The organism is Streptococcus porcinus (assembly GCF_900475415.1).
Classification (GTDB): domain Bacteria; phylum Bacillota; class Bacilli; order Lactobacillales; family Streptococcaceae; genus Streptococcus; species Streptococcus porcinus.
The window spans coordinates 192,844-417,500 of sequence record NZ_LS483388.1 but is presented as its reverse complement, the minus strand read 5'-3'; the positions used below and the strand labels follow the sequence as shown (position 1 = coordinate 417,500).

181 protein-coding genes, 6 tRNA genes, 5 rRNA genes, 1 other RNA gene and 9 pseudogenes (2 of these 202 only partly in view) are annotated in these 224,657 nt (G+C 37.0%); 50 read left to right on the top strand and 152 right to left on the bottom strand.

What is annotated here, in order from left to right; genetic code table 11:
• The 8 genes from DQM45_RS02180 to DQM45_RS02145 form a co-directional block, all read right to left on the bottom strand.
• A 23S ribosomal RNA gene (locus DQM45_RS02180) occupies window positions 1-1,509 on the bottom strand (it extends 1,396 nt beyond the left edge of the window).
• Between the two features lie 299 nt (window positions 1,510-1,808).
• Window positions 1,809-1,881 (bottom strand) — tRNA-Ala (locus tag DQM45_RS02175).
• Between the two features lie 170 nt (window positions 1,882-2,051).
• A 16S ribosomal RNA gene (locus DQM45_RS02170) occupies window positions 2,052-3,600 on the bottom strand.
• Together the 16S and 23S rRNA genes with 1 tRNA gene alongside form the textbook arrangement of a ribosomal RNA operon.
• 281 nt (window positions 3,601-3,881) lie before the next feature.
• Entirely contained in the window at window positions 3,882-4,805 is a 924-nt protein-coding gene (locus tag DQM45_RS02165; protein WP_003084166.1) for an ATP-binding cassette domain-containing protein, read from the bottom strand.
• Window positions 4,798-5,868 carry an ABC transporter ATP-binding protein gene (locus DQM45_RS02160; protein WP_003085730.1) on the bottom strand — a complete coding sequence of 357 codons (1,071 nt, stop codon included), beginning with the start codon at window positions 5,866-5,868 and terminating at the stop codon, window positions 4,798-4,800. The genes DQM45_RS02165 and DQM45_RS02160 overlap by 8 nt, the downstream gene beginning before the upstream one ends.
• Window positions 5,869-5,876: 8 nt before the next feature.
• The gene (oppC, locus tag DQM45_RS02155; protein ID WP_003085634.1) at window positions 5,877-6,803 is read right to left on the bottom strand and encodes an oligopeptide ABC transporter permease OppC; all 927 of its coding nucleotides are present in this window, start codon (window positions 6,801-6,803) and stop codon (window positions 5,877-5,879) included.
• Window positions 6,803-8,302 carry an ABC transporter permease gene (locus DQM45_RS02150; protein ID WP_003084936.1) on the bottom strand — a complete coding sequence of 500 codons (1,500 nt, stop codon included), beginning with the start codon at window positions 8,300-8,302 and terminating at the stop codon, window positions 6,803-6,805. The genes oppC and DQM45_RS02150 overlap by 1 nt, the downstream gene beginning before the upstream one ends.
• A gap of 69 nt (window positions 8,303-8,371) precedes the next feature.
• Window positions 8,372-10,354, bottom strand: a complete 1,983-nt coding sequence (locus DQM45_RS02145; protein ID WP_003084932.1) for a peptide ABC transporter substrate-binding protein — start codon at window positions 10,352-10,354, stop codon at window positions 8,372-8,374.
• A gap of 325 nt (window positions 10,355-10,679) precedes the next feature.
• Between DQM45_RS02145 and pbp3 (DQM45_RS02140) the strand changes: the two genes are divergently transcribed.
• From pbp3 (DQM45_RS02140) to DQM45_RS02130, 3 genes are all read left to right on the top strand, one after another.
• Window positions 10,680-11,918 carry a D-alanyl-D-alanine carboxypeptidase PBP3 gene (gene pbp3 / locus DQM45_RS02140; RefSeq protein ID WP_003083740.1) on the top strand — a complete coding sequence of 413 codons (1,239 nt, stop codon included), beginning with the start codon at window positions 10,680-10,682 and terminating at the stop codon, window positions 11,916-11,918.
• On the top strand, window positions 11,899-13,179 hold the full coding sequence (gene pbp3, locus DQM45_RS02135) for a D-alanyl-D-alanine carboxypeptidase PBP3 (protein ID WP_262863908.1): 1,281 nt from the start codon (window positions 11,899-11,901) through the stop codon (window positions 13,177-13,179). Before pbp3 (DQM45_RS02140) ends, pbp3 (DQM45_RS02135) begins: the two co-directional genes overlap by 20 nt.
• A gap of 115 nt (window positions 13,180-13,294) precedes the next feature.
• A complete protein-coding gene (locus DQM45_RS02130) occupies window positions 13,295-14,455 on the top strand; it encodes a D-alanyl-D-alanine carboxypeptidase family protein (RefSeq protein WP_394342209.1) in 1,161 nt (386 codons plus the stop codon).
• A 114-nt stretch (window positions 14,456-14,569) separates the two neighbouring features.
• On the opposite strand, the gene DQM45_RS02125 is transcribed toward DQM45_RS02130, so the two are convergent.
• The 17 genes and pseudogenes from DQM45_RS02125 to DQM45_RS02040 all read right to left on the bottom strand — a co-directional run bounded on the left by DQM45_RS02125 (window position 14,570) and on the right by DQM45_RS02040 (window position 40,421).
• A complete protein-coding gene (locus tag DQM45_RS02125; protein ID WP_111724849.1) occupies window positions 14,570-18,664 on the bottom strand; it encodes an accessory Sec-dependent serine-rich glycoprotein adhesin in 4,095 nt (1,364 codons plus the stop codon).
• A 716-nt stretch (window positions 18,665-19,380) separates the two neighbouring features.
• Window positions 19,381-20,700, bottom strand: coding sequence for an accessory Sec system glycosylation chaperone GtfB (gene gtfB, locus DQM45_RS02115; RefSeq protein ID WP_003084924.1), 1,320 nt, complete (start codon window positions 20,698-20,700; stop codon window positions 19,381-19,383).
• Entirely contained in the window at window positions 20,693-22,201 is a 1,509-nt protein-coding gene (gene gtfA / locus DQM45_RS02110) for an accessory Sec system glycosyltransferase GtfA (protein ID WP_003082659.1), read from the bottom strand. The genes gtfB and gtfA overlap by 8 nt, the downstream gene beginning before the upstream one ends.
• A 26-nt stretch (window positions 22,202-22,227) precedes the next feature.
• Window positions 22,228-24,611 (bottom strand): annotated as a pseudogene (gene secA2, locus DQM45_RS02105) (accessory Sec system translocase SecA2).
• 12 nt (window positions 24,612-24,623) lie between these two features.
• A complete protein-coding gene (asp3, locus tag DQM45_RS02100) occupies window positions 24,624-25,625 on the bottom strand; it encodes an accessory Sec system protein Asp3 (RefSeq protein WP_003083925.1) in 1,002 nt (333 codons plus the stop codon).
• On the bottom strand, window positions 25,625-27,157 hold the full coding sequence (gene asp2 / locus DQM45_RS02095; protein ID WP_003085525.1) for an accessory Sec system protein Asp2: 1,533 nt from the start codon (window positions 27,155-27,157) through the stop codon (window positions 25,625-25,627). The genes asp3 and asp2 overlap by 1 nt, the downstream gene beginning before the upstream one ends.
• The gene (asp1, locus tag DQM45_RS02090) at window positions 27,150-28,709 is read right to left on the bottom strand and encodes an accessory Sec system protein Asp1 (RefSeq protein WP_003083441.1); all 1,560 of its coding nucleotides are present in this window, start codon (window positions 28,707-28,709) and stop codon (window positions 27,150-27,152) included. Before asp1 ends, asp2 begins: the two co-directional genes overlap by 8 nt.
• 14 nt (window positions 28,710-28,723) lie before the next feature.
• Window positions 28,724-29,968, bottom strand: coding sequence for an accessory Sec system protein translocase subunit SecY2 (gene secY2, locus DQM45_RS02085; protein WP_003083785.1), 1,245 nt, complete (start codon window positions 29,966-29,968; stop codon window positions 28,724-28,726).
• Window positions 29,969-30,153: 185 nt separating this feature from the next.
• A complete protein-coding gene (gene sufB, locus DQM45_RS02080) occupies window positions 30,154-31,572 on the bottom strand; it encodes a Fe-S cluster assembly protein SufB (protein ID WP_003083209.1) in 1,419 nt (472 codons plus the stop codon).
• Between the two features lie 22 nt (window positions 31,573-31,594).
• The gene (gene sufU, locus DQM45_RS02075) at window positions 31,595-32,038 is read right to left on the bottom strand and encodes a Fe-S cluster assembly sulfur transfer protein SufU (RefSeq protein WP_003084859.1); all 444 of its coding nucleotides are present in this window, start codon (window positions 32,036-32,038) and stop codon (window positions 31,595-31,597) included.
• Complete coding sequence (locus tag DQM45_RS02070; protein ID WP_003083731.1) at window positions 32,025-33,251, bottom strand: cysteine desulfurase; 1,227 nt, start codon at window positions 33,249-33,251, stop codon at window positions 32,025-32,027. Before DQM45_RS02070 ends, sufU begins: the two co-directional genes overlap by 14 nt.
• A gap of 14 nt (window positions 33,252-33,265) precedes the next feature.
• Entirely contained in the window at window positions 33,266-34,531 is a 1,266-nt protein-coding gene (sufD, locus tag DQM45_RS02065) for a Fe-S cluster assembly protein SufD (protein ID WP_003084770.1), read from the bottom strand.
• A 93-nt stretch (window positions 34,532-34,624) separates the two neighbouring features.
• Window positions 34,625-35,395, bottom strand: coding sequence for a Fe-S cluster assembly ATPase SufC (gene sufC, locus DQM45_RS02060; RefSeq protein WP_003083205.1), 771 nt, complete (start codon window positions 35,393-35,395; stop codon window positions 34,625-34,627).
• Between the two features lie 125 nt (window positions 35,396-35,520).
• Window positions 35,521-36,675 carry a glycosyltransferase family 4 protein gene (locus DQM45_RS02055; RefSeq protein WP_003084251.1) on the bottom strand — a complete coding sequence of 385 codons (1,155 nt, stop codon included), beginning with the start codon at window positions 36,673-36,675 and terminating at the stop codon, window positions 35,521-35,523.
• A gap of 6 nt (window positions 36,676-36,681) precedes the next feature.
• A complete protein-coding gene (mecA, locus tag DQM45_RS02050) occupies window positions 36,682-37,437 on the bottom strand; it encodes an adaptor protein MecA (RefSeq protein ID WP_003085872.1) in 756 nt (251 codons plus the stop codon).
• A gap of 115 nt (window positions 37,438-37,552) precedes the next feature.
• Window positions 37,553-38,392, bottom strand: coding sequence for an undecaprenyl-diphosphate phosphatase (locus DQM45_RS02045; protein ID WP_003083097.1), 840 nt, complete (start codon window positions 38,390-38,392; stop codon window positions 37,553-37,555).
• 124 nt (window positions 38,393-38,516) lie between these two features.
• Entirely contained in the window at window positions 38,517-40,421 is a 1,905-nt protein-coding gene (locus DQM45_RS02040) for a DUF2207 domain-containing protein (RefSeq protein ID WP_003084460.1), read from the bottom strand.
• A gap of 189 nt (window positions 40,422-40,610) precedes the next feature.
• On the opposite strand from DQM45_RS02040, the gene DQM45_RS02035 reads away from it, so the two are divergent.
• The 3 genes from DQM45_RS02035 to DQM45_RS02025 all read left to right on the top strand — a co-directional run bounded on the left by DQM45_RS02035 (window position 40,611) and on the right by DQM45_RS02025 (window position 43,404).
• The gene (locus DQM45_RS02035) at window positions 40,611-42,182 is read left to right on the top strand and encodes an ABC transporter substrate-binding protein/permease (RefSeq protein ID WP_003083433.1); all 1,572 of its coding nucleotides are present in this window, start codon (window positions 40,611-40,613) and stop codon (window positions 42,180-42,182) included.
• A complete protein-coding gene (locus DQM45_RS02030; protein WP_003085541.1) occupies window positions 42,175-42,915 on the top strand; it encodes an amino acid ABC transporter ATP-binding protein in 741 nt (246 codons plus the stop codon). Before DQM45_RS02035 ends, DQM45_RS02030 begins: the two co-directional genes overlap by 8 nt.
• 372 nt (window positions 42,916-43,287) lie before the next feature.
• Window positions 43,288-43,404 (top strand): putative metal homeostasis protein, encoded by a 117-nt coding sequence (locus DQM45_RS02025; protein WP_003085004.1) that lies wholly within the window; start codon window positions 43,288-43,290, stop codon window positions 43,402-43,404.
• Between the two features lie 73 nt (window positions 43,405-43,477).
• Here the strand turns inward: DQM45_RS02025 and DQM45_RS02020 are convergent, their stop codons facing one another.
• The 6 genes from DQM45_RS02020 to DQM45_RS01995 form a co-directional block, all read right to left on the bottom strand.
• Window positions 43,478-44,374, bottom strand: coding sequence for an SPFH domain-containing protein (locus tag DQM45_RS02020; protein WP_003085276.1), 897 nt, complete (start codon window positions 44,372-44,374; stop codon window positions 43,478-43,480).
• Between the two features lie 168 nt (window positions 44,375-44,542).
• Window positions 44,543-46,207, bottom strand: coding sequence for a DAK2 domain-containing protein (locus tag DQM45_RS02015; RefSeq protein WP_003083680.1), 1,665 nt, complete (start codon window positions 46,205-46,207; stop codon window positions 44,543-44,545).
• A complete protein-coding gene (locus DQM45_RS02010) occupies window positions 46,207-46,572 on the bottom strand; it encodes an Asp23/Gls24 family envelope stress response protein (protein WP_003084618.1) in 366 nt (121 codons plus the stop codon). Before DQM45_RS02010 ends, DQM45_RS02015 begins: the two co-directional genes overlap by 1 nt.
• 133 nt (window positions 46,573-46,705) lie before the next feature.
• Window positions 46,706-46,894: a 50S ribosomal protein L28 gene (gene rpmB / locus DQM45_RS02005; RefSeq protein ID WP_003084306.1), complete on the bottom strand. Its 189-nt coding sequence runs from the start codon at window positions 46,892-46,894 to the stop codon at window positions 46,706-46,708.
• A gap of 129 nt (window positions 46,895-47,023) precedes the next feature.
• The gene (locus tag DQM45_RS02000) at window positions 47,024-47,326 is read right to left on the bottom strand and encodes a hypothetical protein (RefSeq protein ID WP_003084586.1); all 303 of its coding nucleotides are present in this window, start codon (window positions 47,324-47,326) and stop codon (window positions 47,024-47,026) included.
• A 12-nt stretch (window positions 47,327-47,338) separates the two neighbouring features.
• Window positions 47,339-48,385 (bottom strand): serine hydrolase domain-containing protein, encoded by a 1,047-nt coding sequence (locus DQM45_RS01995; RefSeq protein WP_003083005.1) that lies wholly within the window; start codon window positions 48,383-48,385, stop codon window positions 47,339-47,341.
• A 67-nt stretch (window positions 48,386-48,452) separates the two neighbouring features.
• Here DQM45_RS01995 and DQM45_RS01990 point away from each other — a divergent pair, with 67 nt between their 5' ends.
• Entirely contained in the window at window positions 48,453-49,337 is an 885-nt protein-coding gene (locus DQM45_RS01990; RefSeq protein ID WP_003083302.1) for a LysR family transcriptional regulator, read from the top strand.
• On the opposite strand, the gene buk is transcribed toward DQM45_RS01990, so the two are convergent.
• The 18 genes from buk to tig all read right to left on the bottom strand — a co-directional run bounded on the left by buk (window position 49,334) and on the right by tig (window position 68,282).
• Window positions 49,334-50,404 carry a butyrate kinase gene (gene buk / locus DQM45_RS01985; RefSeq protein WP_003084839.1) on the bottom strand — a complete coding sequence of 357 codons (1,071 nt, stop codon included), beginning with the start codon at window positions 50,402-50,404 and terminating at the stop codon, window positions 49,334-49,336. The genes DQM45_RS01990 and buk overlap by 4 nt on opposite strands.
• A 9-nt stretch (window positions 50,405-50,413) precedes the next feature.
• Window positions 50,414-51,334 (bottom strand): phosphate acyltransferase, encoded by a 921-nt coding sequence (locus tag DQM45_RS01980; RefSeq protein ID WP_003084812.1) that lies wholly within the window; start codon window positions 51,332-51,334, stop codon window positions 50,414-50,416.
• A 74-nt stretch (window positions 51,335-51,408) separates the two neighbouring features.
• Complete coding sequence (locus tag DQM45_RS01975) at window positions 51,409-52,458, bottom strand: PTS transporter subunit IIC (RefSeq protein WP_003082704.1); 1,050 nt, start codon at window positions 52,456-52,458, stop codon at window positions 51,409-51,411.
• Between the two features lie 11 nt (window positions 52,459-52,469).
• On the bottom strand, window positions 52,470-53,882 hold the full coding sequence (gene lpdA, locus DQM45_RS01970) for a dihydrolipoyl dehydrogenase (protein WP_003084582.1): 1,413 nt from the start codon (window positions 53,880-53,882) through the stop codon (window positions 52,470-52,472).
• 4 nt (window positions 53,883-53,886) lie between these two features.
• A complete protein-coding gene (locus DQM45_RS01965; RefSeq protein ID WP_003085879.1) occupies window positions 53,887-55,221 on the bottom strand; it encodes a dihydrolipoamide acetyltransferase family protein in 1,335 nt (444 codons plus the stop codon).
• Between the two features lie 12 nt (window positions 55,222-55,233).
• Window positions 55,234-56,211, bottom strand: a complete 978-nt coding sequence (locus tag DQM45_RS01960) for an alpha-ketoacid dehydrogenase subunit beta (protein ID WP_003084210.1) — start codon at window positions 56,209-56,211, stop codon at window positions 55,234-55,236.
• A gap of 1 nt (window position 56,212) precedes the next feature.
• Window positions 56,213-57,310 carry a thiamine pyrophosphate-dependent dehydrogenase E1 component subunit alpha gene (locus DQM45_RS01955; protein WP_003085542.1) on the bottom strand — a complete coding sequence of 366 codons (1,098 nt, stop codon included), beginning with the start codon at window positions 57,308-57,310 and terminating at the stop codon, window positions 56,213-56,215.
• Window positions 57,311-57,714: 404 nt separating this feature from the next.
• The gene (locus DQM45_RS01950) at window positions 57,715-58,596 is read right to left on the bottom strand and encodes a class II fructose-bisphosphate aldolase (protein ID WP_003083177.1); all 882 of its coding nucleotides are present in this window, start codon (window positions 58,594-58,596) and stop codon (window positions 57,715-57,717) included.
• A gap of 174 nt (window positions 58,597-58,770) precedes the next feature.
• A tRNA-Leu gene (locus DQM45_RS01945) sits at window positions 58,771-58,856 on the bottom strand.
• Between the two features lie 53 nt (window positions 58,857-58,909).
• Entirely contained in the window at window positions 58,910-59,836 is a 927-nt protein-coding gene (locus tag DQM45_RS01940) for an alpha/beta hydrolase (protein WP_003085146.1), read from the bottom strand.
• A 61-nt stretch (window positions 59,837-59,897) separates the two neighbouring features.
• A complete protein-coding gene (lrgB, locus tag DQM45_RS01935) occupies window positions 59,898-60,605 on the bottom strand; it encodes an antiholin-like protein LrgB (RefSeq protein WP_003082617.1) in 708 nt (235 codons plus the stop codon).
• Between the two features lie 17 nt (window positions 60,606-60,622).
• Window positions 60,623-61,051, bottom strand: a complete 429-nt coding sequence (gene lrgA, locus DQM45_RS01930) for an antiholin-like murein hydrolase modulator LrgA (protein WP_003085877.1) — start codon at window positions 61,049-61,051, stop codon at window positions 60,623-60,625.
• A 138-nt stretch (window positions 61,052-61,189) separates the two neighbouring features.
• A complete protein-coding gene (locus DQM45_RS01925; RefSeq protein ID WP_003084340.1) occupies window positions 61,190-61,921 on the bottom strand; it encodes a LytR/AlgR family response regulator transcription factor in 732 nt (243 codons plus the stop codon).
• A complete protein-coding gene (locus DQM45_RS01920; protein ID WP_003082794.1) occupies window positions 61,918-63,675 on the bottom strand; it encodes a sensor histidine kinase in 1,758 nt (585 codons plus the stop codon). Before DQM45_RS01920 ends, DQM45_RS01925 begins: the two co-directional genes overlap by 4 nt.
• Before the next feature lie 62 nt (window positions 63,676-63,737).
• The gene (locus DQM45_RS01915) at window positions 63,738-65,342 is read right to left on the bottom strand and encodes a CTP synthase (RefSeq protein ID WP_003084856.1); all 1,605 of its coding nucleotides are present in this window, start codon (window positions 65,340-65,342) and stop codon (window positions 63,738-63,740) included.
• A gap of 263 nt (window positions 65,343-65,605) precedes the next feature.
• Window positions 65,606-66,172, bottom strand: a complete 567-nt coding sequence (gene rpoE, locus DQM45_RS01910) for a DNA-directed RNA polymerase subunit delta (protein ID WP_003083339.1) — start codon at window positions 66,170-66,172, stop codon at window positions 65,606-65,608.
• A 76-nt stretch (window positions 66,173-66,248) separates the two neighbouring features.
• Window positions 66,249-66,923 (bottom strand): HAD family hydrolase, encoded by a 675-nt coding sequence (locus tag DQM45_RS01905; protein WP_003083487.1) that lies wholly within the window; start codon window positions 66,921-66,923, stop codon window positions 66,249-66,251.
• 75 nt (window positions 66,924-66,998) lie between these two features.
• The gene (tig, locus tag DQM45_RS01900) at window positions 66,999-68,282 is read right to left on the bottom strand and encodes a trigger factor (protein WP_003083734.1); all 1,284 of its coding nucleotides are present in this window, start codon (window positions 68,280-68,282) and stop codon (window positions 66,999-67,001) included.
• 178 nt (window positions 68,283-68,460) lie between these two features.
• Here tig and DQM45_RS01895 point away from each other — a divergent pair, with 178 nt between their 5' ends.
• Window positions 68,461-69,303: a mechanosensitive ion channel family protein gene (locus DQM45_RS01895; RefSeq protein ID WP_003085864.1), complete on the top strand. Its 843-nt coding sequence runs from the start codon at window positions 68,461-68,463 to the stop codon at window positions 69,301-69,303.
• Between the two features lie 69 nt (window positions 69,304-69,372).
• Here the strand turns inward: DQM45_RS01895 and DQM45_RS01890 are convergent, their stop codons facing one another.
• The 4 genes from DQM45_RS01890 to truA are packed head-to-tail and all read right to left on the bottom strand — an operon-like array spanning window position 69,373 to window position 71,917.
• Window positions 69,373-69,939 (bottom strand): TIGR01440 family protein, encoded by a 567-nt coding sequence (locus DQM45_RS01890; protein WP_003082923.1) that lies wholly within the window; start codon window positions 69,937-69,939, stop codon window positions 69,373-69,375.
• Between the two features lie 14 nt (window positions 69,940-69,953).
• Window positions 69,954-70,424 (bottom strand): ECF transporter S component, encoded by a 471-nt coding sequence (locus tag DQM45_RS01885; protein ID WP_003084479.1) that lies wholly within the window; start codon window positions 70,422-70,424, stop codon window positions 69,954-69,956.
• A complete protein-coding gene (locus DQM45_RS01880) occupies window positions 70,417-71,178 on the bottom strand; it encodes a bifunctional hydroxymethylpyrimidine kinase/phosphomethylpyrimidine kinase (protein WP_003084927.1) in 762 nt (253 codons plus the stop codon). The genes DQM45_RS01885 and DQM45_RS01880 overlap by 8 nt, the downstream gene beginning before the upstream one ends.
• The gene (truA, locus tag DQM45_RS01875; protein ID WP_003082849.1) at window positions 71,168-71,917 is read right to left on the bottom strand and encodes a tRNA pseudouridine(38-40) synthase TruA; all 750 of its coding nucleotides are present in this window, start codon (window positions 71,915-71,917) and stop codon (window positions 71,168-71,170) included. The genes DQM45_RS01880 and truA overlap by 11 nt, the downstream gene beginning before the upstream one ends.
• Before the next feature lie 169 nt (window positions 71,918-72,086).
• Here truA and DQM45_RS01870 point away from each other — a divergent pair, with 169 nt between their 5' ends.
• Window positions 72,087-73,436: an aspartate kinase gene (locus DQM45_RS01870; protein WP_003085262.1), complete on the top strand. Its 1,350-nt coding sequence runs from the start codon at window positions 72,087-72,089 to the stop codon at window positions 73,434-73,436.
• Between the two features lie 60 nt (window positions 73,437-73,496).
• Here DQM45_RS01870 and DQM45_RS01865 read toward each other — a convergent pair.
• From DQM45_RS01865 to DQM45_RS01840, 6 genes are all read right to left on the bottom strand, one after another.
• Window positions 73,497-73,570: transfer RNA gene (locus DQM45_RS01865), tRNA-Arg, on the bottom strand.
• Between the two features lie 53 nt (window positions 73,571-73,623).
• A tRNA-Asn gene (locus DQM45_RS01860) sits at window positions 73,624-73,697 on the bottom strand.
• A gap of 5 nt (window positions 73,698-73,702) precedes the next feature.
• Window positions 73,703-73,818, bottom strand: a 5S ribosomal RNA gene (gene rrf, locus DQM45_RS01855).
• Window positions 73,819-73,922: 104 nt separating this feature from the next.
• Window positions 73,923-76,827 (bottom strand): 23S ribosomal RNA (locus DQM45_RS01850).
• Between the two features lie 299 nt (window positions 76,828-77,126).
• Window positions 77,127-77,199, bottom strand: a tRNA-Ala gene (locus DQM45_RS01845).
• A gap of 170 nt (window positions 77,200-77,369) precedes the next feature.
• Window positions 77,370-78,918, bottom strand: a 16S ribosomal RNA gene (locus DQM45_RS01840).
• 510 nt (window positions 78,919-79,428) lie between these two features.
• Between DQM45_RS01840 and DQM45_RS01835 the strand changes: the two genes are divergently transcribed.
• The 4 genes from DQM45_RS01835 to DQM45_RS01820 all read left to right on the top strand — a co-directional run bounded on the left by DQM45_RS01835 (window position 79,429) and on the right by DQM45_RS01820 (window position 83,401).
• Complete coding sequence (locus DQM45_RS01835) at window positions 79,429-80,274, top strand: SAM hydrolase/SAM-dependent halogenase family protein (RefSeq protein ID WP_003083262.1); 846 nt, start codon at window positions 79,429-79,431, stop codon at window positions 80,272-80,274.
• Between the two features lie 64 nt (window positions 80,275-80,338).
• Window positions 80,339-80,884, top strand: coding sequence for an ECF-type riboflavin transporter substrate-binding protein (locus DQM45_RS01830; RefSeq protein WP_003085788.1), 546 nt, complete (start codon window positions 80,339-80,341; stop codon window positions 80,882-80,884).
• 14 nt (window positions 80,885-80,898) lie between these two features.
• Window positions 80,899-82,599, top strand: coding sequence for an ABC transporter ATP-binding protein (locus tag DQM45_RS01825; protein ID WP_003083756.1), 1,701 nt, complete (start codon window positions 80,899-80,901; stop codon window positions 82,597-82,599).
• On the top strand, window positions 82,571-83,401 hold the full coding sequence (locus tag DQM45_RS01820; RefSeq protein WP_003084990.1) for an energy-coupling factor transporter transmembrane component T family protein: 831 nt from the start codon (window positions 82,571-82,573) through the stop codon (window positions 83,399-83,401). The genes DQM45_RS01825 and DQM45_RS01820 overlap by 29 nt, the downstream gene beginning before the upstream one ends.
• A gap of 214 nt (window positions 83,402-83,615) precedes the next feature.
• On the opposite strand, the gene DQM45_RS01815 is transcribed toward DQM45_RS01820, so the two are convergent.
• From DQM45_RS01815 to DQM45_RS01795, 6 genes are all read right to left on the bottom strand, one after another.
• Window positions 83,616-84,317, bottom strand: a complete 702-nt coding sequence (locus tag DQM45_RS01815) for a gamma-glutamyl-gamma-aminobutyrate hydrolase family protein (RefSeq protein WP_003083405.1) — start codon at window positions 84,315-84,317, stop codon at window positions 83,616-83,618.
• A gap of 125 nt (window positions 84,318-84,442) precedes the next feature.
• On the bottom strand, window positions 84,443-85,684 hold the full coding sequence (locus DQM45_RS01810; protein WP_003084164.1) for a peptidoglycan bridge formation glycyltransferase FemA/FemB family protein: 1,242 nt from the start codon (window positions 85,682-85,684) through the stop codon (window positions 84,443-84,445).
• 217 nt (window positions 85,685-85,901) lie between these two features.
• Entirely contained in the window at window positions 85,902-86,069 is a 168-nt protein-coding gene (locus DQM45_RS10235; RefSeq protein WP_241761059.1) for a hypothetical protein, read from the bottom strand.
• 6 nt (window positions 86,070-86,075) lie between these two features.
• A complete protein-coding gene (locus tag DQM45_RS01805; RefSeq protein ID WP_003083654.1) occupies window positions 86,076-86,621 on the bottom strand; it encodes an alpha/beta fold hydrolase in 546 nt (181 codons plus the stop codon).
• A gap of 38 nt (window positions 86,622-86,659) precedes the next feature.
• Complete coding sequence (locus tag DQM45_RS10230; protein ID WP_003085749.1) at window positions 86,660-86,896, bottom strand: GNAT family N-acetyltransferase; 237 nt, start codon at window positions 86,894-86,896, stop codon at window positions 86,660-86,662.
• Between the two features lie 243 nt (window positions 86,897-87,139).
• Entirely contained in the window at window positions 87,140-87,616 is a 477-nt protein-coding gene (locus DQM45_RS01795; protein ID WP_003083580.1) for a DUF2127 domain-containing protein, read from the bottom strand.
• A gap of 159 nt (window positions 87,617-87,775) precedes the next feature.
• On the opposite strand from DQM45_RS01795, the pseudogene DQM45_RS10225 reads away from it, so the two are divergent.
• Window positions 87,776-87,952 (top strand): annotated as a pseudogene (locus DQM45_RS10225) (Fic/DOC family protein); the annotation flags it as partial.
• Between the two features lie 218 nt (window positions 87,953-88,170).
• On the opposite strand, the gene DQM45_RS01785 reads toward DQM45_RS10225, so the two are convergent.
• The 6 genes from DQM45_RS01785 to DQM45_RS01760 all read right to left on the bottom strand — a co-directional run bounded on the left by DQM45_RS01785 (window position 88,171) and on the right by DQM45_RS01760 (window position 90,782).
• Window positions 88,171-88,692: an ATP-binding cassette domain-containing protein gene (locus DQM45_RS01785; RefSeq protein WP_003083009.1), complete on the bottom strand. Its 522-nt coding sequence runs from the start codon at window positions 88,690-88,692 to the stop codon at window positions 88,171-88,173.
• Complete coding sequence (locus tag DQM45_RS01780) at window positions 88,659-89,030, bottom strand: ATP-binding cassette domain-containing protein (protein WP_138069207.1); 372 nt, start codon at window positions 89,028-89,030, stop codon at window positions 88,659-88,661. The genes DQM45_RS01785 and DQM45_RS01780 overlap by 34 nt, the downstream gene beginning before the upstream one ends.
• The gene (locus DQM45_RS10330) at window positions 89,021-89,473 is read right to left on the bottom strand and encodes an ABC transporter transmembrane domain-containing protein (protein WP_039984784.1); all 453 of its coding nucleotides are present in this window, start codon (window positions 89,471-89,473) and stop codon (window positions 89,021-89,023) included. The genes DQM45_RS01780 and DQM45_RS10330 overlap by 10 nt, the downstream gene beginning before the upstream one ends.
• The gene (locus DQM45_RS01770) at window positions 89,458-89,670 is read right to left on the bottom strand and encodes a hypothetical protein (protein ID WP_003085279.1); all 213 of its coding nucleotides are present in this window, start codon (window positions 89,668-89,670) and stop codon (window positions 89,458-89,460) included. Before DQM45_RS01770 ends, DQM45_RS10330 begins: the two co-directional genes overlap by 16 nt.
• A gap of 253 nt (window positions 89,671-89,923) precedes the next feature.
• Entirely contained in the window at window positions 89,924-90,241 is a 318-nt protein-coding gene (locus tag DQM45_RS01765) for a hypothetical protein (RefSeq protein ID WP_003083875.1), read from the bottom strand.
• A gap of 1 nt (window position 90,242) precedes the next feature.
• On the bottom strand, window positions 90,243-90,782 hold the full coding sequence (locus DQM45_RS01760; RefSeq protein WP_003084593.1) for an SdpI family protein: 540 nt from the start codon (window positions 90,780-90,782) through the stop codon (window positions 90,243-90,245).
• 455 nt (window positions 90,783-91,237) lie between these two features.
• Between DQM45_RS01760 and DQM45_RS01750 the strand changes: the two genes are divergently transcribed.
• From DQM45_RS01750 to DQM45_RS01735, 4 genes and pseudogenes are all read left to right on the top strand, one after another.
• On the top strand, window positions 91,238-91,660 hold the full coding sequence (locus DQM45_RS01750; protein ID WP_003082742.1) for a hypothetical protein: 423 nt from the start codon (window positions 91,238-91,240) through the stop codon (window positions 91,658-91,660).
• Between the two features lie 2 nt (window positions 91,661-91,662).
• Window positions 91,663-92,691: pseudogene (locus tag DQM45_RS01745) on the top strand (replication initiation factor domain-containing protein).
• A 59-nt stretch (window positions 92,692-92,750) separates the two neighbouring features.
• Window positions 92,751-93,034 (top strand): annotated as a pseudogene (locus tag DQM45_RS01740) (helix-turn-helix transcriptional regulator).
• 33 nt (window positions 93,035-93,067) lie between these two features.
• Window positions 93,068-93,565 (top strand): annotated as a pseudogene (locus DQM45_RS01735) (tyrosine-type recombinase/integrase); the annotation flags it as partial.
• Window positions 93,566-93,672: 107 nt separating this feature from the next.
• On the opposite strand, the gene rpsI reads toward DQM45_RS01735, so the two are convergent.
• The 17 genes from rpsI to DQM45_RS01650 form a co-directional block, all read right to left on the bottom strand.
• Window positions 93,673-94,065, bottom strand: coding sequence for a 30S ribosomal protein S9 (gene rpsI / locus DQM45_RS01730; RefSeq protein WP_003085621.1), 393 nt, complete (start codon window positions 94,063-94,065; stop codon window positions 93,673-93,675).
• 20 nt (window positions 94,066-94,085) lie between these two features.
• Window positions 94,086-94,532, bottom strand: coding sequence for a 50S ribosomal protein L13 (gene rplM / locus DQM45_RS01725; protein WP_003083327.1), 447 nt, complete (start codon window positions 94,530-94,532; stop codon window positions 94,086-94,088).
• Between the two features lie 225 nt (window positions 94,533-94,757).
• A complete protein-coding gene (locus DQM45_RS01720) occupies window positions 94,758-95,618 on the bottom strand; it encodes a DegV family protein (protein WP_003084515.1) in 861 nt (286 codons plus the stop codon).
• 187 nt (window positions 95,619-95,805) lie between these two features.
• Window positions 95,806-96,339, bottom strand: a complete 534-nt coding sequence (locus DQM45_RS01715; protein ID WP_003082965.1) for an NYN domain-containing protein — start codon at window positions 96,337-96,339, stop codon at window positions 95,806-95,808.
• Window positions 96,340-96,346: 7 nt separating this feature from the next.
• Window positions 96,347-97,093 carry a 23S rRNA (guanosine(2251)-2'-O)-methyltransferase RlmB gene (rlmB, locus tag DQM45_RS01710; protein WP_003084033.1) on the bottom strand — a complete coding sequence of 249 codons (747 nt, stop codon included), beginning with the start codon at window positions 97,091-97,093 and terminating at the stop codon, window positions 96,347-96,349.
• Window positions 97,094-97,201: 108 nt separating this feature from the next.
• A complete protein-coding gene (locus DQM45_RS01705; protein ID WP_003086016.1) occupies window positions 97,202-97,627 on the bottom strand; it encodes a hypothetical protein in 426 nt (141 codons plus the stop codon).
• Window positions 97,628-97,754: 127 nt separating this feature from the next.
• A complete protein-coding gene (locus DQM45_RS01700) occupies window positions 97,755-98,165 on the bottom strand; it encodes a Mini-ribonuclease 3 (RefSeq protein WP_003083758.1) in 411 nt (136 codons plus the stop codon).
• The gene (gene cysS, locus DQM45_RS01695; protein ID WP_003084915.1) at window positions 98,158-99,501 is read right to left on the bottom strand and encodes a cysteine--tRNA ligase; all 1,344 of its coding nucleotides are present in this window, start codon (window positions 99,499-99,501) and stop codon (window positions 98,158-98,160) included. Before cysS ends, DQM45_RS01700 begins: the two co-directional genes overlap by 8 nt.
• 26 nt (window positions 99,502-99,527) lie before the next feature.
• On the bottom strand, window positions 99,528-100,112 hold the full coding sequence (gene cysE, locus DQM45_RS01690) for a serine O-acetyltransferase (protein WP_003083502.1): 585 nt from the start codon (window positions 100,110-100,112) through the stop codon (window positions 99,528-99,530).
• A gap of 11 nt (window positions 100,113-100,123) precedes the next feature.
• Window positions 100,124-100,864 carry an SseB family protein gene (locus DQM45_RS01685; protein WP_003085664.1) on the bottom strand — a complete coding sequence of 247 codons (741 nt, stop codon included), beginning with the start codon at window positions 100,862-100,864 and terminating at the stop codon, window positions 100,124-100,126.
• Between the two features lie 12 nt (window positions 100,865-100,876).
• The gene (gene pnp, locus DQM45_RS01680) at window positions 100,877-103,072 is read right to left on the bottom strand and encodes a polyribonucleotide nucleotidyltransferase (RefSeq protein WP_039984974.1); all 2,196 of its coding nucleotides are present in this window, start codon (window positions 103,070-103,072) and stop codon (window positions 100,877-100,879) included.
• A gap of 285 nt (window positions 103,073-103,357) precedes the next feature.
• Window positions 103,358-104,077 (bottom strand): transaldolase, encoded by a 720-nt coding sequence (locus tag DQM45_RS01675; RefSeq protein ID WP_003083847.1) that lies wholly within the window; start codon window positions 104,075-104,077, stop codon window positions 103,358-103,360.
• An 11-nt stretch (window positions 104,078-104,088) separates the two neighbouring features.
• Window positions 104,089-105,468, bottom strand: coding sequence for a PTS ascorbate transporter subunit IIC (locus DQM45_RS01670; protein WP_003084902.1), 1,380 nt, complete (start codon window positions 105,466-105,468; stop codon window positions 104,089-104,091).
• Window positions 105,469-105,485: 17 nt separating this feature from the next.
• Window positions 105,486-105,770 (bottom strand): PTS sugar transporter subunit IIB, encoded by a 285-nt coding sequence (locus DQM45_RS01665; protein WP_003082836.1) that lies wholly within the window; start codon window positions 105,768-105,770, stop codon window positions 105,486-105,488.
• A gap of 1 nt (window position 105,771) precedes the next feature.
• Entirely contained in the window at window positions 105,772-107,823 is a 2,052-nt protein-coding gene (locus tag DQM45_RS01660; RefSeq protein WP_003083474.1) for a BglG family transcription antiterminator, read from the bottom strand.
• A 480-nt stretch (window positions 107,824-108,303) separates the two neighbouring features.
• Complete coding sequence (gene rpsO, locus DQM45_RS01655; protein ID WP_003083869.1) at window positions 108,304-108,573, bottom strand: 30S ribosomal protein S15; 270 nt, start codon at window positions 108,571-108,573, stop codon at window positions 108,304-108,306.
• A gap of 101 nt (window positions 108,574-108,674) precedes the next feature.
• Complete coding sequence (locus DQM45_RS01650; RefSeq protein ID WP_003085699.1) at window positions 108,675-109,850, bottom strand: MFS transporter; 1,176 nt, start codon at window positions 109,848-109,850, stop codon at window positions 108,675-108,677.
• Window positions 109,851-109,943: 93 nt separating this feature from the next.
• Between DQM45_RS01650 and DQM45_RS01645 the strand changes: the two are divergent.
• Window positions 109,944-110,608: pseudogene (locus DQM45_RS01645) on the top strand (cyclic nucleotide-binding domain-containing protein).
• 257 nt (window positions 110,609-110,865) lie between these two features.
• Here the strand turns inward: DQM45_RS01645 and DQM45_RS01640 are convergent.
• The gene (locus DQM45_RS01640; protein WP_003082633.1) at window positions 110,866-111,198 is read right to left on the bottom strand and encodes a hypothetical protein; all 333 of its coding nucleotides are present in this window, start codon (window positions 111,196-111,198) and stop codon (window positions 110,866-110,868) included.
• 214 nt (window positions 111,199-111,412) lie between these two features.
• Here DQM45_RS01640 and DQM45_RS01635 point away from each other — a divergent pair, with 214 nt between their 5' ends.
• Both DQM45_RS01635 and def read left to right on the top strand, forming a co-directional pair.
• Window positions 111,413-112,042, top strand: coding sequence for a phosphatase PAP2 family protein (locus DQM45_RS01635; RefSeq protein WP_003083883.1), 630 nt, complete (start codon window positions 111,413-111,415; stop codon window positions 112,040-112,042).
• Window positions 112,043-112,133: 91 nt separating this feature from the next.
• On the top strand, window positions 112,134-112,748 hold the full coding sequence (def, locus tag DQM45_RS01630; protein WP_003083077.1) for a peptide deformylase: 615 nt from the start codon (window positions 112,134-112,136) through the stop codon (window positions 112,746-112,748).
• Window positions 112,749-112,803: 55 nt separating this feature from the next.
• Here the strand turns inward: def and DQM45_RS01625 are convergent, their stop codons facing one another.
• The 3 genes from DQM45_RS01625 to DQM45_RS01615 all read right to left on the bottom strand — a co-directional run bounded on the left by DQM45_RS01625 (window position 112,804) and on the right by DQM45_RS01615 (window position 118,487).
• Window positions 112,804-113,355 (bottom strand): NADPH-dependent FMN reductase, encoded by a 552-nt coding sequence (locus tag DQM45_RS01625; protein WP_172601662.1) that lies wholly within the window; start codon window positions 113,353-113,355, stop codon window positions 112,804-112,806.
• 209 nt (window positions 113,356-113,564) lie between these two features.
• Entirely contained in the window at window positions 113,565-113,990 is a 426-nt protein-coding gene (locus tag DQM45_RS01620) for a MarR family winged helix-turn-helix transcriptional regulator (RefSeq protein WP_003085527.1), read from the bottom strand.
• Window positions 113,991-114,086: 96 nt separating this feature from the next.
• Window positions 114,087-118,487, bottom strand: coding sequence for a PolC-type DNA polymerase III (locus DQM45_RS01615; protein WP_003082997.1), 4,401 nt, complete (start codon window positions 118,485-118,487; stop codon window positions 114,087-114,089).
• Window positions 118,488-118,762: 275 nt separating this feature from the next.
• Between DQM45_RS01615 and DQM45_RS01610 the strand changes: the two genes are divergently transcribed.
• Genes DQM45_RS01610 through DQM45_RS01595 form a run of 4 tightly spaced genes read left to right on the top strand, consistent with a single transcriptional unit; the run spans window position 118,763 to window position 122,120 of the window.
• Window positions 118,763-119,911: a betaine/proline/choline family ABC transporter ATP-binding protein gene (locus DQM45_RS01610; protein WP_003085992.1), complete on the top strand. Its 1,149-nt coding sequence runs from the start codon at window positions 118,763-118,765 to the stop codon at window positions 119,909-119,911.
• On the top strand, window positions 119,904-120,542 hold the full coding sequence (locus DQM45_RS01605; RefSeq protein ID WP_003083906.1) for an ABC transporter permease: 639 nt from the start codon (window positions 119,904-119,906) through the stop codon (window positions 120,540-120,542). The genes DQM45_RS01610 and DQM45_RS01605 overlap by 8 nt, the downstream gene beginning before the upstream one ends.
• Entirely contained in the window at window positions 120,539-121,465 is a 927-nt protein-coding gene (locus tag DQM45_RS01600; protein ID WP_003082746.1) for an osmoprotectant ABC transporter substrate-binding protein, read from the top strand. Before DQM45_RS01605 ends, DQM45_RS01600 begins: the two co-directional genes overlap by 4 nt.
• Complete coding sequence (locus tag DQM45_RS01595; protein ID WP_003084422.1) at window positions 121,458-122,120, top strand: ABC transporter permease; 663 nt, start codon at window positions 121,458-121,460, stop codon at window positions 122,118-122,120. Before DQM45_RS01600 ends, DQM45_RS01595 begins: the two co-directional genes overlap by 8 nt.
• A gap of 67 nt (window positions 122,121-122,187) precedes the next feature.
• Here DQM45_RS01595 and DQM45_RS01590 read toward each other — a convergent pair whose 3' ends face one another.
• The 9 genes from DQM45_RS01590 to DQM45_RS01550 all read right to left on the bottom strand — a co-directional run bounded on the left by DQM45_RS01590 (window position 122,188) and on the right by DQM45_RS01550 (window position 131,631).
• On the bottom strand, window positions 122,188-124,041 hold the full coding sequence (locus DQM45_RS01590; protein WP_003084685.1) for a proline--tRNA ligase: 1,854 nt from the start codon (window positions 124,039-124,041) through the stop codon (window positions 122,188-122,190).
• A gap of 23 nt (window positions 124,042-124,064) precedes the next feature.
• The gene (locus tag DQM45_RS01585) at window positions 124,065-125,324 is read right to left on the bottom strand and encodes a M50 family metallopeptidase (protein WP_003083153.1); all 1,260 of its coding nucleotides are present in this window, start codon (window positions 125,322-125,324) and stop codon (window positions 124,065-124,067) included.
• A gap of 32 nt (window positions 125,325-125,356) precedes the next feature.
• Entirely contained in the window at window positions 125,357-126,151 is a 795-nt protein-coding gene (locus DQM45_RS01580; RefSeq protein ID WP_003085156.1) for a phosphatidate cytidylyltransferase, read from the bottom strand.
• A 14-nt stretch (window positions 126,152-126,165) separates the two neighbouring features.
• The gene (locus DQM45_RS01575) at window positions 126,166-126,915 is read right to left on the bottom strand and encodes an isoprenyl transferase (protein ID WP_003083467.1); all 750 of its coding nucleotides are present in this window, start codon (window positions 126,913-126,915) and stop codon (window positions 126,166-126,168) included.
• A gap of 183 nt (window positions 126,916-127,098) precedes the next feature.
• A complete protein-coding gene (gene yajC, locus DQM45_RS01570; protein WP_003083710.1) occupies window positions 127,099-127,482 on the bottom strand; it encodes a preprotein translocase subunit YajC in 384 nt (127 codons plus the stop codon).
• Window positions 127,483-127,556: 74 nt separating this feature from the next.
• The gene (gene traF / locus DQM45_RS01565) at window positions 127,557-127,913 is read right to left on the bottom strand and encodes a conjugal transfer protein TraF (protein WP_003085531.1); all 357 of its coding nucleotides are present in this window, start codon (window positions 127,911-127,913) and stop codon (window positions 127,557-127,559) included.
• 65 nt (window positions 127,914-127,978) lie between these two features.
• A complete protein-coding gene (gene galE, locus DQM45_RS01560; protein WP_003083888.1) occupies window positions 127,979-128,977 on the bottom strand; it encodes a UDP-glucose 4-epimerase GalE in 999 nt (332 codons plus the stop codon).
• A complete protein-coding gene (gene galT / locus DQM45_RS01555) occupies window positions 128,977-130,455 on the bottom strand; it encodes a UDP-glucose--hexose-1-phosphate uridylyltransferase (protein ID WP_003084304.1) in 1,479 nt (492 codons plus the stop codon). Before galT ends, galE begins: the two co-directional genes overlap by 1 nt.
• Window positions 130,456-130,467: 12 nt before the next feature.
• Window positions 130,468-131,631 carry a galactokinase gene (locus DQM45_RS01550; RefSeq protein ID WP_003085336.1) on the bottom strand — a complete coding sequence of 388 codons (1,164 nt, stop codon included), beginning with the start codon at window positions 131,629-131,631 and terminating at the stop codon, window positions 130,468-130,470.
• A 151-nt stretch (window positions 131,632-131,782) separates the two neighbouring features.
• Here DQM45_RS01550 and DQM45_RS01545 point away from each other — a divergent pair, with 151 nt between their 5' ends.
• Window positions 131,783-132,781: a LacI family DNA-binding transcriptional regulator gene (locus DQM45_RS01545; protein ID WP_003083677.1), complete on the top strand. Its 999-nt coding sequence runs from the start codon at window positions 131,783-131,785 to the stop codon at window positions 132,779-132,781.
• A 13-nt stretch (window positions 132,782-132,794) separates the two neighbouring features.
• Window positions 132,795-133,361, top strand: coding sequence for a sugar O-acetyltransferase (locus DQM45_RS01540; protein ID WP_003084979.1), 567 nt, complete (start codon window positions 132,795-132,797; stop codon window positions 133,359-133,361).
• A gap of 59 nt (window positions 133,362-133,420) precedes the next feature.
• On the opposite strand, the gene DQM45_RS01535 is transcribed toward DQM45_RS01540, so the two are convergent.
• The 6 genes from DQM45_RS01535 to DQM45_RS01510 all read right to left on the bottom strand — a co-directional run bounded on the left by DQM45_RS01535 (window position 133,421) and on the right by DQM45_RS01510 (window position 144,067).
• The gene (locus DQM45_RS01535; RefSeq protein WP_003082576.1) at window positions 133,421-137,305 is read right to left on the bottom strand and encodes a pullulanase; all 3,885 of its coding nucleotides are present in this window, start codon (window positions 137,303-137,305) and stop codon (window positions 133,421-133,423) included.
• 245 nt (window positions 137,306-137,550) lie between these two features.
• Window positions 137,551-139,158, bottom strand: a complete 1,608-nt coding sequence (locus tag DQM45_RS01530; protein ID WP_003085951.1) for a glycoside hydrolase family 13 protein — start codon at window positions 139,156-139,158, stop codon at window positions 137,551-137,553.
• 90 nt (window positions 139,159-139,248) lie between these two features.
• A complete protein-coding gene (locus DQM45_RS01525) occupies window positions 139,249-140,382 on the bottom strand; it encodes an ABC transporter ATP-binding protein (RefSeq protein WP_003084002.1) in 1,134 nt (377 codons plus the stop codon).
• A 139-nt stretch (window positions 140,383-140,521) separates the two neighbouring features.
• On the bottom strand, window positions 140,522-141,370 hold the full coding sequence (locus DQM45_RS01520; protein WP_003084189.1) for a helix-turn-helix domain-containing protein: 849 nt from the start codon (window positions 141,368-141,370) through the stop codon (window positions 140,522-140,524).
• 21 nt (window positions 141,371-141,391) lie between these two features.
• On the bottom strand, window positions 141,392-141,835 hold the full coding sequence (gene dtd, locus DQM45_RS01515) for a D-aminoacyl-tRNA deacylase (protein WP_003085666.1): 444 nt from the start codon (window positions 141,833-141,835) through the stop codon (window positions 141,392-141,394).
• 12 nt (window positions 141,836-141,847) lie between these two features.
• Entirely contained in the window at window positions 141,848-144,067 is a 2,220-nt protein-coding gene (locus DQM45_RS01510) for a RelA/SpoT family protein (protein WP_003083564.1), read from the bottom strand.
• Window positions 144,068-144,323: 256 nt separating this feature from the next.
• On the opposite strand from DQM45_RS01510, the gene DQM45_RS01505 reads away from it, so the two are divergent.
• The 4 genes from DQM45_RS01505 (at window position 144,324) to DQM45_RS01490 (ending at window position 149,173) form a co-directional block, all read left to right on the top strand.
• Window positions 144,324-146,780 carry a bifunctional 2',3'-cyclic-nucleotide 2'-phosphodiesterase/3'-nucleotidase gene (locus DQM45_RS01505; RefSeq protein WP_003083571.1) on the top strand — a complete coding sequence of 819 codons (2,457 nt, stop codon included), beginning with the start codon at window positions 144,324-144,326 and terminating at the stop codon, window positions 146,778-146,780.
• A 164-nt stretch (window positions 146,781-146,944) separates the two neighbouring features.
• Window positions 146,945-147,406 (top strand): class Ib ribonucleoside-diphosphate reductase assembly flavoprotein NrdI, encoded by a 462-nt coding sequence (nrdI, locus tag DQM45_RS01500; protein ID WP_003082972.1) that lies wholly within the window; start codon window positions 146,945-146,947, stop codon window positions 147,404-147,406.
• An 88-nt stretch (window positions 147,407-147,494) separates the two neighbouring features.
• Window positions 147,495-148,532 carry a M42 family metallopeptidase gene (locus DQM45_RS01495; RefSeq protein ID WP_003084004.1) on the top strand — a complete coding sequence of 346 codons (1,038 nt, stop codon included), beginning with the start codon at window positions 147,495-147,497 and terminating at the stop codon, window positions 148,530-148,532.
• Between the two features lie 128 nt (window positions 148,533-148,660).
• Complete coding sequence (locus tag DQM45_RS01490) at window positions 148,661-149,173, top strand: kinase (RefSeq protein ID WP_003084342.1); 513 nt, start codon at window positions 148,661-148,663, stop codon at window positions 149,171-149,173.
• Window positions 149,174-149,189: 16 nt separating this feature from the next.
• Here the strand turns inward: DQM45_RS01490 and DQM45_RS01485 are convergent, their stop codons facing one another.
• The 5 genes from DQM45_RS01485 to DQM45_RS01465 form a co-directional block, all read right to left on the bottom strand.
• Window positions 149,190-150,017, bottom strand: coding sequence for an endonuclease/exonuclease/phosphatase family protein (locus DQM45_RS01485; protein ID WP_003082960.1), 828 nt, complete (start codon window positions 150,015-150,017; stop codon window positions 149,190-149,192).
• Window positions 150,018-150,062: 45 nt separating this feature from the next.
• On the bottom strand, window positions 150,063-152,249 hold the full coding sequence (locus tag DQM45_RS01480; RefSeq protein ID WP_003085582.1) for a PTS transporter subunit IIBC: 2,187 nt from the start codon (window positions 152,247-152,249) through the stop codon (window positions 150,063-150,065).
• Between the two features lie 264 nt (window positions 152,250-152,513).
• On the bottom strand, window positions 152,514-153,260 hold the full coding sequence (locus DQM45_RS01475) for a 16S rRNA (uracil(1498)-N(3))-methyltransferase (RefSeq protein WP_003083280.1): 747 nt from the start codon (window positions 153,258-153,260) through the stop codon (window positions 152,514-152,516).
• A complete protein-coding gene (gene prmA / locus DQM45_RS01470) occupies window positions 153,260-154,213 on the bottom strand; it encodes a 50S ribosomal protein L11 methyltransferase (protein WP_003083949.1) in 954 nt (317 codons plus the stop codon). Before prmA ends, DQM45_RS01475 begins: the two co-directional genes overlap by 1 nt.
• 12 nt (window positions 154,214-154,225) lie before the next feature.
• Window positions 154,226-154,696 (bottom strand): DUF3013 family protein, encoded by a 471-nt coding sequence (locus DQM45_RS01465; RefSeq protein ID WP_003086100.1) that lies wholly within the window; start codon window positions 154,694-154,696, stop codon window positions 154,226-154,228.
• Between the two features lie 174 nt (window positions 154,697-154,870).
• On the opposite strand from DQM45_RS01465, the gene DQM45_RS01460 reads away from it, so the two are divergent.
• From DQM45_RS01460 to DQM45_RS01435, 6 genes are all read left to right on the top strand, one after another.
• Window positions 154,871-156,850: an amidase family protein gene (locus tag DQM45_RS01460; protein WP_003085161.1), complete on the top strand. Its 1,980-nt coding sequence runs from the start codon at window positions 154,871-154,873 to the stop codon at window positions 156,848-156,850.
• Window positions 156,851-157,043: 193 nt separating this feature from the next.
• Window positions 157,044-158,795: an aminodeoxychorismate synthase component I gene (pabB, locus tag DQM45_RS01455; protein ID WP_003083274.1), complete on the top strand. Its 1,752-nt coding sequence runs from the start codon at window positions 157,044-157,046 to the stop codon at window positions 158,793-158,795.
• 43 nt (window positions 158,796-158,838) lie between these two features.
• Entirely contained in the window at window positions 158,839-159,405 is a 567-nt protein-coding gene (locus DQM45_RS01450) for an aminodeoxychorismate/anthranilate synthase component II (RefSeq protein ID WP_003084300.1), read from the top strand.
• A 30-nt stretch (window positions 159,406-159,435) separates the two neighbouring features.
• Window positions 159,436-160,698, top strand: a complete 1,263-nt coding sequence (locus DQM45_RS01445) for a replication-associated recombination protein A (protein WP_003082747.1) — start codon at window positions 159,436-159,438, stop codon at window positions 160,696-160,698.
• Between the two features lie 103 nt (window positions 160,699-160,801).
• Window positions 160,802-160,996: non-coding RNA, 6S RNA (ssrS, locus tag DQM45_RS01440), on the top strand.
• 5 nt (window positions 160,997-161,001) lie between these two features.
• Window positions 161,002-161,074, top strand: a tRNA-Lys gene (locus DQM45_RS01435).
• Between the two features lie 407 nt (window positions 161,075-161,481).
• On the opposite strand, the gene DQM45_RS01425 is transcribed toward DQM45_RS01435, so the two are convergent.
• The 3 genes and pseudogenes from DQM45_RS01425 to DQM45_RS01405 form a co-directional block, all read right to left on the bottom strand.
• A complete protein-coding gene (locus tag DQM45_RS01425) occupies window positions 161,482-161,865 on the bottom strand; it encodes a hypothetical protein (RefSeq protein ID WP_003085885.1) in 384 nt (127 codons plus the stop codon).
• Between the two features lie 286 nt (window positions 161,866-162,151).
• A pseudogene (locus DQM45_RS01415) lies at window positions 162,152-162,523 on the bottom strand (IS30 family transposase); the annotation flags it as partial.
• A 478-nt stretch (window positions 162,524-163,001) separates the two neighbouring features.
• Window positions 163,002-163,745: pseudogene (locus DQM45_RS01405) on the bottom strand (site-specific integrase); the annotation flags it as partial.
• Between the two features lie 316 nt (window positions 163,746-164,061).
• On the opposite strand from DQM45_RS01405, the gene DQM45_RS10220 reads away from it, so the two are divergent.
• On the top strand, window positions 164,062-164,382 hold the full coding sequence (locus DQM45_RS10220) for a hypothetical protein (RefSeq protein ID WP_003084918.1): 321 nt from the start codon (window positions 164,062-164,064) through the stop codon (window positions 164,380-164,382).
• A gap of 923 nt (window positions 164,383-165,305) precedes the next feature.
• Here the strand turns inward: DQM45_RS10220 and DQM45_RS01395 are convergent.
• From DQM45_RS01395 to DQM45_RS01350, 10 genes and pseudogenes are all read right to left on the bottom strand, one after another.
• Window positions 165,306-165,818 (bottom strand): GNAT family N-acetyltransferase, encoded by a 513-nt coding sequence (locus DQM45_RS01395; protein ID WP_003082781.1) that lies wholly within the window; start codon window positions 165,816-165,818, stop codon window positions 165,306-165,308.
• 305 nt (window positions 165,819-166,123) lie between these two features.
• On the bottom strand, window positions 166,124-166,747 hold the full coding sequence (locus DQM45_RS01390) for a CPBP family intramembrane glutamic endopeptidase (RefSeq protein ID WP_232036524.1): 624 nt from the start codon (window positions 166,745-166,747) through the stop codon (window positions 166,124-166,126).
• A gap of 507 nt (window positions 166,748-167,254) precedes the next feature.
• Window positions 167,255-168,025, bottom strand: a complete 771-nt coding sequence (locus DQM45_RS01385) for an HAD hydrolase family protein (protein ID WP_003083565.1) — start codon at window positions 168,023-168,025, stop codon at window positions 167,255-167,257.
• Window positions 168,026-168,067: 42 nt separating this feature from the next.
• Window positions 168,068-168,739, bottom strand: a pseudogene (locus DQM45_RS01380) (TraX family protein); the annotation flags it as partial.
• A 198-nt stretch (window positions 168,740-168,937) separates the two neighbouring features.
• Window positions 168,938-169,333 carry a response regulator gene (locus DQM45_RS01375; RefSeq protein ID WP_003084778.1) on the bottom strand — a complete coding sequence of 132 codons (396 nt, stop codon included), beginning with the start codon at window positions 169,331-169,333 and terminating at the stop codon, window positions 168,938-168,940.
• 233 nt (window positions 169,334-169,566) lie between these two features.
• On the bottom strand, window positions 169,567-170,211 hold the full coding sequence (locus DQM45_RS01370) for an ABC transporter ATP-binding protein (RefSeq protein ID WP_003086010.1): 645 nt from the start codon (window positions 170,209-170,211) through the stop codon (window positions 169,567-169,569).
• A gap of 1 nt (window position 170,212) precedes the next feature.
• Window positions 170,213-170,998 carry an ATP-binding cassette domain-containing protein gene (locus tag DQM45_RS01365; RefSeq protein ID WP_003085130.1) on the bottom strand — a complete coding sequence of 262 codons (786 nt, stop codon included), beginning with the start codon at window positions 170,996-170,998 and terminating at the stop codon, window positions 170,213-170,215.
• Window positions 170,999-171,009: 11 nt separating this feature from the next.
• Complete coding sequence (locus DQM45_RS01360) at window positions 171,010-171,831, bottom strand: ABC transporter permease (protein ID WP_003085591.1); 822 nt, start codon at window positions 171,829-171,831, stop codon at window positions 171,010-171,012.
• Entirely contained in the window at window positions 171,822-172,805 is a 984-nt protein-coding gene (locus tag DQM45_RS01355) for an ABC transporter permease (protein WP_003084039.1), read from the bottom strand. Before DQM45_RS01355 ends, DQM45_RS01360 begins: the two co-directional genes overlap by 10 nt.
• Window positions 172,806-172,917: 112 nt before the next feature.
• Window positions 172,918-174,546, bottom strand: coding sequence for an ABC transporter substrate-binding protein (locus DQM45_RS01350; protein ID WP_003086104.1), 1,629 nt, complete (start codon window positions 174,544-174,546; stop codon window positions 172,918-172,920).
• A gap of 379 nt (window positions 174,547-174,925) precedes the next feature.
• Between DQM45_RS01350 and DQM45_RS01345 the strand changes: the two genes are divergently transcribed.
• Window positions 174,926-175,492 carry an LOG family protein gene (locus tag DQM45_RS01345; protein WP_003084288.1) on the top strand — a complete coding sequence of 189 codons (567 nt, stop codon included), beginning with the start codon at window positions 174,926-174,928 and terminating at the stop codon, window positions 175,490-175,492.
• A 146-nt stretch (window positions 175,493-175,638) separates the two neighbouring features.
• Here the strand turns inward: DQM45_RS01345 and DQM45_RS01340 are convergent, their stop codons facing one another.
• From DQM45_RS01340 to hupY, 10 genes are all read right to left on the bottom strand, one after another.
• On the bottom strand, window positions 175,639-176,757 hold the full coding sequence (locus tag DQM45_RS01340; RefSeq protein ID WP_003083162.1) for an ABC transporter permease: 1,119 nt from the start codon (window positions 176,755-176,757) through the stop codon (window positions 175,639-175,641).
• Window positions 176,754-177,881, bottom strand: a complete 1,128-nt coding sequence (locus DQM45_RS01335; protein WP_003083470.1) for a SagG family ABC transporter permease subunit — start codon at window positions 177,879-177,881, stop codon at window positions 176,754-176,756. The genes DQM45_RS01340 and DQM45_RS01335 overlap by 4 nt, the downstream gene beginning before the upstream one ends.
• Before the next feature lie 8 nt (window positions 177,882-177,889).
• Window positions 177,890-178,822 (bottom strand): ABC transporter ATP-binding protein, encoded by a 933-nt coding sequence (locus tag DQM45_RS01330; RefSeq protein ID WP_003082642.1) that lies wholly within the window; start codon window positions 178,820-178,822, stop codon window positions 177,890-177,892.
• 19 nt (window positions 178,823-178,841) lie between these two features.
• Window positions 178,842-179,531 carry a SagF family protein gene (locus tag DQM45_RS01325; protein ID WP_003085157.1) on the bottom strand — a complete coding sequence of 230 codons (690 nt, stop codon included), beginning with the start codon at window positions 179,529-179,531 and terminating at the stop codon, window positions 178,842-178,844.
• Window positions 179,528-180,199, bottom strand: a complete 672-nt coding sequence (locus DQM45_RS01320) for a CPBP family intramembrane glutamic endopeptidase (protein ID WP_003082974.1) — start codon at window positions 180,197-180,199, stop codon at window positions 179,528-179,530. The genes DQM45_RS01325 and DQM45_RS01320 overlap by 4 nt, the downstream gene beginning before the upstream one ends.
• Window positions 180,174-181,532, bottom strand: coding sequence for a YcaO-like family protein (locus tag DQM45_RS01315; RefSeq protein WP_003085810.1), 1,359 nt, complete (start codon window positions 181,530-181,532; stop codon window positions 180,174-180,176). The genes DQM45_RS01320 and DQM45_RS01315 overlap by 26 nt, the downstream gene beginning before the upstream one ends.
• 13 nt (window positions 181,533-181,545) lie before the next feature.
• Window positions 181,546-182,610 carry a streptolysin associated protein SagC gene (locus DQM45_RS01310; RefSeq protein ID WP_003083894.1) on the bottom strand — a complete coding sequence of 355 codons (1,065 nt, stop codon included), beginning with the start codon at window positions 182,608-182,610 and terminating at the stop codon, window positions 181,546-181,548.
• Complete coding sequence (locus DQM45_RS01305; RefSeq protein WP_003085593.1) at window positions 182,607-183,557, bottom strand: SagB/ThcOx family dehydrogenase; 951 nt, start codon at window positions 183,555-183,557, stop codon at window positions 182,607-182,609. The genes DQM45_RS01310 and DQM45_RS01305 overlap by 4 nt, the downstream gene beginning before the upstream one ends.
• 222 nt (window positions 183,558-183,779) lie before the next feature.
• Window positions 183,780-183,944 carry a streptolysin S family TOMM toxin gene (locus DQM45_RS01300; protein WP_081461244.1) on the bottom strand — a complete coding sequence of 55 codons (165 nt, stop codon included), beginning with the start codon at window positions 183,942-183,944 and terminating at the stop codon, window positions 183,780-183,782.
• Window positions 183,945-184,424: 480 nt separating this feature from the next.
• Window positions 184,425-187,532 (bottom strand): leucine-rich repeat adhesin HupY/LrrG, encoded by a 3,108-nt coding sequence (hupY, locus tag DQM45_RS01295; RefSeq protein ID WP_003085418.1) that lies wholly within the window; start codon window positions 187,530-187,532, stop codon window positions 184,425-184,427.
• Window positions 187,533-188,315: 783 nt separating this feature from the next.
• On the opposite strand from hupY, the gene DQM45_RS01290 reads away from it, so the two are divergent.
• On the top strand, window positions 188,316-189,074 hold the full coding sequence (locus DQM45_RS01290; protein ID WP_003085041.1) for a DNA/RNA non-specific endonuclease: 759 nt from the start codon (window positions 188,316-188,318) through the stop codon (window positions 189,072-189,074).
• 958 nt (window positions 189,075-190,032) lie between these two features.
• On the opposite strand, the gene DQM45_RS01280 is transcribed toward DQM45_RS01290, so the two are convergent.
• The 3 genes from DQM45_RS01280 to DQM45_RS01270 form a co-directional block, all read right to left on the bottom strand.
• Window positions 190,033-192,615 (bottom strand): pneumococcal-type histidine triad protein, encoded by a 2,583-nt coding sequence (locus DQM45_RS01280; protein ID WP_003085629.1) that lies wholly within the window; start codon window positions 192,613-192,615, stop codon window positions 190,033-190,035.
• 13 nt (window positions 192,616-192,628) lie between these two features.
• Window positions 192,629-193,549, bottom strand: a complete 921-nt coding sequence (locus DQM45_RS01275) for a metal ABC transporter substrate-binding protein (RefSeq protein WP_003083381.1) — start codon at window positions 193,547-193,549, stop codon at window positions 192,629-192,631.
• A gap of 372 nt (window positions 193,550-193,921) precedes the next feature.
• Window positions 193,922-194,770 (bottom strand): Rgg family transcriptional regulator, encoded by an 849-nt coding sequence (locus DQM45_RS01270; RefSeq protein WP_003085770.1) that lies wholly within the window; start codon window positions 194,768-194,770, stop codon window positions 193,922-193,924.
• 787 nt (window positions 194,771-195,557) lie between these two features.
• On the opposite strand from DQM45_RS01270, the gene DQM45_RS01265 reads away from it, so the two are divergent.
• Window positions 195,558-196,757, top strand: coding sequence for a C10 family peptidase (locus DQM45_RS01265; protein ID WP_003083607.1), 1,200 nt, complete (start codon window positions 195,558-195,560; stop codon window positions 196,755-196,757).
• A gap of 1 nt (window position 196,758) precedes the next feature.
• The gene (locus DQM45_RS01260) at window positions 196,759-197,064 is read left to right on the top strand and encodes a Spi family protease inhibitor (RefSeq protein WP_003086051.1); all 306 of its coding nucleotides are present in this window, start codon (window positions 196,759-196,761) and stop codon (window positions 197,062-197,064) included.
• A gap of 318 nt (window positions 197,065-197,382) precedes the next feature.
• Here the strand turns inward: DQM45_RS01260 and DQM45_RS01255 are convergent, their stop codons facing one another.
• The 4 genes from DQM45_RS01255 to DQM45_RS01240 form a co-directional block, all read right to left on the bottom strand.
• Entirely contained in the window at window positions 197,383-198,642 is a 1,260-nt protein-coding gene (locus DQM45_RS01255) for a peptidoglycan bridge formation glycyltransferase FemA/FemB family protein (protein WP_003084279.1), read from the bottom strand.
• 244 nt (window positions 198,643-198,886) lie between these two features.
• A complete protein-coding gene (locus DQM45_RS01250) occupies window positions 198,887-199,915 on the bottom strand; it encodes a sensor histidine kinase (protein ID WP_003084816.1) in 1,029 nt (342 codons plus the stop codon).
• 1 nt (window position 199,916) lies between these two features.
• Window positions 199,917-200,603, bottom strand: a complete 687-nt coding sequence (locus tag DQM45_RS01245; RefSeq protein ID WP_003084269.1) for a response regulator transcription factor — start codon at window positions 200,601-200,603, stop codon at window positions 199,917-199,919.
• 252 nt (window positions 200,604-200,855) lie between these two features.
• Complete coding sequence (locus tag DQM45_RS01240) at window positions 200,856-201,311, bottom strand: hypothetical protein (protein ID WP_003085544.1); 456 nt, start codon at window positions 201,309-201,311, stop codon at window positions 200,856-200,858.
• A 303-nt stretch (window positions 201,312-201,614) separates the two neighbouring features.
• Between DQM45_RS01240 and DQM45_RS01235 the strand changes: the two genes are divergently transcribed.
• Both DQM45_RS01235 and DQM45_RS01230 read left to right on the top strand, forming a co-directional pair.
• Window positions 201,615-202,937, top strand: coding sequence for an FAD-containing oxidoreductase (locus DQM45_RS01235; RefSeq protein ID WP_003083495.1), 1,323 nt, complete (start codon window positions 201,615-201,617; stop codon window positions 202,935-202,937).
• A 238-nt stretch (window positions 202,938-203,175) separates the two neighbouring features.
• On the top strand, window positions 203,176-204,753 hold the full coding sequence (locus DQM45_RS01230) for an Nramp family divalent metal transporter (RefSeq protein WP_003082678.1): 1,578 nt from the start codon (window positions 203,176-203,178) through the stop codon (window positions 204,751-204,753).
• 175 nt (window positions 204,754-204,928) lie between these two features.
• On the opposite strand, the gene DQM45_RS01225 is transcribed toward DQM45_RS01230, so the two are convergent.
• From DQM45_RS01225 to DQM45_RS01190, 8 genes are all read right to left on the bottom strand, one after another.
• Window positions 204,929-205,060: a FeoB-associated Cys-rich membrane protein gene (locus tag DQM45_RS01225; RefSeq protein ID WP_003085140.1), complete on the bottom strand. Its 132-nt coding sequence runs from the start codon at window positions 205,058-205,060 to the stop codon at window positions 204,929-204,931.
• Between the two features lie 3 nt (window positions 205,061-205,063).
• The gene (gene feoB / locus DQM45_RS01220; RefSeq protein ID WP_003083865.1) at window positions 205,064-207,229 is read right to left on the bottom strand and encodes a ferrous iron transport protein B; all 2,166 of its coding nucleotides are present in this window, start codon (window positions 207,227-207,229) and stop codon (window positions 205,064-205,066) included.
• Window positions 207,226-207,702 (bottom strand): FeoA family protein, encoded by a 477-nt coding sequence (locus DQM45_RS01215; protein WP_003084571.1) that lies wholly within the window; start codon window positions 207,700-207,702, stop codon window positions 207,226-207,228. The genes feoB and DQM45_RS01215 overlap by 4 nt, the downstream gene beginning before the upstream one ends.
• 261 nt (window positions 207,703-207,963) lie before the next feature.
• Window positions 207,964-208,833: a class C sortase gene (locus DQM45_RS01210; protein ID WP_003083416.1), complete on the bottom strand. Its 870-nt coding sequence runs from the start codon at window positions 208,831-208,833 to the stop codon at window positions 207,964-207,966.
• Window positions 208,834-208,873: 40 nt separating this feature from the next.
• Window positions 208,874-210,382 (bottom strand): SpaH/EbpB family LPXTG-anchored major pilin, encoded by a 1,509-nt coding sequence (locus DQM45_RS01205; RefSeq protein WP_003085937.1) that lies wholly within the window; start codon window positions 210,380-210,382, stop codon window positions 208,874-208,876.
• Between the two features lie 39 nt (window positions 210,383-210,421).
• Window positions 210,422-214,735 carry an InlB B-repeat-containing protein gene (locus DQM45_RS01200; RefSeq protein ID WP_003085164.1) on the bottom strand — a complete coding sequence of 1,438 codons (4,314 nt, stop codon included), beginning with the start codon at window positions 214,733-214,735 and terminating at the stop codon, window positions 210,422-210,424.
• A 21-nt stretch (window positions 214,736-214,756) separates the two neighbouring features.
• A complete protein-coding gene (gene lepB, locus DQM45_RS01195) occupies window positions 214,757-215,329 on the bottom strand; it encodes a signal peptidase I (RefSeq protein WP_003083526.1) in 573 nt (190 codons plus the stop codon).
• On the bottom strand, window positions 215,310-215,582 hold the full coding sequence (locus DQM45_RS01190; protein WP_039984764.1) for a hypothetical protein: 273 nt from the start codon (window positions 215,580-215,582) through the stop codon (window positions 215,310-215,312). The genes lepB and DQM45_RS01190 overlap by 20 nt, the downstream gene beginning before the upstream one ends.
• A gap of 309 nt (window positions 215,583-215,891) precedes the next feature.
• On the opposite strand from DQM45_RS01190, the gene DQM45_RS01185 reads away from it, so the two are divergent.
• Window positions 215,892-217,373, top strand: coding sequence for an FAD/NAD(P)-binding protein (locus tag DQM45_RS01185; RefSeq protein ID WP_003084123.1), 1,482 nt, complete (start codon window positions 215,892-215,894; stop codon window positions 217,371-217,373).
• A 93-nt stretch (window positions 217,374-217,466) separates the two neighbouring features.
• Here the strand turns inward: DQM45_RS01185 and DQM45_RS01180 are convergent, their stop codons facing one another.
• Window positions 217,467-218,423 carry a glutathione S-transferase family protein gene (locus DQM45_RS01180; protein WP_003085710.1) on the bottom strand — a complete coding sequence of 319 codons (957 nt, stop codon included), beginning with the start codon at window positions 218,421-218,423 and terminating at the stop codon, window positions 217,467-217,469.
• A gap of 189 nt (window positions 218,424-218,612) precedes the next feature.
• Between DQM45_RS01180 and DQM45_RS01175 the strand changes: the two genes are divergently transcribed.
• Complete coding sequence (locus tag DQM45_RS01175) at window positions 218,613-219,326, top strand: CPBP family intramembrane glutamic endopeptidase (protein ID WP_003083673.1); 714 nt, start codon at window positions 218,613-218,615, stop codon at window positions 219,324-219,326.
• Window positions 219,327-219,479: 153 nt separating this feature from the next.
• Here the strand turns inward: DQM45_RS01175 and DQM45_RS01170 are convergent, their stop codons facing one another.
• Entirely contained in the window at window positions 219,480-220,316 is an 837-nt protein-coding gene (locus tag DQM45_RS01170; protein ID WP_003083681.1) for a PrsW family glutamic-type intramembrane protease, read from the bottom strand.
• Window positions 220,317-220,743: 427 nt separating this feature from the next.
• Between DQM45_RS01170 and DQM45_RS01165 the strand changes: the two genes are divergently transcribed.
• From DQM45_RS01165 to DQM45_RS01150, 4 genes are all read left to right on the top strand, one after another.
• Window positions 220,744-222,324: a transglutaminase domain-containing protein gene (locus DQM45_RS01165; protein WP_003085269.1), complete on the top strand. Its 1,581-nt coding sequence runs from the start codon at window positions 220,744-220,746 to the stop codon at window positions 222,322-222,324.
• Window positions 222,325-222,967: 643 nt separating this feature from the next.
• Window positions 222,968-223,663: a CPBP family glutamic-type intramembrane protease gene (locus tag DQM45_RS01160; RefSeq protein WP_039984761.1), complete on the top strand. Its 696-nt coding sequence runs from the start codon at window positions 222,968-222,970 to the stop codon at window positions 223,661-223,663.
• A gap of 233 nt (window positions 223,664-223,896) precedes the next feature.
• Entirely contained in the window at window positions 223,897-224,586 is a 690-nt protein-coding gene (locus tag DQM45_RS01155) for a response regulator transcription factor (protein ID WP_003082816.1), read from the top strand.
• Window positions 224,583-224,657, top strand: the 5' end (the start) of a protein-coding gene (locus tag DQM45_RS01150) for a sensor histidine kinase (protein WP_003084185.1). It continues 1,308 nt past the right edge of the window; 75 of the gene's 1,383 nt are visible here — the first part of the coding sequence; it begins with the start codon at window positions 224,583-224,585; its stop codon lies off the right edge, out of view. Before DQM45_RS01155 ends, DQM45_RS01150 begins: the two co-directional genes overlap by 4 nt.

Genomic DNA, 224,657 nt, shown 5'->3' with positions numbered 1-224,657 from the left:
CCTCACTGCTTAGACGTGCTCTTCCATTCGCACGCTTTAGTTAGCCTTCTGCGTCCCTCCATCACTATACATACTAGTACAGGAATATCAACCTGTTGCCCATCGAATACACCTTTCGGTCTCTCCTTAGGTCCCGACTAACCCAGGGCGGACGAGCCTTCCCCTGGAAACCTTAGTCTTACGGTGGACAGGATTCTCACCTGTCTTGCGCTACTCATACCGGCATTCTCACTTCTATGCGTTCCAGCACTCCTCACGGTATACCTTCTTCACACATAGAACGCTCTCCTACCATTACTATTACTAGTAATCCACAGCTTCGGTAAATTGTTTTAGCCCCGGTACATTTTCGGCGCAGGGTCACTCGACTAGTGAGCTATTACGCACTCTTTGAATGAATAGCTGCTTCTAAGCTAACATCCTAGTTGTCTGTGCAACCCCACATCCTTTTCCACTTAACAATTATTTTGGGACCTTAGCTGGTGGTCTGGGCTGTTTCCCTTTCGACTACGGATCTTAGCACTCGCAGTCTGACTGCCGATTATATCTACTTGGCATTCGGAGTTTATCTGAGATTGGTAATCCGGGATGGACCCCTCACCCAAACAGTGCTCTACCTCCAAGAGACTTAACATCGACGCTAGCCCTAAAGCTATTTCGGAGAGAACCAGCTATCTCCAAGTTCGTTTGGAATTTCTCCGCTACCCACAAGTCATCCAAGCACTTTTCAACGTGCCCTGGTTCGGTCCTCCAGTGCGTTTTACCGCACCTTCAACCTGCTCATGGGTAGGTCACATGGTTTCGGGTCTACATCATGATACTATTTCGCCCTCTTAAGACTCGGTTTCCCTACGGCTCCGTCTCTTCAACTTAACCTCGCATCATAACGTAACTCGCCGGTTCATTCTACAAAAGGCACGCTCTCACCCATTAACGGGCTCGAACTTGTTGTAGGCACACGGTTTCAGGTTCTATTTCACTCCCCTCCCGGGGTGCTTTTCACCTTTCCCTCACGGTACTGGTTCACTATCGGTCACTAGAGAGTATTTAGGGTTGGGAGATGGTCCTCCCAGATTCCGACGAGATTTCGCGTGTCTCGCCGTACTCAGGATACTGCTAGGGCTCAATTCAATTTTAAATACGAGGCTATTACTCTCTTTGGCTTACCTTCCCAGGTAATTCTTCTATTAAATTAAAGTCCCACGTCGCAGTCCTACAACCCCGAGGAGTAAACTCCTCGGTTTGCCCTCCTGCCGTTTCGCTCGCCGCTACTAAGGCAATCGCGTTTGCTTTCTCTTCCTGCAGCTACTTAGATGTTTCAGTTCACTGCGTCTTCCTTCTCATGACCTTTATAGTCATGGATACTAACCATTAGTTAGTGGGTTCCCCCATTCGGACATCTCTGGATCAGCGCTTACTTACAGCTCCCCAAAGCATTTCGTCGTTAGTCACGTCCTTCTTCGGCTTCTAGTGCCAAGGCATCCACCGTGCGCCCTTATTAACTTAACCTTATTCCAGTCTTTCGACCTTCTTATTTTTTTTAATATGTTCGCGTTTATCTTTTTTTCGGTTTATTTCTTGTTACTTTTCTACAATCATTTTAATGATCGTGGAATTTGATATAGTTATTCAATTTTCAATGGACTATGTTTAGGATACAAAGCAACGCTCGCTTTAGCGAAACTTCTGTAGAAAATTAGGATTCTGACACAGTGTGCTTGCACACAAGGAAGATTATCTATTTTCCTAGGAAGTTAGTTGCGTGTTCAACTTCACTTATTATTAAGTTTAGGTGGACTTATATCCTATGGAGCCTAGCGGGATCGAACCGCTGACCTCCTGCGTGCAAAGCAGGCGCTCTCCCAGCTGAGCTAAGGCCCCGACTAATAAACTGGTTGTTACATTATTAGTGGTGGTACTATTCTATTACGTGAAGCTTAATTGTATTCAAACTAAAATCTTTTTCATACAGATTTCTTAACGTTCTCATAACTTAAATAAGACCTCTCAAAACTAAATAAGACAAGACCAAACGTCTTCCATTTCCTTAGAAAGGAGGTGATCCAGCCGCACCTTCCGATACGGCTACCTTGTTACGACTTCACCCCAATCATCTATCCCACCTTAGGCGGCTGGCTCCTAAATGGTTACCTCACCGACTTCGGGTGTTACAAACTCTCGTGGTGTGACGGGCGGTGTGTACAAGGCCCGGGAACGTATTCACCGCGGCGTGCTGATCCGCGATTACTAGCGATTCCGACTTCATGTAGGCGAGTTGCAGCCTACAATCCGAACTGAGATTGGCTTTAAGAGATTAGCTTGCCGTCACCGGCTTGCGACTCGTTGTACCAACCATTGTAGCACGTGTGTAGCCCAGGTCATAAGGGGCATGATGATTTGACGTCATCCCCACCTTCCTCCGGTTTATTACCGGCAGTCTCGCTAGAGTGCCCAACTTAATGATGGCAACTAACAATAGGGGTTGCGCTCGTTGCGGGACTTAACCCAACATCTCACGACACGAGCTGACGACAACCATGCACCACCTGTCACTTCTGCTCCGAAGAGAAAGCCTATCTCTAGGCCGGTCAGAAGGATGTCAAGACCTGGTAAGGTTCTTCGCGTTGCTTCGAATTAAACCACATGCTCCACCGCTTGTGCGGGCCCCCGTCAATTCCTTTGAGTTTCAACCTTGCGGTCGTACTCCCCAGGCGGAGTGCTTAATGCGTTAGCTCCGGCACTAAGCCCCGGAAAGGGCCTAACACCTAGCACTCATCGTTTACGGCGTGGACTACCAGGGTATCTAATCCTGTTTGCTCCCCACGCTTTCGAGCCTCAGCGTCAGTTACAGACCAGAGAGCCGCTTTCGCCACCGGTGTTCCTCCATATATCTACGCATTTCACCGCTACACATGGAATTCCACTCTCCCCTTCTGCACTCAAGTTTGACAGTTTCCAAAGCGAACTATGGTTAAGCCACAGCCTTTAACTTCAGACTTATCAAACCGCCTGCGCTCGCTTTACGCCCAATAAATCCGGACAACGCTCGGGACCTACGTATTACCGCGGCTGCTGGCACGTAGTTAGCCGTCCCTTTCTGGTTAGTTACCGTCACGTAATGGATTTTCCACTCCCATTACCGTTCTTCTCTAACAACAGAGCTTTACGATCCGAAAACCTTCTTCACTCACGCGGCGTTGCTCGGTCAGGGTTCCCCCCATTGCCGAAGATTCCCTACTGCTGCCTCCCGTAGGAGTCTGGGCCGTGTCTCAGTCCCAGTGTGGCCGATCACCCTCTCAGGTCGGCTATGTATCGTCGCCTTGGTGAGCCTTTACCTCACCAACTAGCTAATACAACGCAGGTCCATCTCATAGTGGAGCAGTTGCCCCTTTTAAGTAGATGACATGGGTCTTCTACTTTCATGCGGTATTAGCTATCGTTTCCAATAGTTATCCCCCGCTATAAGGTAGGTTACCTACGCGTTACTCACCCGTTCGCAACTCATTAGACTGGTGCAAGCACCTGTCCTCTGCGTTCTACTTGCATGTATTAGGCACGCCGCCAGCGTTCGTCCTGAGCCAGGATCAAACTCTCATTTTAGTTTGAACTTTCTCGTTCTTTCTGTCGCTGACAGATTTATTGCTTTTGCTTGACGGGTAATATGTCTTGCATATCACCCTCACGTTTGGTTTTTCTTGTCTTATTCAGTTCTCAAAGGTCTTGCATCTCTTACGAGACAACTATTTTATTCTATCAGCTATCTTCTGCTTTGTCAATAACTTTTTTCAGTTTATTTTCAATTGTTCTTTTACATCATTTTTTAACATTCTTATCTTCATTTCCCTTAGCCGGAGATAAAAAAATAAGAAGGTAGGACCTTCTTATAGTTCTTTTTGATATTTAGCAACTTCAGCTTTGTTAGCCCATACAAAATGTCCTGGTTTTATTTCTACCATCTCAGGTTTATCAACTGAATAGTCGTGCTGGTCTACTGAGTAGACAATTAATTTTTTCTTCCTTTCCAGTATTGGGTCTGGAATTGGCACTGCTGATAGAAGTGACTTGGTATAAGGATGAACTGGATTTATGAAGAGTTCTTCTGTCTCAGCAACTTCAACGATAATCCCCTTATGAATGACTGCTATTCGGTCTGATATAAAACGTACAACTGATAAATCATGCGCAATAAAGAGATAAGTTAATCCTTTTTCTTTTTGCATTCTTTTTAAAAGGTTTAGGACTTGGGCACGAACAGAGACATCAAGGGCTGATATAGGTTCATCTGCAATAACAAACTCTGGATCCATCACCAAAGCACGTGCAATCCCAATCCTCTGGCGTTGTCCACCAGAAAATTCATGGGGATAACGTGTGAGGTGTTCTGATAACAGACCTACCTCTGACATCATATTTTTGATCTTTTCTTGTCGTTCTTCTTCAGTTTTAAAGAGGTTAAAATTATAAAGACCTTCTGAAATGATATAATCAACTGTTGCCCGCTCATTTAAACTGGCAGCTGGATCTTGGAAAATCATCTGAATTTTACGGATTAATTCATTCGCTTCAGACTTTGACTTTTTACCATTTATCACTTTTCCGTCGTAAAGAATTTCCCCTTTACTTGTATCATTCAAACCAATGATAGCACGTCCAATTGTGGTCTTGCCAGATCCCGACTCTCCAACGAGAGAGAAGGTCTCTCCTTTGTTAATGAAGAAGTTAGCATTTTGAACGGCTACAAATTTTTTCTTTCCTTCACCGAAGGAAATTTCTAAGTCTTTGACTTCAACTAATTTCTCAGACATTTCCTTCCTCCCGATAGATTTGTTTCTTTGAAATTTTTTCATGAATATCTTGAATTACCTCTGGTTTTTGAACTTTTGGTGCATCAGGATGGAGTAACCACGTTTTGGCCCAATGAGTTCCACTAACTTCGAACCTAGGGCAAGCCTCTTCAAAATCAATTTTCATAGCATAACGCGAACGAGGTGCAAACGCATCCCCAACAATTGGCTTGTACAGTGACGGAGGTGTGCCTGGAATAGAGAATAAAGCTCCCTTATCGTCGGCTAATTGCGGTAAACTTGAGAGAAGGCTCCAAGTATATGGATGTCGCGGATCGTAGAAGATATCTTCTACAGTTCCATACTCAATGATTTCTCCTGCATACATGACCGCAACGTTCGTCGCAATACTTGCTACTACACCAAGATCGTGAGTGATAAAAATAATGGTGAATTGATATTCTTTCTGAAGTGATTTTAGCAATTCAATAATTTGAGCTTGAATAGTAACATCTAAAGCTGTAGTTGGTTCATCACAAATTAGAATATCTGGACGACAGGCTAAAGCAATCGCTATAACAATCCGTTGTCTCATCCCTCCAGAATACTGAAATGGGTATTCTCCAAAACGTTTAGCAGGATCTGGAATTCCGACCTTAGTCATGTAATCAATCGCCATTTTTTTAGCTTCAGAACGAGATTTTTTCTGGTGCTTGATAATCACTTCAGTGATTTGACTTCCAATTGTTTGAATCGGATCAAGGCTGGTCATAGGATCTTGGAAAATTGTTGCTATTTTTGCTCCTCGAATACCCTCCCAGTCTTTATGATTCCTGAGCTTCGTTAACTCTTGACCTCGATAATCAATTGTTCCAGAGGCTACTCTACCGTTTGATTCCAACATGCCAGTAAATGTTTTAGTTAAAACTGACTTTCCACTTCCAGATTCTCCAACGACTGCTAAAACATCTCCTTCATAAAGATCAATTGAGATATCACGAATAGCAGTTAAAATACGATCACGAACATCAAACTCAACAACGACATTTTTTGCACTTAATATTATTTCTTTCTTTTCTTCCATAACAACTCCTATCTATGCGTTCTTGGATCACTAGCGTCAGCTAAGTTTTGTCCTACAATATAAAGAGGTAGCGACACTAAAATAAGAGTGGTTAAAGGAATCCAGAATAAATAAGCATTTGTTGTCAAGTTTGAGGAGTAGTTAGAAATTAAACGCCCAAGGCTTGGTTCTGAAAGTGGTAATCCTAAACCAAAGAAGGATAGGAATGCTTCAGAAGAAATATAGGCTGGAAGTAATAAAGATACCATTGATACAATAACAGAAACCAATTGTGGCAATAAGTTCTTAGTTGCAATTTTATGTATTGGTGTGCCTAACGTTTGACTGGCTAAATTATATTCTAAATCACGATAACGAAGCACTTGAACCCTCACAGAATAGGCAATACCAATCCAGCCTGTTACACAAAAGGCAAATATCAAATTCCAAAATCCTGCTCCAATAGAGTAGGTTAAAACGATAATAATTAACATTTGTGGCAAGTTCGAAATAACATTATAGACTTCAATCATAACTTTATCAACAGCTTTAGAAACACCCCATAAAGCACCGACTACCACACCTAAAAGCATATTAATCATTGTTGCAATAACAGAAATTAAAATAGAATTCCTTGCACCATACCAAACGCCATCAAATAATGACTGTCCATTTTTATCAGTACCAAACCAATACTCAGCGCCTGGTGAAATATAACGTTTTGAAAAATCATTAATATTACTTACATCGCCAAAATCATAATTTGCAAACATAGGATAGATAAAGCTCATTAAAATAATTGCAATTAATATAATCAACATCAATACAGTTGATTTACGTGAAAAGAACTGACGAAAAACAGATTTCCAGTATGAGTAAGCTGGGGCATCAATGACTTCTGATGCATAACTGTCGAGTTCAACAAACTCAAATTTACTTTTGTCAATGGTTGCCATTACTTCCCTCCTTTACTAGATAATTTGATACGTGGGTCAAGAATTGTCATTAAGATGTCACCAGCTAATAGGGCTAAAATAGAAAGAACTGCGAATATAAAGACAAGCCCAACAACCATTGTATTATTAGCTGCCTTAATAGCATCAATCAGCATCTTACCCATTCCCGGAAAGGCAAAGACAGTCTCAGTCAAAGTAGCACCCGCAATAGTAGCTACTACTGCTTGTGGGATTCCATTAACAATAGGAACCATTGCTTGTTTAAATAAGTGATTTTTAGATATTTCAGCTTCAGTCAGTCCTTTAGCGCGAGCAAAGCGAACAAAATCACTACCTTGCAAGTCGACTAAGTATCGACGGAACCAGACTACATTTCCAGGCGTTCCAAGAATTCCCAAAATAAGAGCCGGTAAGACATAGGACTTAGGATCACTCGCCCCTAGCAATGGAAAAGTATCTGGAAGGCCTACCATTGAGCCCAAAAAACGAACAATGTAAATCAATGCGATACTCGGAAGTGCCAACATAAAAGTTGTAGCCCCCGTAGAGAAACGATCAAATATCCCATCTTTATAATAAGCCATCAACATCCCAATTGGAAGGCCAAAGATATAGGATAGTAAAACACCAATCATTCCGATAATGAAAGAATTAGCTATCATTGACGGCTCTGCATGATTGTTCTCAGTTGCAGTGTATGGGTCATCTTTTCCAAAGTTCATTCGATCTCTAGCATCTGCCTTACTAGGTGATTTATAGGTACGAGAATAAATATTTATCGGTGAAAACTTCTTAGTCCCATTTGGGAACGTTACTTCTTTAGATAGTGTACGCCCTTGTTCTTGTGTGATAACTTGAATAACAGGGATATTAGCATAAGTCGGGTAAGAAGTCCCTAAATTAAAACCAATAAAGTTCTGGTGAACAAAAGGAAACTGCCCATTGAAGTATAACATGTACTTGTGTTTTGTTCCTGAACCAACCAAAGCTGGACCTACTGCAGGATCTATTTCTGGACGAATATAACGAGCTAAATTTGGATTCTTTTTGTCTTGAATTACCCATGGATGGTCAATCACTATTAACCGGCTGAAAAAATTCCAAACCCGTTCATAAATTGGTATGTTACGGACTGCATAGAATTTTTTACTTTCTTCAAATCGTTTCAATTTCCAACCATTTCCGATGGATTTGATATATTTTTGATATATTTTTTGATTAGCCTTTGATGGCTCGACGCTAACAGATTTATCTATTTTCTCAGCGTTAGCTTCTAATTCTTTACTATTATAATAGGAAATATAGCCCATACGCTCGAAAATCGTATTTCGATAATTTTCTTTTTTATCTGGTGTTGTCACCATCTTGTTATAATTAGGATCTTGTTTAAAAATCAAATTTGTTGGAACAAGTGTAAAAACAATAACGTAAGTCAGTGTAGTTACCAACAAGATTGATATTAAAGACCTCAAGATGCGCTCAATAATATACTTTTTCATTCTATTCCTCATAATAAGTTCAAAAGAACTTCCTCACTCGAAGAGAAAGTTCTTAGGTTGAACAAACTTTTATTTTTCCATATGCTTTTCTAGAGATTCAGCATATTTTTTATTAGATTTTTCTTTATCTTTTTTCCATTTTTTCAAAGCTTGGCTATAGTCTTTTGATGTTACAGGTTTATCTTGAAGTTTTATGTATTTATAAAATGTACTTACATCAGATTTATTACCAGACCATCCAAAGGCTCCTGTAAATGGTACCACTTTAGTAACAGAGGGAGTTCCACCTAGTGAGTAGGTTGGAATATAAACTGCTGAATCTGTTAAAGCAGCTTGCGCTTTGGCATATTTTTTAAATCGCTCATCCTGATTATCTATAATTTTACCAGCTTCATTGTCTAAGTTTGAAAACTCTTCCAAACCAGCTTCATTAGCAATAGCCACGTCTTTTACTGGATTAATACCAATGAATTTTGTTTGAGCAGCCGCCATTGTTGGATTGAAGATATCTAAGTAAGAAGAAGGATCAGCATAGTCTGGGCTCCAACCTGAGGCAGTTGAGAGATCCCAGTCTTGTTGATTGGTTGTTTCAGCCAAATATGTGATGTTGTTATATGTGTCTGAATTAAGTTCAATAATATCAACAACCACATTTTCTTTTCCTAGTGATTTTTCAATAGATTGTTTCATAGATTGAGCTTGTTGCATTAAGCCGGATGCAGTCTGGTCTTGAGGCATGTCAAGGTGAATCGGGAATTGTACCCCTTGAGCTTCTAAAGCTTTTTTGGCCTTATCCATTTGCATTTTAGCTTTCTCTGGATTATAGAGACCATCTTGGGCATCAGCAAGATTGACATCTTTCCATTGATCTCCGTAAGTAGCTAGCTCTTTTTCTACCGTTTTTCCAAAATCTTGACCGTCAATTTGAACAAATGCAGGCGGAACTAAAGTATTACGAAGCGATTTACCAGCTGCCTCTTCACCTGCAGTCTGAGCTGTATATGATTTTCTATTGAAACCAAATGTCAAGGCTTGACGGAAATCTTTATTTAAAACAGCCTTACGGGTATCCTCTTTTTGTTTATCACTTGTTTTCTTAGTATGCTCATAAGCTGTACGATTCAGATTGAATGTAGCATAATAAGTGTTTGATTTTTGCGGTGCATAAATGATATTGTCACCATAATTTTTCTTAACTTTTGAGTAAGAAGGTGTTGTAGGGAAAAGACGCGCTGCAGAATAAGCACCTTTGTCAAAATTCCTAAATAGTGACTCTTGATCTTGACCATCATAGTAAGTTAACTGTACACCATCAACATGGACATCTTCTTTATCCCAATAATTTTCATTTTTGACAAATTCAATAGATGACTTGCTCGTTAAAGATGAAATCAGGAATGGTCCATTGTATAAGATGGAAGATGAATCTGATGCTTTACCAAAATCCTTACCTTTAGATTTTAAAAAGTCAGCATTTACAGGTGAAAGGATTCCATATGTTAATTTTGAATTCCAAAAACTTTCTGGTTTATTAAGGGTGTATTGAAGGGTATTTTTATCAACAGCTTTTACGCCTACAGTTGAGAAGTCCTTGGTTTTTCCTTCGACATAATCACTCAGACCTTTTATAGAATCTTGTACAAGATAAAGAGCATCTGATCCCTTATCAGCAGCATGCTTCAAACCAGTTACAAAATCATCTGCTGTCACATTTGCGTACTCTTCACCATCAGCAGTGTACCATTTTGAATCCTTACGAATTTTATAGGTATATGTTAAGCCGTCTTTAGATACTGTCCAGCTTTTAGCAACTGAGGGAACTAGATTTCCCATGTTATCATATTCCATTAAGCCGTCAATACTATTTTGGATTATATCACTTGTTGTTGAACGTCCTGAAATCAAATAATCCAAAGTATCTGGATCTGTTGTATAAACATAACTGTAAGTTTTTGACTTACTGTCTTTGCTTGATCCATTGCTACAAGCCGCTAGGACAGAGACTGATAAAATCGCCACCCCAACAGCAGCTAACCACTTGCCATTTTTCATAAGATTCACTCCTAATTTTTTCTCCAATCTTGGTCAAAAGATTGTGCTAATTAAAAACATTATATCATAATTTTTTCGCTATCAAAATATTTCCTGCAAAATTATCTGACTATTTCAAATCGTTTTTATCATCTTACGAGGGTAAGTCAGAAGAAAACCTTCCATTCGGGGGTTTTAAGAATTATGTCAACCTTCTAAAATTTTAATGAAACCCCTGTCATTTCTCATACTAATGCTTCAGTAATTCCTTGAAATAACTTAAAAGAACTGAATTTTATGGTATAATCAAAAAGGAAATCCTCCCCTATAAGGAAAATTGTTTATTATGAAAAAACTAGTACTTTTGATCCTACCTCTTCTTTTTTATTTTTTACCCAAAGTCACTCTGGCTGAAGCTTACAAGCTACCAGCCAGAAGCGGTATTGCCTTTGAAGTATCTACTGGTAAAATTCTCTATGAGAAGGACGCCAAGAAAAAACTTCCTATCGCTTCTTTGAGTAAAGTCCTGACTACTTATCTTGTCTATAAAGAGGTTCAATCTGGAAATCTGAGCTGGGACACGCCTGTTAAAATTTCCAACTATCCTTATGAACTAACTGCTAATTATTCTATCAGTAATGTCCCATTAGATGCTCGCCAGTACACAGTCGAAGAGTTACTAACAGCTATGCTGGTAACAAATGCAAATAGCCCTGCTATTGCTTTAGCTGAAAAAATATCGGGGACAGAACCTTTATTTGTCGATAAAATGCAGAAGCAATTACGAGATTGGAAAATCCATAAGGCTAATCTAGTTAATGCTAGTGGTTTATCTAATGAGCAACTAGGAAATCATATCTATCCTAACTCTCAAAAAGATGCTGAAAATAAAATGAGTGCTCTTGATTTAGCAATCGTTACTAGACACCTTCTTCAAGACTTTCCTCAGGTCTTAGAACTCACCAAAAAACCTGCTGCAACTTTCAGAGGCGATCGTATATTCTCCTATAATTTTTTACTAGAAGGTATGCCCAATCATCGGATTGGTGCTAACGGATTATTCGTCGCTTTTTCAGAAAATAATGGAGCATCTCTAATTACAAGTTCTATAGAAAACAAGATGTCAGTTGTTTCTATCATTTTAAATACTGAGGAAGTCAAGGACAACAAATTGGCACATTTCACTACTGCTAATACTCTTTTGGATAATATTGCACAAAAATATGAGCCAGTGACTCTTCTCAGAAAAGGTCAAATTCTGAAAAATAAAACTTTACCTGTAATAGATAGCCCCATAAAACAAGTTTCTCTAACTTCGGATAAAACCTTAACTGTCATTCAAAAACGAGGAACAACTACGAATACCGACCTAGTTATTAGCCCGCTTCAAAAAGAATGTCGTGCACCAATTAAACAAAAGCAAAAACTTGCTACTGCAAGTTTTAAGGATTCTGATAGGATTGGGATAGGTTATCTAGGTGATACTCCTCAAGTCTTTTTAAGAGCTCAACAGCGAGTTCCTAGAAGTTTCTTCTTAAAAGTTTGGTGGAATCATCTGGTTACTTATGTCAATGAAAACTTATAATGGTCTCTTTTTGACCTTTGCTCAGGAGATTGTTAGAATAATAATTATGAAAAAACCAATCTATTTAATACTAATCTGCATCTTCATTTTATCTCCTTTAAGTCACCCTGTTTTCGCAGATCAGGCATTAAACCTCAGAGCAAAAGAAGCTATTGCTGTCGAGTATAGTACCGGTAAGATTCTTTATCAAAAAAATAGTGATCGTAAAGTTCCGATTGCTTCACTCACAAAGATTATGACCATCTATTTGACCCTGAAAGAAATTAATTCTGGCAGGTTAAAATGGAATGACTCAGTTGAAATGTCTAAATATGCAACTGCCTTAGCTAACAACCCTGATATCAGTAATCCTCCTCTCTATAAAAATTCTTACTCTGTTAAGGAACTTGTTGACTCCAGCATGGTTGTCAGCTCAAACAGCTCTGCTATTGCTTTAGCTGAAAAAATCGCCGGTTCTGAAGCGAAGTTTGTTGATAAAATGAAAAATCAATTGGAAACATGGGGTATCACCGATTATCAATTAGTTAATGCTTCAGGTTTAAATAATAGTATGCTAAATGGCCATATCTATCCTGGTTCAAGTAAAAAATCTGAGAATAAATTAAGCGCTAAGAGTATCGCTATTGTATCGCGACATTTAATCAAGGACTACCCAGAAATTCTAACCATTTCTTCTCAGAATCAGCTATACTGGGGTAATGATATCCTGACCAACTCCAATCATCTCTTACCTGGTAACATCATGGGTAGGAAGGGTGTAGATGGCTTAAAAACAGGTACTACTACCAAAGCGGGGCAAACTTATATCGGAACTGCTGTTCAAGATAAGATGCGCGTCATAGTTGTTATTCTAAATGCAACCGACGCTTCAAAAGATAGTAACGCACGCTTTGTTGAAGCTAATAAATTATTTGATTATAGTTTCCAACATTATCAAAAAGCAACAATTCCTAAAGGAAAACCATTCTCAACAAAATTAGCTATTTCTAATGCCAAGCAAAAAACGATTGCTTTCAAAAGTAAATATGATTTTACAGTCATTCAACCAGTTAATGATCAGACTATCCATTATAAAATTGTTCCAAATAAGCAACACACTGTAGCCCCTATTACAAAAGATGAACAACTTGGTAAGATTATCTTCCGTGATAAATCAAGCTATTTAGGGGAAAAACCTAGCACACCAATATTCGCCACAAAATCTGTAAAAGCTCTGAGCATTTGGGAAAAATTCAATTCCTTTTTTACTCATTCAAATTAAAAATTAAATAATATTATTAAAAAGCACTTTGTTTTGTATTAGCTTAATGGTATAATAAGCTTATCATTTTTACAAGGAGCTTTTTGTGTTAAAAAAATATGTATTTTCTGTATTTCTGATTTTTACTTTTTTTGTATCACATCTCGTACAAGCTGATGAGCACAATGATATTTTGAACATTACGCGAGAAGCCGGGTATCAAGTTAATCCCATTAATAAACCTAAATCTTCTATCGTTGTTGATGCATCAAACGGAGATATTCTTTGGCAAGATAACGCTTTAACTGTGCGTGATCCCGCAAGTATGTCAAAAGTGTTTACACTTTACCTACTTTTTGAAGATTTGGCTAAAGGTAAATTAACACTTGATACTAAGATTACAGCTTCTGACACCGATCAAGCTATCAGTGAAATCTATGAGATTAGTAATAATAAAATTGTTGCTGGGGTTGAATACCCTATTAGAGATTTAATCACAATGATTGCAGTACCTTCTTCTAATGCAGCTACTGTTATGGTTGCTAACTACCTTTCCCAAAATGATGCTTCTGCATATCTAGATCGTATAAATAGCACCGCTAAAAGACTAGGTATGTTAGATACTCATTTTAGTAATGCTGGCGGTGCTGTTGCTGAGGCTTTCAACGGTTATTATAATCCTAAAAATTATGATAAAAGTGCCCCAAATCTAACCAGCGCCCATGATTTAGCTATTTTAGTCTACCATTTCCTTAAAAAATACCCAGATATCTTAAACTATACCAACACGTCTACCGTCAAAACAATGATTGGAACCCCCTACGAGGAAACATTCCATAGTTACAATTATTCATTGCCGGGTGACAAATATGGGATAAAAGGTGTCGATGGTTTAAAAACAGGATCAAGTCCAAGCGCAGCTTTTAATGCAATGGTCACTGCTAAAAGAGGGAAAGCTAGAGTAATTACAATCGTCATGGGGGTGGGTGATTGGTCTGATCAGGATGGAGAATTTTACAGACATCCTTTTGCTAATGCTCTAACTGAACATGGTTTCAAAATACTAAAAAATGGCAAAACTCAGAAACTAGATAACCTTTTTCCGAAAAATCACAAGCATACTAAGGGAAGTTCATACCCTTATAAAAAACATACAAAACATAAAAAAAATAAAAAAGTTGCTACTCTTATTGATCAATTTGAATCATTTGTTGATCACCATCACAGCATTTTATTCATTTGCTTAGGACTCTTTATCTTTATTGTTATATTGCTTGCTGTCATTGCGATTGTATGATGTGGAATACTAGTATCAAAAAGTCAATGCTGACTTAGAAATGCGCAAAAAGACCAAAAGACTGAATTCAGTCCTTTGGTCTTTTTTGTTGATCCATCTTAGCCTTACTAAGGGTTATTCTTGTTCTTTAGAGTTTCTTTTGACAAGTCCCATTGCCACAAGTATCGCTAAAGCTGCTGATCCATACAAACCTGTGCTTGCTTCTGTACCTGTATACGGAAGTACTTCGTTAGTTGTACTTGATTTTGGAGCGGCTGACGCTGATTGACTTGTAGTTGTTGATTGTGATTCCAAATGACTTGTAGTTTCAGAATTAGGTGATTGAGGTAATTCTGGTGTTTTCTCTTTGACAAATCCACTATCAATTGTTGGGTTGTCATTTCCTGCAACAGTTACCTGAACAACTTGACCATCTGAATCTTTCGTATCATCACCTGTATTAGCTGTCGTTGGTGTATAGCCTTTTGGTGTTTCAAAGGTCACTGTGTAATCCCCATCTGTTAGTTCTGTGAACTCATAGTGGCCATTACTATCTGTGGTAGTCGTTTGGGTTGACCCATTTGGATTGGTCAATGTGACGGTAACTCCTGAAATTCCTGGCTCACCTGGATCTTGAGTGCCATTATGGTTAGTATCTTCCCAAACTGTATCCCCAATCGTATGTGTCTCTTTAACAAATCCACTATCAATTGTTGGGTTATCATTTCCTGCAACAGTTACCTGAACAACTTGACCATCTGAATCTTTCGTATCATCACCTGTATTAGCTGTCGTTGGTGTATAGCCTTTTGGTGTTTCAAAGGTCACTGTGTAATCCCCATCTGTTAGTTCTGTGAACTCATAGTGGCCATTACTATCTGTGGTAGTCGTTTGGGTTGACCCATTTGGATTGGTCAATGTGACGGTAACTCCTGAAATTCCTGGCTCACCTGGATCTTGAGTACCATTATGGTTAGTATCTTCCCAAACTGTATCCCCAATCGTATGTGTCTCTTTAACAAATCCACTATCAATTGTTGGGTTATCATTTCCTGCAACAGTTACCTGAACAACTTGACCATCTGAATCTTTCGTATCATCACCTGTATTAGCTGTCGTTGGTGTATAGCCTTTTGGTGTTTCAAAGGTCACTGTGTAATCCCCATCTGTTAGTTCTGTGAACTCATAGTGGCCATTACTATCTGTGGTAGTCGTTTGGGTTGACCCATTTGGATTGGTCAATGTGACGGTAACTCCTGAAATTCCTGGCTCACCTGGATCTTGAGTACCATTATGGTTAGTATCTTCCCAAACTGTATCCCCAATCGTATGTGTCTCTTTGACAAATCCACTATCAATTGTTGGGTTATCACTTCCTGCAACAGTTACCTGAACAACTTGACCATCTGAATCTTTCGTATCATCACCTGTATTAGCTGTCGTTGGTGTATAGCCTTTTGGTGTTTCAAAGGTTACTGTGTAATCCCCATCTGTTAGCTCTGTGAACTCATAGTGCCCATTACTATCTGTGGTAGTCGTTTGAGTTGTCCCATTTGGATTGGTCAATGTGACGGTAACTCCTGAAATTCCTAGCTCACCTGGATCTTGAGTACCATTATGGTTAGTATCTTCCCAAACTGTATCCCCAATCATATGCACTTTATCCACTTCTGATCCAGTATTAGAAGATGATTGGCTTACAGAAGTACTTAAACTTTCCGACGTTGAGTTACTTACTGAACCCGATAAACTTGTTGATGTTGAAATTGACGTTGAGTTGCGCACTGAATCGGATAAACTTGTTGACGTTGAAACCGACGTCGAGTTGCTTACTGAATCTGATAAATTTGTTGATGCAGATACCGATGTCGAGTTGCGTACTGAATTCGATAAACTTGTTGATGCAGATACTGACGTTGAGTTGCGTACTGAATCCGATAAACTTGTTGACGTTGAAACCGACGTCGAGTTACGCACTGAATCCGATAGACTTGTTGATGTTGAAACCGATGTCGACTTACGCACTGAATCGGATAAACTTGTTGACGTTGAAACCGACGTCGAGTTGCTTACTGAATCTGATAAATTTGTTGATGCAGATACTGACGTTGAGTTGCGTACTGAATCCGATAAACTTGTTGACGTTGAAACCGACGTCGAGTTACGCACTGAATCCGATAGACTTGTTGATGTTGAAACCGATGTTGAGTTACGCACTGAATCCGATAAACTTGTTGACGTTGAAACCGATGTTGAGTTACGCACTGAATCCGATAAACTTGTTGACGTTGATACTGATGTCGAGTTGCTTACTGAGTTAACAAGAGAAGTAGAATCCACAACGAAACCAGTATCTAATGTCATATTATCAGCTCCCTTAATAGTAACTGTGACCGAAGCACCATCAGAATCTAAATCATCAGCTGTCGCGTTAGAGACTGTCGGCTGGTAACCATTTGGTGTTTCAAAATTTATAGTATAAGTTTCACCATCTGTTAATCCACTAAACTCATAATACCCTGAAACATCTGTACGAACGGCTTTTGTCGACCCATCTGTATAAGTTAGAGTTACAAGAACGTTAGCCAATCCTGTAGACCCACCTTCATTTTGAATACCATCTTTGTTAGTATCAACCCAAACATAATTTCCTATTTTGTAAGAAAGATTACCAGTTCCACTTGATGTGTCTGAATTAAATTGTAAACCATTAGAATATTCTGCACGATCTCCATTTGTATACAAAATACCTGTTTGACTGACTGGTGCAACGCTACTAGCATCATAGGAGCTTACAACTCTAACAACATAAGTGTTAGAGTCAGTGATTAAATTCCTATCTAAATAAAAGCTAGCTTTCCCTAATACTGAATAATCAATACTAGGTGATAGTTTAGTTAGAGTACTATAATCTTGAATTTCCATACTATCTGGAAGATTGTAACCTGTTGGGACACGATAAACTTCAATTAGAGAGTTTGAATCAATAGTATTTGCAGTATTTAAACCTTGCTTAACTGTGAAGTAGGGGCGATTCATAATGTGCGTCCCAGTTTCATTAATATAAAAAGTCTGTTCAACCTTAGCAGTGGTTTCATTAATGGAAGTGAAACTAGATCTAATTTCAGCAGTATTAAAAACTTCAGGTGTTGAATAAATAACTTTATAAATCGCAGAATCAGATACATTACCTACGGAATAGTTAACGTTAATTGTTGAGTTGTCAGGAACAGTATCACGATTGACATATTTCTCTAAATGAAGCACTGCAGTAACATTCTCGTATTTATCAACATAATTAGTTAATGTATAGGTGATAAGTTTAGAAGTGGGATCATAAGTTCCTGTTGCGATAACCTCTCCAGACGGATCCGTAATATCAATTGGAGTATAAACTTCTCCAACATAAGCCAAGTCATTTGTTTTCATGGTGTCAGAAAATTGGATAGTAAACTGATCGCCCGCAGTAGCAGTATCAAGAATATCAAATGAAGTATCTATTGCAATTGCTTCGCCATCAGTAGGCATAACAATACCATCATTTGTGGAACTAGGAATAAAGTTACCATAAATGTCATAAGCTCCCATATCTGAGATTGCTACTTTAATATTAGTTAAAGCTTCATTAGTTGCTAAGCCACTTGTTATTGCAGCATTAATGTGTGGAGTAGTTGCTAGCATTGCTGTTCTTGGTGCTTTTTCAATTAATGTACTTGAGCTAATTTGTGTACTTGACTGACTAGTTGTTTGTGATAATGATAGTGATTCTTGTTCTGAAGTACTTTGTGCTTGGCTATTTGAAAGCGACTGACTCATCGATACTGATGAACTTAAACTTTGTGAGGCAGAGCTTTGGTCTAATGTAGTGGTATTTGAAGCTGTTGTTGAGGCTACAACGACAGTTGAATCAGTTGCCGCTGAAACAAGTCCTGTTTCAGAAGACACAGGTAAGAGACTTGTCGTTTCTGCAGCGAATGCTGTATTGACTATGCTTGTACCACCGAGTACTGCTCCTACTCCCAAAGCACCTTTTAATAACTGATTTTTAGACACCACAAAATCCACGTCTCCTTCAGAAACGCGTTCTTCTGCTTGGCCTCCTTTAAATAATTGGATCAATCCAAAAGAAGCCAAAGTAGTTTTTACCCAGCTTTTACCCGACTTGTGCAATTTTACACGAGATTTTGACTCAGTCTCAATAAAACTACTCTTATTCAATTTTTGTAACATGTGTTTCTCTCTCTCTATTTTATATTTCCTACTAGCAATTCCCCACTAAGTAGCAAATATAGATCGCTTTTAAGTCTCCACACTTAAAAACTTATAATTTTAAATTCCCCATTTTTAAAAACGGACACTCTATTCTACATTTTATTAATAGAAATTGCAATAGGAAAATTCAGAAAATTTTATTACTCTTTAAAACTTTTAAAAATAACTCCAAAACACCTTATTTAACAACAAAAATAATACTATTTCACATAATTATTTTTTGAAAAATTCAAAAAATAAGCTCTTTAAATTACATATAAATTAAATAATGCAAACATTTGGTCTTGATAGCGATTTTATTATTATGACATGTCTAAAGGCAAACCCGCTATTTCAGATTTGTATTTCTTGATTTATCTAAAATTAACTATCCCATTTCAAATATGTTAAGTAAACCTGCTAACTTATTAGCGCACGCCATATACTTCAACGAATTTCATTTGACCCCATTTAAAAAAGATTGCATTATCTTCACAATCTTTTCCATTCTTAAAATAATCTGTAGATAGTATTGAGTAAACCCATGATAACACTGATGACAATAATAGATCCTAGTAATACATAGGTAAAATTTTTAACTCCGGACGTCTTTTTTGGGGGTAACTTTTGCCTAGATTTCTCTAGTCTTTCTTCAATAGCATCATCTAGAAATGACAACTTCCTTTTATTAGGCATTATCCAAACACCTCCCTATAGGCCTCTTTCGTAGTATGATTAGCAAAGGCTAACTGGTGATTCATAACATCTTTAAAAATATCAGGATAAGCTAACGAAGTTAAAGCCTTTATCATATCGTCAACCTGATTGGGAATAAAAATATTCTCTGGTAGAATATAATGACGCGTATGCTGGGTATTATTAAAAGCATAGATTGGCATCCTATGTTCAAAAGCCATCCGATTGGCATTGAGTATCTCATTACCATGATTGATATCTAAATAAACAGAGCATAAACGCCACAAGGCAGTGATTGTTTTGGGTGAAATATTAGGGTATAAGAAAACATTGTCCTTTTGTCCCAAAACCTGTAATTTAGGGGACATTTCCGTCAGAGCTCCAATATGGAATTGAAAATCAGGTAAGTGAGTTACTAAAGGTTCTATTTGTTCAAGTTGATCACTATTGGTAAAAACTAGAGCATTGGCTGACCAATTTTTTTCCTGCGCCAAAGGATATAAATAGCCCAAAGAATTAACTTTATTATTCTCCCCATTATGTAGTTGAATAAAAGTTTGATAAGTCAAGGGATCAGGAATGATAACTTGGCAACTTCTAGCAACACTTTCACTTAAAATAGCCTGCATATTACCTGGAATAGAACCTCCAAACTCTTCTTGCCAAACCAGAATATCATGACCAGGTTCTGGCAAATGGATACTGATCTGAAATGGCAAGGCCAAAGAATTATAAATGATTTTATCAAGCTTAAAAGGTGATTTCTGAAGATAATAAATCATAAATTCCAATTTACTCTTGAATATTTTAATTTTGTTTCGATCGTTTAAAATAATATCGTTGGTCACAAAATTTTCAACAATTTTTTCCTTACCTTCTTGATCATAATAAGTTCTCAAAACTTCAGACTGTTCCTTATTATAAACACTCTGCGCATAGAGGCGTCCATGTTTGTTGTAATGTTCAACCAAGCGCACCCTTCCTTTACGATCTAACCATTCAACAGCTCGGACTAAACGTTTATGGGTTGGCTCAGCATAAAAAATATTTGCTTTCTTAATATCATGGTCGAGAATTTCACCATTGTTGTTATTGGACTGAATTTCCCAAAATTTAGGAGTTTTGATTTGATTGAAATACCGAGCTTTTCCTTCAGTCACTTGCTCTTCACCCATGAAAAAGGCGTAGGGACTAGTTACAGAAGCGGGTAAAAATCCTGTCTCATTTAGAATAACAGTTGGATGCATGTAACCTGACATCACTAAAGAATAGTGCAAATCTTGAGTAGCTTGGTCATAATTTTCAAATATATTAAGCATTATCAAACTCCTTTAAAAATTCTTTCCAATCATTAGCAACAGTTTGACTTAAGAATTTTTCAGCAATAGTATAGGAGTGGTTTTGCCATTCTCCAATTTGGTACTCTTGATACATACTGATAATAGCATCTCTAAATTGACTAACAATTAAATCAAGCTGATCTGATTCTTCCTTTGGAATAAGGAAGCCATTTTTTCCATGTTCAACAAAAGTCACATTCCCGTATGGTACTTCAAAGCCAATAATCGGCAAACCCGAACCGACAGCTTCCATTAAAGTTAAACCAAAACCCTCGCTGGTCGACCCTGCTAAGTAGGCATCATATTCTTGGTAAATAGTCTCTAAGTCCGCATGTCCCATTAGACGAATGTAATCTTGAGCTTTGTGTTCCCTGATTAATTCTTGTAACTTGTTTTCTTCTCCACCTTTACCATAAATGTCAAAGGTTAATTCTGGCAAGACCTTTTTGGCCTCAACAACAGCTAGAATCAACCAATCAATATGTTTTTCACTAGCCAGTCTTGAAGCTGTTATCAGCGAGAAAGGTTTGCGCTTTTGTTCCGGTCGCCTTAGTCGGTCTAAAGAACCAACAGGGATTGTCACTATTCGTGGGGATAATCCTTGGTACTTTCTAAAATGTTGCTTTAGAGTTTCTGACTGAGCTTCTGTTGAACAAATGAAAAAGTCAACTTGGTCTGCATGTGAAAACTCATACTCATAATAATTATTCCAGAGAATGTAATCATTATCTGTTGCATTTTTACTATAATGCTCCGCATGAACGACACTTCCCGTTTTAGCTTTGCCTTTTCCTTCCATAACAGCCTGACCAATCTCACTAGAACGGTCTAAAATTACAATATCTTCTTCTGTCAATTGTAAACATTTGATGAAATAGGCCAATAGTTCTCGAGTTGATAGAAAAATATGATCCTTGAAGCGATATATATGACTATCTTCATCTAAGATTTCATCAAAAGCTGTGCTGCCGTCTTCGTTAAAGAAGCGACGTTGGTAGAGGTGTGCCTTGTTGTTTTTTGGCGTAAAATATTCACTACAGTAGCGGGTATAATTATAATAATCCTTACGAATGAGACATCCCTTAGCCACAAATTCTGCGCGATCCACAAAATCATTTGTTTCAGTACTTAAATAACAAGTCACAAACTGCTCGTTATTATCATAAAAATAACGACGAATTTTGCCACTCGCTTCTTCTTTCTCAATGTGAAAAGGGATTGTTTTAAGAACATCTTTAAGTGTATATGATGTAGGTGCCAATTTAATATCTGTAAAGTAATGGTACATCCATATAACTTCTTCGTCTTCAAAACCGATGTTTTTTGTTAAATGCTGGACATTTTCATTTAATATTAAATCCGTAAAAATAAAAATCCCTTTTTCGCCAATCATGCGTAAGAGTTTGGCGCGATAACTTTGAGCATATTCGACTCCACTACTAGCCCAGCCAATCCCCATATTAATATTATAAAGTGTCATTTTTCTCTCCTATGTGACCAATATTGCTATGTAAAATATGCTACCAATTCCCCCTTTGGATTATAAGCTAGCATGCTTAAAGCAAGATTTTTGATGATACTTTGTTTAACTCGGAACTCCAGTTCTTTAAAACTTAATAAAGCTTCCCGATGAAATTCATAGATTGTATTTCTTTGTGCTGAATGTCGGCTTGCAACTAGTACCCTGAATTGTTGGAGATAATCAACTTGTTCAATCCATGCCTGATCAATAGCTTTTAAAATAGCCATTCTCTGGAAATTAATATAGTCTTTTTCATTGTGAAATTGAGCTTTTTTATTTTCCATTTCTTTCAAGAAGATTTCTTCTAAAACTTTCTTTATTGCTTTATGATTTCCACAATCAATCCCTTGCCCTGAGAATTGATAAGATAGATTATCAAAAACATAACGACTTAAACTTTCTTCCGTAATTTGACCTTGGCTACCCAAATAAGTATCTAACACTTCTTCTAGTATCGCCAAGACATCCACTGACTCCAGTTTTTCTTGAGCAATTAATTGGTTACGTAAGTTATAAATCATTTCACGTTGAACTTGTATGCTTTATCCATCTCAACAGCACTTTGTCTAGCTTGTCTACCATGACTGTCACTAGCTTCCTGAGCCTGATTTAAGATGCGTTGATAACGGTTTGACCTTAACAGTTTTGGATGATTAGGATTTATTTTAGGTAACTGCTTACGCAAATAATCTAAAAGCCCTGCTGGTCCCCATTTAATAAGTAATGGGTCTTCAAGTGATGCGAAAAATTGGCTCATGCCAGGATCTCCCTGCCGACCTGAACGTCCTCGCATCTGTAAATCAATCCGCTTTGAGGGCATTCTTTCAGTACCAATCACTGCTAATCCTCCCAATTCAGCAACACCCTTACCCAATTTAATATCAGTTCCGCGACCAGCAATAGCCGTAACAACTGTTACATTTCCTAATTGTCCTGCTTCGGCAATCATCTCTGCTTCTTTGGCTGTATTATAAGCATTTAAAACACTATGAGCAATGCCCTCTTTTAAGAGTAAATGGGAATAAATCTCTGACATTTCTACACTTGCTGTTACTAATAAGACTGGCTGGCCTGTAGCATGAATTTTCTTCAAAAAAGTCATAGAGGCAAGAATTTTTTCTGGCAGACTCATGTATATCCTATCGGGATAATCGATACGCTGAATCGGGCGGTTTGTTGGAATAGTAATTACAGGCATATTATAGGTTGTGATAAATTCATCATCAGCAACTCGCCCCGTACCAGTCATTCCACTCAATCGCTCAAAGAGTTTAAAAAGATTCTGATAAGTAATACTCGCCATTGCTCGCGTTTCAGGTGTTTTTTCAACAGATTCTTTAGTTTCAAGAGCTTGATGTTGTCCCGCTTGTAATTTGGTGCCTTCCAAAACACGACCACTTATAGCATCTAAAAGGACTATTTCATCATTATCAACAATATACTCTTCTTCACGCTTATAGAGATGATGAGCTTTAAGAGCTAAAATAATATGTCTAACGATTTCGGTATGCTTAGCATCAAATAGATTAGTGAGTCCAAAAAAAGTCTCTGCTTCAGTGATTCCTTTATTGGTTAGCCAAACATTTGTACGCTCATCGTTAAATTTATAATCCTTTTCTTCTTCCAACGTCGTCACAAAGGTATTAGCAACATTGTAATAGTTCGATTGAACACGTGGAGAACCCGAAATAATTAAGGGGGTCTGTGCACTATCTAGCAGGACTGAGTCTACTTCGTCAACAATAGCATAATAAAAATCTCGTAAAAATTGATTGTCTATCGAGTCTGCTAAATTCTGAATTAAATAGTCAAATCCCAAAGTAGAGTGGGTGGTGTAGACGATATCAGCTCCGTAAATAGCTCTTTTTTCTGCAACTGATAATTGTTCAGAAGGACTTTCTGGAACACCTAAAGCGACCGTCAAGCCCATCCAACGGTAAACTGCTCCCATCTCTGTTCCATCGCGCCTTGAAAGATAAGCATTAGTTGTCACAAGCATGACACCTTTACCAGTCAAAGCATTTAAGTAAAGAGGCATAGTTGCCGTTAACGTCTTCCCTTCACCCGTTCGCATCTCTGCAATGTTCCCACCATGGAGAGCAATGGCCCCCATTACCTGAACATCATAAGGAAACATCCCAAGGACACGTCGATCTGCTTCTCTGATTGCAGCAAAAGCCTCAGGCAATAAATCCTCTAAAGTCTCTCCAGCCATCAGACGATTTTTAAATTCTTGCGTTTTAGCTTGTAATTCACTATCCCTTAGCTTAGCCATACTATCTTGGTAGCTATTGACCTTGTTTAAGTTTCTTTTAATAGCCCTTAAACGTAAGCTATTAATACTAAGTTTCTCGCTTAAACTCCCCAAAATAAGCTCCTTTTAATTTTCTTCTGACAATTTTGCTAAATAATGATGAGGTCGTAAAAGACCTTCAACCAAAGCAAAGCTATCATCTTCTTGTTTTGACTTTATAAAATGCTTAACCTTATAATTATTTTCACCTTCAAGCAGTTCTTTCACACGTTCTAAATCATCAGACAGGTTTTCAATGTCCACCTTCAATGCCTTATCAAAGTCAGGATAAGTGCTACAAGTGGCCTTTCCTTTTTCAAAAGCATGTTCCAAGAGAATTGCAGCACAATCAGACTTAGGTCCTGTTCCAATAAAATGAATGCCCTTATCTAAAAACTCTGGAGCCTCTTTATAAATAGTACGCGCGACAAAATCCACAAACTTATCCGTTAAATAAGCCAAATGCTTGAGCTGGGATACTCCGACAACTAAGATATTTCCCAACCGATGAAGATGTTTCAAGGATTGTGGCATTAATTGCCCATCTTGATTTTCTAATAAGAAAACAGTTAATTCGGAAGCCACTGCTAGGCTGTCTTTATGCAAAGCATTGACAACTATATAAGAATCAGACAAAGATTCGTGTGAGTCCTTATTATAAAGTAAAATACTGTCAAAAACGAAGTCTTGACAACCTGCATTGATCAAATCAATTTGATAGGAAAAAGTCTCTTCTGGTAAAGAGAAGTCAGCACTGTCTTCCTTGATAATTTTATAAGAAATGACTTCTTTACGGCGATTAAAGAAAGTTAATCTAAGATAGGGAACATGTCCTTTGTTAGTTTCAATATTTAACTTCAGACAATAGTCAAGGCCGCGTTTTAAGATTGGTAATTTAGGGATATCACGGTTAGCTTGAAAATTAGTTTGTGAATACCAAGAATGAATCACTGTACCAACTGGCAAGTAATCTTGATGATAGGAAATTCGACCATCTCTTAAATAAGATAGATCTACGCCATACATATAAGTATCTTGATGCAAAAGTCCCCAGTTAATTAAAAATCCCTCAAATTCCTGAGTCTGCATTAAGGTTTCCTCCCAAAATCTAAAGTCATAATTCTAGCATATTGATTCAAACACCATTGGTTAATGGATGCGCTATTGTCATTGTGCCTACCTTCAATCCCTTTAGAAATAACCTTAACTTTTTTTCCCTGAACTCTATCTAGAAAATCTAGATAGGCTGTCGGATCATAGTCATCATCTTTCATATAAGCCATGGCAAAAAATGTTCTGCTTAAATCAGCTTGATCAATAGCTTGCCAAAATTTAAGATCAAGTTGTTCTAAAGAATCCTGATTTAGGGATCCTGTCAGGAAATGAACGATATCAAAAGCCGTTCCAAAATCATCAGGACGAATCCGATAACCGTTTTTAGCAACATTTCCTAAAGAAAATAAAGGCTTCCCAAGAATAACAGCATGTGGTTGTAACTGACTAGCATAATAAGTAGCACCTAAAGTTCCCATAGATAAGCCAGACATAATCATTTCTTGAGAGTTAAAACCTAGATAGTCTAATTTCTCTGTGATAAAATCTGTTACCTGTTTTTCCAGTTGCTTGCTAGCGAGGTAGAAAGAGCCACCTTCTAGTCTTGGATCTCCTATCAAGATAAAAGGTGCTTTTAATTGAGACATCATCCAGTACCCTTCAAACCCTTCTGCAGGTCGGTAACCAGAGAAATAAACGTTAAGTGGAGGCTTCAAATCACCTGGACTAAAATAAGCAATTAGCTCTTGCCGATGATTGTCAACCAGTCTCTGTCCTCCCACTATAAGTTGCCCAAAGTGCTCACGACTTCTCCTTTGATGTAAGGCTCCAACCTTTAATTTACCTCTCCCTTTAACATATAAGACAAAGGACAAGTAGTGATTTTTATCTCTTGCACCAATAGTAAGCTGATCTTTTAAATCTGACTCTAAAAAACTATTAACCTCAACAATATCAGAAGTACTTTCTGCGAAGCTATAAACTTTTAAATTAAGGCTAAGGTCGCCGTTTTTAAGATATTCCAACCAAAAATTTAAGGATTGTCCCGAAAGATGTAAACTATTATAACGCCAAGTTAGCAACGGCTGAAATTCTTGACCAAAGTCGCCTTCAAAAACAGTAAAACTATTACCTTCATAAGAAACTTGTCCGGAGAAGTTTTCCGAGACATCAATATAGCGCATGTCAGTTTTGGAGCCCTCTTGACTAGGAAAAAAGTTTTGGGCTAGTTGCTTCACCAACTCTTCTGGTGCAGTCATATCCATTGCCTCAGCTAGTTTTGATGTAAATAAACGCGCCTGTAGCTTAGTATCAGTAATTCGATTATTGTAAAAGACAGAATAAGGCATAGCAAAATCAAGCAAGTCTTCATAACTATCCTCATAATCTAGCTCATCAGTGAATAAAATAACTGAGAAAGGAGCAACAGGCTTTCCTTTAGAATCAATGAGCGATATCTGATAGTCTGTTGGCAAACAATATGACCAATCAATAGTCTCAGGCATAATAAGTAAGTCACTCCAATTTTGACTGCCTATTTGAAGGACTCTGATTTTTTCCTTAGTCATTTTTGCCCTCCAATTGAGCTTTCCATTTAGTTATTAAAGCTTGCCCTGTATTTTCAGCAATTTTCTCAATGGAATAAACCAAAGATTGATTCCAATGTGACAAGCCCTTTAAGTAATAATCCAAACCTTTACTAATATCATCAATTTGACTAGCTATATAACCATTTTTCTTATGGCTTACATAGGCCGTTTGCACTTTATTAATTTGAGGAATCCCCGAACTAATAGCAGCTATTTGATGATACAAATCCGGCTCTATTCCAAAGTCAATTACAATACGACTTCTTTTAAAAGCAGAAATAATATCATTTTCTTCTGTAATAATTAAGATATCGGCCCTTAAAGCTTTTTCTTCTGTATTTTTGTCAGGCAAGCTATTCTCTTTGTTAGACAATTGGTTTGGGATATAGGTATCTAGATAAGTCTCGAGTAAATCCTGCAAGTTTGTAATCCGTTCACCATAGCGTTGATAAGTAGCAACTCTTAAAGTAAGTAGTTCATTTTCAGCCATCTTTTTAAAAATTAAGGTTAAGATAGCTTTCATATCTTCTTTGTCCACTGTATCTACAAAAAAATAGATTTCCAATACTTTTTGACGGATACTTAAACCCAAGTCAAATCGACTATCAAAAGGAGAAAGTTGGACAATAGGTGGGAAGTTTTTTTCTTTTGCCAAAGATTGCAAAGCAACTACATTTTTATCAGTATCAGATACTAAAAATTGGGCATCTGAAAAAATTTCCCTCTCAGCAAGGCTTAAAGAATCTAACCTTTGTCGGCTTTGGTAAAAGGAAAAGATGGTTCGTCTAGTGATACCTTTAAAGAAAGTATTATGTTGCTGATGGCTAGCAATAACAAAGATATCGGCAAGATTTGTCATAGCTATTTCTTGATCAACCATTTCTTTAATCAGGGTTTCCCAATTGTTATAGGTTTTTTGCTTCAGAAATGGGACTTGTTTAGAATTGATGACAATTCTATCAGCGATAGCGTGATTTAAATATTCTCTAAGACACCATGAGCCTGCTTGATTCACATAATCTTGATAGCTTGCTTGGCCATTTTTAAAATAAAGAATACTGGAAAGGAAACCTCGGTCATCAAAAACAAGTTGCTCTTTTACCCTTTTACCATCTTTTTCAAAACGAATGATTTGGAAAAGGTTTCCATTAGTTGTAAACTGCAAGCGCGCGTAGAGGTAATCATTGACAAGAACACTAACTGTGAATGGGGAATATAAAAAGGTCGCTCCTTTTGGCCAATTTAGGTTGCGCCAATCTAGTGGAGAGAACTTGCTCTCTTGGCAATTTTGCAGCTGATCAAATAAAGACCAAACTTCAACTTCAAGTAATCCTTTTTGGTGTAAAAAAGCTCTTAAGTGAGGGGAATAGTTCAGAATCATGATTCGAACGTTTTCTTGGTTGTCATGAAAGACCTTAATTTGATTGACACTATCATCAAATTGTAAATATTGATTGATATGTGTCCATTCCTTGGTATCATCATACCAAGGTCGATCTTTTTGATACCAAGCTGGAATAAAGTGGTACATAATTTCTCTCTCAATTATAAAATATTGCGGTATTGTTTATTCAGTTGAAGCATCTCAACTTGATCGAAAATCGTAAAAAGTAGAGTGGCTAAAATCAAAACAGTTCCTGGAAAGGTTGATATAGTTGTATCAACCTTATAATAATGCCCTAAAACTAGCGGAAAACCAATTATAAAGCAGGTGTAGGCTCCCCCTAAGAAGCCAACTTGTTTTACAATCTTGTTTAAAAATGTAAAAGTTGGAGAACCAGGTTGAACCCCGTGGATATAGTCACCCATCTCCTGCAAACCCTCAGTTACCTTATCTGGCTTAACATTTACCAGAGCAAAACCAATGGTTAATAAAAAAAGTATTATTAAATAAACAGTTAAACCAAATGATTTTGATAAAACTAAATTAGAAATCAAATAAGCTATCGTTTGATTATGAGGGTATACCATTTGTAGTCCAGATAAAAAGTATTGTGGTAAAACTAGTAAAGTCATACCATACATTATTGCCATCCCACCAGCTACATTCATCTTGATTGGAATATAAGACTTGTGGGCAAAATCATTATGAATCATCACACGCTCTAGAGGAATCCGATACTCAGCTCGCTCTAAAAAGATTGTTACGACTAATGCAGTAATCGCAAAAATGAGGATCAGTCCATACACCCATAGATGGGAGCTAAAATGAGAATCTTTAGCTAATGCCTGAGATAAACGAGCTGGTAAACTTGATATTAATCCTACTAAAATAATGATACTTGAGCTTCCCAATCCAAATATCATGTTTAAATTAGCTAGCCACATCATAACAAAACAACCAGCAATTGATAGAAATGCTACGATAATCAAAAAACCAAGACGATCAAAAGGAAGCAACCAAGTTTGAAAGGTCATGAAACTCAAGAGACCTAGCGATTGAATGACACTGATAATAATCATAATGATTTTACGCCATCTATCTGCAACAGCCATTGGCATTTTCTGTAAGTTTAACTTTTTACTCGTGCTGAAAAAACCCCAAAGAATCATTGTTGACATCCAAGGACCTAAACCTAAAGTGAATAATGAAACCTGAGAGAAATCACCCCCAGATACCAGACTAGCAATAGTCATTAAATCACGGTTTAAGCCACCAAAAGCTGATGCATCGACATCAACCAAGGGAAGTGGAATATGTCTCCCTATTAAATAAACTAATATGATAAGTAAGCTTGTGATCACCTTTTTCTTCAAAGGTGATTTAACCATTTGCCGATTGGCCTGCATATTAGAACCCCAATTCTAATTTTTTGATTTTTTATATTTACGCCTCTATTGTAGCATAAAGCACCAACATTGTTTTGGCTTTTTAACTAGAAATCACTTTTTGAATCTGATTTTTTTGCTAAAAATTTTCTCATCAAAAAAAGCCGTCACAATTGACGACATAACTACCTAGCCTTAGTTTTTACCTATCCTACGGATCCTTCCATTTCATAGGCAATAAGTCGATTCAACTCAACAGCATATTCCATTGGTAATTCTTTCGTAAAGGGCTCGACGAATCCCATAACAATCATTTCCGTTGCCTCACTTTCGGTCAAGCCACGACTCATCAAATAATAGAGCTGCTCTTCTGAAATTTTAGAAACCTTTGCTTCATGTTCTAAGGCGACTTGAGAATTGTGAATTTCATTAAAAGGAATGGTGTCTGATTTTGAAATATCATCCATTAAAATTGTATCACATTCAATGTGAGAAACGGATTTTTTGGAATTAGGATTAAAGGTTACCTGACCTCGATAGTCAACTTTTCCTCCGCCTTTAGCAATAGATTTTGACACAATTGATGATGAGGTATGAGGAGCATTATGAATCATCTTAGCCCCCGTATCTTGATGCTGACCAGCGTTAGCAAAGGCGATAGATAACATTGTTCCACGCGCACCGGGACCATCCAAGTAAACAGATGGATATTTCATAGTGGTTTTAGCACCAAGGTTCCCATCAATCCACTCAACCGTCGCATCTTGTAAGGCACGAGCACGTTTTGTTACCAAATTATAAACGTTATCTGACCAATTTTGAATTGTTGTATAACGCATATAAGCACCCTCTAAAGCAAAAATCTCAACAATAGCAGCATGCAGACTATTACTAGAATAAGTAGGAGCCGTACATCCCTCAACATAGTGAACACTTGCTCCTTCATCCACAATAATCAAAGTTCTTTCAAATTGGCCGGTATTTTCATTGTTGATGCGGAAATAAGTTTGCAACGGAATGTCGACCTTAACCCCTTTAGGCACATAGATAAAAGTTCCACCTGACCATACAGCTGAATTTAAGGCTGCTAATTTATTGTTTGTGGGAGGCACTAATTTTGCAAAATAACGTTTGAACAAATCCGGATATTCTTTCAAGGCCGAATCAGTATCTGTAAAGATAATTCCTAATTTCTCAAATTCATCCTTCATATTGTGGTAAACCACTTCTGATTCATATTGAGCAGAAGCACCTGCTAAATAGGCGCGTTCAGCCTGAGGAATCCCAATCCTTTCAAAAGTCTCTTTGATTTTTTCTGGAACATCATCCCAGGAACGAGCTGGCTTATCTGATGCTTTTTGATAATAAATAATATCATCAAAATTAATATCTGATAAATCAGCACCCCATGTCTGCATAGGCATCTTATTAAAAGTCTCAAGTGACTTTAGACGAAAATCAAGCATCCATTTCGGTTCCCCTTTAGCAGCAGACAATTCTCGAACAATGGCTTCACTTAAACCTTTACCGGTTGAATATAATGGTTGAACGTCATCATGGAAACCAAACTGATAATCTCCCAAATCAATTGGGTTTGGTTCGACCATATCATTTGTTTCAGACATATCTTTTCCTTTTCTTTCTATTTCACTCACTATCTACTTGACTCCGTCGAATAGCTTTTTCTAAAGCATGCCAAGCTAGAGTGGAACATTTAATACGTTGTGGAAACTTGGCAACACCCGCTAGAAGCTCAGCCTCACCCAGTTCTTTCTGCTTTGGATTCTCTTGACCTTGTACCATCTCAGAAAAGATCTGAATCAACTCTAAAGCTTCAGCCTTAGTCTTACCCTTAACAGCATCCGTCATCATACTTGAAGAAGCGATTGAAATAGTGCAACTATCTCCCACAAAAGCAATATCAGCAATCCGATCATCCTCAAATTTAACACTTAAAGAAATGACATCGCCACAAGTTGGATTATTGAGCACTACCGCTTCTACTCCATCTATGCTACCTCTATGATGAGGATTTTTTGAATGATCGGCAACGACAGCCATATAAAGACTGCTGAGTTTAGAGAGTGCCATTAAAAAACTCCTTTGTTTTTAGAATTGCCTCTACCAGACGGTCACAATCCTCCTTTGAATTGTAAATATAAAAACTAGCTCTCACAGCAGATGAAATCCCTAAATACCTCAACAAAGGTTGAGCACAATGGTGACCTGCCCTAACAGCTATGCCCTCATAATCCAAGGCTGTTGCAACGTCGTGTGGATGTAGACCATCTAAGTTAAATGTAAAAACCGCAGTATGTCCTTCTGGCTGGTGCGGACCATATAAGGTCAGACCATCAATCGCAAGCAATTTCGGTAAGATGTAATCAACAAGAGCTTGCCCATGTTGATGAACTTGATCCATCCCCAAATCCTCAAGATAACGAATAGCTTGTCCAAGTCCAATAGCTCCAGCAATATTTGGAGTTCCTGCTTCAAACTTCCAAGGAAGTTCTTTCCAAGAAGCCTCTTGCTCATAGACAAAATCAATCATTTCACCACCAAATTCAATTGGTTCCATTTGCTTGAGCACAGCTTCTTTACCATACAAAACACCAATACCTGTTGGACCCATCATTTTATGGCCAGAAAAAACATAAAAGTCACAATCCAGTTCTTGAACATCTACCGACATATGTGGAACAGCTTGGGCTCCATCAACAACCATATAAGCTCCTTGTTCATGAGCTAAGGCAGTAATCTCTTTAATAGGAGTAATCGAGCCTAGCACATTTGAAACGTGCGCCAAACTGACAAACTTTGTTTTAGACGACAATTTAGCTTGCAAGTCATCCCTATCAATTTGCCCATCTTTAAGATAGACATAAACCAATTCAGCTCCCGTCATACGGCAAACTTCTTGCCAAGGAATCAGATTAGCATGGTGTTCCATAATTGAAATAAGGACTTGATCTCCTTCTTGGAGAATAGTCTTGGCAAATTGGGCTACCCAATTCAAACCAGTGGTCGTTCCTCTTGTAAAAAGCACTTCTTTAGTACTTTTTGCATTAATAAACTGTCTGACTAATTCACGACTCGCTTCATATTCTCGTGTCGCCCTTTCTGCCAATGTGTGGACACCACGATGAACATTGGCATTATCTTCATAGTAATACTGCATTAGACGATCTAAGACAATCTGTGGTTTTTGCGTAGTTGCTGCATTATCCAGATAGATTAAGTGTTCATCGTTAACCATTTGGTTTAAAATGGGAAATACTTTTTTGATTTCAATACTATCTAACATACTAAACTCCTGCCTTAGGCGCGTGATGCCAATTTTTGGTCAAGTACAGCAATGATGTTATCTCTCACTTCTTTGATAGGAATCTCCGTAATAACAGCTCCCAAGAACCCACGAATAACCAGCCGTTCAGCCGTATCTTTATCTAAACCACGGCTCATTAAATAGTACATATCTTCCGGATCAACTTGTCCAATAGAGGCTGCATGCCCTGCTGTAACTTCATTTTCATCAATTAATAAAATAGGATTAGCATCACTTCTTGCTTTATCAGAAAGCATCAAAACACGGCTTTCTTGCTGGGCATCTGCACCCTTAGCTCCCTTGATAATATGCCCAATACCATTAAAGGTTAGCGTTCCTCTTTCCAAAATAACACCGTGTTGTAAAATATGGCCGACAGAATTTTTACCATAATTGGTTACGCGTGTATCAATTCCTTGAATTTGGCGACCACTTGAAGCAGCAACAACTTTCAGGTCAGCCTGACTACCATCTCCAAGTAAATCACTGTCAAAATCAGCGACAACATTTCCTTCGTTCATGATACTTAGTGACCAGTCAATAGTCGCATTATCAGCCAGACGACCTCGTCTACTAATATAAGTTGTTACAGATTTGCCTAACCGATCGATTGCCGAAAATTTGATTCTACTACCTGCTTGTGCAATAACCTCAACACTAATATTAGCAGTTGCTTTAGCTGAATCTTGGCCATAACTTTCAAACCTTTCCAAGTAAGAAAACTGGCTTTCTCTACCTGCAATAATCAAAACATGTTTATTAAATGGCACTTCACTGTCACTATCTTGTAAGAAAATTGCTTCAATCGGTTGCTCAATTTCAACAAAATCTGGGACATACAAAACCGCTGCACTATTAAAGTAAGCCGTATGGTAAGCACTTAGCTTATCTTGATTATCCTCAATAGCAGTCCCAAAATAAGCATGAATAATATCAGGAATTTCTTCTAAAGCAGAATAAAAATCGGTAAAAACGACACCTTGCTCATGAAGTTCCATTGGTAACTGTTCCATCACTGTCTGTGTTCCATTTTGTACTAAGGTAGGATTATCACCAATAGCTATAAAATCCGGAACCTTTGCTTCAAACGGACTATCTTCTATGCGACCATCTCCCAAATTCCATCGATGAAACTTGACCCGTTCGATTATTGGTAATTCTAAATAATCAATAAGGTGAAATGCTTCTCGACGTCGTTCTTGTAACCATGCTGGCTCTGCTTTTCCTTGAGAAAAAGCCATAATAGTTTCTAAAGTCATAATGATGTTTCCTCTTTCTCTAATATTGATAAGACAAGGCTGCAAAACAAAAAATGTCTACACAGCAAAAGCCATGACTTTTAAGATTCATCATTAAACTTCTTCTTTGTAGTCAATGCCTAGTTCTTCTGCAATGCCAGCATAGCCTTCTTTTTCAAGTCTAGCTGCCAAAGCAGCATCTCCAGAAAGAACAATTCGCCCATCCATCATGACATGAACTAAATCCGGTGTAATATAATTTAAAAGACGTTGATAGTGAGTAATAATCATTGCACCAAAGTCTTTTTGCCGCATTTCATTAACTCCTTTTGATACAACTTTTAAAGCGTCAATATCTAAACCAGAATCAATTTCATCCAAAAGGGCAAATTTAGGTTCCAGCATTAACAGTTGAAGGATTTCGTTTCGTTTTTTTTCACCACCTGAAAAACCCTCATTTAGGTACCGTTCAGCCATTTCCTCTTTCATACCTAATAATTCCATTTTTTGATCCAACTTGGTAATAAAGTCACGAACTGAAATTTTTTGTTCATCATCTTTTCCAGCATTCATAGCAGCCCGCATAAATTCGGCATTTGTAATCCCTGGGATTTCAGATGGGTATTGCATTGCTAAAAATAAACCCATCCGTGCCCTTTCATCAACTTCTAACTCTAGAATATTAATCCCATCAAAAAGAACTTCGCCTTCAGTTACTTCATAGTTGGGATTTCCCATGATAGCAGCGGACAAAGTTGATTTCCCTGTCCCATTTGGTCCCATAATAGCAGCAATTTCACCAGTTTTGAGGGTCAAATTTACACCTTTTAGAATCTCTTTATCTTCGATTGAGACGTGTAGATTTTTAATTTCTAACACAGACATCGCATACCTCTTTTTCTATTTCTTATCCGTCAAACAACAACTAACAGATTCAAGAATACTTTTTAATAATCAATTAAATTATAACAAAAAAAGGCGGTTAAGGCCTTCTTTGTGTTTGAAAGAATCTAGTGCTTCTTCCACTTTTTCATTTGACGATGACGAAAGTCGCTATTTCCAATAAACTTTAAAAGTTTAAAGAGTGGTGTTCTTTTTTCTCCCCATATTTCCAAACTTTCAATCAATACTTCTAAACCAAAAAGAAGACCAAACATCAACAAGAGTCCCCCGATTCTACTTGAGACATTCAACAACAAGGAAATCAAAGAAAAGAGCATAGCAATACCATAAACCACTAATACAGCCCCTCGATGGGTAAAACCCATTGATAGAAGGCGATGATGCAAGTGCATTTTATCTGGTTCATAAAACTTCTTCCCTGATAAGCTTCTACGGATAATAGCTACCGCAGTATCCATGATAGGAACACCAAGTATAATAACCGGTGTCACAACCACAACTGCTGTTGCATTTTTAAGTCCTTGTAAGGACAAGACACCAATCATAAAGCCAATAAAAAGAGCCCCTGTGTCCCCCATATAGATAATAGCTGGATGATAATTATAAGGAAAAAATCCTGCAATTGAGGCAATCAAAATAAGAATTGTTACTGTCAAGAAAAAGTCAATTTGTGGTAGAAAGAAATAAGAAACAATAGCCATCGTTACTAGACTAATAATAGAAACACCACTAACTAAACCGTCTAAACCATCAATGAGGTTAATAGCATTAGTAATAGAAACAATCCATAAGACCGTTAAAACAAAGGTTACAATAGGCCCAAAATGCAAAAGGGGGCCACCAAAAGGTACTTTGAAACTATCAAACCTAAATTCTGTAAAAGCCCATATAATATAAGCTCCTAAAAAGATACCAAGCATTTTTAGCTTGGGACTAATTTCAAAAAGATCATCAATATAACCCGTAATTGTTACTATTAAAGCTCCCATGACAACCGGAAAGATATAGGAAAAATAACTTTGCTTGTCAATTAAGATACTTTCAGATACCTTAGGCATCAGAATTAATGTTGTTACAAAAAAGGATATAAAGATTGCTAGTCCGCCACTACTGGGCATGGTAACTTTATTCACTCGTCTTGCATTTGGTTCATCAACAGTCCCTGTTTTAAATGCCAAAAAACGCACAATGGGAGTTAAAAACAAAGAAATTAACAGGGCCGCAATCAGGATTAATACATAATCAAATGTAAATGGAAACATAGTTTATCACACCAATTCAATCTTTTTCAACTGCTCTATTGCTTGATCTTCAATGAGTAAGGTTGCATGTTCTTGCAAATAAGCACGTGTTTTTGAACCAGGTAGTGCATGTTCAATTAACCTAGCATACATAATATTAGCAAAGTAGGCTGGCTGATTTTGAATATCAAGTAAGATTGTCAGGTGATAGCGACTAGTTTCCTTGTAAAGCTCTGAAGCTTCAATTGGAAAGTTGACTATCTTAGAAAAGCTAATGACTTCCTCTATCGTTAGGAAATCAAAAACATAATGAACATAGTCCATTGGTTCAACAATCTGAGCAGGTTCATCAGCTGCTGTAGTTTGAGATTGGCTTGCCTCAACTGCTTCTTCTAACATTTCTTCAATTTTTTCCAATTTTTCATGGGCATTGACATCGCCTTTTTCTATCATGTTTTTTTCAATTGTTTTAAAAAAATCTTCGGGTGTCATCTGAGAAACATCTCCTAAATCAGTTAAATCTTCAAAATCAATTTCTTTAGATAATTCTGACTTAGTAACAAAAACATCTAAACGATCTTTACGTGGGGTAACTCTGAAACTCAACATCCCACTATCTTTAAAGTTTTCAGGTAAATCCAACTCATCCATAACGGTATAGAAGAATTCTTCTGTTTTTTCCTGAGGAATCAAGAAATCTTTCAATTCCATTCCTCTTTCTTCTAAATCATCCATGCTAATCGTTATTTTTAGTGTTGTTTCACTAATTTGTTTCATTTCCATAGTATATACCTCGCACGCGTAGTCATTCTATTATACTCGAAAATAGACTTTTTCGCAATTTTGCGACCGAATTAAGGTTATCGCTAAAAAATCCATCCCTATTGGGACAGACTTTTTAAATAAATAAATTAACAAAGAAATAGATTATTAATAAGCTTCCCAAAATAATCCGATACTTTCCAAAGACTGTAAAATCATGTTTTTTGACATAGTCTGTCAAGAATTTAATAACATACAAACTTACTACAAAGGCTGTTAAACTCGCTGCCAGTAAGATCAATAACTGGCCAAAACCAAGTACATTTCCTTTTAGAAAGAACTTTACAACTTTTAACAAGCTAGCGCCAAACATAACAGGAATTCCTAAGAAAAAGGTAAATTCTGTAGCAACTGTACGACTTGTACCCATTAAAATCCCACCTAAAATAGTCGCTCCTGAACGACTTGTACCAGGAATAATACTTAATACTTGGAAAAGTCCAATAAATAAAGCTGTTTTATACGACATTCTCGCTAAACTGGTTACTTGTGGTTCAACTGTTTTGTTACGTTTTTCAATCCATATAAAAGCAAAACCGTACACAATAAGCATAAGGGCAACAGTAATAAAGTTGTAAAAATGTTTATTAAACCAATTGTCAAGAGGCATTCCAATAATGACTACTGGTAAAATAGCAATCACTACTTTCAACCAAAGTTGCCATGTTAAGCGGATTTCTGCAGCGCTTTTCCCAGGTTGAAATGGATTCAAGCGTTTGAAATAAATGACAACTACAGCAATAATCGCTCCTAACTGGATAACCACATTAAACATTTCCAAAAAGGCTGCATTTTCGCGTAATTTAACAAATTCTTCTACCAAAATCAAATGACCGGTACTAGAAATGGGTAACCATTCCGTAATCCCCTCAATAATACCAAAAAAGATGGCTTTTAAAATCTCAAAAAATAACATATTAACTCCTCGTTTTAGATAAAACCATTGTATCAGAATTTGGCAAAAATGATAAGCTAAGAATCAGATAAATGTGTTTTTTAAACAGAATATTTATACAATTTGTGGAAATAGCAAAGAAGCTTTAGAAAGCTCCGCCTCCACCTCCTCCGCCTCCTCCAGAGAAACCTCCCCCTGAGAATCCACCACCGCTTCCAGACGAGACACTGAAGTGACTAGCTTGTGTTGCAGCCTGAGCAGAATGCGTAAAATGAGTTGTCATCCCATACATAATGGGTGAAATGGTCGAATAGGTATGTACTAAATCTTGATCTGTCAACTCAATGCCATGTAAGGCCATATATCTTTCCACTTGATCAGCAAAACCAAACAGACTAGCATATACTAAAACCCGATTCCAAACGATCAAACTTTCAATCTCAGCTCGCTCAAAGTGCTTGATATCTTTTAGCATTAGAATAAAACTATCCCAAGGTTGACGAGCTTGTTGCCCTTCTTGGGTCAAAACACCTTGGAGACGATCAACCGAAACTTTTTTAGACATATAAATCATTAGCAAAATGGCTATAAGCACTAAAACGATATCAATCGTTAGATGAGTGCCAGAGGCAACAATCATGGCGTAGACAGCATGTGCAATAAGTATCAGAATAGGAATAACTAACAAGAGATTAGCAAAACCAAATAAAACCTTTTCTTTAATACTCATGGAACGATAGTAGGAATCTGATTCACTACCGATACTTTGAGTGACCCTCATAGATAAATCCTTAAGAGCATGATTTAATTTATTCAAATGTTCTTTACCACGCGCATTTACTTGACGCTGTAACTCTTTACCAGAATATTGTGTTTCCAATTTTTTAGAAATATCGGAGTCAAAAAAATAATCAGCAAACAGTTGATCCGTTTTTAACTTCTCGGCATCGCCAAAGGCCATATGTACAAAGGATTCTTCAAAATCAGTCAATACACTCCTATTCTTAAGAATTAAAAAGTAACTGTTAGCTTCCTTTTCAATCTCAATAGCTTTGCGGTCAATGAGATCTAAAAGAGTTGCTTGAACAAGATTTTCAAAGGAAATGTTATCATCTCTCAAATGAGTGTTAGCAGGATTTAACTTCTGTAAATTTAAATGAAATATTTTTTCTGCTACAACTAGCGGAGGTAGGTCATCTGGTAATGTATATAATTGTCCTTTGCCTCTATTTTTAAATTGAAAAACAGTGTTTTTAAACGTTAACCAACAAATAATAGCAGCTATAAAAAAGATTGCAATAATAACATACACATAGTAATCCACAAAATGACGAATCCATCTTGTTCGCTCGGCTATTTGTCGTTCAGTTGCCTTAAAAATAGGCAAATAGTTACGTGAAATTGCTTGACCGGAGATAATCTTGCTATCCCAATAAGCGTGAAATTCACTAACACCATCAACATCATTCGCCCATGTTTCCAGTTGACCTAAACTACTTGTATTAGCACTTGGCTTGAAATACCCTCTATGTAGATATAGCTCCTGCTTCTTACTAGGTGCTTGCGTATCAACCGTAAAATGAACTTTTTCAAGAGTATTATCCCAGTCTGATATAGGTTTCCAATTTAGTACAGCAATATCCTTATATTTATAGAGAATATTCGAAAGTTTCCATTTTACAATAATCTTAACATTATCATTCGGCTTACCAGCATTATAAATTTTCAAACGGTAACCATCACCAAGATCCTCGATTGAGCTGGAAACATTTACCTTTCCTCCATTTCGATAAGCTTCAATTTGGGGATCTGGATGAATATCAAAATCACTTGGCATTTTCCCTGCTTTTCCCAGACTAACATACTGCCCTTCGTAGCTAGTACTAAATAAATAGGTTACTTCTTGGGTAAATTGCGCACTATTATCCTCATTAATGTGGAGATGGCCTTCATAAAGAGGAATTCGATATTCTACACCACTAGCAAAAACGGAAGTTCCAAAGAAGCTTACAAAGACTATAAAGCTAATAAAAAATCGTTTCAAAACCATAAATTTCCTCCACTTTCCAGTTTATATTTTATCACAAAAGATAAGCTAATAAAATAACGAAGCAGAGCTAAATTATTTATTTTTAAACAAATAATTGTATATTTTTTCATTTTTCAAATAAAAATGATTGAAATCAAACCTTATTTGCTGTAAAATAGTTGGATATATTATAATAGATGGAGTTTTTCTATGAAAAAGCTATTACTGGCCTGCTTTTTTGCCCTCTTTTTCCTATTTGGGGGAAATAATCTAGCACAAGCAGATAATTATTTACGCGTTGGTATGGAAGCTGCTTACGCTCCCTTCAACTGGACACAGGATACAGATGCGAATGGTGCCGTTCCTATTGAAGGCACTAATCAATACGCTAACGGATATGATGTCCAAATTGCTAAAAAAGTCGCTAAATCACTTGATAAGAAATTATTAGTTGTTAAAACATCATGGACTGGCCTAATCCCAGCACTAACTTCTAAAAAAATAGATATGATTGCTGCTGGAATGAGTCCCACAGAAGAACGTAAAAAAGAAATTACTTTTTCTGATAGCTACTATACCAGTGAACCAGTTATTGTTGTAAAAGCTGATAGCAAATTTGCCAAAGCAAAATCTCTAGCTGATTTTGTGGGCGCTAAAATCACTGCACAACAAGGCGTTTGGCATGTCAACCTAATTCCTCAAATAAAAGGAGTTAAAGCGCAAACACCTATGGGCGACTTTTCACAAATGCGTCAAGCTTTATCCTCAGGCGTCATTGATGGTTATATTTCAGAACGACCTGAAGCTATGACCGCCCAAAATGCTAATAGCTCTTTCAAAATGGTAACTCTCAAAAATGGCTTTACTGTCAATTCATCCGATGCTGCTATCGCAGTAGGTATGCGTAAGGATGATAGTCGTATTAATCAGATTAACCAAGTCCTAACTGGATTATCTCCTAAAGACCGGCTAAGTTTAATGGACAAAATGGTAACATTGCAACCTAAAGAAGAAAAATCATCCAATACTACTAAACCTTCTTTCTTTCACCAAATGTGGACTATTTTAAGAACCAATTGGAAACAATTTTTACGTGGTACAGGGCTTACATTACTCATCTCAACGATCGGTACTGTTGTTGGTTTGATTATTGGTTTATTGATTGGCATATATAGAACCGCAACCAAATCAAAAAATAAAGTGGTTGCTTTATTCCAAAAACTTTTTGGATGGTTCTTAAACATCTATATTGAGGTTTTCCGAGGAACACCGATGATTGTTCAATCCATGGTTATTTACTATGGTACTGCTCAGGCATTTGGGATTTCAATAGATCGGACTCTAGCTGCCATTTTCATTGTATCTATTAATACTGGTGCATATATGACAGAAATTGTTCGTGGTGGGATATTTGCTGTTGATCAAGGACAATTTGAAGCTGCAACCGCCCTTGGATTTTCACACGGACAAACCATGCGAAAGATTGTTTTACCTCAGGTTATTCGAAACATTCTACCTGCAACAGGTAATGAGTTTGTTATCAACATTAAAGATACATCTGTACTGAACGTTATTTCTGTTGTTGAGCTTTATTTCTCGGGTAACACAGTTGCTACTCAAAATTATCAATATTTTCAAACCTTCTCAGTTATCGCACTGATTTACTTTATCTTAACTTTCACTGTAACAAGAATCCTTCGCTATGTAGAACGCCGATTGGATGATGATACGTACACAACTGTAGCAAGAGAAATGCCACTGGAGGAGTCTACTAATGTCTAATCCTATTATTGAAATCAAACATTTAAAAAAATCTTACGGTAACCACCAAGTTTTAAAAGATATTTCCCTCTCTGTAAATAAAGGCGAAGTTATCTCAATTATTGGCTCATCAGGCTCAGGCAAATCAACCTTATTACGGTCTATAAACCTCCTTGAAGAACCTACTGACGGACAAGTCTTATTCCATGGAAAAAATGTCCTCGCTGATGATTATAATTTGACTCATTATCGTGAAAAATTGGGTATGGTTTTCCAATCCTTTAACCTTTTTGAAAATCTTAATGTCCTTGAAAATGCTATTGTTGCTCAAACTACTGTCTTGAAAAGAAGTCGTTCAGAGGCAGAAAAGATAGCTAAAGAAAACCTTAATTCAGTCGGAATGACCGAGCAATACTGGAAGGCAAAACCAAAACAACTGTCTGGTGGCCAAAAACAACGTGTCGCTATCGCTCGCGCTCTTTCAGTAAATCCTGAAGCTATGCTATTTGACGAGCCTACTTCTGCCTTAGATCCTGAGATGGTAGGTGAAGTTCTAAAAACTATGCAAGACCTTGCAAAATCAGGACTTACAATGATCATCGTAACCCATGAAATGGATTTTGCTCAAGAAGTTTCAAATCGCGTTATTTTTATGGATAAAGGCGTCATCGCCGAAGAAGGAACCCCTCAAGATATTTTTGAAAATCCTAAACAAGATCGTACAAAAGAATTCTTACAACGTTTCCTAAAATAAAAAAAAGATCTCAAAAGTTAGATACCAAGCTAACAATTGAGGTCTTTTTTATAAAATAAATCTATAATAGAAAAGTAAAATAAGTGACAGTCATCTTATAGCTCTTAAAGAAATTTTAAAAAAATAACAACTAAACTAAAACTCCACTTTTTTAAAAGGTACCCCTATAGGGGACAACAACTTTAATTGTCGATATCAACGCTTAAGGTTTAGAGAAAATCTACGGTAAATACTGAACAACTTGTCTACAGTAGCATTTTCAATTCATACTCATTCAAAGTTACTACTATTTTTAAAATATACTTTACTGGTTAAGTTTTTTGTGATATACTATTCTTGTTAACGTTAATAATCTTGCAATAGGAGGTAACTATGGCCGAAAAAACTGACTTGGCGTCAGCTTACCGCAGACTAAAAAGTCCTAATATTAAAACAAAAAAACGTGCTTTGAAAATTATTCATGAGTACAAGAGATCTGGCAAAAAATAACAGGGATCTCTAAAATAAAGTCAGACAAAAAAGCAACTAAGACACATCCCTCCGTCTTAGTTGTTTTTTAATATTACTTAACTTTCAGAGCTGATAAGACTTGTGTGCGAATATCGTCAACTCCATTTGGGGTATTAGGCAAAAATAAAGTTTGATTGCCTCTAGAAGCAAATGTATTTAGGGTATCAAGGTATTGATTTGTCAATAAAATTGACATAATTTGTTCCTCATTTAAACTAATATTTGCTTCTTTTAATTCTTGAATAGATTCTGCTAAACCATCTACAATTGCTTTTCGTTGTTGTGCAATACCTACACCGTGCAAGCGATCTTTCTCAGCTTCTGCAGATGCTGCTGTAACAATCTTAATCTTATCAGCTTCTGCTAATTCTTGTGCAGCAACACGTTTACGTTGAGCAGCATTAATTTCATTCATTGATTGTTTCACTTCAGCATCAGGTTCAACTTTAGTTATCAAAGTTTTAACAATAATATAACCATAAGTTGACATTTCTTCTGCTACTTGATGTTGAACCTCAAGTGCAATTTCATCCTTTTTCTCAAAGAGTTCATCGAGAGTTAATTTAGGAACAGATGAACGCAAAGCATCTTCAATATATGATTTAATTTGTGCTTCAGGTCTCATCAATTTATAGTAAGCATCAGTAACATTATTTTCATTAACACGGTATTGAGTAGCAATGTTCAATGTAACGAAAACATTATCTTTTGTTTTGGTTTCAACTACAATCTCTGTTTGTAATAATCTTAACTGGACACGTGCAGCAATCTTATCAATACCAAAGGGCATTCTAAGGTGAATACCACTTTGTGAAGTTGTTTGGTATTTCCCAAAACGCTCAATAATAGCTACTGTCTGTTGTTTGACAACGTACAAAGCACTCGCAAGAATAGCTATAATGACAATAATACAGATAATTAAAAACACGACTGGACCTAACACTAACATAAATACTCCTTCTTAAGTAGAGCTAGCTATGGACACTTTTTAATGTGTCTGCTGCATCTTGACTTATTGTTAATATATAATTATAATGGTTTTCTTATTTTTGTCAAATAAAAAAGTAATAAGAACTTATAATATAAAAAAAGTAAGGTCATAGACCTTACTAGATAATTATTCAACACTCATTATATAAGGATAAACTGGCTGGTCTCCTTGGTGGATTTCAACTTCAATATCTTCATATTTCTCTTCTAAATAATCTGCCAAATCTTCAGCAAGTGCTGTATTACCTTCTTCACCAATAAAGATAGTCACAATCTCACTATCTTCTTCGACCATCTGGTCAAAGGTTAACTTCATAGCTGACTCAAGGTTAGCATCAGATACTAAAATCTTACCATTAACCATACCTAGATAATCGTTTTCATGAATCTCTAAGCCATCAATCGTTGTATCTCTGACTGCTAAAGTTAAGCTTCCGCTTGTAACATCACTCAAGCTAGCTGACATTGCTGAAAAATTCTCGTCTAATGATTTAGAGGCGTCAAAGGCTAATAAGCTCGTTAATCCTTGTGGAACTGTCTTGCTTTCAATGACTACTGCGGGAATGTCAACAACATCTGCTGCAGATTGAGCAGCCATAAAGATATTCTTGTTATTTGGTAAAAGAATAACTTGTTTTGCATTAACAGCTTCAATAGCTTTCACAATATCTTCAGTAGACGGATTCATAGTTTGTCCACCAGAAATAATGTAATCAACTCCTTGTGCAGTAAAGATGTCTGCTAAACCTTGTCCCGCTACAACAGCAATCAAACCAAACTCTTTCATCTCAGCCTTCGGACGTACTGTATTTGTTTTCTCAACTTGAGCATCATGTTGATTACGCATATTGTCGACTTTAATTTTGATTAAAGAGCCATATTTTAACCCTTCTTGCATCACAAGTCCAGGATCTTCGGTATGGACGTGAACCTTAACAATCTCATCATCATTAACGACCATCAAAGAATCACCAAGATTGCTTAAATAGCCTTGAAACTCTTCATAATTGAATTCTTTAACATAAGTTGGCCCTTGACGTAAAGCAACCATGATTTCAGTACAATAACCATATGTAATATCTTCTGTGGCAACATGTCCAACAACTGCCTTATGGTGCTCGGCATTAATCATCTCAGACATATTTGCTGGTGTCGCTTTGAAGTCTTCAGAAGCAATATAATCACCATTTAAGGCAGACAAGAAACCTTCATATATGAAAACCAAACCTTGACCACCCGAGTCAACAACACCAACTTCTTTTAAAACTGGTAGTAGGTCAGGTGTTTTTGCTAATGCTTTTTTAGCTCCTTTAAGAGCAGCGCTCATAACTTCAATAGCATCATTAGTAGACTCAGCTTTTTTCAAAGCAGCGCTTGCAGCACCCCGTGAAACGGTTAAAATTGTCCCTTCAACTGGCTTCATCACAGCCTTATACGCTACTTCAACACCTGCTTGAAAAGCTTGTGCTAAATCTTGCCCATCCAACTCAACTTTGCCTTTAATACTCTGACCAAAACCACGGAAAATTTGCGATGTGATGACCCCAGAATTACCACGAGCTCCCATCAATAGACCTTTGGAAAGGATTTGACCAACTTCACCTACAGTTTCTGCGGGCTTGCTAGCAACTTCCTTTGCTCCATTATCCATGGTCATTCCCATATTTGTCCCAGTATCTCCATCTGGAACAGGAAAGACATTTAAAGAATTAACATATTCTGCTTGTTTGCCTAGACGCGTTGCCGCGGCTTGAACCATTTCTTGGAACAAGCTTGCTGTAATATTTGACACTAGTTTTCTCCTACAACCTTAATATTCTGCACATACACGTTAACCATATCGGCTGTTAAACCAAGTTGGCTTTCAAGATTAAATTTAACGCGTTCTTGGATATTCTTAGAAACTTCACTAATCTTTACACCATAACTCATCACAGTGTAGACATCAACAGAAATACCCAAATCTGTAGATTTCACAACTACGCCTTTAGCATAGTTTTCCTTGCGAAGTAGCGATTGAAAATTGTCTTTTATAGCACTTTTACTTGCCATACCTACAACGCCAAAAATTTCCGTTGCAGAACCACCAACAACAGTTGCAATAACGTCGTCAGATAGTTCAATTAGACCATCATTTGTATTAATTTTTACAGTCATATTTACTACCTCAAAAAGTTTTTATCAGTTTATTTTATCACATATTAGCCTTAATGTAAAAAAATTTAGGTATAACAACAACATTCAACGATGAAATGGAAGAAAATGAAAAAAGCCCTAAGGCTTATTTCAACTATACACGTTCAACTTGACCTGACTTAAGCGCACGAGCTGAAGCCCAAACTTTTTTAGGTTTACCATTAACCATAATAGTAACCTTTTGAAGATTTGGTTTAACTGTACGTTTTGTTTGATTCATAGCGTGTGAACGGTTATTACCAGATACAGTCTTACGACCTGTGAAATAACATACTTTTGCCATTTTATCAGTCTCCTCCTAGGTAGAATATGTTTACGATGTGCTAGCACCACATACCAAACTATTCTATCATACGAGTAACCAATTAGCAAGACTTTTTTCTCTCGTCTCTAACAACTTTTCAGCCTTTTCTTAGTCAGAAAGGGCTTTAACTAAGGAATTAAAGAGATCTCTGGTAGAGCCATCATATAATACTTCCGTTATTCTATCTTCTATCCCATCTCTAAATTCATAAGTATAAGCTACACCACTAGGATTAACGACACCAATACGCTTGTTTTCTGTTTGTGGATGTGTTACAGAAAATGATAGTTTCCGTTCAACATCAATGGGAACCGTATATTTAAACATGATATCACGTTGACTAACTTTACCAACTAAATAACCTAATTGAAAGAAGTTCTCGACTAATTCTGCTAATTCTTCCTCACTCAAACCACGCCTCCATCAACTTAACTTCCTATATGTTTTTTCTAGTTCAAACAACATTAAATAGATTAATTGGATACATAACTCTGATTTCCCGACATTATCCGTTGTACCAGTTAGATAAATATCTAGTTGAGGACAATAAAATGCGAAAGCTCCTGAGATACCTGAATGCCCTATGAAACTCAAGCGATTTTCTTTATTAAATTGTCCCATTGATATTTTCATGTGACCACCACCATATTCAACAGGTGCATAATCTCCCTGAAGAGGGAAATAGTCTTGAATGTCTTGCCAATGCTTTTTACTAAATAATTTTCCTTCTATAAATGCTCTGATAAAAACCATCAAGTCTGCTGTAGTCGAAATACCCCCTCCAGCCCCTTGTCCACTAGCTACAATTTTCGGTCTTTCTATATATTCTTTTCCTGTAAAAAGAGGAGGAATCTTTCCGTATTCACTACTGACAATGTAACTATGTTTTAATCCTAAGGGCTCCATAATATAACGATCCACACAGTCATCTAAAGAAAGCTTATAAATAGATTCAATAATGACACCTAAAAGCATAAAATTAATATCTGTATAGTAGGCTTGTTGGCTACCGGGTACAAAATGAGCCTCCAATTCTCCCACCCACGTAATCATGTCTTCTAAATCGTAAGAAAAATCCTCATTAGCAATACGTTTCCTAAGTGAAATTGGTTCTTCATAAAATATATTAGCTAGGCCACTTCGTTGGAAGAGGAGATCTTTAATAGTAATAAATTCAGTCTGATCATTGCCTAGGATGTGGTGAAGATTAATAAGCTTTTCTTTTGGTATGAAATCGGTTACAATATTGTCATAATCTAATTTTTTAGAATCAATCAGTTGTAAAACTAGCGTCGTTATCCAAAGTTTGGTAACACTAGCCAATAGAAATAGACTGTCTTTAGTTATTTCGCCATGTTGGAATTGAGCAATGTCTTCACCATTCCCTTTTTGAAGTGAAATAATAGCTCTTGGTAATTTATGCCTTACAACAAAATTTTGAAAAAGATGTTTTAAATTTTTGGTATTCACTGATAACTCCTCTCAACACAAACAATAAACTAATCACTATATAAAATATATCAATAAAGGATAACTTATGGACATCAGACAACTTTCCTATTTTTTGACAATTGCCAAAACGCAAAATTACTCTCATGCATCAAAAATTTTATTTGTATCACAGCCTGCCTTAAAACAATCTGTCTCTAAAATAGAGGAAGAATTTAATACACCATTATTCGTTTATAAGAATCACAGATTGAATTTAACAGATACAGGCCGGATTTTAGTTGAGCGTGGCGAGCCAATTGTAAAAGCTTTTAACGAACTTATCTTTGATTTACAAAATGCTAATGAGCCTAAACGTCAAGAAATTAGAGTAGGTGTCACTTTTTTAACCATGTTACAATATATGGATCAAATTTCTCGTTTCATCAGGAAAAATCCTAATATTGATTTAAGAATTATCCAAGAGGGGTCCATGAAATTACAAGAACTTCTCGTTCAAGAAAAAATTGACATTGGCATCCTATCTTTCCCACAAATTGAACATGATATTATTATTGATCCTGTTGCTGTTAATCACTCTTCCTATTCAGCATCATTAGTTGTGCCAAAAGAGCATCCTTTAGCTAACAAAGAAAAAATTACATTTAAAGATTTAAAAGGTTATAATATTGCTAGTCTAAGTGATCATTTTGCATTAGGTGAATTTACCAAAAAACGTTGTCGAGAATTTGGCTTTAGTAATCAGGTAATTCTCACACACGATGATTTTGAAATTCTTTTACATAGCTTGGATAAACTAGATGCAATTACTATATTACCTAGAGAGCTAGAGGATCTCAGCCCTGTGGAAAATCTTATTTGGATTCCAATTCATGATGTCAATAGTTTATATAAACAAGGATTAGCATATCGTAAAAATATGTCAACTAATACAGATGTTATTAGTAAATTTATTGATGCTATTAAGCATTAACTTTCAGCGGTAAATTCTAAGACATGATAGTCTTCTTCCTTATTTACGACGCGAAGACCCCCAAAGGCTAAAGCTTCAAGCTCGAATTCACCAGGATATGCCTTAAAAGGGCCAATAAATGCTGTTTTCTCGGCAACTTTTTGACATAAAGCTTCTGAATAAGCCATACCTCCCGTTATACAGACCATATCAATAGAGCCACTAACACTTACCGCTAAGGCAGCTAAGGTTTTAGCAATCCCTAATGCTAAAGCATCAAAGACTAGTGAAGCCTCTTTATCGCCTTCCTCAATTCTCTTCTCAACTTCTCTTAAATCAGCTGTATTACATAATGATTGTAATCCAGCTTTTTTTCTGACTAAATAGGTAAATTGATCAAGGCCGATCTTTTTAATCACTTCAACCATCTCTTTAATTGGTATACCACCTGAACGTTCTGCTGAAAACATGATTTCATCGTCCGAAATAAAGTCAACAATCTGTCCATGTTCATGTCCACTTGCACTGGCACCTCCTCCAACATGAGCAATAACAAGATTAAGCTCATCATAAGATTTTCCTAAATCCTCTGCTACTTTTCGAGCCACAGCTCTCATGTTTAAATGATGGCCAGTTGATGTCCTCTCAACCCCTTTCAGTCCTGTTATACGAGAAACGTCTCGCATCGAATCAACGGTTACTGGGTCATAGATATAGGCAGGTTTATTCTCTCCATATTTTTCCATCAAGGCTTTCGCTAATTTTGCTCCCATATTTGATGGGTGCTCTAAAACAGGATGGTATTCTAAATGGTTAATAAGTTCATCATTTACAAGAATTGCCCCCGGTTTGACAGGACCAATTAAACCGCCTCGGCCGACAGCCACATCAATCTTAATGACATCATGTTTGTCCAATAACGCTTCAATATCTTTCAAGCGTAGCTCAAACTGATCAAATACTTTCTTGAAAACTTCTAATTCCTGACTAGTATATGTAATTTCTTCTTTCCAAATTAGCTCTTTATCTTCATACATAGCCACTTTGGTTGATGTTGCCCCTGGGTTAATAGCAATTATTTTTATCATAAACTTCCCCTACTCTCTATCCTTTGTCATCATGATTTGTGATAATAAAAGTGATGCATATTTCTCCTCAAAGCTAGAACTACGAGAAGTTATAATTACTGGAACCTTAGCTCCTATAATTAAACCTGCCATCTCGGATCCACCGAAAAGAGTTAGAGATTTAGACATAATATTCCCTGTCACAATGTCTGGAGCAAACAAGATATCAGCATCCCCTTGAATCTTACCTGTATAGTTTTTTTCCTTTACGCTTTCTGGTGAGAGTGATAAATCAATCGAGAGCGGCCCTTCAACTGTAATATCTGTCTTACTACTGTAGTCCTTAGCCAATTCAGACTCCAATACTGAGGAAGGCAATTTGGGAATCAGATTCTCAGCTGCTGATAAGAGGGCAACTTTTAGATGATGAGAAAGCTTAAGTGAAGCCATAACCTCAACAGCATTTTCAATAACTGTTTTGGCAGTGTCTTTTTCAGGTTGTAAAACAAGTCCCCCATCTGTTATCGCAATCAATCTATTTAAAGTAGGCATTGATAAAACAGCAACGTGTGACAGAGTATCTGCTTTACGAATACCTGTTTCCTTGTTAACAACTTCTTTTAAAACTTTACCTGTTGAAATATGTCCCTTTAAGATAGCATCGCCTTTACCCTTTCGAACAAGCTCAACACCCTTAAAAGCTGCTTCTTGATCATCACCGACCGCAACAATCTCGTAAGCATCTTTTGGAATAGTAAACCCTTTTAATTTTTCTTCTAAGGTAACTTGATCATCAATTAAGTAAGCAAAAACTCTTTTTTCTCTGACTGCACGTTCAATACAAGCTAAAACTTCATCATCTGCTGCCTTTATTGCTACAAGATTAATAGGTTTATCAACATTTTTTATTTCAGGCCGAGCTTCAAATAATTTATCAATTAATAACGACATTTTTTCTCCTATCTAAAAAATGGGATGCTTACATTTAGTTGACAAGGAGTGAACTCTAACATCCCAATTTACTACTAAATATCAAGTTTATAGTCTTCTGGTTTTACTAGATGTAGAACATTCATAAAGAGGTGTTTAAATAAAAAACCAAATGCTACTGGACCACCTATAAAGACTAATAAAGCACTCAAAATATTCATTGCTGACCAACCGCCCTTTACAAGATTTAAATGGTTAATTGGACCTACTAAACCACTAAAACCAAATCCAGCACTCATCGGTGTACCTTGGATATTAAAGAGGTAAGCCAATATTCCACAAGCAGCTGCTGAGCATATAATAGGTAATAAGGTTTTAGGATTCTTAACCCAAACAGGCATTGAAATCTTTGGAGAGCCAATGAAATGGGCAATTGCTGTGCCATGGGTATTAACACTCCATCCAAGGATAGCAAAGCCAAATCCTGTTGCACAGATACCTACATTTGCAGCACCTGAACCTATTCCAGTTAGTGATATAGCAAGGGCAATCCCTACTGTTGTAATAGGAGAAACAATTAAGAAACCAAAAACAATCGCTAATAAAATACACATAATCAGTGGTTGTAAGGTGAGCAATTGGGCAACTCCTATACCAATCAGCTTCGTAATCATTGAGACATAAGGAAGGAGAAAGCGTCCAATCAAACCAACCACTAGCATCATAAGTGGCGGAATAACTAAAATAGTATAGGCTTTCAAACTATTTCCCACTAACAAGATCAAACCTGCCCCAATAGCAGCAGTAATCATCATATTAATGATGTCACCAGTACCCTGCATCATAATCATGCCGTTTTTGGCCGAAATAGCACCTGAGGCAAAAAGTGTTGCTAAACCAAGAGATGCTGATTGTATAGGATTGAATTTAAAATTCATACCAACCATAACACCACAAACCAAGCCCATTACTGAGTTGGACATGCCTAGTCCCCATACTAATGGTTTTAAAAAGGGTAATGAAGGTACTAGTGATTTCACTAATTCGGAAAGTAAGGCTCCCGGAATGAGCACAACTACCGCTCCAAGCGCAATTCCATTTAAAACATTCATTGTGAATGCTTTTGCTGTTAATTTATTTTCCATTTTCTATTCCTCTATTGATGAATTCCGTGTCCTAGTAGGATTTCACTTGTATCCATAATTGTTTCAGCTAAACTTGGATGATTATGAATAGTTAGTGTAATATCTTCAGCTGTTAATAAATTTTCAATAGCTAAAGTTATTTCTGCAATTAGCTCACTCACGCCAGGACCTACTAATTGGGCCCCAATAATTCTATTATCTTTTTTATCTGAAATTAAACGAACAAAACCTTCAGGATTTGCCATTGAAAGAGCACGACCGTTGCTTGTAAATCTAAATGTTGCAACTTTTGCATCGATACCAGCTTCTTTTGCGGCAGCTTTAGTCATACCAACAGTAGCAATTTCTGGTTGCGTGTAAGCAACCGTCGGAATAACAAGATAATCAGCCGCCACACCTTCAACTTGGGCAATAGCTTCGGCGGCTACCTTAGCTTCAAAAGAAGCCTTGTGTGCTAAAGCTGGACCAGCTGTAATATCACCAATAGCATAAATATGTTTCACTTGAGTTTGCATTTGTTCATTAACGGGAATGAGACCTTTATCATCTAAGCTAAGTCCAGCAAGTTCAATAGAAATGTTATCGGTGTTTGGACGACGGCCAACAAGGACCGCAATTTTATCAGCTTGGATTTTCTCTTCTTTTTCCCCATTTTCATAGAATAGATCAAGCCCTTGATCTGTTTTTTCGTAACGAGAAGCTTTAGCACCCGTAATGATGGTCATCCCAAGCTGTGCTGCTTGATCAAGAACTGGTTTCACTAAATCAGCCTCAAACCCACCTAATACACGGTCCATGCCTTCTAAAATAGTCACGTGGCTGCCAAGATTAGCATAAGCCATAGCTAATTCCATACCGATATAACCACCACCAATGATGGCTAATTCTTTAGGTATCTCTTGCAAATTTAGGAGACCAGTTGAATCAAGAATATCTTCTCCAAATGGGAAAGCTTTCAATTCAATTGGACGACTTCCTAAAGCGAGAATCACGTTTTTAAAACGATAACCTTCTCCAAGACCATCTTCTGGTGTTACAAAAACAGTATCTTTGGAAACAAAGTGCGCTTCACCCTTAACAATAGTGACTTTATTCTTTTTCAATAAAGTTTCAACACCCATTGTTAGTTTAGAAACAACTTGGCTGTCTTTCCAAGCTTGTGCTTTGGCAAAATCTAAGCTAGTTTCTCCAAAACTGATGCCATAAGGAGATGCCATTTTACTATGGGCATAATCATGACCAACCTGTATTAAGGCTTTAGAAGGAATACAACCAACGTTTAAACACGCGCCACCAATATTTCCTTTTTCGATGATAACAACTTTTTGTCCCAGTTGGGCTGCACGAATAGCTGCTACATAGCCCCCAGGTCCTGAACCGATTACAATAGTTTCTACTTCATTTGTATATCCACCTACTACCATGCTATTACCCCTCTGCTAACAATAAATCTGGATCGCTTAGGTAAGACTTAAGCAAGTTAATAGCTTGTTGTGCATAAACGCCGTCGATTGCGCGATGGTCGAATGCGAAAGAAATTTTCATGACATTCTTCAATACTGGATTACCTTCTGCATCAGGCATAAAGATTTTATCAATACGACCAACGTTCAAGATAGCAATCTCTGGTAAATTAATAATTGGTGTTGACCAAACGCCTGCTGTTGCCGCAGCACCAACGTTTGTTACTGATATTGAGCCTTTACCCATATCAGCTGTTCCAAGTTTACCATCACGCGCTTTTTGTGAAATCTCAGAAATTTCTTCTGCAATATCAAATAGACTCTTACGTTCAGCGTTACGAATCATTGGTACCATTAAGCCACGAGGTGTGTCTGTTGCAACACCAATATTGTAATATTGATGGTGGCTAATTTCGTTTTTATCCATATTGATGGATACGTTTAAGTCTGGGAAGCGCTTTAACATTGCTACTAATGCTTTCACCAAGTATGGTGTGAAGGTTAATTTAATACCTTTTTCTGCTGCAATGACTTTCATCTTATTTCGGTGAGCGACAAGGGCATCAACTTCTGCTTGATCAAAAACTGTAACTTGCACAACTTCGCTTGAGCTTTTCGCTAAAGCATCAGCAATAGTGCGACGGATTGCTGGCATTTTTTCTACCACTTCTGCAAACTCTTCACTTGTTACTTTTGGTGCGGCTACTGCTTTTTCTTCAGCAACTTCTTCATGTACTTTTGATGCTTGTTCTTGGACTTGTGCTACCTGTGTTGCACCGCCATTTGCCAAGAAAGCATCAACATCTTCCATAGTGATTTTGCCATTGTTTCCACTGCCCTTTACTAAGCGTAAATCGACCTCTTTTGAACGTGCATATTTACGAACGCGTGGTACAGCAAGAAGACGCACATCAACTGAAGAATCTCCTTCAACGATAGCTGTTTGTTTTGGACTTTCTGTTTTTCCTTCAACGGGAGCTTCTGTTTTAGAACTTGATACTGCAGCTGGAGCTTGGCTTGATGCTGAACTATTTCCACTAGCTAAGTATTCTTTTAATTCTTCTTCAGTCTCAGCGATGTCAGCAATTGGTTCACCAACAATTCCAGTATCTCCTGCTTCAACGTAGATTTTTGCGAGGAAACCAGATATTGGACTAGGTAATTCAACAACAGCTTTATCACTCTCAATTTCTAATAATGTCTTATCTTCAGTAACCTTATCACCTACATTTGCAGTCCATGCCATGATGACACTTTCATGAGTGCCTTCACCAGCATCAGGTAATATATATTGATACATCCTGTCTCCTCCCTAGAACTCTACTGTTTCTTTAGCTTTTACAACGATATCTTCAACACTTGGCATCCAATCTTCCTCGGCAAGACCAAATGGAAAAATGGTATCCGGAGCAGTAATACGCCCAATTGGAGCATCCAAATCCATAAAATTACGTTCACTGATTTCAGACATGATTTGCCCAGCAGTACCTGCTTGACGTTGTGCTTCTTGAAGAACAATTGCCCGATGTGTTTTAGCTACTGAGGCTTGAAGAGTTTCGTAGTCAACCGGTGAGACCGTACGTAAGTCAACAACTTCAGCACTGATCCCTTCTTTTTCTAGTTGTTCGGCTGCTTGAAGCGCTAATTGAACCATCAGACCATAGCCAATCAATGTAACATCTGATCCTTCACGAACAACATTTGCTTTATCAAGAGGAACAGTGTAGTAACCTTCTGGAACTTCATCTTTAACGGTACGATAAAGACGTAAGTGTTCGAGAAAAAAGACTGGATCTTCAGATTCAATTGCAGAAATCATCAAACCTTTTGCATCATAGGCTGATGAAGGGATAACTACACGTAATCCCGGAATTTGAGATAGAAAACCTTCTAAACTATCAGAATGCAGTTCGGGCGTATGAACACCACCACCATAAGGAGCTCGGATAGTGATTTGAGCACTCCGAGTGCCACCTGAACGGTAGCGTTGACGAGGAATTTGCGCAATTAAAGCATCCATAGCTTCTACAATGAAACCTGAAAACTGCATTTCCGGAATGGGTAAGAAACCTTCTTGTGCAAGTCCTACCGACATTTGAAGAATTCCAGATTCAGCTAGAGGTGTATCAAAAACACGATTTTCACCAAATTCCTCTTGCATCCCCGCAGTTATACGGAAAACTCCACCATTTTTGCCGACATCTTCACCAAAAATTAAGGCATTGTCATGTTTTTTCATCACTTCACGCAATCCCTCTGTAACGGCTTGTGCTAATGTTAAAACTGGCATCTTAGTTTTCCTCCTTTGCTTGATAATAAGCAATTTGTTCTCTAATATTTTGTGGCTTATCTTTATACATAAACTCTAAAAATTCTGTAATATGTTGTGACTCTGTTTTTGCCATCTCTGCTAAAGCATCTTTCGCTTGTACCTTTACATCTTCATAAATAGCGTCAGCTTTTTCCTGACTCCATAATCCTTTTTCAGTCAGGTAATTTCCAAGTCGAATAAGCGGATCTTTTTGTCGCCATTCTTCAACTTCTTCATCAGCACGATAACGTTTAGGATCATCAGACATGGTATGGGGACCAAAACGGTAGGTCATATTTTCAATAAGCACAGGACCATTTTCAATAGCATATTCCCGCGCTTTCTTTACGGTATAATATACTGCAACAGGATCCATGCCATCAATTCTTACAGCTGGAATTCCAGCTGCGACCGCTTTTTGAGCAAGAGTAGCAGCCTTGGTCTGATGTGAGGTGGGAACTGAGATACCATAACCATTATTTTGAACCACTGCAACAAGATTAGCCTTGAAGACACCTGCAAAGTTAAGAGCTTCATAGAAATCACCTTGTGATGTAGCAGAATCTCCACATAATGATAAAGCAATTTGTTTCTCACCTTTCATCCGTTTTGCAATACCATTACCTAATGCCTGAATAGTGGTTCCACCAACGATAACATTTGGAGAATACATATTTAAATCTTTAGGATATTGGTTAGCAACATAGTGCCCTTTGTACCACAAGAAAGCTTGTGAGAGCTTCAAACCAAATTTAACGCCTGCAAAAACATCACGATAAGTTGGTGCAAAAACATCCTTCTTATCTAAGGCTAAAACAGCACCATATTGACTAGCTTCTTGGCCACCACCCGGTGCGTAATTACTTAGCGCTCCTTGCCTGTTTAAGAGAATAACACGCTCATCAATGGCACGTCCCCAAGTAATCGCCTCCATCAATGCAAGCAATTCTTCATTACTAATTTGATCCATCGCTTCTTGATCATCCACTTTTCCTTCTTCATCTAGAATGTGATAAATTGGAAATTTTTCGTCATAAGATGAAACAAGTTCCGTAAAATTAAGTTTACTAATTTTCATGTTTGCTTCCTTCCTTTCAAAATAATGATAGCGCTTTCTTATTTAAGAGTAAACTTCCTATTTCTTATAGTGCTATAAGTAATAGTTCAAACTTAAGTCATGTGACTCTTAAAGTATCCTAGTAGAGGGGTCTCCTCCTTTGACTAACTTATCGTATCTATGGTAAAAACTTGAAGTGAGATACTTTTTTTATAAAAAAAGATCTCCAGCGGGAGATCTTTAGCATCATCAGTTACTTTCAATCATAGTTTTCTCGCAGTGGATAAAACTATAGTTTTAAGGCAGGATTATAAAAGAAAGCCCCAAATTAGGACTTTCAACAATTTATTACTCAAAATTATTCTTTGCTTGTTCACAATCAGAGATTGTTTCACAGGGACTTGTAAGTTTTTTTTAAGTTAAAATTATGCTTTGTTTGCTGAACCGAAAACGTCGATACGTTCTTCAACTGCTGCTTGTACAGCTTTCATACCTGGAGCCAAGAATTTACGTGGGTCAAATAATTTTTTACCATCGTATTCTGCTTCGTTTGCATCGTAGTTACGAGCAAATTCGCGAGTTGCATTAGAGAATGCAATTTGACTTTCAGTATTAACATTAACTTTAGCAACACCAAGTTTGATAGCAGCTTTAATTTGATCGTCAGGGATACCTGAACCACCGTGTAATACAATTGGGAAGCCTGGTACAGCTGCCGCTAATTTTTCTAAGTGGTCAAGAGCAAGACCTTCCCAGTTAGCTGGGTATGGACCATGAATGTTACCGATACCTGCAGCAAGGAAATCAATTCCAGTTTCAACCATTGCTTTAGCATCTTCGATTGGTGCAAGTTCACCTTTACCGATGATACCATCTTCTTCACCACCGATTGTTCCAACTTCAGCTTCTACAGAAACACCTTTAGCATGTGCTAACTCAACAACTTCTTTAGTTTTAGCAAGATTTTCTTCAACTGGAAGATGTGAACCATCAAACATGATTGAAGAGTAACCAACTTCGATACATTCCAACGCATCCTCATAATGACCATGGTCAAGGTGAATAGCTACAGGAACTGTAATACCCATTGATTCTACAAGGTTAGAAATAAGTGATTGACATACTTTATAACCACCCATGTATTTAGCAGCACCCATTGAAGTTTGGATAAGAACTGGAGCTTTTTTAGCTTCTGCTGCACGCAAAATTGCTTGTGTCCATTCTAAGTTGTTAGTGTTGAATCCACCAACAGCATATCCGTTTTCACGAGCTGCTTGTACAAATTTTTCTGCTGAAACGATTGCCATTTGTTAGGCCTCCTCTAATTTTTCGGGTTATCCCGTTTACATTGTCCATTCTAGCATAATTAGCACCAAATTTCTAGTACTTGCTAAAGGGTAAAACGTTTTCTCCTTTCAATTTTTCACAATTTTAACTTTTTTAAATACAAAAAAAGTGAGTCAAAGACTCACTCAATATTATGCGGAGAGAGGGACTTGAACCCTCACGACCTAAAGCGGTCACAGGATCCTTAGTCCTGCGCGTCTGCCAATTCCGCCATCCCCGCTACTCATCAGCAACATCATTTATTATATCAGCTGTGAGTATTTCTGTCAATCCTTACTTTTGATATTTTTTCAAAAAGTTTGTAATTTCCTTTTCATATTGTTTTTTGTCAGTTTCATAGGCTCGTGCATGCTTAGCACCCTTGACAATATATATTTCTTTTGGTCCTGATGTCGCCTTATAATTGTTATAAACCATATTTGTAGGCACAAAATCATCTTTATCACCATGAATAAATAGAACTGGCAAGTGGTTTTTTTTCAGTTGCTCTTGGGCACTTGCTTCTCCATAAGTAAAACCGGCTCTGATCTTTGAAATAGCAGAAACTTCATATAAGAGAGGAAAAGCTGGGAGATTGTACATTTTTTTAGCTTGAAACTTCAATTCATCCCAAACACTATTGTAACCACAATCTTCAATAATATTGACAACTTGTTCTGGTAGTTTCTCACCACTAGCCATCATCACCGTAGCAGCTCCCATGGATAAACCGAAGTAAGTAATTTGACTTTTCGGATCTGCCTTAACCAACTGCTTGGTCCAAGCGATTAAATTCTGGCGGTCATTCCAACCATATCCTATGATATTACCTTCACTTTCACCATGTGCTTCGTTATCTGGAATTAGGACATTATAGCCCAAATCATGAAATAGCATAGCATAAGGTTTCATCCCTGCTTTACTATTTAAAAAGCCATGGACAACTATAGCCGTTTTTTGAGACGGTTTTTCGGCAGGTAGATACCAAGCAACTTGTTTTTTTCCTCTATTAGTCAAAGAATATTTTTCAACTTTTAGAGCATTAAATGCTTGCTCACTGGTATACAAAGGATTGTCTTTATCACGTTTAGCCTTGCTAATAAAGGATTTTTCTTCCCGGATTTGAGCAACGTGGAAAAAATAGTAACTAGCTCCTACACTAATCGTTGTTAGTAGTAAGAGGATAACCATTAAATACTTTGATAATCGAATTATTTTCATACCAAATAGTTTACCTTATTTTAGTCAAAAAAGAAAGGGGCTAACCTTTCTTTTTTTATAATTAGAGAAGTATACTACTTAGGGTAGGAACAACTACAGTCACAATCACCCCAACAACGACTAAGGCAATCGATCCCATTGATTCTTCCACCTGTCCAAAATCTTTTGCTGCTGAAACACCAAGTGCATGCCCTGCTGTTCCTAAAGCTAATCCACGCGCGATTGGATCATTAATTTTAAACAGCTTAATTAATGGCTTAGCCAGTGCATAAATAATAACACCATTTAAAATACAAGCTAATGACGTTAACTCAGCTGAGCCACCTATAGCTATCGAAGTCGGCATTGCAATAGCTGTCGTTGCTGCTTGAGGTAACATTGAAGCTGTGACAACTCTACCCAATTGTAGAAGAGTCGAAATAACATAAATTCCATATACAGCAACGATACTTCCCAAAGTGATACCGCCTAAAATTTGAACCCAATATTTTTTTAAAACATCTCTTTTACGATAGAGGGGAATAGCAAAGCAAATTGTAGCAGGTTCAAGGAAGAAAGCAATAATTTGACCACCTTTATTGTATTGATCAAAGCTAATACCAGTGGCTTTCAGGGTTGCAATCCCCAAAATCATGGCCACAAAGAGTGGAGCAAATAAGAAGAAGCCCTTGGTCTTCTTAAATAATATCTGACCGATGAAAAATGTTCCTACTGATAATAGAACACCAAAGATTGGCGACACCTTTAGTAATTGAATAAATGTTTCCATCTTCTTGACTCCTTTTCTTATTTTGCAAAAGCCTTACTATTTCTTTCCTGTGTTTGACTAAAAGCAGAGCTCTTTTTGAATATTGAAGCTGTATTAAGTTGAAAGATTAATTGAGTCATCCAACCTGTTGCCACTAGTAGAATTAGGGTTGAAGCAAAGATTAAAATCATATCTAAAATGAAATGGGCTTGTAATAAACCAAGTGATTTAATGACTGAGATGCCTGCTGGAACAAAGAAGAGACCTATATTGTTAACCAAAGCATCTCCCACTGTCTCCACTTGTTCTAACTTAATAACATTAAAGTTTAGAGCCAAAAACATAAGGACCAAACCTATAACAGAAGCAGGCATCGTAATTGGAAGTAGACTTTCAATAAATTTAGATATTAAAACGATTGTTCCAATTAATACACTTTGATAAATAACTGAATATGTTTTTTTCATAACGCAACTCCTTTTCACCCTCGGACTAACTTGTTTTATTGTCTTTATTATAGACAAAAAAGAGCCCTGTGAGCTCTTTTAAGAATAGAAGGCTTCCACCCTAGTATGAAATGCATTTTCTTTAGCTTAAGTTACAGACTAGAGACCTAGCTGTTGTTTAAAAGATTTAATATAGGAACGTGAAACTGGAACCTTTCCTTGATTAGACATGGTAACCTGATAAGTTTGATTAAACCAAGGCTGAATCTCTTTTATCTCTTCTTGATTAATAATATAAGCACGATGCACCTTTAAAAAACGGTCGGATGTCAAATTTTTTTCGATGGCTGATAAACTGGTATGACTCGTATAAGAACCTTTTTTCGTATAAACTGTCGTTTCTTTTCCTTGAACTTCACAATAAATAATATCTGAAAATGGGAGCAAATAAATGCGTTCGTCCGTTTCAATTGTTAAACGTTCAACTGTTTTATCAGCTTTAATCTGAGATAAATAATTAGCATTTTGAACTTCTAAAGCTAGCTTAGCTTTTTCAATAGCTTTCTTGATTCGTGTTTCTTCAAAAGGCTTTAGAATATAATCCAATGCATTAACTTCAAAAGCTTCCACAGCATGATTATCATAAGCAGTTGCGAAAATAATAAGGGGTGCATGAGGAACCTTGGTTAAGCGTTTGGCCAAATCTAAGCCACTTTCATCCGTCAAATGAATATCTAAAAAAAGCAGATCTGGTTGGTCTGTCAGTATAATCTGAAAAGCATCTTCAATAGATTCCCCTTCAAAAATATTCTCTACCTCTTTAGTCTGTTGCAGTAGATAAGACAGTTCCATACGTGCTAATGGTTCATCATCAATAACGGCAACTTTCATACTTTATCTCCTTCAATCCATTGTAATGGTAAATATATGTCAAAACAAGAGCCTTGTTCATTTGAACTAATAACTAATTGTGAAGCATCACCATATAGATTAATTAGTCGGCGATTGAGATTTTCAAGCGCTGATCCTGTACCGTGCGATGATGGAACGACTTCTTTTCCGAGCTTAGAAAGAAGATCAGAGGCAATACCCTTCCCATTATCTTTAACTTGTAAGTGTAATATTTGGTCATCAGTAGAAAGCGTTACGCGGACATGATTATCTTTTTTTCGCCCTGCAAAGGCATGCTTTAAGGCATTTTCAACGAGAATTTGAATAACAAATGGTGGTATGGCTGCTTGTTGCAAGCTTTCAGGAATTCGCATTTGAATTTCAAAACGATCTGGAAAGCGAGCCTGTTCAATAGCTAGATAGGCATTCAAGTGTTTTAATTCTTCCGCAACAGAAATAATATTATGACGTGTGCTAGTGATATTAGCTCGGAAATAATTCCCTAACTGAAGAAGCAAGTGACGTGCTTTCTCACCATCAATGCGCATTAAAGCAGAGATGGTATTGATAGCATTAAAAAGAAAATGAGGGTTAACTTGAGCCTGCAAGGACTTAATTTCGGCATCTTTAAGTAAAGCTTGCTCTATAGCCATCTGGCCGAGCTCTAGTTGCGACGAAAAGATATTTCCTAAGCCACCAGCTAATTCTTCTTCAACATAAGTCAGACGATCTGCATCAGTAAAGTAGAGTTTAAAGGTTCCTGCCACTTTTCCTCTTACATATAAGGGAACAACGATTGCAGCGGCTAAAGGGCAATCTGGCACATGACAACCTATTTCTGACTTATGCTTAGCCACATGAATCTGCCCTGTTTCAATAACCTCTTTTGATAAATCAGTGATAATTTTCTTAGCTGGGATGTGGTGGTCACTAGCAGCACCCACATGAGCTAAAATAGAGGTTTTATTGGTGACACTTACAGCAGAAACCCGCATAAATTTTTTTATCTCCAGAGCAGCTTTTTGGGCTGATTCTGGCGTTAGCCCTTGACGAAAATAAGGCAAAGTTGTATTCGTCAAAGCTAAAACATCGTGTGTCTGGATAGCTTTCATGCTCTCTTCTTGCCTCAACGTTCCAAGAATGATTGACAAGAAAAGTCCTGTTCCTAAAGCATTAACAAAAACCATAGGAATAGCTATAATTTTAATTAATTCTACCGCTTGTGTCTTGTCGGGTGAGAAAAGATAGATACAAAGCATCTGGATAATTTCCATTAATGCTCCACATAAACTCCCTTGCCAAACAGCTGGATAGCTTTTTCTGCGTAAGCTCATACGTCCTAGTAAACCAGAAAAAATCCCAATTAAAACTGAGGAAATAAAGTATGTATGAGGCGCATTTCCTCCTTGGAACCATCGCACACTTCCTGAAATCACGCCGACAAAAAAGCCGACAAAGGGGCCGCCTATTAATCCCGACATCCCAATGGTTAAGGTTCTTGTATTAGCAATGGAGGTGTGAGATGACAGATTGACTAAGCCTCCATTTCCGATATCATAAGGGGCATTGACAAGAACCCCAGTGAAATTACTAATTATGGCAAAAACACTAAAGGTCAAAATCAGAAGCCAACGTACCCGTAAAGAATCGCGGTGATACATCATCCGCTTATAAAAAGGGCTAATCATTAATAGATTAGCCAATAGAATGATCAACCCAACTCTTTCAAGCAGGGGTAAAAATAGTGTAATCATAGCATAACCTCTTTGGGTTATTATAACACTGTTTTGAAATCACTTTCAAGTTTATAATAATATTACTTGCTGTTTTCAACGGCTGCGGTAATAAATGCTGTGTAGAGCTCCTCAGCATGGTTCGGACGACTATGAAGTTCTGGATGATACTGGGCTGCTACAAAGAATTTTTTCTCTGGTAGCTCAACAATTTCCATCAAGCGGTTATCCGGTGAAACGCCTGAGAAAACAAAACCTGCAGCTTCAAACTCTGAACGGAATTTAGTGTTAAACTCGTAACGATGACGATGACGTCTTTGAACAACTTCTTGATTATTATAAGCAGTTGCTGCTTTTGAACCAGATTTTAACTTGCATGGGTATAAACCTAAACGCAAGGTACCACCCATATCTTCGATATCAATTTGATCACGCATAATGTCAATGATTGGGTAAGGAGTTTCTGGATCAAGCTCTGCAGAGTTAGCATTTTCTAAATTTAAAACATTTCGAGCATATTCAACACAAGTTAGTTGCATGCCTAAACAAATACCCAACATTGGAATATCCTGTTCACGAGCATAACGAATAGCTTGAATTTTACCTTCCGTGCCACGTTGACCAAAGCCTCCAGGAACAATTATACCATCAGCATCTCCCAGTAAAGTTGCTACATTTTTAGACGTCAAATCATTGGCATTTACCCATTTTAAATCGATTGCTGTGTTATTTTCATAACCTGAATGTTTCAAAGCTTCAACAACGGATAAGTAGGCATCTGGTAATTCAACATATTTTCCAACAAGTGCAATTTTAGTTGTTTTTTCAAGATTCATAACCTTATTAACCATAGCGGTCCACTCAGTCATATCTGCTTTTGGAACATCCAATTTCAAATGATCACAAACAATTTGATCCATACCTTGAGCTTGTAAATTCAATGGAATTTGATAGAGATGTTCAACGTCACGTGATTCAATAACAGCTTCTGGTTCAACATCACAAAACTGTGCTAACTTGTTTTTAATACCATCTTCAACTTCTTCTTCTGTACGAATAACAAGCATATTAGGCTGGATACCTAAGCCGCGCAACTCTTTCACTGAATGTTGTGTCGGTTTCGTTTTCATTTCGCCAGCAGCTTTAAGATAAGGTAACAAGGTCGTATGGATATACATAACGTTATCAGAACCCACATCAGCTTTCATTTGACGGAGAGCTTCTAAGAATGGCAAACTTTCAATATCCCCAACTGTTCCACCAACTTCTGTGATAATAACATCCGAATCGGTTGTTGTAGCTGCTCTTTTAATCTTTTCTTTTAAGGCATCTGTGATATGTGGAATAACTTGAACCGTTGCGCCTAAATACTCGCCTTTACGCTCTTTACGCAATACTTCACTGTATATTTTGCCCGTTGTAACGTTCGAATATTTATTTAAATTAATATCGATAAAACGTTCATAGTGCCCTAAATCAAGGTCAGTCTCAGCACCATCATCCGTTACATATACTTCTCCATGCTGATATGGACTCATTGTCCCTGGATCAATATTGATGTAGGGATCGAATTTCTGAATAGTTACTTTTAACCCGCGGTTCTTTAATAAACGTCCTAAACTTGCTGCAACAATCCCTTTACCAATTGATGAAACTACACCACCAGTTACAAAAATATACTTTGTCATTAATACTCCTTATAAATTTTTTTGAATCATGTTCATTTCCAATACCCTTGACAAGGGGAATAACACTCTTAATTGAGAATGGTCAACAGTACAAAATTTTCCATGATGAAAAAACAAAAATAGCCCCCTAGTAATAGGGAGCCTTAATCGACCTCTTAAAGAGGTGCCCGAATAATAATATAAACTATATCATCACATTTGTCAAATAAAATATCGATTTAATGAGAGTAATAAGGTTAGTTGCCTTATAAAAGAATCAAATTCTATTCTTCTTCTTCCTCTTCTTCATCATCTTCTTCATTGATTTCAACTTCTTCGATATCATCTTCTGGGATGATTTCATTTAATTCTGAATCATAAGATTCTACTTCTGATTTTTCATCATCTGGATCTTCTTCATCGTATTCAACATCTTCAGTTTCTTCTGTAAAGTCTTCGTCTTCTGGATCATCATCGCTATAGTCAATGGCATCTTCATCACCATCCATAAAGGCATTAACACGTTTTTTCTTACGTTTTGGTGAACCATCTTCTTCATCTTCTAGTGTGATAATTTCTTCATCAATCTCATCAATAGCATACCATGAGCGTAGACCCCATTTGTTATCACCAAGTGGAATAAATGATCCATCAGTGTTTAAATCTGTATAGAAAAATGGTAAAGCATGACGAATATCAGCATCAGATTTTCCTAAGAAAGTTTGAATATCATTGACTAAGTCGCTAAAATACACTTCATTGTCACGGCCACGCTCTTCTAAAATAGCACGGGCTACTTCAATCATTGATAATTCACTTTTTTCTTGTCCCGCAAATACGTCTAATTTCAAGGCAATTCTCCTTATTTTATCATTCCTTACTATTCTACGCTAATTTTATTAATTCGTCAAAGCTTTTATCAGTTATTTACTGACTAGATTTAGTTATATTGACTATTCTTTCGAAAATAGCATTCATATCTTTAAGCACATAGTCTGCTGCAGTTTGATCAACCTGTAGACGTTTCTCTTCGAAAGCTATAACCTGTATACCGGCGGCTTTTGCAGCTGCTATCCCAGATGGGGAATCTTCAATGACAATAGTATTTTCTGCTTCTAACTGTAATTCTTTCAGAACATGACGATAAATGGCAGGATTGGGCTTACTTTCCTGAAAATCTTCTCCGGAGACTATGAGATCAAAGTCTTTCAGAATACCACAAGCTTCAAGTACCTGTATAATGTGCTTCTTAGAACTTGAAGAAGCTACTGCTAACTTCATTTGATTTTCTTTTGCAAATAAGTTAATTTTAAGAATATCCTGTCGGAATAAACGTTTAATAGTGTCTGCTCTATATTTCTTTTCTGAAATCTTCTCTAAAGCAAGTGCTATGTCTTGATCTGGAACTTGAGTTTGACTCAAACGACGAATACGTTTTAAGAGATCTTGACCAGAGCGACCCACTAGTCCGGAAAATGCCTCATGTTCTAGGCAATGAGGATCAACTGCAATTGATCTAATATAATCACTTTGTAACTGAAAATCCAAATATTCAGTATCAACAATTACCCCATCCATATCAAAAATGATAGCTTCTAACATATCTCTCCTTTTGATAATAAAAAGCCTGAAATAGATATTTCAGACTCTTTTGTCAATTACCCGCTTAGGTTTCTTTTATTTTACTTTAGCAGATTCAGTAATAACTTCAACTGCTTTTTTCATTGCGATATCATGTTTCAGCATATCAGCAGAAAGAAGAGAACGAACTTGTTCAACTGGCATATTGTATTCTGTTGCAAGATCATTGATTTCTTTTTCAATTTCTTCGTCTGTAGCTTCAAAACCTTCTGCTTTAGCAATAGCTTCAATAACAAGATTTGTTTTAACACGTTTATCTGCTTCTGCTTCATATTGCTTGTGTAAATCTTCTTCAGATGTACCTGTTAATTGGAAGTACATTTCTGGAGAGATTCCTTGACGTTGCATATTGCCCATGAATTCGTTCATTGAACGATGAACTTCGTCGTGAACCATTTCTTCTGGTAATTCAACAATTTCAGCGTTATCAACAGCTAATTCAATTGCTGCGCCTTCAACAGCGTCATCATATGCGATTTCTTTAGCCGCTTCAAGTTCTTTACGGTATTTAGCTTTTAATTCATCAAGTGTTTCAACTTCTTCATCAATATCTTTAGCTAATTCATCATCAAGTTCAGGTACTTCTTTAGCTTTAACTTCATGAATAGTTGTCACGAATTTTGCATCTTTACCTGCAAGATCTTCTGCTTGGTAATTTTCAGGGAAAGTAACATTTACATCTTTTGTTTCGCCAGCTTTAGCACCAACCAATTGTTCTTCAAAACCAGGAATAAATTGACCTGAGCCAAGTTCAAGTGAGAAGTTATCACCTTTTCCACCATCAAACTCAACACCATCAACAGAACCAACAAAATCAATAACAACAGTGTCACCTTCTACAGCAGCATCTTCTTTAACAACAAGTTCTGCTAGGTTTTTGCGTTCACGTTCGATTTTTTCGTCTACTTCTTCATCTGTAACTTCTTTTGAAAGGTCAACTTCAACAGTTAAATCTTTATAGTCACCAAGTTTTACTTCAGGTTTTGTCACAACTTCAGCAGAGATTTCCCAATCTTTGCCTTTTTCCATTGAAACAATATCAATCTTAGGTTGTGCAACAACTTCTAAAGCAAGTTCTGAAACAGCTTCTTCGTAGGCACTTGGTAAGATAATATTTAGAGCATCTTCGTAAAGAACTTCCTCACCAAATTTTTTATTAAAAATTGGACGAGGTATATGACCTTTACGGAAACCTGGTACATTTAAGTCTTTTTTTATTTTATTAAAAGCTTGATCAAGAGCTGGTTTGATTTTTTCTTGATTAATTGTAAAAGTAATAACGCCACGGTTAGTAGCTTTGTTTTCAAATGATGTAGACATTAAGTCATTTCTCCTTAAAATAATTTAGATACTCTTCATTTTATCATAAATCAGCGCTGTTTTAAAGTTTTTTTATATATGAAAGTAGAGCTAATCCCTCTTCCTTCTACTTTTTAAAGCTAGACATTCCCATTTAATCTTATTTTTGATAAACTAACAACATGAGAAAGGACTACCTATGACTTTTTTAATCAATTATATCAATCATCTTAACCTTGAAGATCTCCTCTTTTCTTTAATTTCAAAATTTATATCATTAGGACTACTACTGATATTTTTTGCCATTGCTAAGCAATTAGCCAACTCTTCTTTAGAAAAAGCTATTTTCAAATCTTTAAGTCTATCCCGCCAAAGTCAAGCTCGCAAAAGAACCTTAACCAAACTAATTCATAACTTAATCAATTACCTTCTCTATTTTCTGCTACTATATTGGTGTCTAAGCCTCTTAAATATTCCTGTCTCCAGTTTACTTGCAGGAGCTGGAATTGCTGGGGTAGCAATTGGTTTAGGTGCACAAGGCTTTCTCTCAGATGTTGTCAATGGTTTTTTTATCCTATTTGAAAATCAATTTGAAGTAGGAGATACCGTTTCAATTGCTGGTATTGACGGCAATATTTCAAGTGTCGGTATTCGGACAACACAAGTACGGGGGTTTGATGGTACACTCCACTTTATCCCTAACCGTAATATAACAGTCGTTAGTAACAAATCTCGTGGCAATATGCGAGCATTAATTGAAATTCCATTATATTCAACAACAGACTTAAATGAAGTAACAAAAATTATTGAAGCCGTGAATCAAACTGAACTCGTGAACTATCCTCAAATTGTTGAGAAACCAACCATTTTAGGTCCTCAGATTACGGCTAATGGGCAATTTTCGTTTAAGGTGGCAATATTCACAGAAAATGGGCAACAATACCTTATTTATCATACCTTTTATCAAAAGTATCAAGAAGCTCTTCTGAAAGAGGGAATTGTTTTACCGACTTCTAACACCCTCCAAATACCTGCTAAATAAAAAACCTAATGAACAGCTAGGATAGATTGATTATTATATCAACTTTAACCATCTCTGTTCATTAGGTTTTTAATTTTTTCGAATGGCATCTGTTTTATAGATTGCTCGTGCCCCTCCAATTAATTTAGGTCGGCTAGCTAGGGCTGTTACATGAGCTCCTCCTAACTCTCTTCTGATTGGGACAATTGGAACTTGGACTTTTTTCACATGCATTCCAATCGAGGTATCGCCTATATCAAGTCCAGCATGAGCTACGATTTCCTCAACTTCAACAGGACTGGACATATATTTAAAAGCAGCTAACTGACCACTACCACCAGCATGAAGAGTAGGCAAAACATTTACAATTTCATAATCTTTAGCTTCTGCAAGGCTTTCCTCCACAACCAAAGCACGATTTAAATGTTCGCATCCTTGAACAGCTAGATAAATCCCTCGATTAGATAGTTCGTCCAATAGCGTTTTGACGATAACCTCACCAATTTCAAGGCTTGACTCCTTACCAATCAAGCCACCTTTAACTTCACTTGACGATAAACCTAAAACAAAAACCTGTCCCGCCTTAATATTACTTTTATCTAAAACGTCGTTCAAAATTTCTAGGGTTTCCTTAGCCAATTCCTTATAATCAATCATCAGTAAATCACCTCCTAAGCTACTTTCTTAACTCTAGAAAAACTCAGATAAACCAAATAACCAACCAACATTCCCAAAAAATTCTGGCCGACATTGCCAATTATTCCTGCGACAGCAGCTCCCAATCCATACATAGGAATAGTCGCCATGAAATAAATACTGACCATCGCTAGCGATGACAAGACAAGACCTAAAATGCGACTTCTACCTGTCAGACCTGCGAAATAACCTTGAGAGCCATGGGCTATTAGGCTAAAAAACATCCAGTTTGGATAACCTGAAACCAAATCAATTAAGAAACCCGAGAGAGCACCAACAATCATTCCTTCACGTTTTCCTAGGTAAAAAGCCGTAAAATAAATGCCCGCATCAAGCAAGGTCAAAAAGCCCGTTGGAGTACCAATGCTGACGAATTTCCCAAGCATCGTTGTGAGGGCCGTTAGGATGGATAATAGAACCATCATTTTAAGTTTCCTATTAGTCATAATTTTGTTTCACTCCATAGTCATCTGCGTGTTGGATAGCCTGATAAACAAAGTTTTTAGCCTTTTGAACTGCTTCAAGAGGGCTTTCTCCTTTTACCAAATAGCTAGCAATACTAGAGGCAAAAGTACATCCAGCACCAACATTATTCCGAGTCAAAATAGGAAATTCTAGAATTTGAAAATCCTTCCCATCATAAAAGAGATCTAAAGCCCGTTCTTGACTAAAACGGTTTCCACCTTTAATCACTAGGTTTTTAGCTCCTAATTGATGAAGAACCTTAGCTACATCTTTCATATCGTCTAGAGTACTTATAGATTTTTGTGCCAATAGCTCAGCTTCTACCAAGTTTGGAGTAATAATCGTGGCATAGGGGAAAAATTTTAGCATTTCTTCTCTCAAGGCAGAGACCTCTACATCGTGATTTTCCTTACAAACTAAGACAGGATCAAGAATGATTGGGATGTCAGAATGGGCTTTGACAAAGCTAAAAGCCAGCTCAGCAATTGTAGTATTTGGTAGAAGTCCTAGTTTAATAGCTGAAAAAGGAACAGCATCGAGACTCTTTAACTGGTTTTCAAATATATCTCGCTCTGTTCCATAAACTTCAAAACCAGATTCCGTCATGGCAGTGAGGCAGGTAACTGCTAAAAAGCCATGAAGCTGATGATAGTTAAACGTCGCTAAGTCAGCATAAAGACCACCCCCGCTAAAAATATCATTTCCGGAAATAGCTAAAATATAGTTAGTCTTCATAGATAATCTCCTTTAAATAGAGGCCGTTCCCAGCTATTGTGGGGCCGGCTAACTGCCTATTTTTTTGCTCAAGAATAATTCTGACCTGCTCAACTGGCATTCTCTGGTTCCCAATCTTCAATAGGGTGCCAACCATATTACGGACTTGCTTATAAAGGAAGCCATTTCCAGTAAAGGTAAAAATGAGGCATTGCCTATGAGAATCGAAACTACAATCTGCTTGATAAAGTGTGCGGACCTTATTTTCAACACTTGTTCCAGCTGCAGTAAAGCCAGTAAAGTCATGAGTTCCAACTAAATCTTTAATAGCTAGCTCAATCAATGAAAAATCCAATGGATAAGGGTAGTGCGTGGCATATTTACGCATCATAGGATTTTTAGGTCGTCCGACATCAACGATAAATTCATAGGTTTTGAGGTGTTTCGAGTATCTGGCATGAAAATTATTAGAAACCTCTTCCACACTTATGACGTCTATATCTTCAGGAGTCTGTGTGTCTAAAGCAAATCTTAGTTTCTCAAGATCACGCCTTTCGGCTAAATCAAAATGGATAACTTGTCCATAGGCATGTACTCCAGCATCAGTTCGGCCTGCACCCTGTATGGCAATAAATTTTCCTTTATTTAGACGCATTAAAGTTTTTTCAATTTCTTCTTGAATGGTTCTAGCTTTTGTTTGGCGTTGAAACCCAGAGAACTGGCTTCCATCATAAGAAATAACAGCTTTATATCTAATCATGATACTATTCTAGCATTTTTTTCACCAATCAGATAATTTTATCCACCATCTGTACCCATACAATCTTTGTCTTTTATTATCAGAACTTCAAACAAAAAACCTTACTGACAAACATCACTAATTCTGATATAATTAGTGCTAATATTCAAGTACCAAAGGGGAAATGTTAATGAAGGTCACAAAATTTGGCGGAAGTTCTCTAGCCAACGCAGAACAATTAAGAAAAGTACTAAACATTGTAAAAACTGATCCTGATCGAAAATTTATTGTAGTTTCTGCACCCGGTAAAGAGAGTCCAAACGATCAAAAAATAACTGATGCCTTAATTGCTTATCATGATGCTTACGTTACTGGGGGTTCACTACAGAATATCCAAGAGAATATCATCAATCGATTTAAAAAGATTATTGAAGCACTGGAACTTAGTCAAAAGCTATTAGATGCTATCACAAGTGACATTAAAGGATTAGCACAATTACCCATCGAGAACAATCCCTTCTTATATGATACATTTTTAGCTAGCGGGGAAAACAATAACGCTAAACTAATCGCCGAATATTTCCGTAATAATGACTTAAAAGCAAGGTATCTTAACCCTGGAGCTGCTGGCTTAATAGTTTCTAATGAACCACAAAACGCCCGTATACTCCCAGCAAGCTATGATAAAATGGAAAAGCTCAGAGAGTACGATGGTATCTTAGTCATTCCTGGTTTCTTCGGGATTACCAAAGAAGGACAAATTTGTACCTTTTCACGAGGCGGTTCAGATATCACCGGTTCGTTAATAGCTGCAGCAATTAGCGCAGATCTCTATGAGAACTTCACAGATGTCGACGGTATGTTTGCCGCACATCCAGGCGTTGTTAAAAAACCTCACTCCATCAAAGAATTAACTTATAAGGAAATGCGAGAACTCGCCTATGCAGGCTTTACCGTCCTCCACGATGAAGCTCTAATACCGGCTTACAGAGGACAAGTTCCTCTTGTTATTAAAAACACCAACAATCCTGACCATCCCGGAACAAAAATTGTCCTTGATCGCAGCACCGACAAAAATCCAGTAGTCGGAATTTCAGGTGATGATCAATTCATTAGTATTAACATGTCCAAATATCTCATGAATAGAGAAGTCGGATTTGGTCGTAAAGTTTTACAGATTCTAGAAGATTTACATATTCGGTGGGAACACATGCCTACTGGTATCGATGACCTCTCTATCGTCATTCGAGAAAGGGAAATAACCCCAATCAAAGAAAAAGAAATTTTAACCTATTTAACTCATAATTTAGAAGTTGATGAGGTATCTGTGACAAAAAACCTTTCCATCATCATGATTGTAGGTGAAAACATGAAGAGTCATGTCGGTGTAACTGCCACTGCAACTAAAGCACTGTCAGAAAACAAAATCAATATCACCATGATTTCTCAGGGCTCAAGTGAAGTTTCTGTCATGTTTGTCGTTGACTCTAAGGATGAGAAAAAAGCCATTAAGGCTCTCTATCAAGCTTTTTTTAACTAATACGATTATAAAGAAAAAGAACATGGGTACAGTGCCTACCATGTTCTTTTTCTATCACAATGCACCCTAGAGGAGTCGAACCTCTAACCGCCTGATTCGTAGTCAGGTACTCTATCCAGTTGAGCTAAGGGTGCTTCCTTTGTTAACCATAAATCAAAAAAGATAGGAAAATTCCTACCTCTAAAGACTCCGCCAGTAGGACTCGAACCTACGACATCATGATTAACAGTCATGCGCTACTACCAACTGAGCTATGGCGGATTAAAGCTAAGCGACTTCCGTATCTAACAGGGGGCAACCCCCAACTACTTCAGGCGTTCTAGGGCTTAACTGCTGTGTTCGGCATGGGTACAGGTGTATCTCCTAGGCTATCGTCACTTAACTTATGATTGAACTCTAATCTTAGTCCACTCAAAATTGAATAACTATATCTTATCAAGAACTCTACCTCTTTGTCAATAAACGTCTGTCTATTATTTCTTATCTTTGGATAAGTCCTCGAGCTATTAGTATTAGTCCGCTACATGTATCACTACACTTCCACTTCTAACCTATCTACCTGATCATCTCTCAGGGCTCTTACTGATATAAAATCATGGGAAATCTCATCTTGAGGGGGGCTTCGCACTTAGATGCTTTCAGCGCTTATCCCTTCCCTACATAGCTACCCAGCGATGCCTTTGGCAAGACAACTGGTACACCAGCGGTAAGTCCACTCTGGTCCTCTCGTACTAGGAGCAGATCCTCTCAAATTTCCTACGCCCGCGACGGATAGGGACCGAACTGTCTCACGACGTTCTGAACCCAGCTCGCGTGCCGCTTTAATGGGCGAACAGCCCAACCCTTGGGACCGACTACAGCCCCAGGATGCGACGAGCCGACATCGAGGTGCCAAACCTCCCCGTCGATGTGAACTCTTGGGGGAGATAAGCCTGTTATCCCCAGGGTAGCTTTTATCCGTTGAGCGATGGCCCTTCCATGCGGAACCACCGGATCACTAAGCCCGACTTTCGTCCCTGCTCGAGTTGTTGCTCTCGCAGTCAAGCTCCCTTATACCTTTACACTCTGCGATTGATTTCCAACCAATCTGAGGGAACCTTTGGGCGCCTCCGTTACCTTTTAGGAGGCGACCGCCCCAGTCAAACTGCCCGTCAGACACTGTCTCCGATAGGGATTGCCTATCTGGGTTAGAGTAGCCATAACACAAGGGTAGTATCCCAACATCGCCTCTAACGAAACTGGCGTCCCGTTCTCAATGGCTCCTACCTATCCTGTACATGTGGTACAGATACTCAATATCAAACTGCAGTAAAGCTCCATGGGGTCTTTCCGTCCTGTCGCGGGTAACCTGCATCTTCACAGGTACTAAAATTTCACCGAGTCTCTCGTTGAGACAGTGCCCAAATCATTACGCCTTTCGTGCGGGTCGGAACTTACCCGACAAGGAATTTCGCTACCTTAGGACCGTTATAGTTACGGCCGCCGTTTACTGGGGCTTCAATTCAGATCTTCGCTTGCGCTAAACCCTCCTCTTAACCTTCCAGCACCGGGCAGGCGTCACCCCCTATACATCATCTTACGATTTAGCAGAGAGCTGTGTTTTTGATAAACAGTTGCTTGGGCCTATTCACTGCGGCTGTCATCGCTGACAGCACCCCTTCTCCCGAAGTTACGGGGTCATTTTGCCGAGTTCCTTAACGAGAGTTCTCTCGATCACCTGAGGCTACTCGCCTCGACTACCTGTGTCGGTTTGCGGTACGGGTAGTATGTATTTAAACGCTAGAAGCTTTTCTTGGCAGTGTGACATCACTAACTTCGCTACTAAACTTCGCTCCCCATCACAGCTCAATGTATTAGGTATAAGCATTTGACTCATACCACACCTCACTGCTTAGACGTGCTCTTCCATTCGCACGCTTTAGTTAGCCTTCTGCGTCCCTCCATCACTATACATACTAGTACAGGAATATCAACCTGTTGCCCATCGAATACACCTTTCGGTCTCTCCTTAGGTCCCGACTAACCCAGGGCGGACGAGCCTTCCCCTGGAAACCTTAGTCTTACGGTGGACAGGATTCTCACCTGTCTTGCGCTACTCATACCGGCATTCTCACTTCTATGCGTTCCAGCACTCCTCACGGTATACCTTCTTCACACATAGAACGCTCTCCTACCATTACTATTACTAGTAATCCACAGCTTCGGTAAATTGTTTTAGCCCCGGTACATTTTCGGCGCAGGGTCACTCGACTAGTGAGCTATTACGCACTCTTTGAATGAATAGCTGCTTCTAAGCTAACATCCTAGTTGTCTGTGCAACCCCACATCCTTTTCCACTTAACAATTATTTTGGGACCTTAGCTGGTGGTCTGGGCTGTTTCCCTTTCGACTACGGATCTTAGCACTCGCAGTCTGACTGCCGATTATATCTACTTGGCATTCGGAGTTTATCTGAGATTGGTAATCCGGGATGGACCCCTCACCCAAACAGTGCTCTACCTCCAAGAGACTTAACATCGACGCTAGCCCTAAAGCTATTTCGGAGAGAACCAGCTATCTCCAAGTTCGTTTGGAATTTCTCCGCTACCCACAAGTCATCCAAGCACTTTTCAACGTGCCCTGGTTCGGTCCTCCAGTGCGTTTTACCGCACCTTCAACCTGCTCATGGGTAGGTCACATGGTTTCGGGTCTACATCATGATACTATTTCGCCCTCTTAAGACTCGGTTTCCCTACGGCTCCGTCTCTTCAACTTAACCTCGCATCATAACGTAACTCGCCGGTTCATTCTACAAAAGGCACGCTCTCACCCATTAACGGGCTCGAACTTGTTGTAGGCACACGGTTTCAGGTTCTATTTCACTCCCCTCCCGGGGTGCTTTTCACCTTTCCCTCACGGTACTGGTTCACTATCGGTCACTAGAGAGTATTTAGGGTTGGGAGATGGTCCTCCCAGATTCCGACGAGATTTCGCGTGTCTCGCCGTACTCAGGATACTGCTAGGGCTCAATTCAATTTTAAATACGAGGCTATTACTCTCTTTGGCTTACCTTCCCAGGTAATTCTTCTATTAAATTAAAGTCCCACGTCGCAGTCCTACAACCCCGAGGAGTAAACTCCTCGGTTTGCCCTCCTGCCGTTTCGCTCGCCGCTACTAAGGCAATCGCGTTTGCTTTCTCTTCCTGCAGCTACTTAGATGTTTCAGTTCACTGCGTCTTCCTTCTCATGACCTTTATAGTCATGGATACTAACCATTAGTTAGTGGGTTCCCCCATTCGGACATCTCTGGATCAGCGCTTACTTACAGCTCCCCAAAGCATTTCGTCGTTAGTCACGTCCTTCTTCGGCTTCTAGTGCCAAGGCATCCACCGTGCGCCCTTATTAACTTAACCTTATTCCAGTCTTTCGACCTTCTTATTTTTTTTAATATGTTCGCGTTTATCTTTTTTTCGGTTTATTTCTTGTTACTTTTCTACAATCATTTTAATGATCGTGGAATTTGATATAGTTATTCAATTTTCAATGGACTATGTTTAGGATACAAAGCAACGCTCGCTTTAGCGAAACTTCTGTAGAAAATTAGGATTCTGACACAGTGTGCTTGCACACAAGGAAGATTATCTATTTTCCTAGGAAGTTAGTTGCGTGTTCAACTTCACTTATTATTAAGTTTAGGTGGACTTATATCCTATGGAGCCTAGCGGGATCGAACCGCTGACCTCCTGCGTGCAAAGCAGGCGCTCTCCCAGCTGAGCTAAGGCCCCGACTAATAAACTGGTTGTTACATTATTAGTGGTGGTACTATTCTATTACGTGAAGCTTAATTGTATTCAAACTAAAATCTTTTTCATACAGATTTCTTAACGTTCTCATAACTTAAATAAGACCTCTCAAAACTAAATAAGACAAGACCAAACGTCTTCCATTTCCTTAGAAAGGAGGTGATCCAGCCGCACCTTCCGATACGGCTACCTTGTTACGACTTCACCCCAATCATCTATCCCACCTTAGGCGGCTGGCTCCTAAATGGTTACCTCACCGACTTCGGGTGTTACAAACTCTCGTGGTGTGACGGGCGGTGTGTACAAGGCCCGGGAACGTATTCACCGCGGCGTGCTGATCCGCGATTACTAGCGATTCCGACTTCATGTAGGCGAGTTGCAGCCTACAATCCGAACTGAGATTGGCTTTAAGAGATTAGCTTGCCGTCACCGGCTTGCGACTCGTTGTACCAACCATTGTAGCACGTGTGTAGCCCAGGTCATAAGGGGCATGATGATTTGACGTCATCCCCACCTTCCTCCGGTTTATTACCGGCAGTCTCGCTAGAGTGCCCAACTTAATGATGGCAACTAACAATAGGGGTTGCGCTCGTTGCGGGACTTAACCCAACATCTCACGACACGAGCTGACGACAACCATGCACCACCTGTCACTTCTGCTCCGAAGAGAAAGCCTATCTCTAGGCCGGTCAGAAGGATGTCAAGACCTGGTAAGGTTCTTCGCGTTGCTTCGAATTAAACCACATGCTCCACCGCTTGTGCGGGCCCCCGTCAATTCCTTTGAGTTTCAACCTTGCGGTCGTACTCCCCAGGCGGAGTGCTTAATGCGTTAGCTCCGGCACTAAGCCCCGGAAAGGGCCTAACACCTAGCACTCATCGTTTACGGCGTGGACTACCAGGGTATCTAATCCTGTTTGCTCCCCACGCTTTCGAGCCTCAGCGTCAGTTACAGACCAGAGAGCCGCTTTCGCCACCGGTGTTCCTCCATATATCTACGCATTTCACCGCTACACATGGAATTCCACTCTCCCCTTCTGCACTCAAGTTTGACAGTTTCCAAAGCGAACTATGGTTAAGCCACAGCCTTTAACTTCAGACTTATCAAACCGCCTGCGCTCGCTTTACGCCCAATAAATCCGGACAACGCTCGGGACCTACGTATTACCGCGGCTGCTGGCACGTAGTTAGCCGTCCCTTTCTGGTTAGTTACCGTCACGTAATGGATTTTCCACTCCCATTACCGTTCTTCTCTAACAACAGAGCTTTACGATCCGAAAACCTTCTTCACTCACGCGGCGTTGCTCGGTCAGGGTTCCCCCCATTGCCGAAGATTCCCTACTGCTGCCTCCCGTAGGAGTCTGGGCCGTGTCTCAGTCCCAGTGTGGCCGATCACCCTCTCAGGTCGGCTATGTATCGTCGCCTTGGTGAGCCTTTACCTCACCAACTAGCTAATACAACGCAGGTCCATCTCATAGTGGAGCAGTTGCCCCTTTTAAGTAGATGACATGGGTCTTCTACTTTCATGCGGTATTAGCTATCGTTTCCAATAGTTATCCCCCGCTATAAGGTAGGTTACCTACGCGTTACTCACCCGTTCGCAACTCATTAGACTGGTGCAAGCACCTGTCCTCTGCGTTCTACTTGCATGTATTAGGCACGCCGCCAGCGTTCGTCCTGAGCCAGGATCAAACTCTCATTTTAGTTTGAACTTTCTCGTTCTTTCTGTCGCTGACAGATTTATTGCTTTTGCTTGACGGGTAATATGTCTTGCATATCACCCTCACGTTTGGTTTTTCTTGTCTTATTCAGTTCTCAAAGGTCTTGCATCTCTTACGAGACAACTATTTTATTCTATCAGCTATCTCCTGCTTTGTCAATAACTTTTTTCAGTTTATTTGACTCTGATGATAACTGTGCTGCTCTTTTAGCAACTTTATTAGTATACCTACCTTTTGTCTCTTTGTCAAGATAATTATTTCTAATTTGAAAAGTTTTTTCTATTTTTTTCTATATTATAAAGATTTTACAATATCCATATATTTACAATATCCATATATATTGTTGCTACTTGTCTATTGGTTTCATTCCGTAGCTTTTGCGGTTTGGTTCCTATAGTTCTTGACTATAGGAACCTTAGCATAATTTCTTATTCTTTTAAGTGAGTCTTTATGATAAAATAAAGGTATTATGATAACGGAGGAGTGATTAACCATGTCTAATAATCTACTGGTTTTACAATCTGACTTTGGCTTAGTCGATGGAGCAGTTTCTGCCATGGTTGGTGTAGCCTTGCAAGAAGACCAAGCTGTTCAAGTTCATCATCTAACCCATGATATTTCACCTTATAATATTTTTGAAGCCTCTTATCGTCTCTTCCAAACTATTAATTACTGGCCCGAAGGTACTACTTTTGTTTCCGTAGTTGACCCCGGAGTCGGTTCAAAACGTAAAAGCGTTGTTGCCTTAACTAAAAATAATCAATACATTGTTACACCTGATAATGGCACTCTTTCTTACATAAAAAAACATATTGGTATTGATGCAATTAGAGAAATTTCGGAAGTGAAAAACAGACGTAAAAATACTGAATTTTCCTATACTTTCCACGGTAGAGATGTTTATGCTTATACGGGAGCAAAACTTGCCTCTGGACATATTTCTTTTGAAGAAGTCGGACCGGAGTTATCGGTTGATGCTATTGTTGAGGTTCCTGTTGTCAATACTGTAATCAATGAGGGGATCGTGAGTGGTGTCATCGACATCTTAGATGTTCGATTTGGCTCTTTATGGACATCAATAACCAGAGCAGAATTTCAACACCTTAGTCCTGAATTTGGTGATCGTTTCGAAGTTACTATATTTAATAATGATATGCTAGTTTATCAAAATCAAGTAACCTATGGAAAGTCATTTGCTGATGTTCGCATTGGTCAACCAATTCTTTACATTAATTCACTTTACCGTGTCGGTTTAGCTATCAATCAAGGCTCTTTTGCAAAAGCTTATAACATTGGTGTCGGACAAAACTGGCATCTTGATATCAAGAAAATGAGCTAATATTAAGAAAATTTCATTAACTAAACCAATTGTTACTATTCTATAGAAGAAAAAGGATTATATTATGAATAACTTATCCATTAAAACCGTTGTTGCTATTGGCATCGGTGCTGCTTTGTTTATTATCATTGGTATTTTTGTACCTATTACCGTTTTTACCAATACAACAATCTCTTTACAGTATGCAGTACAAGCTTTATTTGCTGTTGTTTTCGGCCCAATAGCTGGTTTTTTCATTGGTTTCTTTGGTCATATGCTTAAAGATATGATTTCTTATGGATCAGTTTGGTGGTCCTGGGTTATCCCTAGCGCACTTGTTGGGTTAGGTATTGGTTTCTTACAAAAAAAATTAAAATTGACACAAGGCATTTTTACCAAAAAGGACATTTTTCTATTTAATATTACTCAAATTGTTGTAAATATTATTTCTTGGGCTCTTGTTGCACCGCTAGGTGATGTACTTATTTATCATGAGCCAGCTAATAAAGTTTTTACCCAGGGGCTTTTTGCAGGCCTTGCAAATATTGTTACAATCGGTATTGGTGGAACCTTACTCTTAGTTGCTTACACCAATACTCGTACCAAATCAGGTAGCTTGACAAAGGATTAAAATTCAAAAAACTAATGACTAATGCTATCCAATTCAAAAATTTCAGTTTTAAATATGACGCTCAATCCCTACCGACACTTTCAAATCTTAATCTAACTATAGAGAAGGGGCAAAAAGTGCTCATTATCGGGCCCTCTGGCAGCGGTAAGTCAACAATTGGGAACTGTTTAAATGGGATTATCCCCAACCATTTTAAAGGTGAACACAGTGGCTCTTTGCTTATCAACGATAAAGAAGCTTTTGATTTATCTATTTATGAAAAATCAAAATTAGTATCAACTGTTCTCCAAGATCCCGACGGACAATTTATTGGACTTTCGGTAGCTGAAGATATCGCCTTTGCTTTAGAGAATGATTGTGTACCGCAGTCAGAGATGAATAACCACATCAATTATTGGAGCAAAATACTTGATATAAGTGATCATCTAGCTAAAAGGCCTCAAGACCTTTCTGGAGGACAAAAGCAGAGGGTGAGTTTGGCAGGGGTTCTAGTCGACGAGAGCCCCATCCTCTTATTTGATGAGCCATTAGCTAATTTAGATCCAAGGTCCGGACTGGATACCATCGATTTGATTGATCGTATTCATAAGAGTACCCAAGCAACCACCATCATCATTGAACATCGTTTGGAAGATGTTCTTTATCGCCATGTTGATAAAATCATCTTAATTAATGACGGTATTATTCTCTTTGATGGAACCTCTAATCAACTGCTCGCTAGCAATATCCTTGAGCAAAATGGCATCAGAGAACCACTATACCTAACTTGTTTACGTGATCTCGGCTTTGATATTAGAACCTTAGGCCAGCTTGATCAACTTGATAATCTAAACTTACCACCTGTTACAACACTAACTAGTCCAAAACGAGAAGAAGCCCACATCCCCAAAGAGCCTCTCCTAAGCCTCCAAAACGTAACCTTCAGCTATGATAAAGATCACCCTATCCTTGACAATGTAAATTTAAATCTAAATAGGGGAGAAAGAGTAGCTATTGTTGGACAAAACGGTGCCGGAAAATCAACTTTAGCAAAAATCATGTGTCAATTCCTTGAAGGTAACTTCACTATGACCTACGGCGGAAAAGATATCTCTAGGGATTCCATTAAGGAACGTGCGGATAGAATAGGCTATGTCCTACAAAACCCCAATCAGATGATTAGCAAATCTGCCATATTTGACGAAGTAGCTGAAGGGTTACGCTTACGTGGCTTTACAGAAGAAGAAATAACACACAAAGTCAATGAAACATTGAAAACCTGTGGCTTATATCCCTATCGCAATTGGCCTATCTCTGCCCTTTCTTTTGGACAGAAAAAAAGGGTAACGATTGCTTCTATTCTTGTTCTAGGAGCAGAAATTATTATTTTAGACGAACCAACAGCCGGACAAGATAAGAAAAACTACACTGAAATAATGAATTTTCTGAACCAACTTCACCAAAATGGCCATACCATTGTTATGATTACGCATGATATGCAATTAATGATGGAATATGCCGATAGGGCTATTGTCCTCAGCCATGGCCGCATCATCGCAGATGATAAGCCTGAGAACATCCTTTCAGATGAAGATATTCTTAATAAAGCCTATTTAAAAAAGACTAGTTTATTCCATTTAGCAGAAAAAACAGCTTGCAATCCAATTGATATGACAAGATACTATATTGCAAAAGAAAGGGGACGACATGCCTCAGAGATTGATCGGTTACCATAAAACCGGAACATTTATTCATCAGTTATCCGGCGCCAGCAAGCTGATCTTTTTTATATTAGTCTCTGTTGCCTGCATGACAACTTACGATACCCGTCTCATTCTTTTTATTGGACTACTATCCCTTTACTTATTAAGAACGGCTAAGATTCCTTGGAAAAACATATCATTCGTCATTTCATTCGTGACTTTCTTTGCTATCATGAATATCCTTATGGTTTACCTTTTTGCACCGACCTACGGACAAGAAATTTATCAGTCACAAACAGTCTTGCTAAAAGGCTGGGGAAACTATAATCTGACTAGCCAAGAACTATTTTATTTATTCAATCTCGGTTTAAAATACTTCTCAACCGTCCCACTAGCTATCTTATTTCTAACTACTACTCACCCCAGCCAATTCGCCTCTAGTTTAAATCAAATTGGCTTACCATACAAAGTTGCCTACGCCCTTAGCTTGACTTTACGCTATATCCCAGATGTGCAAGAAGAATTTCACACTATTCGAACATCACAGGAGGCCCGTGGTCTTGAATTATCCCAGAAAGCTAAATTAATTGACCGGATTAAAGGTAACCTGCAAATCATTATTCCACTTATTTTCAGTTCTTTAGAACGAATTGACACCGTCTCTACAGCTATGGAACTGCGTCGTTTCGGCAAAGAGAAGAGACGAACTTGGTACAGTGCCAAGCCTTTTACTAAAGCAGATTATTTAGCTGTTGGACTTGCGCTATTTATCGTCTTAATTACCATCCTTTTATTTTTTAGTAATCATGGACGATTTTATAATCCCTTTTCGTAAACGCCTAAACCGTGGATAGTTTCTATATTGGCGGATTAACTACACCTTAGAATAAAAAAGCATCTAGCTATCAACTAGCTAGATGCTTTTTTATTACACCAAGGCTCTTTTTGAAACTTTCTCCATTTCACTTAGTAGGTACAGAGGATGTAGATGATAATTATCGAATTAAATTTCTATTTATCGTTAAAAAGTTATAAACCTTCTATTCAACTTACAATTGATTAACGAAAAAATCAAAAATTGCCTGATTCTCCGGTTTTGTTGATAAGAGTAATTCTGGATGCCATTGTAAACCTAATAGGCGATGTTTACGACTATATACAGCCTCAATAGTCTGATCTTTATTATCCCAAGCGATTGCTTTCAATTCAGGAGCTAATTTTTTTATAGACTGTATATGTAGTGAATTAACCTGACTACTATTTCCATAAATAGGAAACAAAATACTATCTTTAGAGACATGGATAGATTGGTGAGCCTGATTTGGTGCTTGCTCTTGCCAATGGTTAGATATAGACTGATTTAAAGTTCCACCTAAGACAACATTGACTAGTTGGGCACCACGACAAATCGCTAGTATGGGCTTATTTTGTTTGAGTGCTTCCATAATTAATTGACTCTCAAAAACATCTCTATCTTCATTGTAATCATCGCTTTTAATGCTCCGCTTTTCACCATAAAAGTGAGGGGAGACATGTTGACCTCCAGTTAGAATCAATTTATCAACCATTGTCACATAATCTTTGACCGTCTGTTCTGAACCGATTGGTAAAATGATAGGCAAACCACCCGTTTTCAGGACGATATCTAAAAAAACAGTTGAACTATAAGTTCGAGTGATTCCATTTTCCCAAGTATCCTTGCTTTTTTCTTTACTGACATTCCCAGTTATTCCGACAATCGGTTTTTTCACTATCACTGCCCCCTATTTGAAATAATAGGCTTATTTTAGCACAATCACCATAGGCTTGGTATTATAAAGTTGTAATCACACTAATAAAAAAAATTAATCTGATTTAATAATTTATAGGATTAGACTTATTTACAGAGGAAACGATGTCTAAAGAAACGAAAATGTTTGTGGCATTTGTAAAATAAATTGAAAGGATGATAGAGGGGACTAACGGGAATATTAAACTCTCCAATATATTCCTCAATACTTGGATCGAAATTTGCTTTGAACTTCGTTAAGCCATCGCTTAGATCTCCTTCAACCCCTCCCATATTAGCCCATTTAATACCATGATGATAGGCGTCTTCAAAAACTTTAGGATAAAGTAAATATTGAGGATAATATTTTTTAAAATCATTATTCATACCTGCATATAACATCTCCATTGACTGGCCATAAGCAATTGAGAGAATACCCGCAATCACCACTTCTTGAGAATACATTTTAGAAAACTTTTCACATTCGGAAATATTTTTTAGTAAAGCCTCTTTCTGATCATTCAATTTGCGAAGCTTCTTTTTTTGATGACTTTCTACAAAACGTAAGTTATGTTCCACTTCTAATAATTCTGTTTGCAGATAATTTAGCTGGGTAGGAATATTAACCTTAGCCAAGTGCAAGTAAGCGTCATCACCATAGATCGTCATTAGTTGTTTAAAATAATCTAAATCTCGTAAACTAATATGTTTTCTATCTTCTGTTAAGGAGACTACGTGTGCAAAAGCTGTTAAATCACTGGGAGAAGCTCGATATACTTCAACTCCTTTTTTCCTAGCATCTGCCATTAAACGTTTGGTGTGCTTAGGAAATGTTTCTACTAAATCTTTGTCAAGGTAACAATTTGCTTGAAAACGCGGCTGAATTGTTTCAGACATTTGCACTGTTAAGCCGGACCATTTGGCCCCAGCATCAATCATAGCATCTATAGCATCTTGGCTAGATTTACGAATATCCCGGATAGAGTCACTCAATTTATATTGTTTAAAAATAAGCGCTGGATCACACTTAATCACGAGGGCGTTTTTTTGTTTCGCATAATCCTTAAGCATGTTAACAACAAAAACGACTAGGTCCCGGTTATTATAGTCCATGACTGGTCCACGAGGGATATAAATCATGGACAATCCTAATGGTAAGGACTTAATCAATAGTGACATGGAAGCTATTAACTGACTATCATGATAAACTCCGATTCGTTCATGCTGCCAATGATGTTTAACCTTAGCCCAATAACTACTTTGTAATAAGTTGATTTGTTTACTTGCTTTGACGAAAGTGTCATGTTCTTCAGCACTAATACCTATTTTTATCACATAACGATTTGCCATAAATTCTCCATTGTTAAATTACTTTTTTATTACTAATATTTCTTTTTTGTTACAAAATATATTTTTATGTTACCATATAGACATCTAAATGTAAACTGTTTCTTAATAAAATATATTATCTTTTTAATTTAGCAATATTAATCGTTTTTAACTTAAAAGCCTAGACTATTCATTAATCCAAAGATAAATAAAAAGAACTTTAAAAAGTTCTTTTTATTTATCTTGAAATTCCTGGCTCCGGCACTGCTGCTCTCACCAACTCTGTCAATATCGTATCAAGAATAACAGGTTTTCTATTAATATTATGACCTAACTTTGGTATGGTAATCATTCTACTATTATCATAGCTCTCAGCAATGGTCATCGAATGACTTGAGCGAATCATATCATTTTAACCAACAAGAACAAAGACAGGGATTGTATTAGACTTAAGACTCGACTGAATGGCCTGATTTGCCATCATGAGTCGAGCAACAAAGTAAGCATTCTTTTTTTTAGGGTCAAAGATGCTCTCTAGAGCTAGTTTTATCACTTTGAAACTAATACTAAAAATATAATGACAATGTAATCCTATAAATCTAATATTCCCCGCATTTAGAAGCAATCCCTCTACTCGCTCAGGAAAGAGATTTTCATATGCAATGGCTAAATTAGCTCCATCACTGTGACCTACTAAAATATAGCTCTCCAGTTTCAGAAAATTCAATAAGTCATGAATTTCCTCTGCTATTTGAGCAAAACTCATTTTCTGGGTGAGCACTCCCGACTTGCCATGCCCAAGAGTATCAATCATAATCAACTGATAGCAACTTGCTAAATGCAATTGTGGCTCAAAATAAGCAAGAGATTGACCATTGCCATGAAAGAAAATAATGGGATAGCCATGCCCATGAATTTCGTAATAAAGCTCATTCCCCGTTTGTGTTTTATAGTACATTATTAATTTCACTTTCTAAACAATTAATTCTACACCATTTAAATATTATCATTTAAACCCATAAAGCCCACACAGTCGTATTCATCAAGCATTTTTAATTGATTTGCTTTGTAAAATGCAATCGTGTTGGAAGTTGCATCTGTTATTAATACAATTTGTCGTATACCTTCTAGTTGTTGATATATATCCTCCATGAGATGAGAGCCTAACCCTTTGTTCTGAAATTCAGGCCTTACTAAAATATCTTGGATATACGCAATAGTCAAGCCATCCATCACTAATCACTCGACATAAACCGATCAATTTTTCGTCATGCCAAGCTGTGACATATGTATAAGTGTTTTTCAAAAGTAGTTGCATATTCTTACTTCTTGCAACATAAATATCCCAGCCAACACTTAAATAAAGTTCTCGTAGTGCTTCATGCGATGGCAATAACTTATTAATAACATACTCCATTTTTATTCCTCTCTTTTTCTTAACTAACAAAACATATTAAGAGATGTCTCGCAAAACATTTAATCACCTTTTAAATTTTTATATTCTAAGTAAGTTAATAAAATCAAAATAAGGTCAAAAAGAGTTAATGCAATCATACTATAGTGATGAGTTACCATAAATTCTCTTAATTGATAAATAATAAAACCAACAAAAACTAAAATAGATAAAGGATAGGCCCAAAGCTTTCTCCGAAGTAAGAGAAACAAGGTCAAAAGCTTCAATACACCATGTAATAAGAGATAAATAGCTGCTAACCTTTGACCAGAAACTGTTATTAATTGTCCCAGTTGTACAAGATGACTTGCAATAAAAGCATTTGGATTCTTAGCTATTTCTCCTGAAGTTAAAAAAGCAATAAACATGTGTATTGTTTCATTTTTAAAAAAATAAAGAAGTATCCCCGCAATTGACTCACCAGCAGCAAAAGCTAGCTTGAAAAACAACATGATTTTGAAGCTCTTATCAACTAATTCTACATTATTTCTAGTTCTCATTCTAATCTATCTTTTCCTTTCTTTTACAAGTCTCGTGCCTGCACCACCTAACAACAGGTGGCCATCTTTATGATATAATAACACAATTTTCTTAATAAAAACTAATTCCTAGACATCATTTTAATGACTTGATTACTCCCTAATTTAATAGAAATCTAAGGTAATGGACGAACTCAACGAGAAGTCATTCGTTCCTTAGCATTATCAAAAGGGTATTCTGCACAAATACGCGTGGAGCAAGATGATGAGGTTTACAATCTTTATATGGACGGAACAGTCTATGGAGACTTAGAAAAATTAGAAGAACTACTTGGGAAAATACTGGAAAAATTGTAATTTAGTTTACTACCTTACCCACTGTTATCTTTAATTAATTCTACTTGAACGTCCCTAATATTATTCCTACTAATGATACCTTTTATAAAAAAACTCTTTGTCACTTACTATCAGTCTGTAGTTGACAAGGAGCTTTTTATTTTGATATTGACTAATTTTACTTTTGTAAAGTAAGATATTCTTAATTTAAAATATATACATGTAGAAGCAATCTTAAACTATATTAGTTCTTTTACTAAATGCAAATCCTTTATTTTATAAACCATTGAAACATAATCGGAACGATAATGATGCTCAACAATTATTACTATTGTGTGAGGGAATTTATTCAGAATTCCATTCAAAATAACATCAGAATCACCTTGACTAATATGCGAGAACATCTCATCTAATAATAGCACCTTAGGAGTTTTCATTAATGCTCTAGCAATTTTCAATTTTTGAATTTCACCCGAACTGAAATTTTTTTGAATCGTCTCCATATCTAGAGAATTAATATCATCCGCCTTCAAAAGACGCTCGGTCAAGCAAACTAAATCCAAAATTTCATTAATGGAAATGTCCCCAAAAATGTTATCTGAGAGACTGCCTTCTACAAATTCTAAATCATTTGACACGTACACTATGTCTTCATTGATATCCTCTATTTCTTTATTTGAAATTAATTTATCATCTAAAAAGATATCTCCATTAAAATCAACAATCCTCATAAGCGTTTGTAAAAAAGAGTTTTTCCACATCCATTATCGCCTACTATTTGAACAACATCTCCTGAATGGCAAGCAAAATTAATATCTTTAATCAGTAATTTTTCTCCACCGTATATTTCTCCACTCCATACTTTTAGAGAAAAGTTATCGGTGAAACCATTTTCTATTTTCCCTTTTTTCTCTACATAAAATTGCTTTAAATAGTCTAACAAGTTAATAATTCTATTTTCATATATTTTAGTTGTTTTTATTGTAGATATAGTACCTATTAAAAGCGTAATAGGACTACATAGCATATTCGTATAAGCATTGAAAGCTACTAAATCACCTACCGTTAAATTAGATGATTTAATTAAATCTACCCCCACAAATAATGGAACAAATGTTGCAATTGAAATAATAATAGCCGAAACAATGGAAATATAGTTAGTATAATTTCTAGTTTTTTTACAAAATTAGCATTGTCTTCAATAGACTTATAATATTTAGAATACGAATTTGAAAATAAACTATATATCCGAATAGGTAGGATATTATAAAGAATATTATCAGAAGTCTGTATTATTTTCTCTTTTGATAATTGTATCCTATTAGTCAGTGATTTAATTTTTTCACCAATAAAAATAATCCATATAATATAAAGACACAAGAAAAACACGCATATAGTGCTTAGTAAGGGATTAATATAAAATACCAATATCAAGCAACCTACTACCCTAATGCTATTTGAAAATACGGTATAAAATATGTTAGCTGATTTAAGTATACCAGTTAGCTGTTTGATTTTGTTACTTTCTAACTTAAGGTACATTCCCCACCTGTCCAAGCTATCACCTTAATAGTAGGGAAAGCAATAACTATAGAATCAATAATTTCCTTAATCTCAGTAAAAGTTATTCTTTCTTTTCTATTTGGTGAACACTCAAAACAGCACTCTTGACATGCAGCAGTACATTTCATTGTTGTTAATATTCCAATGCTTTTAGGGTCAATAACACTAACTACCATAATCTTCCTCCCTTAAAAATGTTATTGCCCTAATAATTTTTATATCAGGGCAATACTACTTATATTTCAATTCCTGCTTGACTTAATTCATTACCAATATAGTCTCTTACATTATTTGTAAAATTATCACTACCTAACACAGTAGCCAAGGTAATTGTTCCACTTAAAAATACATTTTCTTCCTCTACATTCCTAAATGGGAAAGTCGTATCTACTGCAACAACAGTAATAGTAACTGCTGCCGCAGCTACAACTACAAAAAGCGCATATGTAGAAGCACACCAGTCTCTTGTACATACTCGCTGAATTGCAATATCAGAAAATTCATCCTGATAATAATGTATTTAATAAATGTCCTTTTGTCCTGTGAATCAGCAATTTGTTTAAGTTCTTCATTATTTAATAAATCTAAGAAAAACTTATTATAGTCATAATCAGTTGAGCCATTTAAATCAACAATACCAGATTGTTGCTGAATATCTTCTTTACTGGCTAATAGAGGTAATTGAAAGTCTGTTGTGTTAGACTTATTAAAAATTCTTGCATTTGGATTTCTTCTTATTGTTCTCATATTAATTTCCTCCTTTTTTAGGATAAATCCATATAGAATAAATGATTGGCAAAATAAGCCATATAGTAAATGAAATCGCTACTACAGTATTCATATTCAAAAAGTTAGAAAGTAACAAAATCAAACAGCTAACTGGTATACTTAAATCAGCTAACATATTATGAGTTGCTTTCCAGTTTCCTTCATCATTTCTTGTTGAAAAAATTCTTATCCCAATAAACGGATTATAAGGAATAAGAGAGCATAAATTCCCAATAAAGATAATGATACTGCATAAAAGGAATAACGATAACTTTGTATCTATAACCATGTTGGAATTGACAATACTCAAAATCATAATTACTACAAACACTAGTGTCAATAGCCAACGTAAACTATTCTTAATACTATTATTAAAAAATACTAAAACCTGAATAGTTATTAATAAAGTATAAATCAACCCTACGATACTAGAATACTGACTGCTAGTTAAGTAATAAGTAACAAGAAAAACTAAAAAACTTATTATCATCAATAACTTATTAAATCCTTTATTTTTCATATCCGTCACCTCACTTTCTTTGAAAACGCTTCCTCAGCTTTAATTATACTCTTTTTTTAGAATTTCCAAAAAAATACATGAGATAATATGAACTTCCTACAAAAAAGATTTTAGTACAGAACGACTAAAATCTTTTTCTATCTTTATTCATAGTTTATCATTCAGCCTTCCTAGTTCCTCTTTATTTTCTAATAATAACTGTAAAGGTGATTTATCATAGGCATACTGGTCTCCTGGGTCAAAACTTGTAGAGTATGGTCCATCTGGATACTGAGGGTTGACATATAGGGGATACGAACGTACACAAAAGTAGGGCTAAACCCTTGATACGTCTGGGGTTAAAGCCAATCAGTTGAAGTTTTCGCTGAAATCCCTTGGGGGAGTAGGGTTCAAAGCTAATTCTGCGTACGTTTAGAAAAGATGACTATTTTGAAACCACAAAGGAGAACACTATTATGTCAAACTTAACAGTTACCGATAGAACAATCAAACTTGGCGAATTGAACCTTGATAAAGCACAATTTGACCTGCCAAAACACCTTGTGATTATCTCGGCTCGTATCCGCAATAAATACCGTGAAGTTAATGGCGAACAAGTGCGTACAGACGAACCAGATAAATTGATTTGTTCAGTGCAAGACGCTAACACAATCAAAGCTCTTAAAGAATTGAATATCTCTGTTGAGGAACTCAAGGCTATCACCCTTGAAATTCATGACAATCTCGACAAAATCACAAAATTAGCAGAAGATGATGGCTTGCTGGATAAGACAGTCGAACTGGTCAATCCCCAAATTCGCCTCATGTGGAATATGGCACGAAATACTTGGGGTGGTGTGAAACTAGTTGCTAATGACCTTAAAGCAATTGGTGATTAAACATGGACAACAGCCTGAGGATTGACTACTTCACTGTCACTGTTAAAGATGTTCCACCAGAAGAGGTGCTAGAAGAGATACTGCTCATTCCCCAAGATAAGTTTACGCTGAATGTTTGGGGAATAAACAAGTATCAACGCCACTATGCCTGTTCAGATATCAAAGTTTACTTTAACCAAGTCTTAGATAAGATGGGGGTCTATCTGGAACTCAAAGGACAAGGCTGTCGGCAATATGAAGAATTTATGGCTGGTAATGCTAATAACTGGGTAGCTCTGGTCACACGCCTATACCGCTATCAAGTCAACTTTACCCGAATAGATATTGCTAATGACATCTACGATAAGGCTTTATCTGTTCAAACCCTCTACGCCTACTGTAAACGAGGCTTGTGTATCACAAGAGCACAATATATGGACTATCACGAACGGTCAATCCTTGAAACAGGCGAACGGGTTGGTGAGACCGTCACCATAGGGGCACGAGGGAGCCAACAATGGTGCGTCTATAACAAACTCATGGAACAAAAAGGTAAAGGTAAAGTCCTTGATGAGACAAACGCTTGGGTCAGAGCAGAGCTCCGTTGTTGACAAGGAAAAGCCAATATCATTGCTCACCAAATACACCTTAAAAGACCTCTGACAGCCATTTACTTTGAGGCAATCAACGGACACTACCGTTTTGTCAGACCAAATGGCAGGGACACAAATAAGCGCAGATGCCAACCCGTCAAATGGTGGCTGGTTTACCTCCAGACGGAAACCAAAACTCGTTTGAGTATTGAACGCACCAAGCCAACACTTAGACAATCGGAACAATGGACGGAAAAACAAGTCTCAAAGACCTTAGCCAAACTCTATGTGGCTAAGTACGAGGCAACCACACTTGAGGGAGCTGACCAATTTCTCCAAGATCTCTTAAAATTGGGACTATCGAAATTTACTAACAGCGATGGAAAGGAGATTGACCAATATGTCCGTGAACACCAGAGTTCCGACACTTGGGGCATACAAAAAGACGACTTGCCGTAAACAAATCGCCTTAGAAATAATAACTACTAATATTATATCATGAAAGGACAGAAAAGGCTATGCAAGTGATTTTACCAGATGAACAAATTCATCAGCTACAACTGTTAATTAGCCAGCTTATAGAAAATGAAATAAAAAATAAATTGGATAGTAACAATGTTGAAAGTCATTCTTGAACAAGCAACAAGCTTGTAAGTATCTAGGAATTGCCAATAATACGCTTGATTCTTGGATAAAAAAGGGATTACCAGTTATTCGAGTTGGAAAAACTGTCCGCTTTGATAGAGCCGAACTCAATCACTGGTTACAAAATCAGCAGCATTATAACCGTGGTTTGATATAATGAAGCCACGGTATTTTTCTAGCTCAATTCAAGAAATGGAAGCATATTAACTTCAAAAACAACGAAATCCTAATCGAAAATGCCTTAGACCGCTTTGGAAATGTAAAAGCAACAAAGGGAGGCAAACGCACATTATTCAATGCTCCTACTGAACTGATGGAGTTGTTGAAAAAATGGAAAGCCTTGCAACGAGAAGAACTAAAACAATTTGGCATCAAGCAAACAAACAATCAGTTTGTATTTACCTACAATGATAGACAAAACAATATAAACGTTGTCTTGCATATTGATTACCTCAATTATCGCATGAATTCAATCAAGAGACGACATCCTAAGCTAAAACATGCCACTCCACACAAGTTAAGACATACTGGAGCAACTCTTGCTAAACAAGCTGGAACATCCTTAGAGGACATTTCTCAAGCTTTAACACATAGTGACACCCTGATTACTAAAACATATATTAATACCTCGAACATTGTTCCAATGACTGTTGGTGAAATTGCCTTTAGAAATTTGAAAAATGACTAGTGTGAATTAGGGGTGAAAGATGGTGTGAAAAATCATAAAAAAATACAAAAAAACACCCCATGGTGTGAACCATGAAGTGTTTCCAAATATTGATATACCAGTGTATATTAACGTTTTGAGAATTGTGATGCTTTACGGGCTTTTTTAAGACCTGGTTTTTTACGTTCTACCATACGTGCGTCACGTGTAAGAAGTCCAGCGCGTTTTAATGAATCGCGGAAGTCTGGGTCTACTTGTAGCAATGCACGAGCGATACCATGACGGATAGCTCCTGATTGCCCACCATAACCACCACCATTTACGTTTACAAATACATCATATGAACCTTCAGTAGATGTTACTGCGAAAGGTTGGTTGATAACTAAACGTAAGTCAGCATGTGGGATGTATTCTTCAACATCTTTGTTGTTAACTGTGATTTTACCAGTTCCTGGAAGTAAACGAACGCGTGCAACAGCGTTTTTACGACGACCAGTTCCTGCATATTGTGCTTGTGCCATTATATAATGCTCCTTTCCTCTTAGATAAGTCCTGAGATGTCAAGTACTTCTGGTTGTTGTGCTGCGTGAGTGTGTTCACCGCCAACGAAGACTTTCAATTTCATACCTTGTGCACGTCCAAGAGTGTTATGTGGAAGCATGCCTTTTACAGATTTTTCAATCAAACGCACAGCATTTTTAGAACGAAGTTCACCTGCTGAGATTGATTTTAATCCACCTGGGTACATTGAGTGAGTGTAGTAAATTTTATCAGTTGCTTTTTTACCAGTTAATTTAACTTTTTCAGCATTGATAACAATTACAAAATCACCTGTATCAGTATGTGGGGTAAATGTTGGTTTGTTTTTTCCGCGAAGTATGCTAGCAACTACTGCAGAAAGACGTCCAAGAGGTACATCTGTTGCGTCAACAACGTACCATTTGCGTTCAACTTGGCCAGTTTTAGCCATGAAAGTTGTTTTGTTCATGATTTCTCCTATACGAATTCGTAATATTTGTTTACAAGTGTTGGTGGGTGTTCCGTCCCACGCAAAGGTATTTGGAAGGTTCCGGGGCCTTTCAAATGGGGTAAACAATACCGCTTACTATAATATCAAAAATACTTGCCACTAGCAAGTACTTTATCATTTTTATTTTTTTGATTTTATCTGACAAAAAGACTGTTATGCACTTCATTTTGACTTATTAATAACTTATCGAACTTCTTTACCAATTGCAAATGCTGCTAGCGTATTAGGGCCCACGTGAGCTGCAATAACAGGGCCTATTGGCATAATTAAGACATCGCTAATTTGAGGGTTCTCTAGCAAAGCATCCCGTAATTTCTGAGCAGATTCCAAATCATCAGAATAACCAATGATAACAGTTGAATGAGCAATATCTCCAACTACTTGATTCATGATTTCATTAATAGCCTTTTTACGCCCTCGGACTTTTGCAATGGGCACCAAGCTTCCTGCTCGATTAATCCAAAGAATTGGTTTAATACTTGCTAAGCTTCCTATAATAGCAGAGCTTTTTGACAAGCGGCCACCACGCATGAGGTGGTAAAGGTCATCCACTAAAAAGTAGGTCCGAAGGCGAGGTAGAATATCCTCAATCATAACCTTGGTTTCTTGTAGACTCCGCCCCTTATCTCTGGCTTCCGCTGCAAGAATTGACAGATACCCTTCCCCGCCAGCTGCCGCTAGTGTATCCACAATCTCGATTACCGCATCAGGATATTCTTCCAAGACCATCTCACGAGCTATAAGAGCACTTTGATAAGTTCCTGAAAGTACCGATGAAAAGGCAATATAGAGAAGGTCATCTTGGTTTTTAGCATGACGACGAAAAATTTCTTCAAAAGTACCGACGTTGATCTGACTCGTTGTTGGTTTGCTACCGGCTTTCATCATAGCTAACAGATCTTGGCTCGTCAAAGCCTCCGATCCTACAGTTGAATAAATCTTCCCTTCACATTCAATGCTTAGTCCCACAACCTCAACTTGATGCTCTTCAGCCCATTGAGGATCCAAATCAGCTGTTGAATCTGTTAATAAAAAAAATGACATGGCAGCTCCTTATTGATAATGTTTTTTATTCGATTGTCAAAGTATTATTTTGTTATTCTAGCAGAAACTAAGCTAAGACGCAAGCTTTTTAAGGTTTTATCCGTACTAGCACCTATTTTTTATCAACTATCAATCTCAAAAAGACTCTTCTTTGCAAAAGAGAGCCTTTCTGATATCCAGAGATATGCTATTTTTCGAAGCTTCCCGAATCTAAATCATCCATTAGGTCTTTGAGCTCTTGCATCTTCCCCTGTTCAAAAGGACGAAGCTTTGGCTTTTTCATTTCGATCGTTTTAGACATTTGATCCAAATCTGATTTGACGGTATTAACCCGTCTTTCCAGCTCTCGTGCTGGAACTCGTAGAGCTCCCTTTGAAAATATTGTCCACTGTTCATTAAGATCACTGGTGGCTACTTCAACGAGGTTAAGAACAGTATTGAGCTCTGCTGCTGTCCGCTCAATATAAGAATCGGCTGTTTCTTCTTCTTCAGTAAAAATGACAGAAATCATATACTGATCATAGCGTTGACGTACCCCTGGTACAAATTGTGCATCAAAAACGCAGATAATATCAATTTTTTCAAAATGCGCGTAGTTGTTGAGCTTATTTAAAAGAACTGTTCTGGCCTGATCTAACTGATTAGTTTTAAAGAGTTGACGCGTTTCTTCCCAAAAAGCAATCATGTTATAGCCGTCAACTAAGAGTATTTTTTTCTTCATAACTATCCTAGAGTTTATGGCGGAAAACTTCATACATCAGCACAGCCGCTGCGACACCTGCATTCAAGCTCTGCACATGACCATCCATGGGAATCGTAATCATTTCATCTACTTGTTTTTTGATATTAGTTGAAATGCCTTTTCCCTCACTACCTATGATAAGAACTAGCTTTCCTGATGTATTCCATTTCTGAACTGGCGTCCCATCCATATCGGTCCCAAAAATCCAAAAACCGGCTTCCTTCAGTTTGTCCAAGGTTTGGCTAAGATTAGTGACCCTAGCGATAGGAACATGTTCTACCGCACCTGTTGATGTTTTTGCAACGACTGGTGTTACTCCGACAGCACGGTGCTTGGGAATAACTACACCACACACTTTTGTAGCATCTGCTGTTCTCAAAATAGAACCAAAGTTATGTGGGTCTGTTAAGCCATCTAGAACTAATATTAATGGATTTTCTTCCTTCTCTGCTTTTGCAATAAGAGTTTCCAATTCACTGTAGGCAAAGGCAGAGACACGAAGTACAAACCCTTGGTGTACAGCTCCTTCTGTCATATCAGATAAGGTTTTTTTAGGAGCCCAAGAGATGGAAACTTTTTTGTCTCTTGCTAGATTCTTGATAGTATCTACATTTTTCCCTCGTAAATCTTCTTGAATGTAAAGTTTATTTCCAGTATTAGCATTTAGGCTCTCGGTTACTGCATGTACCCCGTAGACCATGTCATTAGTTTCAATCATATCATTTTCTTTCATAAGTCCTATTATATCACGAAAGCAGACAAAGAGAGACCTACCTGAATCTTTTTTCGCTCAATTTAAAACTCCTACCAGTTACTGGCAGGAGTATTGTCTGAAAAGAGCTTATTTTAGCTGATAGTGTATTAGGTCCGTCTGTGCACTTTGTCCATTGTAACTCGTTTTAATACTGTAATCACCAGCTTTATAGCCCGTCATATCAAACCAAGCTGTCATACTTTGCCAACCAGCCTGCATCTGGTAAGGAATAGTCGCTAAAACATTGTCTTGGCTATCCAATAACTGAACAATAGCTTCTCCTCCTTTTGCCAATTCTGGGCTAATTACTAATTTACAATCGATAATAGGTTGTCCTTCACGCAGTTGAGCATTAACCATTAGTCCACTAGTTTGTTCTGAAGCGGTTTCTGTTTTTACCGGTGCAATAAGTTCTTCCGCAGACACTTGTGGCACTGTTATAAATGTAGCGAGTCCCAAAATAAATGCGGCAAAACAGCAAATAACTTTTAAATCTCTCATTTTTTTCATCATTTGTCCTCCTGATTCTCCTACTACTGTCATTGTATATAAAAAAGGAACAATTTACAAGGAAAAACTCGATGATAATTTTTCGATGTGGTCACTTCCCTCTACACAGAGCACAAAAAAAAGAGAGGCATTAACTCTCTTTTTCCGTCGTCTTTTCGACCTCGTCAATGCACCAAGTAATCAGGGCTTCCAAACGTTCCTTTTGATCAGTCATATCCAAATATCCCATAAGAGCTTCAAACCCTGTTGACATGCGGTAAGTGACCACATCAGCATTTTTAGCCTTGGTATGACTATTAGTATTGCGACCACGTCGGTAAATGTCCTCTTCTTTTTCTGTTAATAGCTGAGCTTCTAACATTTTCTGAGCAAGACTCGCCTGTGCCTTTGCAGATACATAACGCGTTGCTAAGTGATGTAACTGATTAGGTTTGGTTTGACCTGTAAAAATCAAGTGCTTACGGATATAATAAGAATAAACTGCATCCCCTTCAAAGGCTAATGCAATACCGTTAATGAGATTGACATCAATATCAGTCACGTGTCCACCTCACACCATCTTTTGTATCCAAGAGTTTTATCCCTTGTGCAGCAAGTTGATCACGAATGCTATCAGCTTTAGCAAAATCACGTGCCGCACGCGCTGTTTGCCGTTGTGCAATCAAAGCTTCAACTTCGCTGTCTATAACTTCTTCTTGAAAAACAATACCAAAAACCTCTAACATTTCTCCAAAAGCAGTTTTAATGGTTTGATCATAATGGCCAGAATTAATCCATTTAGCAAAATCAAAGATTACCGTTATACCATTAGCAGCATTGAAATCATCGTCCATAGCCTCTTTGAAAGACTTTTTGAAATCAAACAAGCGATTAGTGTCAGACACTGTTTTAAGAGGAAGTAGATAAGTATTCTTTAAGTACTTAAGGTTGACTTCAGCATCACGAATGGCTTTCTCAGTAAAGTTAATGGGTTTTCGATATTGTTGTGTTGCTAAGAAAAAGCGGAGCACCTGACCATCTACTGATTCTAGCATATCATGCACGGTTACAAAATTGCCAAGCGACTTGGACATCTTTTCATTATCCACATTGACAAAACCATTGTGCATCCAATAATTGGCAAATCTTTGGCCTGTTTTAGCTTCTGACTGGGCAATTTCATTAGTATGGTGAGGAAACTCTAAATCTGCACCGCCACCGTGAATATCAATAGTATCACCAAGAATCTCAGTCGCCATAACAGAGCACTCAATATGCCAGCCTGGACGTCCTTTACTCCAAGGGCTGTCCCAGAAAATTTCCCCCGGCTTAGCCGATTTCCAAAGAGCAAAATCAAGCGGATCTTCCTTTAAAGTCGCTTCAGCATCAATCCGGCCACTAGCTCCTACTTCAAGGTCTGCTAGCGTTTTATTGGCAAGCCGAGCATAATTCTCCGATTTGGTAACACGGAAGTAAACATCTCCAGCTGATTCATAGGCAAAACCTTTTTGAATAAGCTCTTGCACAAAAGCAATAATTTCCCCCATATAATCCATAACCCTTGGATTTTGACTTGCAGGTTTGATACCTAATTGTTTCGTGTCAGCCATAAAAGCTTCAATAAATTTATCAGCTAAAGCTTTAGGGGATATTCCCGATTCAGCAGCGGCTTTAATAATTTTATCATCTACATCTGTAAAGTTGGAAATATAATTAACATTATAGCCACTATATTCAAAATAGCGACGAATAGTATCAAAGGCCACAGCAGATCGTGCATTCCCAATATGAATGTAATTATAAACAGTTGGTCCACAGACATACATACTGATTTGATTTTCCTTTAAGGGAACAAAATCACGTAAACTGCGGGTCATTGTATCATATATTTTGATCATGCATTCTTTCCTTTGCTTATTTCTTTTTATAATTTTGAAGAGTAATAAGATTCCTCACGTCGATGCTCAATTGACTGAATTTTAAGCACATCTTTTTGGCCATGAACACGAACCACCTTAGCCGGTACTCCAACCACTGTCACATCTTCTGGAACATCAGATAGAACTACAGCTGCAGCTCCTACTTTAGCACCCGCTCCGATTTCAATAGGGCCTATAACCTGAGCATGAGCAGAAATCAAGGCACCTTTACGGACAGTTGGATGGCGTTTACCCCAATCTTTGCCTGTACCACCTAGAGTAACGCCATGATAAAGCATAACACCTTCTTCAATCTCTGCTGTTTCACCTATGACTAAGCCAGCACCATGGTCAATAAAAACACCCGCCGCTATAGTAGCTCCTGGATGAATTTCAATATGAGTTAGAAAACGCCAAAACTGACTGTGCATTCGAGCCAATAATTTAAAGCCATGCCTCCATAAGAAATGTGAAACGCGGTGTGCCGCTAAAGCTTTTAATCCCGGATAAGTTAGGATAACTTCTAGTGAGCTACGTGCAGCTGGGTCTAACTCTTTCACAATATCAATACTTTTTTTCCACCAGCCCATTCTGCCTCCTCTTAAATATCAATATCAGTCCAGTCCATTAATATTTGCTGGTCATCAAAAGGATTAATGGCCACTCCGACACTTTCTTCAATTTCATTTTCGCCATTCCTTGGCTGATAAATATCTGCAATCTTCCATGTCAAAATAACGCCTTGAGCTTTTCTGAAAGCTCCGCCAAATTCCTCTTGATTATACCACTTCGCAAAACTTTCTAAATTTGTAAAAGCTGGAATATAAGATTTTCCTTCTGGTGTTGACATCGTTGGAAAAAAGCGATCATAAGTATTTTCACTCTTAACAGTCACAAAAGCTGGAACTAAATAGATTTTTTCCATAACATCAGCTTCTTGATTACTATCACTCATCACGGTATTCAAAATAGCCGTGTAATTATTAATGAATTGAATCATGTCACTGCTTTTAAAGATAGTGGAATTACCGAAATCACCTTTTTTCTTCAAATTGAAGACTAATCCCGCTACACCTGATTTTATAACTTCTTCTAAAACAGCGATAGCAGAGCGTTCAAGCCAATAGTGGCTCTGTGCACTTTTTTGCTCTTCTTTAAAAAGAGCCATATCTTCCTTATCAGTGAATACTGGCGTCACTTGGATACCCTCAATTTCAATAGCATAGGGTTCTTTAGCTGCCCAAACTGGAATAGTATGAAAAGCATTAACTAAACCCACACCATCTAAAAAGTTATCCGGGGCATTGATAAAAGCTCGCAAGCGTGCATCTATTTCATTCATATCCCATTAATCCTATTTTTCTATATTTGTTTCAGCTTGTTTTGATGAAACCGCAGGTTTCTTAGCTACCTTATCCTTAGCGATATCTGTTTCTTTTTTATCGGCTTTTGGGGGACGTGGAATCAAAGCTTTCATTGATGCATCAACGCGTCCTTTTTCATCTACCTTGATAACTTTAACATCAACTTCTTCGCCTATTTCAAGTACGTCCGAAACATTGGCTGTTCGTGTCCATGCAATTTCTGAAATATGAACTAAGGCATCTGTCTTGTCAAAGAGGTTAACAAAAGCACCAAATTTTTCAATACGAACTACTTTAGCATGGTAAACTTCACCAACTTTAGCTTCACGCACTAAACCAGCAATAATTTCTTTGGTTCTATTGATTGCTGCTTGGTCACTAGAGAAAATTTGAACCATTCCTTCATCGTCAATATCAATTTTAACACCAGTTTCTGCGATGATTTTATCAATGGTTTCCCCACCCTTACCGATAACCACTTTGATTTTGTCCACATCAATTTTAATGGTATCAATTTTTGGAGCTGTTGGTGCCAATTCGAGACGCGGTGTTGCAATAGTAGCTTCAATCACGTCTAAAATTTCAAAACGAGCTTTTTTAGCTTGAGCTAGCGCTTCTTCAAGAATTTGCGGGGTAATACCTTCAATCTTAATGTCCATTTGAAGTGCTGTAATACCTTCTCGTGTACCAGCAACTTTAAAGTCCATATCGCCAAAATGATCTTCAAGACCTTGAATATCTGTAAGCACCGTGTAGTTTGTTCCATCCGAGATAAGACCCATAGCGATACCAGCAACTGGAGCTTTAATAGGAACTCCCCCTGCCATTAAAGCCAAAGTGCCCGCACAAATGGATGCTTGAGAAGAAGAACCATTTGATTCTAAAACTTCAGCAACCAAACGAATAGCATATGGGAATTCTTCCAAACTTGGTAAAACTTGAGCTAAGGCACGTTCTCCTAAAGCACCATGACCTATTTCACGACGTCCAGCTGCTCCATAACGTCCTGTTTCCCCAACTGAATATTGTGGGAAATTATAATGATGCATAAAACGTTTTTTGTATTCTTCATCTAAACCATCAATAATTTGGGTTTCGCCCATAGGTGCCAAAGTTAAGACTGAAAGTGCTTGTGTTTGACCACGCGTGAAGAGTCCTGAACCATGAACTTTTGGTAAGAAGTCAATTTGAGCATCTAGTGGTCTAATCTCATCAATCTTACGACCATCGGGACGAATCTTATCTTCTGTAATTAAACGACGAACTTCGGCATGCTCCATTTGTTCTAAAATTTCTACTACATCACGCATAATTGTTGCTAGATTTTCATCTTCAGCAAAGCGTTCCATATATTCAGCTTTAACAGTTTCTTTAACTTCTTCCGTTGCAGCTTCACGGGCTTTTTTCTCTTCAACTTGCACAGCTGTTTGCAATTGAGCATTATATTTCGTCACAATTTCAGCCTGTAGGTCAGTATCAACTTGAAGCAATTCAACTTCTGTTTTCTCTTTACCAACCGCAGCAACAATTTCTTCTTGGAAAGTAATCAATTCCTGAATAGCTTGGTGGCCTTTTAAGAGAGCCTCCAACATAATGTCCTCTGACAATTCTTTTGCGCCAGATTCAACCATATTAATGGCTTCCTTGGAACCAGCTACTGTTAATTCTAATAGCGAAGCCTCCATTTGTGCTTTGTCAGGGTTGATGATAAATTGACCATCAATGTATCCCACTTGTACTCCTGCGATTGGCCCATTAAAGGGAATATCAGAGATTGATAAAGCAAGTGATGAGCCAAACATAGCTGCCATTGGAGCACTAGCATTCTCATCATATGAAAGAACTGTGTTAATTACTTGAATCTCGTTACGAAATCCTTCTGCGAACATAGGACGAATCGGACGGTCTATGAGACGAGCAGTTAATGTCGCGTCAGTAGACGGGCGCCCTTCACGCTTCATAAAGCCACCTGGAAATTTTCCTGCCGCATACATCTTTTCTTCGTAATTAACTTGAAGTGGGAAGAAATCACCTGTCGCCATTTTCTTAGACATAACTGCTGCCGTTAGGACTGTTGATTCACCATAGCGTACGACCGTTGCACCATTTGCTTGTTTCGCCACTTGGCCAACTTCAACCACGAGTGGTTTGCCTGCAAAAGTCCTTGTAAATGTTTGTTTAACCATAAAATGTCTACCAGAATTCTTACTAAATGCCATTCATTGATTGTTCTGACAAGCAAGAATTCTTCCTTTCAAAATATCTTTTGGATACGTTCCTGATTTTGCTACAAAGAGCAACCTGACAAATCTAACTTGTCAATCTCCTCTTTGTATCAAACGGTCGTATCTACACAATTTTACCACAAATTCTTGAAAATAGCACTGTTTCTCCGCCTTTACCACTTATAAAAAACCAAAAAAGAAGCTCAATTTCTGAGCTTCTTGGGACAGCTAAGCAATGATTCAAGGCTAGTCCTCTAAAATTTTAAATCCTAAACTTGTACTATCTTTCAGGAACATTTGTACCGTTTCAAGTGAATATTGATTTAAATCTTTGCCTGCAAGTGGTAATTTAGCAATCAAATCACTGGTACAAGTAATAATATCAACTCCAAGTGCATCTGCTTGATAAATATTAAAAGTTTCACGAGGACTGGCCCAAAGCAGCTCTACACCTTCTTTCTCACGACAAATTGTCAAAGCTTCTTTCATAATTGGTACGGGATCAAGACCTGTATCAGCAATGCGGCCAGCAAAGACAGAAACAATTGCGGGAACCCCCGGTGTCAAATGATCAATAACTAAACGTGTTTGCTCAATAGTAAAAATAGCCGTCACATTTAACTTAATCCCTTTCTCAGAAAGTTCCTTTATTAACTCAGCTGTTGACTCCCCTTTTGAAGTTGTTACCGGAATTTTAACGTAAACATTGTCACCAAGTTCAGCAATCCTTTCTGCTTCCTTACGCATTGTCACAATATCATCCCCAAAAACTTCAAATGATACGGGGTATTCTGTGATTTTGCCTAAAACCTCTTTAGCAAATCCAATATAAGAAGTAATACCAGCTTTTTTCATTAAACTTGGGTTGGTTGTAAAACCTGTGACTAGGCCAGAGTTTAAATCTGTTATCATGTTTTCTAGCACAGCACCGTCTGAGAAGACCTTAACCTTTAATTGTTTTTCCATGAAAACCTCCCTTAGTTTTCTTCAGTAATATTATTAATAGCTTGATTTGATTTCGACATAAAACTTGGAATAATCAACACTAAGGCCATTACTGCAAGCACTATATAAATTCCAACTTGACCTATTGAAGTACCGAGTCGTCCAAGAAGAATACCGAGAACACCAAAATCAAAATCACCAAATGTTGTATTTGAGAATCCTAATTTTCCTAATACTGGTAACAGCATAGCAGGTAAGAAAGCTAGGAATAAACCATTGACAAAAGCTCCAACAATAGCTCCTCGACGCCCACCAGTTGAGTTTCCATAGATACCCGCAGTTGCACCGCAGAAGAAGTGTGGAACCATCCCTGGAATGATGAGCACACCGCCGGCTGCACCTAAAATAAGCATACCAATAAGCCCGCCGATAAAACTAGAGGCAAAACCTAAGATAACAGCTGTTGGTGCATAAGGGAAGAAAACGGCGCAGTCTACAGCTGGAATAGCATTTGGAATCAATTTATCAGCGATACCTTGGAAGGCTGGAATTAAGTCTGCTAAAATCATTCGAACACCAGCATATACAATGGCAACACCTACTGCGAAGGTCAATCCACTCTTAATAGCAAAAATGAAGGGATTTTGGCCAGTAGCTAATTTATTAGCGACAGCCGGATCTCTCAGAACAGACGCCACTGTTGCAATTAGATAGAAAATAACCATTATTAAACCAGTAGAGATAGTTGTATTTCGTAAGAAGCTCCATTTTTCAGAAATTTCAAGATCTTCGGTATCTTGGCTACCCTTTCCAACTTTGCTGCCTACCCAAGCAGATAAGTAATAGCCTAAACTACCAAAATGTCCCATAGCTATTTCATCACCATCAGTAACTTTGAGGGTGTATTTTTGGCCAATAGCTGGTGAAATGGCAGACCAAGCTCCAAGTAAAAAACCACCTAAAAGAATGAGTACAGCTCCCTTGAAACCTACTGCTCCCAGTACTGCCGATAATAGACAAGCCATAAAGAAACTATGATGTCCTGTCAGGAAAATATATTTGAAACGTGTGAAGCGCGCAAAGGCCAAGTTCAATAAGAGTCCGACTACCAAGATAGACATGGTTTCTACTCCGAGAATTTTTTGAGCCACTGATGTGACCGCCTCATTATTTGGAACAACACCTGTAATGTTAAAACCATGTTCAATCAATTGGGACAGGGGATCCAAATTTGACACAATAACTCCAGCACCTGCTGCTAACATCAAATAACCAAGAATAGGCCCCATAGTCCCAGTCAAAACCTTATGCCATGGAGTTTTCAAGGCTAGTAAACCAACACAGGCAATGAGCCCCATTAAAAAAGCAGGTTCTTTTAAAATGTCTCTAAAAAATGATAATATCGCTTCCATTAAATTCTCTCTCTTTCTTAATCTTGGCCAGACATTTCTTTTAGAACTGGTACCAAATCTTCTTCAATTTTTTTCCGATTTGTATAACTTTTAACGATACAGAGTTTTGTTCCTTCAGGGAAAATATCTTTAAACTCTTTTACCGTTACAAAGAGATCTGCACCTTTACCAACAGCAGCATTAGAGTCGCATGATTCAGCATCAACAGCAATTCCTAAATCTTTGGCAATAGCTTCCACTTTCATACGAAGCAATAGACTTGAGCCGATTCCATTTCCACATACTGTTACAATTTTCAACATCTTATAAATCTCCTTCTTCAATAATATTTGCCATAATGTTTATGATTTCATTTTTATCTTTGGCTGCAATAATAGCCTCAATGTTCTGATCATCGTCGAGAATCAAGGACAATTCTTGCAAGGCTTTTAGGTGGGAGCTAGAATCAATCGCAGCTAAGGCAAAAATGAGTTGTACATCCTTTTCTTTATCTCCTTCTTCCTCAATGTCAAAACTAACTGGCTTTTCTAATTTCAGAAGAGAAATCCCTAATGCATTAGCGCCTTTATCAGGAGAAGCATGCGGGACAGCGACTTTAGGAGCTAACACAATATAGGATCCTAATTCATTAACCGAAGCAATCATCCCATCAATATATCTTTCTTCAATAATGTTTTCTTTTAACAATGGCTGAGCTGCTAAGCGAATGGCTTCTTGCCAGTTAGCTACTTCTTGACATTGTTGAATAAATTCTTTTTTTAATAAGTCCAATAATCCTTTTCCTCCTAATTCTTTTTTGAGATGGTTACCAATAATATATTGTGATAGATCACGCGTCAAACCTTCTTTATCTGTAATTGTGGTATGTTTACTAATAATATCTAACAGTTCATTAACTGTAACTGGATTTGAAATGGGAAGATTAAAGTCCTCACAAACGGTCTTTTTCAATAACATCTTTTCAACAGCACCCATTAATGGTTGTGTGATATAAACAGGTTTTTCGCTTTGAAAATCTACCGTTGAAAAAACCAGATCATAAGTAGAAGCATCAAGAAAAGCTAAATCTCCCAATTGATGAATTTCAATAAATTGAATCTGTGGAAATAAGCCTTTTAATTCAGATTGTAAGATCAAAGACGAACTCACACCATTGGGACAAACCGACAAAGCTACCAATTGGGTTTTTTCTGACTTATCCGGCCGTTCTAACTTACTTCCAAAATGAATAGTAAAATAAGCAACCTCATCATCACTAATTGCTTTTTTCAGTCTTCGTGCCAGAGGGAGAAGACTTCGTTTAACCAAATAAAATAGTGATGCATAATCTTCTTTAATCTGGTCTTTCAGTGGATTTACCATTTCCACATCATAGCGTATGCGATAATAGGCAGGCAGAAGATGACTATATAAATTTTTACGTAAATCTAGGCTATCCTTTAATGTTAAACCTGTATTAACCAAGACTGAATTGATAATTTCTTCCATAATGAGATACACTTCTTCTTGATAAAAGTGGTTCAGATCCCCTTGAATACATCCAATGAGTCGCGTTATGATAAAATCATTTTCCCTTTCTAAGTGGGGATAATAGCAGTAGAATTCCTCTAATAAACTAGTGAAGGGATAAAAATCTTCCAATTCATTATAAATTTTCTGGGACCTTCTAGAAGGCGAGAAGGGTTTGGCATTTAAAAATGTTAACAAATAGGTTAGTTCACGGCTTTTTTCCGAAATAAATGATAAGCGATATTGACTTGCTAAAGCATGAAGGATATCTGCGATGTTCTGACTCGCATCATCAAATGTCAACTCTTTCAAAACATAGGTTAAAAGCCATTTCCCAGACGCAAAAGCTAATGTCTGATTAAGCGCTCTTTCTAACAAACGCCTTAGCGCCAAGGTCTCCCCAGCTAAAAAATAACCGTTTTGCCGCGTATAGAGCAGCTCAACACTAAAGGGAAGGAGTTTTGTACGAACTTCCTTTAAATCACTTAAAACTGAATTCCTACTGATATGAAGAAAACTCTCTAAATGACTGATTGAAACATAATCAGAAGACAACAGGATATAAAGTATAATAAGATCTGGTCGCTCATCTTGAAAATAATAATCCTCTAAGCGGGGCAGGGAAGCTTGCAAAAGTTCATCTTCACTTGTTGTCAAAGGACTCAACTTACCCTCTTTAAAAGTGATCGGGGGAAAATTATTAAGGACGAGACTATCATTAATTTTGTCTATATCAGTAAGAATATTTCTTTTCTGCATTCCTAAAAGAGATTCAAAATCCTCTAGACTACGATTGGGATATTTCAAAAAGATTTGAAATTTTCTGACGAGCTCATGAGATAACATGTCATCTCCTCCTAATTCGAATTATATTTTAAAACGCTTCCATGTTCAAGTATAATTGAGTCCAATTATCTCTCGCCACTTTTGACTGCAATTGGACTCATCTCTATATAACTTAGCAAAGGGTATAATAGGCCTAAAAAATGACCAATTCTCTCCACCGAGATTAAAATAAAAGCAAATGCCATCTTCTATTATCTTAGCAAAGGGGTATTAAAATTATAATAATAAAAAATGAGTCTCTCTAAAAAACCTTTGACTGACCAACTTCCCTCTTAAAGTGTCAAGGAGAATAAGAAACGAGGGTACTTTACTATTAAATATACCAGCTTAATTTTGAATCTTATCAAAGCTACACTAGAAACAAAATAAATTAAAAAGTTAGCAAGAATATAAAAAAACATCCCATTTCTGAGATGTTTTTTCACAAGTAAAATCATCTTTAGACCAACTAAGGCCATCTGGAGAGATTTTAAACTTGAATTAACGACGTAAACCAAGAGATTGGATAAGCTCGCGGTAACGGTTAACGTCTGTACGACGTAAATAAGCTAATAAGTTACGACGGTGCCCAATTTTTTTCATCAAACCACGGTATGTAGCATGGTCTTTTTTGTGTTCTTTGATGTGTCCGTTAAGGTGGTTGATTTCCCAAGTAAGAACTGCTACTTGAACTTCAACTGAACCAGTATCGCCTTCATGACGTGCATATTGAGCGATGATTTCATTTTTTTTCTCTTTTGAGATTGCCATAATATTTTCTCCTTTTTTTGCTTAATCCGAGTCTTAGGATTGGCACTCCTAAAACCAAGAAAAAGTTGGTTTCGTCTTTCGACTTCTCTATTCTAACAGATTCAGTTTTTTAGGTCAAGGTTGCTTACTTTTCTTTTACCTTTTAAAAGTAACAAAAAACCTAATGTCAAACTCAGCAAAGCATACACTAAATAAGGAAAAACAAGTGAGCTGGATAAGTAAGAAAACATTTGTAATACTATGGCTGCACCACCACCACCTATATTACAGCCCAATAATACTAAGGTAGTCGCATTTGTGAGCTGATGTGAGGGCATCTTCTCTGAAATATGATGAAAAACATAGGTCACACCGACACTATAAACAAAACCTGTCAACAAAGCTCCAAGGGCAACTAAAAATATACTATTAGCTACCCACAGAATCAACGTTCCAACACCTAATGTGATGGCTACAATTGCCATCAAAGACTCCTTGAATCGAGCAAGTAGACCACTGAAACTAAGACCTGAAAAGATACCCATGAGCATCATCAAACTAAGTATTAAACTAGCTAAGCCAGCTGAGCCCAGGTTATTTTGGGCAATAACAAGTGGTATCCGTAGGGTTATAGAAGTATTAACAACAATAACAAAGCCAGCATAGATAGCCAGCCCTATAATCATCAATAATTGTTTAGAACTTAAACTTTGATTATCTGTATGTTTTTCTACCTTGCTAACCTCTGGAATTTTAGGGACAAAAAAGAGGTATAAACCTAAGCTAATAAGGGCAAAAAAGTAAATAGCAAAAGCCTTATACCAGCCAAAACTGATTAAAAAACCAGAAAAAAAGGTGAATAGAGCTGCCCCTAAAACTTCTACCGAGCTTCTAAAACCCAATAGTTTAATTTTCTCTTTACCTGTATAACGTTCACTAATAATATTAATAGCCTTAGCATTGATTAAGCCTATCCCAAGACCAAGCAACAGACGTGAGATAAAAACAATAGCATACGATTGTGTCAGCATAGGACTGCCTCCACCTAAAGCAATCAGCAAAAGTCCTAAAATAACTGTCTGTCTTTCATTTAACACTTTCCTCAAAAGTGGATTAGCTAACAAGACAGCCAAAATCGAAAAAGAAGAAAGCGAAAATAGGATACTTACATTTGATTCTGTATAGCCTTGCCTTTCATAGAATGAGAGCATTTGGGGCAAGGCTGGCGCAACAGAAAATGGCGAGATCATCATTAAAGAGAGACTTAATAAACTCATTTTTTCTAAAAAAGATTTCAAATAGGAAAACCGTCCTTTTTCTTGTTAATTTATCTTATCTTCAGTATAATCAATAGCAAGAAATAAAAATAGGACCTAGGTCATAAATCCAAAATGAAGACGATTACAAACGAAAAATTATTAAAAGAACTACTTAAAAAATATCACTTAGAAGAGTTTTTTCCCAAGGTTTTTTGGCCTGAACTACAGTTAGTCCTTTTTCATAAAAATGAAATGATTTGTCAACAAGATCAGACTTTGACTTTCATTGGCTATGCTTTGGCTGGCAACATTAAGATTGTCAGACGTCTATCTAATGGTAAAGAGCATATCCTAGAAACCCATGCTAGACCTTGTTTAATAGGTGATATAGAATTATTGACCAACCAAAATGCTGTTACTTCTGTCATCGCTCTTGAAGAAACCTACCTGATTCAACTAAAGCATATTAACAAAAAAAGTTATTAGCCAATCCTGAATTCTTATATCAAATCAGTCAGGAACTAGCTAAAAACTTTTACAAGCAAAATATTAAAAGTACTCAAAACCTAAGCTATACCGTAAAGGAAAGGCTTGCCAAACATATTTTAGAAAACGAGGAAAATGGTTACTTCCAGCTTGACTTGACCCTATTAGCTGATTCTTTTGGCACTAGCTATCGTCACTTACATCGTGTCATTGCTCAACTTTTAGAGGCCAAAATTATAGAAAAAGTTTCCTTTAAATACTATCATATCCTTTTCAAAGAAACCTTAGAGGATCTAGCAGATTTGGATTAAACATTTGGAATAGATCTTAGACCTTTTCACTAATCAACTGGAAATATATTATTGATAACGCAAAAAAAGAGCCTATAATGAGGCTCTTTTACTTTGTCTTATTATCCTCTCTCTCAGTCAAGGATGATATTGTTTGGAGATAGTTTATTATAGCTAATCTGCTTTCTAGAAACAATACCTTTTTGTAAAAAACAAAGATTAGTCTGATTGTTTCATTAACTTGTTTGTTAAAAAGCAGACAAGTATCTCAGTGGGTCCTAAGCTACTCCTAATACACCTGAAAGTTGCTCAGATTGGATAATGACTTGATCTTTTCTTAAATTAAATTCGGCCATAATCAGTTCCTTCAAAGCGTGATCATTAATTCTAGATTGCACAGAATAGGTCATCTGATTCTTTGAAACACTAACAATACTAATTTTTTTCATAACTTTAGAACTTTCTTCCAAATCAATTCCCTTACTTGTACCAACAAATCTAATAAGATAGTTATAGCCAAGTGTCTTTGTAACCCACAGCTTGGCATCAATAGCAGAGTAAAGAACATAGGCCAAACAAGACCAGAATAATATTATTAAAATAGTTTTCATCCGATTCACACTTTCTATAGAAAGATACTCAATCTTGATAGGGTCTCAAAATAACAAGCACATTATAACCTTCTTTGAAAGCCTTGTCAACAACTGAAGAATTGCACTTATCCCTAATAATCTCTCTTTACATACTTATTAGCACTCGTATTAATATGTTTTTGAATTATTTAAGTTTTCTAGCGTATGCTTAACCTTATTAAAGGAGACTTGTATGTTCAAGAAACGCTCATTTTTTGCTACTATCCTATTTTTGATAATTTTTTTACTACTAACTATTGGAGTTATGACCAATGCTTCAATTATTCATTATTTAGATAATGCCCTCTTTAATCTTGTAGCATTAACATATCGGCCCTGGCTAACAACAGTCATGATCTACATTACTAGCATCGGTAGTCCACTAATTGTTACCATTCTTGCTATGGTTCTTTTTATTTTAAATCGGCATAAAGGTAAAAAAACACTTATTCTCTTCTGTTTTTACTTTGTCACAACTGGCTTAGCACTCTTATTAAAATTTATTATCCACCGACAACGGCCAAGCTTTCAACTCTTTTCTGATACAGGCCTGAGCTTTCCTAGTGGCCATAGTATTTGCATGATTCTTCTACTTTTAGTTCTATTTAGTTTTCTAACTCAACGCAAAGATATCTTCTCAACTTTGGTCAAATATATAGCCACTATCTGGACTCTCTTGCTGTTATTTTCTCGCATCTATCTCAGAGATCACTATCCAACCGACATCTTCGCCTCACTAAGCTTAGCCATGACCTCCTATTTTTCACTTAAAACTTTTACTTTAAGAAATAATCCCAACGAAATAGATAGCAATCAAAAATAAACTTTCCTTTCGCAGAAGAAGTCATCAGCTCAGCTTTATAAATAACTCATTTTGTGATATAGTTATTCCATGAATAAATAAAGGAGTAATAATGTCTGCACAAGATAAAATAATAAAAGCTAGCCACATGATTACCATGAACGATATCATCCGTGAAGGAAACCCAACCCTAAGACAAAAGGCTCAAGAGGTTTCTCTTCCCTTAAGTGATAAAGATATCATTCTAGGCGAAAAAATGATGCAATTTTTAAAACATTCTCAAGATCCTGTGATGGCTGAAAAATTAGATTTACGTGGTGGCGTTGGCTTAGCCGCACCACAGTTAGATATTTCAAAACGTATCATCGCTGTTCTAGTTCCTAACATGGAAGATAGCGAAGGGAACCCTCCAAAAGAAGCCTACAGTCTTCAAGAAGTTATGTATAATCCTAAGGTTGTGGCACATTCAGTTCAAGACGCTGCTCTAGCAGAAGGTGAGGGTTGCCTATCCGTTGATCGTCCAATTGAGGGCTATGTTGTTCGTCATTCCCGTGTTACTGTTGATTACTATAACAAAGATGGTGAAAAACAACGTATCAAATTGAAAGGTTATAATGCTATCGTTGTTCAACATGAAATTGATCATATCAATGGTATCATGTTCTATGACCGTATCAATCAGGCTGATCCTTTCGCTATCAATGAAGGCATGTTAATTATTAAATAAAAAAGAAATCACAGCTTTATACTGTGATTTCTTTTTTATTTAATAATTTTACAGGTTAATCGTTAGAGACTGCTGCTAATAAAGCTTCTGCTTGACTTGCGAGGCTAGCTTTTGTTTCCTCTGAAATCTCAAGGACACCAGTTCCCCAAGCTTCTGGATTTACAGTTGTTTTAGTGAATTCACCTGCTACTGTTGTACGAATAAAAGGAATCAAATCATTGTAGATAGCAAATAATTGATCATGTCCACCGTTAGCTACTGATGAGACGGTAATAACTTTACCACCAATTGCTGATGGGCCAGTTGGATCTGACAAGTCAAGTGCACGTGATGCCCAATCTAGTAAATTTTTCACTGAGCCTGGAATTGAGAAATTATAAACTGGAGAGAAAATCCAAATAGCATCTGCTGCTTGAATAGCTTCACGAACTTTAACCACTGCTTCTGGCGCATTAGCTTCAAGATCTTGACTAAAAACGGGAACTTGAGCCCAATCCAAATAAGAAACATTAGCTTTTCCAGCTAAAGTTTTTTCTGCTTCAAGAGCTAACTGATGATTAAATGAACCTTTGCGTAGTGAGCCGTCGATAAATAGAATATTTTTCATTTCCTTTTCTCCTTTGAATATACTTTTAAGTTTAGCAATAACAGACATATCGTCTCCTTGTTTTCACTAAATAGTGATTTATTAATACTATATAGTAATTATATTATTACTAATTAGTAAAGTCAAGAAACTTAACTCAAAAATTTAAAAAAAAGAAATCACTGCTTTTCAATGATTTCTCTAGAACGACTTGCATTCAATAATAGTTACTATGCATTTTTAAATTTTTTCAGAAGCTTAATTAATTCTTTTTGCTCTGCCTCTGTCAAAACAGAAAAAATATCTTCAACTTTACCAATATGCTCTGGTAGTGCTTTTTCAATTACTGCTTTGCCATCATCCGTTAAACTAACAATGAAAGACCGTTTATCATGAGGACACATGATTCGTTGAACCCAGCCTTTTTTTTCCATATTATTAATAACAACAGTCATATTACCGGAAGTTGCTAACATACTGTTGATTAGTTCCCCAATTTTCAAGTCACCTTTAGCATACAAAACATCAAGAACAGCAAATTGAGTTGGGGTCAATTCATGATCTTTATAGCTTTCAGATACCTTAGCATCAATCGTTCGAAAAGCCTTACGCATAACTACCATTGATTTAACTGCTGAATTTTTAAATGTTCCCATTTTGCCTCCTTTCCTTATTAGTTTTATTTTATAACTAGTTAGTAATAAAAGCAATCAAGTCGTTTTAGATTGTCCAACTAGCTAGTAGCTCTGGCTTTAGAAAAAATCATCAAAGAGACTTAATTGATTATCTTCAGGAAGATTTCCTAATATCCCCATGTCATCCATTTTTTCAACCAAAGTTTGTGACGCTCCGCCGCGTTTTCTAAGTTCCATTTTTGAAAGAAATTCGCCTTCTTTTCTGGCACGTACTATTTGTCTAGCAACATTCTCACCTAAGCCTTCTAAGGCTACAAAAGGAGGTATTAAAGTATCACCTTCAATTTGAAACTCTATGGCATCACTCTTGTAGAGGTCTAATTTCCCAAATTTAAAACCACGTTCCAACATCTCATTAACAATCTCAAGTGTTGTATATAAATCATTTTCAACATTGGATGCTTCGTTATTTTTCTTTTTAAGGGCTATATCTTCCATTCTTGCTTTAACAGCCTCTAGACCACCACTCATCGTTTTTAATTCAAAAGCTTTTGCTCGAATGGAGAAATATGCACAATAGTACATGATTGGGTGATGCACCTTAAAATAAGCAACCCTTAGAGCCATCAAAACATAGGCAGCAGCATGCGCTTTAGGGAACATGTATTTAATCTTTCCACAGGATTCAATATACCAATCCGGAACATGATTCTTGCGCATAGCTTCAATATATGAATTACGCTCATCTTCTGAGATTTTTAACCAAAGCCCTTTTCGAACCCTTTCCATAATGGTAAAGGCCATTTTAGGTTCTAAACCAGCATGCATAAGGTAAACCATGATATCATCTCGACATCCAATAACTGTTTTTAGGGTTGCGATACCTTCTTTAATGAGATCCTGTGCGTTACCTAGCCAAACGTCTGTTCCATGTGATAGACCAGATAGTTGTAAAAGTTCCGCAAAAGTAGTTGGGTGAGTTTCATTAACCATCCCCCGAACAAAATTGGTTCCAAATTCGGGTATACCAAGCATCCCCGTAGGAGTACCGATTTGTTCAGGTGTAACTCCTAAAATTTCTGTACCAGAGAAGAGGGCCATAACACCAGGATCGTCTGCCGGAATCGATTTAGGATCAATCCCTGACAAATCTTGTAACTTCCGAATCATTGTTGGATCATCATGCCCTAAAATATCAAGTTTTAAAACATTTTCATCAATATCGTGGAAGTTAAAGTGGGTCGTCTGCCATGAAGCAGTGATATCTTCTGCTGGAAATTGAACCGGAGTAAAATCATAGACATCCATGTAGTTAGGAATAACAACAATACCGCCTGGATGTTGCCCAGTTGTTCGTTTCACACCAGCTGCACCGGCTGCAAGACGATCAACTTCAGCATCCCTGTACATTTTCCCAAAATCTCGTTCATAGCCTTTAACAAAACCATAAGCTGTTTTCTCTGCAACGGTACCAACAGTTCCCGCCCTAAAAGCATACTCAGCTCCAAAAATATCACGAACATCTAGATGGGCGTTGGGTTGATCATCTCCAGAAAAATTCAAGTCAATATCTGGTACTTTGTCTCCATCGAAGCCAAGGAAAGTTTCAAAGGGAATATCTTGTCCGTCTTTTTGATAATTTGCCCCACATTTTGGACAATTCTTATCAGGTAAATCATAACCAGACCCAACAGAGCCATCTGTAATGAACTCTGAGTGTTGGCAACTAGGACAAACATAATGAGGAGGCATTGGATTAACTTCTGTTATCCCAATCATAGTAGCAACAAAACTTGATCCGACAGAACCACGTGAACCTACCAAATATCCTCGTTCATTAGATCGATTTACCAACATTTGTGAGGCCAAGTAAATCACTGCAAAACCATTACCTAATATGGAAGTCAACTCTTTTTCAATCCGTAAATCAATAATATCCGGCAAAGGATTCCCATAAATTTCGAAAGCTTTTTGATAAGTCAACTCAGCAACTGTTTCTTCGGCTTTATCAATAAAAGGTGTGTAAAGGTCTCCTTTAACAACTTCAACTTCTTCAATGCGATCAGCAAAGTCTTGGGTATTTTGAACAACAACCTGATAAGCTAGTTCTTTACCTAAAAAAGCAAAGTCATCAAGCATTTCATTGGTTGTCCTGAAATGAGCCTCAGGCAGTGGTGCAGGTTGTGCTCCCTCTCCACGACCAATTGGTCTATTAATCATAGCACCTTGACCAAGTGAGCGAACAATGATTTCCCGATAAATAGCTTCTTCCGGCTCAATGTAATGAACATTACCTGTTGCAAGGACTGGTTTATTTAGCCTTTTTCCGACTTCAATTAAATCTAATATCGCCTTCTGAACACCCTCTTGATCCTTAATTAATTCACGCGCAATTAAAGGTTGGTAAAGAGCTGGGGGCATAATTTCGATGAAGTCATAATAGTTTGCTAACTCGGTAGCGGCTTCCACACCTTTAGTAAGTACTGCATCAAAAACTTCCCCTTCAGAACAAGCTGTCCCCAGGAGAAGACCTTCTCGATGCTGATCTAAAACAGTCCGAGGAATTCTAGGAACTCCTTCGAAGTACTTAACATTTGATAGACTAACTAATTTGAAAATATTTTTCAAACCTATTTGGTTTTGGACATAGATGGTCGCATGTTTGACTCGAGCTTTTTTATAAGAATCTTCCGCTACAAGCTTAGTATTAAGATCCAATAAGTTGGTAAGCCCATGTTTTTCGCGAGCTTCTTTTAAGAAAATAAACAACAGACGTCCAGTGGCTTCCGCATCGTAATTAGCCATATGGTGATGATCCAATGAAACTTGGAATCTCTTAGTCAGAGGCCCCAAACCATGTCGTTTATATTCAGGATATAAATTACGAGCAAATTCTAAAGTGTCAATCACAGGTTGCTTTATTAAGGGAAGATGATGACGTTCATAATTAGCATTCATAAAACCGACATCAAAACTAGCATTATGAGCAACCAGAATGGCATCCTGACAAAAAGCTTGAAAAGCTTCAAGAACTTGTAGGAGGGTTTTTGCTCCAATCAGATGATTATCTGTAATTCCTGTTAACTCAGTTGTGAAGCTAGATAAGGGATGGCCAGGATTAATGAACTCATCAAATTGCTCAATAATATTGCCTTTATACATCTTTGAAGCCGCAATCTGAATCAAGTCATTATTTATTGCTGATAAACCTGTCGTCTCGACGTCAAAAACAACATAGGTTGCTTCATGCAAATCCATATCAACAGGATCATAAGAAATGGGAACTTTATCTTCAACAATATTAGCTTCTAGTCCGAAGATTGCCTTGATGCCCGCTTTTCGAGCACGATGATAACCATGAGGAAAAGACTGGACATTGGCGTGATCTGTGATTGCAATAGCTTTGTGCCCCCATTTGGCAGCCGTATCAATGAGGCTTTCAACAGTAGGTAGGGCATCCATTGTAGACATGTTAGTGTGAGCATGTAATTCCACACGTTTTTGATCATCGGGCATTAAGTCCTTACGACTATGATGTACAATTTCTTTAATTTGTTGTACGTTCATGGTCAAACTTTTGGTAAATTGATTATTTTCAATATTCCCCTGAACCCGTAACCAAGATCCCTTAGCAATCATATCAAATTTACGAAGCTCGTCATCATCTTTAGCCCATTTTTGCATAGCAAAACTAGAAGTATAATCTGTCATTTTAAAATTGATGATGTGACGTCCAGTACGGGTTGTTTTGCGTTCCACATCAAAAACCATACCCTCAAAGACAATACGATTTTCTTCTGTTTCGACTTCAATCATTGGTGTGATCTCAGCTTTTTCAAAACCTGCTTGTCTTTGAGCAACTCTTTCTTTGTAGTCAAAACTTGGCTTACTACTGTTAACTTCATCAGCAGGTGGCTGCAGGGCTTCTAATGATTTTTGCGCCTCTAGATTTTCCTGAACTGCTTTTTCCAGTAATGCTTGGCGATTGGAGACAAAAGAATGAGTCATCTCTTGGGTCATCTCTTGGTTAGTGACCATTTCAATAGCCAATTGACCAAAGCCAAAGGCAGCTAATTGCTTAGCCAGATTTGGGATATGATTTTGTCTAAAATGATCATTATTAACAAAGCGAGGAGCATGGATAACTAACTTATCCTCCTGATAGGAGACCTGTAGTTTTGCAAAGCTAGACTTGAAGGAAGCTCCATTACAAGGTGCATGTTCAAACGCCTCCTGATAGTAGGCTTGCAAGACTTGTTCTGAATAATCAATCTGCTTTACCTGAATATCAAACCTAACTTTAATATCAGCTTCTTTGAAGGTATTGGTTAGGCGATAGTCCAACTCTCGATAAACGTCAATGGGCAAAATATTTTCAAATGCAAAGTGAAACTCCCAAAGTCTAGAAACTGAATGAACATTAACTTCAATAATGTCAGCAGTCGAAAAAGCACTTGAAGTACGCATTTCAAGTGGCATTTCTATTTGTTCCATTAATTTAACGAATAAATCTGACATAGTTTTCTCCTGAATTTCTTAGGCTCTATTCTAACACAAATCAGAGAAAATTTCGACTCCCAATTGGCTGTCAAAAAGTTTGAATTTGTTTCCTTGCAGAATTAGTTTGTTGCTCTATTTTATCTATCTACATCAAAATAAAATGGAGATTCCTTTAATAATTAACGAGGAGTAACCTCCCTCATTGCTTAAACTCTGATTTTATCTAAAAATAATAGTATAATATAATTGTTCATGCTATTTCATAAATTTATAATATAAAAATGGAGATAAGAATGGAAACACCGATCATTGAATACCAAAATGTTAATAAGATATATGGCGATAAAGTGGCTGTTGATAAGATTAATTTGAAAATCATGCCGGGAGATTTTATCTGCTTTATCGGAACTAGTGGTTCTGGTAAAACAACTCTAATGCGGATGATCAATCGAATGCTAAAACCTAGCAACGGTAAAATTCTTTTTAAAGGGAAAGATATCTCAGAATTCAATCCAGTCCAGTTACGACGAAAGATTGGTTATGTTATCCAGAGTATCGGACTTATGCCACATATGACTATTTACGAAAATATCACTCTTGTGCCAAAACTTCTTAAATGGTCAGAGGAAGACAAAATGGCTAAAGCCAAAGAATTACTTAAAATTGTTGAACTTCCAGAAGATTTTTTAGATCGCTATCCTTCTGAATTATCTGGTGGTCAACAACAACGGATTGGGGTAATCCGTGCCTTGGCTGCTGATCAGGATATTATTTTAATGGATGAACCTTTTGGAGCCCTCGACCCAATTACACGTGAAGGCATTCAAGACCTTGTCAAATCTCTGCAAGAAAAAATGGGAAAAACCATTATCCTTGTCACTCATGATATGGATGAAGCTCTCAAATTAGCAACAAAAATCATTGTTATGGATAATGGGAAAATGGTTCAAGAAGCTTCGCCGACCGCTTTACTTCAAAAACCAGCTACCGAATTTGTTGAAAAAATGATTGGTGAAGAACGGCTGATGCGAGCTCAGTCCAATATTACACCAGTTAAATCCATCATGTTGCCTAATCCTGTTTCTATCACAGCAGAAAAAAATTTATCTGAAGCAATTTCTTTAATGCGTCAGAAAAGGGTTGACTCACTCTTAGTGACAGAAAATGATAGCCTGATTGGGGTTATTGATTTAGAATCTCTCAGCAATCGTTACCAAAAAAACCTCCTAGTCTCTGATTTAATGACACCAATTACTTTTAGCGTCCAAGAAGATGCACTCCTTCGCGACACCGCACAACGTATTTTTAAACGTGGACTTAAGTACGCACCAGTTGTTGATAAAGATAATAAACTAAAAGGAGTTATTACTCGCTCCTCCTTAGTTGACATCCTCTATAACTTTATTTGGGGCTCAGAGGAAAAGGAGGAAGTAAATGGCTGATTTTTTGACACAGTATGGTGGACGCTTACTATTTAAAACTTGGGAACAAACCTATATTTCTGCCCTTGCTTTACTCTTTGGCATCCTTTTAGCAGTTCCTCTGGGCACTGCACTTACGCGCTTTCCAAGGTTGGCTAAGATCATTATTGCCCTAACCAGCATGCTCCAAACAATCCCAAGTTTAGCCCTCTTAGCTATGATGATTCCACTTTTTGGAGTAGGCAAAACTCCTGCCATCGTCGCACTCTTCATTTACTCACTCTTACCGATTCTCAGAAATACCTACGTTGGTTTAAACAGTGTCGACCCCAACTTAAAAGATAGTGCTGAAGGAATGGGGATGTTCCCTGTTCAGTCCATTTTCTTGGTTGAGTTGCCTTTAGCTATGCCTGTTATAATGGCGGGCGTAAGGTTATCTGCTATCTATGTAATTGCTTGGGCGACCTTAGCTTCTTATATTGGGGCAGGTGGCCTTGGAGATCTCATTTTCAGTGGCTTAAATCTCTTCCAGCCAGAATTAATAATCGGTGGGACTATTCCAGTTATCCTTTTATCATTATTAGCAGATTTTCTCCTAGGTATCCTTGAAAAGAAATTAATCCCCAAACAAAGAAGAGAGGTAAAAGCATGAAAAAGAAACTTTACATCAGCCTTTCTATTCTTCTCACACTTATTGCTTGTTTTTTTGCTTATCATCACTTCTTTAAAAAACAAGGTGAAACTATTAAAATTGCTGCACAGAGCACAACTGAATCTAGTATCATGGCCAATATCATTGCTGAATTAGTCAATCATGAACTAGGCTATCAAACCGTAATTGTTCCCAATTTAGGCTCTTCAAACGTCACCCACCAAGCACAATTACGTGGCGATGCTGATATATCTGCAACTCGCTATACCGGAACAGATATTACAGGCTCTTTAAGGATGGCTACAGTCAAAGAGCCTCAAAAGGCGGCTAAAATCGTCAAAAAAGAATTTAAAAAACGCTTTAATCAAACTTGGTTTCCATCCTATGGCTTTTCAGATACCTATGCCTTTATGGTCACCAATGATTACGCTAAACAGAATCATCTCGAAACCATTTCTGACATGAAAGCCATTAAATCAAGTGCCAAAGTGGGCATCGATAGTACTTGGATGAACCGTAAAGGTGATGGTTATCCCGACTTTTCAAAAACTTATGGTTTTACTTTCGATAACCTGTATCCCATGCAAATCGGACTAGTATACGATGCTGTTTCAAGCGATAAAATGCAGGCCGTTTTAGGTTATTCAACTGATGGTCGGATTCAAAGTTATGATTTAAAAATTCTCAAAGATGATAAACAATTTTTCCCTCCTTATGAATGTTCAATGGTGGTCAGCAATTCCCTTTTAAAAAAATATCCTAAATTAAAAAAGGTGCTCCATCGACTTGACGGACAAATTAGCTTAGAAACTATGCAAACCCTGAACTATAAAGTTGATGATCGACTTCTAGAACCCGCAGTTGTTGCAAAAGATTTTCTAAAAAGCCATCATTATTTCAAAGGAGGTGATAAGAATGAGTGACATGAATACTTGGAATCAACTTGTCTATTATTATAACCATAATGGCTCCTACATTCTGACACAATTTCTCAGACATTTTTTGATTTCTGCCTATGGTGTTTTCTTAGCAGCTTTACTAGGCATCCCTCTTGGAATTATCATCGCTCGTAAAACACACTTACGGCAGTTTGTCATGGGCATTGCTAATGTCTTACAAACTATTCCCTCGCTGGCTATGATTTCAATATTAATGCTTGGTTTAGGTTTAGGCACCAAAACCGTTATTGCTACCGTTTTTCTTTACTCACTTTTGCCCATTATCAGCAACACATATACTGGTATCAAGAATGTTAGTAATGACCTGGTAGATGTTGCAAAAGGAATGGGTATGACTAAAAGTCAGCGTCTTTTCATGGTAGAGCTACCACTATCACTTTCTGTCATTATGGCAGGAATCCGAAACGCCTTGGTCGTCGCTATTGGTATTACGGCTATTGGAGCTTTTGTTGGCGGAGGCGGATTAGGTGATATTATCGTCCGCGGTACAAATGCGACAAATGGTGGGGCAATAATTCTTGCGGGTTCTCTACCGACAGCCCTCATGGCAATCTTTTCTGATATTATCCTCGGCGCACTGCAAAGGATGTTAGAACCCAAAGGAAATTCACATTCCTAAGTATTGAGTGGTCTCCAATTAATCCACTAAAAAAGGATAATCACTATAAGATTATCCTTTTTTAGTTTTATTTTTTGGTTAAGATATCAAGTGTTTCAATAATATTATCAGCATGTACTTCAATGCTATCTCCACTTGCTTTGATTTTAATTTCGACAATCCCTTCAGAAGCCTTTTTACCAACCGTGATACGAATTGGTAAGCCTATAAGGTCACTGTCAGAGAATTTTGACCCGACCCGCTCATTACGATCATCTGTCAAAACCTCATAACCTTTAGTCATTAAGTCATGTTCAACCTTACTTGTTAGGTCTTGAGCATCTTGATCTTTGGTATTAACAGTAATAAGGTGAACATCAAAAGGTGCTAATTCTTCTGGGAAATTAATTCCCCATGCAAAACGATAGTCCCCTTTTGGTGTTTTGTTCACAAATAATCTTGCATGTTGTTCAATAACTGCCGATAAGATCCGACTAACTCCAATACCGTAACAGCCCATAACAATTGGAACCGCTCGGCCATTCTCATCGAGAATTGTAGCCCCTAAACTCTTAGAATAACGAGTCCCAAGTTTAAAGATGTGACCAATCTCAATACCACGGGCAAAGCGGAGTACCCCATGACCGTCTGGTGATATTTCTCCTTCTTTAACTTCTCGAATATCAACATACTCAGCATGGAAGTCACGCTCAGGGTTGACACCTATTAAATGATAGCCATCTTTATTAGCTCCTGTTACTGCATTAGCTAAATCTTGAACCTTACGATCAGCAACTATACGAATGTCACTTGCTAAGTTGATAGGACCCAACGATCCAAAAGAAGCACCAAAAACTGATTGCGCTTCTTCTTCAGTAGCCACTTCTAAAAAGTCAACGCCTAGGTAATTTTTCAATTTAACATCATTAACTTGGTCATTACCAACTAATAAAGTAACCAACGGTTTACCGTCTGCCATGAAGAGTAAAGTTTTGATTGTTGATTCCGGTTCGCGATTTAAAAAGGCTGCAACTTGATCAATTGTTTTACAATCTGGAGTTGCTATTTCTTCTAGAGCATCTTGGGCTTCAACTTTTGTGCTAGGATTATAAGCATTGCTAGCCATTTCTAAATTAGCCGCATAGCTTGACTCGCTAGAGTAAGCTATTGTGTCTTCTCCAGAGACCATCCAAGCGCTTAGTTCTGTCTTTATTTTTTCTAACACATCTTCAGGAATAGACTCTAAGTTAGGAATGGATTTATCAAGAACCAACCAACGATTTAAATCAGTTCTATCAGGTGTAATTGCCATAAATTCTTGTGAATCTTTGCCACCCATAGCACCACCATCACCAATAATACCTTTAAATTCAAGGCCAGCTCTTGTGAAAATCGCTTCATAGGCTTTGCGGTAATCTTCATAAGTAATGTCCAAATCTTCATCATTTTGGTGGAAACTATAACCATCTTTCATGATGAATTCACGGGTTCTTAACAAGCCATTGCGGGGACGTTTTTCATCGCGGTATTTGGCTTGAATTTGATAGAGATTAAGAGGGAGTTGCTTGTAAGATTTAACTGCATCACGAATCAAGGTTGTGAATGTTTCTTCATGAGTTGGACCTAGAATAAAGTCGGATGATTCTCGATTTTTTAATTTATAGAGGTCTTCACCATAGGTTTCATATCGACCTGATTCACGCCATAGATCTGCTGTCAATAAGGCTGGTGCTAACATTTCTACAGCACCAATCTTATCAAACTCTTGACGCATAATCCCTTTTAATTTCTCAATTGTACGATTAGCAAGTGGTAAGTAAGCATATATTCCAGCAGATACTTGACGGACATATCCAGCACGTAACATCAAGGCATGACTAATGACCTGAGCATCGCTTGGCATTTCGCGCAAGGTTGGAATTAACATTTTAGATTGTTTCATTATTCTTTTTTTCTCCTCTTAACTTAGAAAAAAGCGCGCATAATATCATTCCAGGTTACAGCTATCATCAATACCAACATAACAGCTACTCCTGCAATTGTAATATAGGTCTCTGTTTCTTGTTTCAGTGGTTTACGACGAATAGCTTCAATGATATTCATGAGAATTTTACCACCATCTAATGCTGGAATCGGAATAAGATTAAAAATTCCCAAGTTTATAGATAGCATACCCATCAAGGACAGTACTGATTCCAACCCATTCTGAGCTGCTTCGTTAGACATTTGATACATAGCAACTGGGCCACCGAGTTTATCTAAGCTAAAACTCAGAATAAGATTTTTTAAAGCAATGATAATAATCGTTGCCCCTCTTAGAGCCATCTGAAAACCACCCACTATTTTATCTTTTAAACTCGTTTTCAAACCTACTCGAGTTCCAATAACATAGGTGTTTTTTATCTTTTTAGGTTTAACATTAATGACTTTCTCAGCACCTTTTGATTTAACTGTCACCGGTATCGACTGACCTTTTTTTATGTCCTCTGTCGTTTTATGAATAGCAGTTGTCAAATCTTGCCAATTCGATACTTGATAAGAGCCAACTTTCAGGATTTGATCGTTGTTTTTGATACCTGCTTGCGCTGCTGGGCCATCCTTAGCCACCCTAATATGGTTACTGCTGTAATCATAAGATCCCCCCTGAACAAATGCTAGAAGGATAAAAACCAAAATTCCTAAGATAAAGTTATTCATAGGACCGGCAAAATTAGTGATCAATCGACCCCAAACACTTGCGTTTTGATACTGAACATCAAGCGGAGCAATTCTAATTTCTGTGCCATCTTCTTCAACAATTGTTGCATCATGGTGAACAGAATAGGTTTTCGTTTCATCAATTACTAAACCTGTAATTGTTAATTCTTTTTCCAAATCATAGCCAGTCACATTCATAGGTAAACTGGTAGGATCCAGTTTAGTCTGCGATAAATTAATACGGATAACCTGACCTGATGAATCTAATGTCAAACTTGCGGGTGTTCCCGTTTTGATTTCAGTCTTATCATCACCCCATCCAGCCATGCGAACATAGCCTCCTAGAGGTAATAATCTAACGGTATATAGGGTACCTTCTTTATCTGTATGATAAAAAAGTTTTGGTCCCATCCCTATAGCAAATTCTCTTACGAGAATGCCAGATTTCTTTGCAAAATAGAAATGCCCAAATTCATGGACAACTACAATTATGCCAAAAATGATAATGAAGGTTAATAAGCCTAGCATAGTTTTCCTTTCACTTTAAAAGTTTTGCTTTTTTAAAAGAGGCCAAAAAGGTGCATGATTGGGAAGACAAAGATTATTGAATCAAAACGATCCAAAATACCACCATGACCTGGGATTAATTTTCCAGAATCTTTGACACCAAAATGTCTTTTAATTGAGCTTTCAACAAGGTCGCCAAATTGTGCAAAAATAGAAAAGAAAATGACAAAAACTAACATCGTTAAGAAATGAAAAGGTGCATAGACAGTACGATCAACGAGCATAAAGACAAAAGAAACAGCAAGAGCCGAAGCAATCCCACCTAGGCTCCCTTCAATTGTTTTATTTGGTGATACTTTAGCTAGCAATTTGCGACGACCAAATTTACGACCGATAAAATAAGCACCCATGTCTGTTGCCCAGACGATAAACAAGGCAAGTAGCACCTTATCAATACCCGATATTCTTGCATTCACTAAATTTTGAAAGCCTATTCCAATATACAAACTAGCTGCAATGGGAAAAGCTGCATCTTCAAATGAATAATGATTGCTATTGATAACCGTTCCCGCTAAAAAGAAGAAAACAATTAGCCCAAAGCAAGCAAAACTAGCATCAATTGGTAAAAAGGTTAAATAATGATCCATTGGAACAGTCAAAACAAATGCCGCCAACATTGCCAAGATTCCTTCAAACGAGAAGATCTCCAATTGTTTCATGCGAAGCATTTCTGATACTGCAATCATCGCTAAAGTAGCAACAAACAGCTGAAAAGGTAGCCTTCCAACAATTAAAAACGGTAAAAAAACGGCTGCAGCAATCCCGCCCCAGATAATACGTTGTTTCATAAATTCCTTCTCCTCTAAACCCCACCAAAACGACGGTGACGACGATTGTACTCTTCTAAAGCTTTGATAAACTCAGCGCTCTTAAAATCAGGCCATAAAACAGGCGTAAAATAAAACTCACTATAAGCTGATTGCCAAGGTAAAAAATTACTTAATCGCAACTCACCACTTGTTCTAATAATCAAATCAGGGTTTCTGTATAGGTAAGGAAGATGATCTGTCATAAGGTAGTTGGCTATCAATTCTTCAGTGATATCACCTGGGTTTAAGTTTGCATCAAGGACATCTTGAGCAATCATTCGAACAGCACTTGTAATTTCTGCACGACCGCCATAATTCAAGGCAAAATTAAGAACCAAGCCCGAGTTCTTTCGAGTTGTCTCGATAGCTCTCTTAAGAGCATTTAAAGTCTCTGCTGGCAAACGATGTGTTTCTCCAATCATTTGGATACGCACATTGTTTTTATTGAGTTCTGGTACATATTTGTCAAAGAATTCAACGGGTAAATTCATAATAAATTTGACTTCATCTTGCGGGCGTGTCCAATTCTCAGTCGAAAAGGCATAAACAGTTAGGACTTTCACTCCATATTTTGATGCTGTCAGAGTTACTTCTTGTAGAGCATCCATACCAGCCTTATGACCAAACACACGTGGCTTTAAGCGTTTTTTTGCCCAACGACCATTGCCATCCATGATAATCCCAATATGCTTAGGAATTTTTTCGAGTTTAACTTCTTTTGATTTTAATTTTAAGCGTAACATGTCATTTCCTTATTTAAGCGTACTTACTTTATTCTACCATAAATAAACGTAATTGACTTAGCATTTAACGACTAATTCCACAAAAAAAGAGCTCTAACAGCTAAAAATTAGCTAAGTTTAGATGCTCTTTTACAATACTAAAACAAGAATTAGCGACGACACCATAAAACCTGTGATTTTATCTTACTCTTTAATAGCCGGCTCATCTTGCTTTTGAATAACTGTCTCTTCAGTAACCGGTAAGTCAGTTTCTGGCACTTCTGGTGTGACAACTTCTTCAGCAGTGATAGCTGGCTCCACTTCTGCATCCGCTTTTGTAACAACACGCTTAACTGCTGTCAACTCAAATGGTAGATAAACCCCATCTACGTCTAAAGTGATTTTATTGGCTACTTGGTCGACCTCGTCAACTACTGCATACATGCCTCCAATTGTAACCACTTCATCTCCTTTTTGTAAGGCATTCATTTGATTTTGGCGTTCTTGAGCTTGTTTCTTTTGTTGGCGTTGCATGAAAAAAATCAAACCAATAAAGACTACAAACATGATTATTGTTGAAAATCCCATATTTACTCCTTCTTTATATATAAAGTCATGATTAACTATATCAAAAATAGACCTATATAGCAAGGAATGAACTATTATTTACTACTACCTTTTTCAATAAAAGACTGAATAGCATCTAGTGATAAGCTAGAATCACACACTACTTCAATTCTTTCAGCGCTAGCTACTAGGAGCGCAGGGACAGTAGTAATGTGATTTCTGGCACGAAAATCTTGAATAGCAGAAAAGTCAACTAAGTTATCACTAGGCAAGTAAGATACCTCGTATCCACCATCTTGACTAACCTGTGCTAATTTAGGCACAAAAAGGCGACAATAGGGACAAGTCTCTCGTCCAATGTAAAGAATTATTTTTTCTTTTTGATTAATTCTATCAGTGATTTGATCAATAGTGACCTCAGTAAAGTGACTGACAGCTTCTTGATAATCCATTCACTCTCCTCATATATACTTTTTATTTCTAATTATTAAAGAGACTGTCTCAACAGTCAGTCTCTTTACTTATCTTCATAACCATTTGGATGACTAGAATGCCATGCCCATGCGGTTTCAATAATTTTTTCGATATCATCATAGGCTGGTTTCCAACCGAGAATTTCACGTGCTTTTGCTGAATCTGCAACTAAAACATCTGGATCACCTTGTCGACGTGCTCCGATTTCAGCAGGAATATCTTTGCCTGTTACTTTTCGAGCTACTTCTAAAATCTGTAAGTTGGAAAAACCAGTTGATGATCCTAAATTAAATGCCGTAGAAGGGCTACCAGCCCGTAAATAATCAACTGCTAAACAGTGAGCCTGAGCTAAATCCAACGGGTGGACATAATCTCGAATATTGGTGCCATCTTCTGTTGCATAGTCATCACCAAAAATCATTATTTTCTCACGTTGTCCATTAGCAACCTGTAAAACAAGTGGGATTAGATGTGTTTCTGGATAGTGATCCTCACCAATAGAACCATCTGGTTTATCTCCAGCAACATTAAAATAACGCAAAGCTACAAAATGAATCCCATAAGCTTGATCACACCAGTCCATTATTTTTTCCATCATTAATTTACTTTCGCCGTATGGATTAATGGGGTTTTGAAGGCTAGTTTCTTTAATTGGTATTTCTTCTGGAATTCCGTAAGTTGCAGCCGTGGACGAGAAAACAATTTTCTTAACACCACATTCAGCCATTACTTCTAAAAGTTTGACCATACCAACTGTATTGTTGTCAAAATATTTCAAAGGGTCAGTCATAGACTCTCCAACTAAAGAATATGCTGCAAAATGGATAACTGCATCAATGTCTGGATTTTCTCGAAAAACCTGACGCATAAAGGTTTGATCAGCTAAATCCCCTTGATAAAAGGAGGCTTTGGGATGAATAGCTTGACGGTGACCAGTTGCCAAATTATCAACAACGACAACTTTTTCTTCACTACGTTCAACCAACCAGTCAACCATGTGAGAACCAATATAGCCAGCCCCTCCGAGCACAAGAATTGCCATTATAAATCTCCTTCTATTCCAATACTTTCAACAAAACGTTTGAAAGCTAATTTCCCCTCACGATTTTGTTTGTAAACTCCCGCATCTTCAAGAACACGAACAAATACTTTTCCAACTTCTTCTTGAACAATTCGATGGACAGTATCTCTTTTAATATCCTGATGCCTTTTAATTTGATCTGCCCAAACCTTATGATAGTCTGCTATGCTATTATACTCATCCAAGAGGTATTTTTCAACTTCTAAAAGCTCATTTTTCAATCTCGGTGGAAGAATAGCTAAGCCCATAACCTCTATTAGACCAATATTTTCCTTTTTGATATGATGTAATTCTTTATGAGGATGATAAACCCCATCTGGGAACTCAGTCGTTGTATGGTTATCTCTTAAGACAATATCTAATTCAAATTTCCCATGACGCTTCCTTGCTATAGGTGTTACCGTATGGTGTGGCATCTCTCCGGTATAAGCAACAATATCAACAGATTCATCACTATAATTTCTCCAACTTTTCCGAATTAATTCTGCTAGTTGACTCATTTTTTCTCGGTTTCCCCCCCTCAACCGAATGACAGACATTGGCCACTTAAGAAGCTCTGCCTCGATGTCCAAAAAATCTCTAAAACGAAAATGCATCTCCGCTTGCGCTAGAGCCATAGGGAAATCATGACGTCCTCCTTGATAATGATTATGGCTTAAAATAGACCCGCCTACAATTGGTAAATCTGAATTAGAACCTGCAAAATAGCCTGGAAAAATATCAACAATTTCTAGCAACTGCTCAAATGTCTTTTGTGAAATAACCATTGGAACATGCTTTTGATCTAAAAAAATACAATGTTCATTAAAATAAGCATATGGCGAATACTGGAAGCCCCAAGGATCCTTTCCAAGTTTCACTCTAATAATACGGTGGTTTGCTCGTGCAGGATAGTCAAGTCGGCCTTGATACCCTTCATTTTCCATGCATAATTGGCATAAAGGGTAACTTGATGATTTCACCAATTTTGCAGCAGCTATTGCCTTGGGATCTTTTTCTGGTTTTGACAAGTTAATAGTAATTTCCAAATCTCCATAGGGTGATGGTGTTTTAAACGCAATATTTTTAGCGATAGCTGACACTTTAATATAATCGTTCAATTGGCTTAGTTGATAAAAATCAGAAATAGCTTTTTCTGGAGAACTATGATAGGTAGTCCAAAACCTTTGATTGAGATGACTCGGTCTCGGAGTTATGAAATTCATCAATTCAGCCCCAAGGCAATCTCTCTCTTCAACAAATTCTCCAATTTTCCCATTTTTCTGAGCTAAATCCAAAAGCTCTTCTTTCAAAAAGACAATATTCTTCTCTTTGGTTTCTATCTCAGTGTTTTCTTCACCAACAAGTGCAAGAATTCTGTTTCTCAGATAATAGCTATCTTCCTCCGTAAAATCTGATTGTGCAATGATTGTTTTAACAAATTCGTCAATAAGTTTCATAATAGTCTCGCCTTATAATGTATGAGCACCTTGAGCTACTTCAGCAATATAAAACTCCGGTTTGTAGCCAATAACATCCTGATATCTGTCTTCAACTACCTTTTTAAAGGATTCGACGTGATCTTTATCAACAATTGCAATAGCACAACCTCCAAAACCTGCCCCTGTCATTCTTGCCCCTAAAACACCCTCTTGCTCCCAAGCTGTATGCACTAAAGTATCGAGCTCAATACCAGTTACATCATAATCATGCTCTAAGGAAACATGAGATGCGTTCATCAAACGACCAAAAACTTCAAGTTCCCCAGCTTGCAAAGCTTCTAAGGCCCTAAGTGTTCTTTGATTTTCTGAGACAGCATGTCTTGCGCGCTTTATTCTCACACCATCTTTAATTAAATAAGCATATTGATCAAAGAGAGCATCGTCTAAGTCTCCAAGTGAAGTGATTGATAAAACCTGTTGTAATTCCTCCAAGGCTTTCTCGCATTCTGAACGTCTTTGGTTATATTTGGAATCAGCTAACTCACGTCGCTTATTTGTATTCATAATAACAATTTGATAATCGCCTAATTCAAGAGGGACCAACTCATAATCCAAAGTATTGGTGTCCAAATAGATTGCTTTTTGATCAGCCCCCATACCAATAGCAAATTGATCCATTATACCAGAATTGACACCAATAAAATCATTTTCAGTTTTTTTACCAATTTTTACTAAATCGATTCTCTCTAAATCTAAATCGTAGAGTTTTTCACATACAATACCAACAAGCAACTCTAAAGAAGCCGATGATGATAAACCAGATCCATTAGGTATCGTTCCCTTAACATAGAGATCAAAGCCCGTGTCTATACGATGACCAGCTGCTTTTAGGTATTTTATAACACCCTTGGCATAATTTGTCCAATTATCTTCTTTATCAAAGACTAAATCATTTAAATCAACTGCAATCACACCTAATTCAGAAAAATTTTCAGAGTAAAATAAGCAAGTCTGATCTGTCCGCTTTTTTGCTGCCCCATAGGTACCTAGAGTAATCGCTGCTGGAAAAACATGACCTCCATTATAATCCGTATGCTCACCAATCAAATTAATCCTGCCCGGTGAAAAAAATACCGCCTCTGCTTCTAATCCAAAAATGTGTTGAAACTGCTCTTTTAAGTCCACTTCAGTCATTCTTATTCTCCTTATATCTACTTTTATTCTTATTTTAGAAGAACTCTATAGCAGCGTCAATTAGTTTACTAAAATTTTACTAAAATATAGAAAAATTATTATACTTTCGCTATACTAATTAATATAGATATCAATGATTTAAGGAGAAAAAATGGCAACTTTAAAAGATATAGCTACTCTTGCTCACGTTTCACAAGCCACCGTATCCCGAGTTTTAAATGAAGATCCCAGCTTGTCTGTGAGCGAAGATACAAGACATCGTATCCTCACAATTACAGATCAGCTTGGTTATTCAAAGCACAAATCTAAAACAAATCTCCCTAAACTAAAACAAAAAATAGCAGTTTACCAGTGGTACAGCCAACAAGAAGAACTTAATGATTTGTACTACTACTCAATTAGAATTGGTATCGAAAATAGAGCACGTTTGCTAGGTTATGACCTTGTCCGCTTTTTTAATGCAGATAAGATTATTTTGGATGAAACTGCTGTCGGCATCATCGCTATTGGTAAATTTAGCAACCAACAAATTACGGACCTCGAAAAGCATCAGCTTCCTATAGTTTTTGTTGATTCCGACACTTTAACAACCGGACATCATTGTATAACGACTGATTTTGAACACTCTGTCATGATGGCAGTGGATTATTTTATTGATAAAGGTTTTCAACATATTGGAATGATAGCTGGAGAAGAAAGTACAAGCGATCATAGCCAACTACTAATTGATCAACGTTTTAGAACTTTTAAAAATTACACTAGTGAACTCGGAATTTATCATCCAGAATACATGTTTGTCGGACAGTTTTCCACACAATCAGGCTATTTGTTGATGAAAGAAGCCATCAGTTCTTTAAAAGAAAACTTACCAAAGGCTTTCTTTATCGCTAATGACACTCTTGCAGTTGGAGCCCTTAAAGCTTTACAGGAAGCTAATATCTCAGTTCCAAATCGTGTTAGTTTAATCTCATTCAATGATACCCCTATTACAAGACAAGTTTTCCCAGCCCTTTCTAGCATCACCGTCTATACAGAAGAGATGGGAACTATTGCTGTAGATATCCTCAATAAACAATTAGTCCAACCGTCACGTGGCCTAACTTTGACCAAAATTGCTACTCAGTTAACTATCCGAGAATCCACTTTATAAAAAGGAGTTAGATATGACAACGATGACATCAATACACTCTGGACAACTCTATTTTCCTAACGACCCTCAACTCATCAAAAAGCAATTAGCATGTCAAGAACTCCTCTATTGCTTTAATCAAACAAAACCCTCAGAAATTGAGAAACGAAATCAATTGATGAAAGAAATGTTTAAGTCGGTTGGTTCAAACGTCTTTATCGAGCCACCACTTAGAGCTAATTGGGGAGGACACTTTACTACCATTGGAAAAAATGTCTACATCAATTTTAATTTGACTCTAGTAGATGATACCTTTATCACAATTGGTGACAACACAATGATAGCACCAAATGTCACCATAATTTCGGGAACTCACCCTCTCCAGCCATCATTACGGGAACAAGGACTTCAATACAATTTACCCGTTCAGATTGGGAAAAATTGTTGGATTGGTGCAAATACAACCGTTTTACCTGGTATCAGTATCGGCGATAATTCCGTTATTGGTGCTAATAGTTTAGTCACAAAAGATATCCCCGCTAACAGCCTAGCTTTAGGTAGCCCAGCTAGAGTTATTAAAAGCTTAAAAGAAGATAAGTAAAAGTCTAGGAAAATTTTCCTAGACTTTTAAGGTCATTTTCACTCATGCTAATGAACTATTTAGGGACGACGTTTGTACTTTTTAATGAAGTAGGCACAAGCTATGACGAAAACACTAGCAACCAATACAAAAATAGTCTTTTGTCCTTGGTTATTTTTAATTTTAACAGCAGCTTTGTCTACGATTTTATCGGTAGTGTCTGAAGTCTCAGTTCTTACCCGATCTTTCTTATTTGTGCTAGGATTCACTGTCTCTTCTGACCCTTTTTCAAGGTTATCTGTATTACTATCTCTTACTAACTGAGATGAAGAGGCAGCCGTAACCAAGGAAGCTGACAGATCCTCTGATGTAGCGATTGTCGAATCCCCCATCCTAACAGTTGGCTGCGGCGTCATTAGAGCGTGTCGATTGTCAACTTCTTCACTAGTTTTAGAACTAGAATCACCTTCTACTGCTTTTGCTAATTTCAAGATAGTTGCTGTCAAAGCATCTAGGGAAAGACCATTTTGGTCGAAGTGCAACCCTTTTGGATGACTTATATCGGCCAAGCCCGCACGATCAGCATCCACAAGTACGCTGGCGCTCTGCCATTCTAAAGGAAGAGTAAAATGACGTGCCTTACTGTCAGCATTCACTAAGACTGCGTAGCGATCTCCATTAGTTGCCGTGACCATATAACCAATGATAAGGTCTGATTCAGAAACTCCATCTTGACCTGGAATAGTAATTAAAGATACCTTTTGGTCAATCAAATCTTTATCACCTAGTCTGAAAGCATCTGTTGATTTCCTAATAGCAATCAACCCTTGCATATAATCATGACTCTTAGTATTTTCTGGATATAGGCTACTATTTGTAGCTTTAGTCCAATCAAAATGGTTAATAGCATCCGTGGAGTCGTATGAATCATGGATAAAATAAGGATAGTCAAATGGACTTCCGTCCTCATTAACCAATAAATGGGATTTATTAGGCACTAAGTCACTCGAAACCGGATATTTGTAAGCCTCATCTCGGAACTGCTTTGTGCGTCCATATTCTTGTCCAGCATGGATAAAGGCAGTTCCTTGAGACGTCATAACAATAAGATTTCCTAAACGTAGTCGACGATGAATCTCACTATTATTTTTAGCAATACTTGGATCTTTTTTGATAGACTGAGCAATAATATCAAAAAGAGTAAGATTGTCGTGTGCTTCAATATATTGAATCACATCACCTGGATCATCAGCTTTGAAATTAGTTGGTTGTCCCTTAATATTGCTAAAGATACCATGAATGCTTCGACTACCATTTGTCAAGAAAGCAGGTTGTCCTTCATTTGGGTAGCCTGATTTCAAAAGATTACGGATATCATCTGAGAAGGAAGCAACTGAATCTGTTTGATTCATCCAAGTTTGATCTGCAGGCTGAACAGGTTTATTCTCATCGCCTGCATAGGTAATCCAACCTTCTCCTAACATCAAAATTTGTGGATTAAGAGCTTTCGCAGCATCATAAGCAGCTTGAATTGTTTCTGCGTCATGTTCTCCCATCATGTCAAATCTAAAGCCATCGACTTTATACTCTGATACCATGTACTTAATAGAATCAAGCAGTAATCGACGTGTCATATAATGAGTTGTTCCGACCCTGCCGCCACCAAAAGCAGTTCGTGGCGTTCCATCAGCATCCATAAAGTGGTAGTAATGAGGTTCCAAATCCTCCAAAATAGCGGTTTTAGCTGTATGATTATATACCACATCCAACAGCACCCCCATTCCCAATTTATGAATTTCATTAACAAGATTTTTAAATTCTTCAATACGCTTAGTAGGATCTTTCGGATCTGAAGAATAATTACCAGTCAGTGCAAAATAGCTCTGAGGGTCATAGCCCCAATTATAATTGGTAGCACTTGAGGCATAGTTGTCCATTCTTTCCTTATTCATTTCATTAATGAAATAATAAGACATGACTGGTAGTAGCTGAATATGGGTTACTCCTAGCTCTTTTAAGTATTGCAAGCGTTCTGCAAAAGCTGCAAAAGTGCCAAATTGGTGTTGTAAGTCAGCTGAGATAGCTTTATCAGATGTAAAATCACGCACATGTGCCTCATAGATAATGGCATCTTCCCGCTTATTGAAGCCAGGAATTTTAGCATATGTCAATTCTTTCGGACCATATTGACCTGGATCAACGAGGGCCGCTTTAGCAACTGCATAGGCTGGACCTTTGGTAGCTAAATCAGAATTCCATTCTGCTAGAGATTTCGCATAGGGGTCTAAAACTAGAACTGATTTATCACCACGTTTAATTTCATAATGGTAATAATAACCTCTATAGTCGTTAATTCCGAGACCCATAGTCTTATCTAACTTAACTGTCCACTGACCTTTGTCGCCCCTTACCATACCAACCTTACCTATAACAAGGTTTTGATCCTCTTTATCATAAAGGACAACTGAAACCTGGTCAGCACTTGGGGACCAAATAGCCATATCAACAGACAGACCATTTTTCGTTACTTGGGAGCCAAGAAAACCATCATAGGCGTAGAGAGCATCTTTATATTGCCAGTTACCTCTCGCTAAAAAATGATCAGAGGCATAGGTCACAGTATAAGGTCCCTTATCTGCAGAAAAGTCACCCTTAATGAGAACTGATTTTTGAGTTGTGTTTAAAACAAGACCTGCGATAGCCATGCCCTCGTTAGCTGCGTTGGTCACCGTAAGATTTTTAAGTATCGTAGATTGATCTGTACCTTCTAAACTAGTCATACTCACTTCAATTGTTGTAGGACTCGTTTGTTGGGCACCTAGAATGCGGACGTTATTGACATAGTAAGGGTTTGTATAAATGGTTGGATCCTCATCTTTCACGAAAATTTGGGTATTATTTTTAAAATCGGTAAATTTATAGTCAGACGGATTAATTTTGACAGACTCTCCTGATTTACTTTCATCAAGGAGTAAGAAACCTATATCACTTGGTAATTCTGACAACTTAATATCAATATAAGCGCCATATTTACCAAAATGTGTAAAATTAATACCATCTGGCCAAGTACCTTGTTGACTTAACTGAGCAGGGTCGACACTTCCCCATAACCAGAGTGATTTATCCTTATAATTACCATCTGTCCGCAAGTAATTAATGCGGAGAGTCCCTGCAGCTTGAGGTTCATAATAGCTAGCTTTATACTTATCATCAAACCAAACTTCATTCATGTTTTGACTCAAGATGTCAAAGCCCTGATCACCAGTAATATTCTGTCCACTGGTATCATTAATGAGCCACTTTATTAAATCACGAGGGCCTTCGGCCATCTTTATATCAATATAGTAGCCATAGTCATCTTGCTTTGCTGTTGAGAAACTGGTGGCTCCCGTTGGCCAAGCACCATTTTGTTCAGAAGGTTTAGCAACATCTTCCCAAGTCCAAAGTCCCAAACTAGCCAGATCCTTAGACGGAAGAGTTTTGAAATGCATTCTAATATCAGTAGCAGCAATAGGTATCTCTGCTACTGGCGATGCGACAGTTGTACTTGGAGTTGTTATTTCCAAATCAGATACAGTTTTGGAAAGATCTATGCTGGCGTCCGAGATACTTGCAGAAGCCCCACTAATTAAGTCCTTTTGGTCAGACGAAGGATGATTTGGCTGTTCGATACTCGTTGGTAGAGACTTGTCATGATTACTTTTTGTCTCAGTTATTAAAGCCTGATTTGTTTCTGCAAAGCTAGGCACTAAGCTGGTGCTTTGACTAGAATCAGAAGTAGCTGTTTCAAGCAATTCACTTGTTGTAGTATCAACAGCCTGAGCTTGAACAACATTTACACCTGTAAAAAATAGGCCAGTAGCAATTGTTGTCGAGGCAATACCTACTTTTAAACGACGAATACCAAATTTTTGCCGTTTTTCAAGATTGATAGCCTTATTGTGTTTAATCATAGACTGCAACATCTAATTCTCCTTTTTATCCTTTTCATAACTAGTATACCGAGGAAATTTTATTTATGCAATCGTTTTCTTGTATTTATTATTTATATTTTTTAAAAGCTATGTTAGCAGTTAAAAACTAACGCAATCGTTTGTTTTTTTTAAGTCTCTAATTCTGAATAAGGCAAACACATATGATAAGGTACTTACTGGCTAGTTTTTAAATTTATAAGCTAAAAAGCCCTCTTGACAGAGGACTTTTTAACTACTTATTTTTTAATACAAAAAGCATCCCAAGCTTCTAAGTAACCTTGGTTAATAACTTTTTGTGGGTCTGTATTAGCAATGATGGTTTGATAAGTTTCACATGACAAGCTGAAAGTTTGGTTTTGATCTGACAGATTAACCACAATCAGATAAGTATCTGCGCCTAGACATCTTTCATAAGCAAAGACTTTCTCTGACGATTCTAACAATCGGAAATCTGCTTCTACTAACCAAGCTTCACTTTTGCGCAAAGCAACAAGAGCTTTATAAGTATAAAAGAGCGAGTTTTTATCGTCCAAAGCAGCTTGAACATTAATCGTTTCATAATTAGGATTAAGTGCCAACCAAGTCTTATCGGCTTTAGAAAAACCTGCATTTTTTGAGGTATCCCACTGCATTGGTGTTCTCGCATTATCACGTCCGACCTGTCGAATACTTGCTAGGACTTCTTCTGTTGCAACACCATTAGCTACGGCCTCTTTAGCATAGTTGATTGATTCGATATCATCTACCTGCTCTAAACTTTCAAAGGGATAATTAGTCATCCCGATTTCTTCGCCTTGGTAAATATAAGGCGTTCCGCGCATCAAATGAAGTAAAATAGCTAACGCTTTCCCAGATTTCTGACGGTATTCTTGGTCATTTCCCCAAATTGAAAGAACCCGAGGTAGGTCATGGTTATTCCAGAACAAGGAATTCCAACCTTCACCCAGCTTTAGTTCTGTTTGCCACTTCGCAAAAATAGCTTTTAGTGCTGGCACATCCAATTCCTCTGCAAAATCCCATTTTGGACGATTGGGTTTATGTTGCAAGCCAACATGTTCAAATTGGAAAACCATGGACAGTTCTTTATTTTCTGGACGGGAATACTGTTTGGCAATTTCCGGAGTTGCTCCCCAAGTCTCACCAACAGTTAATAAATCATGTTCCCCAAATGTCGCTTGATTCATTTCTTTTAAATAATCATGGAGCTTAGGACCATTACCAGTAATTTCCGCATCTGGAATTTTACCAATCAAATCAATAACATCCATTCGGAAACCACCAATTCCTTTAGCAATCCAAAAATTCATCATATCATAAATTTTTTGACGGAGATCTGCATTTTCCCAATTCAGATCTGGTTGTTTCTTACTAAAAAGATGAAGGTAATATTGACCAGATTTTTCATCCAATTGCCAAGCAGAGCCGGAGAAAGTTGACATAAGCCCGTTAGGCTGGTCACGCCAGATATAAAAATCTCTTTCTGGACTTTCTGGGTTTTCTCTTGCTTCAACAAACCAGGCGTGTTCATCGGATGTATGATTGACAACTAGATCCATGATGATTCTAATGCCACGTTTCTTTGCTTCTTCTAAGAGGAGATCCATCTGGGCCATATCACCAAAAATGTCAGCTATAGCTTCATAATCTGAAATATCATAGCCATTATCATCCATTGGGGATTGATAGACTGGGGAAAGCCATATAGCTGTAATACCAAGGTTTTCCAGATAATCTAATTTTTGAATAATACCTTCAAGATCCCCTATCCCATCGCCGTTAGCATCCATAAAGGATTTGGGATAAATTTGATAGATTGTAGCCTTATGCCACCAGTGTTTTTCCATTTTTCTCTCTTTTCTATATTTTAAATTAGTGACATAAAGTCCTCAAAATAGAGATTTCGAGGACTTTATCATATTCTAGGAGGTACCAAATTAACGAATGGCTTTTTCAGTATCAATGTCAAAGAAGTGTCCCTTAGAAACATTAAAGGTTAAGCTTACTTTTTCACCTGGGTTATGGAAATCACGCGCATCAACGCGAGATGCAAATTCTGTATTACCAAGTTTAACGTAAAGCATTGTTTCAGAACCCAATAACTCAGAAACTAAAACCTCTGCTTCAACATTAGCATTTGGGAATGTTTCTTCGACAAGTAAGTTAGCTGAGATATCTTCTGGGCGGATACCAAATGTAACTTGTTTACCTTCATAGCCTGCTTCTTTGAGCATTTTTGCTTGTCCTTCAGCAATAGCGATATTAAGACCATCTGGACTGATGATACGCTCACCATCAAAGGTTACATCAAAGAAATTCATGGCTGGGCTACCGATAAAGCCCGCAACAAATTTATTTGCTGGTAAATTATAGAGTTCTTGTGGTGAACCTACCTGTTCAATTTTACCAATTGTCCCGTTACCTTCAGGGTTTTTAGTTGCACTCATAATGACAATCCGATCAGCCAAGGTCATAGCTTCTGTCTGGTCATGAGTAACATAAATTGTTGTAGAGCCAATGCGGCGATGAATTTTAGCAATTTCAGCACGCATGGATACACGTAATTTAGCATCTAAGTTTGATAATGGCTCATCCATAAGGAAAACCTTGGCATCACGGACAATAGCACGCCCCATAGCGACACGTTGACGTTGTCCACCAGACAAATCAGCAGGTTTACGATCCAAGAATTCTGTTAATCCTAGGATTTGTGCAGCTTCTTTAACACGTTGGTCAATGTCAGCTTTCTTATATTTACGCAACTTAAGGCCAAAAGCCATATTATCATAAACAGTCATGTGTGGGTAAAGGGCATAGTTTTGGAAAACCATAGCAATATCACGATCTTTTGGTGACTTGTCATTAACCACTTCCCCATCAATTTTCAATTCCCCTTCAGAAATATCTTCAAGTCCTGCAATCATGCGAAGAGTTGTTGATTTTCCACAACCTGATGGGCCTACAAAAACGATAAATTCTTTATCCTTGATATCCAAGTCAAAATCTTCAACTGCGTAATGTGTTGTATTAGGATACTTCTTGTAAATGTGATTTAAGTTTAATTCTACCATATCTTACTCCTTGTTTAGACTTAGCTTTCTTTTTAAAAATAGGGGAAGCACGGCCTTTTTGATGTTTCTATTCTAACAAAGAAAAGGCTTTCACAAAAGAGACAAAGCACCCAAATTTCTTTGGGCACTTTGCACAATACTATTGTTTCTGGATGAAAAGATAAGCAAAGGTCAAATCATCAAGATTTTTGAGATTGAGCCCTGTTTGCCGTTTGGTTTTTTCCAGTTTATATTGGAGTGAATTCCGATGAATATAAAGTTTTTGAGCTGTCTGCACAAGATTTCCTTGGCATTGCCAAAGGCTAAGTACTAAATCTGAGACCTCTTTATTTTGGACTAAATGATGGTAAAAATGCTTCTCTAGCATTGGAAGTTCTAATTGTGTCATCATTCCCCACAGAAGTAATTCAGAAAATGAAAAGAGTTGCTTCTCGCCTTTTTGTGTTTGGTAAGATGTTAATAAAAGATTTTCTTCGTCAAAGTAACCACTCAACCCTTGACCCTTATTATCTAACCAGTTATTCCCTATAAATACTGATAAGGCAATGCCAAAGTCACTTTCAATAGTCGGTAATATATCAGCAAACAGGCTTAATAAGTCACTCTCTTGAGACTGATCAATCAATAAAGCTGTTCTTGATTTATTAATATGTACTATAGCTACTAAAGAAGGAATGAGTGACTTAAAGAGATCCAATAGATCCTCCGCCAAGGTTACTTTATGTTCTAAAAAGATAAACTGAAAATGGCTCAAGGGTTCTGGTAACGGTCCTTTTTTGAGAAGTAAATAATCTTGCCATGGCGACGTGGAAGGCTTAGCCATGTAATCAAGGAGGTCAAACTTTTCCAACAAAAACAATTCTCTAGCTGTTAAGGCTTCTTTTGCTAGATGGATATAGTGGTCTTCTTCAGCAATTGTTACCCAGTCTTCACCCATAAAGGGCAAATGATTCACTTGACTCTTTGGGAAATACTCTTTTAGTTCCATTGTTTCCTTCTCGTTTTCCTTTTATCTCTGTTTGGTATCCAAGATAATGGTCACAGGTCCATCGTTGTTCAAGGACACTTGCATATCTGCACCGAAAACTCCCTTTTCCACTGAACAATACTCCGCTAGCATCTGATTGAAGCGTTTATATAAATTTTTAGCCAAGTCAGGATTAGCAGCACCGATAAATGCAGGTCGATTTCCCTTTTTGGTATTGGCAAACAAGGTAAATTGTGAAATAGATAGAATAGATCCTTCGACATCAAGAAGTGATAAGTTCATTTTTTCTTCTTTATCTGAAAAAATACGCATTTGTGTAATTTTACGCACAGCATAGTCTAAATCATCTTGGTTATCATCTGGGCCAAAACCTACTAACAACAGTAATCCTTTCTTAATAGCGCCAGCTACTTCCCCATCAATAGAGACTGAAGCTTGGGTCACTCGTTGAATAATAACACGCATCGCAATACCCCTTTAACCATTTGTTCGTTTAACATTATATATATCAGGAACAGTCTTAATTTTTTCCACTACTGTCGTTAATTGGGTGAGGTTCGGAATACCAAAACTAACATGGATATTGGCAAATTTCATATCTTTAGTTGGTTGTGCATTGACAGCCGAAATACTTTTGGTTGAATTTGACAATATTTGTAAGACATCATTTAATAAACCACTACGATTTAAGCCATAGATATCAATTTCAGCTTGATAATCTTTACTGAAATTCTCCATATCCCACTCAACTTCAATCAAACGTTGCTCATAACCTTCTTGACTCTTAATATTATTACAATCAGCTCTGTGAATAGCAATACCTCGGCCTTTGGTAATGTATCCTTCAATAGGATCCCCCGGAACTGGATTACAACATTTAGCAATTCTCATCAAAAGGCCGCTTGCTCCTTGAATGATAACACCATTCTCACTACGAACTTTAAGAACCTCTTTATTTTCGTGTTTGACCTCTCCGCCCTTGACTAACTCTTCTGCTTCAGCTTTTGCTTTAGCTCTCTCTTCTTCACGTCGTTCTTTTTCTGTTAACTTGTTAAAAATAGAGACTGGGCTCAAATCACCAAAACCGACTGCCGCATAGAGAGATTCTACGCTTTTAACACTGAGGCGAGGAAGAATTTCCTCCATGCGTCGCTTTTCCAAATACTTGTTTGCAACATAACCTTGTTCTTGGAAATAGTTGACCAAAAGTTCACGTCCTTTATTAACCGATAATTCCTTATCTTGGTTTTTAAAGAATTGGCGAATTTTATTCCGCGCTTTATTGGTTTTAACAATCTTAATCCAGTCTCGGCTTGGCCCAAATGAATTTGGATTGGTGACAATTTCAACCACATCGCCAGTTTTTAACTTGGCCGTAAGGGGAACCATTTTGCCATTAACCCTAGCACCCGTTGCTTTTTCACCAACTTGGGTATGGATAGCATAAGCAAAATCGATCGGCCCAGACTCCTTTGGTAGTTCTTGAACAGCACCGTTTGGGGTGAAGACATAAATGCGTTCAGAAAATATATCTTCTTTGACCGAATCAACAAAATCTTTAGCATCGCCGTTGGACGCATCTTGTAATTCCACCAACTCGTTAATCCAGTTCATACCAACTTTCTGATCAGACTGACTAACTTTGCCTTTGACACCTTTTTTATAGGCCCAATGTGCAGCTACACCATACTCAGCAACTTGGTGCATATCTTTGGTTCTAATCTGAATTTCAATTGGTCCTTTTGGCCCATAAACGGTTGTGTGAATGGATTGGTAACCGTTAGCCTTAGGTGCAGCAATATAATCCTTAAAGCGACCAGGCATTGGACGCCATAATTCGTGAATGTAGCCAACCATGGCATAAACATCACTTTGAGTTTCCATGACACAACGAATAGCAATCAAATCAAAAATCTGATCAAAACGTTTCTTTTTATCACGCATTTTACGGTAGATAGAATATATATGCTTAGGTCGGCCATAGACGTCGCCATATAAGCCTTGCTCTCTGGTATAGGTGATAATTTTATCAACAATCTCATCCACTAGTGCTTCACGCTCTCTGCGTTTTTCACGCATCATATGGGAAATTTTATAAAATTCCGACTCATTGAGATAACGAAAAGCCAAGTCTTCTAGTTCCCATTTAATACGGCTAATCCCTAAACGATGAGCAAGCGGTGCATAAATTTCCATCGTTTCACGGGAGATACGTTCTTGCTTATCTTTGCGCAGATGCTTTAAAGTTCGCATATTGTGAAGTCGGTCAGCAAGTTTAACTAAGATAACACGAATGTCTTTCGACATGGCCATCAACATTTTCCGGTGATTTTCGGCTAATTGTTCTTCATGGGATTTGTATTCTACTTTTCCCAATTTCGTTACTCCATCAACAATATCTCGGACATCTGACCCAAAGTCCATTTCAATATTATCTAAAGTAATATCAGTATCTTCAACGACATCATGTAGAAAACCACAAGCAACCGTCACGGCATCTAATTGTAGATCCGCCAAAATTCCTGCCACTTGAATAGGATGAATAATGTAAGGTTCACCAGATTTTCGAGCTTGATAGTAATGAGCAGCTGTTGCATAATCTAATGCTTTTTTTACAAAGGCGACGTCATTTTTATTCATATAAGCCGCCGCTAGAGCAACGACCTCTTCTCCAGATAAATTTATTTCTTTTGCCATTCTTTTCCTCAGTCAATTTCTTTTACCTATTTTAACACTTTCACTGAAAAAGCAAAAGGATCTATCCTTTCAGCTACCTATTCCAAAATAAAGAGTTCATCTTTATTTTGAAACAGAAGAAAAGTTATTTCATTTATTGTATTATAACCGCTAAAAATCAGGAAAATGTTCGTGAATTATGTTGATGAAAACCCTTTTTCAGGTTATAATAGAAGTCTAAGTTCATTTTTTATAAAATTATTAGGAGATTTTAGGAATGAGAAAATACTATATTTCAAAAAGTGCGATTTGGCTTGCTATGTTACTTTCTGCAGGAGCAACTCAGATAGTAAAAGCGGAAAGTAGCCCTGATATAACTACCCCAATGAGTAGCAATACTAGGGTTCCAAGTAGTGAGGCTTTAGCCACAACAACCACTAACAGCACCCCAACAGCTCCAACAATAACTGATTCAACAACTATTACTAACAATACTAGTAACCAAGAAATACCAAGTGTAACTACTAATCTCGACCCCAAGATCAATGCCCAGCTAGCTCCCGTAGCTAAACAACAAGCTTCAGCTCCTGTTGAAGGGCAAAATATTGACGTGCGTATTGTTTCGACAACAGACCTCCATTCTAATCTTGTTAATTATGACTACTATCAAGATAAGGATTCACAAACCATCGGCTTAGCAAAAACTGCCATTCTTATCGACCAAGCACGCACTGAAAATCCTAACACTATCCTCGTAGACAACGGCGACATTCTACAAGGCACTCCACTTGGCACTTACACTGCCCTAATTAAGCCAGTGTCAGCAGAAGAAGTCCATCCTATGTATGCTGCACTAAATGCTCTTGGTTATGATGCCTCCACTCTTGGCAACCACGAATTTAACTATGGACTTCCTTTTCTAAAACAGGTCATCGCCTCAGCAGGACTTCCAATTGTCAACGCTAACGTTTTAGATGCAAATAATGACCAGTTCGTTTTTAAGCCTTACGATATTATTACCAAAACCTTTATAGATGCTAATGGCCAGGCAGTCAACCTCAAAGTTGGAATTACAGGAATTGTTCCTCCCCAAATTATGGCCTGGGATAAGGCAAACCTCGAAGGTAAAGTTAGGGTCAAAGATGCTGTTCAAGCGGTGACAGAAATTATCCCTACCATTAAAAAGGCTGGTGCTGATATCATCTTAGTTCTTGCACACACTGGTATCGGTGATAACATTTACGAAGCTGGCGAGGAAAATGTCGGTTATCAAATTGCCAGTTTAACAGGCGTTGATGCTGTTGTGACAGGGCATTCACACGCTGAATTTCCTTCTGGAACAGGCACTGGAACTTACGAAACCTACGCAGGTGTTGATGGTGTTTCAGGTCTCATTAACGGCACTCCCGTTACCATGGCTGGAAAATATGGCGACCATATCGGGGTAATTGATTTAGACCTTACTTATACTGGTGGTAAATGGCTTGTTAACAAGGATAAAAACCATGCCGAAATACGGAAAATCAACACTAAATCAACAGACGCTGATCCTAAAATTCTTGCAATAGCCGCTAAAGCTCATCAAGGAACAATTGATTATGTTCGTCAAACCGTTGGAGAAACAACAGCACCAATCAATAGCTATTTTGCCTTAGTGAAAGATGACCCTTCTGTTCAGATTGTGAACAAAGCTCAGCTATGGTATGCTAAACAACAATTAGCAGGTACTCCTGAAGCAAACCTTCCACTCCTTTCTGCAGCTGCACCATTTAAAGCTGGTACACGAAATGACCCAACGGCTTATACTGATATTTCTGCCGGTCCAATTGCAATCAAAAATGTTGCAGACCTCTATCTTTATGATAACGTTACCGCCATCGTTAAAGTAACAGGTGCAGATCTCAAAGAATGGTTAGAAATGGCTGCTGGGCAATTCAACACAATTGACCCAACTAATACTGCCCCTCAAAACCTTATTAACACTGATTACCGTACCTATAATTTTGATGTCATCGATGGTGTGACTTATGAATTTGATATTACCCAAGCTAATAAGTACGATGCAAAAGGCAACTTAGTGAATCCTAATTCTAGTCGAGTTCGCAACTTGAAATACCAAGGACAAGATATTGATCCCAATCAAGAATTCATGGTTGTGACCAACAACTATCGTTCGAGCGGAACTTTTCCCGGCGTGAAAAACGCAAGCCTCAATCGTCTCTTAAACTTGGAAAATCGCCAAGCCATTATTAACTATATTGTTTCTGAAAAAACCATTAATCCAACTGCTGACAACAACTGGTACTTCGCTAATACTATCGAAGGCCTGAATTTACATTTTCTGACCGCTGATGGAGCGAAAAAACTACTTAATGACGTCAAAGATATTAGATATCATGCACCTTCATCTATTGAAGGTTTTGGCGATTTTATCTTTACCTATGTCAAGTCTGAGGCTCCGACAAGCCCCGTAGGAACAGCTGATACTACTAATCCAGCCAATCCTCATCAGACAGATTATAAACTTACCGATTCACAACGCCAGTACATCTATCAACTAGCAGCTAACCTCTATCAGCAAACAAACAGAGCCCAAACTAGCAAAAGTGAAACTATTGCTAATAAAGAACTACCGCACACAGGTGTCAAAGAATCAAAAAATAGTTTCTTGCTAGGACTAAGTTTTCTGGGAATTGCTGGACTCTTTAGGAAAAAGAATCAAAAAAAAGAATAAAGAAGAGATAGCCATATTCACGTCATACTAACTTAAACCTATAAGAAATCTCAAAGAAGCTAGCTGAATCTTATGTTCCAGCTAGCTTCTTTTAAGCTTGTGCAATACTATATCTTGTGCTAAACTGTTAGATATATTACAAGATATAGTACAAGGAGACATAGATGTCTGATTTAACCATTGTCTTTATTAGTTTAAGTGGAAACACACTTAGCTTTGTCAAACGCTTGAGCCTATATTTAGAAGAAAAATATAACATCCACACCAAGCCAATTAACATTAAAGAGTTAAAACATAACACTTTTCCTGTTGATGATGATTTTGTCGCTATTTTACCCACCTATTTAGAAGGAGGAAACGGCCTAGACTCCGGAGATGTAGAAATTCTCACCAATCCTTTAGGTGATTTTATAGAAGCTCACGATAACTTCAAACGTTGCTTTGGAATTATTGGTTCTGGCAACCGTAATTTTAATAACCAATATTGTTTGACAGCGAAACAGTATGAAAAACGTTTTGGCTTTCCTATGCTCGGTGATTTTGAATTACGGGGAACTAGTGCTGATATTGAACGCTTAGCTGAAATAATTATCGAAAAGAAAAAACTTTTTCAAGAACACCCATAGAATACCCAGTCTTTTCTGGGTTTTTCTTATATAAATACCTTTAGCATGCTATAATAGAAATATTGAAAAAAGGATAAAGGAAGTTGACATGAAAACAACTGTTGATTATATTACAAAGCTCACTCAAATCCCCTCACCAACAGGCTTTACCAAGAAAATTATGGAATATGTTGCTGATGAACTACGTAACTTTGGTTATCAACCCATAAAAACTAATAAGGGCGGTCTTATGGTCTCTGTTAAAGGTCAAGATGACAACAAACACCGTCTTGTAACTGCCCATTTAGATACTTTAGGAGCAATGGTCCGTGCCATTAAACCTGATGGCCGACTAAAAATGGACTTAGTTGGAGGTTTTGTTTATAACGCTATTGAAGGTGAAAACTGTACTGTTCACCTTGCTAAAAATGGTAAGGAAATTTCAGGAACTATTCTCATTCACCAAACATCCGTCCATGTTTATAAAGACGCTGGCACTGCTGAGCGCAGCCAAGCTAATATGGAAGTTAGACTTGATGAAAAAGTCCGCACAGCTGATGAAACCCGTGCCCTTGGGATCGAAGTTGGTGATTTTATTTCCTTTGATCCTAGAGTCGTGCTCACAGATTCTGGTTTTATTAAATCTCGACATTTAGACGACAAGGTTTCTGCAGCTATTCTGATGGAATTGTTAAAAGAATATCATATCCATAATATTACTTTGCCTTACACGACTCATTTTTACTTCTCAGCCTTCGAAGAAGTTGGTCACGGTGCCAACTCCAGCTTACCAGAAGAAACCGTTGAATACCTAGCAGTTGATATGGGAGCAATGGGAGATGACCAAGCAACAGATGAATACTCCGTTTCTATCTGTGTTAAAGATGCCTCTGGCCCCTACCATTACGATCTTCGTCAACATATGGTCGCCCTTTGCCTCCAAAATGACATTCCGTATCAATTAGATATTTATCCTTACTATGGCTCAGATGCTTCAGCTGCTCTGAGATCTGGTGCTGAAGTTAAACATGCTCTCCTTGGAGCAGGAATAGAGTCGAGTCATTCATACGAAAGAACGCATAGGGACTCTGTTGAAGCTACAGAAAAACTAGTAGATGCTTACCTTAGAAGTCAAATGATTGAGTAAGCGTTCTCCTAGATTTCTTGTTACTACTAGACTAAAAGCATTCGGATACCTTCTTTCGGACTAGCAGTCCTCCATAAAATCTAACTTAATTACCAAAAACTTTGAACAACTAGGGGACCTCGTTTCATATGCCTAATTTGATTATTATCAGAGGAAATGCCGCAAGTGGCAAAAGCAGCTTAGCTAGAGCACTTCAAAGACAGTTAGGAGAAAATACCTTACGGCTTTCACAAGATGAGTTGCGACGGGAGATGCTCTTAGCACATGATGGCTTCAATACGCCAACTATCCCACTGTTAAAAACCTTATTACATTACGGCTTTAATAACTGTGACTACATTATTTTAGAAGGTATTCTAAAAGCGGACTGGTATCAACCCATTTGGCACTACATCACTGAGAAGTCACATATCAAAACCTTAGCGTATTACTATGACCTTACATTTGAAGAAACCGTCAAGCGACACTCCCAAAGAGCTAAAGCAAAGGATTTTGGAAAAGAATCTCTAGAGAAATGGTGGAATGACAAAGATTACATTAAAGTTATTCCCGAACATCTTTTCAGTGCAGAAATTTCGATAGCACAAGCTCTCAGTCACATTTTAAAAGATATAGAAAAAAGTCAGGACACTTTATCCTGACTTTTTTCTATCCAGATTAATCCGAATTGATCCAGCTCGCTTCCACCGATAGACCATAATGATCACTGACAACTGGGGCATCTCCTCCTTCAAAAGTTATTTCTGAGCGACTAATATTAAACTCTTGGCTCATAAATGCATGATCCACCTTAAAGGAGTATCTATTACCTTCCCAACCATCTATATCAGATACAATACTATGATCTCCAAAAACGATTTCTGCTTCCTTGTGACTATCCCGTAGCCCCAAGGAACTTCTCAGTATCATATTATACCCTTTACTGTCTGTCGGATTATTAAAGTCTCCCATAACAACTAAGGGTAAATTCAAATTCTGCAAGCTCTGCTCCAGCATAGACCATTCTTCTTCAAATCCCTTTCCAAACCAAGACAAGTGAACAGAAGCGAGGGCCACTTCTCTTCCATCAACCTCTGTCTTAGCCAATAGCACGCGTCTCGTGTGATAGTCATACTCATCATCAATCGCTGTCACTAGGATACCCCTAACCCGCATTGGTTTTTTTGAAAGAATAACCACGCCTTCCTTATAAATATCGTAACCGATATGATTATAAGCCCATGACCAATAGTAAGGTTGCCCCCGCTTTGCTAAATAATTAGTGAGTAAGAGGGCAAAATTATCCTTATGTAAGGATGGTGTTCCTGGAATTTTTTGGTAAAAAGAGTCTTCAGTAGCTAAATCACTCTCAATTAATTGATTGACTTCCTGTAAGCAAATGACATCATACTTCTCAGCAAGTATATGTTCTGCCAAATCAAACAGTTTTTTTAAGGCATTCGCTTCCATCCAAGAATGTGTATTTAAAGTTAACCATTTCGCCATATATTTCCTTTCTCCAAAGAACAAAGAACAAATTTTTCCTATTACTTATAGTTTAACGCTAGCAACTTGTGTTTTAGCGGCCTCTTCTCCTGTTTTAAGAAGGCTCACCTCAATGACTTCTGCTTGATTGGTGAAGACAAGGACAATCGTTTTTTCTTTTTCTGCAGCTACTATCGCTTCTAAATCTGCCTTGATGAGAAGGTCACCAGCTTTCACTTTTTGGCCTTGACTAACTTGAACATCAAAAGGTTTCCCATTCAAATCAACTGTGTCTAAACCGACATGAATTAAAACCTCTAGACCAGAGTCTGTTATTAAACCAAGGGCGTGTTTACTTGGGAAAATACTAGTAATTGTCCCCGAAACCGGAGCATAAATTTCTCCTGAAGTTGGCTCTACCGCAAAGCCATCACCCATCATCTTACTAGCAAAAACCTGATCCTTTACTTCCGTAATAGGCAGAACTGTTCCTTGTGCAACTGAATAAATAGCTTCTGAAATTTTTGTAGATTTTGTGGGAATGACAGGCTCAGTTGAAGAATCAGGAAAGACAGCTTGGGGAATTTCAACACCTGAATCTAAAAAATCTTGAATATCTGATTTTAAAATATCTGCTTTCGGTCCATAAACTGCTTGGACACCTGTGCCCTTCATAATCAGTCCCATTGCACCAGCTTTTTTCCAAGCTTCTTGAGTCCCAACTCGGTCAGAATCTTTGACAGTTACCCGTAAGCGCGTCATACAGGCATCAACATCAGAAATATTATCAGCACCACCTAATAACTGAATAATTTGCAGCACTTGTGGACTAGCATTTGTTTCTTGAACTGAAGTAGGCTTATGATTATTATTTTCTAACATATCAGCATCATAGTTGCCAAGTCGACCTGCTGTTGCTAGATGCATCTTTTTAATCATAAAATCAGCAATAAAGTACATGATAAGACCAAATAATACAGAAACCCAAACGAAGTTGATCAAGTCCATAGCAAGTCCAGCTTTAATAGCCATTGGCGTCCGAGTTAATAATTCAATGTTTCCAAAAGAGTGTACCCGAAGGTTAACAAGGTCAGCCATTGCAAATGAAGCTCCCTGAACCACAGCGTAAACAATATAAAGTGGCATAGCCGCAAACATGAACATATACTCAAGTGGCTCTGTCACACCCGTTAAAAAAACGGCTGCTGCGGCTGAGATAAACATCATTTTATATTTAGACTTTTTATCTTTATCAACATTTCGATACATCGCTAAAGCAACACCCATAAGAGTCCCCGTTGCACCAATCATTTGACCAACCTTAAAACGGGCAGGTGTCACACTAGTTAGCAAATCATGATAAGCGGAAGCATTTGAGCCCTTCAAGTTAACCAGGTCTGTTACCCAAGCTAACCAAAGTGGATCTTGACCAAATACTTTTGAACCTTGGCTAGCACCTGTCATCACCTCATAAGTTCCACCAAGCGCAGTATAATTCATTGGGATAGTCAACATGTGGTGTAAACCAAAAGGAAGGAGCAGGCGCTCTAAAGTACCATATAAAAAGGGTGCCAAAAACGGTGCTGTGTCTTGTGACGAAGCAATCCACTTACCAAAACCATTAATTCCAGTTTGAATTAAAGGCCAAACAACTACTAAAACAAGTGCTACTAAGACTGAACGTAAGATAACCACAAAGGGAACAAAACGTTTCCCATTAAAAAAGGTCAGTACCTCTGGCAATCGACGATAGTTATAGTATTTATTATAAGCTGTAGCCCCAACAAAACCGGCAATAATACCTACGAAAACACCAGTATTCAAGGCAGGCGATTCCAAAACACTTGTAAAATAGTCTTTAACAATCATTTGTGTGCCAAAAAGGCTTGAGACTTTAGCAGTTGGCTCAGCTAACATGGCTGCATTAACCCCGTAAAAAGCTCCCGTGATACGATTGATTAATATAAATGCAAGTCCTGAAGCAAAAGCCCCACCAGCACGCTCTTTAGCCCAGCTTCCACCGATAGCTAAAGCAAAGAGTAAGTGAAGATTTACAATCACAGCCCAACCAATTTGAGCAATAATATTTCCTAACGAACTTAAGAAAGCTGAGTCATGATTAATCATCGGAATAGAATTCCCAATACTAATCATCAAACCAGCAGCTGGCATTACAGCAATAACAACCATTAAGCATTTTCCAAACTTTTGCCAAAACTCAAAGCTGAAAATGCGTTTGACAGATGATTTCATTATTTTCTCCTTTTTCTTTGACCTGCAAATCATAATCCTAAAGATGCGTTAGACTTATAATCAGATCTTGTTGCAAACGCTTTACGCAATCGCTTGCGCTACCTCTTTATTATATGCCCCATTTATCTTTTTGTAAAGGCCATCTTGAGAAAAAATAAAAAATCTTCCCAAACATGGGAAGATTAACTAGACTAATAGATAATGATTGCTTGTACGGGAATTAATGATTGGTATGCATTTATCAGTGCATTTAAAAGCAGCTTGCTATTTCACGGCTAACTCTAAAGCGTAGCTTACCGCGCTCAAAACATACAAAGGTGCTGTTTCAGTCCGCATAATCCGGGGACCTAGGCCTATCATCTGTGCACCAATTGCTTCAAAGTCTTGAACCTCCTGTGGTGATAAACCACCTTCTGGCCCGAAGATAAAGAGCAAGCTATCACCCGGTTGACAAGCTTTTAAGCCAGTCGCAAAAGCAGCTTGTTCACCTATTTTTGCTGATTCTTCATAAGCGACAAAAACATAATCAAATCCGGACAATTGCCTCAAAAAAGCTGACTTTTGTTCAAATAATTCCACTTCTGGGATAATGTTTCGTTTACTCTGTTCAGCTGCACCCTGTGCTATCTTTAACAATTTTTCTTGCTTCTTAGCCAATTTTTTGCCATCCCATTTAGCCACTGACCAATCCGCCGGAAAACCCCAAATAGCAGAAGCACCTAATTCTGTCACTTTTTGCGTCACCCATTCTAACTTATCCCCCTTTGGAAAGCCAGAGGCAATAGTTACAGCTACGGGTAGTTCGACAGATTGATCCAAAGCTTGCAAAATAGTAAATGTATGTGCTGCGCTATCAGAAACAGCAGCTAAGCGCTTGATTCCATCCTCAAAGACCAGACAAACCTGATCTCCATCAGTCAAGCGCATAACCTGAAACATGTGTTTAATAGTTTCCTTATCCTCAATAATAACTGGGTTTTGACAAGGCCCCTTAATAAAATATTGTTGCATCAGCCACCAATCACTCCTGATTTATTATCTGTTTTCCTGAAGACGCAAGCATTCCATTCTCCTTGGATCATATGAGTTTCCAAGAAGAAACCAGCATCTTCAGCTGACTTGCGAACCATATCCCATTTTTCTGAAATAATACCTGACATAATCAAGTACCCCTCATCATCAAGCAAACGATAGGCATCTTCTGTCAAGTGAATTAAAATATCTGCTAAGATATTAGCAACAATCACCTGTGGTTTCTGCTCAACACCTTTTAGAAGATCCCCTGTAGCCACTTGGATATTGGACGTCTCCTGATTTAAAGCAATGTTTTCTTCGGCCACACGCACCGCTATATCATCCAAATCAAAAGCAAAAATTTTCTTAGCTCCTAATAAAGAACTTGCAATAGATAGGACGCCAGACCCAGTTCCCACATCGATGACCGTCTCACCGCCACGGAGAACTTGTTCCAGAGCAAAAAGACTCATCTTGGTGGTCGGATGAGTGCCTGTTCCAAAAGCCATCCCAGGATCTAGACGAATGACTTTTTCCTCAGGCTCTGCCTTATAATCAGTCCAGGAAGGAACGATGGTCAGATCATGCGTAATGCGAGCCGGCTCATAGTATTTTTTCCAATTATCAGCCCAGTCTTCCTCTGCTAATTCCTGAGCAGAAAGCAAAATGTCTCCAGTTTCCAAACTAGAGGTCCGTAACTCTTCTAAATCACTCTCAAGCTGGTTTCGCAAGGCTACTAAATCCATACTATCTGGGAAATAACCCGTAACGGATACACGGTCAGACTGCTCTACCTCTGGAAAAATTTCACCATAACGACCTGTCTGACCTAAATAGTCCGCACTATCACTAATGGCTACCCCTTGGCTACCAGCCTCTATCAAAATATTAGATACAGCCTCCTCAGCATCGCGATGAATCGTGACTGTTAATTCTTGCCATGTGTTCATAAAAATCTCCCTTTAATATCTTGGATAAGCAAAGAATTCAGTTTCTTCAAGTCCTTCTTGACCTTGGACAAAAGCTTGTGCATCCCAACTTAAGCCGAAATCAACCTTAGTATCATCGTCCAAGAAATCCATGAGATCGCTTTGCCCTTCAGTCGCAACATCGTTGAGAAATTCTACAAAGTACTGTAAAAATTCACGAGATAGGCCCTTCCTAGGCTCATAAGGAATGGCCACCAAGTAGTCTCCCTTATCAAACTTACTTTTCTCAGGATTATAAAAAAGCACATAATCCTCAAAAACAATATCCTCTTGCGAGACTTCTCCCGTATCATCAATAGTTTCCACTGCAGCTTTGTTTTGCGCTTCCAAAACAAAAGTTACCTCCACTGCATGGTTTTTCTTATCCCAATCCATGGCATAATCATAGTTAAAATGCTTATCCATTTCTTCTTCAATAATTGATAAAAAACCAAATTTAGCCATATAATTGTCCTTTTTCCTAACAGTTAATTACTCCCATTGTAGCATAAATTTAGTTAACTTTCACTGACTAATGCCAGAGAGAGAAACCTTCTAGGATTTTCGCAAGCGCTTTAAAGTTTATTTTCCTCTCATTATGTTAAACTAATAAGTGATTATAATGTTAGGAGAAAAAGAATGAAACATTCTAAGCACTATCCCTCTCGAACAAGGCAAACCCTCTTAGCCTTGTTATTCGTAACTGCCAGCCTTCAATCAGGTGCAATGATTGGCCATGCTGATGATAGCAAAATTGATAATCAGCCCCCAGTGAGCCAAGTCGAAGTTAGTAAACAAACACCGTCAGAATCAATCATTTCAAAGACCGAACACAGTCCTACAGCTCCTCTAGTCTCATCTGAAGAGACTGCTACTCAGTCACCTCCTTTAGCAACAGAAATTACAAGTCCAGCCCCACAACCCTCTATTACTCTAGACGACTATAAAACAGCCAGCGCCAGTCAATTAGCCGAATGGGCACGGCAAAAACGTGTCACAGGGCAACAATTGTTAGACTTTGCCTTAGAAACTATCAAAACCACCAACCCCGAGCTTAACAATGTGATTTCCTTACGTGAACCTTTAGCTCGTCAAGAAAGTGACCAAATGGTAGATCAAGGGCAACCCTTTTACAAAGTCCCGATTCTCGTGAAAGGCTTGGGGCATACTATTGCTGGTGGTAGTAACACTAACGGCTTAGCTTTTCTAAAGGACAAAACTAGTTCATCCACCAGTGCTTTTGTCAAACAACTTCAAAAAGCGGGCTTTATTGTCATAGGGCAATCATCTTTTCCAGAAATGGGATGGATAAATGTTACCAACTCTAACCTCTATGGAGATACACACAATCCTTGGCAACTGGACAAAAACCCCGGAGGCTCTTCTGGCGGCTCCGCGGCCGCTGTAGCATCAGGTCAAGTAAGTTTAGCCAGTGCTTCTGATGGTGGTGGCTCTACTCGTATCCCTGCTTCTTGGAGTGGCTTAATCGGCTTGCACCCAACACGTGGCATTCTAGAGGGAAATCCCTCTTCTGAACGTAGTAATGTTAGCCATTTCGCTCTGACCAAAAGTATGGAAGACACCAAAAAACTCTTCCAATTTCTCTTAAAAGATAAAGCCAAAGCACAACAAAATTCTCAACACTTAGATCCAAGTATCCCTATCGCCTACACTACAAAGACCCCAGCTGGGACTCCTATTAGCCAAGAGGCCATTGCTGCTGTCAAAGATGCTGTAGCCTTCTTAAAAGAACAAGGCTATCAAACAGTTGAGGTGCCTTATCCTGTCGATGGCAAAACCATGATGCAATATTATTACACCATTGCCGCTTCTGCTGCACCATCGATCAATTTCATGGCACAACAAACCTTGAAACGCCCACTTCAAAAAGATGATGTAGAACTCCTTTCCTGGGCACTTTATCAAACTGGGAAAGATTTGAGTAAAGAAGATATTGATAAAGCCTGGACAGGTATTGCTGGGCTAACTAAACAATTAGACCAGTTCTACCAAAAATACCCTATTTTCCTAACTCCTACCACTGCTTATCCAACACCTCCTGCTGACTACCACCATATTCCTCAAGAATTAGTAGCACAGCTCAGTGATATGTCTCAGTTAAGTAAACAAGAAAAACTAGATTTAATCTACCGCCAATGGCTCCCTGCTTGGACTCTAACACCTTTCACACAGCTTGCTAACTTGACCGGAACTCCTTCCTTGTCTTTACCAACTTATGTAACTAAAAATGGACTACCTCTTGGCCTTTTGGTGAATAGTGGCGCCCACAACGATGGACTTCTTTTACAAATAGGTGAACTATTTGAGAAAGCGAACCATTTCCACCTCTTAACTGCTGCTCAAAAAGGAGGCCCAACAAATCTAGCCGAAGAGGTACGAACTGGAACTAAAAAAACTCAGACGCAGCAAGAAGCTATCCCAGTGACCTATCAAACCATGACATTTACAAATCATGCTTCACTCCAAACCAACCCTAGAAACCTTCCTCACACCAACGAACATAATCCAGAAGGCCTCACAGTAGCTGCTTATGTTAGCCTCTTTCTTGGGACACTTTTCTTAGCAGGTAACAGCTCAAAGCAAAAAGAGACACACTAATATTCATTCCATTTGATTCCCTATGAACTATAATCTCCGCTCTCAGGGAATGATTCCATATACTTAATCTGTTATTTAGAGTAATTAGGGCTGGATCTCCTCTAGGAAATCTTCAGTCCTTTTGCTTATTTAAAGGTCTCTTCCTATTTGATCATATTAAGCTGAGTAAACGCTTTTGTGATATAATTTGAGTATGCATAGAAAAACAATTATTGATTTCAAAGAGCTTGGTCAACGCTATCTTTTTGAAAACCCACTACTAGAGTTGGTCGCCGAAGAATTAGACCAGGTAGGCCTAGTTATTGAACAAGTTCAGTATTACCAACAACTGGGTTATTATGTGGTGGGCTATCTCAGTTATGAAGCTGCTAGCTTCTTTGACAAAGCCTTACAAACCCACGATGTTAAGTTAGGCAAGGAGTATTTTGCCTATTTTACAGTGCACAAAAAATGCCAAAAGGAAGAGTTCCTACTTGATTACGATAACCTTGACCTTCCTAATCGCTGGACCAGCGCTACTCAGAAAAAAGCTTATCAAAAAGCTATTGAAATTATTCATTCCAACATGCGACAGGGCAATACTTATCAAGTAAACTATACTATTCAATTGACTCAAGAACTTGATTTAACCAAGAGCTTATCAATTTATAACAAACTCGTTGTCGAACAAGCTGCTGGCTACAATGCTTACATTGCCCATGATGATTTTGCAGTCATCTCAGCTAGCCCTGAATTATTTTTTAAACAAGATGGCAATACATTAACCACCAAACCTATGAAAGGTACCACCAAACGTGGTGTTAATAGCTGGTACGACAAAAAAGAACATGACTGGCTTCAGGCTGATGCTAAAAATCGTTCTGAAAATATGATGATTGTCGATTTACTCCGTAATGACATGGGGAAAATCTGCCAAACAGGCAGTGTCCATGTTGCTAAGCTTTGTGAGCTGGAACAATATTCCACAGTCTGGCAAATGACCTCAACCGTCCTAGGTAAACTCAGACCAACTTGTGATCTTTTGACTATTCTTACAGCACTCTTCCCTTGTGGTTCTATTACAGGCGCTCCTAAAGTCTCCACCATGGCCATTATTAAAGACTTAGAACCAAAACCAAGAGGGGTTTACTGTGGAACCATCGGTATTTGCCTACCCGATGGGTGCCGTATTTTTAATGTCCCCATTAGAACTCTCCAACTTACTGGCAATCATGCCACTTATGGTGTTGGTGGCGGTATCACTTGGCAAAGCAAGTGGGAAGAAGAATATGACGAAGTTCATCAAAAAACAGCTGTTCTCTACCGGAAAAAACAACACTTCACCCTAAAGACAACAGCAAAGGTTGAGCAAAAAGAAATTGTCTTCCTTGAGCACCATCTCAATCGTCTCAAAGAAGCAGCTACTTATTTTGCCTATCCTTATGATGAACCGACTTTGCGAAAAGCACTAAAAATCTACTTAGAAAAAAAAGATGATGCCAGCTACCGTTTAACAATTAGCCTATCTAAAAATGGCAGAGTAGAGCTATCTGACCAACACCTAAAACCTTTACCTTCAAGTTTTCTAAAGGCAAAGCTCACCTTACAAGATAAAGACGTGAGTAATTCGGTCTTTACTTACTTTAAAACGAGTTATCGTCCCCATATTAATCAAAAACCTTACGAACAGGTTTTCTACAATAAAGAGGGGCAATTGTTGGAAACCTCTATTGGAAATCTCTTTGTTCAGTTGGGTCAAAACCTCTACACACCACCAGTAGCAGCTGGTATTTTACCAGGTCTTTTCCGCCAAGAGTTACTAGTTACTGGCCAGGTTCAAGAAAAATGGCTGACGCTAGCTGACTTACAAAATGCAACTGCTGTTTTCGGAGGCAATACTGTTCGCGGCCTTTATCGTCTAGACCTCAATTTTTTATCTAATACCATATCAACTAACTACCAGTAAAAACTCACCCCACCCCAACAACCACTTAGTTATTAAGGAAGCTATGATACTCTTAATTGATAATTACGATTCATTTACCTACAATCTTGCCCAATATTTAAGTGAATTCGATGAGACTATTGTTTTGTACAATCAAGACCCACATTTATATGAAATGGCAAAAAAATCAGATGCTTTAGTCTTCTCCCCTGGTCCTGGCTGGCCCAATAAAGCTAACCAAATGCCAAAACTTATCAAAGAGTTTTACCAAATAAAACCCATTTTAGGTATTTGTCTAGGACACCAAGCTATCGCCGAAACCCTAGGAGGAACGTTACGCTTAGCCAAACAAGTCATGCACGGGAGACAAAGCAAAATTCACGTTCAAGGCTCTAACAGTCTTTTTCACTCTCTTCCACAGGAACTAACTGTTATGCGTTACCATTCTATCGTCGTGGAGACATTACCCCAAGACTTTATCATTACTGCTAGAGATTGCGAAGATCATGAAATTATGGCTTTTGAACATTGTAGTCTACCTCTTTTTGGACTACAGTTCCACCCTGAAAGTATCGGAACTCCTGATGGCATGACCATGATTGCTAACTTCATTGCAAGCATTCGTCATTAATCAATCATCACAAGGAAAGGAGAACAATCTATGCGTGATAATTTGGCGCTACGCATGCGTCCCAAAACTATTTCAGAGGTCATCGGACAAGAACACCTTGTCGGTGAGGGTAAAATCATCCGTCGTATGGTTGAAGCCAATATGCTATCATCTATGATTCTCTACGGTCCTCCCGGAATTGGTAAAACCTCCATTGCTAGTGCGATTGCAGGTACAACCAAGTATGCTTTTCGGACCTTCAATGCCACAACTGACACCAAAAAAAGACTCCAAGAAATCGCCGACGAAGCTAAGTTTTCAGGAGGCTTAGTTCTCCTCCTTGATGAAATTCATCGCCTTGATAAGACCAAGCAGGACTTTCTGCTTCCCCTGCTCGAAAATGGCAATATCATCATGATTGGTGCAACCACCGAAAATCCGTTCTTTTCTGTTACACCCGCTATTCGCAGTCGCGTTCAAATCTTTGAGTTAGAACCTTTAAGTAACGAAGCTATTAAACAAGCTATCGCGATAGCTATCTCTGACAAAGAGCGAGGCTTCTCCTTTGATATTGTGCTAGATGAAGATGCTCTTGACTTTATAGCAACGGCAACCAATGGTGATTTAAGGTCTGCCTATAATTCACTAGAGTTAGCCATCATGTCAACCAAGGAAGATGCCAATGGTAAACGTCATATCTCTCTGGAAACAGTAGAAAATAGTTTACAACGAAGTTATATCACTATGGATAAAAATGGAGATGGACACTATGATGTGTTGTCAGCCTTACAAAAATCCATTCGGGGATCAGATGTCAATGCTAGTTTACACTACGCCGCTAGATTAATTGAAGCTGGTGACTTACCGAGCCTAGCCCGACGTTTAACTGTCATCGCTTATGAAGATATCGGCCTTGCCAATCCAGACGCACAGATTCATACCGTTACAGCACTAGAAGCTGCCCAAAAAATTGGTTTCCCGGAAGCTAGGATTTTAATCGCCAACGTCATTATCGATCTTGCCTTATCACCCAAATCAAACTCAGCTTACCTTGCTATGGATGCTGCTATAAATGACCTGAAAAAGTCAGGCAATCTCCCTATTCCTAGGCATCTTCGCGACGGTCACTATTCCGGAAGCAAAGAACTTGGCAATGCCCAAGAATATCTCTATCCCCATGCCTACCCTGAAAAATGGGTCAAACAACAATACTTACCAGACAAACTAATCCATAAGAACTATTTTGTGGCCAACGAAACTGGAAAGTATGAGCGTGCCTTGGCAGCCAACAAAGAGCGGATTGACAAGCTCTAATAACTGTGAAAAAATCTGTAAGCAAGCAACCGTTTACAAAAAAAATGCTTTTTAACTTGAATTTTTTTAAAAAAGTGGTATTATAATGACATAGAAAAAGATTGAATTGCTGTGGCATACGAGTTCACATCTATGTGTTGACCGACTATTTCTTTGTATTATCGGGAAACCAAGTTTTTCTCTAGTATGCAAGCCGTTTCACGCGGAAGCAACTGTAAAGGGAAAATAGGTTACCCACCTGCTTAATTGCGCGGGTTCAATACAAAACGTGAACCACCGGTGCCAATACAGCATTCTTTTTCAGCCTCCTTAGCTCAGTTGGTAGAGCAGTAGACTCTTAATCTATGGGTCACAGGTTCGAGCCCTGTAGGGGGCATAGTGCAAAAGCGAAAAAAAGCCTTATTTATAGGGCTTTTTAGCTTGTAAAAAATTAGTTTGCCCACCGGTTTGCCCACCAGAGAGTTTTTCTCTTTCAAACCACTCATTTTTTGTCTCGTCCAATAAATGTATATATATACTTCTTAATATAGAAGCATATATATCAGTAACACAAATAATATCATTTAAGCTTGCATTTTGAAAATGCAAGCCCATTAAATCAGAAAGTAATATTTTAATTTAAAAAGCAAATCTCTTTTAATCTAATTATTTTTTTGCAAGTAATTTATATATTTTTATAAGACAAATTACTGCTGTAATAGCAAGTCCTAAGTACAACAAATTCAATAGTATTCCTAAATATAGCATAAACTCTGCCATAATAACCTCCTGACTAATCTCTTATTAAAAATTAGTATCCAACCAAAAAGTATCATTACCAACTCTGAAATACAGATGTTTTGTAGAAGTTCCTGAAGGAAGTCCTAGTCCTGGAGAGACAGTCCATTGACCTTTTATACCACCATACGCTGAAGCTCCATCTGCCTCACTAGCTCTAAATACACCATTAGTTAAAAAAGCCCAACTTCCTGCTCCATTAACTGCGGCACCATATACTCTATCACGCCTGTCATACCCACCTTGAACCTTCTGAAAATCTACGTAATAAGTTGCTTCTAAACCTACTAATCCTGGATTCCCTGAAACAAGCATTCCTTTACAGACACTGTAACCAGATCCTGAAGACCAAGTTCCACCTTCAACAGAAGCTGCAAAGGCAGTTCTCAAAGCTAAGAGTCCACCAACTAATAATGAAATTGCAAAGAATAGTTTAATTTTTCCAACAATATTGTATTCCTTTGAAAGTAAGAATCACCTTAATGTAACACCTTTATTAAAACATTGGAATCAATCCTTTTTTATTAATTTTTTATTTTCGAAAACGTTTTAATATGAAAGTACCTTATTTTGTTTTTTCTGTCAATACCTTATGTTAATAATTCCTATATAAAAAATATCCCCATTTGTCAAATCAAGTACAACAAACTTGGTCGTCTCACAAAGTTACTTTATCTCAAGCTGTTTGATAGTTAGGTATTCTTCTAATCCTATCGTTAATAGCTTGGGTAAAGATGGCTAAATCTCCTTGACTGAGGTCATTAAGTGACACTTCTTTAGGTACAAACTCTCGCAGTAAACCATTGAAGTTCGCATTATTCCCACGCTCATGAGAAGAGTAGGAATCTGCAAAATAGATATCTACACCTTTTAGCTCTCCCAATAAGGTGAACTCACTACCACTATCAGCCATTATAGCTTTGATGGGATAACGTTTCATGTAATCTAAAATAGCTTGATTAACTTATTCAGCTTTCTTCTCCAGAAGTTTAACAGTTAGTGCAAAGCGAGTTTGTCACTCAACTAAAATCATAATATAGACCTCACCTCCAGCTACCTTAGTATCCAATTTAAAATTATTATTTAACTTTAGATCAAATAATATACTTTGAGTAATAACAATTTGTTTTAGAAAGATTTTAAAAGCTGTTGACATGTCTAAACCTAAATCATTAATATAGCAACTACTTCTTTTTTAATTTATCATTAACTCTAACAACATTAATATAGTACCAACTCTTAACCTTTTATTATTGATTTATATTACTTTTATTAATAAAAATCACCAATAAAAATTATTTACAAAAAAAGTGATAATATCCTCTATACAATAACTAAATTTTTCACTCTTAATTACTCTATAAAAAACAAACAATCTTAATATTATTTTTATCACAAAAATTTGTAAGGAATCGTTGAAGGGGGCATTAATAATAGTGTCAAAAACCTTGATTTAAAAGGTTTTTTCTTTGTTTTGGCAAATTTGTTCTAAATTTGTTCTAGAAGATATTCTTTAAAAATTAGCTTTATGATACTAAACTTCTGACCGTTTCATATTCCTTATTTATTACTTCTGTCAAGACGTGACCATAAGTTTCAAGTAACTGTGTAATATCCTTATGACCCATTAATCTTGCAACTACCCAAATATCAACACCCTTAGCCAATAAATAACTTCCATAGGTATGTCTCGCACCTGTTGCAGTCATTTTTGAATCAATATTTAATACATGTAATACATTTCTCAAACTTTTATTAATGGCACTATTTGACGATACACCGTACCTATAGTCATAAAATATTTGATTATTAATATTTACAATTTTTAAATTTTTCAACATTACTTGCTGATCATCCTTCAAACGTCTTAAGGTTAATGCTAAAGATTGACTAATAGGAATAGTACGAATAGAAGTTTTTGTTCTTGGAGGACTGAACACTCATTTATCCCTACTAAATCTTCTATGCGTCTTAATCTCAAAACTATCAAAATTAACATCTTCCCAAATCAATGCTAAAGCTTCATCTACTCGTAAGCCTAGTTTAAATAATACTAGCAATAAATAGTAAATTATACTATTTAAATAATCTAAATTGTTTTCCAGATAAGATATTACTTTCTTGTAATCAGGAATACTATGTAAATATTTATCCTCTAAATCCTTAGCAAATTTCCTACCAATTATGACAGCTCCATCCGTAAAACCAGATAATAAAACACCATCTCCTTTAGCAAATTGAATATCTTTTCTTGTATCTGAATTTAATCTTCACAGAAAGCTCATACTTCCCTCCCAAGTCTTTTTACTGACAAACAGTACAAACTACTTACTTAAAAGACTTTTTCAGTTACCTGAAACCTTGTTCATATACTTCCCTCTGAACTTGTTGCTACGCACGATTAAATTATTCCAACAAAAAAATGAAAAGCCCCACAAGCGACCTTCAAAAGAAATTACTATATCTATAATATTTTAAAATATTTTTAACAAAAGCAATTTATTTCTTCCAATTAATGATATTTTATTACAAAATACATTTGGAAGCGGATACAAAATAAGTGTTTCATTAAAAAGGAGGCCTACCATGAACTTTAGAACTAAGGTGCTATTTCATCTCGGTATAGTATCGAGCTCTGTTTTACTACTATCTTCTACTATTTTACCATCTGTCAATGTTTTCGCAGATACAATCACAGCAAAGAATGAACAAATAAAAGAACTAACTGAAATAGCACCAAATGACAATATAAACCTTTCCGAAGAAAAAAAACAATTGTCAATCCAAGAGGTAAAAAATAAATATCCAAACGTTTCCGAGGAATTTATCAGTGGCGTTATAGAAAATTACTTATCCCACAATTATACTTTTCCTAGAGAACAAGCAAGAGTTTTTCGTTCGGCGTAGCAAGGTTTTATTGTTGATCAAACCGCTGCAGCTTTAGATGTATTAATAGGTATAGCATTAACTGGGGGTGTTGGAAGTATTGTAGCTGCAGTGCTTAAAGTTGGAAAACGTGAAGCTGTAGGTCGTGTAAAATCAATATTAATTAAATATGGAATTGGGCACTTAGTATCGGATAGTATTATAGACTATGCAATTAATCTAACTTCTCCTGGCTATCATATCGCCAAATATATTGACGGCATAGATAAAGTTCCTAACAATAATAGGATAAATGTGTAGTCTATTATGAAAAAACGTTATATCTTATATGCATTAGTATATATATTATTATCCTTAATTATTAGTTACTCTATTTCATATTTTACCGGATTACAATTTAAATGGTGGAACAAACTCGCAATATCTTCAGTGTCATTAATTTTTATATATTTTGCTATCAAAAAAGAAAAATAATTTCTAGCTAATGAAAAGTTAAAAACCACTCTTTAGACCAACAAAAGACAAACACCTAAAAGGAGTTTGTCTTTTTAATCCAATTCTTCTATTTCTCCTTTATATAGTAATTTACTTTGGGGTATTTCAAATTGCTATAATTCTAGTCCTTTACGAAAGATATTTGTTATCATCAGAAGTATATATCAAGTCTCCTTTTTCAATATCATCTAAAGCTAATTGCTTTTTGGTATCCTTAGATATTCCATGTGGTACCCTATTAATACATAAATTAGGATTATCATATTTTTTGCATTAAATACATTTACCACAGCTATATCTTGAAACTACAATATCAACAAGACTAGATTGACTTGGTGGATTCTTAATATTTTTTAGATAAATTCCTGACCAGTGCTAAAAGACATTTCTGAATTGCTATTAAATTTAGATATTAAATGTAAGTCGGTTTTACAAATTTCACCCCGAAATTATTTGTTATACTTTTTGATGTCAAATTGAAAATCTGAAATTTTTTGACTTTCTATTACTTCAAAATTTTCTTTTTGAAAATCTTTACGAATGGTGACTGAGTTAAGACACTCAAAGCCTAACTCCCTATATAATTTCATTGCTTTCAAATTCCTTGAAGCCACTTCTAGATACAAAGATTCCGAGTATTGTTTTACTTTATTTTCTAATATAGTGATGACTTGTGTACCTAGGCCTCTATTTTGAAATTTTTCATCTATAAACAGATCTTCTAGCCAATCAATTTTAGCACCTCTATTTCCTAATCTCGCAAAACCAATGTACTGATTTTGAAATTGAACTAAGTAAAAAAAGTTTCCTTTACTTTGCCATTCTTTGAAGTCATCCATAGATTCTTCATCCGTTTGAACACTATCACTGTGCTCTTTCCAAAATTTTTTAATAAGTTCACAAGCCTGATTAATACAATATTGACTAGATTGAAGGTTCACTTCTTTTAGTTTAATTGACATTTGTACACCTCTTTTTATTCTAAGCTAATTTCAGTATTGTTCTTCTCTTTTTCATCAAAAGCAAGTTTAAAATAGTATTGATAGTAATTTATTATTGCTGATAGCACTATTCCATATTTCCCAATAATGTCTGTCGTCTTTCGAAATTTCTACAAGATATTCCTTAAGGTCTCGATATTTCTTTTTTGACTGCTTTTAAGCTTTATTCATTTGGTAACTTATAAAAGAAGGACATATATCACTAGACATTTTATTCCAAAACTATTTTATAAAAAGCTTTAATTTTAATTAAAAATATAATTAGTTTATCCGAGCGTTGCGAATAAAACCACTATTGAATTATTTATCATGTGAATAATCCACGGCGCAGTCAGATTTTGAAACCAAATACGAGAAAGCATTAGTGAAATCCCTAAAAATAAAACATAAATGACTACTGCCGAAATAACATGCATCCCTGCAAATAGTATAACTACGGCAGTAGCAGCAAGCCATGTGGGAAAGTATAATTTGAACCAATCAAATAAAAATCGTCTAAAAATGATTTCTTCAACAAAGGGGATCAAAATTCCTACAGTTAGCTCCATCGCCACAACTGCTCCCCACCCTAGATGCATTGTTCCACTATTTACCCCACCTTCGACAGTGTTATGAGAAACGCCTAAAAAAAATGACAATAAGACTGAACCACTAATTGAAAAAATAAAAGTTATCGGAACCCACCAAATCAAGTTCCATAAAGAATGCTCTCCTTTGTGAAAGCCTAAATCTGCTAAAGTCCACTTGTTTTTATAGCAATACCCATACCATAGAGTAAAAAAACTAGTCAAACCTCCGCCAATCATTACAGATAGAGTAATCGCCTCTGAAGTTCTAAAAATTAGACCTATGACTACTCCCCAAAAAAACGCTCCTAGAAATAATGCCAAAAAACCTATTAAAGCCCAACTAAAATCCGATTTATTAACTATGACTCTCAATTTATTTTCTCCCTATCTCCATAAGTTATTGTCATAAATTTTTGTATTTTTTCTTTAATCTGCCTACGAGACATCATCTATTACAAAATAAATCATTGCCTTCGACTCCAGAACTTATCATACCATTACCATCTTTACATCTGAACTATAAAAATACAAGAACTCAAATAAATACTAATAACTCGGTAAAGATTAAGTCTTTTTTCATAAATCTTAATACTCCTAGAATTAGTATCGTTTCACTAATACAATTAGTATAACATAAACATTTCTAAAAAATTCAAACTAACTCATATTTAAACGCTGATGATATACATGTAAACTTATTAACTTTACAGTTAGTTAAATCTACGGTCATAGAAGTAAGATTCTTTTTCTAGGCATAGGATAGGAATTGATTTGACACTAGCAATATCAAAAAGTTGATACTTTTGATATCAGTAATAGTATCTACAGTTATTTAAATATGTCAAGTTTAGAGAGAGAGTCTATCATCTGATTCTTTGTTATATCTTGAACATTTCCTGAGTGGTTAAAAGAGTATTCAATAGCATATCCTTTCTCAGAGTTATTCAATAAAGCAATATCATTTTTATCATTTCCGAAAGCATAATATGGCTTCCTGTCAATTAACAAAGTTAACGCTGAGTACTTATCTACACCTTTACTTGTTATTACGAGTTCATGAACATGTTCATGATATAAAACATTAATACAATCCATTTCTTCAAAATTCGCTACCATGCCTCTTGAAATATTAAACAAGATAACTTTACTAACATTTGATGGTGCCAAATTTACATTCTCTGCTAACCTACCACTATCCAGTTTTTCTAAAATCGCATTATTAATATCTCTTATTCTAGCAGAATAATCCCAACTATAATCCACAATGTAATCAAGGTCTAACTTATGAATTAAATGTAGAATAGTTATCATGGCTTTTCCTGGTATTCTAGCAACTAGACTTATATTATTATCCTTACGTATCATACTTCCATTTCCACCAATTAATTGATTTTTTTGAAAATCAATTAATAGAGGAAGCATATCTCGGATAGGTCTTGCTGAAGCAAAGATGATCTCATAGCTATCTTGAATACTTAATAAAAATTCTAATATCATTGGTTCAATATTTGTTCCATTATATACAATTGTTCCGTCTAAATCGAAAACCAATATTTTTTTATGATTTGCTTCATTTCCGTCATTATCATATATCTGCATAGAGTTCCTCCTATAAAGCATATAACATGAGTATACTATTTTTTAAAAAAGGTTAAAAATAATGGACAGTGAATAGATTATTACTAGATGAAAAGGATAAAATACATAAAATAGATTCTTTTCCCATTTTTCCCCACTTCCTCCCCTTTTCCCGTTATAAGCTAGGATAAATGGAATTGATGTCATCATCAAAAATTCACTAGAATAAGTTAATTGTTGATATAATGACATGACTTGATTTCCTCCATTGATATAGCTAAAGAGGGTTTTGCCAAGCAAGATCATTGACCATATAAATAGCGATATACTAACTTTTTTTGCATCATTATTAAAGAAAAAACAAGCTAGTGCCATCGGCAATAAGTAAAGACCACCTTCTGCAAATAAAATTAAAGGTAGTATTGCTATTATTGGCGCTATCCATTTTTTCCCTCTTAAACCCTCTATATTTCTTACTTTATCCAGCATTACAAATAAAGCTAAAATTAAAAAAAGTGTCCAAAAAATATTATTTCCAGTGATAAGGCCAAAGGCATCAAATTCCTTTGTGTAAGCATGAATATAGCCTTTAGTTAAGATACTTCTAACAATATTGATTATATGCATTCCCATAGAAGCTATAAACAACCTACTTAAATATTTTCTTCTACTTTTAGTATGCTTAAATCCTTCCATTAGGAAATATAAGAATACTGGAGCTACAAATCTTCCTAACCAATGAAACCACTACGGAAATCCCAATTGATACCCTAAAAATGTATTAATATGATCAATTAGCATAAAAATAAGTGCCACTATTTTTATTTGAAAAGCTGTCATTTTTTTCATAAATTCTTCCATTTCAACCTTTGATTCTATCACCCAAATAGCTTAATAACTTGGTATTACCCACTTATATGTCAGGGTTGCCTTTTACATAATATATTCTATAGTTGAATATTCTCCATAAGCTCGTCTTAGTTGTGAATTTATCTTGGCCACTAATAAATCAAAAGAGAAGGGCTTCGTTAAATAATCATCACCACCGCTCACTATGGCTCTAATCTGGTCATAATCCTCTATTCTTGCTGACATAAAAATAATCGGTGATAAAGTACTCTTTCTAATTTCATTACACCAGTAAAATCCATCATAATAAGGTATATTGATATCTAATAAGATGAGCGACGGACAATTTTCCTCGATAAATTTTTCGATCTGTTTAAAGTCTTCACAATTTACAACCTCAAAGTCATATTTTAGTAAATGTTCTTTTATTAAATTTGCTAAATCTAAATCATCTTCAATAATACAAATCTTAAACGTCATCTTTTCCCCCGTTTGTTACATATATAAATGTGATAAGTGGCGAGTTTTATGCCTACCCAATATTGGCTACTTAGTTTAGTATAACATATTCAGATAATAAGACTTGCTAAGCTTATTTTGAAGCGCAGTTTGATGTTAAAGGTTAAATAATGAAGAAATATTTTTAACTTCTTTTAGTAAAATTCTAAATAGACGAAACAAAAGCTAGATAACATTTATCTAGCTTTTGTGATTTAACTTTGCACTACCTCATAATTAGCAATATTGTACAGAAAACGATTTTCTTCAATCAAGTAACACTGATCACAAAGTTTTTCTAACATGGCAAAATCATGGCTAATAACGATGAGACCTATGTTTCGCTCTTTAACAATACCTAGCAAATTCTTCCATACACTAGCTTGTGTAATACTATCTAGCATGGTAGTCATTTCATCAGCAATAAGGTATTTTGTACTGGGATGTAAGGAACGAACAATAGAAAAGCGCTGGAGCTCCCCCCCAGAAAGTTCACTAGGTCGACGATTAAACCATTGCTCTTGAATTCCAAAAGCCTCTAGTAAGGATCGTTGAGGCTTATATGCTTCCTCTAAACTCTTTTTCATTGGCCATAATGGATTTAGCGTTTTTTCTGGATGTTGTTGAATAAGTTGAACAGGCCTAAATCCTTTTTGCGGTAAAGGCTGACCATCAACTAAAACATAGCCTGCTTTAGATTGCAAAAAACCTGCTATTACCCTTGATAAACTTGTTTTACCACAACCACTTTGTCCAAAAATTCCTAATATTTGACCAGGCTCTACTACCAAATCAATGTCCTTAAAAAGCCACGGCTCATTGTCATGATAAAAGCCAAGCTTTTTAACTTCTAAACTCATGCTATACTCCTTTCAAAAAATCTTGCTGGGGAAGTGAAAGCCACAGGCTTCTGGCAAATTCCGTTTGGAGCTGGTTACCATTGCCACTAAAAAAGTTAGCTGGAGCTGTTTCAATAGCCTTACCCTCTTTAAAAACAGTAATACGATCAGCAATTTGTGTAGCCGCTACAATATCATGAGTAATAAATATTACACTAATACCTTGATCTGCAAAAGCGCGTAATTGCTTTAAAACCATTTGTAGAGCATCTGGATGAAGTCCGGGGGTTGGTTCATCAGCTATAATCAAAGAAACTGAGTCACTCACACATGTTGTAAACAAGACACGTCGCAACATACCACCAGAAAGTTGGAAAGGATATAGGTCCCCATCGCTTGCTTTCAAGCCAAATTGTTGAAATAATTTGATTTGCTTTTCCTTAGGGCTTTCTGAAATACCCAGTCGCACCTGGTGCTTGACTTTCATTGATGGGTCTAAATAATTCACCGACTGCGGAATCAAGGTAATATCATTTCCACGTAACTGCCTGATACGTTGAGCAGTCAATGGTTGGTCACGGTAGAGAATATCGCCTGTAACTTCTGCATTTTTAGGAAGGATATCCATGATAGCGTGTGCCAATAAACTTTTTCCTGAGCCACTAGCTCCAATAATAGCTAAGAGTTCTCCCTTTTTGATATCCAAATTTAAGGATTCTATAGGTGTTGAGCGAGATGGTTTTAAATAGGGTCCATACTGAGTAAAAGTGATGGAGAGGTTCTTAATACGTAGTAATATCTCTGTCATATCCTTTTCTCCTAAAAGTAATCAGTTTGAGGGTAAAAGAGTTTCTTCAACGACTCTCCAATAGTATCAAAGGCATTGACAAGGAGAATCAAATAAAGCCCAGGAAAAATAACTAGCCACCAATTTCCCAACGAAATGTGTTTAGCTGCCTCTGAAAGAATAATACCCACCGAAGGTTGTTCCGCAGACAGACCAAACCCTAAGAAGGTCATTGATGCTTCATGAAGGATTACATGGGGAAATAAAAGGATAAAACCAATAAATATTTGAGAAGCTATTAAGGGTAAGATATGATTCCAGACAATATAATAAGGTGTTTTGCCCATTCCTTTAGAGAGTTGTACAAATTCCTTGTTCTTAAAGTGATAGACTTCATTCCGAATAAGCCTTGCTAGTGAAGGCCAGTGGGTAATAGCCGTTGCAATAATAACACCTTGTGCGCCTTTCCCAACAACAAAAGAAATGAGAATCATAAAAATTAAATGAGGCATCCCGATAAATAAATCAATTAGCCAGGCAATACCTTTATCAACTAAATTGCTTCCTAAACCAGCAAGCATACCAAAAAATGTTGCTAAAAAAACACCCATTAGTGCACCTAACAAACCAACTTGCAAAGAAAAATAGAGTCCTTTTATTGTTCTAACAAACATATCTCTTCCTAAACCATCTGTCCCAAAAAGGTAATCTAAAGAAGGAGCTAGATTTCGTAAAGTTGCATTAGTTTGTAAGGGGGTCCGAGAAAAATAAAAATTTAAGACTAAGATACTAAGAATAAGGGAAATGGACAGACCTAGCTGCCCTAAAACAAGAGTTCGACGTTCTATTGACATGCTTTTCTCCTCAATTGTGGATTGATTAGACTAGTTAAGATATCAGCAATAAGATTACCAGTAAAAACAAAGATTGTTCCTATCATCACGATAGCAAGAAGAAGCGGCGTATCACTCTTAAGTCCTGCTTCGGTAAGAGTTGATCCCAAACCAGGATATGAAAAAACTTGCTCAGCAAGTACAGAGCCACCAAATAATTCTCCAAAATATGAAAAATGAAGGGTAATCGCTGGTACAATAGCATTCCTTAAACAATGGTATTTAAAAATTTGCCAATCAGTTTCTCCACGCGCCTTTGCAAATAAAACATACTCACTAGAAAGCACAGCTAGCATCTTCCCCCTAGTATGAAGGGTAACATTGGCGATTCCTAAAATACTCAGAGTGAAAACAGGTAAAATGAGATGCCTAATGCGATCAATTACTGTAATATCTTGGCTTAAAGTCCCTATTGGCGATGAAATACCTATTGGAAACCAGCCTAATTGCACAGAGAAGACTAATAAGAAAAGGAGTCCAATCCAAAAAGTTGGTACAGAAATCTGAAGGTAGGAAAACCATCTAATGATACGGTCAAGTAACCTACCGTGGCAAAAAGCTGATAAAGCACCTAAGGTAAAACCAATAAGTCCTGATAGAAGCCAAGATAGTCCCATAAGTACAAAAGAAGCTCCTGCGCGTGATTTGATAATATCAATGACTGGTTGGCGATAAACAAGCGAATGACCTAAATGACCTTGCAAAAAGTTTTTTAGCCAGATCAAATACTGAACCGGAGCTGGCTTGTCTAAGCCATAATGATGAGCAATCGCTTTGTATTGAAGAGGGGTCAATGACGTGTCATAATTGACACTTGCCATGACAGGATCAACTGGAGATTGTTTTAACAAAATAAAAGTAAAAACAGATACCCCCAAAATTAGTGTGAAGCATCTGATAATTTTCCAGATGACAACAGTAGTAATGTGTTTCACAGAGAAATCTCCTTAATCGATAAGAAAAGGAGCCGAGGAAACGATCAGCACAGTCCTGTGTGTCTTGTTTTCTCTGACTCCAAACTTAAAGTCGCTGTATTAACTAGAATAGTTACTTAGTTGATTCATCCCAGGTCCACTCGGCAATATTGGTCAACAATGACCAGTCATGCCCATGGCTATGAATCCCTTGTTCCCCCACATTGATGCGCTTATCACCAATATAGGTATGATTGAGACTTACCAACCAAACATTTGGCAAATCTCCAAGTGTTGAAGCGCCAGTTTTCCCATCCCATTGTGCTAATTTCCAGTAGTGATTAGCTTTGTCGAGATCAGAAGAGGCCATAGCTTTGTCAAGGTACTGTGTTACGGTCGGATTATTGTAGAAAGTAATATTAGTCCAACCTTTTCCTGCTAAGCTCGGATGGTGTGATTCATAGAACTGTTGAGCATGGTGGCGTCCACCAGCATAAAGTAATGCTGAATCATGTGATTTAGTTGCCATTTCGTCCCAGTTGCTGGCCTTCAGTTTGATAGTAATTCCTAAGGCTTTTGCTTGATCTGCTATTTCAACAGCTAGATTAGCTCGCAATTGATCATTAGTAGGATAATAAAGATCAAACTCTGCATTAAGATTATCCTTTTTGCGACTGCCATCTGCTTGTTCTTCCCAACCAGCTTTGCTTAAAATCTGTTTGGCTTTTGCTATCTTATTATCCTTAATTGCCGTTTTTGTTTCCCAAAATGGTGTCTGGTCAATAATCGAATAAGCAGGCTTTCCATAACCGTTCAAAACAGTCTCAAGAACTTTTTTCCGGTTTAAGCCAATGGTTAAGGCTTGTCGGATAGCCGGATCACTTGTCACATCATTCCCCACAGGATATCCATCTGGTGAGTCTTTGACCACACCTTTTTTCACATAAGGTAAGGATAAACCTCGGACATCATTTGAGGGAATATCCAGAAGACGCGTTCCTTTGACCTTTTTATCAGCAAGTTCTGGCGTCGCATAAATCATATCAACATCACCAGATTCTAAGGCTGCTAAGGCTGTATTTTCATCTAGTAAGACCCATGTCCACTTCTTGAAATAAGGCTTTTTCCCATGCCAATATGGGTTACGAACAAAGATGGCTTGCTCACCAGGCTTATATTCTTTTACCATGTACGGACCAGATCCTATAGGATTAGACTTATAATTTTCCTTATAATCATTTTTAGGGACAATCGGAATTTCAGTTAACTGGGCTGTAAAAGTTGAATGCGCCTTGGTAAGGTGAAAGCTGACTTTGTCTTTACCGTCAACCTCAATATCCTTCAAGAAAGATAAATCCCAAGCTTTACCGTCCTCTTTCAGCATGTCATAAGTAAATTTGACATCCTCAGCAGTGACAGGCTTACCATTAGAGAATTTAAAATCATCATTTAAGTCAAAAGACCAAGTCAGACCGTCTTTAGAAATGGTATATTTTTTAGCAAGTTCACCCTTAATGTCTAAGTTTGGCATCCGCTTTAGTAATGTACTATGAGTAATATTAGCTTCATTATGAATACCATAACGATCCTTAGGATCAAATTCATGAGGAAGCTTTGCTCCCATAGACACAACTAATTCATCTTTTGGACGCTGCTTCCGATTACGTTCCTTTGTCTGCGATTTTTGATTTTGACATGCTACTAAAAAGAGACTAGCTAAAAACAGAGTAATAATAGATAAGTATTTCAGATATTTTGACACTGTCAAATCTCCTTATTTCTAATTGATAATTGATATATCATAAATTTAACGACTCGATTTCATTATAACAATAAACAAATTGGATATCAATTACTTAACTGGTTAATTAGAATTTTCGATATCTTTTAGAATAATATCAGTAGCGCACTTCTAGATTGGCTCTATCACTACTTTTATCTCCAAACTAAAAATGGTATCACTTAATATTGCTATTTTCTCTAATCATTTGTTACAATTTTTAAGGAAATAAAGTTGATGACTTAGGTAGGTAACCTCCTCATCAGCAATAAAACGCTATTTTTCATTGTAAGAACTATAACATTTCTTTAAAAGATAGTTTCATTATGCATAACAATAGACTAAAAAGGAGATTAATAAAGTGAAAATAACAATTTTTTGTGGTGCAAGTACAGGCTCTAATCCCATTTATAGCAAAAAGACAAGAGAACTAGCTTTATGGATGGCTCAAAATAATCACGGTTTGGTCTACGGCGGTGGAAAAATTGGTCTAATGGGGATAATGGCCAATACCATCATTGAAAATAAAGGACATGCAATTGGTGTTATGCCGACTTTTCTAAAGGATAAAGAAATCGCTCATGCTAACTTATCAGAATTCATTGTTGTTGATGATATGCCAAAGCGTAAAGCTAAAATGATGGCTCTTGGCGAAGTATTTATTGCTTTACCAGGTGGACCTGGAACTTTAGAAGAAATCTCCGAAGTTATTTCTTGGTCGCGAATAGGACAAAATGATAAGCCATGTATTCTCTTCAATATCAATGGTTATTTTAACCAATTAAAAAAGATGTTTGACCACATGGTTGCTGAGGGTTTTTTAAGTCAAAGCGACCGCGATAACATCCTTTTCTCTCAGGATATTTCAGAAATTGAAAAGTTCATCTTAAACTATCAACCGCCCACACCTGTTTACGGAAAACTATAAAATTAAGGTATGATTTTATGGCTAAAGTTTAAAACAACCGTAAAAAACTAGCATAGTAATAAAAAAACTATGAATAGAAAAAAAAGTCCCAGAGTAATATAAGACTTTGGAACTTTTTAATATTTCTCTTTACTAGCTCCCCTTAACTATATGCGAGAAGGTTTTAGTAATAAACTTGAAAGAGTAATGAAAGCTGCTGCTGTTACGAATAAGGCTAATAGATATGGCCAGGCTTGTGATAAATCTCCACCACTTTGAAACGTGGCTACAGCTGACAAAACCCAGTTTTGTGGCAATAATTTCCCGATGGCCTGCATGTAAGAAGGTGTAATTGATAAAGGCCACAGACATCCAGCTAACATTGAAGTTGGCATAACAATGAGATTAGCTAACTGACTACTTTGCTGAGAATTCTGTGTCACAGCTCCAATTAATAAACCAAATCCTATCGCCAGTAAACTAAAGAGGAAGAAAATAAGCAAAAGTATTGGCGTTGGGAGGTAAAAACTAATATTAAACACCCTTAGTAGACTAAGCATAATCACAATTTGGATAGCAAAGGCAACAAGCCCTACACAAACATAGCTAAACATGTATTGGAAACGAGACAGTTTTGATAGGATTAGGCGATTATAAATCTGACTCGACTTATCAGTCAAAATGCCTCCATAAATGACACTTGTACTCCCCAGCATCAAGATAAGTAAAAAACCTGTTGTGGTTGATGATACCGACTTGCTACGTGAGCGGTCTGCTAAAGTCACTTGTTTGACATGGTAATCTAACTCTTTATTTTTCTGCAAAATCTTATCAAAGGTTTTTTGATGACCAGTAGCTACATCTCCCATGATATTATAATTTTCCAAAAGATAGTTGACTTGTGCTTTAAACCATTCTGTAATCTCGCTATTAGCAATCGAACGGAGTTTCAGTTGTTGAGCTTCTCCTTTTAATACTTTCTCTGAAAAACCTTTATCAATGGTGAGCACAGCCTCTAGAGTTTTGGATTGAAAGTAGTCATCGATATGATTTTCTTCTATTTTGGTAAAGATATCATACTTTTTATTTTGTTTCAATTGCGTAATAAATTGTTTAGAAATCTGACTCTGGTCCTTATCTAAAATACCAATTTTAGCTTGGCTATTCCCAGAAAAACTTAAAGATAGGGCTAAGAGGGTCGTTAAGATAGGCAACAAAAGGAAGGTCACATAGCTAGTCTTTTTTCGTCGTATTTTGACAAATAAAGTTTTTATAAAATAAATCATGTGGTCACCTGCTTTCTCATTCCTATCAAAGCTAGAATTATAAAGGCTGTCCCAATCCCAATATTAACCATCAACGTCACAGGAATTGGATTATGTTGACCACCAAAAATAAGGTAAAACAAACTATCATTAACCCATTTGATTGGTGAAATATTGGATAGCTGGTTAATAAAAGGGCTATTTAGAGTTGACAAAGGAACATAGCTCCCTCCTAAAAAGGCAAAAATAGGAATAACAACATTAGAAGCAACTGTCAAGAAAGCTTCATTTTTAATGCTGATGGCCATTCCAATCCCGATTGCCACAGAGAGGTAAATCATAGAAGCCGTAACTCCAATAATTTGCCAATCATTGTTTCCCCAACTAACCCGTAAAACAAACCTTGTGAAAACATAAAGGATCCCCAATTGAACGGTTGTTGCCAACATGGCTCCAATTAGTTTACCAAAAACCAAGAGACCTGAAGAAACTCCTGTTAAGTGGAGGCGGTTGGTTATCCCTTGTTGGCGATCCGACAAGACAAGGTTCATTGCGGACATGATGCTATAAAAGGTAATCATGGTAAACATGGAGATGGCGTAATAGTCAGCTGATGTCATGCCTTTACTAGTCTGAACAGAACTAACTTGAACAAAATCCACTTTCCGTTTCTTAATTTTAGCCAGTCCTTGAGGATAGAGTTCACTTATAGAATCAAAAGTTTTGGCGTTATCAACATAGTTTGTTACCAACATATTGATCAAATCAGCATTCTGCTGATTAATATTATTGGTTGTCACCTTGATGGTTTGGCTATCCTTCACTTCTAAAGTAGCTGTCAAGGCACCCTCGCTAACCTTCTTCTTATCTGCTGCGAGATCTTTGCTCGGTTTAGCCTCCAGCCTCAATTCTTGATTTAAAGTCTTTAAAAAGGCAAGGAAATTTTTCTGATAGTCTGTTTTCTTCCCCTCTAATTGATAACGAACGGTTAACTTAGGAACTGTTGTTGTCGTATTAAAGCTTGATTTAAAGGCAAAACTTAAAATCATAATCATCAGAATTGGGAAGATTACCATCATTAAAAAGGCTGTTCGATTTCGGAAAATCTGTAAACTTTCTTTTTTGATTAAATGAAATAAAACCATACTGACCTCTAATCTCTTAGCTTCTTACCTGTTAAATGTAAGAAGATTTCTTCTAAATTCAAGTGGTTATGTTTAATCTCACTAAAACCGATATTAGACTCCCTTAATTGCTGAACAACAGTTGCGATATCTCCGTTTTCAATCATTAAGATTGATTGGTCGTCATTAGTTAGCAAGGACCACCCAGGTTTTTTTTCCCAATCAAACAAATCCAATTGTTTAGAATCTGTCAAAGTTACTATAATTTGATTTGTAAGATCAGCAGCATAGCGTTTTTCTAGCTCAACTTTATTACCTGCTTCAATAATTTGACCATGGTCCATGATAAAAATATAGTCACAAAGAGCTTCTACTTCTTCCATATAATGAGTCGTATAGATAACAGTCGCACCTTCTTCATTTAACAAACGTATCGATTCTAAAATATGATTACGCGATTGAGGATCAATACCTACGGTAGGTTCATCAAAAATAATTAATTTAGGTGAATGCACCAAGGCACAAGCGATATTCAAACGTCTTTTCATTCCTCCTGAAAATTGACTAGGGAATTGCTTAGCTTGTGCTTGTAACCCTACAAAGTCCAAGCTCTTTAGAACTCGTTCCTTTAACTGCTCTCCTTTCAAGCCGTACAGAGAACCGAAAAGTTCCACATTTTCATAGGCAGTCAGGTCAGGATAAACAGCAATATCTTGAGGAACGTAACCAATCTGTGAACTAATTTTTCGAATTGCTTTTTGAGATTGTTGTAAAATAGTAATCTCACCAGCGTTTAAAGGAATTAATCCCAAAATTAAGTTAATTAAAGTCGACTTACCAGCACCATTTGGACCCAACAAGCCGTAAATACGTCCTTCTTCAATAGTCAGTGAAACATTATCAACAGCTTTTTTACCACCTTTATAGACTTTGACAACATCTGTTAACTCAATAAAACTCATATCTTACTCCTTTTCACCATTACTCTTGCTCTTTAAAACTAATCATTAGATAAGTCAAAGTCATTAACAAAAGACCTACCAACCAACCGTATAATAAGGTTGCAGTCACCGCCCATACTCCAATCACTGTAAAGAGACAGAAGGCCACTAGTTGATTTAAGCCATCTGAATAACGACAAGCTTTGACTGCTCCATAACCTAAAATAAGCACCGCTAAACTTAGCATCTCATTTTTTCCTAACAAGAGAAGTAATCCTAAGAAAAAGAGACTATCGGTCAAAGTAACAAGACCTATCAAGAACATACTTGCCATTGGTCTATCTTTTCTAAAAGGTAACCAAGTCATTTTTTTAAAGAGTAAACGACTATCTCTTTGAAAGCCCAAATCAACAACAAGAACTAAGATTATGAGTGTCATTTCTATCACTACCATAAGGTATAACAGTAAATAACAAGCAATTTGCCATTGCCAATCAGTTTGTCCTAAAAAGGTTAGTATCTTTTCTGGACTAGGAACTGTAGGACAACACAGCGTCAGAACTAGGATAAGCACCAACTGAATCAAGCTTAAAAAGATATCTAGCAAATCCTGATAAGGTATATTACCTAACCACTGAAGATGCCATCTACGTAAAGAGCGTCTTCGATAACTGGTTAGCCAAAGAGTGACGAGGCTTAAAAATAACAGCAAAGCTAGGTTTATAATCATTTTACCACCTTCTTAACTTTTGTTTGAAGACGGCTAAGGCATTCAACTAAGAGATTACCTCCAACATGTGCCATTACGACAAGCCATAACTGTCCAGTGATATAGTAAATACTACCATAAATGAGACCTGTTAATAATTTCGCATAAAAGATGGACTTGCCCATTAATAAATGATTTAAAGCGTAGCAAAAACTTGATATCAACAAAACTACCAGTATAGGCATGTGCCATTGGAACAACAGGATCTGAAACCATAAAAATCGATAGGTCATTTCTTCACAAAAAGCTATAAGTAATGGATAAAAAATTTCTGACCATTTTTGGGTTGTTCCCACAAATGATAGATTCAGAGGAATCCACTGCCGTTTTTGCCAACAATGTAACCCATGCAAGAAAGCCACTTCAATCAGCAATACTAACGTACTTAAAATCAGCCCTGTAAGAAGAGTCTTCCCCTTAATATCCTCCAAAGGTAACTTTAGTTGAGGTGAAAGAAGGAAGATACCTCCTAAAGCGAAAATATAGTAAACAAGCGTTGCTCTTAGAAATGGGACTAAATTAAAATGATATTTCCCCATTCCTTTTCCAAAAATAGCTTGCATCGGAATTAAAGGACAACAGGTTACCAGCAAAAAGCAAAAACTAAGGCATTGGATGGATAAAGGCATTAGTAACACCTCCAAACTGTTTCATTCGTGGATGATTAGCAAAAGGAAATGATGGAATACACATTTCAAGTAGTTCGGGCGTTAAAACACGTGTTACATACCAACCTTTTTCTGAAGTTTCAGGCGGAGTAATATCCAAAAAGACTGCATTAGGACTAACTTTCTTGGTATAAGCTAATAAGATTTTCAAATCCTCTTTCTTATTTTGTCCGGAATGATTTTCTAGCTCGCTTAAACGAACTTCTCCTGAAATCAAAGGTTCAAAAGCTTGCCATTTATGATCTCTGTCCTTTGGATGCGCATAATAGAAAACATTGCTGTCCAAGTCTAAAAATAGCGGTTCGTCACTCTCAATAGTTTGAAGAGGATCTTCTCTATACAAAAGACTGTAGTAGTAACTGTAACTAATAGCTGAAGCTTCCATAATACCCCTTAGCAAGGTATGTTTAGGGTCTAGGCCACCCTGCACACCAAATAAAAGATAGGGACCTTCATCGTATTTATTTTTTAGGATAATTCCAAAGGTATAAAGAGGGTTATCTTCTCCTACGGTCATATCAATAGGAATAATCTCATACAAACTTTCTTTTCCGAGTCTAGCTTCTTCTAAAATAGCCTCAATCTCTGGGTCATCAATAATTACCTTAGGACAAGGCTTTTTCGTATGCCAGCTAAGCATCATAGAATCAATTTGAATGTACTCAATCAAGCTATTACACATAGCTGCTTCCAAAGTCGTATGAGAAGCTGTTCCTGTTGAAAATCCTGGAATAATATGTCTCTCCCCGGCAGCATCATTAGGTTTATAGCCAACACAAAGCATTTGGGCAGGAACATACATTTCCTTATCTTCAAAAAACATCGGACATTTTACCCAGCCCAAAACATCATCTTCAGTTACCATCTTATCACACATAGTTATGTGTAACTCATTAAAACGATCAATCTGTTCTTGGGTAAAAACTTGCAAATACTCTAGAGGCATAACCCGATCTGTCCGACTCAATTCTTTATAAGAAGCGTAGACAATGCGATCTGATAGTAAATCACCAGAAATCACACTAGCATAACGTTCAATACTTTCCCCTAAGTACTTAATAAGCGCTTCTTCATAATGACTACCATAACCAATGATATGGTAACTGACTTGGCTCAATTCTCCAATAAACTGTTTATGATAATTCGGCATTTGGCCTGTGACACTTTTTAAGTAAACATCATGGGGATGATTACAAACCGGAGCCTGAGATTGATTTAAAATCCCTGTACGGTTTCCACTTAAAAACTTGAGTTTGTCGAAAATGTGGTTAAAAGAAGGATAATATTGTAACATAACCCTTACCTCCTTACTGCTCTTCATTAAGGAGTGCTTTAATCATCTCACGGGTTGAAATTTGTTGATCCTCATATTTTAACTTAGCTAGAGCCCCTTGAGATTGGGAATTAGACATCTTCAAGATATCTTGAACTTGAATTTCAAGAGTTGGTATATAAATACTTAACAATCGACCTTCAAATTTTGAGCTTCCTGTATGAGCAATAATGAAAGCTTCGCTGACGACTAAATTCATTAAAACATTCAATAGAGGTAAATAAGCTTGACTAACGGTTTGCGTCGCTGGTAATACTTGGTTAGCAAAATGTTGGTAGAGTGCGTGGTCTTGCAAACGTGCTAAAACCCTTCGTTCTAAACTGTCAAAATCAGCACTATGAGGAGGGTTCAAGGTACAAACATGTAAAAATGGTCCATCCACAAAGCCTAATACGAGTTGTTTTCCAAGGGACACACTAATTTCATTAAGATGACGCAACATCATAATATTTAATCTCTCTTGGCAAACAACAATACTTTGATATCCCTCTAATGCTTCTGACAAACACTTCATATGACGATGATGTGCCAAAGCATCCAAACGAGAGCAGACATCAGTTTCTTGGATAAGCATTTTTAAATCATCACTGGCTGTTTGCAAGTTCAACTGCAGCTGACTAGCTAATAATAGTGCTGATTCGTTAACATAGGTCGAATCACTGATAAATAAAACTGGACTTGTATCTATAGTGTGTCCTGTCTGAGCCATAAAGTGATAATTCCCCATAAAGACTTTCATAACATTTTCTTCAAGGGCGTAGTCATCTTCATGCATGATAACATCATTATAGTACAAAGCTGTCATAACTTCCGTTAATTTAGCAAACTGCTCGGGGTCTAATTGACTTTCATAGTGATCAGTATCAACTGCTACTCCTTTAATAAACTGCGATACTATTTCCCGATAAGCACCTTGTAATTCTTGAGGTTCTTGCGCAATGTCTAGAACCGCTTCGTTAAAATCCCAGATACCTTTTCTAAAGCAAAAGGTGTCCTGAAACTGGACAATACGAACATTACTGTTGAGTTGATATTTCATTGAGACTCCTTATTTCCTACAAGTGTCATGTGAATCACATGTTGACCTATTCCATCTAAACCTAACTTTTCTTGGAGGTATTCCTTATTATAGCCTCCAATATCAATACTGCCATAAACCAAGGCTGTTGCTGTTAATTGAATATTTTGAGCAATCTCCCCTGATTCAATAAAGGCGTAAGCTGTAGCCTGATTGCCGTATTTACGCGTATTTTTGATATAGTGATACACATAGATAATAATAAGATTACAATTTTCAGCTTTCACAGCGCCATACTCAGCAAAGGCTCTGATATCTTCCTCAGGGCCAAGCTGGTGACACCTTAAAGCATGTTGATAAGGTAAGTATTCATAAAAACCGTCCTTAAGGTCAGTGACATTCCTAGCAAAGAAAAGCAAACTAATAGGGTATAATCCACCACCAGAAGCACAATTTCTAAAGGTCACCTCCTCTGTATTTCCTTCTTTAACAGATGATTCTGAACTTACCCCACAAGCATAGTAAAGTAAATTAGCTAGATCCTGGAAGGGCATCTCTTTATCTGAGAACTGACGATAACTTCTTCTTTTTGTAATACAAGTTGATAAAGCTGCTGCCAGTTTAGTAGGTTTTGGCAAAGGGATAATATTATCCTGACTTTCAAAAAACTCACTACTTGAAAAGGTTGCAACAGCAGAATCTGTAAAGAACTCAACAACACTAGCTTCAAATCCCAGGTAATTATTATTAGTCTTGTAATTCATCAAAAAGCGTTGACTAAGATTATCGGTCTCATTAGGCATCAAATGTTGAGCAACCAACTGCTTCGACGTTTTTAGTACCGTCTGATGATGATAGCCTGAAAAAGATAAGTGGTTGGTGTTAAATTCAAATAATTGCCTTGCCTTTTCTGGAGTTAATGAGGAACGATTGTTCAAAAAATTTTTTTCTTTCGCAAAAAATGGCATATCTATCTTTCCTATCTCATTCTATAAAACATTGGTAATCAGCAGGTACTGTTCAGTACCTGCTAACTACCTAGAGACACCATAACCAAAATGATTATCTTGCCTCATATGTCCTCACATCTCTATGGCAAATCACAATCAACAGAGTTATTACTAATAGTAACGTAGTCGCTAGCAAACTAATTACTCTGATATCATTACCCCATAGAGATGCAAAATCAATTATTTACCTGGTGTAAGGCTTCCGCTACCACCTTGAGCGCTACCAGTTCCAATATTAGTAGCCCAGCAACAAGTACAGCAACAGCAGCAACAGCAGCCCCCAGGAGCAACTTGAGTTGTTTCAGCTACACTAGTAGCTAAAATATTTGAAGTAAATTTTAACATAACGCTTACCCCCTTATCTAACAAATAAACAACTGATAAGAATCCAATGAACTTGTCTTTAAAGCCCCTTAAAAAGAGTTATTACAAGACAAGGCTAGCTCTTGTACTATTGTAACGTGACAAGCATCCAACTCTTATCACTTAATTATAGTAAAAAAAGATTAAAATGTAAACCCTTTCCTTTGATATGAGCAAAAATATAGAAGTAAATTAATGCTTATCTCACTTAATTTCAATAACGAATTATCCTTAATAGATAAAACACAAGCCAGTATTGACTTAGCATGAGGTCGCTAAGGTAAAAATAGTAATCTTATTAATACTTATTAGTTCTGATTTTTTAATAATAAATGAGAGAAATGTGAGCGACCTTTTAAAGAAGTTATTCATTCTCCTTCGCATAGAAAATTTTAAAAAGCCTTCGAGTATCTAAGGCTTTTTAAGGTATCTATTTACTGTTTATTCAATTATTGCCCACGGTCATTCACCTTGGACTTCTTTTTGGGTGCTATCGCTAGTGTTAAAGATTTTTGAAACACTTCCTTTTCTCCCTAGGGTTATTAGAAAAAGCAGAGCTAGACTGAGATAACCTAAAACGCCATAAATCAGATTCTTTTCAGAAGCTGTTTTAGGCAGTAGTCCTGAAAGATGCGACTTAATGAGTTGTTGGCTGGATTGTAATTCAGTCCTGTCAGAATGAACTTGAGAATCGCCAGCTTTTGATCTTTCCGAATAAGTTGGCCTTGATTGCTGATGGTGCTTATCCGTTTTAGGTATTAATTGTTCTGCATCTGAAGCTGCATTACGGATAGCTTGAAAAATTCCAACTCTATGATGACTTGCCAGTGGAACTTGGCGAATAGACTTAAGCTGATCAAGATTGCTCTCCAAAATATCTTTAATATTAAGTCCTTCGTAATCTGTCAAAGTTTCTATCGCTAGTGCGTGATACCCTTCGTTATCTTCGTCTACATTCGCAATCGGATTACCATAATCATCTTTTTGACCTTCACCGATTGTATCACTCATGTCAAGCACATAAATTATCTTTCCCGATTGATCAAAATAGACATTTAAACCAATATAATATTCAGGTAAAGGTAAGGGGGTTTTTAACAAGTAAACACCTTGAACCATTTTCGCATGCGCTAAAGGCCCCTTCCCTTCAACTAAACCTGTCAACAAATCCAACTCTTTTTCTAAACGTCTAAGTTTAGACTTCTTAACAGCACTGTTATTATACGCTAATCTAGCTTTGTCAGCAGTTCTCTCAAGAAGGCGAGTATTCTCCGCTCCTTTTTTAGATACTAGGACTTTTTCTGCATTGGCTAAGAGTCTGTCTAGTAAAAGACGATCAAGGAAGAGCTGAGCTTCCTGAATAAACTTCAGCTTCTCTCCTTGACTAAGATTCTTTTTGGCCTGTAATATTCTGCCTGCAGCAGCTATTTCTTTAAACTGATTTTGGGTTGTTTGACGAAGCTCTTGATAAGGTAGCTGATCAATTCTTTTTAATATTTTTTCAATATCTGTTGTGGTTTTTGATAATTTTGTCGGGTCAACAATAAAATGATCACCATCTGCTAAGGGGTGTGAATTATCAACCGTTTTAACCACCACTTTTTTACCAAAGTAATCGTCACCATCATTTTCATCTAACGCATTAAAGGCAACATAGGATAGTGTCGATGAAGCATTCAATTCTTTCAGATGATTCTTTTTAAATGCTTCCTCGCGGATTGATTGAAGAGCTGGGGGCAAAATAACTTCCCTTAGTGCATTGTCTGAAAAAGCTTGAATAGGAATTTCTCTTAGTTGCTTTTGCGCAGAAAGATCCAAACTCTCAAGAGCATTTGAGAGAAAGGCCATCTCGCCAAGAGACTCAACCTTATCTCCCATAAACATCAGGTTCTGTGCACCATTTTGCCGAAAGGCTGAACGCCCTATTTTCTGTACCGATTCAGGAATAACAATAGCATAAATATGATTAATATGGAAAGCTGCATCACCAATTGTTGTAAGTTTTTCGTTTAGCTCCAAAATCTCCAGACGATTATTCATAAATGCACCATCTTTGATTTCTTCTAAATTTTCACTAGCTTCAAATGTTTTGAGACTATTAGATTGAAAAGCAAAAGCTCCAATTTTTCTGATAGTAGGTGGCAATTTCACTTCTTCTAAATCATACTTCCGTAAGGCCTTATTGTAAAAATCAACATTACGAAAGGCATTATCCCCAATCTCAGTAATGATTATTCCCTTATGCTGCTTGGGAATTTCTAAAGACTTATTGTGTCTCACTTTTTGCAAGCCCTTAGCGGAGAATCCAGTAACTACATTTTTTTGGTAGGTAAAATCTTCTTCCAACCATTTACTATAATCAAGATCCTGATTCTCATGCCGTAAAGACTTATCTGGATTGATATAAACATTTTCTGTCGCAAGTTGATGAGGATTTTGACCTGACTTTGTCCATAAAACAACATAATTGTTATAACTGTCATCCCCTGGATTGCCTGTAAAAGCTTCTGATTCTATTTTTTCCAAACCGTCAGGTAAGGTCACATTTGTCAAAGCATTATCTTGGAAACAAGCTTCTCCTATGCTTTTTAGTTTGTCTCCACCAAACTCAATTGTTTGAATGTGGTTCGATTTGAAGGCCCGTTCTGCTAAGCGAGTTAACCTCATAGGCAAATAAAGTTTACCTGTAATCTGATTATCAAAGAATGCTAACTCTCCAATGGTTTTTAGGTTATCTGGTAAGGTTACGTGTTTTAAAGACATATGGGCAAAAGCATAGTCAGAAATGCTTTCAAGGCTATTTGGTAAGTTAATTTCAGAAATATTTTTATTATCTACAAAAGCATCTGAGCCTATATGCTTATAGCCGTTTGGAATCGTGACCTTAGTTATCAGATAAGCATTAAAGATTTCACCTTCATTAATGATTTCTCTCTTAGAAACATCCAAATGACTAGTCTCTCCATTTTCTCCTAACCTACTTGTATACTCTGCAATTGCTGTTTTTTTATCTGGGGTAAATGCAAAACTAGCTACTTGGGTTAAAGGCGTGCCATCTGCTGCTTGACTAGGCAAAATGAGATGACTGGTATGAGATAATTTCTCAATTCCTGATTTTGAAAAACCAACAAGAGTATCCCCCCTAGTGATAAAATCTGTTACTTCCCAAGTAGATGGTAAAGTATCCTTCTTATCTGGAACATCTGCTTCTTTGTCTTGTTCAGCTTTGACTTCAGATTGGCTTTTTGCTGCAGATTGATCTTTCTCCTCTTTTACTCTTTCAGAAGGTTCTTCAGTTGATTTGGTAGTAACCTCTGCTATTGCCTGAGGATGCGAACTACTCTCATCAGAAAATAAATCGGTAACAGTTGAATCAAGAGAAGATAATTCTTTATTGCCATCTAGATTGTCTCTACGGTCAGTTTCTTCAAACCAATCATCATGCGATGTTGGTGGAGTCTGCGCGTGCTTTGGCACTTCTTCTTTTTCCAAGCCATAAACCTCTTGGCAGTGAACAACTACAGATACTGTAGTAAGAGTCAAGGCAATCGTTTTAATATGTTTTTTCATTGTGGTAAAACCTTTCTAAAAGCCAATTTTTTCCACTCATAATTGACTGGTAATAGCATCCTTAAACTATTCCAGACTGATACTTTTTTGTGCTTGATGCCACAGTTCTCTGTCTCTTTATCATCAACCCTACAATTTAGTTCCTTTTTTAAATCTATAAGAAAATGACATGATTTCGAGCACCAAAAAAGCCTCCCAATAGGGGCACTGATTTATCAAAATTCGACCACAATTGGGATGTTTCTGGTAATGTCTTCTGTTTTCTGGAAGGAAGTCATCTCCTACTTCACCCCCACATGTTTTATAAAGTTAAACGAAACTTTCTTGAATCGAGTGGAACTTACTAAGGCTCCGCTTAGTAAGTATAGTAACACAAAGTTTAGAAGCTTTCAAGATAAATTTAGATATGCCGAATAATTTTATTTTATTGTTTGTAATATAAAAATTAAGTTAACTTAATTTTTAGTTGATATTGAAAGATTTACTACAGCAGATGGACAAATGTAGGAAAAATTACAATAATCTGACCATGACGATTTCTCCCCCCAATTTTTTCGTTGATGACAGAAAGATTTTTTTAAAAAGTGATTATTATAAAAATATGTTATATGGAAGCGTTTTTTTGATCATAAAATTAAAATAAAAGAACATTTAGAGCAATATTTGTATTAAATTAATTTTATTAATGTCATGTTTTTTTAATTAAAAGTGGTATACTTAACTAGTAAAGTGCAATAATTGATCCACTCTAAAAGCTAAAATCGGAAAGGTTTAGGTGTTATCATGAAATTATCTAAACAAAAGACAAGTTTGCTTACTGTTGTTTTATTATTACTTTCCCTTTCTATAACGACGACAAGCGTTGACGCCGATAGAATACTGACCTATCCAAACGTAGCACACGCAAACTCGCATTCTCCGAGCTCTATATCGAATAAAATACTTCCATTTACGGGGCAGTATCAACTACAACTTAATGAATTAGATAATCTACACCGCGCTACTTCTTCGCACATACAACTTCAAGACAGACATGAAACAAAAGATAAACGTACTAAAATAAATTATGACCCTGTAGGGTGGCATAACTATCAATTTCCATATGGAGATGGAACAAAAAAAGCATGGGTAATGAACCGTGGTCATTTAGTTGGCTATCAATTCTGCGGCTTAAATGATGAGCCTAGAAACCTAGTGACTATGACTGCTTGGCTAAATACCGGAGCTTATACTGGAACAAACGACAGTAATCCTGACGGTATGCTATACTATGAAAATCGTTTAGACTCTTGGCTTGCATTACATCCTGATTTTTGGTTAGACTATAAAGTAACCCCAATCTATCAAGGTAATGAACTCCTTCCTCGTCAAATCGAATTGCAATATGTTGGTATTGATGCATCTGGTAAGTTACTACCTATAAGATTAAACAGCGATAAAGAACGTATCGATGAAAATGGTGTTATAACAGTAGTCTTAGAAAATTCTGCTCCTAACGTTAATCTCGATTACTTGACTGGTACTGCAACTCCTAAAAACTAACACAATAAAAAGTCGCTTAGAAATACACCTAAGCGGCTTTTTTTTACATTTAGCTCGTAACTCTCGTTACACTAGATAAATTTTTTCGGCCTATTCGTCTAAAGTGCTTATTTTCTCTAGCTCTATGCCATTAAATTCAAACTTAACTATCACGGAAATAGATGCTTGACTGCAGCAAATTCTGTAAAACCAAACTCTGGTTTATAATAATTAATAATTGTTGGGAGTGCAGTCCCATCTGCGCCAATGACAAAGGACTACCATAGAATTAATCAATCGAAATTACAGAGAATTTGTCCACTAAAGTTTTACCCCTCTATCACTCAATTTTCTTAGTCGATCATTATGGTTACCATAATTCGGTTCAGCATGGCGAATAAAATATAATGTTGTGGTCATAGAACTCCTTTTATCAAAAAATATTAAAAGGCTTTTCTTTAACTAGTTTTTGAGAACTTCTCATAAGAATCATCGCTGACTGATAGTTACCATGGTTAAGTCTTATGTTGCTTTTCTAGTTGAGTTGGTTTTGCTAGCTGTTTTATCTGCCTCAACTCTATCATCCAATTGAGCTATGCTCCGTATTAAATGAATTGTCTCCTGTTCACTTCTCATCTACCTTATCATCCTGATTTCATTTTATCACACTAACTAGAATTAATGAGCCTTCTAAATAGATTATAAAATACTGTTGAACTAGATAACTCTTAAATTAATTCATATACCTGAGCTATTGATATTTTTTGAAATATTTTATAACAAAAGCAGGAATTAATCCTTAATTCCTGCTTTTATGATGCTATAACCTTATGTCTAAAGTTATACAATATACTGTTAGAAACTATTGATTCCCCTAGACAAAGCATCCCTTTTTTGATCTACTTGGGCTAATGACTTAAAAAAGTGTTTTTTAACATGGCCTTTTTTATCAAGTCACCTTCTTTCAAAAATAGCCAGATTAACCGATTTTTTGTAGGGTTTTAATATCATATAGAACGAGATGACCAGTTTTATCAGTAAATTGAACACCAGTTGGTAGGAGAGTCATCTGTTTAGGATCAATTCCTTCTTTTTGGGCCAATTGTGCGATATGAGCCTGTAGGGTGCCACTATCCAACCCATAATTGGTTGAACTATTACTTTCTGAAGGTTGGACCTTCTCTGGTTTGCTCACTTCCGGAAGATTCTTTTCTTCCTCTTTTAGCAATGGAACGGTCGTCCTTACTTCATTACTTTTATCTTCGTTAGGGGCCGGATTCACGCTTGGAGCAACTGCTTTTTCAGATGATTTTTCGGGTGATTTTTCAGTCGGTGATTTCTTATCTGTTTTTTTCTCACGTGCAGCATCTGAAGCTCTTCTCTGAGCAACGAATTCTTGAGCTTTTTGCCACTCAGACTCAGATAGGTCATTTTTCCTGATAGCCCTTAAAGAGCCACCTTCTGCTCTAGGAATACTGAAGGAGCCATCTCTCCAAACAAATGTCTTTGGATCAAGGATATCGTGAGGATTGAAAATGTAACCATCCGTAGTAGCGTAGCGGCCTTCTTTAAGTGCTTGTTGAACTTCTTCTACTGAATGGATAACCATCCAGTTTGGCAGACCTTGACGTTTTTCCACTGGTGTGACATTAACAATATACTTAGGTTGTTCTGTATGTGTTTTCTTCTCCCCTTTACCATGTGGCTGAGTCCATGGTTCTGGTCGAACTTCTGGATGACTCATTAAATACTTGATTGTAGCAATCTGTTCTTTTGATAAATTACTATACCTAACCACGTGGATATGGTCAATATGAGGAATAATAAATTCAGTTCCTGTATCATAAGAGGCATTACCAACATGCATTGGTAAACTATCAAGATTTACCAGTAGTGCTGGCTCAATACCATCATTTTTAATATCATATTTATAGTTATTTTTATCTTTGAGCATCAGTTCTTGTTCTGCAAAAGCAATCTGTGTTAAATCAAGATGTTCACGATCATAAAAATAGTCTCTACCATCTTTAGTCATCATATAACCAACTTTACCATTATTAACTACTTTAAGACTGACTTTTTTAGCATCAAACGGGAACTTCTCTTTTCCTTCTGATTGCCCCAAAGCTTTTGCTAATTCCTTATCTTGACCTTTGGCTTTCAACCATTCTGCAACTTGATCCAGTTCATTTTGTTCTAATTCACCAAATCCCACATAGTGAAAGTGAGAACCGTGTTTAGCAGTTACTCCGGATTTATCAACAGAATAAATAGAGTTCTTACTAAAGACATAGTTATCGCTAGTGTCATAAGGCTTACCATCAAGCCCTTTACCGTAAGCTATAATAGAATGTCCTAAAAATGTATGAATAACTTTTTTAGTTTTATCTTTATCTGGTTGATGTGGTTTTGGAGTGTCGTGCGTTTGTCCTGCTAAATAGCGGTCAGCTAACAAGATTTCCAAAGCTGACAATTGATTACGAGGAATAATATGATAGTGATCCCCGTGAGGAATAACATAACCAAAATCATTAGCTCTTACTACTTGTGTTGGTTCAAATATCAGTCCATCTGATTCAACATGACGATCTTTTAAATCCATACTATGCAATAAATCTAAAAGCTCTTTAAATGATTTACCCTCAAAATCTTTATTATTGTGCTTATCAGAAGACGAGTTTCCATTTGGTCTATGTGAAGAGGAGCCATGATTGCCGTTATGAGGACCATGATTTGGAGAGTTATGCCAAGTTGAGCCTCTATGAGGAGCTGGATTTGGGAACGGGAATGGCTGGTAATCAGTCTGATGCGAGCCTCTACCGTTTTTCTGATTCCAGTAGGCCTGAGCGGCTGCTAATTCACTTGGAGATAAATCTTTTTTAGGAATATAATGGAAATGGTTGCCATGCGGAACTAAATAGGCATCACCAAAATCATCAATCACATCAGTTGGACTAAAGATATAACCATCATCAGTTGTGTAACGCCCTTGGCTTTTAGCTTTATTAACCGCTACAACTTCTGCTTTACTAAGATGAGATACCTTAGCTAGACCCTTTTCTTTTGCTTCCTTTGTTCCTTTGGCAGCCTGCTCAGCTATTTCCTGTTTACTACGAATATTTTTACGCTTACTTCCTGGCTTGAGATAAACGTAGTATTTCCCATCTACCTTAATAATATAGCCGTCCAAAACTTCATTAACAACGTCAGATTGTTTAAACTGATAATTAGGGTCAGTCATTACTAATTCTTCACTAAGAATTGCGTCATAAGGCACTTTACCATTGTAAAAGTGGAAATGATCTCCGTGTGATGTAACATAGCCTTGGTCGGTAATTTTAACTACTATTTGTTCTGCAGTGATACCTTCTTCAGCGCTAATCTGATCCATGGTTTTATCTTTTTTAGACGCTTGCGTGCTTTTTTTGATATCATTGACATATGCAATTTTGTTATCCTTATGGTTTGTATCAGCTTGAAGCTTACCTAATTGATAAAGCCCTATATGGCTAGCTAGTAAAATAGCAACTGCTGAACTAGTGTAGATATATTTCTTTTTCAAATCCTATCTCCTTTTATTTTAAATTTTGATAAAGAACTTCCATATTTTTCCTAAGATTTTCTAGATACGATTTATCACCACGTGGTGCAGACTCCAACGGACTCAAAGTTTTAACTTTAGCTTTAGTTGCTTTAGCAATAGTATGAGCAATCTTCGGACTAACATTGTCCTCAGCAAAAATAGTCTTCACTTTATACTCTTTAATAAATGCTTGAATCTCAGTTAGTTGACGTGGTGATGGCTCTTGATCTGGGGAAATCCCTGAAATGCCTAATTGTTTTAATCCAAAACGTTTTGCTAAATAAGAGAAGGCTGTATGCTGAGTTACAAAATTCTTAGCCTTTACTGATTTGAATTTCTTATGATACTCCTCAGCTAATTGATCTGCTTTCTGCTTAAATGACTTAGCATTTTTAGTATAGTATTCTGAATTATCCGGATCTATTTGACTCAATTTTTTTCCAATATTCAGTGCTTCTTCTCCAGCTAAAACAGGGTCTGTCCAAGTATGAGGATCATATAAGGTTGCTGGGTCAATTCCCTCTTTGACTTCAACATCCTCTAATCCATTAACTCTATCTAAAGTTAATGATTTTGAAGCTTCAAACGCAGTAGCTTTCGTTTTCTTCAGATTAAAATCCAGATCATCTGCCCAAGATTCCAAAGTATGTGAATGATAAATAAATAAATCTGCATCGTATATAGCTGCTACATCATTAGCTGAGGGTTCAAAGGAATGAATCCCAGCACCAGACTGAATCATCCTCACGTCATTTAAGTCACCTGAGACCTCTTTTGTCATAGCATATATCGGGTAGAAACTTGTCACAATAGATAGTCCATGCTGACTAGAACTAGGCTTTACTGCCTTCTGACAAGCAGAAGTTGCAAACAAAGTAACTAACAGAAAAAAAGTCAAAAATATTTTTTTCATAAGACTCCTTCATAAAATTTTTAACTAGTTATTAACCGGTTGTTAACCAGTTAATATTAACGCTAATTAATCTAATTGTCAACATTTTATAATGATTTAATTAAAAAACTTCTTCATAATATTCATAATTTCCTTGATTTTAATAGTCACCTTCACTAAATCAGTTTAGTTTACCAAGTCATGCAAAAAAGCCTTTTATAAAGGCTTTTTTGTATCTTGATGTCTCTTCTAAAACTATAAAATACTTTAGCAACTCCAAGTTGAGCTACTCTGAAATATACTAACAATTTAATAGTGGCTGATAACTTGTTAAAAAGGTGGCTTGTATTTTCTATAAAAGAATGCTTTATCTTTTAGTGTTTAAATCGATATTTAAGCATATTTAACTTTATTTTTTATATCTTTTAAATATGCCTTAAACATTTTATGGATTGTTTTACAATTCAATAGTTCAAAAACTTGTAATATTTTTTCGCATTTTCGCTCGGCTCCTTCTTTGCCATGTATGATATCAATGATACCTTCAAAAAAGGCGATACAACACCTCTCATATATGCAATCTTCATTTAGGCTATAATTTTTAATCTGCGCTAGAATTTCGGCAGCTTTTTGGTACTCTTGCCTTTGAATGAATAGGATAAGCATATTAACGAACATTCTAATAGATTCATTTCCATAGCACCTAAGTGTATTGTACTTATCAAGGTTTAGGATAACTTTTGAAAAAATAATTTCGATGAAGTTAGAATCAAAAATAAACATACAGTTATTAAACAGTACCGTTTCATAGTGACTCCAGGTTTCAATATTAACAAGATAGTTTGATAGGTAAAGTCGCTCTTTAAGGCAATCTTCATTAGTTAACATAGCTAATAAAACCTTTACTAAAGCAAAGAGGTTCTTTTCTTTTGTCGACTTACTATCTTTATATGAAGTTAGAATCTGATGTAGTCCTGTTGTATCTTGGTTTTCAAAGTAATGTTTAGCCGTATCCATGTCGATAAATTCTTGATATCTTTTAAAGTTATTACTAATAAAGAGAAATTCATCAACATTTACGTTTAGATTATCTAAGATATAAATTAGCTTTGTAGAAGAAATGTCAAGATTATTCTTTATAAAGCGGTGATAAGTCTGTCTAGTTAAGTAATCACCGCAAACTTGTTTAATGGGAATATTTTTTGAATGCCTAATAAATTCGACAGTTTCGCCAAGTTCCATTTTAAGCCTCCTTAATTTATGTCAAAAATACGTTACTATTGTACATAATGCGCAACAAATTGTCTATTCAATCCCATTCTGTTTTAATATATAGCCAAAAGGAATTTAAAAGGAGGTACGTGTTATGTGGTTGTTATTGTTATTTCTATAGGTACAGTGGAAAATGATGGTGGTTAAGAGTAAAGAATCAACTAAAAGCATTGACTGATATGTTAATTGGCTTACTTATTATTATCAGTATTTTCAACCTCCTTGTCAACTATAAGAGGTCATTATTGCCCGAAATCAGTATTAAAACGTTGTGATTTCTAGTTGATGGAATGAGAAAACTACTAAAAAGTTAAGTTTTTTAACTATTGATAATAATAAAAAGAAGTTCATCTTCAGAAGGTTAAGATGTAGTTACGAAACCGGTTACCTAATCTCTAGGCCATAGTTTCAAAAACTTTCCCTTTCAAGGAGTTATAAATCTATTCCATACCAAATTATCTTAGCAATAAAACGAGCCTTGAAAAGGGTGATTCTTAAAAAAACTATTTACTCACTTTCTTATTATTCAGCCCTGTGTAACTTGCCAATCACCAGTAGAGTGACACTGAGGTATTCAAGGCCCCCTAAATAGTAAGGAGAAACCATCATTGTTAATAGTGCTTTCATTTATAAGCCAAAAGATATTTTCAGCTAGAAACGAAAATATTAGACGGCTTCATTTTAAGTTTGGAGGTGTGTCCAATGTACTGTTAGAAATTAACTTATTAGACTCATTTATTTTACGGAGGTATTAATCATGAATAAAAAGAAATTAGGTATTAAGCTATTAAGTATTTTAACATTAAGTGGATTTATCCTTTCTAATCCAGTTTTTGCTTCTGAAAACTTTGGTCGTAACGAACAAGAAGCCAAAAATTCAGCTATCACATTTATTGAAAAAAATGACTCTATCAAAGCTAAAGCTGGGGGAGATACCCAAAATATTAAATTGGACAAAGTAACATTAGGGGATAAACTTTCCGACTCTAACATGTATGTCTACAATATTTCTACCGGTGGTTTCGTTATTGTTTCTGCAGATAAACGTTCTCCAGAGATTTTAGGCTATTCTACAAAAGGTTCATTCGATGCCAGTGGTAAGGAAAATATTGCTTCCTTTATTGAAAGCTATGCCGAACAAATTACAGAAAATAAAAAAATAGATACCCCATACACAGATACTACTAATATTAAACAACCAGTAGTTAACTCTCTACTAGATGCTAAAGGTATTCACTATAACCAAGGTAACCCTTACAATCTGTTAACACCTGTTATAGAAAAAGCACTACCCGGAGAAGAAAAATATATAGGACAACATTCAGCTACAGGTTGCGTGGCTACTGCAACAGCTCAAATTATGAAATATCATAATTACCCTAACAAAGGATTGAAAGACCACACTTATACACTACACCCAACTAATAAATACTTCAATCATCCTAAGACTTTATATGCAGCTATTTCTACCAGAGAATACAACTGGAACAACATTTTACCTTCTTACAATGGAAGGGAATCCGATGTTCAAAAAACAGCTATTTCAGAATTAATGGCTGATGTTGGTATTTCAGTAGATATGGACTACGGCCCATCTAGTGGTTCTTCAGGTAGTCCTCTCGTTCAAAAAGCCTTAAAAGAAAACTTCGGCTACGCTCAATCTGTTCACCAAATTTCACGCAATAGTTACAGTAAAGAAGATTGGGAAGCACAAATTGATAATGAATTGACTCAAAACCAACCAGTATACTACCAAGGTGTTGGTACACTAGGTGGCCATGCATTCGTTATCGATGGTTCTGACGGAAATGACTTCTACCATGTTAACTGGGGCTGGGGCGGAGTCGCTGATGGTTTCTTCAGATTAGATGCTCTAAACCCTTCTTCTCTTGGTACTGGTGGAGGCGCTGGTGGCTTTAACGACTATCAAAGCGCTGTTGTCGGAATCAAACCTTAATATGGGCATTGATTTTGTTAGAACAGAAGCGCAAGCGCGTCACGAAGCTGAGATATTCTGTCAAGAACATACACAACATAAAGGTAACGTGCGCATACGGCAGTTAATTTATCCTTTGGATAGTGATCATACAAGTAGTGAAGTATACATCTATTCTCTCTTTCCAACAGGCTTTATTCTCGTATCCGGAGATACAAGAGCACATACAATTTTAGGGTATTCTTTTGATAACGAACTTGACATCAACCAGAAAAATGTATGGAGCATGATAGAAGCTTATCAAGAACAAATTAAATCTCTGGATTAAGACGTTTATTGTCTAGTACTAACTATCGTTTAACCATCATTTGAAGCCAAATCCTAAAAATCGCTATTTTCGATGTATTACACTGACCCAACTGATTACTATCACTGCGGAGACAACTGCTAAAATCAAAATAGTCACAAGTTGAGTAAGTCGTTATAACTTTCTCAATATTGCCTCCAGGCTATTGCCAAACAAAGAACCGAGTTCTCTATAGAGAGCTCGGTTCTTTTAGCGTTCTTTATAATAGAAACTACATTTTTTTGCCGTTAATAGTACTTTTTACCTATTTTCGATAAAGCTAGGCTGCTATTCAGATTTTTAATGTTTACCTTGATCTTTTTTTAGTGATAATTTTTTTGATGCTTTAACCGTTATAGTTTTGGCTATTTTTTTGTAAATCCTGTAGGCATCTTTACCTAATCGATAGAGTTGCTGATTAGGTGATAAATTAAACTCTCCAATATATTCCTCAATAGTTGGTTTAAATGATAACTTGAAAACAGATAAACCACCTTCAAGGTTTCCTTCCACACCACCCATATTTGCCCAACTTAGACCTTCTTGGTGACATCTCTTGAAAATTTCCGTATCTAGAAGGTATTGAGGATAATAGTGTTTAAATCGTTCATCCATACTCGCATAGAGTAACTCTATCCCCGTAGCAAAGCGTATTCCTAACACACCTGCAACAACTAATTGACTAGGATTATTTTTGGCCAGAGCTGTCAATTCATCAACTTGTTTAAGAACCGAAGCTTTTTGTTGCTTAAGTTCTTTCAAGCGATTTTTTTGATGTCCTGGTGTTTCTGCTAAATCATTCTCTAATTGCAACAAGCGTTCCTTTTGTTTTGCCAATTGCTTATCAATGTTAATTGTAGCAAAGTAAAACTCTGCTTTGTCCTTGTAGGTATCCTTTATCTTTTTAAAATAATCATAATTTCGTAAATGGATATTTTTTCTTTGTTCTGTTCGAACAACAAGTTCCGAAAAAAGTCTAACTTCGTCTTCAGAGCCCTTAATAATTTCTACACCTTTTTTAGTGGCCGTCTTAGTCAGGCGGTTAACATGCTTTTGATAATCGTTGAAAGAATCCTGTTTTAGATATTTATTAGCCTGAAAACGAGGTTGGATAGTGTCACTCAAATTGAAAGTCAAACCAGTCCACGAATAACCCATTTTTTCCATCTCTTCAATCATCTGTTGACAATAGTCTGTTTGCTTAAGATTTTCTCTGTCAAATAGAAAATTAGGATCACATTTTAATAAGAGGAACTTTTCTTTGTGACTATATTCTTTTAATGCTTTAAAAACAGACTTTACAAGCTCCGGATTCTTATAATCAACTATAGGACCTCTTGGTATGTATGCAACTTTAATATTTTTAATCACCTTTTTTATCAAAATAGAAGCACATGCTACTAATTCTTGATCCTGATAAAACGCAAGCTGACAAGACTGCCAATTATTCTTCACCTGTGCCCATGAGCTCGATTGTAAAAGATTTCCATAAGGATGTTGTTCCACAAATAAATCAAAGTCCGTCTTATCTTTTCCTACATTTACTACTGATATTGACAATTCAAAAGTTCTCCTTAAACTTGTAATGTTTTCTCTGTTTATTATTATAACTTAACTTTTATTCTTAACCTATACTTTTTTTAAAAATGATAAATAATTCCAGTTTTTGTTTAGGGTTCCCCCTTTGCAGCTTCCAAAGAGGTACTTCTCAACTCATTTTGTAAGCAAGGGCCAGATCTCATTCCTAGGACAGACTATATTAACTTCTTTTTCTTTAAAACCAGGTCGAAAAACATCACTTTAACTAGGCGGGTAAGAACAATGAGAAAGCACTGCCCTTCCCGAGCTGACTTTCAACAGAAATATCTCCATCTAGTTGATGGGCCAATTGCTTAGCAATATAGAGACCTAGTCCATGTCCTCCGGTTTTCATATTGCGAGATGTCTCCACACGATATAGGCGTTTAAAAATTAAGGACATATCTTCTTCTTTTATACCTTGTCCTTGATCAATCACGTCAATTCGGATTTTTTGACTTTGTCGATATGCCCGAATGGTCAAAGCTGTATTAACTTTTGAATATTTAATAGCATTGCTAACTAAGTTTAAGATAATACGAGACAGTGCGTCATATTGGCTTTTTATTTTAACAACATCAGGTGCCACTTGAATGTTGACTGTTCGATTTTCCCGCTCTAAAGTTAATTGAAACTCTGACAAAATTTCAATGAGTAATTTTTCAAGGTAAATAACTTGGGAAGCTTGTTTGACTTCGTGTTTTTGGTCATTTAAACTGACCACCTGCAATTCTTCAACTAATTGATTTAAACGATTGGTTTGGCGTGAAATAGTATTCAAATAAGCTCTTTCCTCTTCTTTGGAAATAACTCCGTCTAGAATACCTTCTACAGTTGCTTGAATTGAAGTTAGCGGTGTTTTAATATCATGGGATAATTGAGCAATCATCATGGATTTCTCTCGCTCACTCTCATTCAGTGATTCAAAGCTAGCTTCTAATTCTGATGACATCTGGTTAAAAGTTCCTTCAAGATCTTTAAATTCCAAAGGAGATTTAATGAGATGGTCACGGTTAAAATTTTTTTGAGAGATAGCTTGCATTTTTTCTTTTAGTTTTTTTAAGGATGAAAAAACATTGGTCAAGAGCAGCATATTCACTATCCCCCCCGCCAAAGAGGCTATTAGTGCTATCAATAAGATATATGAAATATCCTTGGTTGTGATAAACATTTGCTTTAAACCAACGATTAATCCAGCGATAGTAATCAACATAGATACTAAATAGCCGATAACAATATATGTTCTTAGTTTCATTTTATTCCTCTAACTTGTATCCTAATCCCCAAACCGTCTTAATAGTTGGTGTCTGATCAGTACTGTATTTTGCCAAATCGTTGCGTAAAGAATGAATGTGTACATTCAAAGTGTTGGTATCATCTAAGTACTCTTCTTCCCACACGCGCTCATAAAGTTCTGTTTTTGAAAAAACATGATTTAAGTGATTAGCTAAAATCCATAGTAAATCAAAAGCCTTGTTGGTCAGGTTAAGGCTCTGATTTGCTACCTTAACTACTCGAGTATTATGATCTATGCTTAAATCTCCAATTACCAAGTACTCAGACTCATTAGCCTTCCCATAGATTCGATTAAGAATATTTTTAACCCGCAGGACTAGTTCTCGTGGACTAAAAGGTTTGGAAATGAAGTCATCTGCCCCTAAACTTAATGAATAAATTTTATCTGGCTCCGAAATTTTAGCTGTAATAAATAGGAAGGGTTGATTAGGTTTTTCTAACAGAACTTCTCCAATAAAATCATAACCATCCATATTGGGCATCATAATATCGCTAATAATTAAATCATACTGATTCTGACGAAATTTCTCCAATGCTTGAGAGCCATCACTTGCAACAGTGACAAGATGGCCAGCTTGTTGTAAGTAACGTTTATTAATATCAGTGATTGATACTTCATCGTCCACTAATAAAATTTTGTAGGTCATACATTCTCCTTGATTAAAAAAGTTAGTGTTATACTTTTTCCAGTATAACACTAACTTTTGTTTGAACCAAATATCTCTTTTAAATAAGTTTTTTAGTCATTAATGATGATACTTTTCAGTGTTAGCATCACTCTTTAACCACAAGCATTGGCACTCAATCGTTTTCCAAATATAAATTCTTGAATCTTACTTATAAAGGTTTTAGAACTTATGACCTACTAGGTCTTCCCCATAGATGCTTCAGCTTATTCTTTATTCTAAACCATCCTCATCTTTTGGATACGTAACGCTGGAATTATGGTTAAGATTACCGTAAAGCGAACCTCTAATATATTTTGGCAACTTAAGTGTTTTTGCTCGTTCATAAATTTCTGTATCGGTTAATTGTCGTGTTTCTTTTGGCGCTTTTGGTGCTTCTGGTTCGTCTATAACATCCTCATCCTTTGGATAAGTAACACTGGAATTATGGTTAAGATTACCGTAAAGCGAACCTCTAATATATTTTGGCAACTTAAGTGTTTTTGCTCGTTCATAAATTTCTGTATCGGTTAATTTTTCAGACGTTTTATTGCCAGTATAGCTAGCAGCTGAAACAGATGGAGTTGATCCGAGGGCTACAAACACTCCTCCCGCAAACAGAGCTGAAACAAGTCCTGCTTTTAAATAGTTAGTAGCATTAGCTGAGATAGTTTGCTTATTGTTTTTCATTTCCATTACCTCTTTCTTTTGGGCTATTTATTTTATGAACTAAGTATAACAGCCAGAGTTAAACTAAATTTAAGCCAAATATAAAATAATTCTTAAGTCATTCTTAGGAAAATATAAAATCAACTATTTCTAGAAGGTAATATAGAGATCCCTCTTCAAAAGAGTTATAGCTCTCCCTAATTGATACCTAACTTATTAAAGTCGGGAGGGTCATCATTCTTTGGGCCTACCATTTCAGAATTAAGACACTTAAGTACCATCGTGCTATAATTTAACTAAAATTAATACTTAGGAGGACAAGTGATGAGATCATACGATTTAATCATTATTGGCTTTGGTAAAGCTGGTAAGACCCTTGCTTCAAAGTTTGGAGCTGATGGTAAAAAAGTGGCCATCATTGAAAAAGATGAAACAATGTACGGAGGTACATGCATTAATATAGGATGTATACCTACTAAAGTGCTGATTCATTCTATTGAAACTGGTCATGGTTTTGATGAAGCCATGACTGAAAAACATACTGTTGTTAGTCGTTTAAGGGCTAAAAATTTTAAAATGCTTAATGACGCCAAAACAGTTGATGTTTTTAATGCTGATGCCACATTTATTTCTAACAAAGTCATTAAAATCACTTCAGCCAATGGCGAGGCTGAGGAACTCACTGCCGAAATTATCATCATTAATACCGGAGCAGTGCCAAATAGTCTACCAATTAAAGGATTAGCGGAATCAAACTCTGTCTATGACTCAACAAGTATCCAAAATCTTGAAACTCAACCTAAACGATTAGGAATTATTGGAGCCGGAAATATTGGGCTTGAGTTTGCAAGCCTATTCAGCCAAATGGGAACACATGTTCAAATTTTTGATCCACAAGTACGTATCTTAGGTAGAGAAGAAGAGTTTGTTTCAAATAAAGTAGCTGAGTATATGGCGGACAACGGGGTTCAATTTGAATTACAATCAAAAATTTCTGAAGTCAAAAATGATGGTGACAATGTCATTATAACAACTGAAAATGGGGATTATACGTTCGATGCTGTTCTCCATGCGACAGGTAGAAAACCTAACACTGAAGGTCTTGGACTTGAAAATACCGATATTAAATTAACAGAGCGTGGAGCAATTCAGGTAGATGAATTCTTACAAACCTCTGTCCCGAATGTTTTCGCAGTTGGTGATGTCAATGGTGGCTTACAATTTACATATGTTTCCTTAGATGATTCACGAATTGTGTGGAATTATTTAAATGGGAGTACTGATTATTCAACTAAGGAGCGTCAAAACATCCCTTACACCATCTTTTTAAATCCTCCATTATCCCGAGTTGGAATCGATGAAACCCAGGCAAAAGAGCAAGGACTGAATTATAAATCAAATAGTTTAATGGTCGCAAATATGCCGAGAGGTCATGTTAATAGTGACTTAAGAGGCTTCTTTAAAGTAGTCGTGGATGCAGACTCAAACCTTATATTAGGTGCAACCTTATTAAGCGCAGAGTCTCCAGAATTAATAAATCTCATTAAAATGGCCATAGATAACAAGATTCCATATACCTACTTACAAAAACAAATCTTCACACATCCGACAATGGCCGAAAATCTAAATGATGTCTTTAATTTTTAAAGAAACTTATGACTATCCAAAAATAACCCTACAATGAATGAACCGCATTCCAAAAGTTAGACACAAAATCTAACAATTGGGGTACAGTCCAAATTTAGGGTTATTTTTTGTTTCTTTAAAGTCCTCAAGATAGATAAGAATAAAAATTAAATATTGAATATTTTTTATTTTTGAGATAAAATTAGGTTTACTTAATCTATTAGTTAGGTTTGCTATTTTTAGGAAGGTTTACTCTGCTATGAATTCACAAGATCATGACAAAAGTCCAAAGAATCGTTTTATTAATTACGCAAATGGCCCTTCACTACAAGAAATAAACGGGACCATTGATGTTCCTAAAGGAATGAGCTTTTTCAAAACCTTGCTCGCTTATTCAGGCCCAGGTGCCCTTGTTGCCGTCGGTTATATGGATCCCGGCAATTGGTCAACATCCATAACTGGTGGACAAAATTTCCAATACTTACTTATCTCAATTATCTTAATGTCTAGTTTGATTGCAATGCTATTACAATATATGGCTGCTAAACTAGGTATTGTTTCTCAAATGGATCTTGCTCAAGCCATTAGAGCTCGTACGAGTAAACAATTAGGTATTGTGTTATGGATTTTAACAGAATTAGCTATTATGGCAACAGATATTGCTGAAGTCATAGGTGGGGCTGTTGCACTTTATCTCTTATTTCATATTCCTTTAGAAATCGCTGTCTTTATAACAGTATTTGACGTTTTACTCTTATTACTATTAACAAAGGTAGGCTTTCGGAAAATTGAAGCTTTGGTTGTCGCTTTAATCCTAGTGATATTTTTTGTATTCGCTTATCAGGTAGCCCTTTCCCATCCTATATGGAGTGATGTTATTAAGGGAATCGTACCTAGTGCTGAGGCATTTTCAACAACCCATACAGTAAACGGACAGACACCTCTCGCCGGAACTTTAGGCATCATTGGGGCCACTGTTATGCCACACAATTTATATTTACACTCTTCTGTTGTTCAAAGTCGGAAACTAGATCATCATAACAAAAAGGACATTGCTAGGGCCATTCGTTTTTCTACTTTCGATTCCAATATTCAATTAACTGTTGCTTTTTTTGTTAATTCCTTACTTCTTATCATGGGAGTGGCAGTTTTTAAAACAGGAAGTGTTGCTGATCCCTCCTTTTTTGGATTATTTAGAGCACTTTCTAACCCCAGTATTATGAGTAATTCTATTTTAGCTCATGTAGCCAGTTCAGGTATGTTGTCCTTATTATTTGCAGTTGCTCTATTAGCTTCCGGACAAAACTCTACTATAACTGGTACCTTAACTGGCCAGATTATCATGGAAGGCTTTATTCACATGAAAGTGCCTACTTGGGTCCGACGATTAGTTACTCGCCTTATATCTGTTATCCCTGTTCTGATTTGTGTTTTCCTAACCAGTGGTAAAAGTGCCATAGCAGAGCATATTGCTATTAACAACTTAATGAACAATTCACAAGTTTTTCTAGCCTTTGCACTCCCTTTTTCAATGCTGCCACTTCTGATTTTCACCAATAGCAAAATTGAAATGAAAGATGATTTTAAAAATACTTTCCTTGTTAAAGTACTAGGATGGATTTCTGTCATTGCTTTAATTTATCTCAATATGAAAGGGTTACCAGATCAAATCGAGGGATTTTGGGGTGATCACCCAAGTCATCACCAAATTATGGTAGCTGACTCTATTGCTTACGTGGTTATGCTTTCTATGATTCTTCTTCTCATTTGGACTATTTATGAACTTTATAAAGGTAATGATAAATATCACTTTTCACAGAGAAAAGCTTCCCTTTAGAGTAAACTAATAATTATTCTAAAAGCTATTCCATCTATAAAATCGCTTCAAATAGATGCTTTCTTTACTTCTTATCAACCATTACACTAAAAAGGTGAGCAATCGACTGCTCACCTTTTTCCTATGTTTTAGCACTATAAACTTCCTGAAAAGAATTTTTCTAAAATACTTTTAATTATTTTTCCATCTCATCTTTAACGGGACAAGAACAGTCACAATCTCCACAAGAGCCTTCCCCCTTAAAGTAATGATAAATACCCCAAATAACTCCACCTACAATTAAAACCGCAATAATAAACGTTGACATTACCTATTCCTTTCCATAGTTATGAAGAGAGTTCAAATCATCTAAACTAATGATTTGTGTTTTAGCTCGCTTTGGTTTCCTTATAACAAAATAAGACATCACCAAAGTTGTAACAAGAGCTAAAACAGTCCAAAGAGTCACGGATTTACTATAGAAAATCACTAAGCCAAGTTGGTAAAAAACAAGACTAACAAGATAGGCAAGTCCTGTTTGGTAGCCAATAGCCACCAAAGTCCACTTCCTATTTCCCATTTCACGTTTGATAGCACCAATAGAAGCAAAGCAAGGAGCGCAGAGCAGATTAAAGATTAAAAAAGAATAAGCAGCTAAAGCTGTGTAATTTCCTTGAAGACTAGTCCATAAGGAATGCGTCTTCTCCGTAGTGTCAGGATTGTTATAAAGAATCCCTAAGGTCGCGACAACCGTTTCTTTAGCAACAAGTCCCGTAATAGTAGCAACCGTCGCTTTCCAATTTCCAAAACCTAGTGGTGTAAAAATCCAAGCAAAGAACCGTCCTAAACTAGCTAAAATACTTTCTTGAGTACTCACTGCTTGTAGATTGAAATTGTAAGAACTCATAAACCAGATTAAGACCGTCAAACTAAAAATAATTGTTCCTGCACGTTGAACAAAACTCATCGCCTTACTAAATGCATATCGCAAAACCGTCTTAGCACTTGGCAAATGATAACTTGGTAGTTCCATGATAAAAGGACTGGTATAACCACTTAAAAAGCTCGTTTTCTTAAGAGCAATTCCGGATAAAATAATAGCAACCATCCCAAGCAAATAGGCACTTGGGGCAATCCAAGGGTTGTGAGGAAAAAAGGCTCCGGCAATGACAGCAATAATAGCCAACTTAGCTGAGCAGGGCATAAAAGTTGTCGTCATAATCGTAATTCGACGATCTCGTTCATTTTCTATCGTTCGACTAGCCATGATTCCTGGCACACCACAACTTGTTGAAATTAACATAGGGATAAAGGATTTACCAGAAAGACCAAAGCGTCGGAAAAGGCGATCCATAACAAAAGCTATTCGGCTCATGTAACCAATATCTTCCAAAATTCCTAAACAAACAAAAAGAACAAAGATTTGAGGTAAGAAGCCAAGAACTGCGCCCAGACCAGCAACAATACCGTCAATAATAAGGGATTGCAACCAAGTTTGTACGTTCAATCCTTTTAAAATAGCTAAAATAGCTTCAGGGACATACTTCCCAAACAGCGTATCATTAACCCAATTAGTTCCTATCGTTCCCACAGTTTGTATGGATAAATAATAAACTAAAAACATGACTACAGCAAAAATTGGCAAAGCTAGGATACGACTGGTTACTAGCTGGTCAATTTTATCAGACATCGACATTTTAAAATCATTCGTCGTCTGATTTTGAACCATATTGCTAACATTCTCGATAAACTTGTAGCGTTGGTTGATGACAATTGATTCCGAATCCTCAGTAAAGATTTCTTCGGTTATTTGAATAATATCTCTTATCTCTTGTTTTTGAGAAATAGATAAGTTCAGCGCTTCTTCCACCAATTGATCCCGCTCAAACAGCTTTATAGCATAAAAACGGCTAGATCGGCTAGGGACTGCCTCACCAAGCAGGGCAATAATTTGGGAAATTGCAGCTTCAAACCTCGAATCATAATTAGGAAACTGGATTCTGTCAATCTTATCCTTTGTCGTCTGACTAGCCTTTTTTATAGCCTGATCAATACCTTTATTTTTTAAAGCGCTAGTCACAACAACTGGCACTCCCATCTGGTAAGCTAACTTATCACTGTTAATCATTTTTCCTTGACTTTTTAAGACATCACTCATATTCAGGGCAATTGTAACCGGAAGTCCTGTCTCAATTAACTGTGTCGTCAAATATAGATTGCGTTCTAAATTTGTAGCATCAATGACATTTAAAATAGCATCCGCATGATAACTAAGTAAATAATCACGTGCAACTTTTTCCTCAGGGCTATAAGGTGACATCGAATAGATTCCTGGTAAATCTTCAACTTTAATATTTTTATGATTTTTGGCAATGCCACTTTTACGCTCAACTGTTACACCAGGCCAATTCCCAACATGTTGCTTTGTCCTCGTTAAAAGATTAAATAAACTTGTCTTTCCACTATTGGGATTCCCTATCAGTGCAATTTCTGTCATTTTGTTTCCTCGCTGTCTATCTTAATGACACTAATCATTTGCGCTTCAGATTTCCTCAAGGTCAGTTCATAGCCACGGAGAGTAATCTCTATCGGATCTCCCAAAGGAGCTACTTTTCGCAAAAAAATTTTAGTGTGACGTGTCAAGCCCATATCCATGAGGCAACGCTTGATTTCAGCATGTGCACATATATTATCAATATAGGCGAATTCCCCGACAGCTAAGTTAGATAAGGGTAGAGTTGTAACCGATTGTTGGCTTTCAATGACATCAATCTTACTTAAAATAGAGGCATCAAAAGCTAATCGACTTGATTTTAGCATAATAATGGCACTATTCTTAGTCTTTGAGACTAATGAAAGACGACTGCCTATTTTTAAACCTAGATTCGAAAGATGTCTGACGCTGTCTTCAGGTAAATTGATACTAACAATGACATAAGGAATGCTTACCTCTGCATATTGTAAAATCAATTTTGACCTCCTCTAACCATTTTAAAAATGGATTTTTTCAAATTTAGTATACCACAAATTTCTGAACTTTCTGAGATAGTCTGAAAAATATGGATTTTTTTAAATCAAGGAGACCTCATCTCATAAGAAAAAAGCGACTCTAAGGCCGCTCCATTTGATTTAAACTATTTTTCCGAAAACAGAGTCACAAAACAGTAAGCACTCTTTAGGAATTTTTCTGATATTTTTTTCTAAAATAACAAGTTTCAATCTATTTTTAACTTAATGTTTCGACTCTTTCTTCAAAGCATTTTTCAAAATAGCTTTGCGTTTTTGACTTCGTCGTGTGATTTCTAAAAAGAGAAGGAGAAGTAAAATAATTAATAAGAATCCAAAGAATGGGGCAATATAAATAGGATCAATTTGAATAGCTTCAGCAACTATTAAAGCATTTCCGTTAGCATTGCTTACTCTGTGGCCTCGAACCAATAAGCGGTGTGTGTTCACCCCATAAGGAGTACACGTAACGAGAGTTTGGTAGTCCTTTCCTTTAACAATCTGCAAATCTCTCAAATCATCTGGCTCAACTGTCCTGATTTGGTCAACTTCGTAGCTAAAAGTCTCGTTAAGTATACTAACTGTCCAACGATCACCAACCCTTAATTTGTCCAAGTCAGAAAATAACTTTGAAGAGGGGAGACCACGATGGCCAGATAAGATGGAGTGGGTCGACCTGCCACCTATTGGCAAGCTACTGCCTTCCAAGTGTCCAATTGAAGTCTGTAACACTTTGTCAGACGTCCCATGATAAAGGGGCAACTTGACGTTAATCTTTGGAATGCTAATGTAACCCATATTTGTCGTCTTATCAATGGCGAGTTGTGAATTATAATCTTGGCGCTCTTCTTCAGTTAATCGCCACTTCATGCCACTTTTTTCAAACTGGGTATTATATTGTCTGGCTCTTTGTAAAATTCTTTCATAAGCTTGAGTATCCATCTTTGTCACACGCTCCTGGTAATCCATAATCGCATTTGACTGATGAAATGAATTCCAATAATTTGCAACCGAAGGGTAGGCTATCAAACCTACCCCAATCGCAATTATTGTGACAAGCAAAATGGTTACAATATCTTGTTTCTTTTTATTCATAAACCTCTTATCTGTCCCAGTTTGCTAGTGATTTCTGCTACTAAGACTGTAAACGACGACGAGCAACAAGAACAACCCCTGCACCAAGTGCTAAAAGAGCACCTATTGTATATAGGATAATTGTACCGATACTACCAGTTGATGGAAGTTCTGCTCCTTTATTATTTTCAATCGTTGGTGTTACTAACAAAGTATCTTGACCATTGTCTAGACCTTCCTTAAGCACAACCGTTGTTTCTTGTGTCATTAAATTATAACCAGCGGGAGCTTTTGTTTCAACTAACTTATAAGTTCCTTCGGCAAGTCCTTTAATGGTCACAAGTCCACCATTTGTAGTTGTGTACTCTGTGGCTTCTTTTTGATCTGACGTCCATTTAACTGCTTGTGGATCACTAAAGTTAAGGTATTGATTTTGGTCATTTTTCAAGACAAATGTCGCACCATCTAAGGTTTTTGCCTTATCTGAACCGTCAACTTTTTTTATCGTGATTTGACCATTGTGAACAGTAGCTTTTTTCCCCGTATCAGTATTTAGGGTATTTGGGTTGATTGTAACCGTATTGGTATTATCAGCAATGTCCCCAGAACCTGGTTTAGCTTCACTTTTTAGTACACCAGTATAAGTGACCGTTATCTTATTAATTCCTTTGTAGTAAAAGTCATCAACTGCTCCATTGGCACTATCTGTACTTTGAGTCTGACTAGCACTCCAAGGAATAACAACATTGAAATCATTATTTGATTCAGTAAGGAGGTATGTTCCTTTGGCTTTATTACTATTTTGAGTCAAAACGGTCTCTTGACCAGAGGCATCTGTAACCGTTACCTTAATAGAACTAGGATTTAATGCTACAACATTACTATTGGGCATATCATCATGGAGTACATATTGATAAACTTTTGCAGAATTATCATAGTTGACAGCATTATTATAGTTAACTGTATAGGTAATCGTATCCCCAATTGCGTAAGATTTTTTGTCGACAGTTTTGCCACCACCGTCACCCCAATTAGCACCCGTATTTTTCTCATGGATAGTTGCATTTGGACTAACAGAAGTTACCATAATTACGGCACCATTATTAACACTACTCGAAACATAGTAGTAACCATAATCCGGAACATTTATCACTTCTGTCCCATCAGTTCCTGTTTCAGTAACTGACACAGGTGATGTTAAGGTTGAAGACATTTGTTTTGCCCAAGCGGCAATATCAGCTGCAGAGGCAGTATCTTTCTTTGTTACATAAGTCCTGCCTCCATTACTTGAAGTCGTAAATAAATTGGTGAAATTTGTAGAATTCTGATAATCACTTTCTTTTCCAGCTGGAATCAGATAAGCGACACCATCTTTATTAGCATCTGGCGCACTGGTATCAGCTACCTCTGCATCAAAAACTTTATAGGCTTGATAAGTTGCACCATTTTGGGTATCTGTTACAGTAATCGTACCCGGTCCTGCTGCAAAAGCAGTGGGAATATTAGCCCCTGTAGCTACTCCTAACACAAGACTAAGTGTCAGAAATAGCCTTATTAATTTGTTCTTCATTTAAAACCCTCTCTCCTAAATCCATTACTGGAAATCTTTTTAATGACTATTTTTTCGGCGGTATAAGACTATTCCAGCTGGTACCGCCAAGCTCAACCCAATAAGTATAAAGACATGGGCCCCCATACCACCTGTAGTTGGTAGTTCCGTTCCTTTACTATTAGTAACCTTAAAGCTATAGATGATTGAACCATCAGATAGTGTTTCTTTTGTTGGTGTGGCATTATTCCCATTTTGTTCAAGAGTAACACCGGTTGAAATAACTAAGGTTGCCAAATCATTTTTTGGCAGATTATACCCTGGAGGAGCAGCTGTTTCTGTAAAGTAGTACTTCCCTAAAGGTAAATCAAGATAATTTTCGTTAGCTACAATTAAGAAACCTTCTTGGTTTGTAGTTACATTGGTATAGATCGGGGTAGAATTTTTATTTCCTGCCGCATCTGTGCCATACACATTAAAGCTAGCACCTGCCAAATGTTCGTCCATATTTTCAACATTTACTTTATCAAGTCGTACTTTTTGTTTAACTCGAGTATTAGTATAGGCAATGTCTACATCCCCTTGGACAGTTAAATTAACATCCCCATCAACGTTGTAAGTTTTATCAGCTTCCCCGCTAACCAAATTTCTTTCAGTTACTTGTTCACTAGCCTTGAAATCGTTATTAGATTGTTCTTTGACAGTGATAACTGTTCCATAAGGCACATTAACAAACTCTTTTGTAGCCCCATCTTTTAAGGCTAAGTTATCTTGTTGAAGCGTGTCACTAAGCTCGAAAATAAAGTCCCTTGTTTTATCTTCTTCGATACCCACAACCTTCTTGCTGATTTTTACCGTATAAGTTTTAGGTTGCCAAACAGCATATAGGGTATTTGTGCTATCTGGGTTATTATCAATCCCAATCTCTTGTCCTGCTTGGAATTCAACATGTCCAGCGTTCGCCAAATCCTTATCATGGTTCCAACCGATAAGATTATAACCTACTCTTATAAAGAATTGATTTTCTGGTATCGTGGTCGTACTATTCACATCCAAAGGTGCCGACTTGACTTGCGTAACGGTCGAACCATCTGCTGATACCTTGCTACCACCGTTTCCATCATAGGTGATTGACGTGTCGGCTAAGGCGATATTCCCTACTGGTATGACAACTGGATAGATAGTAATATTTTTATTAGTGTCAGCCAAATGAGCATCTATTAAGATAGAGTCATAAGGGTTATAAACTTTTCCATTGTACCACCAACCTCGGAAACGATAACCATCTGGTATTGTAGGTCTTCTGAGAAGAGCCGAGTGAGAACCATCTGCGTAAGTATCCGGATCCGTAGGCTCATCACTTGTTGTGATTTGCTGCCCTGAGGCATCTTTGATTGCGTTCCCGTCTAGACCAAGAGCATTATTACTATAAATAACATGATAGTCGCCGGCCCTTCTCCACATGGCTTTTATGGTAATATCTTGCGTTACAGCCCCTGTGAAGTTATAGGGACGGATACTGCCATCGGGATTAACATAATACCAACCAATCAGTTTATAGGCATCTTTTTCATACTTATACTTGGTACTTGTGTCTACGTTGGATAAACTTGTATTAGTGGTATATAAAGCTGTTTTCGTATTAGCAGGATCCTTACCTCGGGAATCATATTTATAATAGAAGGTTCCTGCAGGGTCTGCGATGTAATCCCTGCTAATAGTCGTATACTCAGGGATTTTATCTCCATAGTAGAGATCAATATAAGTCTCATCTGTTGAAGCTAGCTGTCCACCATTAGGATCAATGTTTACTTTGTATTTGATTTTTTTCCAACCAGCATAGACCTTCGTGTCGTGGGCTGGCATTGTGGTATTAAAGTCAAATTCCTGTGTTTGAGCCTGGTCCTTATACCACTTGCCATCCCAAACATAGCCCGGTAAAGAAGGCTTAGGTTGAATAGTAGTCGTATCAGGCTTATAGGCTTGTAAACTTTGCTCGTACAAGACGTCAGTCTGCGGGAAGTTTGGCAATTCCGTGTTATCTAAGGGATCCAAATACTGGAGTTTAAAGTGCATCCGTTCATAACCGATTGATAAATTGAGATAATCTTTATGATAGTAACCATAAGCATCATAATATTGTGTAGAAACTGGTACAGTTGTACCTACACTCGTCTGTTGAGATTTCTGGTCGAATAAATTGTTATTTTGGTAGAAGCGCTGATAGTACTTCACGTTAAAACCAATATACTTTTCAGTAAACGTAAAGACATCGGCACCAGATCCACCACCAGTATCAGATAGAGTGTATTTACCATCTAGACCCTGTTTATAAAACCAGTAGGTTTGAATTCTTTGTCCTGTTGGATAAAGCTTCATCACATAAGTATTACTGCCAAGTACGCCGTCAGGAACCACAAATTCTCCCAGATAACTCATTCCCGTTGTCCCTGAATTAGTAATTAGACGCCATGCTCCCGTCTTCCACTGATAACCATTTGCTGCTAGAGTAGTACCGTAGAGACCAGTATAGCTTTCAGTATAAGCTGAATTTCCCCAAGGAAAGTTTGCATTTAAATAATCACTTTCACTATACCCACTTGTGGCAAATAAAAGAGTAACTAACTGACGGTCATAATAAACATTAACCACACTCGAACCATCATCTTTAATTAAGACTGTTGTTTGAGTCTTTGTGTTATTAACTTTAAAGCCTTTTGGCAACTTTGCAGTAATATCAGTAGCTGTTAATGTCGCAATACTATTGGAGAGCCCAGCTTTTGTCATTTGACCAGCGTATTCATAGGTTTTTTGCGCATCTGTAGCTGTTTTGCTATCACTAGCTGACTGCTGCCAGTAGTTAATAGTATAGGTGGTTTGTGCTGGTGTCCAGTGAGCATAGAGTGTAATATCACTAGTCAAAACTTGATTGAAATCAAAGAGATTGCCACCCGTTTCTGCGGTATACCAGCCTGCAAAAGCAAAACCTTTTCGAGTCGGATCCGCAGGCTTAACTGTTGAAGCAAGCTGATCAGTAACTAAACGTTTTGGAGCTACATAGGTAACGCCGGTTGATAAATCACCTGTTTCAAAATCAATTTTGTAAGATTCTTTAAAGACCGGGTACAAGTTCATATTACCTGAAACAGGCAATGCTTTCATCTCACTACTAGACAAAGCCGTACCATTAGGCGTTTTCGACCAGCCTACAAATAAAAGCGTTGATGTCGGTGGATCTACTTTGAAATCACTTAAATCAGCTGTACCATTGCCAATATTATCTAAAGGAACCTCGTAACGTTCATAAACATGGGTTCCTGCCGCATCGTCAAATAAAGTTATGGTCGCTACATTGCTCATAACAGGTCGCACATAGACGTCCTTAGTCTCTGTGACTGTGACTGGCTCACCAAAAGTAATCGGATCGCCATATTTTCCCGTAGTTGTATCATAGAGATACCACCCTTGAAAATGTTCTCCCGGTTTAATAGTTGGTATTCCAACCTCTGCAAGAGAATCACCGTTTTTAAGGATTTGGCGGGAGGTCGACAAGCCTGAATTGGTCAAAAAAGTATAATCGGTTCCATCAGCATTCTGAAAATGATAGGTTAAACGAGGAACTACTGTGTTATCAGCTTGAACGATGGCATAAATTGAGAAGGAAGTCGTTTTAAAAGCAATGTCACTGTTCGTATTTTTAGTTTCTTCGGTATCTTTTGATTTTAACACTTCTGTTTGACCATTCTCTTTAAAATGGACAATTTTCATGTCTTCATCAACAACTGTGAGAGGCTGATCATAAGACACCTCAACCTTAACTGAAGAGGCTGGTTCAATTTCCTTCCCTTCAGCTAATATCTTAATATCATAAAGCTTAAAGTTTTTGACTTGATCAGCTTTTTTTGCAACCTGATCAAGTGCTTTTTCTTTATATTCACGATAGATACTTTCGTTACTAGTAACTTCTCCAACTTGTAACTGGGCATTCATCGGTATTTTTGCTTCTTTGGTCATACTTAGAGTCATTGTATAACCTGCCCCTCTAAAGGTTAAAGGAGTCTCACGAAACTGGATTTCTGGCACAGTCGTCGTAGTCTTTTCAGAGTCTTTAGATGACTCAAGTGTGGGACTGCTACTTGTTGATAATGGAAGATCAGTCTTTTTTATTTCTTGACTACTTTCTGACTGACTCTCAACAGAAATCCCCACGGCACTAGCTTTATTTTCTTCAACGGTAACAGCTGGTAAAATCAAAAAACAAACAGTCAAGATAATAGTTGCAAGTAGCCCCAACCAACTAACTATCCTTGAGTATTTTCTTTGTTTGTTGCGCGTTACCAACCCCATTATCAACAGTCGCCATCTTTTTAGCATTATCTCTCTCCCCTTCTAATACTAATTAACGGAACTAACCCTATTTAAAGGCCAAATTCTAAGAAAAATCTTACCAACAATCTGTTCTTCGGAAACATCCCCTAAAGAGGTATTTCGAGAATCAATAGAAGTTTTACGATTATCGCCTAAGACAAAAATTTTTTTGTCTGGAACTTGGTAAGGGTATTTTATATTGGTATTCCCCTTCGCCTTATGGATAACATACGGTTCTTTTAGTTTTCTTTGATTAACATAAACATCACCTTTTGAGTCAATATTAACCCAATCCCCAGATTCAGCAATTACCCGCTTAACAATTACTTTATTATTATAGTAAAAGGCAATCACATCTCCCGTTTTAAAATCAGAACCTTTAGCCGTAAGGACCACATCTCCAGCAACTAATGTCTTGTTCATTGAATGTCCATATATCCGTAGCGCTGGCAACCATAAAACAGCTATCAATATGGCAGTTGAAGCAACCGCCAGCAGAACATAGACAGTGTTTTTGACAGCAGTAAAAAAACTCTTTTGATAAGTTACACGGTCTAATTCCTTAGCTATAGCATTTGAATCAAATTCTTTTTTCATCATCTGTCCTCATTGCATCAGACTGTCGCTTGATATTTTCCAAATAAATATCAGCAGCCTCCTGAGCCGCCTCAAAAATACCACTCAATCTTAAGGAAGCTTCAGCAAGAGTTCCTGAAGTTTCTATTTTAATTTTTTGATTATTTAATTTATCTTTAATTTCTTTGAGCTCTTTTTCTTGTTTTTCTATTAAAAGTTGCTGTTCTAACAGGAGTTCCAACAACTCTTTTCTGCTCAGTTTTTTTAATTCTTTAATCTCTCTTCCCCTTTTTTCACATAGTATCCCATACTAAAACCATAGCACCTAGTACTCTCTTTGTCAACTAAAAGCTATCGCATTTTAAAAAAATGAGATTGTCTAATTTTTATTTTGATCCATTCATTAAAAGTAGAGAATTTTAATCACGACTTCACATATTAATCAAAAAAATAGAACACAGAGGTATTTCTAGTTGATCTCCGCACAGCTTTTAGACAAAATTATTGTCCTAAAGGAACATATTTTCACGCCCTAAGAAAACAAATTTGTGCTATGATATAGGGTAATTATAAGGAGTAATAAGTATTGAAGAAAAAAATTGCAATCATCGGAATGGGAGTTAGTGGTTTAGCTGTTTTGTTAGCCTTCTCTCACTTATCTCAAGAAGAACTAGCCACTTTGGAACTTGTTTGCTTTGATGACACTCAGCACTTTGGGTGTGGCATCCCTTTCCAAAAAGATGACACTTCTGCCCTAATTAACTCTTCCATAGATGATATTTCTTTTGATTACCGCCACATGGATGACTTCGTCAAATGGCTAACAAAAAATAAATTAGACACCAATCATCCCTACGTCTCTCGTTCACTCTATGGTCAGTATATGTCTGATAGAGCTGAGATTCTAATGAAAAAACTTCCTATTACCCGCGTTTACCACAAAGTGGATCATGTTTCCTACTTTCCTGATAGCCATGAATGGCAACTAGTGGTCAACGGCCAAACATTTCCTCACCTCTTCACAGAGATCCACCTAGCTTGTGGCCAACTACCTGTCTTAGATCCCTATAAACTACAAGGTGAGCCCAACTATATCGCCAACCCCTATCCACTTAAAAGTTTGAACTTATCCTTAGAAGAAATGGCAAGGCCAGTAATTAGCGTCATCGGAACAGGACTAGCTGCAGTTGATGTTATCAAATGGCTACTCCTAAAGAGCTCAGCTTCAATAATAGCTTTTTCTCGCTCCAATTACTTTCCAACAGTAAGAATTATCAAAGGTCCATCTATTAAGTGGCAATTTTTCACAGAACAGTTTCTAGATAAAGTCTTAAAAGAAGTAAAGCCCAGCTTTGATTTGGCTCAATTTGAAAAACTCTTTTTAGGTGAACTACAAAATCTTGGATTTTCAGACTGGGAACAAGTGGAAGAGCAATTCTTGGCAGTTGGCATTGAGGGAATTCAACTATCTCTAAGCTACCCAGAACAGCTCTACGCCTTGCAACAATTAGCGTCTAGAGTGACAGACTGCTTTACAGACCTGTGGCCACTAATGCCTACTGCTGATCGCGAAGCTTTTCAAAAAACTTACGGTAAGGCTATTATCAATTTACGTAATCCTATGCCAGAAGAGTCTGCACGTGTACTTTTAGAAGCTGTTAAAGAAAAGAGACTGACGGTGGCCCAAAACATTAGCGACATTGTTAGCCTTGAAGAAGACTTGGTTTTAAAAAGCGAAGAAAAAGTGGAAACTCGTGTAAAAACTGCCATAAACGCTACCGGCTATCATTTAGTGGAAGGCAATCTTCAAAATGCAAGTCCCCTGCTTCAAAATCTAATTGAAAGCAAGCTCTGTCAAATTGATACTTTTGGAGGTTTATCAATTCTACCAGAAACATCACAGATACTTTCCCCAAAATATGGCGTACTACCGACTTTGTTTGCACATGGGGCTTTAATTAATGGCACTATTTTTCAAAATAACTCAACGATTAAAATTCAAAAAATGGCTGAACGAGCTATTAAAATTAAAAAGTCACTATTAAAATCTCGAAAAAATTCTTTTTAATGTACTCACTATCTGTCTTAATTTGATGCTTTTTCACAAAAAAAGAACCCGTCCTGATCTGGAATGGTTCTTTTTAGTCTGTTGATTCTGTTGCTATAAGCTCCAGTCAATCATTGGTCCCTTTGGAATGATTCCGTTAGGATTGATTGTTTTATGACTACCATAATAGTGTGTTTTAATATGATCCATATTAACTGTACTTTCGATGCCATCTAGGTTGTAAATTCTTTTTGTATAATTCCAAAGATTTGGATAATCAACCAGACGATTTAGATTACATTTAAAATGGCCATAGTAGACAGAATCAAACCTCACTAATGTTGTAAATAATCTAATATCGGCCTCTGTCATTTGATTTCCAACTAACCAGTCATGACCTTCCAAGTCTTGCTCAACTTTTCCAAGGGCTTGGAAAAGTTTCTGAACCTCTTTGTCATAAACCTCTTGTTTTGTAGCAAAGCCAACCTTATAAACCCCATTATTAATATTGCGGTAAACAAAATCATTGACTTCATTAATCTTATCTTGTAAATCTTCTGGATAATAGTCATCTCTATTACCAGTAATATCATCGAAAGCATGGTTAAAGATTCGAATAATGTCTTCGGATTCATTATTTACAATAGTCTTAGTTTTTTTATCCCACAGAACCGGTACTGTCACACGACCACTATAGTGAGGATCAGCTTTTAGGTAAAGCTCATATAGATAAGTACTACCGAACTCAGGATCAAAAATAACGCCAGGATAATCATCAAATGTCCACCCATGCTCTAACATATAAGGGTTTACAATTGATAACGAGATATGGTCTTCTAATCCTTTAAGCTTACGCATCATTAAAGTACGACTAGCCCAAGGGCAAGCTAGAGAAACATATAAATGGTAACGTCCTGACTCTGCTTTAAAACCTTTGTCACCTGTCGGTCCTAGGCTGCCGTCGTTAGTAATCCAATTACGAAACTGTGTTTGACTTCTAACAAAATGGCCTCCTGTTGATTTTGTGTCATACCATTTATCTTGCCAATTACCATCAACTAGTAACCCCATATTGAACCTCCTTGGTTTGTATTACTAGTTAGTAGTATATCATATTACATCTTATCTCTCAATGAAAAACAGCTCTCGTGCTCATTTCATTCTTAAAATCCAATCACTGTTTGAATAGTTTGGACTAAGTTGATATAATTGAAGAAATAACATTCGCCACCTAAGTGGATTATAGAGAGGAGTTTTTCAATGAAAAAATATTACTCAATTTTAGCCTTTTACTTCTGTCTTATGGGGTTTGGACTTTTTTATTGCAAAGAGTTTCTTAACACATCCTATGACTCATCTCATTTTAGCAAGACATTTTTACCCTTTATGACCTTACTTGCTCTTTTGGTCTTATTTTTTGGGATTAAGAATAAAAAACATGTCATCCTTTCAACCACCAATCAACCGAGTTACATCTTCTTTATTCTCGCCTTTTTACCCATTTTAGGTTTAAGTATCCTTTCTTTTGCAAAAAATTTTTCTCTAACAAGTCATTTTTTAATTCTTCTCGTTGATGTTACCTTAATTGGTATTGCTGAAGAAGGCATGTTTAGAGGTTTATTATTAGGCTCTTTGGAAAAGAAATTTAGCCCTGTTAAGGCTATTATTCTTTCGAGCATCTTCTTTTCACTATTGCATCTGCTCAATATTCTTGGAGGGGTCACCTTCTCAGATGTTCTTAATCAGATGCTATCAACCTTTATTATGGGTTTGTTCTTAGGGTGTATCTACATAGATACTAAAAATATTATCTTCCCTATTATATTCCATTCACTATGGGACTATCTGATACTAAGTAATAGCATCGCTGACTTCCCTTTTGCTCTAATTCTTATTTTCTCAATTTCTGTGTTAGAGATAGTTATCTCAATTATACTTTTGCTAAAATTCAGTAAATTACGGAGTGCCTCTTAGTATAGTAAGAAATAGGATATTGGTTAAAATTTGGTTTAGAATAAACTTTAAAATGTAAAAATAGAAAAAGGTCATTAAGTAGTAGCAACTGCTACTACTTAATGACCTTTTATAATATTGGAATTTAGCTTTATCCTTATTAGGATATAATCTTTATTCTACGCTTGAGGCATTCATCGAAAGATTTTCTGTGTCTATAATTGATTTCAATAGCAATAGATAAAGACTTCCACTCAAGGTAGCCGTTGCAACATCATAAATCTCAGAATTCATTGGAATGTTAAACAAGAAGTGAACAAACATCGCAGCCGACATCCAAAACAAACCTTTACTCTTACTAAATCCATCACATTTACCTAGAAGAATGACAAATCCCACAACAAATAATGCTGTAAATAACCAGTGTGTACAACTAGCCCACACAATTCGCTCAATCAACATAGGAAATGGGGATTTTCCTGATACAAAAATCTCTTGGAAAGTATAGATACAGTCCTCTAGCATTTGAAATCCTAGACCAACAATCATACCGCTCACTAATGCCGTTTTAACATCAAACTTACGACAAATAAAGAGTACTAATAGCGCAACTAACCCTTTTCCAAACTCTTCCGCCAACGGTGCAGATATTGATGCTCCCCAAAAAGCTATAAACGCTTCACTAGGATGAAGGAAAGTACGAATGATATAACCAATTAAAAGATGAAAATTCATTGATAAAGAGATTGCCGCAAAAATCCCAGCTAACCAGCTTAGGACAACAACTTGTGAGTTAACCTCAAAACGTTTTGTTAAATAGCGAATAAAAGCAATTAAAGGTAGGGCATAAAGCCCAATCAGCAAAATCGTCCCAAAAAACAGAGGGTACTTATCCAAGTGATTTTCTGGTTTCCCAAAACTTTGAAAATGTAATAGAGCACCGTAGAAGCTTAGTATAAGACCCACTAAGATTCCCAAAGAATGCTTATGTGTTTGTAAAAATGTTTTCATATGTTTCCTTTCTCACTTTATTAATGAAATGGGACAATAGAATAGTACCTAAACCACTGTTAAGGCTAAAAACCATTCTTTGTACCTCTCCAATAATACAATAAAATCATTTTTTTGTCTACATGTTTAAAAAAAGATTAAACCAACAGCTGAAATACCTTATTCTATTATTATCTTTTCTTAATAATATATGATAAAATAATAGTGACTTGATTTAGAACACTAATACAACTATTAGCATGATACTTAAAGTGGTTCAAGGTCTAAAAAGAGTAGGGAAAATAGCACCCCTTCAGAAAATAGTCAAAGAATAGAGACCCCTAAGTGGAAAGATAGTGACAAGTATCCAAATTAAGTTGCAAAATAAGTGCCCCTTAAGATAGTCTTCTAGTGACTACAACTAATTAATATAATATAAGGAGGAAATATGAAACCATTTAAATATAATTGTAAGCGCTTGCTTTATTTAGGCCTCGCTGTATCAACTTCAACCCTTGCATTATTATCATTGAATGTAGCACAGCCAGCTGTTCTTGCGAGAGAAAATAGTAACTCGGGACAATTACATCCAGAAGCTAGACAAATAAAAGCAGTGGATTTTCAGGAGTTTTCAAAAAAATTAAAGGAAGAAATTTCAGAAAACCAGCAGTTTCACGTTTTCAAGCTGGGCATGAATAATTATTATAGGTCAGGCATCCGCATAAATGAACTAAATAATTTAGCAACTGAGCATGACTTTATTCTTGTTAATGACCATGCTAGCCATAAGAAATATGATGTTCCTCATATCTTTATCATGAACAAAGGAGACGTTATTGTTCCTAGTAAAGAAAAGTATGATGAGCAGATGAGAGAGGTGAAATTCGCCGGTGATCAACCTAATGCGCAAAGACAGAGAATTCATGCGCTATTTGAAATCGGATTGGATTCCAATAAACGTCAATTACTTAACGCTGCAGGGCTTGGAACCGCAGAAAATACTTTAGCAAAGGTTGATGGCTTTACAATCTACTCTCATGGCTTGACGGTTGATAATAAATATTATGAAGACTATATTCGTTTTAATAAAAACGAAAACATAAATATTACCAAGGAACGCTTTACTGCCAATGATAACTTAATCCATAACTTGATAACTGAATCAACAGCTAAAGTTCAAACAAATGACCGAGACAAAGTTAAAGCGTTTGTTATGTATGTTGCTAACCACACTATCTATGATTGGATCGCAGCTAACAACGCTGTAAGTAATATATCAGATGTCAACTACTATCTTGGCTCTGATTTGTTTTCAATTACTGAACGTAAGAAAGCTATGTGTGTTGGTTTTAGTACTACAGCAGCTCGTGCTTTTAATATGTTAGGAATTCCAGCCTACGTTGTTGTTGGAAAAAATGCACAAGGTGTAGACCATGCTACAGCTCGCGCTTACTATAACGGTAAATGGCACACTATTGACGGTACTGGTTTTATTAATGATAAAGCTTCTCGCTCTACTATTTATAGCGAAAATCACTTTTACTCTATTGGCGAAGATAGCTATAATATAGTTGATGTTAACGATGAACAAATAGCTTTCGACAAAAACTATATGAAAATTGATAAGGTTTTTGAAGAATGGGCTCAAAAACAACCGACAGCAGACTTATTATTGATTAATAAAGATAAATCATTAGTCCCTTCAAATTATGTAGCCTACGTCGCACCAGTAATTGTCGATAACAATCGTAAAGGTTCTCTTACACAAATTTATCAAAATTTAAAACAAGTAATGGAATCATCTTCTCAAAAGGCATCCCTAACCTCTCTCTTAAATACTGCAACAGCAGACATTGCAAAACTTCAAACTAGTTCTCAACTTACCCAAGAAGACTATAACCAGATTCAGAATTCTATGAAATCTGTTCTCTCGTTTTTCTGGCAGTTAGATAAGGATTCTGCTACGAATTTTGAAAATAGCGAAGATTATAAAAAATATCTAACAGAAACAAAGAATGCAGGTAACTAAGTAAAAGAGGAGACATTATCTGTCTCCTCTTTTTTGTTCTATTTAGGGTGATAAGAGCTTCTATTTAACGATTCTGAAGTTTCAAAAATCCAAAACATGGCGCTCACTATTTTTATGGCTCTTCTAACCTAGTATTGGCGCAAGATTATTAGAAAACCAGATAGTCCAGATAAGACTTTTAGACTAGTTTGAATGTTATACTTTACAATTTTTTCTATAAAGAGACTGAATAATTCAGCTTAACAGGTATTTGTCTGGTATTGGCATTTAAAAACAAATAAAATCTTAACATGGTAGTCTTTTATTCCTAACAATTCTATGATATGCTTAATATGTTTCATACGATTTTATCATATGCCTCATTTATTCCATACACCTCTTCTTACTGTGAGGATTCCTTTTAAATCATATGGAACTTTGTCTACACGTAAAAAGGTCTACCCCATAGTGGACTTACCCACTTGTTTTAGGGGAATCTGACTTAGACTGTTCTTTTAGTGCTATAGTTAAAAAACAATACGTTTTCTTATTAGATTGTCTTTTGAAGAGTATAGTAGTATATTTTAACAGAACTAAGTAAAAAATCATTATAGTCGTACTACAATGATTTAGATTATTTATTTGTAAAAAGAAAGGATTCATTATGCAAGAAAAACAACGTTTTCTGAGATGGTTCGATCTTCTCTGTCTCACCATTATCTTATTTGGAGAAGGAATGATTAAGTCTACCCTGAAGTATCTAGCTCTCCAAAATCAGACTATTAGCCTCGAGCAAAATTTAACTTTTTCAAGCTTTGATAATTATAAGGGCTTAGCTATGCAAAGTATTTGGCTACTGTTAGCTTTTCTTTATCTAAAATGGCGACACTTTGACTTCAACTATTTCAAAAAAAGAATTTATTTTAAACCTTTTGTTCTTCTTCAAGCATTGGGATTATTTATTCTTATTGCGCTTAGTATGGATATTTTTAATATCATTACTTATAATATTCCCAAAATCCTATCACCTTCTGTCCTTGCTACTTGGCCACAGTTTGATATATCACTCATTCTCTATTCTATGTTAAATGGTTTTTATGAGGAGTTCTTCTTCTTAGGCCTTTGTTTAGCCGTTAAACCTGAGGCCACTAAATGGGCCTTCCTCTATTCCTTACTTATTCGATTTAGCTTCCATACCTACCAAGGGATTACTGGTGCAGTTGGAATTAGTCTAATTTTAGGAATTCTCTTTTTTATCATATATCGTAAAGTAAAACCTCAAAATTTACTCCCCTTCTTTATAAGTCACGCGCTTGCCGATATTTTTGGTTTATCAATACTAACTTATCTCTTTAGCTAATATTTTTTCTTATTCTTCTATTTCACCACTATCTACTAATTCCCCCAACCTTTAGCCGTACAATTGCTAAAGGTTTTTATATCCACCAAGCAAATCATCAAAAAATATATTAGTAATATATTGCCACAGATTTGCCTAACATTTCTAAAGCCAAAAAAGAAAATTTTTGTTATATTTGAGGTGGTGAATAACTATTAACTACACACCGAGATAAAAAGGAAGTGAACTAAAAAATGACTCAACTCATTTACCTAGCAGACGACGAGAAAAATATTCGTGATCTGCTGACTCCATTCTTAGAACATGATGGCTTTCTTGTAAAGGCTTTTGAAAATGGAGATCTCCTCTACCAAGAATTCCTCATTAAAAAACCAGATCTTATCATTTTGGATATTATGATGCCTGGAACAGATGGCCTTGAGGTTATGAAGCTCATCAGAAGCTATGATCAACATCTTCCTATTATTATGTTAACTGCACGCGACTCAGATGCAGACTTTATTACTGCCTTTAATTTGGGAACAGATGACTATTTTACAAAACCATTTTCACCCATCAAGTTAAGTCTTCATGTCAAGTCACTTTTAAAGCGTTCACATGATTTTGGCTCAGATAAAAAGTCAGCCTTTACCTATAGAGAACTCACTCTTGACTCTGAAAAGCGCTTAGCAACTCTTTTCGAACATGAGATTCCTTTAACAAAAACAGAATTTGATTTACTTTTGGTCCTTATTGAAAAGCCTGAAACTGCCTTTTCACGTGAAGAACTACTTAACCGTATCTGGGGTTTCGAAGACATTGAAAGCCGAGCTGTTGATGATACAGTTAAGCGTTTGCGCAAAAAATTAAATCAATACCATAGTAAGGTCGCTCTTGAAACCATTTGGGGATATGGTTTCAAATTAGGTGAAAAGGAATCATGAAGCGAAAAAATCTTATCAATCATATGTTTATCATCAATAGTGTGATGCTTTTTTTAGGTTTCTGTGTCATT

Bases quoted from the DNA above. Each gene is read 5' to 3' on its own strand.
- DQM45_RS01940 (WP_003085146.1), bottom strand. From the start codon at position 59,836: ATGAAAATAATTCGATTATCAAAGTATTTAATGGTTATCCTCTTACTA.
- DQM45_RS01180 (WP_003085710.1), bottom strand. From the start codon at position 218,423: ATGGGGTTACTAGTTGATGGTAATTGGCAAGATAAATGGTATGACACA.
- nrdI (WP_003082972.1), top strand. From the start codon at position 146,945: ATGTCTGATTTAACCATTGTCTTTATTAGTTTAAGTGGAAACACACTT.
- DQM45_RS01575 (WP_003083467.1), bottom strand. From the start codon at position 126,915: ATGTTACGCTTAAAATTAAAATCAAAAGAAGTTAAACTCGAAAAAATT.
- DQM45_RS01490 (WP_003084342.1), top strand. From the start codon at position 148,661: ATGCCTAATTTGATTATTATCAGAGGAAATGCCGCAAGTGGCAAAAGC.
- DQM45_RS02150 (WP_003084936.1), bottom strand. From the start codon at position 8,302: ATGAAAAAGTATATTATTGAGCGCATCTTGAGGTCTTTAATATCAATC.
- DQM45_RS01340 (WP_003083162.1), bottom strand. From the start codon at position 176,757: ATGATTTATTTTATAAAAACTTTATTTGTCAAAATACGACGAAAAAAG.
- DQM45_RS01325 (WP_003085157.1), bottom strand. From the start codon at position 179,531: ATGATTATAAACCTAGCTTTGCTGTTATTTTTAAGCCTCGTCACTCTT.
- DQM45_RS10330 (WP_039984784.1), bottom strand. From the start codon at position 89,473: ATGTACCTTAAGTTAGAAAGTAACAAAATCAAACAGCTAACTGGTATA.
- DQM45_RS01465 (WP_003086100.1), bottom strand. From the start codon at position 154,696: ATGGCTAAATTTGGTTTTTTATCAATTATTGAAGAAGAAATGGATAAG.
- DQM45_RS01375 (WP_003084778.1), bottom strand. From the start codon at position 169,333: ATGACGTTTAAGATTTGTATTATTGAAGATGATTTAGATTTAGCAAAT.
- DQM45_RS01595 (WP_003084422.1), top strand. From the start codon at position 121,458: ATGAGTGACATGAATACTTGGAATCAACTTGTCTATTATTATAACCAT.
- DQM45_RS01335 (WP_003083470.1), bottom strand. From the start codon at position 177,881: ATGGTTTTATTTCATTTAATCAAAAAAGAAAGTTTACAGATTTTCCGA.
- cysS (WP_003084915.1), bottom strand. From the start codon at position 99,501: ATGATCAAAATATATGATACAATGACCCGCAGTTTACGTGATTTTGTT.
- DQM45_RS01175 (WP_003083673.1), top strand. From the start codon at position 218,613: ATGAAAAAATATTACTCAATTTTAGCCTTTTACTTCTGTCTTATGGGG.
- lpdA (WP_003084582.1), bottom strand. From the start codon at position 53,882: ATGGTAGTAGGTGGATATACAAATGAAGTAGAAACTATTGTAATCGGT.
- DQM45_RS01360 (WP_003085591.1), bottom strand. From the start codon at position 171,831: ATGTCAATAGAACGTCGAACTCTTGTTTTAGGGCAGCTAGGTCTGTCC.
- DQM45_RS01715 (WP_003082965.1), bottom strand. From the start codon at position 96,339: ATGAAGAAAAAAATACTCTTAGTTGACGGCTATAACATGATTGCTTTT.
- DQM45_RS01155 (WP_003082816.1), top strand. From the start codon at position 223,897: ATGACTCAACTCATTTACCTAGCAGACGACGAGAAAAATATTCGTGAT.
- DQM45_RS01610 (WP_003085992.1), top strand. From the start codon at position 118,763: ATGGAAACACCGATCATTGAATACCAAAATGTTAATAAGATATATGGC.
- DQM45_RS01300 (WP_081461244.1), bottom strand. From the start codon at position 183,944: ATGTTAAAATTTACTTCAAATATTTTAGCTACTAGTGTAGCTGAAACA.
- DQM45_RS01520 (WP_003084189.1), bottom strand. From the start codon at position 141,370: ATGGAACTAAAAGAGTATTTCCCAAAGAGTCAAGTGAATCATTTGCCC.
- DQM45_RS01640 (WP_003082633.1), bottom strand. From the start codon at position 111,198: ATGAAAACTATTTTAATAATATTATTCTGGTCTTGTTTGGCCTATGTT.
- DQM45_RS01750 (WP_003082742.1), top strand. From the start codon at position 91,238: ATGTCAAACTTAACAGTTACCGATAGAACAATCAAACTTGGCGAATTG.
- DQM45_RS01200 (WP_003085164.1), bottom strand. From the start codon at position 214,735: ATGCTAAAAAGATGGCGACTGTTGATAATGGGGTTGGTAACGCGCAAC.
- DQM45_RS01450 (WP_003084300.1), top strand. From the start codon at position 158,839: ATGATACTCTTAATTGATAATTACGATTCATTTACCTACAATCTTGCC.
- DQM45_RS01975 (WP_003082704.1), bottom strand. From the start codon at position 52,458: ATGGAAAATAAATTAACAGCAAAAGCATTCACAATGAATGTTTTAAAT.
- DQM45_RS01370 (WP_003086010.1), bottom strand. From the start codon at position 170,211: ATGAGTTTAGAAGTTAAAAAGCTTGGCTTTTATCATGACAATGAGCCG.
- DQM45_RS02035 (WP_003083433.1), top strand. From the start codon at position 40,611: ATGAAAAAGCTATTACTGGCCTGCTTTTTTGCCCTCTTTTTCCTATTT.
- DQM45_RS01785 (WP_003083009.1), bottom strand. From the start codon at position 88,692: ATGTGGAAAAACTCTTTTTTACAAACGCTTATGAGGATTGTTGATTTT.
- DQM45_RS02025 (WP_003085004.1), top strand. From the start codon at position 43,288: ATGGCCGAAAAAACTGACTTGGCGTCAGCTTACCGCAGACTAAAAAGT.
- prmA (WP_003083949.1), bottom strand. From the start codon at position 154,213: ATGAACACATGGCAAGAATTAACAGTCACGATTCATCGCGATGCTGAG.
- DQM45_RS01210 (WP_003083416.1), bottom strand. From the start codon at position 208,833: ATGAATAAAAAGAAACAAGATATTGTAACCATTTTGCTTGTCACAATA.
- rplM (WP_003083327.1), bottom strand. From the start codon at position 94,532: ATGAACAAAACAACTTTCATGGCTAAAACTGGCCAAGTTGAACGCAAA.
- DQM45_RS01275 (WP_003083381.1), bottom strand. From the start codon at position 193,549: ATGAAAAAAATATTTTTGACTTTTTTTCTGTTAGTTACTTTGTTTGCA.
- DQM45_RS01365 (WP_003085130.1), bottom strand. From the start codon at position 170,998: ATGACAGAGATATTACTACGTATTAAGAACCTCTCCATCACTTTTACT.
- DQM45_RS01705 (WP_003086016.1), bottom strand. From the start codon at position 97,627: ATGATGAAAAAAATGAGAGATTTAAAAGTTATTTGCTGTTTTGCCGCA.
- def (WP_003083077.1), top strand. From the start codon at position 112,134: ATGTCTGCACAAGATAAAATAATAAAAGCTAGCCACATGATTACCATG.
- DQM45_RS01235 (WP_003083495.1), top strand. From the start codon at position 201,615: ATGAGATCATACGATTTAATCATTATTGGCTTTGGTAAAGCTGGTAAG.
- DQM45_RS02040 (WP_003084460.1), bottom strand. From the start codon at position 40,421: ATGGTTTTGAAACGATTTTTTATTAGCTTTATAGTCTTTGTAAGCTTC.
- DQM45_RS01960 (WP_003084210.1), bottom strand. From the start codon at position 56,211: ATGCCAGTTTTAACATTAGCACAAGCCGTTACAGAGGGATTGCGTGAA.
- DQM45_RS01530 (WP_003085951.1), bottom strand. From the start codon at position 139,158: ATGGAAAAACACTGGTGGCATAAGGCTACAATCTATCAAATTTATCCC.
- DQM45_RS01385 (WP_003083565.1), bottom strand. From the start codon at position 168,025: ATGCAGATATATGATAATGACGGAAATGAAGCAAATCATAAAAAAATA.
- gtfB (WP_003084924.1), bottom strand. From the start codon at position 20,700: ATGCTTAATATATTTGAAAATTATGACCAAGCTACTCAAGATTTGCAC.
- sufC (WP_003083205.1), bottom strand. From the start codon at position 35,395: ATGTCTGTGTTAGAAATTAAAAATCTACACGTCTCAATCGAAGATAAA.
- DQM45_RS01980 (WP_003084812.1), bottom strand. From the start codon at position 51,334: ATGTCGTTATTAATTGATAAATTATTTGAAGCTCGGCCTGAAATAAAA.
- DQM45_RS01760 (WP_003084593.1), bottom strand. From the start codon at position 90,782: ATGAAAAATAAAGGATTTAATAAGTTATTGATGATAATAAGTTTTTTA.
- DQM45_RS01805 (WP_003083654.1), bottom strand. From the start codon at position 86,621: ATGTACTATAAAACACAAACGGGGAATGAGCTTTATTACGAAATTCAT.
- rpsI (WP_003085621.1), bottom strand. From the start codon at position 94,065: ATGGCACAAGCACAATATGCAGGAACTGGTCGTCGTAAAAACGCTGTT.
- oppC (WP_003085634.1), bottom strand. From the start codon at position 6,803: ATGGCAACCATTGACAAAAGTAAATTTGAGTTTGTTGAACTCGACAGT.
- DQM45_RS10235 (WP_241761059.1), bottom strand. From the start codon at position 86,069: ATGATTCGCTCAAGTCATTCGATGACCATTGCTGAGAGCTATGATAAT.
- DQM45_RS02030 (WP_003085541.1), top strand. From the start codon at position 42,175: ATGTCTAATCCTATTATTGAAATCAAACATTTAAAAAAATCTTACGGT.
- DQM45_RS01445 (WP_003082747.1), top strand. From the start codon at position 159,436: ATGCGTGATAATTTGGCGCTACGCATGCGTCCCAAAACTATTTCAGAG.
- DQM45_RS01395 (WP_003082781.1), bottom strand. From the start codon at position 165,818: ATGTCAATTAAACTAAAAGAAGTGAACCTTCAATCTAGTCAATATTGT.
- DQM45_RS01495 (WP_003084004.1), top strand. From the start codon at position 147,495: ATGAAAACAACTGTTGATTATATTACAAAGCTCACTCAAATCCCCTCA.
- cysE (WP_003083502.1), bottom strand. From the start codon at position 100,112: ATGGGCTGGTGGAAAAAAAGTATTGATATTGTGAAAGAGTTAGACCCA.
- asp3 (WP_003083925.1), bottom strand. From the start codon at position 25,625: ATGCAGACTCAGGAATTTGAGGGATTTTTAATTAACTGGGGACTTTTG.
- DQM45_RS01660 (WP_003083474.1), bottom strand. From the start codon at position 107,823: ATGTTATCTCATGAGCTCGTCAGAAAATTTCAAATCTTTTTGAAATAT.
- DQM45_RS01260 (WP_003086051.1), top strand. From the start codon at position 196,759: ATGGGCATTGATTTTGTTAGAACAGAAGCGCAAGCGCGTCACGAAGCT.
- DQM45_RS01230 (WP_003082678.1), top strand. From the start codon at position 203,176: ATGAATTCACAAGATCATGACAAAAGTCCAAAGAATCGTTTTATTAAT.
- DQM45_RS01675 (WP_003083847.1), bottom strand. From the start codon at position 104,077: ATGGAAAAACAATTAAAGGTTAAGGTCTTCTCAGACGGTGCTGTGCTA.
- DQM45_RS01170 (WP_003083681.1), bottom strand. From the start codon at position 220,316: ATGAAAACATTTTTACAAACACATAAGCATTCTTTGGGAATCTTAGTG.
- DQM45_RS02020 (WP_003085276.1), bottom strand. From the start codon at position 44,374: ATGTTAGTGTTAGGTCCAGTCGTGTTTTTAATTATCTGTATTATTGTC.
- DQM45_RS01670 (WP_003084902.1), bottom strand. From the start codon at position 105,468: ATGGAAGCGATATTATCATTTTTTAGAGACATTTTAAAAGAACCTGCT.
- DQM45_RS01505 (WP_003083571.1), top strand. From the start codon at position 144,324: ATGAGAAAATACTATATTTCAAAAAGTGCGATTTGGCTTGCTATGTTA.
- DQM45_RS01165 (WP_003085269.1), top strand. From the start codon at position 220,744: ATGAAACCATTTAAATATAATTGTAAGCGCTTGCTTTATTTAGGCCTC.
- rlmB (WP_003084033.1), bottom strand. From the start codon at position 97,093: ATGAAAGAAAATGATATGATTGAAACTAATGACATGGTCTACGGGGTA.
- DQM45_RS01485 (WP_003082960.1), bottom strand. From the start codon at position 150,017: ATGGCGAAATGGTTAACTTTAAATACACATTCTTGGATGGAAGCGAAT.
- mecA (WP_003085872.1), bottom strand. From the start codon at position 37,437: ATGGAAATGAAACAAATTAGTGAAACAACACTAAAAATAACGATTAGC.
- DQM45_RS01590 (WP_003084685.1), bottom strand. From the start codon at position 124,041: ATGAAACAATCTAAAATGTTAATTCCAACCTTGCGCGAAATGCCAAGC.
- DQM45_RS01250 (WP_003084816.1), bottom strand. From the start codon at position 199,915: ATGAAACTAAGAACATATATTGTTATCGGCTATTTAGTATCTATGTTG.
- lrgB (WP_003082617.1), bottom strand. From the start codon at position 60,605: ATGGAAACATTTATTCAATTACTAAAGGTGTCGCCAATCTTTGGTGTT.
- galE (WP_003083888.1), bottom strand. From the start codon at position 128,977: ATGGCAATTCTTGTGCTCGGAGGGGCTGGCTATATTGGTTCTCACATG.
- DQM45_RS01550 (WP_003085336.1), bottom strand. From the start codon at position 131,631: ATGACTGAAGTGGACTTAAAAGAGCAGTTTCAACACATTTTTGGATTA.
- DQM45_RS01270 (WP_003085770.1), bottom strand. From the start codon at position 194,770: ATGGAACTTGGCGAAACTGTCGAATTTATTAGGCATTCAAAAAATATT.
- DQM45_RS01605 (WP_003083906.1), top strand. From the start codon at position 119,904: ATGGCTGATTTTTTGACACAGTATGGTGGACGCTTACTATTTAAAACT.
- DQM45_RS01665 (WP_003082836.1), bottom strand. From the start codon at position 105,770: ATGTTGAAAATTGTAACAGTATGTGGAAATGGAATCGGCTCAAGTCTA.
- DQM45_RS01915 (WP_003084856.1), bottom strand. From the start codon at position 65,342: ATGACAAAGTATATTTTTGTAACTGGTGGTGTAGTTTCATCAATTGGT.
- DQM45_RS01635 (WP_003083883.1), top strand. From the start codon at position 111,413: ATGTTCAAGAAACGCTCATTTTTTGCTACTATCCTATTTTTGATAATT.
- asp1 (WP_003083441.1), bottom strand. From the start codon at position 28,709: ATGTACCACTTTATTCCAGCTTGGTATCAAAAAGATCGACCTTGGTAT.
- lrgA (WP_003085877.1), bottom strand. From the start codon at position 61,051: ATGAAAAAAACATATTCAGTTATTTATCAAAGTGTATTAATTGGAACA.
- feoB (WP_003083865.1), bottom strand. From the start codon at position 207,229: ATGACAGAAATTGCACTGATAGGGAATCCCAATAGTGGAAAGACAAGT.
- sufD (WP_003084770.1), bottom strand. From the start codon at position 34,531: ATGACTTTAGAAACTATTATGGCTTTTTCTCAAGGAAAAGCAGAGCCA.
- DQM45_RS01545 (WP_003083677.1), top strand. From the start codon at position 131,783: ATGGCAACTTTAAAAGATATAGCTACTCTTGCTCACGTTTCACAAGCC.
- pbp3 (WP_003083740.1), top strand. From the start codon at position 10,680: ATGAAAAAACTAGTACTTTTGATCCTACCTCTTCTTTTTTATTTTTTA.
- DQM45_RS01965 (WP_003085879.1), bottom strand. From the start codon at position 55,221: ATGTATCAATATATATTACCTGATGCTGGTGAAGGCACTCATGAAAGT.
- DQM45_RS01600 (WP_003082746.1), top strand. From the start codon at position 120,539: ATGAAAAAGAAACTTTACATCAGCCTTTCTATTCTTCTCACACTTATT.
- DQM45_RS02010 (WP_003084618.1), bottom strand. From the start codon at position 46,572: ATGACTGTAAAAATTAATACAAATGATGGTCTAATTGAACTATCTGAC.
- DQM45_RS01895 (WP_003085864.1), top strand. From the start codon at position 68,461: ATGACTTTTTTAATCAATTATATCAATCATCTTAACCTTGAAGATCTC.
- DQM45_RS01580 (WP_003085156.1), bottom strand. From the start codon at position 126,151: ATGAAACAACGTATTATCTGGGGCGGGATTGCTGCAGCCGTTTTTTTA.
- DQM45_RS02160 (WP_003085730.1), bottom strand. From the start codon at position 5,868: ATGGAAGAAAAGAAAGAAATAATATTAAGTGCAAAAAATGTCGTTGTT.
- DQM45_RS01830 (WP_003085788.1), top strand. From the start codon at position 80,339: ATGAATAACTTATCCATTAAAACCGTTGTTGCTATTGGCATCGGTGCT.
- DQM45_RS10230 (WP_003085749.1), bottom strand. From the start codon at position 86,896: ATGGATGGCTTGACTATTGCGTATATCCAAGATATTTTAGTAAGGCCT.
- DQM45_RS01825 (WP_003083756.1), top strand. From the start codon at position 80,899: ATGACTAATGCTATCCAATTCAAAAATTTCAGTTTTAAATATGACGCT.
- yajC (WP_003083710.1), bottom strand. From the start codon at position 127,482: ATGGGATTTTCAACAATAATCATGTTTGTAGTCTTTATTGGTTTGATT.
- pbp3 (WP_262863908.1), top strand. From the start codon at position 11,899: ATGTCAATGAAAACTTATAATGGTCTCTTTTTGACCTTTGCTCAGGAG.
- dtd (WP_003085666.1), bottom strand. From the start codon at position 141,835: ATGCGTGTTATTATTCAACGAGTGACCCAAGCTTCAGTCTCTATTGAT.
- DQM45_RS01620 (WP_003085527.1), bottom strand. From the start codon at position 113,990: ATGGGAACATTTAAAAATTCAGCAGTTAAATCAATGGTAGTTATGCGT.
- DQM45_RS01330 (WP_003082642.1), bottom strand. From the start codon at position 178,822: ATGAGTTTTATTGAGTTAACAGATGTTGTCAAAGTCTATAAAGGTGGT.
- DQM45_RS01585 (WP_003083153.1), bottom strand. From the start codon at position 125,324: ATGCTAGGCTTATTAACCTTCATTATCATTTTTGGCATAATTGTAGTT.
- DQM45_RS01625 (WP_172601662.1), bottom strand. From the start codon at position 113,355: ATGAAAAATATTCTATTTATCGACGGCTCACTACGCAAAGGTTCATTT.
- DQM45_RS01310 (WP_003083894.1), bottom strand. From the start codon at position 182,610: ATGAAATATCAACTCAACAGTAATGTTCGTATTGTCCAGTTTCAGGAC.
- DQM45_RS01820 (WP_003084990.1), top strand. From the start codon at position 82,571: ATGCCTCAGAGATTGATCGGTTACCATAAAACCGGAACATTTATTCAT.
- sufB (WP_003083209.1), bottom strand. From the start codon at position 31,572: ATGTCTGAAACAAATGATATGGTCGAACCAAACCCAATTGATTTGGGA.
- pabB (WP_003083274.1), top strand. From the start codon at position 157,044: ATGCATAGAAAAACAATTATTGATTTCAAAGAGCTTGGTCAACGCTAT.
- rpsO (WP_003083869.1), bottom strand. From the start codon at position 108,573: ATGGCAATCTCAAAAGAGAAAAAAAATGAAATCATCGCTCAATATGCA.
- DQM45_RS02070 (WP_003083731.1), bottom strand. From the start codon at position 33,251: ATGTTAGATAGTATTGAAATCAAAAAAGTATTTCCCATTTTAAACCAA.
- DQM45_RS01540 (WP_003084979.1), top strand. From the start codon at position 132,795: ATGACAACGATGACATCAATACACTCTGGACAACTCTATTTTCCTAAC.
- hupY (WP_003085418.1), bottom strand. From the start codon at position 187,532: ATGAAAAAACATATTAAAACGATTGCCTTGACTCTTACTACAGTATCT.
- DQM45_RS02125 (WP_111724849.1), bottom strand. From the start codon at position 18,664: ATGTTACAAAAATTGAATAAGAGTAGTTTTATTGAGACTGAGTCAAAA.
- DQM45_RS01685 (WP_003085664.1), bottom strand. From the start codon at position 100,864: ATGAATGAAATAGATGCACGCTTGCGAGCTTTTATCAATGCCCCGGAT.
- DQM45_RS01225 (WP_003085140.1), bottom strand. From the start codon at position 205,060: ATGTCAACGTTTATTATTGCGGTTTTAATTGTAGGTGGAGTTATTTGG.
- pnp (WP_039984974.1), bottom strand. From the start codon at position 103,072: ATGGTTAAACAAACATTTACAAGGACTTTTGCAGGCAAACCACTCGTG.
- DQM45_RS01290 (WP_003085041.1), top strand. From the start codon at position 188,316: ATGAAATTATCTAAACAAAAGACAAGTTTGCTTACTGTTGTTTTATTA.
- DQM45_RS01955 (WP_003085542.1), bottom strand. From the start codon at position 57,310: ATGAAAATTAGTAAACTTAATTTTACGGAACTTGTTTCATCTTATGAC.
- sufU (WP_003084859.1), bottom strand. From the start codon at position 32,038: ATGGCACTCTCTAAACTCAGCAGTCTTTATATGGCTGTCGTTGCCGAT.
- rpmB (WP_003084306.1), bottom strand. From the start codon at position 46,894: ATGGCAAAAGTATGTTATTTCACAGGTCGTAAGACTGTATCTGGTAAT.
- DQM45_RS02045 (WP_003083097.1), bottom strand. From the start codon at position 38,392: ATGTTATTTTTTGAGATTTTAAAAGCCATCTTTTTTGGTATTATTGAG.
- galT (WP_003084304.1), bottom strand. From the start codon at position 130,455: ATGAAACTTATTGACGAATTTGTTAAAACAATCATTGCACAATCAGAT.
- DQM45_RS01765 (WP_003083875.1), bottom strand. From the start codon at position 90,241: ATGAGAACAATAAGAAGAAATCCAAATGCAAGAATTTTTAATAAGTCT.
- DQM45_RS01315 (WP_003085810.1), bottom strand. From the start codon at position 181,532: ATGTTACAATATTATCCTTCTTTTAACCACATTTTCGACAAACTCAAG.
- DQM45_RS01890 (WP_003082923.1), bottom strand. From the start codon at position 69,939: ATGATTGATTATAAGGAATTGGCTAAGGAAACCCTAGAAATTTTGAAC.
- DQM45_RS01880 (WP_003084927.1), bottom strand. From the start codon at position 71,178: ATGAAGACTAACTATATTTTAGCTATTTCCGGAAATGATATTTTTAGC.
- secY2 (WP_003083785.1), bottom strand. From the start codon at position 29,968: ATGCAGGCCAATCGGCAAATGGTTAAATCACCTTTGAAGAAAAAGGTG.
- DQM45_RS01475 (WP_003083280.1), bottom strand. From the start codon at position 153,260: ATGCAACAATATTTTATTAAGGGGCCTTGTCAAAACCCAGTTATTATT.
- DQM45_RS02145 (WP_003084932.1), bottom strand. From the start codon at position 10,354: ATGAAAAATGGCAAGTGGTTAGCTGCTGTTGGGGTGGCGATTTTATCA.
- tig (WP_003083734.1), bottom strand. From the start codon at position 68,282: ATGTCTACATCATTTGAAAACAAAGCTACTAACCGTGGCGTTATTACT.
- asp2 (WP_003085525.1), bottom strand. From the start codon at position 27,157: ATGACTAAGGAAAAAATCAGAGTCCTTCAAATAGGCAGTCAAAATTGG.
- DQM45_RS01480 (WP_003085582.1), bottom strand. From the start codon at position 152,249: ATGAAATCATCTGTCAAACGCATTTTCAGCTTTGAGTTTTGGCAAAAG.
- DQM45_RS01720 (WP_003084515.1), bottom strand. From the start codon at position 95,618: ATGTCATTTTTTTTATTAACAGATTCAACAGCTGATTTGGATCCTCAA.
- DQM45_RS01835 (WP_003083262.1), top strand. From the start codon at position 79,429: ATGTCTAATAATCTACTGGTTTTACAATCTGACTTTGGCTTAGTCGAT.
- DQM45_RS01885 (WP_003084479.1), bottom strand. From the start codon at position 70,424: ATGACTAATAGGAAACTTAAAATGATGGTTCTATTATCCATCCTAACG.
- DQM45_RS01925 (WP_003084340.1), bottom strand. From the start codon at position 61,921: ATGAAAGTTGCCGTTATTGATGATGAACCATTAGCACGTATGGAACTG.
- DQM45_RS01770 (WP_003085279.1), bottom strand. From the start codon at position 89,670: ATGGTAGTTAGTGTTATTGACCCTAAAAGCATTGGAATATTAACAACA.
- DQM45_RS01870 (WP_003085262.1), top strand. From the start codon at position 72,087: ATGAAGGTCACAAAATTTGGCGGAAGTTCTCTAGCCAACGCAGAACAA.
- DQM45_RS01240 (WP_003085544.1), bottom strand. From the start codon at position 201,311: ATGAAAAACAATAAGCAAACTATCTCAGCTAATGCTACTAACTATTTA.
- lepB (WP_003083526.1), bottom strand. From the start codon at position 215,329: ATGATGAAAAAAGAATTTGATTCAAATGCTATAGCTAAGGAATTAGAC.
- DQM45_RS01525 (WP_003084002.1), bottom strand. From the start codon at position 140,382: ATGGTAGAATTAAACTTAAATCACATTTACAAGAAGTATCCTAATACA.
- DQM45_RS01810 (WP_003084164.1), bottom strand. From the start codon at position 85,684: ATGGCAAATCGTTATGTGATAAAAATAGGTATTAGTGCTGAAGAACAT.
- DQM45_RS02055 (WP_003084251.1), bottom strand. From the start codon at position 36,675: ATGTTTCCATTTACATTTGATTATGTATTAATCCTGATTGCGGCCCTG.
- DQM45_RS01460 (WP_003085161.1), top strand. From the start codon at position 154,871: ATGAAACATTCTAAGCACTATCCCTCTCGAACAAGGCAAACCCTCTTA.
- gtfA (WP_003082659.1), bottom strand. From the start codon at position 22,201: ATGACACTTTATAATATTAATATGGGGATTGGCTGGGCTAGTAGTGGA.
- DQM45_RS01920 (WP_003082794.1), bottom strand. From the start codon at position 63,675: ATGATTACACTATTTTTACCCCTGCTTGAAAGAGTTGGGTTGATCATT.
- DQM45_RS01950 (WP_003083177.1), bottom strand. From the start codon at position 58,596: ATGGCAATCGTTTCAGCAGAAAAATTTGTACAAGCAGCTCGTGAAAAC.
- DQM45_RS01795 (WP_003083580.1), bottom strand. From the start codon at position 87,616: ATGAGAACTAGAAATAATGTAGAATTAGTTGATAAGAGCTTCAAAATC.
- traF (WP_003085531.1), bottom strand. From the start codon at position 127,913: ATGGATTATCAAGAAGCTGTCAGTCACTTTACTGAGGTCACTATTGAT.
- DQM45_RS01305 (WP_003085593.1), bottom strand. From the start codon at position 183,557: ATGCCATTTTTTGCGAAAGAAAAAAATTTTTTGAACAATCGTTCCTCA.
- DQM45_RS01510 (WP_003083564.1), bottom strand. From the start codon at position 144,067: ATGGCAAAAGAAATAAATTTATCTGGAGAAGAGGTCGTTGCTCTAGCG.
- DQM45_RS01265 (WP_003083607.1), top strand. From the start codon at position 195,558: ATGAATAAAAAGAAATTAGGTATTAAGCTATTAAGTATTTTAACATTA.
- buk (WP_003084839.1), bottom strand. From the start codon at position 50,404: ATGATAAAAATAATTGCTATTAACCCAGGGGCAACATCAACCAAAGTG.
- DQM45_RS01320 (WP_003082974.1), bottom strand. From the start codon at position 180,199: ATGCCTTTATCCATCCAATGCCTTAGTTTTTGCTTTTTGCTGGTAACC.
- DQM45_RS01205 (WP_003085937.1), bottom strand. From the start codon at position 210,382: ATGAAGAACAAATTAATAAGGCTATTTCTGACACTTAGTCTTGTGTTA.
- truA (WP_003082849.1), bottom strand. From the start codon at position 71,917: ATGATTAGATATAAAGCTGTTATTTCTTATGATGGAAGCCAGTTCTCT.
- DQM45_RS10220 (WP_003084918.1), top strand. From the start codon at position 164,062: ATGAACTTTAGAACTAAGGTGCTATTTCATCTCGGTATAGTATCGAGC.
- DQM45_RS01615 (WP_003082997.1), bottom strand. From the start codon at position 118,487: ATGTCAGATTTATTCGTTAAATTAATGGAACAAATAGAAATGCCACTT.
- DQM45_RS01245 (WP_003084269.1), bottom strand. From the start codon at position 200,603: ATGACCTACAAAATTTTATTAGTGGACGATGAAGTATCAATCACTGAT.
- DQM45_RS01535 (WP_003082576.1), bottom strand. From the start codon at position 137,305: ATGTTGCAGTCTATGATTAAACACAATAAGGCTATCAATCTTGAAAAA.
- DQM45_RS01905 (WP_003083487.1), bottom strand. From the start codon at position 66,923: ATGTTAGAAGCTATCATTTTTGATATGGATGGGGTAATTGTTGATACT.
- DQM45_RS01990 (WP_003083302.1), top strand. From the start codon at position 48,453: ATGGACATCAGACAACTTTCCTATTTTTTGACAATTGCCAAAACGCAA.
- DQM45_RS01160 (WP_039984761.1), top strand. From the start codon at position 222,968: ATGCAAGAAAAACAACGTTTTCTGAGATGGTTCGATCTTCTCTGTCTC.
- DQM45_RS02165 (WP_003084166.1), bottom strand. From the start codon at position 4,805: ATGTCTGAGAAATTAGTTGAAGTCAAAGACTTAGAAATTTCCTTCGGT.